A 189,621-nucleotide genomic window follows, 5' to 3' on the forward strand; every position below is an offset into this window, starting at 1 on the left:
CAATTCAATGAGGGATTGGCGCCGGCCGTCACCGAAGAAAAACTTAACGTAGTGTCCGGGATGGGTTGACCACTACACCCAACAACGTTGATTTGGGGTTGGCAGAGTAACGTGGCCGACTTCGGCCATAAGCGGAAGTTCACGACGTTATTGAAGTGTAGTTTAAGGTTGTCCTATGATTAGTAAAGAAAACGCTCCGTCAGCATGGGCCACACTGATGTACGAGCTTGAAGATGCGCATGAACACTTGACCACGCTCATATCGGAGATGAGTAGCGAGGCTGACTACGATGAGGTAAATCTTCGCATTGACCTCGGCCATGTGTTTGCTCACTTGAACAGGGCTTGGCATCTGCGTGACTTGACGGAAGACCTCGATCAAGAGCAGTGGCAGCGCGCCGGCCAATTTCCCAAGGACTTAGACCCGATATAGTTCGTGGACGATTGGCTGGATTCGGCCACAAACGGACCTTTAAATGCAGCCAGCACCTAGAGCGAAATGACTCTCAACTAATGATCAAGCTTACGGATTTACAAAGTTTTCGCGCAGTTGTTGACGACCTTGCACAGGCCTATGATTTCGATATCGACCGCGCTTCCCGGGACTATTCGTGGATAAGAATCACTCCGGAACACAGGTTCCTTGTGATCGCAGGCGAAAGCACGGGCGGCGCATTTCTCGCGTACGGCGACGGCGACTTCGACCAAATGCCCATACTCTATGTAACGTCCGAAGGCCAGGCGGGTAAGGTCGCTTCCAACCTCAGTGAATGGCTCGCCATCGTCGTAGCAGTACCTTACTGGCAAGACTTGCTCCATTTTTCGGGCGGTGGCGACCTAGCAGAGATGCGAAGAACAGCTGAACTTGTAAACGGAAGATATGCAGAAGAAGAAGTCGCCAGCAGTGCAAGGACGCATTTGATGAAGGTCCTGGCTATGCAAGAGATTTCGGATCCCATCGCGGTTTTTCATCGCAACGTTGCTGCCACCGATTGCACCGTTGTTGCTGCGGATGGCTGGCGGTACGAGTCACTTTTCAATAAGTTCAGATCGGACGACTTGCGTAGCTGAAATCAGTTGGGCAGCAGTGATCGTCCGGTTTGGGGCGTAAGCGGACACCGCAATACAGAAGCAGCCACCTCAAAAAATCGCAGTAGTTTCGGCCATGCTTTTCAAGAAAGTATTCCCTCTCTGCCGATGTTTTCTGGGACGAAAATACAAAGTCAAAAAAACTTCATCGTGAGTACTAGCATTTGACGTTTTTTGTACTAGACTATTTGTCTGAAGTCACCAGCAACCGCTCCAAGTGGAATGGTAACGAAGAACTTTTTCTCCAATGATGGTATTTATGATGGTATTTTTGGATATTGGCTGAGTTAACAGAGTGGTTTTCGATTCCGGCTCCGACCAGCGCACAAAATTCAGAAACATCAGAAAAGCCATTAACTCCCAAGGGTTAGTGGCTTTTTTACGCCCCGCCATTCCCCTAATCACGATTAACCCCGACAAAAAGCATTGGCGATTACGCCAGATTTACGCCGAGCGCGTGGCCGTCACGATGCCGAACGCCTGGACATCCAGCACTTGGCCCAGATACAGCACATGCCGGCCTACGCGAACGAGTTCTGGAAGCTGTACGCCGACGACACCCAGGTGGCCGAATGGCCCATACCGAGGCGATGCCATCAGCGAAGACCTGCACGCGCGGGAAGCCTGGGCCGACGCCGCCGGCCCAGCACCACGCCATCAATCACAAGGTGGCCACCGACCTGCGCAGCAGGGGCCGGAAGGCGCGGCCGACCCTACGCGCAAGCGGCACAAGGAGTTGAAAGGAAAGAATAGGCTCATCAAGCGGCAGAAGGCTGCGATGTCGTCAATAGCCGCACCGCCAAACATTTGAAAGTGAGGTGACCCGTGACCAGATGGAAGTCAAATTCTTTGACTGGGTGGCGCGCGTTGCACGGGTATATCAGTTTGGGCAGCAAGAGCGCCTGAGCAAAAAGGGGCACTCTACAAGTACCCGGATATTTTTACGAGGCGTGAACAACGGTGATCAAACACTTATGCGTGACGTCCTACTCCGTCACGTGAAAAACAGATAAACTTTATAAGTTAAAATATAACTATTGGAAAATAATGAACAAAACGGTAAAGCGATTTTTCATCAATCGTGGGATTTCCACCGAAATGGAACTAAATCCATATTTAGTAGATGCAATAGAACTAATCATACTGACTGACGACGAAGTTGAACGGCTGGCTCAAGAAAATTTTGAACGTCTTCAACACGAACCAGTATGGTCAACTCTTCACGACATGTACAAGAAATGTCATGAATTCGCTGGCGGAGCGCTCGCAACTTTTCTTATTGGCCATATCGGTTCAGCTGAAGCACTTTGCAGAACATCTGTAGAGTCTTCTGTGAATTTACACTACGCCAGCTTAGGTGACGAAGTTGGAAATATTCTTGCCTACTTCAGAACCTATATAAATACCGAAAGGACACAAAATTCTGCTTGGCTAAAGAGTGTAGAAAAATCAGACTATTCTGAGGAAGGAAAAGAATACCATCGCAAGCTTATTTCAAAAAAAGAAGAGAGTTTAGATACATATGAAGAGGTTCTTCGAGGGTCGTTGGGAACGATAAATATCGACTATGATAAGCATGCTGGATCTTGGCCAAACACTTTTGATCGATTCGCAAAAATCGGAAAAGAAGTTGGTTACAGAACTGTCTATGCGGCGCTGTGTTCACAGTCTCACAATGACCCTGAAGACATTCTGAACAGTCTCATGGGAAGAATCGTTCTCATCGAAGGTTTAGATGGCGTTATAGAAAGAGAAAAGTACATATTCTCTTTGATTATGGTACTAACAAGTATTTTTTACTTTACAGAGGCCACGGCAATGTATTTAGGGAAATACAACATGTCTACGACCCTACTTCCATTTATGAAAAAATCTCTAGAATTACTAAACGAAGTTGAATCAAATTCAAGTAAATTTATTCACCCACCAAAAAGTTACAAGGCGGCATAACAATCTGCATCTGCGTGCATCCGCACGCGGATTTCGGCAACATGCACTGCGTGTATACTAGCTATCCGAGCTCCACAGCTCGATGCAAAACCTGATTCGCCTAAGCATCATTGCCGAGGTCAAAGAGCCCAAGACGCGAGTTAAACTTGGGCCAACACTCACCATAGAATGCCTGAACGGGCGGCGCCATGCGCCAACAGCACGGCCAACAAAGTTACGTCGAAAGCACCAAGAATCATCTGTAGCTGTGACTTGGCATCGTCGTGAAAAAACCTGGTCGTCAAGCAGCCCACCACTGTGGATGGCGCTACTGCTTTTGCCCCGCGCCGCCTGGAACCACCTCAGCAGCTGGTCGGCGTGCAGCATCCACTTGTCACTCCTCCGTATAAAACACCTCCGAACCTCCGCCACTTCTGCTTTGCCGCGACCGCAATGAATTCCTGCCCCGCACTCGCCTGCCCACTGGCATTTTTACAACACCCCTCATCAGGCCGCTCCCTCCCCCACGGTTCCCTGCTGATATAATACTTACAATCAAGTAACATTCCGAAATGTGCGCCTTCAGGCTCCCGCGACCGTCTGTGTACTGCTAAGCCCAGCCCATGCGCTCCCTTTTCGTTCATGAGATCATCAAACAGCTGCACAGCGGTGCCCGCTCACGGGTTTACCGCGCCAGGGCCGCGGATGGCACCGCGCTGATCGTCAAGAAGCCCAATCAGCCGTTCCCCTCTTTCCAGCAACTGGCGCAGTTCAAGCGCGAGTATGCGATCGCGCGCCGCTGCCGCCATCCTGGGGTGGCGCATCCACTGGCGCTGCAGCTGCACGGCGGGTGCTGGACGATGCTCCTCGAAGATACCGGCGGCCAGGCGCTCGACCAGGTCTTGCACGCGCAGGTGGCGGCGCGCAGGACGCCGTCGCAGCCCGCACTGGCGCTGGACGACTTTTTCGACGTCGCGCTGCAACTGTGCGCGGCGCTGGAAGAGGTCCATACGCATGGCGTGATCCACAAGGACATCAATCCCTCCAATCTGGTGTGGAATGGCGAACGGCGGCGGCTGCAGCTGATCGATTTCGGCATCGCCTGTGAACTGCCGTATGAAAGCCACGGCATCGCCAATCTGCAGACGCTGGAAGGCACGCTGCGCTACATGGCGCCGGAACAGACGGGGCGCATGAACCGGCGGGTCGATTGGCGCGCCGATTTCTATGCGCTCGGCGCCACCTTCTACGAACTGCTGGCCGGCCAGGCGCCATTCGAGACGGGCGACGAGATGGAACTCGTGCACTGCCACATTGCGCGCAGTCCCGACTGGTCGCACCCGGCGCTGGCCAGCTTGCCTGGCCAGCTGCTGGCGATCATCCAGCGGCTGCTGGAAAAAAATGCCGATCAGCGCTACCAGAGCTTGCAGGGCTTGCGCAGCGACCTCGAAGCATGCCGCGCGCAAAAGCCGGCACAGGCGCTCAAGCTGTCCGACCACAACGGCCGCTTCCTCGTGCCGCAAACGCTGCATGGGCGCGAGGATGCCATCGCCGAGCTGCTGGCGGCGTTTGAACGCAGCGCCGCGGGCAAGTGCGAGATACTGCTGGTGGCCGGCCATTCTGGCATCGGCAAGTCGGCCGTCGTCAACGAAGTGCAAAAGCCCATCATCGCGCAGCGCGGGTGCTTCCTGAGCGGGAAATTTGACCAGCTCCAGCGCGACGTGCCGTATGCCTCGCTGATCCAGGCCTTCCAGGGGCTGGTGCGCCGGTTGCTCGGCCAGCCCGAGAAAACGCTGCGCCAGTGGTCGGTCAAACTGCACACGGCGCTGGGTAGCGGCATCGGCATGCTGGTCGAGCTGATTCCCCAACTGGCGCTGATCGTCGGCCCCACTGACCCGATGCCCGCGTCGGCGCCGGCACAGGCCCAGCTGCGCCTGGACCGCCTCTTCCCCCGCTTCGTCGAAGTATTCGCCTGCGCCGGGCACCCGCTGGTGCTGTTCCTCGACGACCTGCAATGGGCCGATGCGGCCACCTTGCGGATGATCGAACTGCTCATGGTCTCCTGCGACAAGAGCTGCATGCTGGTCATCGGCGCGTACCGCGACAACGAAGTGAGCGCCGCGCATCCGCTGATCGCGCTGCGCGACAAGCTGCTCGCTCGTGACGTACGTCTGTCCACGCTGTCACTGGGTGCACTGACCGAGCCACAGGTGGCGCAAATGGTCTCGGCCACCGTGCGCGTGACGGCCCCCGACTGCGCGCCGCTGACCAGCATTTGCTACCGCAAGACGGCCGGCAATCCGTTTTTCCTCAACCAGTTTCTCGCGACGCTCAATGAAGCGGGCCATCTGCGCTACCGGGCCGAGGGCGATTGCTGGGACTGGGACTTGCCCGCGATAGAACAGGCCAAATATACCGACAACGTGGTCGAGGTGCTGCTGGAAAAAATCCGCCGCCTGCCCACGGTGACGCAGCATCTGCTGCAACTGGCCGCCTCCTGCGGCAACCGCTTCGCGCTCGATACGCTCGCGCTGACCGTGGACCGCGCGCCCCGCAAAACGCAGCAAGATCTGTGGCCGGCGCTCAGGGCAGGCTTGATCCAGCCGCTCGACGAACGCTATAAATACATCGATGGCGACACCGAAACCGCCAACAGCGGCGTCAGTTACCGCTTCCTGCACGACCGTGTGCAGCAGGCCGCCTACCTGATCGCCGACGACGATGCGCGCGCGGCCAACCATCTTCTCATCGGCCGCCTGCTGCTGCGGCATGCGACGCCGAAGCATCGGGACGAGGCACTGTTCGAGATCGTCGAGCAGCTCAACGCCGGCCGTGCGCTGATCAACGATGCGGGCGAGCGCGTACAGCTGGCGGCGCTCAATCTGCAAGCCGGCGTCAAGGCACGGCGTTCCGCCGCGTTCCAGTCCACCCTGGAGCACATGCGCACAGGTCTCGACCTGCTGCCGGCGCAGGCATGGAGCGGGCACGCCGACCTCTGGCTCGACCTGCAGCTGGGCGCGGCCGAAGCGGCCTATCTGTGCGGCCAGTTCGACGCCGCCGAAGCGATCTACCCGCTGGTGCGCGCCCGTACCTTGAGCCCCTTGCAGCAGCTGCGCTGCCTTGCCATCCAGGCGCACCAGTATCAATTGCAGGGCCGCCTGCTCGACGCCATCGCCGTACAGCGCGACGGTCTGGCGCTACTGCATACCGACATTCCGCACGATGTGGCGCAGATGAAGACGCGCTTCGCCGATATCCTCGCCGACATCGGGCGGCAGCCTGGCGCGCATGCGCCCGACACATTGCTGGCGGCAGATGACATGTGCGAGCCGGACGCGGTGGCCGCGATGCAGATGATGCAAGGCCTGTGGATGGCCAGCTATTACGCCGGCCAGCAGGATCTCAGCGCGTTGATGGTGGTGTCGATGACGCGCCTGTCCATGCAGCGGGGGAACAGCGATTTCAGCGCCGTCGCCTATGTCGGCTACGCGATGATGGTTGCGCTGTACAGCGGCGACACCGCGCGCGGCTACGCCTTCGGCGCGATGGCGATGGCGCTGGCCAGGCGCCGTGCCAACCTGCAGACGCGCACGCTGACGGGCCTGATGTTCGGCGCGCTCAGCAACCACTGGACGCAGCCGCTGCGCAGCTCCGACGCCCTGTACGAAGAAGCGTTTGGCTGGGCGCTGGAAATCGCCGATTTCGTGCAGGTCGGCGTGGTGGCGGCCGTGCGCGCCACGGACCGACTCATCCTCGGCGACTACCTGCCGCACCTGATACACGACATCGAGCACGACCTGGCGCTGATGCGCGCCAACGGCCAGCAGGCGATGGCCGATTGCTGCGTCGCCGCCGCGGTCCAGCCGATCAAATGCCTGATGGGCCTCCTGCCCCGCCACGATAGCTACGACGACCGGGCCTTCAGCGAGGCGCGCTTCCTCGATCAGTATGGCGGCTCGCAGCTGTACCGCGCCTACTTCTTGCAGGGGAAGATACGCAACGCCTACCTGTTCGACGGCGCCGACGCCGAGCTGCTGGCGGGCCAGCTCGGCAACGTCACCCAGATCATGCGCGGCCAGGCGAAGGTCGTCGATTGCAGCTTTTACGCCGTGCTGATCCTGATCCGCGCCTTGCGGCGCGATCCTGCGCGCCCCGATGCGGGCGATGTGCTGACCGTGATCGGCACGCTGCAGGCAAGCCTCGCCGAGTGGGCCAGGTAGGGCTCGGACAACAGCGACGCCAAACATCTGCTGGTGCTGGCCGAGATGGCGCGCTACCGGGAAGAGCTGCAACTGGCCACACGTTATTACCAGCAGGCGATCGACGCGGCCGGCCTGGCCGGCTACGTCAACATGCAGGCGCTGGGCAATGAGCTGTGCGGCGAATGCTGGTTCGACCAGGGACATGCGCGCGTGGCCGGCGTCTTCATCCAGGACGCCATCGCACATTACGACCGGTGGGGCGCGCAGGGCAAAGTGACGCAGCTGCGAGAGCGCCATCTTGCCCTGCTGTCCAGGATGGACGGCCGCGGCACGCAACGGCATTCCGTCTCCCACACGCAAGGCAGTTCCGCGCTCGACCTGATATCGCTGCTGAAAGCGTCGCAGATCCTGTCGAACGAAGTGGGCCTGCGCAATGTGCTGACGCGCCTCATTGCCATCGTGTGCGAAAACGCTGGTGCGCAGGTGGCGCGCCTGCTGCTGCTATCCGGAGGCAGCTACCAGCTGGAGGCCAATATCGATGGCGACGGCACCACCGTCCTGCAATCGCGCCAGCTCGACCTGAACGCCGCCAGCGATCCGCAGTTCCCGCTGTCGCTGCTGCGCTACGTCGTGCGCACCGGTGCCGAAGTGATCGAAGACTGCATCACGAGCGCTTCGCGCTTTGCCGCCGACCCGTACGTGCAGGTGCACCTGCCGCGCGCCGTCATGTGCCTGCCGATACGGCACGGCGGCCAGATTGGCGGCATCCTGTACTTCGAGAACCGGCTGGCCGAAGCCTCGTTCACGGAAGAACGCGTGGCGTTCCTGCGCATGCTCGGCGCACAGGCCATGATCTCGATCTCCAGCGCCAGACTGCATGACAGTCTCGAACGCCGCGTTGCCGAGCGCACGGAACAGCTGGAAGACGCCAACCGCAAGCTGGCAACCCTGTCCATCACCGATGGCCTGACGGGCCTGTCGAACCGGCGCCATTTCGACGACGTGCTGCGCGCCGAATGCGCGCGTGCCACGCGCGTCGGCCAGCCGCTTGCCGTCATCATGCTCGATGTCGACTACTTCAAGCTATTCAACGACCGTCACGGCCATCTGGCCGGGGATGCATGCCTGATCCGGGTCGCACATGCGCTGGCGCGCGGGTGACCTGACGGCGCGCTACGGCGGCGAAGAGTTTTCAATCGTGCTGCCAAATACCGGCGCGGACGATGCGCAGCAGGTCGGCGAATCGCTGCGGCGCGCCATCGAGGCTCTGGGCATCGTCCACGCGAGTACGCAGGCGCAGCAGGTGACGATCAGCGTCGGCATCGCGGTCCAGCCACCACCGGGCGCCGCCGATCCGGACGCCCTGCTGCGCCTGGCCGATGCCGCGCTGTACCAGGCCAAGGATGCGGGGCGCAATTGCGTGGTGCTCAGGGTCCTGCCGCCTGGCTGACCAGCCGTGGGGCAGTTCTTCAATCGCTGCCATGACTGTTCTCGCGCGCCTGCTCCTGCGCCTTTTCCTGCGATGCCAAGCCGTTGAAGAACAGATTGAGCAGCACGGCGACGATGGCGGCCAGCAGGATGCCGCTGTGCAGCAGCGGCGACAGGGCTTTCGGCATGTGCTGCGCGTATTGCTCGGCCACCAGCGGCAGCATGCCGAAGCCGATAGCCAGGGCCACGATGAACAGGTTGTTGCGGTTGCTCTTGTAGTCGACGCCGGCCAGGATGCGAATGCCCGTGGCGGCGACCATGCCGAACATCACCAGCCCTGCCCCGCCCAGCACGAACGCCGGCACAGCTTCGGCCGTCTGCGCGATCTTCGGGATCACGCCCATGACGAGCAGGATGACGCCGGCCGCCACGCAGACCCAGCGGCTGCGCACGCCCGTCACGCCCACCAGGCCCACGTTTTGCGAGAACGAGGTGTACGGGAAGGTATTGAAGATGCCGCCGAGCAAAGTGCCCAGGCCATCGACGCGCAAGCCGCGGCTGATGTCGGCCTGCTCGATGCGCTTGCCCGTCATCTCTCCCAGTGCCAAAAACATGCCCAGGGACTCGATCATGACGACGATCATCACCAGGCTCATGGTGACGATGGCAACCACATCGAAAGTCGGCATGCCGAACTGGAACGGCGTGACGACGGCAAAAGCCTTGGCGCTGGCCACCTTGGCGAAATCGGCCTTGCCCAACGCAAACGACAGCGCCGTGCCCGCAATGATGCCAATCAATACGGCGATATTCGACAGGAAACCGCGGCCATACTTGGCCACCAACAAGATGACGGCCAGCACGAAGAAGGCGATGCCCATGTTGTCCAGCGCGCCATAGCCGGGGTTGGCGATCATGGGCACTGGGCCGGCCGGCGCGGGCAAGCCGGCCGCCGTGGCGGCCGCGGCCACCTTGACGAAAGCGGGATCGGCGATCTGCGCCATGGCGGGCGGCCCGCCCATGGCCCAGTTCACGCCCACGCGCATCAGCGACACGCCGATCACGGCGATGATGCTGCCCGTGACCACGGGCGGGAACAGGGCCAGCAATCGGCTGATGAAGGGAGCAATCAGCATGGAAACGACACCGGCGCCGATCACGGCGCCAAAGATGCCGGTGATGCCCAGGGCCGGATTGTTCGCCATGGCCAGCATGGGACTGACGGCGGCAAAGGTCACGCCCATCATGACGGGCAGGCGGATGCCGAAATGCTTGCCGATTCCCAGGGACTGAATCAGGGTCACGAGGCCGCAGCAGAACAGGTCGGCACTGATCAGCGCCGCCACCTGCTCGGGCGGCAGCTTGAGGGCACGGCCGACGATCAGCGGCACGGCGATGGCGCCCGCATACATGACGAGCACGTGCTGCAGGCCCAGGGTGAACAGCTTGCCGGCGGGCAGGATTTCATCGACGGGGAACGGCGCGGCAGGCACGGTGCCGGCAGTGCCGCGGTGGATGGATTTCAAGCGGGGAGAGGCCATTTACGCTCCATTTCCTGGGTTACCGTGGCCCGGATGGGCGCAGGTGAAAGGGAAAAGCAAGACAGAAACGGGACGACAGGAACACACTGGCGGCAGATGATGCATGCGAAGCTCCTTGGAATGGGACGACCAAGGTAGCCATGCACGCTTCGTGCCAGGTAGATTGTATACAGGAATTGTGCCGGAAATCAGAAGAGATCGGCTAATGAGACGGTGGATGCACCGTTTTCTCGCATGCCGCGCCCCGCCTGCACCAGAAGGCGGCAAAGGCGCTAGCGCTGGCAGGCCGCTGGTAACTGGTGCTTGGCGCCTATCTCAGTAGATGAATGCATCCCCTGCTGGCGCCCCTCAGCAGCGGGGACTGCGTTGATCGTCGTCGCGTGGCTCGCCACGCGTCCTCCTCACGCCTTGTCCGCGCTCCTGATGCGCTGCCAACAGAAGACGCTCCCTGCTGGAATAGGCTCTTAGCCGCCGGAGCAGGCATCGAGCAGCGCTTCCAGCTGGCGCACATGGGCGGCACGCAATTGCTCGCGCGCCAGCAAGGCTTGCACTTGCTCAAAGATGCCGTGCGACGGCACCGCCGGCAAGACGGGCGCGGCGGGGCGCGGGGCTACGCACGGCGCGCTCACGGGCCAAGCTTCCACCTTCGATGCCGGCGCCCAAGCCGCGCAGCCGGCCAACAAGCCAGCCAGCAAAAAAGTGGCTAGCCTGCTGGCGAGGCCGCCTGCATGCCTTCCGGCACGTTCGCCTGGCGGCCTCATGGCATTTCGCTGGCGATCAGCGCCTCGGCAGCACGGCAGGCGTCGCCTTCGGGCTGCAGCGCCAGGATGCGGGCAGCCGCCGCTTGCGCATCTGCTTGTCCGGCCTGCGCCGTGGCCAGCGCCTGCCGTACCTTCGCCGACCGGCGCGCGCCCTCCTCCCGCATAGTATCGAGGGCCTGGGCCTGGCGCTGCAACACGGCTTGCACCTCCAGCACTTGCGCCGCGCACGCGGAACGGCCCGCTTCGCGGCCCCAGCGCTGGGCGCAAAACACGGCTGCCCCCAACAACACCAGCATGGCCGCGATACTTAACGACGGTTTCATGCCAGCACCTTGCGCGCTGCCTGGTACAAGGCCAGACGCTCGGCCAGGCCGTTCACGCCGCCGTTGATGCGGCGCGTCACACGTTCCTGGTCGCCTGCGTCGGCCAGACGGTTCAAGCCACGCGATTGCCAGAACCAGCCCGCCGAGCGGCACGCGAAAATCGTTTGCTCCAGCAGTTGCGGCGATGCCAGCAAATCCAGGCCCAGCGCCACGCCGCACGCCGCATAATTGGCGCGCCCCGTCACCTGCAGCAAGCCGCGCCCCTTGAAGCGCACGCCATCGCCGGCGATCACATTGCCCAAGTCCGCCCGTCCTTCATACGCCGCGCCGCTGGCCAGCTCGCGCACATAGCGCAGTTGGCCCGATTCGTGGCCCACCTGCGCCAGGAACGACGCCCGACGCAGCGGCGTATCGATGCTGAACTCGGCCATCGCCGCATTCAAGGGCGCGAGGAACAGCGTAGCGCGGCGACCGGCCAGCGGCATGATATGCATCAATTGGGCGCCTGTCACAGCATACCCCGCACATCCTTGACGGCAGCGGCCGCATCGGCCGCCAGTTCGCCGATATCCTTGCCGCGCCGCTTGTCGAACCAGCGCACGCAAGCGCCCAGCAGCCACCAGGCGGGCAAGCCGGCTGCCACCATCACCGGCGCGGCGATGAACAAAAAACCTGTGGACGGGTCGCCGCCATACAGGCCCGCCACGGTCTTCGCGCTGTCGAACAGGCTGGGCCACCACGACAGTACGGCGGCCACGAGCACGGGGCCGAGAAAGGTGGAAATGATGATGCTGGAACAAAAACGAATAAATGCCTCCTTGGTGGATTGGGGCCACATGAACATGAAGCCCAGCGACGTGGCGGCGGCGCCGGCCAGCACGGGCACGCCAAACAGTTTGATCAATGCGCCGCCGGCGGCGGTGGTTTCGAGGGCCATGATTGCCTTTCAGGTGGTGGAAATGAAAAAACCCGCCGAAGCGGGTTTGTTGGTGAGGCACAGGAAATGAAGGAATTTAGGTCGTCCGTTCGCCCGCAGGCACTGCGTCATGTAATGAGGATTCAACCAGTTTCGGCACGCCCCCGTCCGCAAGCCACTCCATATATTTAATGTAATCGAGGTTCTGGTAATCCATCGGTATGAATGCCCCGTCCGATTCACGTATGATTATGTTTTCCTCTTCTGCGATGGTGTACATGCATTCTCCAAATATTAAATTTCAGTGACAGCGTTACATTTACCTTGGGGTAGGTGCTAAAGTTCAGCGCTGACCATCCAACCACCGCCAGAAGCCCAGCCAGCCCAATTAACTAACCCATTACCTGCGAACATAAAACCTGAAGTAGTTTGCGCGATAATTGATGGGGCAAAAGCAGTATCAACCCCTCCTGAGAAATACTTCCAATTATTAGCCATAACTGTAGCAGTGGCACGCTTAGTACCTTTATAAATTATGTGCCCGTACGCGACGGTCGTGTTCATCCCTGTAGCGTTCATGAAAGAAAACGGGGGATCCCCAGCCTCAAAATAGCGCTGGCACATGATCAGCTCTTCCGACATAGATCGACGCGAGAATGGCGTTGCTGTACCTACTTCAAACTGCACGCCTGTGATTAGGAAGTTACCATTATTAGCTAACATGTTGACAGCGCCGGCTACGCCAGTCATGTTGCCAGAAATCCAAGCACCTGTTACTGGACGTACAAAGTTAGCCCCCGAACCCAAGTTAAAGCGCAGGTGCAGACCTTGCATATTATTCGTGTTCATTTCACTTGCAACGTCACCGGGGATAGAAACAGCGATTTTCGTCCATGTGTTCGCTACGGGAATCGAGAAAGAAAACACAAAGCTTTTGTTTGCCAAAATGTTGTATAAAGCGCCCGAATGTGAGCCAGCGATGTTCGAGTAAACCCAAGCGGACAACGTGCAAGTTTTTGCACTGGCTGTACCATATTGCAGGTCGGCCAAATGATTACCCTCGATTACCTGCTGCAACAGGTACGCTTCGCCAGCAGCAGCGTTATAAGCTCCTTGAGCCCCCAAGCCAAGGTAATTAGGAAAGCCGGGGGCGCGAGTAGCCACGTTATAAAAATTAGGGCCATAAGCTGCCTTGCCATTATAGGATGCATCATAGTTCCAACGATCCAAACCATAACCAATGAGATATGTTCCCGAATTAGGTACACCACGCTGATTAATACGCATATCGCCGTTGATGATGCGATTCTGCATGCCGCCGAGGAACGAACCGTTTATGCTGGCCACTTTAAAGTCCTGCGCTGCATCCCCATTTATCGCCGCGTAAGTGGCATCTAGAACGGACGGAGCAATGCTGTCTGCAGTGACATACCAGCCGGACACGCCGTTACTCGTGAACGTGGTGACTTCGCCTGGCCGCATCACGTATGTGGTCGCCAAGTTCGCAGTGTTGGCGAGAACTACGCCAGGCGCCGCAAAATTTACGGTTCCTCCAAATGGCGCCCTTACGGTGAATGAAGAGCCCATATATTCATAAGTCGATGGCCCTACGGCAAGTGTCGAATTTGGGGAGTTGAATTGCAACCAATGGCCAAGCTGTTCTTTTGTGAATGCATTCGCACCTGCGGCCAAGCCGATACCTTGGCCAACTTGATAATGCAAGCCTGCATTATTAACGAAATCCACCGTGGCAATACGTCGAGAATTGTTAAACTTTTCGGGTTTAGTCGAAAGTGGAGTACCAGTAAGATCAGCACTATCCAGTGGTGCTTTTAAGTTAAGCGCAGCTTGTTGGAGGATGCTTACTGGTTTGCTCGCATCACTGGTGTTATCCACGCTACCCAGGCCAACATCGGCCTTGCTGCCTGACGTGGCCACCGCCGCAAACTGTGGTTTACCAGTAATGCTGCCCCAGGTCGGCACATATGAGCCCGGCAGGGCGTCAGTAATGCCATAGCCGGCCAGCGTCGTCGCGCGTACCGCTTTTTTGGTATCCAACTCGGCCAGTGCCGCCTGCACATTTGCCGCAACGATCCCGCCCACCGGCGTGCTGCTTATCTGCGACGCCACGTTCGTCGGAATTGTCACCCAGGCGCCAGCCTGAAATACGCGCAGGCAGCCGCCGTTCAGCACGGTGTCCCAGTAGGTCGCGCCGGCCAGCAACGCACCTCCATTATTGTCAACGTCTGGCGGCTGCGCCTTGGCGCCAAGATAGCGCGCGTCGAGCAATTTGAACGAGGCCGCGCTGGCGGCTGCCGAGACAGTGGCAATGTGCCCGCCCTCGGCCGCTGACGTCGCAGAGGCAGCGGCGGCGGCGGCGCTGGCGGCGGCGGCAGCCGAATTTGCAGGTATGTCGACGACATCCTGTGCCAGTGCCAGCCGGTTCAGTTGATAAAGCGTGTCTCGCTGTCCATAATAAAAAGCATCACTCATTACAGTTCCTCGATTTCAATGTTGGTGGCATAAGCCTGGAAAGATGGCGTGGTAATGGCCGCCAAGTTGGCCAGACGGCCATACACCTGGTGTACCTGCTCCAGCTCAACGTCATCGCATTCCGGGTACAGGCTGACGAACAGCGGCCGCGATAGGCCGTTGCCGCGTACGATGCGCCACAGTTCGGCACGGTCCAACGGCGTCATGTGATCGAGCGCGAGCGACAGCTTGCGGTACATCACGCCACGCTCCACTTTCTGTTCGCCGGCGCCATTGCGGTACTGGCTGCTGGTATCGATTGGCGTGATACCGGCGCCATACGAGGCGTTCTGCTCAGGACTCCAGTAAGGGCCAGCGACCAGGCGCGCGGCCTCGATGTAGCCGGCAGGATTGTCGGGATCGGACAGGTCGATCACCAGTTTTCTGATGCTGCGCATCTGGAACCAGCAACGGGCGTAGGTACCGCCGCCATAACTGTAGGCATTCAAGCCCAGCGGCAATGCCCCCCAATCCCACATGCCCAGCCGCGCATACTCGCACGCCGGCAAGACGCCGGTATCGAATGCAGGCGCAGCGTCGCCAGGCTCGACGTAGCCGCGCACGCGGATGCTTGCCGCTGGGGTCAGGTTGCAAAACGGCAGGGCCACGCCACCGACAATTTCCGGTGCAGGCCAGGTCGCTACGATGCTCTGTACCGTACCAATTGAACGCAGCACCGCAGACTTTCCTTCGCGCTGCAAATTGGCAGGCCCAAGCCCGCCAGCCTGGCTCGACGCCGACAACACTGCGCGGTCGGCGGCGTTGTCGTAAATGATGCGCAAGTTACTCATGTGCACCCTGCACTGGCCAAACGATGGCCTCAAGCGCGTCGAAGGAAGTGGCGGCAGCGATCTGCCTACGCAACTGAAGGGCAATAGCGAACGCCTTGGCAACGTGGGCCCCCAGCGCGGCACCCACGGCGACCATGCCGGCCGCATCGAGCGTCACCTGTGTGTTATCCGACAAGGTCCAGTCGATGCCGTACGGCTGGCCGGAAGCTTGCGCCAGCAGGGCCTGCTGCGTGGCGCCAGTGATGCGGTCCTTGTCTGCTTGGTACAGGGCGCCGTCCCACGCGAAATCCGCAGTCTCGGCAAGCGCGCGCGCCTGCTTGATGCGCGCCCATGCGCGGGTCCGGGCCGTATCGAGCGTGCTGCTGCGGTCCGCGACAATGCTGCCGCCGGCAAACGGACTGGCCGCGTCAGTGATCAGCCACCGCTCGGCAATGCTGCCCAGCTCTCCTTGCAATTGCAATAATGGCATCTGCAGCGGGGTATTCCAGGCCAGGCCGGAACCGGCCAGATAAGCCACTTCGCTGGCGTAGCTATGCACGGAAAGCTGCGCAGTATCGAATGGCGCATTGATTTCGATTCGCTTGAGCATATGAACGCCGACCGCCACGCCATTTGGCGTGGTGAAGTTTTTGAGTATCATCAGTTTTCCTAGTCGTAAAGAGATGCATTAATGATGGGCATGCTCAGATCTGAAGCATTTCCCGAATGCGAGCTGCTATCCCGGTCATATTCGGCGCCCTTGAAATAGTAGGCAGCCACATTGGCCATGCCGGTGGAAAAAGTGGCCCCATTTCTGCGCACCCCGCCCCGGCTCTCGTAAAACTGGGAATTGCCCGAGCCGGGATATCCCGGCGCATCGCCCACCGACACATCGCTGAGTTGGTAGGTATCAGGCAGCAAAATAGCGGCATTGGATATGGCGGGAATAACGTAATCGCTTACTTGATAGCCAAAGGATATGGACAAGAATGACTCTATCTTCAGAGACAAATTGCCGCTATCGAATATCAGCTTTCCCGCGGCATCCCACGAACGCATGCCAAAGGTATTGGGCGAGGCAATGGCACGTCCGATGGCAAAGCAATAGCCAATTGGCAAGGTGGGCAGCACGCTTGCGCTGCGCCGGTAGATATTCATGCCAGGCATGCTGCCGTTGCCTGGTGTGTCCACGGACAAGGTGGGATAAAACCAGATATCCTCCCCATTGGCATCCGGATAACGCCAGAACGTCATGACGGCGCGGCCGCCCGAATCGGGCAGCGAGATGACTTGATGGGAATTGGTATAGTAAGGTTTTATGCCGACATTCCCGCTGGTAAACAGGCCGGAAATATACGGCGCGGGATTCAAGGCTACCTTGCCAATAAACTCCGGGACCATGAATTCTTCATCGATGACCCGGCTCCCTTTTTCCGTATTAAACAGTATGCCGTTCGTCATGATGCGAATACCAGCAAGATCAGATCGCCGCCATGGGCGTCCTTGTATTCAAACGAGAAGGTAATCGTGGGGTTGCCATGGCCATCCTGGCCGACCACCCAGGCAAGTACACCTCCCATTACTTGAAACACCCGCAAGGACATGCCACGCAATCCGGAATACACGCGCACCGCAGGTTGCTCGGGGCCTTGTCGCCACGTTTCCACATAGATGCCGCCTGCACCGTCGGGGGTAATCATGGGCGTGCCATTGGCTTTATAGGTCGTAATACCCATGCTCATCGTGTCAGGTCTCCTATTTGTACGCGCAACATGTTGTTGCCGTCATACACCTTGATCACGTTGTCCCAGATTTCCGTACGGGCACCCACGGTGGCCGTACGCAAGGTACCGATGACGGCCGACATGGCGGACAAGGATTTGATGCTGGCAGTGTTGATCAGCGCCAAATCGATGGCTGCACCCTGGATGTACGTGCCGATGGTGGCTTGGCTCATCTGCCCGCCGATATTGACGCCAAAAGTTGCACCTGCCGTCGCATTCGCCGGCGGCTTGGCACCAATTACCTTGCTGTAGTCGATGCCGCTGGCGCCTGCGGCAAGAATGACGCTGTCATTCGCGCCATATATCGTGACCGCTTTCATCACGGCCTGGCCTGCTGCGTTGACGGACCAGTTCCCGACCGCGTCACTGATAGTGCCGGTTACAAGCAAATTTCCCGTTTTCGTATTGACAGCCTCCAGACTGCCCACTTTTAGCGCATTCAGATACGGCGCCGCCCACTTGGTCGTGCCGCTGGCCGGATTGAAAATACCATCGGACCGGTACAACGATTCACCTGCGCCAAACAGCGGCGGCGAACCCTCCCATACCGTGCCGGCGCCCCAGGTGTCAATTGGCGGGAAAGATGCATCGCCCTGCGTGCTGAGCGTCGCCGGCGTGGTGCCCAGCGACGACAGGCCCGTCTTGCTGTAGGCGACGCGTGAAGAGTTGCCTGTCACGCCGTCGAAAATCTTGCTCACCGTCTGGCTGGCCGTGTAGGTCAAACCGTCAGCCACAATGGTCGCCGTGATCGTCACGCTGTCGCCCACCATGCCGGCATACGCCAGGCTGGCCACGTTGCCGACGCGCGTCAGCACGCTGGCATTGCTGGCGGTGAACGCCACCTGGCCCTGCATATTCACCAGGCCGGCCGTGAAATCGATGCTGGCAGGAGTGGCAATAGTCGTGGCGGCCACCTTGAACGCCTGTGCAGTCGCCGCCAGCAGCAGCACCCGGTCGTTGGCCGGTGCGAAGCGCGGCACGGTATTCATGATCAACCTGTCGCGTTCCCCCACAATCGCGCTCATGCCAGCACCCCCACCGTCACCCGGCCCGTCAGCCAGAAGCGCGACAGCAGCACCACCACGCCCGGCACACCGTCCTGCAAGCCAAAGCGTTCAGCGCGCAGTTGTACGGGCTGTCCCAGTTCCAGCATCATCATCTCGGGTTCTCCATCGAATTCGTAAATGGTGCGCGGCACCTTGTTCAGGGCCAGGCGCCGCTGCGCTTCCGCGCGGGCATCGGCCCGCGTCTTCAGGCACGTATCGATCTGCACCGGATCGTCAGTCAGGCGATAGCGTGCGCGCACGGTTTCATCGACCACCGTTTCGGTCAGCCATTCCGTGGCATACAAATCCGCATGCGCGGGCGGAATGCTGGTCGTCAGGCCCGTCTGCAGCGTGTAATTGCGGTCAAAGCCGATCTTCACGGCGGCCGTCACGGACAGGCGCTGCGCGGGACGCAAGGAGCGTTCGCGCATCTGCTCCGGGCCGATCGCTAGCGGCACGCCGGCGGCAGGCAAGGCGATCTGCACCAGGCGCAGCTGGCCGGTGCGCGACATGATCGCCTGGGCGCCCACGCTGGCCGCCAATTGCTGGATGGCCTGCGCCTGGTTCGTGCGGTCCGCAACATACAGCCCTACCGGCTGCGGGTGGGCCGCATCGAAGGCGGCCAGGTTATCCATATCCAGGTCCGCCACGGTAAAACGGTCGGCCGCCTTGCCGTAGGCGGTGGCGATGCGCCGCACCAGCGGCGCGATGCGCGGCGCATAACCGCCGCCCTTGTCGCCCTGCACGCTGGCCGTGATCGTGGTGGAAAACGGGTCAGTCGTCAGCTTGAAGCGCCCCGCCTGGTCATTCAAGGCCACGGCAATCGGCTTGCCGTTGGTGCGCACCTCGAACGTCGATTCGACCGCGCCGAGAAAACCATATTCCAGGGTGGCGGGATTGGTCAGCAAGGGCGCCACGTTGTGGCACTCGCCAAACGGTATCGGCAGGATGGCGTCCTTGTTCGGCGTCGTGCCGCCCAGCTTCGCTTCGGAGATCGGCGTATTCAGGCGCTGCAGCTTGTCGCGCAGGACCAGATTGACCGACTCGCGCCCCGCACTGGCCACGTCGGCGATGATGCCGTCGAAGACCAGCTGGAAGTCGGCACGCGGCCAGGAAGGGTCGCCGGCCCAAGCTTTGACCGGCCGGTTCATCCAGACATCGTCCAGCCAGCCATCGAGCGCGCCATCGGCGTTATCGAGTTCGATATCGCCGCCCGACAGGCCCGCCTCGCCGGACAGGCTGACCTGTTCCGTGAAGGCCAGGCCGCCCTTGGCCAGCGGCTGGTACGCGGTATTGGCCGGCACTTCGCGCGGCCCGGTGACATAGGGCCGCGAAGCGATATACCGCGTCACCTCGCTGCCGGCCACATTCACTTGCGCCTCGATCAGCACCATGCGGATGGCCGACGGGCTTTGCAGCCATTCCTGAAATTGCGCATCGGTCATGCGTATTCTCCTTTCACTGCATTGGCCCAGGCGGATACCCGGGACGATTTGTCCACGCCATCGACCACAGTCCTGGCGGCGTTGGCGTTCGATTCAAAGGTGGCCTGGATGGTGGCGCCCGTCTGCGCCCGCTGGTCGGCGCGCAAGCCTTCCAGCTCCACGCGCATGGCCTGGTTGTCCTCGCGCAGGCCGCGGATTTCGGCGACGAGAGCGTCGGAGCCGACGTTCGCGGCCGAGGAATAGCGCACGGGATCGAAGACGGCCGCCGTAACGGGGGAAGTCATCGCGGCCAGTGCGGCGATGACGGGAGGATTACCGAGTTGTACACCCAGATCCGCCGCACCGCCCATCGCCGCCCGCAGGCCGGCGATGGCCTGCGCCACCGTCAGCACGCTGTCGTTAATCGTGATCAAGCCCGATACCTGGGCATTGAGTGCATCGAGGCTGGCCTGCTGCACGTCGACCTGCGCCGCTGCCCATTTCAACGCTTCCTTGTTCGCTTCCACCACGCGGGCATAGTCGGCCGCATAACGGGCGTCGGACGCATTGACCACCTGCGACGCCGTCAGAAACGCCTGTTCGGCGGCCGACAGCCCCGATTGCGCCGTCGTATCGCCCGCATTCGCGGCAGCCAGGGTTTTCTCGAACTGGGCGCGCGCCTCGGCGTACTTCTGCTCCGGCGTCAGCGTCGACTGGGCGCCCAATGCCATGCTGGAATTCAGGCCGTTCAAGGTCGTCACCCACGATTTCGACTTCTCCAGCGCCGACTTGGCCGCCGCCGATTCCGTCTCATAGGCCTTGGCCAGCGCATCCTTCGCACTGGTTACCGCCTTGACGGCCTGGATCTGGTCGAATAATCCACGATTGGCATCGGCGACGCCGGCGCGCTGGGCAGCCAGCAACTGCGCTTCGGTCTTCGTCAGTTCGTTCAACTGCTGCTGCATATCCTTGCGCTCGCTGGCGATGTCGCTGGCCGTCTTGCTCACTACGGCCAGCTCGCCCGTGGCGGCGCTGAGGTCGGCCGCATAGTCGGCCGCCTTTTTGAACGGCTCGGCCAAGGACAACAAGGCCACATACAATTCAGCTGCCCCATCTTTTCCAGTGGCCACGCCATCAGCAGCGGACAATACGGCAGCCTTGAAGCCATCCATCGTCGTCACGCCACCCAAGCCCAGTTTTCCCATGGCGTCATTTACCGACTTGGTGATCGGCGCCATCTTTTCGGATTCAGACAGGAAATTCTCGTAAAAATACGAGGTGCCACTTGTCAGCTTTTCCAGGCCACCGGCAGTATCGATCAAGTCTTCGCTCAGCTTTACTGCTGCCATGCCCGTGACGCCGAAAGATTTTCCCAATACAAACAGGACATCGCTGACCTGCTGGAAATCATTGGCAATGCGATTCAGTGTTTCAAACGCGCCTTCGCCTATCTTGGCGAAATCGCGTAAACCCGCGACGCCAGCATCAGCCATCTTGTCGCCCAGCGCAGAAAATGCCGTTTCCAGTGTTTTCTGCTGTTCCTCAGCCGACAGTCCTTTCAAACTGATCTTACCCAGATCGACCTTGAAACTGTCCATCCGCGCATTGAAATCGCTCCCAGCCACACCCATGACGTTGGCGGCGCCACGAATGGCATTGCCCATGCTGACGATAATCATCGTGAACTGTTTATTGACGTCATCGGACATTGCTGCCGTTTCGGTCTTGTTCTTATTGCTATAGGTAAAACCCAATGCTTTTTTCTTGGTATTGACATCGGCATACGATTGGGCGGTAAAGCCGATCTCCTCGATCTTGCCGAGGCTCATTGCATTGCCGGTAATGCCCTGATCGACCACCGTCTTGGAGGTGTTGAACAGTTTGGAAGCAACGCTGCCCAGTACCGCTCCCACCACACTGCCGAGCACCAATCCGATGGGACCACCAATCGCCGCCATACCCATGCCCAGATAGGTACCCAGCATGGCTCCGCCCAGCCCGCCAGCGGAAGTGCCTGCCAGCACGCCAAGCGTGCCTCCCAGGACCTTGGTTCCGGTCTGCACGCCTGCCGCAGCTCCGCCCGCTCCCGTCGCCACTGACTCGCGTGCCAGCAAATTGGCCAGGTTGCCGATACCGGCAGCCAGCTTGCGCAGCGAGTTATCCATCGAAATGGTATGCGCCAGGCCCAGCCCGGAATTTTTTTCCATGATGGCCAAGCTGCGCGCGATCGAATCGCTTTTTGCGGACGAATCACCGAGCACCGTCCCCGTGCCGTTTGCCTTCTGGCGTTCCTTGGCAACGTCGACATTGCCTCCGCCTCCACCGCCAATCGCCACGCCCAGGCCAGCCACGATCGCCGCCATGGCCGCCATGCGGCCAAACGCCGTATAGGGATCACCCGATCCCTGGCTCAGTACTGCGCTGATACCCTTGGGTACCAGTTCGGCCAGGGTCATGGCCACTTCCGCAGCATGAAATACCTGGGAAACCGTGGTCAAGGCCTTGTAGCCGGCACTCTGCTCGTCAAAGAAGCCGGCCGCGGCACCGGCCATGTCGCTGTAACCTTTCATCTGTGCTTGCGTGGAATCAAGCTGCGCTTTCGATTTCGCAGCGATTTCCTTAGGTTCGTCCCCCTTGGCATCCTCCTTCGCATTCGCCAGGGTCCGTTGAATATCCTGCTGGGCCTTCTTGTGATCAACCAGCGCTGCGGTAACCTTGCCTATCGTGCCGCCCACCTTGCCGAAGGCCTTTTCCAGCGCATCGCCCAAGGCTTTGGCGCCATCGGCAGCCTCTTTCCATTGCTGCTCGTCGGCCGCCTTGGCATCGGCGCGGTCCTTGTCCTTTTTGGCCTTCGCATCCCCTTCACGCTTCTTCAGCGTTTCCTCACTCTGCTGGCGCGCGATTTCATCCACCTGTGCCAATTCAGCCTTTTCCCTCGGCGCTATCCTGGACTTGGCGGCGCCAGCTTCGGCGATCTTGTTCTTGTTTTCCTGAACAGCCTGCGGCGTTTTCGCCTGAAAAGCGCTCAGCACATCGATCTGCTTCTGGTAGGCATCCGCCTCTGCCTTGCCCCGCTCGCGAATGGTGTTTCTGCGATTTTCAAAATACTGCTCTTCGCTTAAAGTGCCACCCTTGCGATACAACTCATCAAGTTTGGCGCTCTGGTCATAACCCTCCGTTTTCAAGCGCAATTCATCTTGAATGGCTTGCAACTGCCCCGCACGCTTCGCCTCGCGATCGTCAGAACCAAAGGCGGGTGGAGGTGAAGCAACCTTGAATGCGGCATGAATACTGGCACGTATCTTTTCCTGCTCAGCAAAGGGAACCGCCAGTGGCGTTCCTTTTAGTGTGGCAACGTGTTTGTTGTAATTCTCAATTACTGCGGATTCCTGGCTAATTTTTTGGGCGTAAATCTTAGTGATCGCGTCGATGCCCTTTTGTGCTTCTTTTTCAGCATCATTTTTTTCTTGAGTCGCAAGCTGCGCATCAGCAACTTTTCTCTCCTGGGCTTGCTGATTCACCAGCACCTGTCGCACCTTTGCCATCTGTTCAAGAACCTGCTCCAATTGCTTGCCACTTATGCCCATGCCTTCATGCGTATCCAGGCTGGTATGGCCTGTGGCTTTTAACAACTCGACGCTCTCATCATGTTGAAGGATCTTGTCATCCACTGTGGTCCTGCGTCCGATTCCATTGACGCTATCGCTAGCATTCGACTGGAGGGTGTTAATTTCCCGCATCGCAGCGCCAACAAAGCTCAGGTTTTCGCCGCGTTTTTTCAGCTCCTCGTTGTAATGCTTCGCCGTCGCAATCATCGCTTCCTGGGTCTTGCCCTCCTCCTCGAGCGTCTTGATATGCTGGTACTGGCTGGCATCCAGTGTTCGATACACCTCGGCATGGGTATCGACCCAGTTCACAACACCGCCAGCCATCGTGGCAAAGTTCGCGGCAACCTCCGCTGCTGGCTTATTTGTACTCTGTGCCGTGGCTACAGCGGCGGCGCCAACCGACAACAAGGCCTCGCCCGTAAACTCTCCCGTTTCCAGCAATGTTTGCAAGGCTACGCGCGCGTCACCCATACCTGCGTTCTCGAGATTGGCAATCGACCTGACCATGTCATTGAACTGCCCTTCCGTGATGCCAGCCGAATTGCCTGTCAGTTGCATTGCCCTGGCAAAATTATCCGACTCCTTTTGTCCCTTCACATAGGCATTCGCTGCAAATGCGGCAGCCTCCCCGAGCATTTGCAGCGCCAGCACCGGCCCCGCGCCCAGGCGAGTGACTGCCAATTCCGTCAAGCCAGATACATTCGCCAGCTCTCCCAGGCCATCCTTGATTTTTCCGACGTCGGCGTTCATGCCGCCTTCGCCGATCTTCAGCGATGCCCTGGCAAAGCCTTCGACCGCGGTCATGCCCTTGAACAAGGCATCCGAAGCGTCGCTGCTTTCATCACCAAGTACTCTGGATGCGTCTGCCGCCGCGCGTACCGCTTCGGCCTGCGCGCGCATGACTTGCTCGGAATCGCGCATCCTGGTGTTCACATCCTCGACTTGATGCCCAGCCTCGCCGCTGGCGGCGGCCAAGTCGCTTACCGCCTGCGTACCCGCCCTCACTTCCGCCGTATTCACAACAATTAGTATTTCCGTTATCTCTGGCATGTTTGGCCCATAAAAAAGGCCGCGCATGGCGGCCGGGTTGGAAAATGCGGGTCAGACCGCCGCATGCTGGTGCGACAGGAACAGCGCGTCGAGCTGGTCCAGCAACTGGTGCTCGAACGGCTCGATGGCGATGCCGTGGCGCGCCTGCCAGGCGAGGATTTCCGTGCTGGCGATGGGGTTGACGGCCATGCCGTTCTGCCGCTTGCGGTTCAATTGCGCGAACCATTCCCACACGTGGGCCAGCTCGAACGGCATGGGCGGCGCCGCCTCTTCGGGCGGCGCGCGGTACAGAGGATGGCGCCGGGCGGCATCGATATGCTCGCCCTTGGCATGGCCATCGGCCGCCCGTGCGCCGCGCTCGAACTGATGCCCGGCGTAGCGCAGCAGGCTGGCCGTCAGAGTTTCAAAAAATTCGACTCGTTTTCCAGCGCCGTGGTCACTTTTTCCTGCCAGGTCGGGTATTTTTCAAAGGCCGCTTCCAGCAGCGCAGCATCGAGCGGCACGGGGGCGCCGTTGCTGGTGAAGCCGTACCAGCCCGTGACCACGGCCAGCGCCAGGCGTTTCTGGTTGCCGTCGATGGCTTGCACCAGCAGTTCCGCGCCTTCGTCGGTGGAGGCGTCGATGGCCGTCTTGCGGCGCGCCGACTTTTTATAACCTTCTGCGCGCACGGCGTTGTTGGCGACGCGGTATTGTTCGCTGTTCTTGCCGACGATGGTCAGGCCGGCCACCGCTTCGCCGTCCGCGTCGAAGATGACGGGCACGTCGAACGTGACGGGAGTAGCCGCCGCGTGGATATTGCCGATGTCGAAACCTGCCTGGATTTTTTGCGCGTTGTTCATGTGTGATGCTTTCTGGATGAAGTAGAAAAATATAAAAAAAAGGCCGCCATCACGGCGGCCCCGGTGCAAGTCAGCCGCTTACAGCGCGCTGTCCTGGATGGTCAGGGTGGTCGCTTCATGCTGCGCATCGGTGCCCTTGTAGCGCAGGACGTCGAAGGCGCAGGTGACGATCTTGTTTTTCTCGCCGTCGTCGATCTTGGCCGAGGTGATCTTGATGCGGCCCATGGCCAGCGCCAGCACGTCGGCGGCCGGCGCCGTGCCCGACGCCATGGCGTAGGCCAGCGGGATTTCCGTCTCGGACTTGAAGTAGTCGAGGTAGGTGGCGTCCTGCAGCAGGACCGTGAACTGGCCCGAGCCCATCACCTTGCCGCGCGAGGCGGCCGTGGCGTACTTCGAGCCGATCACCGGGTCGACCTTGACCTGGCCGTCGAGCGAGACGGACATGCCGGTGCAGATCTGCGACGGGATGCCGTTCACGGACAGCATCGCCGTGGCGCCCGAGAATTTGCCGGTGCCCGGCGCGGCCAGCGGCGTGGCGAAATGCGGCACGGCCGTGGTCGGGCCTTCCGACTTGCCCATCAGGGTAAAGTCCAGGCTGGTGATGCCGTTCGGCTGCACGGCGATGTCCATCTTGCTGACCAGCTGGTCGACGAAACTGCGGTGCACGCCGATGTTCGGGTCCTGCACTTCGGCCGTAAACCAGTCCGTGGTATGGCCCTTCAGCGGGGTGAAGCTGCGCTTGCCGACGGCCGCCACGCCGACCGAGTCGCCGGCCGCCTTGACGATCATCACCGAGCCGTCCATGAACTGGCCATTCAGGTTGGTCGCCGTCACCGACGTGACGAAGAAATTCTTCGCGTTGTTGGCGGCGGCCGGTGCCGTCATGCCGGTGATGCGCACCACGCTGCCGGCGCGGAAACCTTCCGCCAGCCAGGAACCGGCGCTGCGCGTCAGGCCGGAAGCGGCAGCGGCGATGGTCGTTTGCGCGGCAGCGACGCCGCCCGCCGTGAAGTCGCGGCGCAGCAGCGCGGCCATCAGCGGCGCATACGTGCCGCACGCCGCTTCGGCCTTGATGGCGCCCGTGGTACGGAAGTTGCCCAGGCGGGTATCGCCCTGCTGCTGGCTGGCGTCGATTTCGGCGCTCGCGTATTTGTCCGCTTCCGTGTCGAAGGTGGCCGTCACGCGGGGATAAATCTGGCCGCCGCCGGCGGCGGCCTTGCTGCCTTCCGCGCTTTGTTTGCTGATAACGATCACGCTGTCGATGCCGTTTGCTGTCAGTGCCATAAGTAATACCTTTCGTGGGATGAAAACCGCCGGGGCGGTCTTGTGGGAGAAACTGAAAAATGGGAGATGAAACGAAAAAGCCCGCGCGCGGTGAGGCGGCGGGCTGGCGTCCGGATGGCATGGGACCATGCCGGATGGATGTTGGGCGAAGGGGCCATGAAGGCCGTTCGCTGCGCTGATTTCCCCTATCGGTGTCGCGCCGAAAGCGCGTCTATTACGAGTGGAGAAGCATGTGGTGTACTGCTGTGTTGCCGGTGTTTCTGTTGCTGCGTGATCGAGACTCTATTGTAGGGGCGTTTTTTGCATCAGCAGGCATCTTGCAGAATTTTTTTCAGTGCCCCAGGCGGCGCATGGCGCGGGCGCCGTGCGACTGGAAGATGCCTTCCAGTTCGCTGACCATGTCCTTGATGCGTTCGAGCTCGAAGCCGCCGGAGCAGCTGATGGCCGCTTCGCCCCCACCGTGGCACGCCTTGCAAACGGCAGGCGCGCCGGCCTGCATGGCGGCGACGACGCCCGTGCCGTGGCAGACCTTGCATTTGCTGTCGAGCCAATGCGCGAGCGACGCTTCGGCCACGCGGCGGTACAAGGTATTGGCCGCCTGCGCATCCCAGGCCGTCTGCGCCTTGACCCAGCGCCGCGCGCGGCCCTTCTGCGTCACGGCCGCCGTCCAGGCGCGCAGCAGCTGCGCCAGGTTGCCCGCATTGCCTTCGAACAGGCGGCTGACGGTGCCGTCCGCGTATTTGACGCGGCACAGCAAGGCGCCCATGTCGCCGGCCAGCGCGGCCGCCGCGATCACGTCCAGGTCGTGGTGGACGGCATCGTCGCGCAGGTTCTGCGACGACAGCGATGCGATGAATTTTTCTGCAAATCCCATGATATCTCCTCGTTGATACTAATCGTTATTCTGTGCCGGGCCAAACAGCGCCGCCACCAGCGGATCGCGGCTGGCCGTGCCGCGTGCCCAGCTGGCCGTGCGGCGCACTTGCGGCGGCAGTTCGGCCCAGCCGTCGACCTCGTCGTCCTGCTCGCCCAGCGCATACAGGGCGGGCCGCTGGCGTCCCGGCTCGGTGCAATGGCGCTGCGCCAGATGGATCTGCCCCATGCCGCACATGTGGCGCAGATAGCGGCTCATGGTGCCCGCATCGAGTCCCAGCAAGGCGGACAACTGTGCCGCGCTGGCCTGGCCCTGCTCGCGGATGTACTGCGCGATGCGGGCGATATGCAGCTGCGACTTCTTGCTGCGTCCCTGTAACTGGCGCCCCTGCCGTGGCGCCGCCCTGCTTTCAACCAACTGACTGCTGTTCAACATCTGCCTGACCTCCCGTGGTGTCGCCAACCGGCAGACGCTGTAGTGCGTTTGCGACAGGCAACAAGTGGACTTTATCAATCGCTAATGTTAAAGTCAAGCATTTGGTAATTTATCAAACGGTAAATTTCAGGTTTAATGTGGAGATGAATATGTATCAATACAGACGCGACCGCCTGCTGGCCCTGATCCGCGAGCACTACGACAACACGCGCAAGAAAATTTCCGACGTCAGCGGCTGGAGCGAGGCGCGCATCTCGCAAATCCTCTCGCCCACCTACCGCGAGGGACGCGCGTTCAGCGAAAAGATCGCGCGCAAGCTGGAAGCGGACCTGCGGCTCGATAGCATGTACTTCGACCAGGGCGCGGCGCCCGACCAGGCGGCCATGGCCGCGCGCGCGCTGGCCGGCGCGCAGCCCGTGGTCGTGGAAGATGGCGAGGATGAACGCTTCTACCCGATCCGCAAGGTGAAGCTGCGCCTGTCGGCCGGCATCACGGGCTTTGCCATCGAACCGGAAACGCACGACGGCAGCACCATCAGCGTGCCGCGCAGCTGGGTCGAGCGCAATGGCTACCACCCTGAAAAACTGGTGGCGATCAAGGTCAAGGGCGAGAGCATGGAGCCGGCCCTGTACGAGGACGACGTGGTGATCATCAATACGGCCGACAACCGGCCGGCCGACGGCATCGTGTTTGCCATCAATTATGAAGGCGAGCCGGTGGTCAAGCGCATGGCGCGCGATATCGGCGAATGGTGGCTGACGTCGGACAACCCCGATCAGCGCAAATACCACCGCAAGCTGTGCCGCGGCAATGAATGCCTGATCGTGGGCCGGGTCGTGCGCAAGGAAAGCGACCGGATTTGAAAGCGAAATTTATCGATTGATAAACTTCGCTTTCATCGTGGCGCTTACGCCAGCGCTGCCTGGATCTGCTGCAGCGCGGCCGGATCATCCATCGACGTCAGATCGCCCGGGCTGCGTCCTTCGCAGATGGCCTGAATCGAGCGGCGCAGCAGCTTGCCCGAGCGCGTCTTCGGCAACTGCGCCACAAACAGCACGCGCGCGGGCCGCGCCACGGCGCCCAGCTGGCGGTCGACGACGGCCATCACTTCGCGTTCCAGCACCGCTTTCGCTTCCACGCTGTCGAAGCCTTGCGGGTCCTTCAGGATCACGAAGGCCATCGCCACCTGGCCTTTGAGCTTGTCCTCCACGCCCACGACGGCCACTTCCGACACGTTCGGATGGCTGGTGATGCTTTCCTCGATTTCGCGCGTGCCCAGGCGGTGCCCGGCCACGTTGATCACGTCATCGGTACGGCCCAAAATAAAGTAATAGCCGTCCGCGTCGCGCACGCCCCAGTCGAACGTGGAATACACTTGCCGGCCGCTGAAGGTGGACCAGTAGGTGTCGACGAAGCGCGCATCGTCGCCATACACGGTCTGCATGCAGCCCGGTGGCAGCGGGCCTTCCAGCACCAGCACGCCCTTCTCGTAGTCTTCGCACTCCTCGCCCGTCGCTTCGTTGAGCAGCTTGACCTGGTAGCCGTACATGGCCAGGCCCGGGCTGCCCAGGCGCGTCGGCGTGTCGGCAACTCCTTTTGCCACCGAAAGGATCGGCCAGCCCGTCTCCGTCTGCCAGTAGTTGTCGATGATGTCCACTTTCAGTTCGTCGGCGATCCATTGCGACGTGGTTTCATCGAGCGGCTCGCCCGCCAGGTACAGCGCTTTCAATGACGACAGGTCGTGCTTGCGCATCAGTTCCGCCGGATGCTTGCGCAGCACGCGGATGGCCGTCGGCGCCGAGAACATGCGCGTGACTTTATATTTCTCGACGATGCTCCACCAGATGCCCGCATCGGGACAGATGGGCAAGCCCTCGTACAGGATGGTGGCCATGCCGGCGATCAGCGGGCCATACACGATGTAGGAATGGCCCACGACCCAGCCGATATCCGAGGTGGCAAAGAAGGTTTCGCCGGGCTTGCCGCAAAAGTTGTACTGCATCGACGACGCCAGCGCCACCGCATAGCCGCCCACGTCGCGCTGCACGCCCTTCGGTTTGCCCGTCGTGCCCGAGGTGTAGAGCACATACGAGGCCTCGTTCGATTCGAGCCAGGTGACGGGCACCCGCGCGTCCAGATGCTGCTCGCGCTGGGCAGCGTAATCGACGTCGCGGCCCGGCGTCAGTTCCATCGGCACCAGATGGCGGTCGACCAGCAGCACCTGCCGCGGCTTGTGCGCGGCGATGCGGATGGCTTCATCGAGCAGCGGCTTGTAGGCGATCGCCTTGCCATTGCGCGAACCGGCATCGGCGGAAAACACCAATTTTGGCTGCGCATCGTCGATGCGGCTGGCCAGGCTGTTGGCGGCAAAACCGCCGAAGACCACGGAATGCACGGCGCCGATACGCGCGCAAGCGAGCATGGCAAACGCCGCCTCGGCGATCATCGGCATGTAGATCAATACGCGGTCGCCCTTGACGACGCCCAGCGACAGCAACATGGCGGCGCAGCGCTCCACTTCGCGCTGCAGCTCGCGAAAGCTGTAGGACCGCTCCGTGTTCGTTTCGGTGGAAATGGCGATCAGCGCGGCGGCATCGCCCTGGCTGTCCACCCAGCGGTCAACGGCGTTGTGGCACAAATTCGTGGTGCCGCCGACGAACCATTTGGCGAACGGCGGCCGGGAATAATCGAGCACTTGCGAAAACGGGGTGTTCCAGTCGATCTTGTCCGCTTCCTCGCGCCAAAAGGCGTCAGGCGTGTCGATCGAGCGTTGATAAAAACTTGCGAAATTCATGTCTCCTCCGGTGGTGGTTGTTTTCCATGCTTTTATACTTATCTGTTCATCTGCGTCCCCCGGCATGGCCATGCTGTTCAGCCAGCAGCTGCCTTGCAAACAATGCCGGCTGCGCCGCCGCGCAGCTGCCGCGTTCCTGCGCGATCCGCGCGCGGTTTGCCTCCAGTCTGGCAGCATCGAGCGGCATGCCGAACTGCCCGTCGTCCGGTGCAGTTTCCTGTGGCGACATCACGCGCCGCAGCACGATGTCGCCCAGCGCCTTCTTGAAATGCCCCGCTTCCCAGTACCAGCGCGTGGCCTTGCTCCGCTCGTTGGCGGAGGGTATCGGCTCGCAGTTGTACGCGCCATAACCGCTGAAATCAGTCAGGGAAATGTGCGCGTCCGGGTACCGCGCCCTGACCGCTTCAATTTCCCGCACCAGCTGTGCTTTCCATTCCTCGAACAAGGGCCACAGCCCCGCATCCTCGAACATGGCCAGCATTTGCGCGTGATAGGGATAGATCACCAGCTTGATATCTGCCTGTGTGGCCGCCATCGCCAGCAAGACGGTGCGCAACAACTGGAAGTCTTCGGTGGCGAGGCCGCGCGTCGATTTGCGGCGCAAGTTGGCGGCGCTTTCCCGCGCCCGTTGCGTGAACATCTTGTGGTAGCCGTCCCGGCGCGCATGGGCGCCATAGTCGAGCAAGGGATTGAAGCCGTCGGCCGACATGGTCGCCGCCTCGCCGTCATGCTGGATGCGCAGCGTGTGCACGGCATCCTTGACGGAGGCCAGCGAAAAGAGCGCATCGAAGCGCCAGTCGGCGCGGCCATGCGCGGGCGCAGCGGCCGCTGGCGCCGGACGTGCGGACGGTGCGACGGCGGGATTGAGAAAGTCGATGAATTCCATGCCCACGATGACCGTGCGCGGCTTGACGCCAGCCTGGCCCAATTGCGCGAACTGGCTGGCGGACGTGGCCAGCCCCGTGCCGGGTATCGCCAGGTTGTAGCCGGCACCCTGCGCAGCAAGAGCGCTGGCGCGCGGGTCGAAGCCGATCTCGGCGCGCGAGTTCCCCAGGATGATGAATTGCGGCCGCAGACGCAGCGCATGTTCCTGCTTGATCTGGCTTTGGTAGCGGGTCAGGCCCGGCTTGACGGCATTGAAATGGTCGCGGCGCACGATCCCATACACGCCATACGGATCGACGATGAGCACAAAGGCGCAAACGATGATGGCTCCCGACACCAGCAGGAGCAGCATCGTCAGCAGATACAACCTGAATGGGGAGCGTGTCATGGCGGCCCCCTAAAATTGAAAGTACAGGAACTCGGCGGGCCGGTTCAAGGCCAGCGCGCTCGCCAGCGCCAGCGCGGCGATAGCGGCCGCCCACGCGGGCGACGCGCGCCAGGTCAGCCTGCGCAAGCCGCCCAAGCCGCCCTTTCCTGCCACAGCCTGGCCGTCCTGGAAGTCCAGCGCCGGCTCGAAGCGCCGCATGATTTGCTGCGTATTGGGCATGGCGAAAACCAGCACGGCCGCCATCGCTATCCACGTCCAGCTTTCGACAAACGCCGTGCCGCCGCCCAGATAAAAGGACACGCCCATCGACGCGAGCACGGGCTGCACTGGCAACAGATAGGGAGCCAGCGCATCGGGCAAGGCCATGCCGAAGCCGCCGCCCATGCCTTTTAATATTGTCAGGGCACCGGCCATATCGGGAGCACGGAAGAAAACCCAGGCGATGCAGACGGCGGTAAAAGTGAGGCAAGTCGCCACGACATTGCCCGCACGCGTATCGGACGGCAGGTGAAGCGTGCGCGCCACGGTGCCCCAGCCCTTGTGGATAGCCAGGTAAGCGCCATGCAGCGCGCCCCAGACGATGAAATTCCACCCGGCGCCATGCCACAGGCCGCCCAGCACCATGGTGATCATCAGGTTCAGGTAGCGCCGCGCGGGCCCGCAGCGCTTGCCGCCCAGCGGGATATACAGGTAGTCGCGCAGGAAGCGCGACAGGGTCATGTGCCAGCGGCGCCAGAATTGCGCGATATTGCGCGCTTTGTAGGGCGAGTCGAAATTGAGCGGCAGGCGCACGCCAAATAATCTCGACAAGCCGATGGCCATGTCGGAATAGCCGGAGAAATCGAAGTACAGCTGGAAAGCGTACGCCAGTACCCCGCCCCAGGCGGCCAGCAGCGATGGCGCGGCCGGATCGCTGAATAAGGGCCCCGCATACGGGCCGATGTTATCGGCGACCAGTACTTTTTTCGCCAGCCCGATGATGAAAATCGTCGAGCCGATGGCCACATTCCTGGCCGAGAGCCGGAAGATCCGCTTGTCGGCGAACTGCGGCATCATCTCCTTGTGGTGCAGCACAGGGCCGGCGATCAGGTGCGGAAAATACGTGACGAACAGCAGATAGTGGACAAAGCGGCTTTCCCGCGCCTTGCCCTGGTAGGTATCGACCAGGAAGGCGATCTGCGTAAACGTAAAAAACGAAATCCCGATCGGCAGCACCACGTGCAGGACGGGCATGGGCTGCGCCAGCAATTGCGCCAGGCTGGCAACGAAGAAACCCGCATACTTGTAATAGGCGAGCATGCCCAGGTTGGCGGCGATGGCCGCGATCAACAGGCCCTTGCGGTGGCGGATGCGTCCCGGCCCAAGCAAGGTGGCGCAACTGTAATTGAAGACAATGGAGCCGAGCAGCAGCGGCAGGTAGCGGTAGTCCCACCAGCCATAGAAAAACAGCGAGGCGCCGGCCAGCCAGGCGGCGGCCCATGGCTGGCTGCGCCGTCCCAGGATGAAAAATCCCGCCAACGTGATGGGCAGATAGGCAAACAGGAAGACGTAGGAGTTAAATAGCATCTGTTCACCAGTCAGGAAGCGTGGGAGACCGCCACCGCATGCGCATCGCGGCTGACGCTCCTCCATTTTCCTTGTCGCTCAGTTTCTTTGCTAGCAGAAATATCAACTGATCTGCATGCGCATCCGCCTGTTTGGCCTGGCAGCTTAAAACGCGTCGCCGGGTATGCGCACGACACCTTCCATCAGCACGCGCGCGCTGCGGCTCATGATGGCCTTGGTGACGCTCCATGCGCCATCGGCCAGCGCCGCTTCCGCGCCCACCATCAGGGTGCCGGACGGGTGGCCGAAGCGCACCGAGTTGCGGGGACCGCCGCCGGCCGCCAGGTTGACCAGGGTGCCGGGAATGGCCGCCGCCGTGCCGATGGCAACTGCCGCCGTGCCCATCATGGCGTGGTGCAGCTTGCCCATGGAGAGGGCGCGCACGAGCAGGTCGATATCGCCCGCTTCCACGTTCTTCCCGCTGGACGAGACATAGCCGGCCGGCCTGGCGACAAACGCCACCTTCGGCGTGTGCTGGCGCTTCGCCGCTTCATCGAGGTGGGAAATCAACCCCATGCGCAGGGCGCCGTGCGCGCGGATGGTTTCGAAGCGGGCCAACGCGGCCGGATCGCCGTTGATGGCGTCCTGCAGCTCCGTGCCCGTGTAGCCGATGGCGTGCGCATCGACGAAAATGGTCGGGATGCCGGCGTTGATCATCGTGACTTTCAAGACGCCGATGCCGGGCACGTCGAGGTCATCGACGAGGTTGCCGGTAGGGAACATCGCGCCACCGCCGCCCTCTTCCTCCGCGGCCGGATCGAGGAATTCCAGTTTCACTTCGGCGGCCGGGAAGGTCACGCCATCGAGCTCGAAGTCGCCCGTTTCCTGTACTTCGCCATCCGTCATGGGGACGTGGGCGATGATGGTCTTGCCGATATTGGCTTGCCAGATGCGCACCGTGGCGATGCCGTTCGCAGGCACGCGGGCGGCGTCCACCAGGCCGCTGGCAATGGCAAACGAGCCGACGGCGGCCGACAGGTTGCCGCAGTTGCCGCTCCAGTCGACAAACGGCTTGTCGATCGAGACCTGGCCGAACAGGTAGTCGACGTCGTGCTCCGGCTTCGCACTTTTCGCCAGGATCACCGTCTTGCTGGTGCTCGAGGTGGCGCCGCCCATGCCGTCGATCTGCTTGCCGTACGGGTCGGGGCTGCCGATCACGCGCAGCAGCAAGGCATCGCGCGCCGCGCCCGGCACTTGCGCGCTGGCGGGCAAATCCCGCAGGCGGAAGAACACGCCCTTGCTGGTGCCGCCGCGCATGTAGGTGGCGGGAATTTTGATTTGGGGGGTGTGGCTCATGTCACTCCTGGACTGGAAAGAGGTAGGTCGGATTAGCGGGGCATTGCCACGCGTAATCCGACACATTGTTGGCGGGTTTTTCACACATAACGTCGGATTACGCTGCGCTAATCCGACCTACCCGTCAGGCTGCCTTGGACGACTCGAGGAAATCCTGCGCAAACCGTTGAAGAACACCACCGGCCTCATAGATCGACACCTCTTCCGCCGTATCGAGGCGGCAGGTGACGGGCACTTGCACCGTCTCGCCGTTCTTGCGGTGGATGACGAGGGTCAGGGTGGAGCGCGGCGTGCGCTCGCCGACGACGTCATAGGTTTCGCTGCCGTCCAGGCCCAGGGTCTTGCGGTTCACGCCAGGCAAAAATTCCAGCGGCAGCACGCCCATTCCCACCAGATTGGTGCGGTGGATGCGTTCAAAACCTTCGGCCACGATGGCTTCCACGCCGGCCAGGCGCACGCCCTTGGCGGCCCAGTCGCGCGAGGAACCCTGGCCATAGTCGGCGCCGGCGATGATGATCAAGGGCTGTTTGCGCTCCATGTACACCTCGATGGCTTCCCACATGCGCGAGATTTTGCCTTCCGGTTCGATGCGCGTGAGCGAACCCGCCTTCACTTTGCCGTCCTCGATGACCATTTCGTTCTTCAGGGTCGGGTTGGCGAACGTGGCGCGCTGCGCCGTCAAATGGTCGCCCCGGTGCGTGGCGTAGGAATTGAAGTCTTCCTCGGGCAAACCCATCTTCGCCAGGTATTCGCCGGCCGCGCTATCGAGCATGATGGCGTTCGATGGCGACAAATGGTCGGTCGTGATGTTGTCGCCCAGGACCGCCAGCGGACGCATGCCTTTCAATGGGCGCGCGCCAGCCAGCGCGCCTTCCCAGTACGGCGGACGGCGGATGTACGTCGTCTGCGGACGCCAGTCATACAGCGGGCTGACCTTGATGCCGTCGTCCGCCTGCGCGGCGAACATCGGAATGTACACCTTGCGGAACTGCTCCGGCTTGACGCTGGATGCGACGATGGCGTCGATTTCCTCGTCCGACGGCCAGATATCCTTGAGCAAAATCGGCTTGCCGTCCGCATCATGGCCCAGCACATCTTTCTCGATATCGAAGCGGATGGTGCCGGCGATCGCATACGCCACCACCAGCGGCGGCGAGGCGAGGAAAGCCTGTTTCGCGTACGGGTGGATGCGGCCGTCGAAGTTGCGGTTGCCCGACAGGACAGCCGTGGCGTACAGGTCGCGCGACACCACTTCCTCCTGGATCACGGGGTCGAGCGCGCCCGACATGCCGTTGCACGAGGTGCAGGCAAACGCCACGACGCCGAAGCCCAATGTTTCGAGCTCCGGCATCAGGCCAGCTTCCTGCAGATACAGTTCCACGGTTTTCGAGCCTGGCGCCAGCGACGATTTCACCCAAGGTTTACGCGTGAGGCCCAGGCGGTTCGCATTGCGCGCGATCAGGCCGGCGGCGATCATGTTGCGCGGGTTGTTCGTGTTGGTGCAGCTGGTAATGGCCGCGATGATGACGGCGCCGTCCGGCATCTTGCCCGGCTCGTTCTCGACCACGCCGGAAATCCCGCGCGCGGCCAGTTCGGACGTCGGCACGCGGTTGTGCGGATTCGACGGCCCGGCGATATTGCGCACGACGGACGACAGGTCGAAGCTCAAGACGCGCTCGTACTGCGCGTCCACCAGGCTGTCGGCCCACAGGCCTGTCTCTTTCGCGTACAGCTCCACCAGTTTCACCAGTTCGTCGTCGCGGCCCGTCAGTTTCAGATACTTGATGGTTTGCGCGTCGATGTAGAACATGGCGGCCGTGGCGCCGAATTCCGGCGCCATATTCGAGATCGTGGCGCGGTCGCCCAGGGTCAGGTGCGATGCGCCGTCGCCAAAGAATTCCAGGTAGGAGGAGACGACCTTCTGCTTGCGCAGGAACTCCGTCAGCGCCAGCACCGTGTCGGTGGCCGTGATGCCCGGCTGCGGTTTACCCGTCAGCTTGACGCCGATGATGTCGGGCAGGCGCATCCACGAAGCGCGGCCCAGCATCACGCTTTCGGCCTCCAGGCCGCCCACGCCGATGGCGATCACGCCCAGCGCGTCGACCATGGGCGTATGCGAATCCGTGCCGACCAGGGTGTCGGGATAGGCCACGCCGTCCTGCACCTGGATCACGGGCGACATGCGCTCGAGGTTAATCTGGTGCAGGATGCCGTTCCCCGGCGGGATCACGTCGACGTTTTTAAACGCTTTCTTGGTCCAGTCGATGAAATCGAAACGGTCTTCGTTGCGGCGGTCTTCGATGGCGCGGTTCTTGGCGAAGGCGTCGGGGTCGAAACCGCCGCATTCGACGGCCAGCGAGTGGTCGACCACCAGCTGCGTGGGCACCACCGGGTTGACGAGCGCCGGGTCGCCGCCCTGGGCAGCGATGGCGTCGCGCAAGCCGGCCAGGTCGACCAGGGCCGTCTGGCCCAGGATGTCATGGCAGACGACGCGGGCGGGGAACCAGGGGAAATCGAGGTCGCGGCGGCGTTCGATGAACTGGCTCAGGGAAGCGTCCAGGGTGGCCGGGTCGCAGCGGCGCACGAGGTTTTCCGCCAGTACGCGCGAGGTGTAGGGCAAAGTGGCGTAGGCGCCTGGCTGGATCGCATCGACGGCGGCGCGCGTGTCGAAATAGTCTAGCTGGGTGCCCGGCAAGGATTTGCGGTACAGGGTATTCATGGGGGTGCTCATTATTTGCGGTCCTTGATCGGCACGAATTCCAGGTCTTCCGGGCCCACATAGTTGGCGCTCGGGCGGATGATCTTGTTGTCGATGCGCTGTTCGATGATGTGGGCGGCCCAGCCCGAGGTGCGCGAAATGACGAACAGCGGCGTGAACATCGCCGTCGGCACGCCCATCATGTGGTAGGACACGGCCGAGAACCAGTCCAGGTTCGGGAACATGTTCTTGATTTCCCACATGACCGATTCCAGGCGCTCGGCGATGTCGAACATCTTGGTGGAGCCGGCTTCCTGCGACAGCGAACGGGCCACTTCCTTGATGACCACGTTGCGCGGGTCGGAGATCGTGTAGACGGGGTGGCCGAAGCCGATCACCACTTCCTTGTTGGCGACGCGCTCGCGGATATCCGCTTCCGCTTCGTCGGCGTTGTCGTAGCGTTTCTGGATTTCCAGCGCCACTTCATTCGCGCCGCCGTGTTTCGGGCCGCGCAGCGCGCCGATGGCGCCCGTGATGGCCGAGTGGATGTCCGAGCCCGTGCCGGCGATCACGCGGCTGGTGAAGGTCGACGCGTTGAATTCGTGTTCCGCATACAGGATCAGCGACGTGTGCATGGCTTTTTCCCACGACGCCGACGGTTTTTCGCCATGCAGCAAGTGCAGGAAGTGGCCGCCGATCGAGTCGTCGTCCGTTTCCACTTCGATGCGCTTGCCGTTATGGCTGTAGTGGTACCAGTACAGCAGCATGGAGCCGAACGACGCCATCAGGCGGTCGGCGATGTCGCGCGCGCCCGGTGCGTTATGGTCGTCTTTTTCCGGCAGGGTGCAGCCCAGCACGGACACGCCCGTGCGCATCACGTCCATCGGATGGGCGGCGGCGGGCAGCGCTTCGAGCGCCAGTTTCACTGCCGATGGCAAGCCGCGCAAGGATTTCAGTTTGGCCTTGTAGCCTTTCAGTTCGGCGGAAGTCGGCAGCTTGCCGTGCACCAGCAGGTAGGCGATTTCCTCGAATTCGCAGCTGTCGGCCACGTCCAGGATGTCATAGCCGCGATAGTGCAAATCGTTGCCGGTCTTGCCGACCGAGCACAGCGCCGTGTTGCCGGCGGTGACGCCGGACAGGGCGACGGATTTTTTAGGCTTGAAAGTGGCGGCTTGCGGTGCGTTCATTGATTTCTCCAAAAATTGACTAGTCTCGGTTGCGTCACTGCGGGGCCGGCATACGGCCCCTGCTTCTGTTTATTTCTTTTGCGCGGCGAACAGCGCATCGAGTTTTTGCTCGAAATCGTGGTAATTGATCGATTCATACAGCTCCATGCGCGTTTGCATGGTGTCGACGACGTTCTTTTGCGTGCCGTCGCGGCGCAGCGCCTGGTAGACGTTTTCCGCCGCCTTGTTCATGGCGCGGAAGGCCGACAGCGGATACAAGGCCAGGCCCACGTGGGCGCTGCGCAGTTCGTCCAGGGTGAACAGCGGCGTGGAACCGAATTCCGTGATGTTGGCCAGAATCGGCACGTTGACGGCCTTGGCGAAGGTGGCGTACATGTCCAGGTCCGTGATGGCTTCCGGGAAGATCATGTCGGCGCCCGCCTCGACGCAGGCGACGGCGCGTTCCAGTGCCGCTTCCATGCCATCGACGGCCAGCGCATCGGTGCGCGCCATGATGACGAAGTTCGGGTCCGTGCGCGCATCGACGGCCGCCTTGATGCGGTCGACCATTTCTTCCTTGCTCACGATTTCCTTGCCCGGACGGTGGCCGCAGCGCTTGGCGCCCACCTGGTCTTCGATGTGCAGGCCGGCCGCGCCGAACTTAATCATCGATTTCACCGTGCGGGCCACGTTGAAGGCGGACGCACCGAAACCCGTGTCGGCGTCGACCAGCAGCGGCAGGTCGCACACGTCGGTGATGCGGCGGATGTCGGTCAGCACGTCGTCCAGGCTGGAAATGCCCAGGTCGGGCAAGCCCAGCGAGCCGGCCGCGACGCCGCCGCCGGACAGGTAGATGGCTTTGTAGCCGGCGCGCTTGGCCAGCAAGGCGTGGTTGGCGTTGATGGCGCCGACGACTTGCAACGGGGATTCTTCCTGGACGGCCTTGCGGAATGCGGCACCTGCGGAGTATTGAGTCATGTGTTCACCTTATGGGTTTCGGATGGTCCCGAATGTTTCACGGAGTGGCTATGAGCATCCGTATTGCAAATGCCGTGCCAGGACCCTTCTGTCTGGGCGAAAACCGTCGAATGCAGAGTGAAAAGGCAGGCAAACGGCCATGAGGCCACGCACCGTGCGTTGTGGCGCAGCGGAACAGCGATGTCACGTTTGGCGTCAAAAACGTTTCATTATTGTTTCATGAAACTCATTTTGAAACATTTATTGAAACACGAAACAGACGCGCAGACAAGGCGATGAAAGCCCAGGCCGGCAAGACGCGCAATAAAAACAGCCGGCGGGCGCCGGCTGATTTATACATCTGGTACAACTGATACTGCCAGGGCAAACTAGGCCAGCCGCACCAGCGGATTGGCGATGATATTGTCGATCTGGCGCACGGCCTCTTCGCAGGCGGCGGCAATGGCGCCCTCCTCGTCGTCGCGCACGAATTGCATGGTCGAGCCTTCGAACACTTCCAGGCCTTCCGCCGTGGCGCGTTCGATGTCGCAACTGGCCGACCATTTGCCATCGGTGGTGGGCACGGCCAGGGGAACGATTTCCCAGCCTTTATAGTGAATTTTAGAACTGCTATTCATGGGGTGCCTCCTTGTTGACTGACTCAATAGTGGAAATCGTAGCATGAAGCGCGACTGGCAGCGACGTGTTTCACGCGCCGGCCGTCGCCAGGCGCATTTTCGGGCTAAACGATTTACGCTGGCTCAAGGGCGCAGCAAATTGTCCACTTCCGTCCTGGCCACTTCCAGGCCCGCCGTGCAAGCCGTCTCGGGCGCCGCATAGCCGCCCAGGGTGCGGCTGCGCGTGATCGCCTGCGCTTCCGGTTCACCTTCGCGCTGCAGGCGGTAGGTAAAATCCCATAAATCGTCGTTATCCTTTTGCGGGGTCACGGAAATCGTAAAACCGCGGTATTGTTCGCTGCGTGCAGTGATATCGTTCATGAATTTCTCCTTGGAAGAATGAGGTTAGCACGCGGCAAGACACAGGGTGCGCACGGTAGTCGCGCGCGTAGCCCCTCGCTTATCTGTTTTCCGCATGTTAAATGTTATTTTTCAACATTTTTTGAACGAACTCTGGCGATATAATGTCATTCCCTGCCCGCCCCCTGCCGCCGTGATGACTCCACAAATCCAAGCTTTCTTCGACCCCGCCACCGCCACCGTCACCTATGTCGTCTATGAGGCCGATGGCCGGGACTGCGCCATCATCGACTCCGTGCTCGACTACGACCCGAAAGCGGGCCGCACCTCGACCGCCTCGGCCGACAAGGTGATCGCCTTCGTGCGCGAACATGGCTTGCAGTGCCGCTGGCTGCTGGAAACCCACGCGCACGCCGACCATCTGTCCGCCGCGCCCTATTTGCAGCAGCAGCTGGGCGGCGACGTGGCCATCGGCGCCGCCATCCAGACGGTGCAGCAGGCGTTCGCGGCCGTCTACCACCAGAACGGCGCCAGGGCCGACGGCTCGCAGTTCGACCAGCTGTTCGCGCCCGACCAGGTTTTTCATATCGGCCAGCTGGAAGTGCGCGCCCTGCACGTGCCCGGCCACACGCCGGCCGACCTGGCGTACCAGATCGGCGACGCCGTGTTCGTCGGCGACACCCTGTTCATGCCGGACGTGGGTTCGGCCCGCTGCGATTTTCCCGGCGGCTCCGCTGCCCTGCTGTACCGCTCCGCGCAGCGCTTGCTGGCGCTGCCGCCGCAGACGCGGCTGTTCATGTGCCACGACTACCCGCCCAACGGCCGCGAAGCGCGCTGGGAAGTGACGGTGGCCGAACAGCGGGCCAGCAACATCCATTTGCGCGACGGCATCACGGAAGAACAGTTCGTGGCCATGCGCACCAGCCGCGACGCCACCCTCGACATGCCGACCTTGATCCTGCCCGCCATCCAGGTCAACATCAACGCGGGCAAGCTGCCCGAGCCGGAAGATAATGGCGTGCGCTACCTGAAGATACCGCTCAACGCGCTGTAATTCCCGCGCGGGCCACGGCCCGCTCCCTCTCTCCCTTCTTCCGCCCCTGGCGCCGCAGGCTGCCAGGCCGGCAGCGCCGCGTTCGCCGCACGCCCCCTCCCCCCCAAGCATCAGGAATCGTGAGCCGCGCGCTCAGTATTTACGATTTGCTTCGCCCCCTGCGGCGGCTTATCGTGTACCCGCAATCCGCGCAGCCCGGCCTTCCGGGGCCTTGGGCACTTGCCAGCCGGCGCCGGCGTTGTTGCCAGGCGCTCCACTTTTCCTTTCTTTGCCTGGACAGGCGCCACGATGACTTACTTGACATACGCCAGCCCCCTGCCGCCCGCGCCGCCCCTGCGCCGCATCGACGCCGCCGCAGCCAGCCAGCCCGCCAGCGGCGACTGCGCCTGGGAACCGGTGCGCGGGCTGGCGCAGCGGCTCGCCGCGCGCGAGCCGCTGCTGCGCCCCATGCTCGACGAGCTGATACTGCCGCACGACAGCCCCGCCGGCCTGCTTGCCGCCGTCCTGGCGCAGCGCCTGGGCGCGCGCGACATGCGCCCGGCCGTGCTGCGCCCCCTGTTCGAGGATATCCTCAGCACGCAGCCGCCCATCCTGGCCAGCATCGCGGCCGACCTCGCGGCCATCGCGCAGCGCGATCCGGCCTGCCCCGACGCCCTGCACGCGCTGCTGAACCTGAAGGGCTTTCATGCGCTGCAGACCTACCGCATGGCGCACCATCTGTGGCTCGAGGGCCGCAGCGAGGCCGCTTATTCGCTGTCCAGCCATGCGGCCAGCGTTTTCGGCATCGACATCCATCCGGCCGCGCGCATCGGCGCGGGCATCATGCTCGATCATGGCAGCGGCATCGTCATCGGCGAAACGGCCGTGGTCGACGACAACGTCTCCATCCTGCAAAACGTCACCCTCGGCGGCACCGGCAAGGAGCATGGCGACCGCCATCCGAAGATCCGTTCCGGCGTGATGCTGGGCGCGGGCGCCAAGATCCTCGGCAATATCGAAATCGGCGCCATGAGCAAGGTGGCCGCCGGCAGCGTGGTCCTGCGCGACGTGCCCGCGCATTGCACCGTGGCAGGCATTCCCGGGCGCATCGTCCGCTACCACCAGGCCGACAGCCTGCCCGCCTTCGAGATGGACCAGATGCTGTAGCGCTGCCATCGCATCGGACATGGCGTCAAACGCAATAACAAAGTGCAACTTGTGCGTCTTCCGCCATGCCAAATCCCTCAGTACCATGTAATGACTCTTATTGGATGGACAAGCCACCTTATGAATTCGCCGTCAAAACCCGTACCACCGAGCCAGCAGGCCTCCCCGGCCGGCGCCGCCACGCGGCCCGTGCGCGGCGCCCTTGCCAGCCTGTCCCTGGCGATGCTGCTGCCCGCGCTGGGCACCAGCATCGCCAACGTGGGCCTGCCCGACATGGCCAGGGCCCTGCATGCGCCGTTCCAGGATGTGCAATGGATCGTGCTGTCCTACCTGCTGGCCATCACCGCGCTGATCGTCAGCGTGGGCCGCCTCGGCGACATGATCGGCCGGCGCCGCCTGCTGCTGGCCGGCATCGCCCTGTTCGCCGTTGCCTCCATCCTGTGCGCCTTGGCGCCCACCTTGTGGCTGCTGGTCGCCGCGCGCGCCCTGCAGGGCCTGGGCGCGTCCGTCATGATGGCGCTGACCATGGCCTTCGTCGGCAGCATCGTGCCCAAGGCGCAGACGGGCAGCGCCATGGGCCTGCTCGGCACCATGTCGGCCGTCGGCACCACGCTCGGCCCCGCGCTGGGAGGCCTGCTGATCGCCCGCTTCGGCTGGCAATCCATCTTTCTCGTCAACGTGCCGCTGGCCGGCGTGGCGCTGCTGATGGCCTGGCGCTTCCTGCCGGCCGACCAGCGCGGCGCCAACGCCAAGCGGCCCGTGTTCGACCACCGCGGCACCCTGCTGCTGGCGCTGACCCTGGCCACCTATGCGCTGGCCATGACCCTGGGGCGCGGCCATTTCGGCATGCGCAACGTGGCGCTGCTGCTGGCCGCCTGCGTGGGCGGCGCCCTGTTCGTGTATGTGGAACTGAAGGCGCCGGCGCCGCTGATCCGCCTGGCCATGCTGCGCGCGCCCGTGCTCAGCGCGGGCCTGGCGACCAGCATGCTGGTGTCGACGGTCATGATGTCCACCCTGGTGGTCGGCCCGTTCTACCTGGCGCGCGGCCTGTGTCTGGGCACGGCCGTCACCGGCATGGTGCTGGCGGCCGGACCGCTGGTGGCGGCGTTCTGCGGCGTGCCGTCCGGCTGGCTGGTGGACCGCTACGGCGCGCAGCGCATGGGCGGCGCGGGCCTGTGCGGCGCGGCCGCCGCCTGCCTGGCGCTGTCGCTGATGCCCGCCAGCCTGGGCATCCCCGGCTACGTCGCACCGATCATGCTGCTCACGGCCAGCTACGCGCTGTTCCAGGCGGCCAACAATACGGCCGTGATGGGCGACATCGTCCCCGACCAGCGCGGCCTCATTTCCGGCATGCTCAATCTGTCGCGCAATCTGGGCCTCGTCACGGGCGCCTCCGTGATGGGCGCCGTCTTCGCTTTTTTCGCCAGCGCCAGCGATCTCGCCAGCGCCCAGCCAGCCGCCATGATCCGTGGCATGCACGCCACCTTTGCCGTCGCCAGCGCGCTGATACTCGCCGCGCTGGCCATTTTTGCGCTCGGCCGCGCCCTGGCCAAGCCCCCTACGCCTTCTGGAGACCCCGCATGATGCGCCCCCGTCCGATTCCGTCCCTGCCCGTCCCGCTGTTATTGCTGCTGGCCCTGGCCTGCAGCGCCACTTTATCCGGCTGCGGCCGTTCCCAGGCCGCGCCTGGCGGCCCGCCGCCCAAGCCCACCGTGTCCGTGGCGCTGCCGGAAACGTCGATGGTGCAGGCCACCCTCGACTACACGGGCCGCATCGAACCGTCGCAGCGCGTGGAAGTGCGCTCGCGCGTGTCCGGCTATTTGCAGCAGATCGCCTTTCGCGACGGCCAGCAGGTCAAGGCCGGCGATGCGCTGTTCGTCATCGACCCGCGCCCCTTCGCGGCGGCGCGCGACCGCGCCCAGGCCAGCCTGGCCCAGGCCAATGCGCGCAGCAAGCTGGCCAAGGCCCAGTTCGAGCGCAGCAGCCGGCTGCAGCAAACGGGCGCGGCCAGCACCGAGGAGCTGGAACGGGCGCGCGGCGAACTGGAAGGCGCGCAGGCGGCCGTCATGCTGAGCCAGGCGGAATTGCGCAGCGCCGAGCTGGAACTGTCCTTCACCACCATGCGCGCGCCCATCGCCGGCACCGTGTCGGACCGCCGCGTCGATGTCGGCAACTACGTGGCCGGCGGCGCGGCGCAGGGCGGCGTGCTGACCACCATCGTCGCGCACAGTCCCGTGCGCGCCATGGTCGACCTGTCGGAAGCGGATTTCCAGCGCCTGCGCCAGCAAAGCAAGCTGCCATCGAAGGTGCAGCTGGCGCTCGACGGCGGCGGGCCCGCCCAGGATGCCAGCGTCGACTTTGTCGACAACGAAATCAGCGCCCGCTCGGGCACGGTGCGCCTGCGCGCCAGCCTGGCCAACGCCGACCGCGCCGTCATGCCGGGCAGTTTTGCGCGCGTGCGCATCCCCGTCGGCAAGGCACAGGAACGCTTGCTGGTGCCCGACGCCGCCATCCTCAGCGACCAGAACAAGAAAATGGTGTTCGTCGTGGACGCGGCGGGCAAGGTGGCGCCGCGCAAGCTGGAACTGGGCGGCCTGCAGGGTGACAAGCAGATCGTGCTCTCCGGCCTCACGCCGCAGGACCGGGTCATCGTCTCCGGCGCGGCCAAGGTGCGCCCTGGCGACCAGGTGCTGGTGGCCGCTCCCCGCGCCAACGGCGCATAAGGAGAGACCATGCGCTTTTCCCAATTTTTCATCCGCCGTCCCGTGTTTGCCATCGTGCTGTCGATCCTGATCACGCTGGTGGGCGCGGTGTCGGCCATGCGCCTGCCGATCTCGGAGTTTCCCGAGATCGTGCCGCCCACGGTGACCGTGAAGGCCAACTACCCTGGCGCCTCGGCGCAGGAAATCGCCGATACCGTCGCCGCGCCGATCGAACAGGAAATCAACGGCGTCGACGGCATGCTCTACATGTCCTCGCAATCGGTGGGCGACGGCAAGCTGACCATCAGCGTGGTCTTCAAGCCGGGCACCAACGTCGAGCAGGCCCAGTCGCTGGTGCAGAACCGCGTGGCGGTGGCCGAAGCGCGCCTGCCCGAAGCCGTGCGCCGGCTGGGGCTGGCCGTCAAGAAGGCCTCGCCCGACCTGCTGATGGTGGTGCTGTTCGATTCGCCGAAAGGCACGCGCGACCAGCAGTACATCTCCAACTTCATCGGCACGGCCATCAAGGACAAGCTGGCCCGCGTCGAAGGCGTGGGCGACATCTACACGCGCGGCGCGCGCGACTTCTCGATGCGCATCTGGCTCGACCCGGCGCGCGTGGCCTCGCTGGGCCTGACGGCGCCGGAAGTCATCGCGGCCGTGCGGCAAGCCAACTCGCAGGTCGCCGCCGGGGTGCTGAACCAGCCGCCGGGCGGCAGCGACGGCGCCTACCAGGTGCAGGTGCAGGCGCAAAGCCGCCTGCGCGACGTGGCCGAATTCGAAGCGATCGTCGTGGCCGCCCATGCGGACGGCGGCGTGGTGCGCCTGCGCGACGTGGCGCGCGTCGAGATGGGCGCGCAGGATTACACGGAAAGCGGCTTCGTCGACAACCGCACGGCCATCGCGCTGGGCATCAGCCTGCTGCCCGGCTCGAACGCGCTGGCCACGGGCGACCGCGTGCTGGCCCAGCTGGCCAAGATGGAAGGCGAGTTCCCGCAGGACGTGGCCTACCACGCCTATTACAATCCGACCGAATTCATCCGCTCCTCGATCGACAAGGTGCGCGACACCATCTTCGAGGCGGCGCTGCTGGTGTGTCTGGCCATGCTGCTGTTCCTCGGCTCGTGGCGCGCCGCCATCATTCCCATCCTGGCCATTCCCGTGTCCCTGGTCGGCACCTTCACGGTGCTGGCCGCGATGGGCTACACCCTCAATACCCTGTCGCTGTTCGGCCTGGTGCTGGCCATCGGCATCGTCGTCGATGACGCCATCGTGGTGGTGGAAAACGTCGAGCGCCACATGGAGGAAGGCATGAGCCCCGTCGCCGCGGCGCAGCGCAGCATGAACGAAGTGGGCTTCGCCCTCGTCGCCATCGCGCTGGTGCTGGTGGCCGTGTTCGTGCCGACGGCCTTCATCGACGGCATCTCCGGCATGTTCTACCGCCAGTTCGCCGTCACCATCGCCGCCTCCACCGTGATCTCGGCGCTGGTCTCGCTGACATTGTCGCCGGCCCTGGCCGCGCTGCTGCTCAAGCCGCAGCACGATGCCAACAGCCTGGGCGCGCGCTGGATGGTCATCTTCAACCGCGGCTTTTCCCGCCTGACGGGCGGCTACGTGCGGCTGACGGGGCGCATCCTCTCGCGGCGCTGGCTGATGCTGCCCGTGTACCTGCTGCTGGCGGGCCTGACCCTGTGGCGCCTGGACGTGACGCCGCGCGGTTTCGTGCCGCAGCTGGACCGCGGCTACGCCATCGTCTCGATCCAGCTGCCGGCCGGCTCGACCCTGGCGCGCACGAGCGAAGTGGTGCAGGACGCCACGGCCCGCCTGATGAGCCACCCCGGCGTGGCCCACACGGCCGCCTTCGTCGGCACGGACGGCGCCACGTTTACGTCGGCGCCGAATACGGCCGTCATCTTCACCATGTTCAAGGACTTCGGCGCGCGCGCCAGCGATGGCCTGGACGGCCCGGCCATGCTGGGCGCCATGCGCGCCAGGCTGGCGCCCATCAGCGCGGCCCGCGTGATGGTGATACCACCGCCTTCCGTGCCCGGCATCGGCACCGGCGGCGGCTTCAAGCTGATGCTGCGCGACACGGGCGGCCTGGGACCGCAAGCCTTGCAGGCCGCCGCGCGCGGCATCGTCGAGGAAGCGGGCAAGCTGCCCTCGGTGATGGGCGCCTTCACGCCGTTCAACGCCATGAGCCCGCAGATCAAGGTTGAACTGGACCGCACCAAGGCGGAATACCTGGGCGTGCCGCTGCTGCGCGTGAACGAAACCCTGCAAAGCTACATGGCGCCCGTCTTCGTCAACGACATGAACCTGATGGGCCGGGTCTGGCGCGTTACCGCCCAGGCGGACGCGCCCTACCGGCGCAGCGTGGCCGACCTGGCCGCGCTGAAGACGCGCGCCGCCAACGGCGACATGGTCCCGCTGGGCAGCGTGGCCACCTTCAGCGAAGGCACGGCGCCGTTCCGCGTGCCGCGCTACAACCTGTATCCCGCCGCCGAAATCCAGGGCAGCACCAAGCCCGGCTACTCGACGGGGCAAACCATCGCCGCGATGGAAGAGCTGCTCAAGGCGCGCCTGCCGGCCGGCTTCGACTACGAGTGGACGGAACTGGCGCTGCAGGAAAAACACGCGGGCGGCAGCACCGGCATGGTGCTGGGCCTGGCCGTGCTGCTCGTGTATCTGCTGCTGGCGGCGCTGTTTGAAAGCTGGCTGCTGCCCCTGTCCGTCGTGCTGATCGTGCCCAGCTGCGTGCTGGCCACGCTGGTCGGCGTGTCGTGGCGCGGCCTGGACAACAACGTGCTGACGCAGATCAGCATCGTGGTGCTGATCGGCCTGGCGGCCAAGAATGCCATCCTGATCGTCGAATTCGCACGCCAGGCGATGGCGGCCGGCGCCGATGCGCGCGAGGCGGCCATCGCCGCCGCCCGCACGCGCCTGCGGCCCATCCTGATGACGTCACTGGCCTTTTTGCTGGGCGCGATACCGCTGATGCTGTCTTCCGGCGCAGGCGCGGAAATGCGCCAGTCGATGGGCACGGCCGTCTTCGCCGGCATGCTGGGCGTGACCTTGTCGGGCCTGTTGTTTACACCGTTGTTTTTCACCTTGCTGAGCAGGCGCCGCGCGGCGCCCGCCGCACGCACGGTTGCGCTGGGAGAAGCCGCATGAGCCGCACAAGCCGCATGAACAATGTGAACACGCGCCGCACCGCGCCACTGCTGGCTGCGGCCATGCTGGCCCTGGCCGGCTGCAGCGTCGGCACGCCCACGGCGACGCGGGCACTCGACACGGCGCAGCTGCCGGCCCTGCCCTCGGCCGCCGGCGCACCGGAGCTGCAGGCCGGCGCGCCGCCGGCGCTGTGGTGGCAGGCACTGGGCGACGCGAGGCTGGAGCAATTGGTGAAACGCGCCTGGCAAGACAATTACGACGTGCGCATCGCCGCCGCGCGTCTGGCCAGCGCCAGCGAATACGCGCAGGCGGCACGCGGCGCGCGCCTGCCGACGGTGGATCTCGATGCCCAGGCCGGACGCGCGCGTCTGGCGGCCATCGAGAGCAGCGACGGCCAGCCGCACATCGCCTCGCCGGTGCAGTGGAACGCCGTCTTCAGCTGGGAGCTCGACCTGTTCGGCCGCGTGCGTCACAGCATCGCAGCGGCCGAGGCCTCGGCGGACGAACGCGCCGCCGTGCGCGACGACGTGCGGCGCCTGATCCTGGCGCAGGTGGTGGATGCCTACCTGGTGCTGCGCGGCGCGCAGCAGATGCGCGCCAGCCTGCAGGAGCAATTATCGAACCAGTCCGGCACCTTGCGGCTGGTGCGCGAGCGCGAGGACGCGGGCCGCGCCGCACCGGCCGAACGCATGCGCGCCGAGGCGCAAATGCGCCTGGCCAGCGCCCGCCTGCCCAGTCTGAATGCAGAGGAACGGGTGGCGCGCAACCGCCTGGCGACCCTCACGGGGCAGCGCCTCGATGCGCCGGAACTGGCGGCGCTCGACCAGCCGATGCCGCTGGCGCTGCCGCAGACCCTGCTGACGGATGAACCGGCACACCTGCTGCTGCGCCGGCCCGACGTGCGCGCGGCCGAACGCGCGCTGGCGGCGGCCAGCGCCCGCGAAGGCGCCGCCATCGCCGAGCGCTTCCCGCGCATCAGCCTGGGCGCGCTGTTCGGCGCCTCCGGCGTGGCCGGCGACTGGAATGGCGGCGACGCGGCGCGCTGGCATGCGGGCGCCGCCTTTACCCTGCCGCTGTTCGATGGCGGCACGCGCCGCGCCCGCGCCCGCGCGGCCGGCGCCGAAGTGCTGGCCGCGCAGGCCGGCTTCGACAAGGCGCTGGCACTGGCGCTGGAGGAAACGGACAGCGCCATCGCGCAATGGGTGCAGCTGCGCAGCCGCCATGCGGAACTGCGCGAGGCGCACCAGCTGGCGCAGGAAAGCGCGCGCCTGGCCAGGGTGCGCTACCAGGAAGGCGCGGAAAGCCTGCTCGGCGTGCTCGAAGCGGAACGCATCGCGCTGGCCACGCAGGAACAGCTGGTGACGGCGCACCGCGACGTGGCCATCGCCACGGCACATGGCTACACGGCCATGGCGGGCGGCTTCGACGGGCCCGTGCCGCGCTAGGATAACGCTGCCGGCGGCGTCAGGCGGCGCCTGCCTGGCCGGCGCAGGCGTCCACCACGCAGCCGCGCAGCCAGCGGTGGGCGGGGTCGGCGTCCATGCGCGGATGCCACATCAGGGAAACGGTCAGGTCCGGCATGCGCAGCGGCAGCGCAAAGCTGAACATGCCGGCGCGCAGATTGCCCGTATGCCGCTCCGGCACGGTGGCGATCAGGTCGGAGCCGGCGGCCAGCGCCAGCGCCGCCGTAAAGCCGCCGACGATGCTGGTGATGCTGCGCTGCAGTCCCAGCGCGGCCAGCGCGTCATCCATCGGTCCCGTATCCTGGTCGCGCCGCGCCACCAGCACGTGCTGGCCGGCCGCATAGCGCTCGGCGCTGATCTCGCCCTGCGCCAGCGCATGGCCGCTGCGCACCACGCCCACGAAACGGTCGCCGAACAGGCGGCGCGTGCGCACTTCCGGACTCGTGAAACTGCCGATCACGCCCGTCTCCAGATCGATGCTGCCCTCGCGCAGCTGCACGCTTTCACGGTCGACCTTTTGCACGAAACGCAGACGCACGCCGGGCGCCTGCGCGCCGATATGCGCAAGCAGCGCGGGACCGAAATTTTCCACGAAACCGTCGCTCGAACGCAGCGTGAACGTCTGCTCCAGCTGGCGCGGATCGAGCCGTTGCGCCGGTCCCAGCACGGCCAGCACCTCGCCCACCAGGGGGCCCACCCGTTCGCGCAATTCCAGCGCGCGCGGCGTGGGCACGAGTTCACGCCCGGCGCGCACGAGCAGCGGATCGCCGGTCGTCTCGCGCAGGCGCGCCAGGGCGCGGCTCATGGCCGATGGACTGAGACGCAAGCGCCGCGCGGCGCGCGTGACGCTGCCTTCCGCAAGCAGCACATCGAGGGTGATTAACAGGTTCAGATCGGGTATCGACATAGTTTCTTACCTTAGCATGATTTATTGGGTCCATGGCGCCAGACGCATGGATACATTGTGCGCCGCACGCCTTCCGGCGCACCCGGCGCGGCGCTACGATGGACGCATCGCCACTTCGATCGACAACGACATGCAAGCCACTCTTGCTCCTGGCGCCGGCTCCGCCGCGCGCCCCCGTTTTCCGCTGCCGGACATGCCGCTGCGGCCGATGGACAGCGCCGACTGGAACCGGCGCCACGCTGGCGAAAATGCCGCCGCGGCATCCAACGCCAGCGCCGTGCTGGCCGCCGAAGTGGCCGGCCTCGCACCTGGCAGCGCGCTCGACCTGGCCTGCGGCACCGGGCGCCATGCCGTCTGGCTGGCGCAGCAAGGCTGGCAAGTGCGGGCCGTCGACTACGCCACAACGGGGCTCGACAAGGGCCGGCAACTGGCGCGCGCGCGCCAGGTCGAGGCGCACATCGACTTCGTGCTGGCAGACCTGCGCCACTATGCCCTCGGCACCGGCCACCATGACCTGGTGCTGCTGGCCTATTTGCACCTGCCGCAGCAGGAACTGACGCCGATACTGGCGCGCGCGGCCAGGGCCGTGGCACCCGGCGGTACCTTCCTGCTGCTGGCGCACGACGAGGATAGCTTCGCACATGGCCACGGCGGGCCACTGCATCCCGAACTGCTCTACCGCCTGGACCGGGTACTGGCCTTGCTGGGCGCGGCCTTCCACATCGACAAGGCGGGCCGCACCGGCAGCGGAGAGACCTCCGGCCTGCTGGTACGCGCCCGGCGCAAGACCGGCGCCACGGCCCAAGGCGCACCCGCAGCGGCGCCAGGGAGCGCCAATTGAAACGCCTGCTATCGTGGGCGGCAAGTTTCATTACGCCCGACAGCCCGGCGCAGATCCAGCAGCCAAATACGGAACAGGAACAGGACGCCAGCGAAGAAAAAACGTCATCCGCGCCGGCCGACGCCTATCCGCTCGACGCCACGGGCTGGGGCACCTGCGGCTGGCCACTGTAAGCACGCCTTCAGTTCAGCACGCGCGGCCGCTCTCAGGCACCTGTACCAGCACGCCATCGGCCAGCCAGCGCAGCAGCAAGGGGGCCGGCGCGAATGGCGCGGCAGCCTTCTCCAGCAAGTGCGCCTGCTGCGCCGCCGCCAGCGCAGCGCCCAGAGTGGCCCCGCCAGCCAGCACGTCCAGCGCCCCGGCTTCCACCGCGTCAATCTCGCGCACGCACGGCGTCCAGCCATGGCGGTACACGAGCGCCAGCGTGTCGCCCACGGGGTCGGCCGGCATGGCGTACCGCGCCGCGGCGTCGTGCGCCAGCCAGATCGCCGCCGCGCGCCAGGGCGAGCGGTACAGCACGGCCGCCGGATGCAGGGCCAGCCGCCAGGCATCGACCTGGCCCGCCCCGGCCGTCTGCACGTCGCGCAAGGTCAGCGCAACGGCATCTGGCGCGCCATGGGCCTGGTGCAGCAGCCATTCCAGGCGCGCCACGTCGGTAAAATAGCCATGCGCGGCGGCCGGCGGCAAGGTCGCAAGAAACACGGGCAGGCTGGCGCCGAAACGCGCCAGGTCCGCGCTGCGCGACGGATGCGCATCGCCGTAGGCATGCGCCATGGCGAGGAACCAGGACGCGCCGCCCAGCGCGCGCAGCACGGGATACACGAGTTCCAGCGAGCGCGTGTGATGCTGGCGCAGCGCCTGGCCGTAACGCGCCAGGGCGCTGGCCCCGCGCGCATCAACGCCCAGCCACGGCGCCAGCGCGGCCGCATCGGGCGTGCGCGCGCCGATCTGCGCGCCGAACGCGGCCTGCAGGCGCGCCAGTTCCTCAAGCGTCATCGCATGCCGCCAGTGCCGCCGGCGCAAGCGCTTCGCCGGCCAGCGCCCGCGCACGGGCCACTTCGTCGAGCAAGGCGGCCAGCGGCGGCAGATTGGTATCCCATTCGACCAGGGTGGGCAGCGGGCCGTAGCGGCGCAAGGCGGCGCGGTACAGTTCCCATACGGGGCCCGCGACGGGCGCGCCATGGTGGTCGACCAGCAGGCCGCCATCTTCGCAGTGGCCGGCCAGGTGCAGTTCGCCGACCAGGCCCGGCGCCAGCGACGCCATTGCGGCCAGCGCATCCTCGCCGTGGTTGCATTGATTGACATACAGGTTGTTGATGTCCAGCAGCACGCCACAACCGGTGCGGCGCGCCACGCAGGCGAGGAACTCCGTCTCGCCCCAGCTGTCGCCGGGAAAGCGCAAATAGGTGGAGACGTTCTCCAGCAGGATCGGGCGGCGCAGCACTTCCTGCACCAGGTTCACGCGCTGGCAGACCAGTTCCAGGCTGGCGCCGTTCAGCGGCAGCGGCAGCAAGTCGTTGAGCACGGCGTCGCCGGTGGCGCCCCAGCACAGGTGTTCGGACACCAGCATCGGCTCGATGCGCGCGGCCAGGCGGGCGATGCGCTCCACGTGGCCGCGCGAAAAGCCGTGCACGGACCCGAGGCCCATGCCGACGCCATGCAGCGAGACGGGATAGTCGGCGCGCAAGGTCTCCAGCACATGCAGGTCCCAGCCGCCTTCGGCCAGGTAGTTCTCGCTGTGGACCTCGAGCCAGTCCACGGGCTGGCGCCGCGCCAGCATGTCGCGGTAATGCGCGCCGCGCAGGCCAATGCCCACCAGGGGCGCGGCCCTCGCCTCCTCGCGCATCAGGGCAAGCCGCGCGCGCCCGCCGGCGCCGCGCCGGCCTTGGCCGCCGTGCCGGGCGCCGCATCGAGCTCGCGCACCACGCGCAGGCCGATCCAGCCGCGCCGCCCTTCCGCGCCCAGGCCCAGGCGGGTGGCCGCGCGCACGAAGTTCGGCGTGTCGGTCCAGGAGGCGCCGCGCGCCACGCGCTTCTTGCAGCCCGCTTCCTCCCACACGCGGCCATCCTTCGGCGCACCCTCGTAATCGCTGTGCCAGCAATCGGCCGTCCACTGCCACACATTGCCCAGCACGTCGTACAGCCCTGCCGGATTCGGCGCGTAGCTGCCGACCGGCGCCGTCGTGGGCCAGTTGCCCGAACCGGAAACGACGCCGCCGCAATGCTTCTGCTGCGGGCAGTCGTCGGGGCCGTACTTGGCGTCGCCGCGCGTGATGTCTTCGCCCCACCAGCGCGCCGTGACGGTGCCGGCGCGCGCCGCGTATTCCCACTCGGCCTCGGTGGGCAAGCGGTAACGCGCGCCGCTCTTCTTCGACAGCCAGCGCAGATAGCTTTGCGCATCGTTCCAGCTGACGTTGACGGCCGGGCGCGTGCCGCGTCCCCAGCCTTCGTCCGACGGCCGGTAGCCGTCGCAGCCGCCGTCCTGCACGCAGGCGTCGAACTGCGCGAACGTCAGACTGAAGCGGCCGATGGCAAACGGCTGCAGGATCTCGACCGGGTGCTGGCCCTCATTGCCGAAGCGCCCGCTCTCGCCGGGCGGCGATCCCATGAGGAAGCGCCCGGCCGGCAGCGGCACCATCTCCGGGCACGCGCCGTCGCAATCGCTGAAGGACTTGCCGGCGACCACGGGGGTGGTCAGGGCGGGATCGACGGCGTCAAGCTTTTGCCGGGACAAATAGGCGGACAGGTTGGCGATATCGCCGTCCGTCAGGGGCGCGACGGCCGTGTTCATCAGGGGACTGACGCGCGCATGCGAGCGGAAGGCGCGCAGCTGGCTGTCCAGGTAGGCCAGGTTCTGCCCGGCCAGCTTCGGATAATCGGCGACGGCGGCATTGCCCTTCGGGCCATGGCAAGCGACGCACGCCGGCAGCGCGCGCGCCGCGTCGCCCTCGTGGTACAGCGCCTCGCCTGCGGCCACATCGGCCGGCGGTCCCGTCCTGGCGGGCGCCGCGCCCGGGCAGGCCAGCGGCGCCGCTTCCACCTTGCCGCCCAGCGCCGTGCACGTGCCGGCGGGGACGGTCATCCATTCGCCAGGATCGCGGTCGACGGTCGCCATGCCCGAGCACAAATGGAAGCAGGTGGTATTGGCGCATTCATTCTGGCCGGCCTTCGCCACGCCATAGCAGATTTCGCTCTTGGCGGCGGCCTTTTTCTCCGGCGCCTGGGCCGGCGCGGGCACCGCCACGGCCAGGGCGCAGGCCGCGGCCACGGCCGCCTGCACCAGCGCCCGCCGGTTCTGCGGCTGCGGCGCTGGCGCTGGCTGCGTCGCGGCCTCGTTTGTCGTTGTTACTTGCACCATGCGGTGGCTTCCTTTTCAAAAATGCCGGCAGGCGCCGCCGTCGGCGCGCCTGCCATGCCGTGTCAGTCGTTGCAAATCGATGGATCAGTCATAGTGCGCGCTCGCTTCGATCAGCTCGATGCGGTAGCCGTCGGGATCCTGCACGAAGGCGATGACATTGCTGCCGTGCTTCATCGGCCCCGCCTCGCGCGTGACGGTGCCGCCATGCGCGCGCACTTTGGCGCAGACGCTGGCCGCGTCGTCGACCGCCAGGGCCAGGTAGCCGTAGGCGTCGCCGTGGGTATAGGCTTGCCGGTCCCAGTTATGCGTCAGCTCGATGGCGGCATGCTCGGGCGCCTCGCCATAGGCGACAATAGCGCGCGTAAAGCGCGCGTCCGGATAATCGTGGCGCCGCTGCAGGGTCATGCCCAGGGCGTCACGGTAAAAATGCAGGGCGGCGTCCAGGTCGGCGACGCGCAGCATGGCGTGCAATATGCGCATGGTGTGATGGCTCGGATCAGGTTGAAATAAGGCTTCAGGCGACGCGCTGCTGCGCCAGCACAGCTTCCATGGCCGGTTCGTCCGGCACGGGCAGGTAGCGGGCGCCGGCCTGGTAGCGCTGGACGAACTGGCCGAAGTCGCCGCTGTCGGCCCGTTCCACCCTGTCCTGCTCGGCCAGCGAGGCATCGGCCTGCGCCGTGAAGCGCGCCAGCGCCGCCGGCGCCAGGGGACGGCCGCGAAAATGCGCCGCGTGCGCCGCGCTCTGGCGCAGGGCGAACGCGTCGAAACTGCCCTGCTCGGCGCGGATCGCCGCCAGCACGCGGGCCGAGGGCGTGAGCGCCACGTCCGCCAGCTTGGCGCGCTGCGCCGCCAGCGCCGTGGCGCAATCGGCGCCGCCGCGCGCCTGGTCCAGCAGCGCGGCCATGGGGGCGATGCGCTCGAGCAGTTCGCCGGCCCAGGCCTGCAGGGTGATATGTTCGCCGTGGCGTTCCAGCAGCAGTCCCGGACGGCGCCCTTCCTTGACGGTGCGGGCGAAATTCTCGGTGTTCTCGCGGCTTTCCGCATTGCCGGTGAGCGGGCTGTCCTGCAGCGCGCAAAACAGCAGAAAGGCGTCGAGGAAGTGACAGGCCGGCGCGCCGATGCCCAGCGGCTCGAACGGGTCGACATCGAGGCAGCGCACTTCCACGTACTGCACGCCGCGCTGGGCCAGCGCATGCAGCGGGCGCTCGCCGCTGTGCGCCACGCGCTTGGGCCGGATCGCCGAGTAGTACTCGTTCTCGATCTGCAGGCGGTTGGTATTGATCTGCACCCACTGCCCCTCGCGCCGCGTGCCCAGCTCGACATACGGCAGGTAGGGATGGTTCATCGCCGCCGCCAGGCTGGTGATATAGCTGTCGAGCGTGTTGTAGTCGGGGGTCAGGCCGGCCTGGGCATCGTTCTGGTAGCCCATGTCGCTCATGCGCAGGCTGGTGGCGTACGGCAGGTACACGGTATCGGCCGACAGCTGCTCCAGCGGGAAGTCGCCGCGTCCCGGGAAATGCGCCGACAGCGCTGGCGCGGCGCCGAACAGATACATCAGCAGCCAGCCGTAGCGGCGGAAGTTGCGGATCAGCGCGACATAGCTTTCCGACTGAAACTGCATCGCCGTGCTGCCATCGCCCTCGTCCGCGCGCAAGCGCTCCCACAATGCGGGCGGCAGCGAGTAGTTGTAGTGGATGCCGGCGATGCACTGCATGCTCTTGCCGTAGCGCAGCGCCAGGCCGCGCCGGTAGACATGCTTGAGCATGCCGATGTGCGAGCTGCCGTACCAGGCGATCGGGATGTCGGGGTCGGCGGGCAGCCGGCACGGCATCGAGTGGCTCCACAGCATTTCGTCGCCCAGTCCGCTGAAGACGAAACGGTGCAAGGCGTCGTAGCCATCGAGCATGGCGGCCGTGTCCTGCTCGGGCGGCGTGATCAGCTCGATCAGCGCCTCCGCATAGTCGGTAGTGATGGTGGGATGGGTCAGGGCCGCGCCCAGCGCCAGCGGATGCGCCGTGGCGGCCAAGTGGCCACGGCCGTCCACGCGCAGCGCTTCGCGTTCGATGCCGCGCAATCCCTGGGCCAGCAGCGCACGTCCGTCCGCGCCTGCCAGCAGCGCCATGCGGCGCGTCAATAATGAACTCATAGCTGTGCTGCCTTTACAAAAAAACATCGTTCGGCTTTCCATCTCGACGCCGACGATAAGCCCCAAGCCCCGGACCACACAACTCGCAAATCCTGAGTGCGGGGATCAGGAACGCTGATGCCAGGGGCAAGGCGTTTGCATTTCCGGGGCCTGCGCCCGGCACCGGCGTTCGCATCAGCGTTAGTGAGTGCTGCACTCAGGATTTGCGAATTGCGCCGTGCCGTCCTGGCCCTTATCTTGATAAACGAATATCAATAGACGGAAAAGTTTGGTTGCGCCGGCATTGCAGCGCCAGCGCCCCCTCTTCCGTATCCGGCGCGCCGACACGGCCGCGTGCTCAAGACGCATGCATGCGTGCATGCGGCATGCAAGCCAACAAGCAAGCCGACAAGGCGATGGGAGAACACTGGTGAAAGTGATGGACAAGATGGTCGCGGCCGACCCTGGCGTGGTACGCCTGAGCACTTACGCGCTGGAAGACAACCTGCGGGCACGCGAAGGCAGCGTTTTTCTGACCGGTACCCAGGCCCTGGTGCGCCTGCCGCTGATGCAGCGCTGGCTGGACCGCGAGCGGGGCTTGAACACGGCCGGCTTCATCAGCGGCTACCGGGGTTCGCCGCTGGGCGGCTACGACCAGGCCCTGTGGCGCGCGCGCCCCATGCTGGAAGCGCAGCAGATCCGCTTCCTGCCCGCCATCAACGAGGAACTGGCCGCCACCGCCGTGCTGGGCAGCCAGCAGGTCGAGACCGACCCGCAGCGCACGGCCGATGGCGTGTTTGCGCTGTGGTACGGCAAGGGTCCGGGCGTGGACCGGGCCGGCGATGCGCTCAAGCATGGCAATGTGTACGGTTCCTCGCCGCACGGCGGCGTGCTGGTGGTGGCTGGCGACGACCACGGCTGCGTCTCGTCATCGATGCCGCACCAGAGCGATTTCGCCATGCAGGCGTGGAGCATGCCCATCGTGAATCCGGCCAACATCGCCGAATACCTGGAATTTGGCTTGTACGGCTGGGCGCTGTCGCGCTTTTCCGGCATGTGGGTGGGCTTCAAGGCCATTTCCGAAACGGTGGAAAGCGGCGCCACGGTCGACCTGGACGCCCTGCACACGCGCTTCGACCAGCCGGCCGACTACAGCGCGCCGGCCAGCGGCCTGCATTACCGCTGGCCCGACCTGCCCGGCCTGCCCATCGAGACGCGCCACGCGCACAAGCTGGCCGCCGTGCACGCGTTCGCGCGCGCCAACAGCATCGACCGCCTGCTGTGCCCCAGCCCGCAAGCCGATATCGGCATCGTCACCTGCGGCAAGGCGCACCTCGACGTGCTCGAAGTACTGCGCCGCCTGGGCCTCAGTCTCGATGTGCTGGAGCGCGCCGGCGTGCGCCTGTACAAGGTGGGCCTGAGCTTTCCGCTGGAAGCGCAGCGCCTGGCGCAGTTCAAGGCGGGCTTGCGGGAAATCCTCGTCATCGAGGAAAAGGGGCCGCTGGTGGAGCAGCAGATCCGCACCCTGTTCTACAACCTGCCGGACAGCGCCCGCCCGCTGGTGCTGGGCAAGCTCGATGCGGGCGGCGCGCCGCTGCTGCCGGCGCAGGGCGAGCTGCGCCCTTCGCGCATCGCCGGCGTGCTGGCGCACTGGCTGGCGCGGCACAAGCCGGCGCTCGACCGCCGCGCCCTGCTGCCCGGCTTCGCGCCCGCCGCGCTGCTGGCCAACGCGGCCGACGGCGTGCGGCGCCTGCCCTATTTCTGTTCCGGCTGTCCGCACAACAGTTCGACCAAGGTGCCGCAGGGTTCGCGCGCGCAAGCGGGCATCGGCTGCCATTTCATGGCCTCGTGGATGGACCGCGATACCACGGGCCTGATACAGATGGGCGGCGAAGGCGTCGACTGGGTGGCCCACTCCATGTTCAGCGCCACCCCGCACGTGTTCCAGAACCTGGGCGACGGCACGTATTTCCACTCGGGCTTCCTGGCCATCCGCCAGGCCATCGCCGGGCGCGCCAACATCACCTACAAGATTCTGTACAACGACGCGGTGGCCATGACGGGCGGCCAGCCCATCGACGGCAGCCTGACCGTCGACGCCATCGCCTGGCAAGTGCATGCCGAAGGCGCCAAGGCCATCGCCGTGGTCAGCGACGCGCCGGAAAAATACGCGGGCCTGCACGGCCGCTTCCCGCCGCCCGCCACCTTCCATGGGCGCGAGGAACTCGACCAGGTGCAGCGCCGCCTGCGCGACGTCAAGGGCGTCACCGTGCTGATTTACGACCAGACCTGCGCGGCCGAATTGCGCCGGCGCCGCAAGAAAAAGGAATTGGCCGATCCGCCGCGCCGCATGGTCATCAACAGCGCCGTGTGCGAAGGCTGCGGCGATTGCGGCGTGCAGTCGAACTGCCTGTCCATCGTGCCGCTGGAGACAAGCTACGGCCGCAAGCGCGCCATCGACCAGTCGTCGTGCAACAAGGATTATTCCTGCGCCAACGGCTTTTGCCCCAGTTTCGTCTCCGTGCGCGGCGGCGCCTTGCGCAAGGCGGCCGACGCCGCCATCGACCCGCAAGCCCTGCGCCGCGCGGCGGCCGCCCTGCCCCTGCCCGCGCCGCATGGCTGGCACGGCCCGTTCAACCTGCTGGTGACGGGCGTGGGCGGCACGGGCGTGGTGACGGTGGGCGCACTCGTTTCCATGGCCGCGCACCTCGAGGGCAAGCAGGCGTCGGTGCTCGACTTCATGGGCTTTGCGCAAAAAGGCGGCGCCGTGCTGTCCTTCGTGCGCCTGGCCCTGGCCGGCCAGGATCTGCACCAGGCGCGCATCGACGTCGGCCAGACCGATGCCATGCTGGCCTGCGACATGGTGGTCGGCGCCAGCGCCGACGCGCTGCAGACACTGCGCCACGGCCACACGCGCGTGGTCGCCAACACGCATCAGTTTCCCACCGCCGCCATGGTGCGCGATCCGGACGCGCCGCAGCATGCGGGCGCCCTGATGGACAAGCTGCGCCACGCCGTCGGCACGGAACACATCGCCGAATGCAACGGCCAGGTGCTGGCGCGCCAGTTGATGGGCGACACCATCATGGCCAATATACTGCTGATGGGCTTTGCCTGGCAGCGCGGCCTGATCCCCGTCGGGCTGGCGGCGCTGGAACGGGCCATCGAATTGAATGGCGTCGCCGCCGACGCCAACAAGGCCGCCTTTGCCGCCGGCCGCCTGGCCGCCTGCGGCGCGCCCCTGCTGCAAAACGTGGCCGCGGGGCCGGTGGCGGAAGACGCCAGCCTGGGCGCGCTGGTGGAGCAGCGCAGCGCCATGCTGGCGCGCTACCAGAACGCGACGCTGGCGGAACGCTTCCAGGCGTTTGTCGCACGCGTGCGCGAGCGCGAAAGCGCCGTCTTCGGCGCCGATGCGCCGCCCGTGCTGACCCTGGCCGTGGCGCGCGGCTACAGCAAGCTGCTGGCCTACAAGGATGAATACGAGGTGGCGCGGCTGTTCTCGGACGGCCAGTTCCAGCGCGAGCTGCAACAGCAGTTCGAAGGCGACGTGACGCTCACCTTCCACATGGCGCCACCGCTGCTGGGCAAGCGCAAGCGCGCCTTCGGTCCGTGGATGGGCAAGCTGCTGGCCTTGCTGGCCAGGGCCAGGGGACTGCGCGGCACGCGGTGCGACGTGTTTGGCTACAGCGCGGAACGGCGTCGCGAGCGCCAGCTGATCGCCGACTACACGGCGCGCCTCGACGCCCTGCTGCCGCGCCTGAGCGCCGGGAACCTCGCGTCCATCGTGGCGCTGGCCGAACTGCCGCAGGCCATCCGCGGCTACGGCCATGTGAAGCTGGCCAGCATCGACGCGGCCGAACTGCGCGCGCAGGCGCTGCTGGCCACGCTGGAACAGCCGGCCGCCGCTGGCACGGCTGTTCCAAGCGCCGCGCCGCCCGCCCAGCCGCCTTTCCGCACCATCGCCATCCGGCGCTACCAGTAACCATGTTCTGTATCGACCACCACACGGCGCGGCGCCTTGCCGCGCCGGCGCGCCCAGGAGTGCTGCCTTGAAGTCCGTGTCCCTCGCCCTTCCCCTGCCCGCTGCGCGCCTGCGCGCGCTGGCCGCCATCGCCGCGCTGACCTTCGCCAGCGGCCTGGCCGCTTCGCTCTACCTGCCGGCCGCGATGGCCGGCGTGGTGGCGCTGCTGGTCTTTTGCATCGGCATGTGGGCCACGGCCCTGGTGCCCGAATACTGGCCGGCCCTGGCCTTTTTCCTGGTGGCGATGCTGTGCAAGATGGCGCCCGCGCAAACCGTGTTCTCGGGCCTGCAGTCGACCACCTTCTGGCTGCTGTTCAGCGGCGCCGTGATGGGCGCGGCCATCGGCCACACGGGCCTGGGCAAGCGCGCTGCGGCCATCCTGTCGCGCATGCTGGGCCGGCGCTACGCGGGCGTCATCGCCGGCATCGTGCTGTTCAGCGTGGCGCTGGCCTTCGTCATGCCGTCGGGCATGGGCCGCGTGGTGCTGCTCATTCCCATCACCATGGCCGTGGCCGAGCATATCGGCTATGGCGCGGGCCACAACGGCCGCACGGGCATGCTGATGGCGGCCAGCTTTTCCAGCTTCCTGCCGACCTTCGCCATCCTGCCGTCGAACGCGCCGAACATGATCCTGTCCGGCATGGCGGACAATTTGTACGGCGTGCAGATTTCGTATGTCAATTATCTGCTGCTGCATTTTCCCGTGCTGGGCATCCTCAAGTCCGTCCTGCTGGTGCTGCTGATCCTGTGGATGTTTCCCGCCGCCGATCCCGTGCGCGCGGCCGCGCCGGCGCAGCGGCAAGGCCCGATGTCGGCGCAGGAGACGGGCCTGGCCGTGGTGCTGGGCGTCTGCCTGGCCCTGTGGATGACGGACGGCCTGCACCATGTGTCGCCGGCCTGGGTCGGCCTGGCCGCCGCCCTGGTCTGCCTGTGGCCGGCCGCCGACCTGACGTCGAAAAAATGCCTGAACCAGGAAATCAACTATGGCTCGCTGCTGTTCGTGGCCGGCGTGATGGGCCTGGGCGCGGTGATTTCGGAAAGCGGCCTGGGCGAAGCCGTGGTGCACGGCCTGAGCCGGCATGCGCGCTTTGCCGCCGACACGCCTCTGTGGAACGCGGCCGTGCTGACCCTGATCTCGACGGTGGTGTCCTTGGTGACCAACCTGGCCGGCGTGCCGGCGACGATGACGCCGCTGGCGCAGGACCTGGCGGCCGTCACGGGCCTGCCGCTGATGACGGTGCTGATGACGCAGGTGCTGGCGTTTTCCAATGTCTGCCTGCCCTACCAGGCGCCGCCCCTGATTTTCGCCATGCAGGCGGCCAGCCTGCCGGTGGCGGCCGTCACGCGGCTATGTCTGAGCCTGTTCGTGCTCAGCCTGCTGATACTCACGCCGCTGGACTTCGTCTGGTGGCACGTGCTGGGCCTGCTGTAGCGCCCCGGCACGGTGAGTGACGTGCGCGGACTTTCTCACGAAAAGTAACAATTTACGGTGTTTCAAGGGCCGCCGCACACGTCGGCGGCGACAGGGAGAAGGAAAAAGTCACAAATAATTACCCATTTTATAGGCATTGTTAATGCCGTACTCTTAATAAAATCACATATAATGCATAGTTGAAAAACAAATAAGAGTATCTGAAATTCCACCCATCTTTTAACTTAATGGACCCGCCCCTCATGGAAATCCATCACCTGAAAACCTTCGCCACGGTGGCGCGCGAGGGCAGCATTACGCGCGCATCCGAACGGCTCTTCCTGAGCCAGCCCGCAGTCAGTGCCCATGTCAAGGCGATGGAGGATTATCTCGGCCTGACCCTGTTTGAACGCACGGCGCGCGGCATGAGCCTGACCAGCAGCGGCCAGCGCATCCTGGCCAAGGCCGAACGCACGCTCAACATCCACCGCGAACTGCTCGACGAAGCCAACCACATCAAGGGCCGCCTGGCCGGCAAGCTGCGCATCGGCGTCGGCGGCCAGTCCAACAACGAAGCCATCGGGCGGCTGGTGCGGCGCTTTTCCGAGCACCATCCGGAAGTCGAAGTGTCGCTGGAACACGGCAGTTCCACCGGCACCCTGAACGGCATCCGCAGCGGCACGCTCGACGCGGGTTTCTACAACGAGGCGCGCACGCCCGACGACGACCTGGCGACGATCGAAGTGGCGTGCTTCCCCGTCTACGTGGCGGCGCCCGCCGGCATGCTCGATATCACCGAGCCGCTCGACTGGAACGCGCTGGCCGAGCTGCCGTGGATCTTCGCGCCATCGAGCCTGTGCTGCGGCGGGGCCGCCGAGCACCTGTTCAAGACGCGCAATTTCCGTCCGCGCCGCATCATCAGCATCGACCGCGAAAGCGTCACCCGCTCGATGCTGGCCGAGCGCCTCGGCGTCGGCCTGCTGCATGGCGACACGGCGCTGGAAGCCCAGCGCCTCGGTGAAATCGACATCCTGTGCGTGGCGCAGTCCTCCGTGCGCAATCTGTTCGCGCACCTCGCTTCGCGCGCCAGAGAGCCGATGTTCGAGGCGATCAATGATGCGCTGAGCGAATCGGGCATATTGGCGGCTTGAACCGCCAATATGCGGTGCGAGTGCTTCAGCCAGCGCGGGAACCCTGGCCAGCCAGGCGCTGCATCTGATTGAAGATATTTTTGCGGTGCATTTCTTCGGTGCCGCCCACGCTGGCGAAAGCCAGGGCATTTTTCATCAGCTCGGCCACGCGGCCGTTGTGGTAGCCAAGGCTGCCGTACAGCTTGACCAGGCTGGTGGCGCTGTTGATCAGGTCTTCGGACCCCACCAGCTTGGCGATGGAACAGCTCATCAACCCTTCCCGCTGGCCTGCCAGCAATTGCGACAGCGCGCCAAACGCCAGCCATCGCGAACGTTCCATGCCGATGCGGATATCGACCAGGCGCCGCTGCACGTACTGGTGGTTGTCGATGCTGCTATTGAAGCTGCTGCGGCTGGCCGCGTAGCGCATCGCCTCGTCCAGGTAGGGCGCGATCAGGTTGGCCGCCGCCAGGCCGTAATACAGGCGTCCCAGCGAGATGGTGTCGATCAAGGTGCCCAGGCCGCGCCCGGGCGCGCCCAGCAGCTGCGACGGGCGCACGGCGACATCGTCGAAATGCAGGGCGCCGGTGGGCAGGTTGCGGTTGCCCAGCTTGTCGTCCACCAGGCCGGCGCGCAGGCCCGGCGTGCCGCGGTCGATCAGCGCCAGCGCGATGTTGTGCTCTTCCTTGTCCGCCAGGCGGCAGACGATCAGGGCGAAATCCATGATGGGCGCGTGCGCGATATTGTATTTTCCCCCATTGAGCACATAGCCGTCGGCCGTGGGGCGCAAGGTGCTCTGGATGCTGCGCACGTCCGTGCCCGTGCCCGGCTCGGCGATGCCGGTGGCGCTGACGTCGCCGCGCAGGATCGCGCCGAAATAGCGGTCGCGCTGCGCTTCCGTGCCGTGCCGCTCCAGGCCCCGCACCATGCCGGCCTGGGCGATGACAGACAGCAGCAGCTCCGGCGCGCCGATGGTGGACGACAGGCCGTCGAGGGCGGCGGTAAAACCCCACCAGTCGCCCGCCGCGTGATCGCTGCCGGGCACGATCATGCGCCACAGGCCGGCGTCGCGCAGGCGCTGCCAGCCGTCAAAATCGAATCCTTCGGCGCGCGCGGCGGCGCCGGCGGCAATGTCGCTGCCGATGCCGGCATAGCGCTGGCGTATCTCGCCCTGTTGCGGTGTAAACATCATGGTTAGCCTTGTTGGTCAATGAAAGGAAAAGGGCCGCGCGGGCGGCCCTGGCGGATGCGCCGGCCGTCAGTCCGACAGGACGACGGAGCGGCCGATGGCGCCGTGCAGGTCGAGGCAGCGCTCGAACCAGGTGCTGACGGGATCGTCGATCGGCAGCAGCGGCGCCGGCACGGTGATGCGCGCCCACTGCAGCACGCCGAACAGGATGTAGTCGGCAAACAGGGGCTGCGCGCCGCCCAGCCACGGCTGTTTCGCCAGCACGCTGCGCAGCGGCGCGAATTTTTCCGGCAGGGCCGCCAGTTCGATGTGGCGTGTGGCCGACGCCTCTTCCAGGGTCTTGCCGAAGCGCTTCTCGCGCGCCGCGCGGAAATACGCCTGGTCCGCCGGCGACATCAGCGCATGCATGTCCATGGCGGCGATGGCCGAGACGGGCGGATGGATGACCGTCTGGCTGAAGCTTTCGACGAAGCGGGCCATGGCCTGGCCGCCCGGGCCGCCGAACAGGCTGGGCCGGTCCGGATAGGCGCGTTCCAGGTGCACGGCGATTTCAAAGCTGTCGCCCTCGATATGGCCGTTGTCGTTCAGCACCGGCACGCTCTTGTAGCTGCCGTCCTCGATGCCGGCGATCTCGGCGAAGGACACGGGCCGCACCTCGGCCTGCAGTTCCTTGTGCTTGAGTGCCATGATGATCTTCCACACATGGGGCGAATAATGGCGGCGCCGGTCGGCGGCGCACAGGCTGTACAGGATGATGGACATGCGGTTCTCTCTGGTTGGCGTGGAAGGTCAGGCCGCGGCGCCGGTCAGCGCCAGGCGCTGCACGCCGCTGGCGGGGAAGCGTTCGCGCAGCAGCGCCAGCACCTGCTCGGGACTCGGCAGCGAGTGGTGGCCGTGCATGCGCTCGAGCAGCGGATCGAAATGGTCGCGCCAGACGGGGTCGATGATGATGTAGCCATCCTCGCGCAGCTGCGCCAGGTTGCGCTGCACGGCCGGCTTGGCCAGCATCGGCCCGCCCATCACGGGGAACAGCAGCACGGGAAAGGTGGCGGCCAGGATCACGGTGGTCAGGCGGTTGCCGGAAAAGCCGTTCGCCACGGCCGCCAGGGTATTCGCGGTGGCGGGCAGCACCAGCAGCAAATCATGCTCGGCGGCCAGGCGGCCCGGTTTGTCCGTCGGCCAATCCTGCGGCCGCTCGCCGCTGATGACGCGGTCGACGTACAGCGCGATCGATTCCGGCTTGAGGAAGTTGGTGGCGTTCGGCGTCATCAGCACGCTCAGCTCGCAATCGAGGTGGTCCTTGATGATGCGCAGGTAGTTCGGCAGCAGGGTCGAATCGAGCGATCCCGTGACGCCGATGAGGATGCGCGGCTTGTGTTTGTTGATGGACGTTTCCATGGTGTCATATCCAGGTAGTGGCACGGGTGTGCCGGGTTAAGTGTGGGCAGGCGGACGGCGGCGCTGGTGCGCGCGCACCGCCATGACCATGCGGTCGAGGATCTCGGCCAGCAGCGGCTGCGACGTGGCGAAATTGAGGCGCGCGCAGTGCGGCGCGCGCGCATCGAAGACTTCGCCCGGGCTGAGCGCCACCTTCGCATGCTGGAGGAAGAAGTCCGCCGCCGGCTGGTCCAGCTCCAGCGCCGCGCAATCGAGCCACAGCAGGTACGTCCCCTGCGGTACGTGGAAGCGGATGGCCGGCAGCTCGCGGCGCAGGATTTCGGCCGCGTAGTCGCGCATGGCCAGCAGGTGCGCCAGCACGGCGTCGAGCCAGGGCTGCCCCTCGTTCCAGGCCGCCACGGTGGCGTCGACGCCCAGGTTGTTGACGGCGCCCGTCAGGCGCGCCGGCAGGCGCGCGTGGAAGCGCCGCTGCAGCTCCGGCGTGCCGAAATGCGCGACGGCGCAGCGCAGGCCGGCGATATTGAAACTCTTGGTGGCGGAGTTCAGGGTCACGGTGCGCGCGGCCGCCGCGTCGGACAGCGAGGCGAATGGCAAGTGCCGCGCGCCCGGGTAGACCAGGTCCGCGTGGATTTCGTCGGATACCACGATCAAGGCATGGCGCTCGGCAAAGGCCAGCACGCTGTCCAGTTCCGCGCGGCTGAGCACGCGCCCCGTCGGATTGTGAGGATTGCACAGGATCAGCACGCGCGTACGGGCATCGACAGCGTGCGCCAGGCGCTCCAGATCGAGCTGGTAGCCGTCGGCGCCGGCGCGCATTTCCAGCGGGATCAGGCGCCGGCCCGTGCCCTCGACCGCTTCGCGGAACGGCGCATAGTGCGGCACTTGCACGACCACGCCGTCGCCCGGGTCGGTAAACGCCATGACGGCGGCAAACGTCGCCTGCACCAGGTCGGGCAGGACCAGCACCAGGTCGGCCTCGGCCTGCCAGCCGTACAGGCGGCGCATGCGCGCGGCGAACGCGTGCGCCACGGCGCGGTCGGCCTTGCGTCCGTCGCGCAAGGGATAAGTGAAATCGACGCGCTGCAGCACCTGCGCCAGCGCCGCCTGCACGGCGGGCGCGGTGCCCAGGTCCATGTCGGCCACGCAGGCGGCAAGCACGCCGGGCTGGTACTGGCGCCACTTGAAACTCTGGCGCGCCAGCAGCTGGTCCAGACTCAGGGCCAGGCCGTCCTGCAGGGTAGCGGGCTGGCGGCTCATGCTTCGGTAAACACGCGGTTCAGGAAGCCGTTGAACCATGCCCGCAGCGCCTTGTCGTGCAACACGCGTCCCTGCAGGTGCTGGTCGCCCTGCTGCGCGTTCGGCAGGTGGAAGCGGTGCGCGCCCTTCACGGCCCAGCGCCGCTGCATGGCCAGGGTCAGCTCGGGATGGTACTGGATGCCCCAGGCTTTCTCGCCGTAGCGGAAGGCCTGGTTGCGGTAGGCGTCGCCCTCGGCCAGCAGGATGGCGCCCTTGGGCAGCTCGAAACCCTCCATATGGAAGTGGTACACCATATCCGGCCACTTGGGCATGATGCGCTGGCCTTCGGCCGTCGGTTTCAGCGGATACCAGCCGATCTCCGTGACGTCGCCCTCGGCCGCCGTCACCTTGCAGCCGAGATTCTTGGCCAGCATCTGCGCGCCCAGGCAGATGCCCAGGTACGGCCGGTTTTCCGCCAGCGGCACGGACAGCCACTCGATCTCGCGGCGGATGTGCGCGTCGCTGTCGTTCGCGCTCATCGGGCCGCCGAACGAGATCACGCCCGCGTGGCCATCGAGGGTGTCGGGCAGCGGATCGCCGCACACGGGGCGGCGGATATCGAGTTCAAAGCCCTTGTCGCGCAGCAGCTTGCCGGCGCGGCCCGGGGTCGACGCCTCCTGGCGCAAGATCGCCAGGATCGGCCGCTTGCGCCCGCGCCGGCCTTGCATCGTTTCACTCATGCTGCTCTCCTTGTATCTTGTTGCGCTGGATGTAGGACTCGACCAGGCTGGCATACGGCGGCACGAAGGTCACCAGGGTCTGCTGACCCACCCTGATGGTGTCCTTGACGTCGAAATGCAGGTGGATAGGCAGCTTGTCGATCCAGTTGTTCGAGATCCTGCCGATGCGCGCGCCGCGCGCCACCGGCTGCAGTTCGCGCACGGCCAGGTCGCTGGTATTGAGGTGCACATAGCGGTACAGGGTGCCGGCGGCCGTCTGCAGGGTCACGCTGAAACGCGCGATCTGCACGATGACGCCATCGTCGGCCGCTACGGCCCAGTGAAAGTTGGCGCGGCAGGTGGCAGGGCGCAGATCCTGTCCCTGGTGTCCGCCGGACAGGCAGAATGGCAGGTTGTCCTTGCGCAGCTCGCAAAAATTGTCGCGCCACGGATAGGCATAGTTGCTGTCGTCGCAGGAGTCGCCTGCCTTGCCGCGCTGGCCGCCCACGCCATAGAAATGCGAACTGGCGTAGGCCGCGCCCTTCTCGATGGGAAAGCGCATGTCCGGATACAGCACGGCCGTGCTGGCCACGCCGCTGCCGCTGCCGGGCAGCAGCGCGCCGGGCGGCAGGAAACGCTCATCGTTGCCGGCCAGCGCCGGCAGCGCCAGCGCACCGAGCACGCCGGCCAGCACGCCATTCAATACGGTCATCTTCATCATGGTTTTTCTCCCGCCACGAGCAGCAGCGCACGCGCCGTGTCGGCCAGATATTGCGGATCGGTGCAGCGCTTGTCCTTGAGCGGCTCGTCACAGCTCATGCGCAGCGTGTAGGCGGCGCCAAAGCGCGTAAAACTGTAGTCGGCGCCGTCGCCTATCGATTCGAAGGCGCCGCCCGCATGTTCGAGCTTCAGGTCACTTGGCGCGACAAGGTGCGTGGCGCTGCCGAACAGCCCCAGCTTCGCACCGGCCGGCGCATACAGGGCCGCATAGGCCGTGCCCTGGCCATGGAAACGCGGCGCGCCCCAATCGCCTTCGGCCGGCAGCAGCAGTACCGGGATGTTGACCTGCGCCAGCCCGGCGGGCGCCGTGGCGCGCAGCGGGCGCAGCACCGCGTCGGCCTGCGCCGCGCCGGCGCGCGCCTGGCTGGCCGCGGCCCAGTCGATCGGCGTCAGCACGCGCTGCACCGGTTCACCGGCGCTGGCGGCCACGGACGCCGCAGCGCCCGCGAGCAGGCCCAGCGCGCCAAGCGCTTGCAGGAATGCCAGGCGCGCCATCTTAGAGGCTGCCCTGGTAGGCCAGCACGGTCTGCTTGAACGACTCGGGCACGGGCTGCGTGGCCTGCTTTTCATAGTCGTACATGACGTGCACGGAAATGGCCTTGGCCATCACCACGCCCTGCTCGTCGCCGATGTGCATGATGTGTTCCATTTCAAAGCTCTTGCCGCCGAACTTGGAGACATGGCTGAGCACCAGCACCTTGTCGCCGTACTTGGCCTGGGCGATGTATTCGCACGCGGTTTTCACCATGATGTGCGGCAGCTTTTCGCTCTTCGGAATTTCCAGGATGCGGTGCATGTATTCGAGGTAGGCCGTCTGCATGTACTCGTAGTACACGGGGCTGCTGACGTGGCCCATCGAGTCGGTGTCGCGGTAACGGATGTCGAGATTGGTCTTGAAAGAGCGGCGCATCATTGTGTCCTCAGGTGGCGGTTATATCCGGTCGGGCCGGCTTGGGTAGTGACATTTCGCCAATGATGCTAAGACCGATAGCGGGTACCTCACAAGACGCAATATCTGAGGGCCGACGTCCAAATATCTGAGGAGCCGAATGGCGCCCGTTGCGCTACCATCGCTGCAGAAATATTCCAGCAACAAGGACCCGGCGCATGGCGCCACGGCTGCCGCGCACACCGGCGCGGCCCACCGGTTTCCGCTACCCCACCCTATTGAATGAAAGGCGCATCGATGAAAATCGCGATCCTGGCTGACCGCCTCGAGCTGTTGAACATCAAGAAAGATTCGACCTACGCGATGATGCAGGAAGCGGCCGCGCGCGGCCACGCACTGCACGTGTTCGAACAGCAGCATCTGCATTGCGAAGGCGGCGTGGTCAGCGCCCATGCCGCGCGCGTGCAGCTGGTCGACGACGCCGGCGCGTGGTTCCACCGCGAGGCGGCGGCGACGCTGCCGCTGGCGCAGTTCGACGCCGTCCTGGTGCGCAAGGATCCGCCGTTCGACATGGAGTACCTGTACAGCACCCACCTGCTGGACATGGCGCAGCGCCAGGGTGCGCGCGTCTTCAACCGGCCATCGGCCGTGCGCAACCACAACGAGAAACTGGCGATCCTGGAATTTGCGCCGTTCTGCGCGCCGACCCTCGTCAGCCGCGAGCCGTCGCGCCTGCGCGCCTTCCACGCCGAGCACGGCGACGTGATCTTCAAGCCGCTCGACGGCATGGGCGGCGCCGGCATCTTCCGCGTGCGCGAGGACGGCATGAACCTGGGCGCCACCGTCGAAATGCTGACGCGCGACGGCGCCGTCACCATCATGGCGCAACGCTACATTCCCGCCATCAGCGAAGGCGACAAGCGCATCCTGCTGATCGGCGGCAAGCCGGTGCCGCATGCGCTGGCGCGCATACCGCAGGCGGGCGAAGTACGCGGCAACCTGGCCGCCGGCGGGCGCGGCGAAGCGCGCTTGCTGACGGCGCGCGACCGCGAAATCGCCGAGACCCTGGCGCCCGTGCTGGCGGCGCGCGGCCTGCTGCTGGTCGGGCTGGACGTGATCGGCGCCCATCTGACCGAAATCAATGTCACCAGTCCAACCTGCTTCCGCGAAATCATGCAGCAGACGGGTTTCGACGTGGCGGGCATGTTCATCGATGCGCTGGAAACGGCGGCATCGCTCACGCACTCGAACGAGGAACAAGCATGAACAAGGTAAGCACACTGCAAAGCTGGATAGGCGGACGCTGGATGGGCAGCGAAGCGGGCCTGTCGCTGCACAGCGCCATCGACAATTCGCTGATCTACCACACGCATGCCGAGGCGGTCGACGCGCAGCAGGCGCTCGACTATGCGCGCCGCACCGGCGTGCCGGCCCTGATGGCGCTCGACTTCCAGCAGCGGGCGGCGTGCCTGCGGGCGCTGGCGTCGCACATCCAGCGGCATCGCGAGGAGCTGTACACGATCGCCTACCTGAGCGGCGCCACGCGCGCCGACAGCAAGCAGGATATCTGCGCCGGCATCGGCGTGCTCAATTCCTACGCCGGCATCGCGGCCAGCGGCCTGCCTTCGGGCAATGTGCTGCACGAAGCGCCCGCCATGTCGCTGTGCCGGCGCGGCGGCGCGGCCGGCACGCACATCATGGTGCCGCGCGGCGGCGTGGCCCTGCACATCAACCCGTTCAACCTGCCCGTCTGGTCGCTGCTGGAAAAATTCGCCGCCAGCTTCCTGGCCGCCATGCCCTGCATCGTCAAGCCGGCCACCTGCACCAGCTATTTGGCCGAAGCGCTGGTGCGCCTGATCGACGCGTCAGGCGTGCTGCCGAAAGGCGCGCTACAGCTGGCCCTCGGCCCGGCCGACGCCTTGCTGGCACGGCTGCAGGACAACGATGCCGTCAGCTTCACGGGTTCGGACGCCACCGCCACGACCTTGCGCAACCACCCTAACCTGCTGGCGCGCTCGGTGCAGGTCAGCCTGGGCGCGGCGTCGCTGAACTGCGCCATCCTGGGACCGGACGTGCGCAGCGGCGAGCCGGAATTCGAGCTGCTGGCCGACGCCATCGTGCGTTCGATGACGGTCAAGGCGGGCCAGGACGGCGCCGCCATCCGCCGCGTGATGGTGCCGCACGGGCAGATCGAAGCGCTGACGGCGCGCCTGCGCGAACGCCTGGCGGCCGTGGTGATCGGCGACCCGGCCCAGGCCGGCGTGCAAATGGGACCGCTGGCATCGCAGGCACAGCGCCGCGAACTGGGCGCCCGCGTGCGCGCCCTGGCCGAGGAAAGCGACATCGTCTGCGGCCAGGTGGACGGCTACGCGCCGGCGGGAGACGGCGTGCGCGATGGCGCCTTTGCCGCGCCCACCCTGCTGCTGTGCCGCGGCGGCGCGCGCGGCGACGCCGTGCATGAAATCGAAGCGTTCGGCCCCGTCTGCGCGCTGATGCCGTATGCGGACGTGGACGAAGCGCTGGCGCTGGCCGCGCGCGGCAGGGGCAGCCTTGCCAGCACCCTGGCCACGCGCGATCCGAAGCTGGCCGCGTATGCCGTGCCGCGCCTGGCCGCCTCGCACGGGCGCGTGCTGGTGCTGGAACGCGAAGTGGCGGCGGCGGGCACGGACGTGCTGGCGTCGGCGCACCTGAAATACGGCGGCCCTGGCCGCGCCGGCTGCGGCGAGCAGCTGGGCGGCCTGCGCGCCATCTCGCAATACCTGCAACGCTCGGCGCTGCAAGGCTCGCCCACCATGCTGACGGCCGTGACGGGCGAATACGTGCGCGGCGCCGCCGTGCGCGAAAGCGTGCAGCATCCGTTCCGCAAGCATTTCGACGAGCTGGAAGTGGGCGAATCGCTGCTGACGCACCGGCGCACCATCTGCGAAGCGGACATCGTCGCCTTCGGCGGCATCTCGGGCGATTATTTCTACATGCATTTCGACGAGATCGCCGCGCGCGATTCGCAGTTCGGCCGGCGCATCGCGCACGGCTATTTCGTGCTGGCGGCCGCCGCCGGCCTGTTCGTGTCGCCGGCACCGGGCCCCGTGCTGGCCAACTACGGGCTCGACGATCTGCGCTTCGTCGCGCCCGTCGGCATCGGCGACACCATCCGCGCACGCCTGACGTGCAAGCGCAAGGTCGACCGCCAGCGGCGCGACGACAAGGGCGTCGGCCAGGGCGTGGTGTCGTGGGACGTGCAGGTCACCAACCAGAACGATGAACTGGTGGCCAGCTACGACATCCTGACCCTGGTGGCCAAGCGCGCAGGGCTGTGAGACGCAGTCCTCAGCTTTCCTGATGGCGCGGCTCAAGAAATACAAATAGCCAAGGTTGCCCGCCTCTTCCAGAATGGCGGCTGACGAGATGAAGCCAACCGGGTATTTCAGGGATCGGGAAGGGCGCGGCGCGCCACTTCCTGTCCCGGGACAGCGCTGCTGTAGCAGATTCGACTGACGCTGCGCAGGCCAGCACCTGCGCCCTCCCTTCCCGTGGCTTCCTTTCTGACAAAGACGACCTTCCCATGCGACATGCCGTTCCCCTTTTCCTGCTTGGCGCCAGCGCGCTGCCCATCGCCCCCCTCTCTTTTGCACAGCAAACGGCGGACACGCCAGCCGAACAGGCGGCGCCGCTGGCGACCCTGCCCGAAGTCAAGCTGATCGGCCAGTCCGCGCCGGACGCGCCCCTGCCCGGCATCACGCGCATTTCCCGCGAGACCCTGCAGCGCCAGCAAGCGATGGACGTGGCCGACGTCTTCGCCAGCGAACCGGCCGTCAGCATCGGCGGCGGCGCCAGCAATGCACAGCGCATCTACCTGCGCGGCGTCGATGGCGCCAACCTGCACATCAGCATCGACGGCGCGCGCCAGGGCCGCAGCCTGCACCAGCACCGGGGCGACCTGGGCGGCATCGATCCCGACCTGCTGAAACAGGTCGATATCCAGCCCGGCCCCAGCGCCGACGCGGGACCGGGCGCGCTGGGCGGCAGCATCCGCTTCAACACCGTCGATGCGCAGGACTTGCTGGCGCCCGGCAAGCGTTCCGGCGCGACCGTGCGCGCGGCGTACGCCAGCGCCGACGAAGCGCGGCGCGGCGCCGTCAGCGCGTACGGCATGCTCGGCGATGCAGTGGGCTTGCTGGCCCACGTGAGCGCCGTCAACCGCGACAACTACCGCATCGGCGGCGGTGGCGACGTGCCCAATTCGGCCGGGCATGACCGCGACTACCTGCTCAAATTGAGCTTGCTGGACCTGGCCGGCCACAGCCTGCGGCTGGGCGCGGCGCGCAACCGCAATGCGGGACTCTACCTGTTCAGCCGGGTCGGCAGCGACAACGGCTATGCGCCCGCGAACGCCGTGCCCACCTCCCAGCGCAGCGAACGCCACACCTATACCCTGGAACACCGCTACCAGCCGGCCGGCAATGCGCTGCTGGACTGGAAATTCAATCTGTACCTGAACAAGAACGCGCTGGAAGACGTGACGCAGGCGCGCGGCGCCAGGACGACGGAACGGGGCGGCAGCGCGCGCAACACGGCGCAGCTGGCCCTGGCCGGCACGCAGCATCGCCTGACGGCCGGCGCCGACTTCATGGACGAGGAAGGCGTCACCGACGGCGTGCTGGGCGCCGCCATCCTGGGGCCGGGCCGCAAATCCACGCAGGCGCGCAACCTGGGCCTCTTCGTGCAGGAGCGCATGCGCTGGCAAGCCCTGCAGCTGTCGCTGGGCGTGCGCCACGATCACTACCATACCGCCTTCGGCCCGCGCACCGTCAAGGGCGGCAAGACGTCGCCGAACGCGGGTGCCGAGCTGGAACTGGGCGGCGGCGTGGGCGCCTTTGCCAGCTATGGCGAAGCCGTGCGCGCCAGCGGCATCATTCCCATCGGCTTTCTCACGAGCCTGGACAAAAAAAGTAATTTCAACAACGGCAAGCCCTTCAAGCCGGAAACCTCCGCCACGCGCGAAGCGGGCCTGCAGTACGAAGGCGCCAATGCGCTGCAGGACGGCGACCACCTGACCGTACGCCTCGGCTACTTCGACACCCGCATTGCCAATCTGATCGAATGGGCCGGCCAGGGCGTCGTGTATCCAGCGTACATCCGCAACATGCCCGAGACCTTGCGCTCCAGGGGCTGGGAATGGAAAGCGCGCTGGCAGCGGGGCGGCTACGGCACCTCCGTCGGCGTGGTGCTGGCCGATACCACGGTGGGCGGCAAGCCCTTGAACCCGGCGCGCCGCGTGGGCACGGCGCTGGGCGACCGCCTGACGTGGGACAGCCAGTGGCAGGTGCTGCCCGGGCTCACGGCCGGCTATACCCTGAACGCCGTGCGGCGCCTGGACGACGTGCCGAAAGCGGCGGTGCGGCGCGCCGGCTACGTGCTGCACGACGTCCAGCTGCAATGGCAGCCGGCCGCGCTGCGCGCGCTGAGCCTGGCGCTGACCGTGCGCAACCTGGGCGACAAGCGCTACACGAGCCACAGTTCGCTCGACGGCGGCACCGGCAATATCCTGCCGGAGCCGGGGCGCGACGTGCGCGTCAGCGCGAATTACCAGTTTTAAGCGATTCCCCCTCCAATCAACCATCCTTGAAGAGAAGAGAACCATGACCTATACCACCCAAGCGGGCACGCACTGCGGCCTGTACCTCGTCAGCGCCGGCATCGGCGACCCTGACAGCATCACCGTCAAGGCGCAGAAAACCCTGCGCGGCGTCGATATCGTGTTCGGCATCCCGCGCCTGCTCGAAGCATTTGCCGAACTGCTCAGCGGCAAGGAACAGCACAAGGCCGGTCACGGCCTGTTCAGTCCCCTGGCCCGGCGCGATACGCCAGAGGACGAAGTCGACGCCATGGAAAAACAGACGCGCGACATCATCCATGCGGCAGCGGCGGCCGGCAAGACCGTCGCGGTGCTCGACTATGGCGACGCCATGATCTTCGGGCCGCAATCGGGCTACCTGAGCGAGTTCAGCGAACTCAATCCCATCGTCATCCCCGGCATCTCCTGCTTCAATGCGGCCAATGCGGCGCTGGCCCGCGATGTCACGGGCGGCAAGCACAGTCGTTCCGTCATCCTCGCCGCCTCGGCCGACACGCGCGACGACTATACGGGCAGTGACACCCTGGACAAACTGGCCGCCACCGGTTCCACCCTGGTCTTCTTTACCATGCGCGCCGACCTGCCCTCGCTGGTCGAACGCCTGGCGCGCCACCTGCCCGGCAGCACGCCGCTGGCCATCGTCGCGCACGCGGGCGCGGACGCGAAACAGGCCGTGCTGCGCGCCACACTAGAGACGGTGCTGGCACGCACGGAGAACGAAAAACCGCCGTTCGAACACCTCGTGTATGTAGGCGATTTCCTGGGCTAAGTAATCCTCAGGAAATTATTGTGCATTTATGACGAACAGAACCGGATGGTATGCAAGGCGCCCGCTGCGACGCAGTGCGAGCACTGCTAGCAGCGGGCAACGCCTCGTCGGCCACCTTGCAGAGCGCCGGTTATGGAAGTCAGAAATCACAATAATTTATTGGGGGTTACTTAGGCCAGGCGCATCCAGAGCGCCGGCGCGGCGCCTTCCGGGCCGGCCGGCGACCCTGAGGCCTCTGCCGCGCAGCGGCCGTCTTCCAGCCGCACGATGCGGTCCGCCACGTGGCGGGCGACGGGCAGATTGTGCGTGATCAGCAGCAGGGCCAGGCCGCGCGCCTCCTGCACGTCGAGCAGCAGCCGCAGCACCTTCGCCTGCACCGAGGCATCCAGCGCGGCCGTCGGTTCATCGGCCACCAGCACGGCCGGATCGGCGATCAGCGCCCGCGCGATGGCCAGGCGCTGCAATTCCCCTCCACTCAAGCTGCGCGCCGGGCGCGCCAGGAAGGCCTGCGTGGCCGGCAGGCGCACGTCGGCCAGCGCCCGCAGCGCCGCCGCGCGGCAGGCGTCCACGCTGTCGCGGCCCCCGATGACGAGCGGCTCGGCCACCGCCTCGAACACCGTGAAATGGCTGGCCACCGAGGCGCCCGCATGCTGCGGCACGTAGGCGACGCCCGCCGCCGCGCCGCCCTCCTCGCGCGCCGGCGTGGCCACTGTGCCCGCATCGGCCTGCTGCAGGCCGACGAGGATGCGCGCCAGGGTCGACTTGCCCGCGCCGGACGCGCCGACGATGACCACCGTCTCGCCCGACTGCACCTCCAGGTCCACGCCCGCCAGCACCGCTTGCCCGCCCAGGCGCTTGTGCACGCCGCGCGCCGACAGCACGGTGACGATGCCGCCGCGCAGGCAGGCCACGCCCGTGGCGTCGAGCGCCGGCGCTTCCTCGGCGCAGCGGGCGACGCGCTGGCTGCAGCGGCTGGCGAAGGCGCAGCCGCGCGCGCACTCTTCATGCGTGCCGGCGATGCCCTGCAAGTCCTTGCCGTTCTCGCGCGGCCAGGCGCGCAGCAGCCCGCGCGTGTAGGGATGGCGCGGCGACGCCAGCACCGACGCGGCCGGTCCCGTTTCCACGGCGCTGCCGCCATACAGCACCAGCACGTCGCCATCGAGCGCGCGCGCCAGGTCCAGGTCGTGCGTCACCACCACCAGCTGGCGCTGCGCCGCTTCGGCGCGCAGGCGCCCGAGCACCAGCGCGCTGGTGTCAGGGTCGAGCGCGGACGTCGGCTCGTCCAGCACCAGCAGTGCCGGCGAAGGCGCCAGCGCCGCCGCCAGCAGGACGCGCTGCAGCTGGCCGCCGCTGCATTGGGCCGGATAGCGCCGGTGCAGGTTTTCGGCCAGACCCAGCGAGAGCAGCAAGTCGCCCGCCGCCTGTTCGGCCGGCCCGCGCCGCATGCCCAGATGCCGCCGCAACGGCGCCGCCACCTGCGCCAGCACGGTGTGCTGGGGATTGAGGGCGTCGTGCACGTCTTGCGGCACCAGGCCCGCATGGCGGCCGCGCCAGCGCCGCAGCGCCGCGTCGTCCGCATCCGCCAGCTGCATGCCGCCGGCGCGCAAGCTGCCGCTGACGCGCCCCGGCGCCATGCCGAGCAAGGCCCGCGCCAGGGTGCTCTTGCCGGCGCCCGATTCGCCGATGATCACCAGCGGCACGCCGGGCCGCGCCTGGAAGTGCAACTGGCGCAGCAGCTGGCGGCCATCGGCCTCGACGCAGAAAGCGGCCGCCGCTAGCATCGCGCGCGCTCGTCGAGGCCCTGGCCCAGCAGCGCCAGCGCGATCAGCAGCATGGCCAGGCACAGCCACGCCGCCAGGATCCAGGCGCGCGCGTCCGGGTGGGCAAGATAGGGCATGGCTTCATTGAGCATGCCGCCCCAGGTCGCCGTACGCGGGTCGGCCAGCCCCAGGAAGGCCAGGCCCGCGTAATGAAACACGGCGCGGCGCACGAGGGCGACCGCTTGCACGGCCAGCAGTCCCGCCATGGCCGGCCACACGTGGCGGCGCAGCAGATACGTGCCCGATGCCGCCGCCAGGCGCGCCGCGTCCAGGCTTTCCTGGCGCCACACCTGGCGCAGGCGCAGGCGCAGCGCGCGAAATTCGGCATCCCAGCCGAATGCCGCCAGCATCGCCACCAGGGCCGCCACGCCCGGCTGCATGGCCGAAGCGATGACGATGAAAAGCAAGGTCGATGGCAAGGCGCTGAACAGGTCGGCCAGCCGCAGCACCAGTGCATCGGCCGCGGGCCAGGCCAGCCCGCACAGCGCCAGCAGCACGGCCAGCGCGATGCTCGCGGCGCTCACGGCCACGCCGATGCCGAAGGTGGGCAGCGCGGCGGCGGCCAGGCGCAGCAAGACGTCGCGGCCCAGGTCGTCGGTGCCCAGCCAATGCATGGCGCCGGGCGGCGCCAGCACGGCATCCAGGGCGCCGCCGGACGCCGGCTGCAGCCAGCTGGCGCCGGCCAGCAGGAAGGCCAGCACCAGCAGCAGCGTTGTTCCCGCGCGCACGGAGGCGTTCATGGCGCGCGCTGCGCGCGCCGCGCCAGGCGGCCGGCCAGCGCGTCGGCCAGCAAGTTCATGGCGAACAGCAGCAGCCCCGTCGCCAGCAGGGCGCCGCGCACCAGCGGGTAGTCGTGCTTGACGATGGCGTCCGTCAGCACCAGATTGATGCCCGGATAGGCAAACACGGTTTCCGCGTACACGGCGCCCGACACCAGGCGCGCGGCCACGGCGCCCAGGCGCGACAGGACGACGGCCAGCACGTTGGGCGCCAGGTGGCGGTAGCGCAAGGCGAATGGCCCCACGCCTTGCGCGCGGGCCAGCTCCATGAAGGTGCGCTGCCGCACGCCGACGGCCGTGGCGCGCGCGCTCAGGAACACGCCGGCGGCCGCCGGCAGCGCCATGGCGCACACGGGCAGCACCAGGTGTTGCGCGCGTTCCAGCCAGGCGCCAGCGCCCGTCAGCGTGGAAAACGGCGCCATGGCGCCATTGCTGGGCAGCCATTGCAAGCCATAGGCGAACAGCATGACCAGGCCCATCGCCAGCGCGAAAGGCGGGATGCTGTCGAGCGCCAGGGTGGCGGCCGTCAGCGCACGGTCCATCGCCCTGCCCTGCGCGAATGCGGCCTCGATGCCCAGCACCACGCCCAGCAGCAGGGCCAGCGCCAGCGCGCAGGCCACCAGCAGCACGGTCCACGGCAGGTGCTGCGCCAGCAAATCGGCCACCGGCATGCCGTGGCGGATGGAGTAGCCAAGATCGAGCCGCAGCAGCTGCGCCAGGTGTTCGAGGTACAGCTGCCACAGCGGCTGCCCGCCGCCCAGGCCATGGCGCGCCAGCAGGGCGCCGCGTTCGGCCGCATCGAGTTCGATCAGCGCATCCTGTCCCAGGAGGGCCGTGACGGGGTCGCCGGGCATGAGCAGCGGCAGCGCGAAGTCGAGGCTGACGAGCGCCAGCAAGGCCAGCGCATAGCCCGCGGCGCGCCGGCCCGTGAACGAAAAAGCGCTCAGCGTCGGCTCCCGTCTACTGCACGAACATCAGTTTGTTCAGCGGCAGCGAGATGCCGACGGCGATGCCGCCCGGCGTGAACCATGGCCGCAGGCGCGCATTGGCCGCCGTGATCCACTGCGGCGAATACAGGAAGAACGCCGGCAGCTCCTCGGCATAGATGGCCTGGGCGCGGTCGAGCAGCGCGCGCCGTTTGGCCACGTCGACGGTGCCGACCTGCTGCTGCAGCAGCTCGAGCAGATCGGCGCGGCGGAAGGCGTCGCTGTAGGCGCCGTTGCCCGCCGTTTGACGCAGCATGCTTTCCGGATCGCCATTGCTGCCCTGGCTGACGAGGGCCAGGTCGAAATCGGCCGCGGCGATGCGCGCGCCCAGGATGCCGCTATCCATGACGCGCACGTTGACTTCCATGCCCAGCTTTTCCAGCTGGCCAGCCAGCTGGCTGGCGGGCCGCGACAGGCTGCGCGATGCCGCCAGTTCCAGCACCCAGGGCTTGCCGCCGCTGTCGCGCAGGCGGCCATCGGGCGCGGCGCGGTAGCCCAGCTCCGCCAGCATGCGGCGCGCCGCCGCGGGATCGTAGGCATACGCATCGAACGGCGCCCCGCTCTGCCAGATGCTGCCCCGCACGAAGCGTCCGGCGGACACTTCGCCCTGCCCGTTCTCGACCACGCGCAGCAGTTCCTGCCGGTCGATGCCGCGCGCGATGGCCTGACGCAGGCGCTTGTCGTCAAACGGCGCACGCGCATGATTGAAGCGCAGCCGCACGGGATGACCGGAGGGCGCGCTGACCACGGTGGCGAAACGGGCCACCTCGGCGGCCAGCGGCGCCGGCAGGCTGCGGATCATGTCCACCTGCCCCCGCTTGAGCGCGCCCACGGCAAGCGAAGGCTGCATGCGCAGGAACAGCAGGCTGCGCACCCTGGGCGGGCCCAGGTAGTACGCTTCGTTCGCCGTAAACAGATAGCGGCCCGCCGCCTTGTCATACGCGCCCAGGCGATAGGGGCCGCTGCCGACGATATCGGCCTGTTTCACGCGCTGGGGGTCGTCCAGACGCGCATATACATGCTGCGGCAGGATGGGCACCGAACCGGCCAGCTGCGCCACGAACGGCGCATACACGCGCTTCAGGCGCACCCGCACCCGCCCCTTGCCCAGGTCGTCCACGCCGTCGATGGCACCCAGATCGAACAGCGGATGCGGGTGCTGGCGCAAATACGCAAACGTAAACACCACGTCGGCCGCCGTGACGCTCTTGCCGTCATGCCAGCGCGCGTCGGGCCGCAAGGTGAAATCGATGGTGCGGTGGTCGGCGCTTTCGCGCCACGCGCTGGCCAGCCCCGGCACCAGCTTGCCGCTGGCATCGCGCCACACGAGGGTATCGAAAATCAGGCTCGTCAGCGTATAACCCATGCCGCCGCCGGCATGGGTGTAGGGCGTGGGCAAGCCGAAGTCGCCCTGTTCGTCGGCGATGGTACAGCGCTCGATGCGCGGCGCCGCCGGCGATGGCTGCTGCGCGCTGGCGCCGGCAGACGCGAGCCAGCCGGCCAGGAGTAGGGGAAAAAGCAAGCGAAGACGGGGCACCAGCGTTCCTGACAATCAGAAGAGAGGCAAACCCCGGCCGCCATGGGCCGGGCGAGTGTGCTGCACAATATTCCCAACTAAATGAGAATTATTTGCAGCTGCATATCTTATGATTGCCGCCCAGGCCAGGCAAATTGTCTTTACGGAGGGCTGGTATCTGAAAAACTGAGGGGCCGGGATGCGCGCAGCCGCGCCGGCAAGGCAGCGGCCCGCGCTATGGCGCTTACTCGCCCTGCTCCGGCGCGCGGCCGATCTCGCCGTCGATATTGGCCAGGAACCAGGCCAGCGACGACATCAGCGCCACGTTGCGCTTGAGGTTATCCGGGTCGACCTTGTCCAGGGTGTCGGCCGGCGTGTGATGGTAGTGGAAGTAGCTGTGGCTGTCGACCAGCGGCTCGAAACTGGGCACGCCGCCCGTTTCCAGGCGGTGCAAGTCGCCCGTGCCGAGCGCGTCGCGGCGCGTGAACGCGTGCGCGCCCATCGGCTGCAGGGCCGCGCGCAGCGGGGCAAACAGTTTTTCCGACTTCGTCCCCACGCTGGCGAGGATGCCGAACGGGCGGCCGGCGCCGCTGTCCATCTCGATGGCCGCATATTGTTTGCCGAGCGCCTGCTTGTGCGCCTCGAAGTAGGCCTGGCCGCCGCGCCCGCCGTTCTCCTCGTTCATCCAGGCGATCACGCGGATGGTGCGGCGCGGGCGGTAGTCGAGTTTTTTCAGGGTTTCCACCACGCCCATGGCCGCCACCACGCCGGCGCCGTCGTCATGCGCGCCCGTCGCCAGGTCCCAGGAATCGAGGTGGCCCGAGACCACCACCACTTCGTCGGCCTTGTCCGTGCCCGGCCAGTCGGCGATCACGTTGTAGCTGTCCGCTTCCGGCAGGTTTTGCGGCGTCAGGGTCAGGTGCATTTTCAGGGGCCCGCGCGCGGCCAGGCGGCCGATCAGCAAGGCGTCTTCCACGGTGACGGCGGCGGCCGGAATACGCTTGTTGTCGTCCAGGCCAGTGGCGCCCGCGTGCGGGATACGGAAGTTCGCGCCGCCGACCGAGCGCACCAGCGCGGCCGCCGCGCCCAGGTCGGCCGCCGCCTTCGGCCCGAGGAAGCGCGAGCGCGAACCCTGGCCATAGGTGACGCCGGCCAGGCCCCGCTCGGCCATCTCCTGGTCGAACGGCGTGTCGATCAGCACGATGGCGCCCTTCACTTCCGGCGCGCGCGCCTTGAGTTCGTCCAGGCTCTTGACGATGATGAGGGGCGCCGTCAGGCCGGCGGCGGCAGTGGCGCCGGAGCCGCCCAGGGCCGTCAGCACCACGCGCTGCGACACGCCCTGCGGACGGCCCGCATAGTCGACGATTTCCGCCGTTTCCAGGCCGCGCACCCAGTGCGGCACTTTCACGGGCTGCAGGGTGACGGTGGCGCCCAGCTGGCGCATGGCGTCGGCCACCTGCCGCACGGCGGCGGCCGCGCCAGCGGAGCCGGACAGGCGCGGGCCGATCAGATCCGTCATGTCGGCCAGGCGGGCATAGGCCCAGTCGCTGTGCAGCGCCGTGTCGCGCACCTGCGCCAGCGCTTGCGGGGTATTGCCTGGCGCGGCGGCAAAGGCCCCGGCGCTGACGATGCAGCCAAGGGCGATGGATAAAACGGAACGGCGCAATGGCGCGCCAGTCAGGATGGTAGGCATGGGTTCAGTTCCAGTCAACGAGGTCGAAGCGGGTACGCCTTGGCCATGGGCAAGGCGCGGCTTTCTACGATAGCGTATTTGTTCTGTCATTGCAGCAACTTTTACGGGATCGATTGCCTGTTCCCCCCGGAGTCGATTACCATCAGGATTCGTGATCGCTACCGGAAACCGACATGCTCAAGGGAACCCTCTGCACCATCCGGCATTTGCAGGCCGCCGACCTGAATACCTATATTTCCCTCGTCAACGACCTGCCCTCGCGCGGCGAGTTTTTCTCCATGCAATTCAAGTCGCCCGAGGCCATGCGGCGCGACTTCCTGCAATCGGGCTTTGTCACCGAGGACAGCGAATTGTTCCTCATCGAAGATCACTCTCAGCACATCATCGGCACGATCACGCACTTCAAGAGCCGCACGCCGGCCTCGCGCGAGATCGGCTACCGCCTGTTCGACCGGCAGCGCGACGGGCAAGGCTACATGAGCGAAGCGACGCGCCTGGTGGTCGACTACCTGTTCAGCGCCTATCCGTATCACCGGCTCGAGCTGCTGATGGACCCGCTGAACATCGGCTCGGAGCGCATCGCGCAAAAGAACGGCTTTACCCAGGAAGGCTTGATGCGCCAGGCATTCTTTATCAATGGCGTGATGCGCGATGTCAAAATGTACAGCCTGCTGCGTCCCGAATGGCAGGCGCGCCGGCGCTGACTTGTTACGGCCGTGGCGGGATTGTAATAAGTTGTATTAGACATGGAACAAGCTTGCGGCAGCAGATATAGTCCACTTCATGCAGATCATTGTGATCTCGCCGGAATGGAAGGAAATGCCATGTTCAACAAGAAACTCCTGGGTGCGGTAATGGTAGCGGCAGTGGCTGTGTCTTCGGCCGCAGTCGCCGGTGACCGCGACTTCAATACCGTTGCAGGCGCCGTTGTCGGAGCGGCCATTGGCAACAGCACCGGCGGGCGCAATGGCGCGATCGTCGGTGGCGTGCTGGGCGCCGCCGTCGGCAACAGCATCAGCACAAATGACCGTTATTACGACCGTGGCGGCTATCGCGGCGGCTACCGCGAAACCTATTACGCGCCTGCGCCGCAACCCGTGTACTACGCCCCGGCGCCGCAGCCCGTGTACTACGCGCCGCCACCGCGCTACTACGGCCCGCCGGCTGTCGTCTACGTGCAGCCGGGCCGCGGCTACTACCGCGACCATGGGCGCCGCGACTACTATGACCGCGGCCATGGCCACGGCCACGGTCACGGCTGGGGCCATCGCCGTTAAGCACCGCCCTGCACTTGCACCATGAAAAACCTGCGCCAGCTTGCTGCCGCAGGTTTTTTTTGCGCGACAGGCAAGGTATCGCCCCCGCACGATTTCGGCTAAGCTGTGTCCTACGATCAACATTGCTGGCCGCCTGGACCGCACAACCGATGCATTTAATCAAAGACGGGCTCGACTTCGGCCCCTGGCTCGATGCCGCCGCCGGCACCAGCGTGGGCGCGGGCCCCATGCCGCGCCGCGAAAACCAGGACAACTTCCTGCTGATCGATGCCAGCGGCCACGCCGTCTGCCTGTCGCGGCAGGCGCCGTTCCACTGCCAGGTGCCGGGCTGGCCGCGCGGCCACGCGCGCGCCGCCGTGCTCGACGGCATGGGCGGCCATGGCCATGGGCGCGAAGCGGCGGAAGCGGCCGTGCAAGGCTTGCTGGCCATGCCCGCCTGTCTCGACACGGCCAGCCTCTCAGCCTGGCTCGACCAGTTGCACACGCGCTTGCAGGATACCTTCGCCAGGACGGCGCCAGCCCAGGCGCGTCCGCCCGGCACCACCCTGACCTTGCTGGAAGTGCCGCCCGGCGAAGCGCCGCTGCTGTATCACGTGGGCGATTCGCGCCTGTATGAAATTGCCGACGGGGTGGCCGGCATCCTCACCGTCGACCACGTGCCGGCCACCGTGTACGCCATGCGCGGCGCGCTCGACGAGCCCCGCTGGCGCGCCGCCGTGCATGGCGAACACCATCCGCAAATCTCGCAGGCCTTTATTTTAGGCAACGCCATCAGCGACAGCTTGCAGCTCGACAAGCCCTTGATAGGCCTCGACGCGGCCACCTTGCCGCCCTTCCTGGCGCACCTGGGCGACCGCCGCGTGCTGCGCGTGCGTCCCGGCGCCCACTATCTGCTGGCCAGCGACGGCTTCTGGGCCTGCGAGGATCCGCCGGCACTCACGGCCCGCTGGCCCGCCCTGTGCGCCGGCAAGACTGCGGCGCAGGCCGTCAGCGCCCTGTTCGACGACTTTGTCTTGCATCCGCCCAAAGGCTTGCATAGCGACAACATTACCATGCTGGCGCTGCGCTTCGATGCGGCATTCACCGTCCCGATCGGCTAGCTGCCAGGTAGCCGGCCGTGGCAGAGATGGCCGACAGCACGGCGCCCCAGGCCATGTCGATCGCCGTCAAGGCCAGCGGCCAGCCGCGCAAGGTCGCATAGTTGCTCAAATCATAGGTGCCGTAGGCAAGCAGCCCGAGCAGCGCGCCCAGCGCCGCCGCCGTGCGTCCGCGGCGCGCCCGCAAGCCGGGCAAAATGGCAAAGACCAGCAGTCCCGCCACATACAGCAGATAAAACAGCACGGCCGGCGCCCAGCGGGGCGTGTCCGCCAGCAGCGGACCCAGCGCCGCGGCGTACACGGGCTTCATCAGCACCGCCAGCCACAGGGCGTCGATGGCCAGGAACACGCACAAGGCGGCGCCATAGGCAATGGCAAGCTGGAACGGGCGTTGGGCAGGCATGGTCATCTTTCGGCGTCAGGCGGCGCGTGGGGAACTGTTGCGCCAGCATAATGCAAAACGCCGTCACGCTCACGACAGCCTGTATAAATGAACCATGCCCGTGGCGCGCGGTCTGACGGAAGGACCTCTCCCAACGTCACCAGGAGCATGCCATGAGCAACACCATTCCTACACCGCAGGCCGGCGCTGCCGGCGCGCCCGACTACGCCGCCATCAAGCAGCGCCAGCAAGCAGGCTGGGCCAGCGGCGACTTCGCCGTCATCGGCGTGACCCTGCAGCCGGTCGGCGAGTCGCTGGCCGAAGCCGCCGATATCCGCGCCCATGAAGACGTCATCGATATCGCCGCCGGCAACGGCAACGCCAGCCTGGCGGCGGCGCGCCGCTTTGCCCGGGTCGTGTCCACCGATTATGTGCCGGCGCTGCTGGACAAGGGGCGCGCGCGCGCCGAGGCGGAAGGGCTGGCCGTGACCTTCCGCGTGGCCGACGCCGAAGCCCTGCCCTTCGCCGATGCCAGTTTCGACGCGGCCCTGTCGACCTTCGGCGTCATGTTCACGCCCGACCACCGGCGCGCGGCCAGCGAAATGCTGCGCGTGCTGCGTCCCGGCGGACGCATCGGCATGGCCAACTGGACCCCGGACGGCTTTATCGGCCAGCTTTTCAAGACCATCGGCAAATATGTACCGCCCCCGGCAGGCGTGGTGTCGCCGGCCCGCTGGGGCGAGGAAGCGTATGTGCGCGACCTGTTCGGCCAGGCGGCCGAGCAGGTGCACAGCCAGCGCAAGGTCTTCAATTTCCGCTACGCCTCCGCTCACCACTGGGTGCAGGTCTTCCGCGATTATTACGGCCCCGTCCACAAGGCCTTTGCCGCGCTGGAGGCGGCCGGCGCCGAAGCGCTGGAGCAGGAGCTGTTCGCCTTGCTCGAACGCCTGAATACGGCGGGCCCCCACTCGCTGGTGGTGCCGGGCGAGTATCTGGAAGTCATCGTCAGCAAACAGCGCAGCTGAACGCAGCTGAACAATCGATATCAAAATAACATATCCGGAAAGACATAAAATGTGTTTTTGAGCAACAGTTTCCATGACATGCATGGCAAGGTGTGATCAAGGAGATGAATTTGGGCAAAAAGAGCGCATTCGGGCGCCGCGAAAGTTGCCAAGCAGGCGCAAAAGCGCGTAAGCTCTCATGTATAACAGAGGGCAGAATGTCCCCGCTCGATTCGAGTCAGAATGTCATGAAAAAATGCAGCAACCCGGAGCACCCGCACTGTACGTTCTGGGTCTTGCCTGGGGAAACAGTCTGCGCGGGCAACCACCCGCAAGCAAGGACTGCCTCCAGCAGCTACGACCTGTTGACCGCACTGCGCAGCGCCCGTTCCGAGCCATCGGCAACGGCGCTTCCGCACGCCCCTGCGCATGATGCTGTTATTCGCGATGCTGTTATCCGCGATGCGGCCATTCAAACGGTAAGCCGCTCCGTGGGTGCCGCCGCCGCCGCCCCGGCGTTCACGCCAGTGCCCGTTGCGCCGCCAACGGCGCCATCAGCTTACCAGCCCGTGCAAGCCCACCTGCACATCAGCGGCTTCGATCCGCGCGCGGCAGGCGGACGGCAAACCCTGAAAATGGAATTGCGCGGCATGAGCGCCGCCTGCGCGCCGCAGCTGACCTTGCGCCTGCGCTCGGATCTGATCCCGCGCGGGCACGTGCAGCATGATTTCGTGCGCACGACGCGCGGCGACTGGCGTCCCGTGTTTGTCGAGTTTTCCTCGCGCAACAAAGAACACGGGCAATACCAGATCGAAGTGGAAGTGCACAGCCATGTCGATGGCGCCGTGGCGCAGAAATGGGTGTGCACGTTTGTCATCCTCGTGCCGCGACGCGACGCCACCCTGACGGAAATCCACCAGATCTTCCTCAGCACGCACAAGAACGTGCGCGTGATGGCCGACGACGCCTCAATCGCCCGCGTGACGGGCGGCGATGGCTGCAACCTCGACGTGACGGCGCGCAATGCAGGCATCGCCCACGTGGATCTGTCTGCGCCGCAAGGCAAGATCGACATGGGTTTTACCACGATAGCCTGGGACGAGGAATTGATCGAAGTCGACCTGCCCGCCGCCAGCCACTGCCATCCGCACCCGAGCCGGGCCGCTTGCCTCGTCAATGCGGCGCCGGAAGCGGGCGAACAGCGCCAGATCCGCCTGTTCGCGCTGGAAGAATGCATGCTGGGCCGTTTCGAGCTGGTGGACCCGGAAGCCGATGTGCTGCTCAGCCATTTCAGCCCCGACGGCCAGGACAACAATGGCTTGACGCGCCGCCTGTCGGGCCGCCACGCCATCATCCGGCGCAGCCAGCAAGGCTTTGAAATCGAGGACGTGTCGCGCTACGGCCTGCTGCTCGACGGCGTGTGGCCCGGCAAGCACAAGCCCGTGCCCCTGCGCCTGGGCATGCGCATCGAATTGTCTGCCAGCATCAAGGGCATCGTCGTGCTCAGCGTCACAGCCCTGCTCGCGCACGGCGTGATCCTGCACCGCATCGACCACGGCGCCCGTGCCGAGTGTTTTTACCTGCTGCTGCCCGACACCCAGCCCACGCCGGCAAGCCACCTTGCCACGCCGCAAGCCAGCTGCCTGCCCGTGCTCTTCCACCGCAACGGCGGTTTCTGGCACATGGACACGGCCAGCGGCAAGGAAACCGCGCTGGCCCCCGCCACCGCGCTCGACAAGCTCAGCGGCTTCGCGCGGCACAACCGCTTCGCCAGCGAACCGTATCCGGAATGCTGGATCATCCGCACCGGAGGCGCGGCGCTGTGCGACAGCACAACCATGCAAACGGCCTGATACAACGTCTCCTAACTCCTAACACCTGACCGCTAGCGCGGTACCAGCACCAGGAAAATCAGCGACAAGCCAATAATAAACACCGCTTCCAGCGAAAACACGAGGGCGGGAATCTGCAATTCGCGCGGGATTTTCATGGCGACACCTCCTCAAAACGTCAAACTGCTTTCAGCATAGCGCGCCCCCGCGCCAATTACATTATCAGCCGCACAACACAATTAACCGGACGGCATGCGTTGCCGAGTCCATTGACCACACCATCCCGACACACAATTTAACAAATTATCAGCAGATATTCTGCAAATAGCAGCCCTCCACGCCCTTGCATACTGTATATTCATCCAGTTAATATCTCCTGCATTTCACACAACGCCACGCATGGCGTTTTACATTTTCTATGGCTTCCAACAAAGCGCATCATGCGACCGGTTGGGCTGCCGGCGTGATCGCCGCGGCCCTGGTCGCGCACGCTGGCGCCGGTGGTCCCTATCAAGTGCTGAGCGTGCTCGCCTTTGTCATGGGAGCGCTGGGCGGCACGGCGCCGGACTGGCTGGAAGTGGCCTGGTGGGCGCGCACGCACAAGCTGTGGATCACGCACCGCACATGGACGCACTGGGGCCTGGCCTGGATCGCCCTGCTTGTCTACACGTATTTGCAATTGCCGCACCACCTGTGGGCGCCGCCCCTGTTCGGCTTTGCCGCCGGCGGCATCATGCATCTGCTGGCGGACTGGCCCAATCCGCTGGGCGTGCCGTGGATTTTTCGCCGCCACTCGCTGCGCTGGTGGAAAAGCGGGCGCCACGACATCATCGTCATCATCGCCGCCTGGCTGGCCGCCACCATCGTGGCCGACCACGTGTTTTTTGACGGCATCCACTGGCAGCGCACTGTGCTGGCGTTTGATGGCTTGCTGCACTGGTCCGGCGTTGCTCTGCAGCAAGCCTGGACGGATCTGCAACAGTGGCAGGAGCGCTGGCGTCTGGGCGACCAACAGTAATTGACGCAAGACGCATGGCAATGTGATAATGAGTATCATTCTCAAACAGCCCAGCCAGCCGGCACCCCGCGTTCCGTCAGCCCAGCTCTTCCCTTGCCTGGAGAACGCAGTGAGTACCGTCAGTCCCACCCATGCCAATCACCTGAGCACCCTGTACAGCGAGCATCACGGCTGGCTGTATGGCTGGCTGCGCGGCAAACTGGGCAACCGCGCCGAGGCGGCCGACCTGGCGCAGGACACTTTCGTGCGCCTGCTCGGCAAGCGCGACGCGGCGCCCCTGCGCGAACCACGCGGCTACCTGGCGACCATCGCGCGCGGCTTGCTGGTCGACCGCTACCGGCGCCAGGCGCTGGAACAAGCCTACCTGGAAGCGCTGGCGCAGCAAACCGAGCCGGTATCGATCAGCGCCGAAACGCATGCCATCATCATCGAAACCCTGCTGGCCATCGACCGCCTGCTCGACCGCCTGGGCGCGCGCACGCGGGCCATCTTCATGCTGGCGCAAATCGAGGAGCTCAGCTATGTCGACATCAGCCGGCGGCTCGGCGTGTCCCTGCCCACCGTGAAAAAGCACCTGGTGCGCGCCTACACGGAATGCCTGATGCTGGCGGCCGGCTGATGTTCGGCGCATCATCCCCCACTCCCATCGCCCGCAAGGTCCTGGCCGCCGCCGCCCACTGGCATGTGGAACTCCAGTGCGGCGGCGCCGACCCGGCCGCCCTGCAGGCATGGCGCGATGCCAGCACCGAACATGAGCGGGCCTGGGAGCTGCTGCGGCGCATGGACGGTCAGCTGGGCGCGATACCGGCAGCGCTGGCGATGCCTGCCCTGCAGGCGGCGCAGCAGCGCCGGCGCGCGGCCGCGAAAGTGCTGGCCCTGCTGGTGGCGGCCGGCGGCGGCATCGCGCTGGGCCAGGCGGGCCTGCAGTCGGCCCCATGGCAAGCCCTGACGGCGTCCTTGCGCACGGCGCCGGGCCAGCGCCGCCACGTGACCCTGGCCGATGGCGGGCGCATGGAAATGAACACGGATAGCGCGCTCGATGTCGCTTACGGCGCCACGCACCGTCGCATCCGCCTGCACCATGGCGAAGTCATGATCACGACGGCCTCCGATGCCCGTCCCTTCCTCGTCGACACGCCGCACGGCGTGATCCGCGCGCTCGGTACGCGCTTCGGCGTGCGAAGCGGCGACGATGGCAGCACGGTCAGCGTCTACGAACACGCCGTGGAAGTGCGCTGCGCGGCGCGCCCGGACGCCGTACGCCGTCTGGAAGCGGGACAGCAGCTGCGCTTCAGCGCAACCGGCTCGGAGGACGTACTGGCCATGCCCGCACACCAGGACAGCTGGCTGCGCGGCATGCTGGTGGCCGCCGACTGGCCCCTGCAAAAACTGGTCACGGAACTGGCGCGCTACCGGCGCGGGCGCCTCGCGTGCGACGCCGGCGTGGCGCAACGCCCCGTCACGGGCACTTACCGGCTCGACGATATCGACGCCGTGCTGGAAAGCCTGTGCGCCTCGCACGGACTGCAAGTGACGTACTTCACGCGCTACTGGGCCACGGTGTCGGCCCGGGCCACATAATTATTTTCAGTTTTTTTTGCGCCAGGGGTTGGTGTTTCGCTGCGTTGCTTCGGCTTCCTAGATAAGTAGCCAATTCACGTAGCCGATTCACACGCCAATTCTTATCCCTTAGAGCAGAAAGACCGAGCATGCAGCTGACCACCCCCGTCCTCCATCCCGCCGCGCGCGCCATCCGCCTGGCCGTCCTCGCCATGGCATGCGCCGCCCCCACCGCCTTTGTCGCCGCGCCCGCGCTGGCGCAAGGCCAGGCTGCCACTGCCTCGCAAGCCTACGCCGTACCGGCCGGCCCGCTGGCCACCGCCCTTAATGATTTTGCCGTGGCTGCCGGCGTCAGCCTGTCGACCGACCCGGCGCAGACGCGCGGCCTGCGCTCGCCCGGCGTGCGCGGCAACCATAATGTGGCGCAGGGCTTTGTCCAGGTGCTGGCCGGCAGCGGCCTGGAAGCCGTGCAGCTGCCGAACGGCGCCTACGTGCTGCGCCAGGCGGCGCCATCGTCCGCAGCGGCGGCCGGCGTGGAAAAGACCATGGCCCCCGTGACGGTCAGCGCCAGCATGGAGCGCGACCCCGTCAGTGAACACAGCAACTCGTACGCGGCGCGCGCCGTCACCGTCGGCAAGGGCGTGCAAACCCTGCGCGAAATCCCGCAATCGGTCAGCGTCGTCACGCGCCAGAAAATGGACGACCAGAACCTCAACACCATCGACGCGGTGCTGGCCAATACCACGGGCATCACCATGTACGACAGCCCCATGGGCGGGCGCTATGTGTATTCGCGCGGCTTCATGGTCGAAACGTACCAGTTCGATGGCGTCAACCGCGCCATGTACTACCCGCAGGCGAACAGCTTTACCAGCAATACGGCCGTGCTGGACCGCGTGGAAATTGTGCGCGGCGCCACGGGCCTGCTGCAGGGCACGGGTTCGCCGGGCGCGGCCATCAACATGGTGCGCAAGCGCCCGCTGGCGGAAAAGCAGGTGCAGCTGGCGCTCAGCGCTGGCCGCTGGAACGACGTGCGCGGCGAAGTCGACGTCACCGGCCCCTTGAACGAATCGGGCAGCATCCGCGGCCGCGCCGTCGCCGCGCACGACCAGCGCGATTATTTCTATGACGTGGCCGACAGCCGCACGGACGTGCTGTACGGCGTGCTGGAATTCGACCTGGCGCCGGGCAGCAAGCTGACCACGGGCGCCAGCTACGAGAAACTGCACTCGACGCCCTTCTTTTCCGGCATGGCCCGCTACCGTGATGGCAGCGACCCGAAACTGCCGCGCGAAACCTTCCTCGGCGCCGACTGGAACCGCTGGGCTAGCCGCCAGACGGCCGTCTTTGCCGAATTCGAGCACCGCTTCGACGCCGACTGGTCGTTGAAAGCCAGCGCCAACTACACGCGCGAGCGGCATGACGTGAAATACATGTTCAGCCAGGGCGCGCTCGATCCCGCCACCCTGGCCGGCATGATGATGTATGGCGGCGTGTTCGACTACGGCAGCACCAACAAGGGACTCGACCTGTCGCTCGACGGCAAATTCAACGCCTTCGGCCGCCGCCACGGCTTCAGCGCCGGCATCAACACGAACCGGCTGGAAAGCGACAGCGATTTCAGCCTGGCCTTGCTGAAGCAGCCGAACAACCCGCTGCGGCCCAATCACGGCGTGGCCGAACCGAGCGACGCCTGGTTCCGCGAAAACAGCTACCGCGGCGATCCCAGTTTGACGAAAATGACGCAGACGGGCGCCTATGGCGTGGCCCGCTTCAGCGTCAGCGATCCGCTCACCGTGGTGGCCGGCGCGCGCCTGTCGAACTACAAATGGAGCAGCGTGTACCGCGACACGGGCGAGGTGTACATCGACCCCTACCGCGAAAACGGCGTCGTCACGCCGTATGGCGGCGTGATCTACACGTTCGACAAGCGCTGGTCCGGCTATGCCAGCGTGTCCGACATCTTCCAGCCGCAGAACCAGCGCACGGCCGAAGGCGCACTGCTCGATCCGCTCAAGGGGCGCAATCTGGAAGTGGGCGTCAAGGGTGAACTGTTCGACGGCAAGGTCAATACCTCGCTGGCGCTGTTCCGCATCGAACAGCGCAACCGCGCGGAGCTCGACCTGGTCAACACCTGCTCCAGCGGCACGGAGTGCTATTTCTCGGCGGGCAAGGTGCGCAGCGAAGGCGTCGACGCGGAAATCAGCGGCGAAGTGGCGCCGGGCTGGCAGCTGTTCGCCGGCTATACCCTGAACAATTTCAAATACCTGGAACAGACGTCGAATGCGGGCGTGATGTTCGCCAGCACCTACTCGCCACGCCACATGCTGCGCGCGTGGAGCGACTACCGCCTGCCCGGCGCCCTGCAAAAGTGGAGCGTGGGCGGCGGCGTGAACTTCCAGACGGAGAGCTCGCGCGTGACGCAGAACATTACGGTGGCGCAAGGCGCGTATGCCTTGTTCAGCGCGCGCGGCGCCTACCAGATCGACCGCAACTGGACGGCGTCGCTGTCCGTGACGAACCTGCTCGACAAGCGCTACTACCAGACGGTGGGCGCGCCTGCGTGGGGCAATTTCTATGGCGAGCCACGCAAGGCGCAACTGACCTTGCGCGCGCGGTTCTAGACGAAACGCTTATGCCGGAGGACGCAATGGCGCCTTCGGCAGCGGAATGAATTCCGTCTCGCCCGGCACGCTCCCCATGCGCTGGGCGGTCCAGTCGTCGGCCGCCTGCGCCAGGCGCTCCTTGCTCGACGAGACGAAGTTCCAGAACAGGAAGCGGTGGCCGTCCAGCGGCTCGCCGCCGATGACGACGAACTGCACCGGGCCGCCGCCTGCCGTTACGACAGGCACCGTGCCCGCTTCCAGCAAGGCCATGGTGTGTGGCGCGAGCGCCACGCCATCGACCAGCACCTCCCCGCTGATCGGGTAGATCGCCGCTTCCGGCGGCAAGCCTTCCAGGCGCAACTCGCGCCCCGCCTGCAGCGCCACGTCCAGGTACACCGTTTGCATATAGGTGCGCACGGGCGACGTCCGGCCAAAGGCCGTGCCGATCAACACTTTCACGACGGCGCCATCGAGCGTCACGACGGGAATGTCGGCTTGCGGCGTGTGCGTGAAACTCGGTTCGTCCTCCTCGTGCGCCTTGGGCAGCGCGGCCCACAGCTGCAAGCCGTGCGTGCGGTGCGGCTGGCCCGCCAGGTCGTGCGGCGTGCGTTCCGAATGCACGATGCCGCGCCCGGCCGTCATCCAGTTGATGGCGCCCGGTTCGATGCGCTGGTAGGAGCCGATGCTGTCGCGGTGATCGATCGCGCCCTCGAACAGATAGGTGACGGTGGCCAGGCCGATATGCGGATGCGGGCGCACGTCGTGGTTGGCGTCGGGCGCCACGTCGATGGGGCCGAAATGGTCGAAGAAGATGAAGGGGCCGACGGCCTGCTTTACTGCGGAAGGCAGCAGGCGCCGCACGACGAAGCCGCCGCCCAGGTCCTTTTCGTGGCTTTTCAGGATGGCCGCGCTCATGCCAGCACCGTCGTGATTTCCGTGGTGACGGCCGTCATCAGCTTGTGGATCGGGCATTTGCCGGCCACGGTCAGCAATTCCTGGCGCTGCGCATCCGTCAGCTCGCCCGTCAGATGCAGGGTGGCGGCCAGGCGGTACACGCCCTTGCGCTCTTCGCTGGCATCGCGCTCGGTCGACACTTCCACGTGTTCCAGCGGGATGCCCTTGTGCCGGGCGTACCAGACGACGGTGAGCGCCTTGCAGGCCGACAGGGCCGCGTCGTACAGGTCGTGCGGCGAAGGGCCGGCGTCGCCGCCGCCCTCTTCCACCGAGGCGTCGGCGGAAATGATGTGATCGCGCACGTGCACGATGTGGCGCATGGCTTGCGACTGGTCGCGGATGGCTTTGATGGTCATGGCGTTCCTTGGTGCGTTTGGAAAGCCACAATTTACACCGTTTGGCCGCTTGGCGCAGCCCGCTGCCCTTCTACCTGGTCATTTGATACGGAACACGGCATCGACCGTCTGGCCCATCTTGAGGACGGTGACCATCAGCATGTCGTCGGGATTTTGTCGCTGGCGGCTGTTCGCGCGCTGGTAGCGGTCGGACGGCACCAGGCCCACCGCATTGCCCAGGTTTTTCAGCTGGTCCGACGAAATGCCGGCCACGGCGCCCACGCGCTTGCCGAAGCCGCGCGCCATGGCGTCGGCCTTGCGCTGCGCATCCTTGACGGCCTCGCCCACCAATTCCTCTTCCAGGCGGATGCGCTGCGTGGCGCCGAAGGTGACGGCAAACGCATCGAGGTTGGGCATGGCCAGCAGCGGCCCTATGACGGCGGGCCATTTCGACAGGTCAGCCATGTTGATATGCACGCTGGCCTTGATCAGGTACTGCGGATTGGCCGGGTCCTGTTCCGCGCCCTTGCGGATTTCCTTGCGCACGTCGCGCACCTCGATGCCGGCCGCCGCTTCCGGCAAACCCTGCTCCGCCAGCAGCGCCTTGATTTCCGTGATGCGCGTCTTCACCAGCGCCGTGGCCACGTCGGGCGCCGGGTCGAAGGCGCTGACGTCGAAGTCGATCTCGCCCAAATCCGGCGTGACGAAGCTGTAGGCCGTGCCTGTCGCGTGGATGAAGGGATAGGAAGGCAAATCGCCGGCCAGGGCGGAGATGGGCAGGCAGGCGAACACGATGGACAGCAGGCGGCGTTTGAACACGGAGACTCCGGCACGGTTAAGGTGCATGAAGTATCCGTCAAGATGAGCAATATAACAATGGATCAGTCGAGTGTGCGCGCCACGCGGAAGCCCACGATATCGTTCGACAGCACGGTGGAAAAGCCGTTGCGCAGGGCCGAGCGCAAATAGCGCGGGTGGTACAGCCACGAGCCGCCGCGCAGGATGCGCCGGCTGCTGTCGCTGCCCTCTTCCCACGCGCTGCCATCGACGGGCGCGCCTTCGTAATTGTCGTGCACGACGTCCTGCACCCATTCCCACACATTGCCATGCATGTCGAACAGGCCCCAGGAATTCGGCGCGAAAGTGCCCAGCGGCGTCGTGCCGCCCCGGTACACGCCGCGCGGACCGCCGTTGTACACGTACAGGCCGTCGTAGTTGGCTTGCTCGGTGCTGATCGTGTCGCCCACGTTGAAGGCCGTGCGCGTGCCGGCACGGCAAGCGTATTCCCATTCCGCTTCGCTGGGCAGGCGGTAGTGGCGGCCCGTACGCTCGCTCATCCACGCCAGGTACAGCTGCGCGTCATTCCAGCTCACGCCCACCACCGGGTGCTGGTCGTTCTGCACGAAGCCGGGATTGTCCCAGTCCGTCTCGGAACCGCCCGCCCAGCCGGTCGCCTTGACGAAGGCGCGCCATTCGCCCACGCTGACGGGGTGGCGCGCCAGCGCGAACGGGCGCTCGATGCCGACCCAGTGCTGCGGCATTTCGCGCTCAAGCCACGTCTGCTGCGAGCCGGCCTGGATGGCGGCCTTGTGTTCCGTCTCGTGCGCACCCATCTGGAAGCGGCCGCTGGGAATCAGTACCAGCTCCGGCCCCTGTCCCGAACCATCGAGGAAATCGTCGCGCAAGACGCCTTCCGCATTGGGCACCGGTTCCACGTGCTCGGCTTCCGGCGCCGGCGCGGATGGCGGCGCAGGGACAGCTGCGGCGGCGGCGCGGCTGGCCTCTTCGCGGCGCGCGCGTTCCTGCTCGGCGCGGTAAGCCGCCTCCGCCTTGGCCACGATGGCCTTGCGCTGCAATTCCTGATGCTCCTGCAAGGCGGTGGCGGCATCGGCTTCGCGGCGCGCGCGCAACTGGCCGCGCAGCGCTTCCTTGCGCAGCTTGCGCGCCTCTTCCGCTTCGAAATGGCGCTGCGCCTCCTGCTCGCGGCGCAGCTTGTCCTGCCGCTGCTTTTCCAGCGCGGCGGCCTGGATCTCGGCCTTGCGGCGCTGGTCCAGTTCTTCCTGGCGCACGCGCGCCTCCTTGAGCGCCGCCTCGCGGGCCTGTTCGGCGGCCAGCGCCGCCGCCTTTTGCTGCTGCGCCGCGCGCGCCTGCTGCTGGCGCGCCTGTTCCGCCAGTTCTTCGGGCGACGGCCCGGCGGCGCGTTCCAGGTTTTCCAGCAAGGCTTGCACCGATTGCGGACGCAGTTCCGGCGTCAGCGAAAAACCGTTCTGCAGCACTTGCCACTGCTGCGCGTTGAGCGCTTGCGGCGCCGACGGCAAATGGCTGGCGCTGCGCGCGTCGTCAAACGGCATGCGCCCTTCGAGCATCTGATAGATCATCACGGCCACCGCATACACGTCCAGGCGCGGGCTGGGCTGGCGCTGGTTGGCGCCGGCCTCGGGCGCCCGGTAACCGTGCGTGCCCGCGTTCGGCATGTCCAGCGCCAGGCTGCTGTCCGCATTGCGCACGCGCGATGCGATGCCATAGTCGAGCAGCTTGACGTCGCCTTTCGCCGTCAGGAAGACATTGCCCGGCTTGATGTCTCGGTGCACCAGATTGTGCTTTTCCCACGCGTACGACAGGGCGTCGGCCACCGGCTGCAGCAATTCCTGCACCGTGGACAGGGGCAGCGCGCCCTCGCGCGCCAGATAGTGCTCGAGGTCTTCGCCATCAAGGCATTCCATGATGATGAAATAGCTGGCCGTGGCCGGGTCCTGCGCCCACTCGTAGACGCGCACGATGTTTTCATGCGCGAGTTTGCGCGCCTGCGTCGCTTCCTCGATCAGCAGCTTGGCGCGCGTGGCGCTTTGCGTCAGCTGCGGCGGCAAGATCTTCAGCGCCACCATTTCGCTGCTGCCCAGCTCCGCGTGCGTGGCCAGGTCGGTCGCTTGCCACACCTGCCCCATGCCGCCCGTGCCGATCAGCCGCTCGAGCCGGTAGCGGCGGTTTTGCGGGCCGATTTCCTGCCCCGTCATGAAGCCCAGCTCCGTGCCCTGGCGCACGGGCAGCGGCGCCGGCGCAGGCGCGGCGCCGGGCGGCGCGTATTCGGCGTCGAGGATGGCGTTCTTGCGGCGTTCAAATTCCTGCTCGCTGAGCAGCCCGTCGTCGTGGAGGGCGCGCAGTTCCCGCAGTTTGTCTCGTGCTTTTTGCATCATCTGGGGTGAAACGCTTCCATCAAGGCTGCAAGGCGACGCCGCAGGCGGCGCAGAATTTATCTTCCGGATGGCCCGCGCGCTGCGCGTGGCCGTTCTTGCAGCGGACCGGCGCTGCTGCGGCGGCGCCCGGCTGCAGCGCCTGCGCCACGGCCACGCCCAGCTGCGCCTGCGCCGACAGGCCATGCGCGTGCGCCGCGTTCTGCAAGTTGATCAAATCGAGCTGCTGGCGCCGTTCGCGTTCCGCCTGGCCTTCCAGATAGCTGCGCTCCTGCGCCACGCTATCCTGCGCCATGCGCATGGCGTCCAGCGGCGCGACGCCGTTCTCGGCCGCCGCCAGCGCCGCCAGCGCGTGGATCTGCTCGGCGCTCATGCCCGCCTGCAGCTGCGTTTTCAGCACTTGCGCCAGCGCGGCCGCGTTCTGTCCGGCGGCCATGGCCACCTTGCCCGTGTCGCTCAGCGAGCCGATTTTCTCGATGCGGTCGATATCGATGCGCGCCAGTTCGGCCGCATGCGCCTGCTGCGCCAGCAGGGCTTCATATTCACCTTTCCAGCGCGCGTAATCGCTTTCGCGCTGCTGCGCCATGGCCAGCAAGTCGCGCTGCCATTGCGCTTCCTGTTCCAGCTGGCGCAGCTGCTGGCGCTGTTCCTCGATGGCCAGCGCATCGAGCTGCGCCAGCTGCGATTGCTGCTGCAGCTGGCGCGCGTGCACGCCGTCTGCCTCGATGGTGCGCAGCAGCTTTTCCTGCTGCGCGATGGCGTCTTCGCGCGCGCCGCCGCGCCGCAGCGCCGCCACTTTTTCGGCGATTTCCGCCGCCTGCACCTGGGCCGCTTCATCCTTGTGCGCCTCGGCGCGCAGCAGTTCGCGCTGGCGCGCCAGCTGCATCTGGTCTTCCCACTCCTGCACCCGCTCGGCCTCGCGCTTGCGCGCCGCATTCGCCAGCATCAGCCCCTGCCAGGCGGCCTGGTGCTGCTCCGCCTCCAGCTGCGCCTCGCGCTGGGCCGCATCCGCTTCCGCCTGGCGCAGGCGCGCCAGCTGGGCGCGGCGGCCCGTCTCGTCGTCGATCAGCAGCGCGCTTTCCACTTGCTGCGCGATCGACTGCAGGTGCACCTGGTGCGTAAAGCGCTGCTGCGCCAGCTGGATCTGTTCGCGCCCGTGCAGCTGCGACAGTTCCAGCTCGCTGCGCATCTTGATGGCGGCCAGCGCCCGCACGTGTTCCCAGTTGGCCGCTTCATCGGCCCGCTGCGCGCCCTTCTGCGCCAGTTCCTGTTCCAGCTCGCCCAGCGCCAGCGCGGCGCCATGGTCGAGCGCCTGGCGCCGCGATTTCGCTTCCAGAATGCGGCCATACAGGTCGATCTGGCGCCCGCGCAGCGCTTGCAGACGCTCCGCTTCCTGGTGGTTCAGTTCCGCCTTTTCCACCGCCGCATCCTGCTGCAGCTCGGCGCGGCGGTGCGCGTGGCGCGCCGCCAGTTCCTCGCGGCGGATGCGCTGCCACTCTTCCTCGTCATACAACTGGTCGAGCTGCTTCATGCGTTCCAGGCTGTGCTGCTCCAGTTCCTGCGCCGGCAAGCCGCCCAGCCACAGGGTGCCGATGCCGGCGCCTGCGTCGCCCGCGCGCTTGTCGTGCCGCAGGCTCAGCGTTTCCACGCGCGACACGGCCAGGCCGCTGGGCGCCAGGCGCTGCGTCAGGGCCGATTGCAGGCGTTCGTTCAATTCGGGCCGCAGGTCGGCATTCGCGTCCATCTCGCGCAACGCGCGGCTGCCGATGAATTCCAGCGCGATCTGGCGCACGGACGGCAGCAGCAAGGCGTGCAGGTGGGCGCGCGTGACGGCGCCCGGCGCGCGCATGAACTGACGCGCGAACGCGTCGGGCTGGCCCAGCGCGATGTCCACGCGCAGCGATGCGGCGACATTCAGCAACTCCGTGCTGGCCAGGGCCGGCAGGTCGAATTCCAGGCTGATGGCATCGGCGCGCGCGATCAGCACCTCGGCCGGGCGTGCCGGCAGCAGCGCGGGCAGGCGCGCAAAGAAGGCGGCGCTGTCGTAATCGCCAGCCGGTATCAAGGTGAAAGCGTCCGATTGCACGATCCAGGCGCGCGACTCGGCCGGCACCTGCAGGCGGCGCGCGGCACTGCCGAACAGCGAGGACAGTTCGCGCACGCCGAAGAACAGGGCCAGTTGCCCATCAGCAAGATGCCATTGATTGGCATGCAGCACCGCGTCGCTGTCGGGGGCGCCCAGCGACAAGCCGCATTGCGCGCAATAGCCGGCGGCGGCGCCGTTCTTGTGCTCGCAGCGCGGGCAGCGGGCGCCGCCAAAACCAAACAATTGGAACATGTGTGACTCCTGATGAGAATAATGGTGTGCGCAACACGGCTGCCATGCCGATTCTAGCAGGATAGCCGGGCCTGACTTGCCGCGCACGGCATGGGCACGGCAGTGCGCAGCATCAGATAATGCCATAGGGCAATTGCATTCATATGCGCGGATACAGGGCTAATTAGGCCTCAATTCAAGCGGTCGCCCGCCAATGCCGCGCGCAGGCATTTCAGCGCCGTTTTTTTGCAGGCCATCCCGCCAAAACCACGGCTGGTCGCATGCGCATGGCGGGCAGGCGCGCGCTTGGCTACAGTGCATGCATACCCACCCGCCACCCCGAAAGGAACGATCATGAAAGCGTTAAAAAACATGGAAGCCATCTTCACCGTCGCCGTCGCCATCGCCTGCGGCGCCAGCTATGTCAGCTTCATGCAGCCATCGGCCGCCAGGACGGCCGCTGCGGCGCAGACGACCGCCATCCCCGTCGTGGTGGTCAGCGCCAAGCGCATGACGGAACAGGAAAAGAAAATCTCGCTGATCGAGGAACGCCAAGCCTTGCTGGGCAACACCACCGCCAGCACCCTGTGAGCCACCGATGCTGACGCCACGCCGCCTGGCGCACCGCGCATAGCCGCCGCGCCAGGCCGCCATTTGTATCCGCCACGGATACACGGACACACAGCATTGTGTCAATTGTAATAAGTTGAATCAAAGGCGAAAAAACGCCGGCAAGCGCCTATAGTCCATTTCACGCAATCACCGAAATGGAGCACACCATGAAACCCATCACACTCTACGCAGCAGCCATGCTTGCCATCAGCGCCGCAGCCTTCCTGCCTGCGCAAGCGATGGCACAGAATCAGCTCGGCGTCAGCATTGTCATCGGCGACGCCCCGCCTCCGCCACGGTTTGAAAGCGCCCCAGCGCCGCGCGCCGGCTATGTCTGGGCGCCAGGCTACTGGAACTGGGATGGCCAGCGCCACGTCTGGACCGGCGGCGAATGGCTGCGCGAACGGGGCGGCAACCACTACCGCCGCGCCGCCTGGATACAGGAGAACAACCGCTGGCGCCTGGACCGTGGCGGCTGGGTCGCCGCGCAAGTGCAGCCCGTGCGCTATGACGACATCCGCATCGCACCGCCGCCGCCGCGCCGCGAAGCCATCCCGCGCGCGCGCCACGGCTACGTCTGGGCGCCCGGCCACTGGGAATGGCGCGGCCAGCGCTACGCCTGGACGCCAGGTGTATGGATCGCCGAACGCCGCGGCTACGTCTATGCGCCGCCCGTCTGGAACCAGCGCGACGGCCGCTGGCAGATGGAGCAAGGCCGCTGGTCGCGCGGCCCGAACGGCGACCGCGACCGCGATGGCATCCCCAACCGCTATGACCGCGACAATGGCAACCGCCACGACCGCGATGGCGACGGGGTCCCAAACCGCGACGACCGCAGACCCGATAATCCGCGCCGCGACTAGTAACACCTGATATAACCTGCTGCGCGTCGCGCTTTGCCGCCTGCGATGCTCACCGTGCTTTAGCACGGTTGCGCTTCTCGGCCACAAATCACCGCCGCTCGCGACGGTTCTATCAAGCGTTACTGTAAAAGTTACCTACCAGGGCCACCCATCGCGGTGGCCTTGTCATTTTCCCGACACATCCGTGTATTAACATCGCGCGACGATCAATCACACTGCACGAGAAAGATTCACGATGGCGATGGAAACTGCCGGTTTTACCTACGGCTCGGATACCTCGGGCCTGGTCTGGGGCTTCCTGTTTGGCCGCGACGGGCAGCCGCTGGCGCTCGACTCGACGGCGGCGCTGGCCTGGCTGGCCGATGGCGCGGCGCGTCCGGCGCAGGAATTCGTCTGGCTGCATTTCAATTTGTCGCATGCGGCCAGCGAAAAATGGCTGATGACGCACACGCAGCTGGCCGACGAATTCTATGAAACCCTGCACCAGGGTTCCCGTTCGACGCGCATCGAACAGGCGGAAAACACCCTGATCGCCGTGGTCAACGATGTGGTGCACAACTTCTCGTTCGAGGCGTCCGACATTTCCACCATGTGGGCCAGCGTGGCGCAAAACCTCGTCATCACGGCGCGCCGCGCGCCGCTGCAGTCGATCGAGCGCCTGCGCCAGGCCGTCATCAAGAATCACGAGCCGATACGCTCGTCGGTGGAACTGCTGATCCATCTGCTGCGCGACCAGGCGGACGTACTGGTCAACATCGTGCGCGACGCCGTGGCGCGGGTCGACGATATAGAAGACCACTTGCTGGCCGGGCGCCTGGTGCCGAAACGCGAAGACCTGGGCGCCATGCGGCGCGTGCTGGTGCGGCTGCAGCGCCTGCTGGCGCCGGAACCGGCCGCCCTGTTCCGCCTGCTGCAACGCCCGCCATCGTGGGTGTCGGAGCTCGACAGCCTGGAACTGCGCCAGTCGACGGAGGAGTTTTCGGTGGTGCTCAGCGATATGTCTTCGCTGCAGGAACGCATCAAGCTGCTGCAGGAAGAGATCGCCGCCAGCGTCAACGAGGAAAACAGCCGCAGCCTGTTCGTGCTGACCATCGTCACCGTGCTGGCCTTGCCGATCAATATCATCGCCGGCATGCTGGGCATGAACGTGGGGGGCATTCCGCTGGCCCAGCATCCGCAGGGCTTCTGGATCATTGTCGCCATCATCGTCACGTTTACGGTCGTGGCGGGATGGCTGGTGGTGCGCGTACAGCGAAACAGTTAAGTCACGGCACGGCCTGGCAGGCGAACGGCAGGCGCCGTCCGCCGTCGCTGCTTATCGGTGGTATTCGCCGGCCCGTTCAGGCTGGTAGACGATTTCCTCGATCTTGACTTTGACTACGCCGCCCGGCATGGGCCAGGCGATGCTGTCGCCAACGGACAGGCCCAGCAGCGCGCTGCCGACGGGCGCCAGCACGGAAATACGGTCGGCCTGGCCTTCCACGTCCTTCGGATACACGAGCGTCAGGCAGAATTCCTCCTTGTTTTCCACCGTGAAGCGCACGGTGGAATTCATCGTCACGACGGTCGGTGGAATCTCTTGCGGCTCGAGCACCTCGGCGCGGCCCAGCTCATCGAGCAAGGCGGCCTTGTCCGGCGATAAGTTATTACCCAAGGCATACAACAACGCTTCCAGTCGTTCCAGGTCTTGTGACGACAAAATAATTTTTGGTTTTTTTTCCAAGATATCCTCACTATTGATCATCAGGGCGGCGTCCGGTTTTACTGGCGGCAGATTGCCTGGCCGCGGCAGACAAAACAAACAGCATCAGGACGTCCATCATCAGCGGATTATGGACGAACTCGCGGAGCAAGGCCATAGCGTTCGCGCATTCTTCATTAAAATTTATTAAAATCAATGACTTGTAATGGCTGATATAGTCAAAAAGTTTATCCGTGCCGCGATGGCCGGACCCATTGAAGTTACTCTTGCTGGTATTTTGTTTACCATCAGCATTGTTTTAAGAGAAAAAAAACGGCGGGCAAAAAAAGGATTAAAATTCAGCATGAATTATTATTAGAAAGACACGTCTTCCTTTTCCGCCTGTCTTGTCGCCTTGCCTGCTGTCACCGGTGTGCTGCATGGATATAAATTGCCGCACGCCCTGTACTTTCACGCTGCAAAATGACAATATGTCGGCCTTAGCAACACTTGGCAACACGTTGAGGGTTCCGGCTCACTTCGGTTTTCATCAGACTGGAACGTAAAGTATGGCAGGGCGAGGCGCGATCACACGGGGCGGCGGCAGGCGGGGCCGGCAGGAAGAAGCGTCATGATGACGCCATTGATACTGCCGTCCGTGCAATTGCGCGGCGACCGGATAGCCCGGCTGAACTTGCTGGCCGCGGCGGCCATGCTGGCCACGGCCAGCCTGCTGCTGATCCTCTTTCAATTGTTTTCCCTTCAGGAATCCTTCCAGCGCAACCTGCACATCCAGGCCGACATGCTGGCACCCGCCGCCACCCAGGCCATGCGCGAGGACAATCGTCTCGCGGCACAACAACTGCTCGCTCCCCTCGCCGCCGCCCCGCATGTCCGGCAAGCCCTGCTCTACAGCCCCTATGGCACGCCGTTTGCCCGCTACGCGCGCAGCGGCAACGACGCCGTGCCGACGGCGCCGCGCAACGGCCTGCACCTCGATTACCTGGACGGCAGCGCCGCGATATTGAAGACCCTGCCCGGCGGCGGCGCGCTCTACCTGCGCGCCAGCCTGGCGCCGCTGTACGCCAGCCTGGCGCAATTTGCCGCCTTCACCGTGCTTGTCTGCCTGTGCGCGTTCGGCCTGACGTTCCTGATGGTGCGCCGCACGCGCACCGCGGCCCAGCATGCGGAAAGCCATCTGCACTACCTGGCCCACGTCGACTCCGTCACGCAACTGCCGAACCGCCATGAATTCAACGACGCCCTGGCCTACGCGCTGGCGCGCGCCGACCGGCAGGACAGCAGTGCGGGCCTGCTGCTGCTGGACCTGGACAACTTCAAGGTAGTCAACGATACGCTGGGCCACCACTGCGGCGACCAGCTGCTCAAGCTCGTCGCCGAGCGCCTGGTGGCCATCCTGCGCGGCACCGACATCATCTGCCGCATCGGCGGCGATGAATTCGTCGTCATCGTCGAACCGGCCGACGACGCCTCGGAAATGGCCAGCGTGGCGCGCAAGATCCTCGCCGTGCTGGCCGCGCCGTTCGACCTCGAAGGCCACCAGCTGTATGTCAGCGCCAGCATCGGCGTGAGCCTGTATCCGTTCGACGCGCAGGACGTGGCCACCCTGACGCGCAATGCCGATACGGCCATGTACCACGCCAAGCACCAGGGCAAGAACCGCTACGCCGTGTTCAAGGCGGAAATGGAATTGCGCGCCCAGCGCCGCCTGCGCATGGAAGCGAACCTGCGCCGCGCGCTGCAAAACGAGGAACTGTATCTGCACTACCAGCCGCAGATCGATTTGCGCAGCGGGCGCATCGTCGGCGTGGAAGCGCTGATACGCTGGAACTGCCGCGAGATGGGCCAGCTGAGCCCCGCCGAATTCATCCCCGTGGCCGAGGAAAGCGGCATCATCGTCGACCTGGGACGCTGGGTGCTGCAAAGCGCCTGCCGCCAGGCGGCCGTCTGGTGCAAGGCGGGCCTGCTCGATTCGCTCGAGCACGTGGCCGTCAACCTGTCGGCCTGCCAGGCGCGCGACCCGGGCCTGATGGACGATATCCGCGCCATCCTGCACGAAACGCAGCTGCCGCATGGCTTGCTGGAGCTGGAAATCACGGAAGGGGTCTTGATGGACAATATCCACGCCAACGTGGAATTGATGCGGCGCCTGCAGGAAACGGGCATCCATCTGTCGATCGACGATTTCGGCACCGGCTATTCGTCGATGTCCTACCTGAAGCGCCTGCCGATCGACCAATTGAAAATCGACCGCAGCTTCGTGCACGACCTGCCCGGCGAGGGCGAAGCCATCGTCACGGCCATCATCGCCATGGCGCACAGCCTGCATCTGAAAGTGGTGGCCGAGGGCGTGGAAACCTTGCGGCAGGTGGAGTTTTTGCGAACAGCGGGCTGCGACAACGTGCAGGGCTTTTTCTTCGCGCGCCCGATGACGGCGGCGCAGCTGACGGCATTGCTGCTGGAACGGCGCGACTGGAGCACGCGGACGATTTTACCGGCTTGAGTTGCTGCCAACGATGGTGTCGGATTACGGCCGTTGGCCTAATCCGACCTACGCCATGAACACGTAGGTCGGCGTAGGTCGGGTTAGCGCAAAGCGCGTAACCCGACACCACCATGCTACATCAAGCCAGCTTGGCCGAATGCTCGCGCGTCGCGTGGAATTTCAGCTTCGGCCAGCGCTCTTCCGTCAAGCGCAGGTTCACGCCCGACGTGGCCAGGTAGGCCATGTTGCCGGCCGCATCGTAGGCCACGTTGTGGCCCAGCGCGTTTTCGAAGTCCTGCAGGATGCGCTTGTCGTCGCAGCTGACCCAGCGCGCGCTGCTGATGCTGGTGCCCTCGAACACGGCGTCGACGCCATATTCGTTGAGCAAGCGGCTGGCCACCACTTCGAACTGCAGCACGCCGACGGCGCCCAGTACCAGTTCGCCGCCCTGCACCGGCTTGAAGACTTGCACCGCGCCCTCTTCGCCCAGCTGCTGCAAGCCCTTGTGCAGCTGCTTGATCTTCAGCGGATTACGGATGCGCACGGAGCGGAAGAAGTCCGGCGCGAAGTACGGGATGCCCGTGAAGGTCAGCATCTCGCCTTCGGAAAAACTGTCGCCGATCTGCATGTTGCCGTGGTTCGGCAAGCCGATGATGTCGCCCGCGTACGCTTCTTCCACCTGTTCGCGCGACGATGCCATGAAGGTCACCACGTTCGACACCTTGATCTCGCGCCCCAGGCGCAGATGCTTGACCTTCATGCCGCGCTCGAAACGTCCCGAGCACACGCGCAAGAAGGCGATGCGGTCGCGGTGGGCCGGGTCCATGTTCGCCTGGATCTTGAAGACGAAACCGGTAAATGGCTGCTCGGACGGGGCCACCGAACGCACGGTCGCATCGCGCTCGCGCGGCGCCGGCGCCCAATCGACCAGCGCGGACAGGATCTCGCGCACGCCGAAGTTGTTGATGGCCGAACCGAAGAACACGGGCGTCTGCACGCCGGAAAGGAATTCCTCCAGGTTGAACGGGTTCGACGCGCCGTGCACCAGTTCCACTTCCATGCGCAATTGATCCATCTCGAGCGGGAACATCTCCTGCAGGCGCGGGTTGTCGATGCCCTTGATGATTTCGAAGGCGCCATCGGCCTTCTCTTCACCGGCCTTGAACAGCATGATTTCGTCGTTCAGCAGGTGGTACACGCCGCGGAAGTTCTTGCCCATGCCGATAGGCCAGGTGACGGGCGCGCACTGGATCTTCAGCACCGATTCGAGTTCGTCGAGCAGGTCCAGCGGATCGCGCGTCTCGCGGTCCATCTTGTTCATGAAGGTGACGATCGGCGTATTGCGCATGCGGCACACGGCCAGCAGCTTGATCGTCTGCGCTTCCACGCCCTTGGCCGCATCGATCACCATCAGCGCCGAGTCGACCGCCGTCAGCACGCGGTAGGTATCTTCCGAGAAGTCCTGGTGGCCCGGGGTGTCGAGCAGGTTGACGACGTGGTCGCGGAATTCGAACTGCATCACCGAGGAGGCGACGGAAATGCCGCGCTGCTTTTCGATCTCCATCCAGTCCGAGGTCGCGTGGCGGCCCGATTTGCGCGCCTTGACGGTGCCGGCCATCTGGATCGCGCCCGAGAACAGCAGCAGTTTTTCCGTCAAGGTGGTCTTGCCCGCATCCGGGTGGGAAATGATGCCGAAGGTGCGGCGGCGCTGCACTTCGCGCGCGATCACGGCCGGCGCCTTGCTGCTTGCTGGCGCTGCGGCGATGTCCGCGTTGTCGCTGGAATCGGGGGTAGTGATGTCGTTCTCGTTGGCCATATTGGTGACCATAATATGGCCCTCGCAAAAAACCCTCGATTTTACAGAAGGATCGGCCTTCCGTGTGAACTGCTTCACTGTGGAGAAAAGCAAAATCGCCCACTTCATCAAGGGGTCACAATCCGCAGGCAACATTGCACTGCAGAAATGTTGTCACCCTACCCTGGAAACCCGATGAAAATGCTCCTCACCCCCGCCATCCGACTCATGCAGCGCTTGCGCCTGCTGCCCAAATTCATGCTTGTCTGCCTGGTCTTCCTGCTGCCTTTGGTGCTGGCGACCACCTTGCTGATCTCGGAGCTGGGCAAATCGCTGGCCCAGGCGCAGGATGCGCAGTGGGGCGTGGCCTATGTGCGCCAGCTGCAGGAAGGCACGCGCCTGCTGCAGCAGCGGCGCGGCCTCGAACACTTGCGCCTGAGCGGCAAGGCGGGCATGGACAACACGGCCCTGAACGCGCGCATCACGGCCGCACTGGCGGCCCTGGCGCGCCTGCCGGCCGGTGCCGGCTTGCCGCAGGCGGCCGAGCTGACGAAACAGTGGCAAGCCCTGCTGGGCCGCCAGGCCGGCCTCGCGGCGCGCGACAGCTACGCGGCACATACGGCGCTGCTGCGCCAGGCGGCCAAACTGGGCCAGCTGGTGGCCGACCGTTCGCACCTGAGCCTGGATCCGGACGCGGGCGCCAACCACCTGAGCGCCGTCTTCACCGCCACCCTGCCCGACCTGGCCGAAAGCCTGTCCGACATCGCCGGGCGCGGCGCCGCCTACATCGACACGGGCCTGTTCGAAGCGAATGAAGATCAGCTCGTCAACGCCAACGCGCTGATCGCGCGCCACGAACTGGAACGCCTGCCGGCCCGCTTCGACGAAATCCTCGCCGCCCGGCCGGAATTGCGCGCCAGCGTACAGCCGGCCCTGAAAGCCGTGCCGGCCGCGCTGGCCTTCCTCGAACGCACGAAAAACGAGGTGACGAATTCCTACGGCCAGACGTCGGGCGCGCAATTCCATGCGGCCGGCATGCAGGCGATCGACGCCCTGCAGGCGCTCTCCGGCGCTTCCGCCGGCGCCCTGGACGACTTGCTGGCGCAGCGCATCGCCCGCGACGAGGCGCGCCGCGCCCTGATCCTGGCCGCCATGCTGCTGGTGCTGCTGGCCGCCGCCTACCTGTGCGCGGGCTTTTATGCCGCGTTCGCGCGCGACGTGACGCAGTTGCGCATGGCCGTCGGCGCGGCGGCGGCGGGCGACCTGTCGCAGCGCATCACTTCGCGGGCGCACGACGAGATCGGCGACCTGGTGCGCGACTTCGGCGCCATGACGCACGGCCTGGCCACCCTGGTGCAGGAAATCCGCGGCGGCGCGGCCGTCATCGCGGCGGCCGGCGCCGATATCGCCCAGGGCAACGCCGCCCTGTCCGGCCACACGGCCACGCAGGCCGATGCGCTGGGCGCCACGGTGGACTCGATGCGCGAGCTGACGGCCACCGTCGGCCGCAACGAAGCGCACGTAGGACAGGGACGCACGCTGGTGGCGACGGCGGCCGACGTGGCCCTGCGCGGCGGCCAGACCGTGGGCGCCGTGGTCGACACCATGGCCTCGATCAAGGCCAGCTCGCACAAGATCGTCGACATCATCGGCGTCATCAACGGCATCGCCTTCCAGACGAATATCCTGGCCCTGAACGCGGCCGTCGAAGCGGCTAGAGCCGGCGAGCAGGGGCGCGGCTTTGCCGTCGTCGCCTCCGAAGTGCGCAGCCTGGCGCAGCGCTCGAACGAGGCGGCGCTGGAAATCAAGCGCCTGATCGGCGATTCCGTCGCCACCGTGGATGCCGGCGGCGACCTCGTCAATGCCGCCGGCAACACCATGCGGCAAGTGGTCGACGCCGTGCAACAGGTGGCCGTGGTGATCGGACGCATCAGCAGCGCCGGCGCCGAGCAGAATGGCGAGATCGCCCGCATCAACCAGGCGCTGGCGCAAATCGACGACATGACGCGCCAGAACGCGGGCCTGGTCGACGAGGCGCGCGCCGGCTCGCAGCGTCTGCACCAGGAAGGCGAAGCGCTGACGCAGGCCGTCAGCCGCTTCCGCCTGGGCGAGCACGAGGCGCCAAATGCACGCCAGGCGCCGGCCGCAGCCGTGCGCGACGGCTTGCCCAGCGTGCGGCCGGCCGGTCTGTGGAGCGCCAATAAACCGCGCGTCATATCACAAAATCGCGCGGGACGGCGCAAGGCTAGCTAGTCAAAAGTGTGCACGTAGGACAAGGACTACAATTCCGCCTCAGATGAGACTACAAAGTGGCGACTGCTAATCTTATGTTCGCCACTTACATAAGCTTTTAAAGTAGCTACATCGCGATCTGCACCGCGCGGTCGAACAAAACGCCGTTATCACATGAGCACGGCAGCTTCTTTGACCAGCAACGCGGCAGTCGCACTCCGATGTAAAAAGCCTGTGAGGAATACTATGAACCAAACTCAACTTAGCACCCCGGTCCAGAAGAACCAGTTGCTGCCGCGCGCCATGCCGGCGGCCGGACGGGAAATCAAGCTTGCGTCGCGGGTTAGCCTCAGCAGTGCCCAACAGAATGAATTACTGGCCGCCCTGCCGCGCGCCGCGCTTGAATCGCTGTTCGAAGACCTGGAACTGGTGGAACTGCCTTTCGGCAAGGAATTGTATGCCTATGGTAACAACCTGGAATACAGCTACTTCCCCACCACCGCCATCATTTCGCTGCTATATGTGATGGAAGATGGCGCCACGACGGAAATCGCCGTCGTCGGCCATGAAGGCGTGGCCGGTGCCTCGCTGCTGGCCGGCGAGCGCGCCATGTGCACGGCTGTCGTGCAAAGCGCCGGTTACGGCTACCGCCTGAAAACGCAAAGCTTGCGCGACGCGTTCAATCAGGGCGGCGCCCTGCCCCAGCTGCTGATGCGCTACACCAACGCCCTGTTTGCGCAAATGGCACAGAACGCCGTCGGCGGCCGCCACAGCTCGATCGAACAAAAGCTGTGCCGCTGGCTGCTGGACCGCCTGGACCGTTCGCCATCGAATGAATTGAAAGTCACGCAAGAGCTGATCTCGATCATGCTGGGCGTGCGCCGCGAAAGCATCACGGCCGCCGCCGGCAAGCTGCAGGAAGAAGGCTTGATCCACTATCGCCGCGGCAATATCACGGTGCTGGACCGCGCCGGCCTGGAATGCTATGCGGGCGAATGCTACAAAGTGGCCAAGACGGAATACGACCGCTTGCTGCGCGACGTTTCCCGCTGCTGATCATGCAAAATAAATAAAAAATGGCCGGGCTGCATGCCCGGCCATTTTTTATCTCAAAGAAAATTACGCTTCGATATCCGCGTCGATGTCTTCCGGCTCCGGCGTCAGCGGCAGCGGAATCACGGCTTCCACGCATGTCCCCTTGCCATCCGGTCCCTGGCGCACGGTGAGAGTGCCGCCCAGCAGCAAAGCGCGTTCGCGCATGCCCAGCAAGCCGTGCGACATCGGTTTTTGCAGCACAGCTTCCGTGATGCCGATGCCGTCGTCGATCACGCGTAGCACCAGGCCGTGTTCATTGCGTTTCAAGGTCACGCTGACCATGCCGGCACGCGCATATTTCATGATATTCGTCAGCGATTCCTGCACGATACGGAACAAGGCAATCGTCAGGGTGGCCTCGCGGTTGTCGATATTGATGGCCACATCCGTTTCGCAACGAACCGAGCTCATGCGCGCAAAATCCTCGCAATAGCTTTCAATGGCGGCGCACAGGCCCAGGTTGTCCAGCAGGCTCGGGCGCAAATCCTCGACGATGCGGCGCTTGAGCTCCACCGTTTCCAGCAAGGTGGCCTTGGCACGCCGCAATTGCGTCGCCAGTTCCGGCTGCGTGTGCGCCAGTTGCTGCGTGACGGCGCCAAGGTCCATGCTGATCGACGTCAAGTTGGCGCCCAGCTCATCGTGCAACTCGCGCGCCAGCCGCGCTTTTTCCACTTCATTGACGCTGATCAAATGACGCGACAGCACGGATAACTGCTCGGTACGCTTGCTGACCGTCGATTCCAGGGTATCGTTGGCATTTTGCAATGCATACTCGACGGCCGCGCGGTTCTGGAAGCTGCGCCGCACCAGCTGATAAAACATGATCAGCACGAGGATGGCCAAGGCATTGATGCCGATGCCGAGCAGCACGGCTTTCTGGTACTCATGATAAAAGGCGGCGCTGCCGGTCGACAGCGCTTCATTCTGCTCGCGCGTCATGATCACCACCTGCAGGCGGATCTCGTCCATGGTGGCGCGGTCATCGGTCACGCGGGAAATGTTGACGATCTCGGCCAGTCCGCCCTGCTTGTAGACATCGATCGATTGTTGCAACATCGACATCTTGCGACGGATCAAGCTTTTCAGCTGGCCCAGGTTTTTCAGCTGGGTAGGACTGCCAGCGAGCAAGGTTTGCAGCTCGTTGAATTCGTTTTCGATTTCGGTGGTGGCGGTCTTCGACGGCCCCAGATAGGTTTCGGAGCCGGAAATGAAATAGCCGCGCAAGCTGCTTTCCGCATCGAGCACGAGCACATTCAAATACTGCAGGCGGTCGGCCACACGGGCGCTCTGGCTGAGCAAGGCGTTCGTGCCCTTCAACGACTGCAGGTTGTGATAAAGACTGAAGCCATTAAGTACAAGCAACAAGGCGCACGTCACGCACAGGATCGTCTTGTACAGGGGCAGGCGGTGATTCGGGGCCGGTTCAGCGGTGAAATACATCCTGATGTGCATCCTTAGCAAGGTTCGGCGCGGGAAAGAGCGCCGGCGCCGGCCAATTATAGTCCTCGCCACAAACTGCTGCACTGCACAAGTCGTGCTGGCTAGCTGGCTGAGCGATCATGTTTCAATGATCGCACCGCAGCGCTAGTCAAGCAAATTGTTTTTCATTGCGTAATAGGTCAAGTCGCTGTTAGATTGCAAGCCCATTTTTTCCATGATGCGCGTACGGTAGGTACTGACCGTCTTGATGCTCAGCGATAAGGCCACGCCGATATCGGATACGGTGGCGCCACGCGCCAGGCGCAGGAAGACCTGGAACTCGCGGTCCGACAATTCCGTATGCAGGGCGGCATTCGTGTCACGGTCGAACGACTGCGCCAGCAACTCGCCCACGGTGGAGCTGACATAGCGGCGTCCCTGGAATACGGTGCGCACGGCCGTCATCAGCTCGTCGGCTTCGCATTCCTTGTTCAGATAGCCGTTCGCGCCCATCTTGAACAGGTTCAGCGCGTATTGCTGCGCGGGATAGCCGCTGAGTATCAGCACGGGCAATTCCGGCTGGCCCTGGCGGATCGTGCGCAAGGTATCGATGCCGCTTTGATCGGGCATGGCGATATCGAGCAGCAATACATCGCAAATTTCGCGGCGGGCGATATCGAGCGCTTCGCGCCCCGTACCGGCTTCCGCCACCACACTGAAGTCGCTTGACGACGAAAAAATCTGTTTGAATCCAGCTCGTACTATTTGGTGATCATCACAAATGGCAACGCGTATCATTGTTTCCCCTTAAATTTTCCTGGCCTGGGAAAGACTACCGGAACCTGAACGCTGCTCCGGTTCAGCGTCACTAACAAAAACGCAACATTAACATTATATTCAAAATATGGCGCGCCGTACGGTAGCGTCAACGCCAAGGCGGAGCATCCATGCAGTATAGTCAACTTGGTCAACCGCTACCGGACAACCCCACCTATATTGGTACAAATCTTATTTTAGCAAGGTTAAAATCGCCATTAATTCATTGCGTATCCACACGCGGTCCAGCGGCGCTTCCTGCGGCACGGCAGGCATGGCCGGCAGCGCTGGCAGCTCGTCGGCGATGCCATGCGATGCGCCACGGCTGTCGAGCTTGTTGCGCGCTCCGCTGATGGTAAAGCCCTGCTCGTACAGCAATTCGCGGATGCGGCGTATCAGCAGCACCTCATGGTGCTGATAATAACGGCGGTTGCCACGTCGTTTAACCGGCTTGAGCTGGGAAAACTCCTGCTCCCAGTAGCGCAATACGTGCGGTTTGACGCCGCACAACTCGCTCACCTCGCCGATCGTGAAATAGCGTTTCGCCGGAATGGGCGGCAAGGCGATCAACTCGGTTTTACTGATGCGCTCGTTCATCGCCACTCACTCAGGCAGCACGTGCCAGCGGACTGGTCTCTTCGACCATGCTTTTCAGCTTCTGGCTCGCATGGAAGGTCACGACACGGCGCGCCGTGATGGGGATCTCTTCGCCCGTCTTCGGATTGCGGCCCGGCCGCTGCGGCTTGTCGCGCAACTGGAAATTGCCGAAACCGGACAACTTGACGGCCTCGCCACGCTCGAGCGCGTTGCGGATTTCATCGAAAAAGGTCTCGACCATATCCTTCGCTTCGCGCTTGTTCAGGCCCACTTGCTCGAACAACAGTTCGGCCAGCTCCGCCTTGGTCAAGGTCGGTAAATCTTTTTCCGCTTCCTGGCGCACTTTGGCAACCAGCATGGCCCGATGCAAATCGGCGGCCAGTGCGGATTGCAGTACGGCGGAATCAACGTCGCTGTTATTAATTTTCCTGCCCTGCCTTTTCTGTGCGCCCGAGCTCGCCACATGGCAAGCTCGTCTACGATTGACGACGGAAAGGCCGTCACGCAAGGCGACGGCCAGTCCGGTAATTACGAACGCAGTTTCGCGTCGTGGCCCTGCTTGGCCGCATCGATCAGGACAGCCATCAGGCCATCGACGACATCGTCTTGCAGGGTGTTTTGAGTATCTTGCAAGCTAATCCGGAAAGCAAGGCTTTTTTCATCCGCCTCCAGACCTTTTCCACGATATTCATCAAATAAAACAATGGCTTGCACGATACGGGCTGCCGGGCTCGCCTTCGCTGCCGCGTGGAAGCTGTCGAGCAGATCCTGCACGGCCACCGATTGCTTGACGACCACGGCCAAGTCGCGGCTGGCGCCAGGGAATTTCGAGATTTCCTGGTACGCGGGCACGACTCTTTGCGTCAAGGCAGCGGCGTCGACTTCGAACAGCACGGGCGCCAGCGGCAGGTCATACTTTTGCATCCAGCGCGGGTGCAATTCGCCGATGAAACCGATGACCTTGCCATCGAGCTCCACGTTGGCCGAACGCCCCGGATGCAGTGCCGGATGCTCCGCCTTGGTGAAACGCAAGACCAGCGGCGCGAACAGCGCTTCCAGGTCCGCCTTCACGTCGAAGAAGTCGACCGTGCGCGCAGCCTGGCCCCACTGCTCGTCGGCAACCGCGCCGTAGGCCATGGCGGCCACGCGCTTGGGCTGGGCGTAGCCAGCCACCGACAACGGGCCGTTTTCCACGCTGTCGTCGCGCTGGTAGATGGCGCCTACTTCGAAGATACGCACGCGGTTCGTCTTGCGGTTCAGGTTGTAGCGCACATTGGCGATCAGGCTGCCGATCAGCGAGGAACGCATCACGCTCATCTGGCTGGCGATCGGGTTCTGCAATTTGATCGGGTTCGTGTTGCCCGAGAAATCGCGCTCCCATGCCGTATCGACAAAGCTCATGTTAACCACTTCCTGGAAGCCCAGGTCGGCCAGTTCATGACGTACCGCAAACAGCGAGCGGGTATTTTCCGGTGCAATCTGCATCACGTTCGCGGCCACGGGCGGCAAGGTCGGGATGTTTTCAAAGCCGTACACGCGCGCCACTTCCTCGATCAGGTCTTCCTCGATCTCGATGTCGAAACGGTAGCTGGGCGAGGTCACGGAAAACACGCCGTCCGCCAAGGTGTATGGCAGGGCCAGGCGCGTGAAGATATCGGCGATCAGCTCATCGTTGAGCGGCACGCCGATGACTTTTTGCGCGCGCGCCGTGCGCATCGATACGGGCTGGCGTTGCGGCAAGTTCACCACGTGGTCGTCGACGGGGCCGACGGTCGTCGCCGGCGTGCCGCAGATTTCCACGATCAGCGCCGTGATGCGCTCGATGTGTTCGACGGTGGTGGCGAAATCGACGCCGCGCTCGAAGCGGTGCGCCGCATCGGTCGAGAAATTCAAACGGCGCGCGCGGCCTTGAATGGCGTTCGGCCACCAGAATGCCGCTTCCAGATAGATGCTGTCCGTATCGTCCGACACGGAGCTGGCGTCGCCGCCCATGATGCCGGCCAAGGATTCGATTTCTTTATCATCAGCAATGACGCCGATCCACTCGTCGACGGCAATGGTATTGCCGTTCAACAGCTTGACGGATTCGCCCGCCTTGCCCCAACGCACGTCGAGACTGCCGTGGATCTTGGCCAGGTCAAACACGTGGCTGGGACGGCCCAGTTCCAGCATGACATAGTTCGAGATATCGACCAGGGCCGACAGCGGACGCTGGCCGCTGCGCTCGAGGCGCTGCTTCATCCAGTCCGGCGTGGCTGCCTTGGCGTTCAAGCCGCGGATGACGCGGCCCGTGAAACGGCCACACAAGTCCGGCGCGCTGACTTTCACGGGCAGGATTTCATCGCTGGAAACAGGTACGGTGCGGAACTGCGGCGCATTCAGGGGCACGCCCGTCAAGGCCGACACTTCGCGCGCCACGCCCAGCACGGACAGGCAGTCCGCCTTGTTCGGCGTCAACTTGATGGTGAATTTCAAGTCGTTGAGCGCAAAGTAATCGCGGAAATTCTGGCCGATTGGCGCGTCGTCCGGCAATTCCATCAAGCCGGCGTTTTCTTCCGACAATTTCAATTCGCGCGCGGAGCACAGCATGCCTTGCGACTCGACGCCGCGCAGCTGGCCCACCTTGATTTCAAACGGCTTGCCATCGGCGCCAGGCGGCAGCACGGCGCCCGCCATCGCACAGACGACTTTCAAGCCCGGGCGCACGTTCGGCGCGCCGCAGACGATGTTGAGCATGGTGCCCGTGCCGACGTCGACCTGGCACACATTCAGGCGGTCCGCGTTCGGATGTTTTTCCATCTCCAGGACCAGGCCCACCACCACGTTCGAGAACGGGGGCGCGACAGGATCGACGTCCTCGACTTCGAGACCGGACATGGTCAGCAGATGGGCCAGTTCGTCCGAAGTCATCTTCGGATCGACCATGGTACGGAGCCAGTTTTCGGAAAATTGCATAATCAAGCCTTCAAAGGGTCAAAGCTCACAGCGCGAGCGCACAGGCGCTCAAGCGCCATGAATCAAACGGAACAACGCTTAGTTGAATTGCTTCAAGAAACGCAAGTCGCCTTCATAGAACAGGCGCAGGTCGTTGATGCCGTAGCGCAGCATCGTCAAGCGTTCCAGACCGGAGCCGAAAGCGAAACCGATGAATTTCTCGGGATCGAGGCCGAAGTTCTTCACCACGGTCGGATGCACCTGGCCGGCGCCCGACACTTCCAGCCAGCGGCCCTTCAACGGGCCGGAGCCAAAGGCGATGTCGATCTCGGCCGACGGTTCCGTGAACGGGAAGTACGACGGGCGGAAGCGCACTTGCAAGTCGTCCGTTTCGAAGAAGGCCTTGACGAAGTTCAGGTACACGCCCTTCAGGTCGGCAAAGCTGATGTCTTCGGCGATCCACAGGCCTTCGACCTGGTGGAACATCGGCGAATGGGTGGCGTCGCTGTCGACGCGGTAGGTGCGGCCCGGCGCGATGACCTTGATCGGCGGCGTATGCGTGCGCGCATAACGCACCTGCATCGGGCTCGTGTGCGTGCGCAGCAGCAAGGGCTTGCCATCGGTGTCGTTGCCATCGATGTAGAACGTGTCCTGCATGGAACGGGCTGGATGGTTTTCCGGGCTGTTGAGCGCCGTGAAGTTGGTCCAGTCGTTTTCGATTTCGGGGCCGTCGGCCACGTCGAAACCGATGGAGCGGAAGATTTCCTCGACCCGCTCCCACGTGCGCATCACGGGATGAATGCCGCCCGGCATGCGGCCACGGCCTGGCAGGGTCACGTCGATCGCTTCGGCGTTCAGGCGGCCTTGCATCTGGGCATCGGCCAGCGCATCACGGCGCGCCGTCAGCGCGTCTTCGATCTGCACTTTGACGGCGTTGATCAGGGCGCCCTGCGCCTTGCGCGCGTCCGGATCCAGCTTGCCCAGGCCCTTCATCATTTCGGTAATCTGGCCAGTCTTGCCCAGGTAGCGGGCTTTGGCGTTTTCAAGTGCGGCAGCGTCCGCGGCGGCGATAAAGTCAGCCTGGGCCGAGACGACGAGTTCTTCTAGGGAGTTCATGCGGCTTTTCCTGTTTTGGAAATCAATCCTGGATTTAGTAATCTAGAACCCAACAATCAAAAACGGAAACGGGGCATAAGGTTCACACCCCTGCCCCGCTCTTTATAACGTCACCCTACGGATGACGTTGTGCAATGACCGATGCTTACGCAGCGATTTTTGCTTTAACTGCGTTGACAATCGCAGCGAATGCTGGCTTGTCCATCACAGCCATATCGGCCAGGACTTTACGGTCCAGTTCGATATTTGCTTTTTTCAAGCCGTTCATGAATACGCTGTACGTTACGCCATGCTCACGGGAAGCGGCGTTGATACGGGCGATCCACAGGCGGCGGAAAACGCGCTTCTTGTTGCGGCGATCGCGGTAAGCGTATTGGCCAGCGCGCATAACTGCTTGCTTGGCAACACGGTATACACGGCTGCGGCGACCACGGTAGCCTTTAGCTTGAACAAGAATCTTCTTATGACGGGCACGAGCTGTAACCCCACGTTTTACTCTAGGCATAGTAACTCCTTAAATTGAGTGTGAGATTAAGCAGTCGGCATCATGCGCATGACGGATGTGACATCCGATGCGTTGATGTTACGGGTACCGCGCAACTGACGTTTGTTTTTGGTGGTTTTCTTGGTCAGGATGTGGCGTTTGAACGCGTGACCCGACTTGACTGTTCCACCTGGACGCACGCGAAAACGTTTTTTCGCGGAGCTTTTGGTCTTCATTTTAGGCATAGCAATCTGTCCTCTTACGGACAGCTCCATTTATAACAGGATTGCAGGTGGCAACACGACGCTGCGCTTAGATGCCTGCTTTCACATGTTGTGCAGCGGATGCGAGTCCACTACAGTTCACGCGGCCCGGGCATTGCTGACCGGGCCGCGCAAATTCTGCCTGGAATCTGGTGTCGCGCCCATGCAGGCACAAACCACGTCGATCCACAGTAAAACGCTATTGTAGCTTACTTCTTCTTCTTAGGCGAAAGAACCATGATCATTTGGCGGCCTTCCATCTTCGGGAACTGCTCGACCTGGCCGTACGGCTCCAGATCGGCTTTCAGACGTTCCAGCATGCGGAAGCCAATATCCTGATGCGCCATCTCACGACCGCGGAAACGCAAGGTAATCTTGGTTTTATCGCCATCTTCAAGGAACTTGATGAGATTACGCAATTTGATATTGTAGTCACCATCATCAGTCCCCGGACGGAATTTGACTTCCTTCACGAGGATGATCTTTTGCTTCAATTTGGCTTCGTGAGCTTTCTTTTGCTCCGAATACTTAAATTTGCCGTAGTCCATCAAACGGCACACCGGTGGCTGCGCGGTAGGCGCAATTTCCACCAGATCGACGTTTGCCTCTTCCGCCAGGCGGAAGGCTTCAGCCAAACTTACGATACCGAGTGGCTCGTTATCGACCCCGCTTAAACGCATTTCAGGGGCAGTGATTTCGCCATTGATGCGATGTGACTTGTCAGTAGCTATTGTAATTTCCTTTAAAAATCTTGTAAGACGGTCGTGCAGCGAGTTTCCTCGTCAGGCCTTGGTGTCGACTTCATGTTTGAGTCGCTCTATCAGGGCATCGACGGACATGACGCCCAGATCGACATTGCCCCGCGCCCGCACGGCCACTGTATTCGCATCCCGCTCTTTGTCGCCAATCACTAAGATGTAAGGCAATTTTTGTACGGAATGTTCACGTATTTTATAGGTAATCTTCTCGTTACGCAAATCAGCCTGTACGCGCAGCCCCGCTTTGCGCAGTTTTGTTGTAACTTCCTGTACATAGTCAGCTTGAGCGTCGGAAATATTCAACACCGACACCTGCACCGGCGACAACCACAGCGGCATGGCGCCTGCATAGTGTTCGATCAGGATGCCGATGAAACGTTCCAGCGAACCGACGATCGCGCGGTGCAGCATGATCGGCACCTGGCGCGTATTGTCCACGGCCACATATTCGGCACCCAGGCGGCCCGGCATCGACGGATCGATCTGCACGGTGCCCACCTGCCATGCGCGCCCCAGGCTGTCCTTCAGGTGATACTCGATCTTCGGACCGTAGAACGCGCCTTCGCCCGGCAATTCCGTCCATTCCACGCCGCAGGCGCGCAGGGCCGAACGCAGGGATTCCTCGGCGAAATCCCACGACTCTTCCGTGCCGATGCGGTTATCGGGACGCAAAGCCAGTTTCACATCGATATTCGTGAAGCCGAAAGCCGTGTACACATCCATCGCCTGCTGGTGGAACGCCGTCACTTCGCCGGCGATCTGCTCTTCCAGGCAGAAGATGTGGCCATCATCCTGCGTAAAGCCGCGCACGCGCATCATGCCGTGCAAGGCGCCCGACGGCTCGTTGCGGTGGCATTGGCCGAATTCGCCGTAGCGCAATGGCAGGTCGCGGTAGCTGCGCATGCCATTGTTGAAAATCTGGATATGGCCAGGGCAATTCATCGGCTTCAGCGCATACGCGCGGTTTTCCGATTCCGTGATGAACATGTTTTCACGGTAATTGTCCCAGTGACCGGTTTTTTCCCACAGGCCACGGTCAAGAATTTGCGGCGCCTTGACTTCCTGGTAACCGTTGACCTGGTACACATTGCGCATGTATTGTTCGACCTGCTGCCAGATCGACCAGCCTTTCGGATGCCAGAAGATCAGGCCCGGCGCTTCTTCCTGGAAATGGAAGAAATCGAGCTGCTTGCCCAGCTTGCGGTGGTCGCGCTTTTCCGCCTCTTCCAGGTTGTGCAGGTACAGCTCCTGGTCTTCCTTCTTGGCCCAGGCCGTGCCATAGATACGCTGCAGCATCTCGTTTTTCGAGTCGCCGCGCCAGTAGGCGCCGGCCAGCTTCATCAGCTTGAACACTTTCAGTTTGCCCGTCGACGGCACGTGGGGGCCGCGGCACAAGTCCGTGAACTTGCCTTCGGAATACAGCGACACTTCCTGGTCGGCCGGAATCGAACCGATCAGCTCAGCCTTGTACGCTTCGCCGATGCCCTTGAAGTACTCGATGGCTTCGTCGCGCGCGACAACCTTGCGCGTGACTTGCTCGTCCTTCTTGGCCAGTTCCGCCATTTTCTTTTCGATCGCGATCAGATCTTCCGGCGTGAACGGACGCTTGTAGGCAAAGTCATAGTAAAAGCCGTTGTCGATCACGGGACCGATGGTCACTTGCGCGTCGGGGAACAATTCCTTGACGGCATACGCCAGCAAGTGGGCCGTCGAGTGGCGGATCACTTCCAGACCGTCGGCGTCCTTGTCCGTCACAATCGCCAGTTCCGCGTCTTGCTCGATCAGATAGGAAGTATCGACCAGCTTGCCATCGACCTTGCCGGCCAGGGCAGCCTTGGCCAGGCCGGCACCAATATTGGCCGCAACCTGGGCCACGGTGACCGGACCGTCGAATTGACGGGCGGAACCATCGGGAAGTCGGATTGTAAGCATATTGATCTCCATATCGGCGCTGGCGCCAGGTAAAACTGCAATGTGGTGTGGACTGAAAAATTGAAAGGAAAACGCGGACGCAAAAAAACGCGGACTAGCCGCGTTTTTCACTTTCTTGAGACAAAGGAAACCCGTTCGACTAGCGTCACTCCCAAAGCTTGGTAGTAGTTCGCGGTGTCATAACCGGTTTACCCTTTCTCTCTAACTGCATTCTGGTGGGCGGTGAGGAATTCGAATCCCCGACCCCTTGGATGTCGACCAAGTATTCTAACCAGCTGAACTAACCGCCCGTAAAACTTTTTATCGATTACCGCATCAGCAATCGCCTTTAAAACCATCTACTGCCAAATTCTGGTGGGCGGTGAGGAATTCGAATCCCCGACCCCTTGGATGTCGACCAAGTATTCTAACCAGCTGAACTAACCGCCCCGAAGACCAGCATTATAGAGAGGCTTTCCCAGAATGACAAGGGCTGTTTTACAGGAAACTTTAATCATTCTCCGGGCGTCAGCCTCCTTTATATAGAGGGGGCCCGCGGCGCCTTGAATGCCGCTAGAATCGGGGCATGAATTCCACCATACTAACTTGGCTGAAAACCCTGAGCCGCATTTGCGGTTTTGAAACGGCCGACTCCTTCCCGCCCCATCATCCGTATGCGCGCACGCGCTGGGACGCCGCGTATTTCGATATCGCTTCCGACGTGAAACCCGACGAGATCGAGCGGCGCATCTGCGCGGCCATCGCCAACACGCCGAGCGTCTTCGCCTGCATCACCAATCCCACGCCGCGCATGCAGCGTGCGCTGCTGAACGTGATCCACGACCGGCTGCGGCGCCAGCCCGGCGCGGGTGCCACGGACCTGGTCTTGTTATTGATCAACGCCTACGCCAGCGACCACATCACGGAAGCCGTGCCCGGCCTGCGCAACCTGATCGTCAACACGGAACACGAGGACACGAATCTGCGCGTGCATGCAATCCTGGAATTGCTGGTGGGCACGCCGCGTGGGCTCGACGTCATCGATATGTAAATCAGGCGTGATTGGCGGGCACATAGCGCGCCCGCAAGCGCATGAACGGTGTTTCCACCAATGCATATAAAAGCCAGCCCGTGGCGATGCTGACAGCAATACTGACCAGTATCGCTGTGAGGCTGTCGGCGCCATGGCCAACGTTTTGCAAATAGGGCCGCAATAAAATGCACAGCTGCTTGTGCAGCAAGTAAATCGCATACGACCACAGGGCCAGGCTGGCCGCGCCCGGCACGCGCAGTCGATACAGTGCGCTGGCGGGACTGAGCGCCGCGATCAGCAGCAGGGTAAAACTGGCGGCCAGGGCCGGATAGCCGAACACCGTCACCCAGTAGCCATAGTGATCGTTGAGAAACACATAAAACATCAGCGCCGTGCCCGCGATTCCGGCCAGCAAGCTGCGGTTGCCATGGGATGTCAGGCGCGCCCAGGCGCGCGGATGGTAATTCTTCAGCAGCGCCAGCGCCACGCCCGCCACCAGCTCGTCGAAGCGGCACCACGACGCGTAATAAATATACTTGTAATAGCCAAGGCCGCCGCGCGGCACTTGCACATACTCATCCCACAAATAGGCGCGCACCAGCATGCCGACGATAAAGCTGGCGGCCACGGCCAGCCACGCCCACAGCAAGGACTTGCGGCAAGCGGCGATCAGCAGCGCCACGGCCGGCAGCAGCACGTAGAACTGCTCTTCCACGCAGAGCGACCACGCATGGGAAAACGCCGTGCCCGGCGTCAGATTGATGTTCTGCGTAAAGGTCAGAAATCTCCACAGCGGCAATAACGCGCTATCACCGCGAAACGCGGGCCACAAGTAATACAGGGCCAGCACGGCGTAGAAACTGGGCAAGGTGCGCAGGAAGCGCCGCGCATAGAAACGCGGCAAGGAAAAGCCGTGCTCGCTGCGCAAGGCCGCAAAGATCTGGTTGCCGATCAGGTAGCCGCTGAGGGCAAAGAACAGGTCCACGCCCGTCCAGCCGATTTCGCCCCAGAAACCGAACGCCCCGCCCTCGCTGACGAACAGCAAATAATGGTTCATGAAGACGAGCACGATGGCCAGCGCACGCAGGGTGTCGAGGCCGTACAGGCGGGAAGGATGGGAGGTGCTGGGCATGGAATCGACAGGGGAAAACAACGGTGGCGCCGATCATGCCATGCCGGGCCCGGCCATGTGCACATTTTTACGGGAGCCTGTGGCGAATCCCGCTAAAATATGCCGACCCCGCTTTCCCTTCCCTGATACACAATAGGATATATCCAGCATGAGCAGCGCACTCCACTTCAAGTCCATCAACTACACGGGCCAGGGCAGCGGCCCGCGCCTGATCGTCACCGGCGCCGTACACGGCAATGAAACCTGCGGCACCAAGGGCATCCACCGCGTGATGGCTGAACTCGACAGCGGCGCCCTCTCCATCGTGGCCGGCAGCGTCACGTTCGTGCCCATCACCAACCCGCTTGCCTACGCCAAGGGCGTGCGCAGCGGCGACCGCAACCTGAACCGCAACCTGTTCCCGAACGACAATCCACAGGATTTCGAAGACCGCATCGCCAACTGGCTGTGCCCGCTGCTGGGCCAGCACGACGTGCTGCTGGACTTGCACTCGTTCAATGCCGACAGCCAGCCCTTCGTCATGGTGGGTCCGCGCAACAACGATGGCCCGCTGCAACCGTTCAAGCACGAAGACAAGGAACGCGCGCTGGCGCGCCGCCTGGGCGTGCGCCGCTTCGTCGATGGCTGGCTGCAAACCTATGGCGCCGGCGTGCAGCGCCGCCTGGGCAGCAGCGACCAGGTGGGCATGGTCTTGCGCTACGGCGTGGGCACGACGGAATACATGCGCTCGACGGGCGGCTATGCGCTGACCCTGGAATGCGGCCAGCACGCGGACCCGGCCGCGCCGGACGTTGCCTACCGCGCCATCATGAATACGCTCGCCTTCCTCGGCTTCATCGACGCGCCGCAGCCGGAAGCCATCGCCGACGCCGACATGGAAGCGCTGAACATGGTCGTCGTGCACGACAAGCTCGATGCGGGCGACCGCTTCATCAAGACCTGGTCCAGCTTTGACAAGGTGAAACAGGGCGAGCAGATCGGCATGCGCGCGGACGGCACGCCCGTGACGGCCGAGTTCGACGCCTATATCCTGTTCCCGGACGTCAACGCGCAAGCCAATGCCGAGTGGTATTACCTGGCGCGGGTTGCCAGCAGTTTCTGATTAGTGCCCGACGGACTTGGAAAACAAGTTAATCACGAGCACGCCGGCAATGATCAGCCCCAGGCCGATCAAGGCCGGCGTATCGAGGCTCTGCTTGAACCAGAACCAGCCGACGGCGGAAATGAGCACGATGCCCACGCCCGACCAGATCGCATACACGATACCGGTAGGAATGACCTTCAAGGTCAGGGACAAGCACCAGAAGGCGATGCTGTAGCCAACCACGGTGATGACGCTGGGCCACAAGCGGCTGAAACCCTCGGACGCCTTCAAGGCGCTGGTGGCGATCACTTCGGCGATGATGGCGATGCCGAGGTAAAAATAGGTCATGGCGAGACTCATGCTGGCATCCTTTATTGTGGGCTGAGCAATTTCAAGCCCAGGATGCCGGACACGATCAGGGCGATGCAGGCGATGCGCGCGGCGCTGGCCGGCTCGCCCAGCACCATGATGCCGAAGATGGCCGTGCCGACGGTGCCGATGCCCGTCCAGATGGCGTAGGCCGTGCCCAGCGGCAAGGTGCGCAAGGCCAGGCCCAGCATCACCACGCTGCCCACCATGGAAACAGCCGTCAGCACGGAGGGCACGAGGCGCGTAAAGCCGGCGCTGTATTTGAGGCCGATGGCCCAGCCAATTTCCAGCAAACCCGCCAATACCAGAATGATCCACGCCATACTTTTCTCCCGAGGCGGCAGGGTCGTCCCCGCCATGCAGCCCCCACATCGAGCGGGGTCGTCCCCACAGGAGCAAAGGGAAAAGTATACCATTGGGTGAAAAATCTTGCCCCAAGCACACTATCGCTAGCGCGGCTGCTCTAATCGAAAGTTGCCAAAAAACATGCACTTGGCAGCATAATTGCCGCATCCATTCACTTTCGGGAACAACAATGCTGCTACTGGCCCAAATCCTTACCGCCCTCATCCTGCTGCTGCACGTCTACATCGTGCTGCTGGAAACCGTGCTGTTCGATGCGCGCGGACGCAAGGTGTTTGGCCTGTCCAAGGAAAAGGCGGAGATCGTGCGTCCCGCCATGTCGAACCAGGGCTGCTACAACGGCTTTCTCGTCGCCGCGCTGGCACTGGGCTTTTTTCACCCGGACGCGGCCATCGCTTATGCATTCACCGTGTTCGGCCTGGCGTGCATCGCCGTGGCCGGCGTGTGGGGCGCGGCTACCGTCATGACGCGCATCCTCTACCTGCAAACGGTGCCTGCCGTCATCGCCTTGCTGCTGTTCCACTTCGCCTGATCCCTGCCGGGGCGGCCAGCCGGCCGCCCTTCCCCGCTCCGTGCCGCCTGCGCATACCCCATATGGGTGATGTTTCCAAAAAACATGCCCGATACAATTCCTTGTAGCAATAAAAAAGATACCACCAGATACATGGTGGCACGTCACAGTCCACAGGGGAAATCATGCAAGCACATCCAACCACCTTTGCCGTTACTTTACTCGGCTGCCTCATGCTGTCCGCCTGCGGTGGCGGCGGCAGCGACGACACCAGCTCGGGCAGCGGTTCCACCAGCGCGGGCGGCACCAGCGGCACCTCGGCAAGCTGCCAGTACAGCAATCTGATCAGCGACGCGGAACGCAAGCAGGCCAGCGCCTGCGGCATCCAGGTATCGGGCAACTATGCGCAGGCCGATTCCGGCTACGACAGCGTAATCGCCGCCTGCAAGCTGGGAGAAAAAGCCAAGGCCGATGCCTACTATAGCGGCACGTACCAGAAAATGGTCGACTATGCGCGCAGCGTGAGCAAGGAACTGGGCTGCGGGCAAAACAATGGCACCACCTTGCCCAACAACACCACGGCAAGCAACTACAATTTCTGTGTCAAAAGCACCACCGTGAATGGTAAGCTCAGCTATGAAGGCGCTTGCTACGGCCCCGTCAAATCGGGCGAAGGCGGCTGTGGCAGCGGCTATAACTATGTGAGCCAATACGCCAGCCTCAGCACCTGCACGTCCGGCGGCAAAAGCTGGCTGGAATCGCGTTAAGAAAGCCGGGCGGCCGCAGCAAAGGCCGCCCTTGTCCGTCTTGCCCACCGCTTGCCGCCATGAGGATCGCCAATGACGCCATCGCTCGCCGTCGCCAGCCAGGCACTGATTACCCTGATCTACGAAGCGGCCACGCAACATGGTGCCTGGTCGCAATTCCTGGCCGCCCTGGCGCAACAGTTGCAGTCGCACGCAGGCTTGATCTGGGCCAATGATTTCAGCAACCGCTCGGTCGATGTCCAGCTGCCCGGCAGCGGCCTGGCCGCCACGTATGGCTTCGCATCGGACGCCATGGCCAGCTTTGCCAGCTATTACGGTGCGCGCAACGTCTGGCTGGAAGACGCCTCCCTGCACCGCGAAGGCGCCGTCGTCACCGGCTCCATGCTGTTTCCCGACCATTGCCTGAAGAAAACCGAATACTGGACGGACTGGCTGCGCCCGCAAGACATCTTTTATACGGCGGCGGCCATCGTCGAATTGCGCGCCGAACGCTCCACCAACGTCACCGTGGTGCGCCGCGAACGGGCGGGCGCCTACGACGCGGGCGAGCTGGCGCTGGTCCGCAACCTGATGCCGCATCTGCAAACGGCGTTTGCCCTGCAGCGCAAGCTGCGCCGGCTGGAAGTGCTGTCCCAGAGTTCCACCCAGGTACTGGAATTGCTGCCGTTTGGCGTGCTGCTGCTCGACGCCACGTCGCAACTGCTGTACGCCAACGAGCGGGCGCTGGCCATGACGGCGTCGACGCGGCTGCTGCGGCTGCGCGAAGGCGCGCCCCTGTATTGCCCGCGCGAAGCGGACAACGGCGCGCTGCGGCGCTTGCTGCATGAGGCCGCGCAAACGGGCACGACGGCGGCAGGCGGTCCCGGCGGCGTGCTCAATCTGAACGGACTGACGGGCGAACAGCTGCGCCTGCGCGTCACGCCCCTGCCCTCCTGGCACAGCCCGTTCGGCTCGGCCAGCGCCATCGCCGTTTTCCTCAGCGACAGCAGTGACTTGATCACCTCCCTGGCCGCCACCTTGCGCAATTTCTATGGCATGACGGTGGCCGAGGCACGCCTGACGGAAGCGCTCGTCAACGGCTATTCTCTGCAGGAATACGCCGAACGCCAGCGCATTTCCATCCACACGGCGCGTACGCAGATCAAGAGCGCCACCGCCAAGGCCGGCGCCCAGCGCCAGGTGGACCTGGTGCGCATCGTGTTGACAGGTCCGGCCGTGCTGCAGCGCAATCCCCTTCCCGCCTGAGCCCGTCAAAAATGCGGCCGCCAGCACGCTTTTCATTTATATCGTAAGATAAGCATATCGTAAAACAACGATATTAGAATTGAACAATCACGATATATACATCGCTGAAAAGCGAATTGTATGTTCAGGAGAAACAACAATATGGATATCGACGCCATCCACAAGGCGCTGGCCAATCCCGTGCGGCGGCAGATCCTGCAATGGCTGAAGGAGCCGGAACAGTATTTCCAGGAGCAGGATCACCCGCTGCACCTGGGCGTGTGCGCCGGCCTGATCGACCGGCGCCTGAACCTGTCGCAATCGACAGTGTCGGCGCATCTGGCCAGCTTGCAGAAGGCGGGCCTGATTTCGGCCACCAAGGTGGGCCAATGGAGTTTCTTCAGCCGCAATGAAGCGACCATTCAGGCCTTTCTCGATCACATGCAGCAAGGTTTGTAAGCATCCCCATCTCAACGCCGCCGGAGCGGCACTCACAAGGACAACCATGGCAACTTTATTCGACCCCATCACCATTGGCAGCTTGCAACTGAAAAACCGCATCATCATGGCGCCGCTGACGCGTTCGCGCGCCGGCAACCCGGGCCGCGTGCCCAACGCCCTGATGGCCGAGTACTACACGCAGCGCGCTTCGGCCGGCATGATCATCTCGGAAGCGACGGCCGTCACGCCGCAGGGCGTGGGCTATGCCGACACCCCGGGCATCTGGTCCGAGGAACAGGTGGAAGGCTGGAAACACATCACCAAGGCCGTGCATGACGCGGGCGGCCTGATCGTGCTGCAACTGTGGCACGTGGGCCGCATTTCCGCACCGCTCTTCCTCGACGGCGACCTGCCCGTGGCGCCCAGCGCCGTCAAGCCGGCCGGCCACGTGAGCCTGGTGCGCCCGCAACAGGAATTCGTCACGCCGCGCGCGCTCGATGCGGAAGAGATTCCCGGCATCGTGGCGGCCTACCGCCTTGGCGCGGAAAATGCGAAAAAATCGGGCTTCGACGGCGTGGAAATCCATGGCGCCAATGGCTATTTGCTCGACCAGTTCCTGCAAGACAGCACCAACCTGCGCACCGACAACTATGGCGGCTCAATTGAAAACCGCGCCCGGTTGATGCTGGAAGTGACAGACGCGTGTATCGAAGTATGGGGCGCGGACAAGGTCGGCATGCATCTGGCGCCGCGCCGCGATGCGCACGACATGGGCGACTCCGACCCGCGCGCCACCTTCGGCTATGTGGCACGCGAACTGGGCAAGCGCGGCATCGCCTTCATCTGCGCGCGCGAAGCGCTCGGCGACGACCGCCTGGGTCCGTACCTGAAAGAGGAATTCGGCGGCGTGTACATCGCCAACGAAAAAATGGACAAGGCGGCGGCCGAAGCCCTGCTGTCCAAGGGCGAAGCCGATGCCGTCGCCTTTGGCCTGTGGTTCATCGCCAACCCCGACCTGCCCATCCGTCTGCACAGCGACGCACCGTTGAACCCGCTGAACCCGGCCACCCTGTACGCGCCGGACGCGGCCGGCTACACGGACTACCCGGCGCTGGCGGCCCACGGCTGAACGGCAGCTAAACATCCCTGAGCTGAGCGGCACTGCGCTGCTCATCTTCTGGCGGCGGACGCAACGATACCAACGCAAGGGACTGCGTAGCGATCGCAGCGCCCGCCGCCTTGCTTTACCAGGCCTTACTTACGCCGCCCCTGCCCTTCAGCGCCATCGGCGCCGTGCAGGCCGGGCCGGGCGGCGCGCCTGCACGCTGCTGAAGACGCGGCGTATCACCTCGGCCGGTACCGCATGCTCGCGCAAGTAGGCCGTCGCGACCGTCCTGCCCAAAGCGTGATGAAACGCCACGCCGCGCTCGACGAGCTCGGCCATCACTTTGTCCGTTCGGACATTGTTTCCATGTACATCATCAACATTGTTTTTCATGCCATGGCTCCCCATCGGGTGAATCACCCTTGCGTCAAGGTTTGACCACATACCGTGCATTTAGTGCCCGGCACAGGAAGCAAGCATGGTTAAAATGGCAGTACGAACAGCCCCGACACCGCATGAATAGCGGCCTCGGCTGCTTGTCGCCATCGCCAGCCCCGTATAGAATGCCTGCGCAGAATTTTTGCTTCAAGGAAAATGGCCACCAGCGCCATCCCATTAAGAATAGTGTCACTGAAGGGTATCAATGGACGATTTATTTGTACAAGCGGGCGACTTGCCGACCTGGCACCAGCGCTGCGCGCTGCGCGTGCTGCACCTGTTCGGCTGGCGCCTGCGCTTCCGCCCCTTGCCGGGGCCGCGCGGCATCGCCGTCGTCTACCCGCACACGTCGAACTGGGATTTCATGGTGGGCCTGTTCGGAAAATGGGCGCTGTCCTTGCCGTTCCGCTGGCTGGCCAAGGATTCCTTGTTCCGCGGCCCCATGGGCAAGGTGCTGCGCTATCTCGGCGGCGAACCCGTCGACCGCAGCACCACCAGCGGCACGATCCAGCGCCAGGCCGAACGCATGCTGGCCGCCGACTGGTACTGGCTGGCCATCACGCCGGAAGCGACGCGCAGCTACCGTCCGAACTGGAAAAGCGGCTTTTATCACCTGGCCCTGGCGGCCAAGGTGCCCTTGCTGCTCGTCTACATCGACTATCCGAACAAGGTGCTGGGCGTCGTCGACCATTTATACTTGACGGGCGACAAGGAGGCCGACATGGCGGCGATTGCCGCCGTGTATGCGGGCCACCAGGGCTTGCACCCTGAAATGGCGGCGCCCATCGTGCTGTCCGACAAGCGCCCCGGCGCTTAAACGATTAAGCAAGCCCCATCAGCACCACGCCGGCGGCCGTCAAGGCCACGCCGGCCACCCGCAGCATGCGCTCGGCCAGCACCTGGCCGGTGAAACGTCCGGCACACAGCAGAAAAGCCGAGGCCAGCATGAAGCCGCACGCGGCCGAGGCGGCCGGCAATTCCTGGCCGTGGGCGTTGCCATGCGCCAGCGCAAACAGGCCCACCAGTCCCATACCGAGCCAGTTCGGCAAGGCCAGCGCCAGCGCGATGACCAGGCCGACCAGCGCCACCGTGGCGGCGATGCCCGTTTCCAGCCCGGGTACCGTCAAGCCCGCCATGCCGGCCAGCGCGCCAAGCAGCATCATGCCGAGAAACGTGGCGGGCTGCGCCAGACCGCGGCGCTGCTGGCCGCCCCAGATGCCCACGCCCAGCATGGCCAGCAAATGGTCGATGCCCGTGAACGGATGGGCGAAACCGGCCAGGAAGCCCACGCTCTCGCCGTGGCCGGGGTGGGCCATCGCAGGCAAGGCCAGCAGGCACAGGGCAGCCACGGCGGTGGTTTTCTTCATCAGTGTTGCGCTCATTGCAGCTCCTTGCCTGGTTGATCGAGCAAACCTTGCTCGCGGATAAAATCGATGACCACCTGCACCCCGTCGCCGCTGCGCAGGTTGGTGAACACAAACGGGCGCGCGCCGCGCATGCGCTTGGCGTCCTGCGCCATGATGTCCAGATTGGCACCCACGTATGGCGCCAGGTCCGTCTTGTTGATGATCAGCAAATCGGAGCGCGTGATGCCGGGCCCGCCCTTGCGCGGGATTTTTTCGCCGCCCGCCACGTCGATCACGTAAATCGTCAGGTCCGACAATTCCGGGCTGAAGGTGGCGGCCAAGTTATCCCCGCCCGATTCGACGAGGATCAAATCGAGGTTGGGAAAATCGGCCTGCATGCGCGCGATGGCTTCCAGGTTGATGGACGCATCCTCGCGGATGGCCGTGTGCGGGCAGCCGCCCGTTTCCACGCCCATCAGGCGCTCGGCCGGCAAGGCGTCCGCGCGCAGCAGGATTTCCATGTCTTCCTTGGTGTAGATGTCATTCGTGATGACGGCCATGTCGTAGCGCTCGCGCATGCCCTTGCACAGCATTTCGCACAGGGCCGTCTTGCCCGAGCCGACGGGCCCGCCGATGCCCACGCGCAGCGGATTGGAGGTGATCGATGTCATAGTATGGTCTCTCGTTGTCATGTTCAGGAACGGTACAGGCGGCTGTACTGCACTTCGTGGCGCATCGACAGCAGCGACAGGCCGGGCGCCCAGTTGCCCATTTCGTCGTCTGGCAAGGTTTGCGCCGTCAGCGCCGCCGCTTCCAGGTCCGGCCGCAGCGACAGCAGCAGGCGCTGCCCCGCCACCTGCCCCAGCGGCACGGATTTCACGCACACCAGCACCTGGTTTTCCGCCCAGGCGAACAGCATGGCCAGCAGCGCCTCTTCGCGCGGAATGGCCAGCGCCGCCACGGCGCAGGCATACGCGGTGGGTAGCGCCACCTCGAGCTGGCCCTGCAGCATGTCGATCAGGACGCCGTCGGCCACGCCCAGTTCGGCCAGCAATTTGGTCAGGGAATAGCCCATCTGGATCGTTTCGGCGCGAAATTCCGCCGTGTCGCGCGACGCGATGAAACGCTCGCTCCAGCGCTGCACGGCGCGCAAATCCTGCGTCTCGAACGCTTGCATCAAACGCCAGCACAAAGGCGCTTCCCAGCGCGCCACCACCTGCGCCAGATGCTCGGCGATCCACGCGCGCGCCGTGGCCGCGTCGTGCACCAGGCTTGACTCAAGCGCCGCTTCCAGCCCCTGCGAATAGCTGTAGGCGCCGATCGGCAAGGCCGGGCTGGCGAACTGCAGCAAATGCAGCAGGGCCGATGCCTGCATCACGCGGCGCCTGGCACATCGCCGGGACGGTGGATTTTCTGCCGCAGCGGCACGGGCGCCAGCAAGTGCTGGCCGTGGCCGTCGTGGTGGCCATGGCCGCCGCCGTACGCGCCCGCCTCGGGCTCGAACGGCGCGCTTTCTTCCGTCACCATCGCCTGCAAGCCTTCCAGCATTTCCTTCAGCACGACGTCCTTGCGGATGCGCAAAAAGCCGTCGCCCACCTGCGCCTGCGTGTGACGGTTCCCCAGGTGAAAAGCGCAACGCAGCAGGGTGTGCGCATCGGCGCAGCGCACCAGGTAGGTCGGTTCGCGCGCGGCGACGATCTGCACCACCTGCCCGCCCGGCCCCGTCATGCGCTCGCCGTCGCGCAGCACCGTGCCGCGCACGGTGAACACGGCCACGTCGTCGCCATTCGACAGCACGGCGCGCAGCCGGCATTTTTCGCGCTGGTCGTAGGGCAGCACGAGTTGGGCAACGGCGGCGCGAGGATCGTGAGCCGCCAGTTTGGTATGCAAAGTCAGCATGATGTCTCCCGCTTAAAATAGAAAATAGCGCTGCGCCATCGGCAGCACGGCGGCCGCTTCGCACACGAGCAGCTGGCCGTCGGCGCGCACGGCGTAGGTTTCCGGGTCCACTTCCATGTGCGGCGTGGCGCCGTTGTGGATCATGTCGTGCTTGCGCAAGCCGCGCATGTTCTTCACGGCGATGATGGATTTATTGAGTTTGAGCTGGTGCCCGATATCGAGGTCGTAGGCCGTCTGCGAGACAAAGGTGAACGACTTTTTCAGGCCGCCGCCGAAGGCGCCGAACATCATGCGGTAATGCACGGGCTGCGGCGTGGGAATCGAGGCGTTCGGGTCGCCCATCTGCGCGGCGGCGATCATGCCGCCTTTTAAAATCATCGACGGCTTGACGCCGAAAAACGCGGGTTTCCACAGCACGATGTCGGCAATCTTGCCCGCCTCGATGGAACCGACCACGTGCGCAATCCCGTGCGTGATGGCCGGGTTGATCGTGTACTTGGCGATGTAGCGCTTGGCGCGGAAATTGTCGCTGCGTGCCGTGTCGGGCGCCAGGGCGCCCCGCTGCACCTTCATCTTGTGCGCCGTCTGCCAGGTGCGCATGATCACTTCGCCCACCCTGCCCATCGCTTGCGAATCGGACGACATCATCGAGATGGCGCCGATGTCATGCAGGATGTCTTCCGCGGCGATGGTTTCGCGGCGGATGCGCGACTCGGCAAAGGCCACGTCTTCGGCAATGGCCGGGTCCAGGTGGTGGCATACCATCAGCATGTCCAGGTGCTCGTCGAGCGTGTTGACGGTAAACGGGCGCGTGGGATTCGTCGACGAAGGCAGCACGTTGGACTGGCCCACGGCGGCGATGATGTCGGGCGCATGGCCGCCGCCCGCCCCTTCCGTGTGAAACGTGTGGATGGTGCGGTCCTTGAAGGCGGCCAGCGTATGTTCGAGGAAGCCGCCCTCGTTGAGGGTATCGCTGTGCAGCGCCACCTGGATATCCATGCGGTCGGCCACCGACAGGCAATTGTCGATGGCGGCCGGCGTGCTGCCCCAGTCTTCGTGCAGTTTCAGGCCGATGGCGCCCGCGCGCACCTGTTCTTCCAGCGGCAGCGGCAGGCTGACGTTGCCTTTGCCCATGAAGCCCAGGTTCATGGGGAAGGCGTCGGCCGCCGCCAGCATCGCGTGCAAATGCCACGGTCCCGGCGTGCAGGTGGTGGCGGCCGTGCCCACGGCCGGTCCCGTGCCGCCGCCCAGCATGGTGGTCACGCCGCTCATCAGCGCTTCCTCGATCTGCTGCGGGCAGATGAAGTGGATGTGCGTGTCGACGCCGCCGGCCGTGACGATCATGCCTTCGCCGGCGATGATCTCGGTGGCGCCGCCGATGGCCAAAGTGACGCCGGGCTGGATGTCGGGATTGCCCGCCTTGCCGATGCCGAAGATCAGGCCGTTTTTCAAGCCGATATCGGCTTTGACGATGCCCCAGTGGTCGAGGATGACGGCATTCGTGATGACGGTATCCATCACCTCGGCCGCGCAGCGCTGCGACTGGCCCATGCCGTCGCGGATCACCTTGCCGCCGCCGAATTTCACCTCTTCGCCGTAGATCGCATAGTCATGCTCGATCTCGATGAACAGTTCCGTGTCGGCCAGGCGGATACGGTCGCCCTTGGTGGGGCCGAACATCTCGGCATATGCGCTGCGGGGAATGCTGGCCATCTCAATCCTTTCCCGGTGGAGTGTCTTGCAGTTCGCCCATCACTTCGCCGTTGAAGCCGTAGACCTTGCGCTCGCCCGCCAGCGCCACCAGTTCCACCGTGCGCTGCTGGCCAGGCTCGAAGCGCACGGCCGTGCCGGCCGTGATGTTCAGGCGCATGCCGTAGGCGCGCCAGCGCTCGAAGGCCAGCGCCGGATTGACTTCAAAAAAGTGGAAGTGCGAGCCGACCTGTATCGGCCGGTCGCCCCGGTTGGCCACCACCACGGTGGCCGTGGCGCGCCCGGCATTCAAGCTGATTTCGCCTTCTTCCAATTGGTATTCGCCTGGGGTCATGAGGGGCTCCTTCTCAAAAAACTACGGTATCGGGTGGTGGACTGTCACCAGCTTGCTGCCATCGGGGAAGGTCGCTTCCACCTGGATGTCGGGGATCATCTCGGCGATGCCGTCCATGACGTCGGCGCGCGAGAGTATCTTGGTACCGTCCGACATCAGCTGCGCCACCGACTTGCCGTCGCGCGCGCCTTCCATGATGACGGCGCTGATCAGGGCCACCGCTTCCGGATAATTCAATTTCAAGCCGCGCGCCAGGCGCCGTTCGGCCAGCAGCGCGGCCGTAAAAATCAGCAGCTTGTCTTTTTCGCGGGGAGTCAGGTCCATGTTCTTCCTTCTTCAAGTGTTCCAGATGCGAGGCACGACGGCGTCGCGTCCCAGCATGGCGGGGCGCAGCAGCTGCCATGCGGCCAGCATGATGCGGCGCGCCGCCTCGCTGTCGCCGCACAGCAGGCGCACCACCACCAGCGATTTCATGTGCGTGGCGCCAAACGCGGCGCCGGCCGGCACGGCGATCCCGCGCACGGCCGCCAGCACGGCCGGCGCAACTGGCATGCCGACTGCGATCAGGGTGGCGCACACCGTGTGGCCCGCCAAGCCCAGCGGACTGGCCATCAGCGCGCCGTCGGCGGCCAGCACACCCTGCTCCCACCACAGCAGCTTGCCGCCACGGCGGATCCGCACCTGCTGGCTGATACTGCCCGTATTGAAAACTTCGCCCGAGGCGCTGCGGCCCAGGCAGACGATGTCGCAGCCGATGTAGCGGGCGTCCTGCGCCAGTTCCACCTCGTGGCGCAGGCGCACGCACGCCTGGTCGAAAAAAATGCTTTCCTGCGGCAGCCACTCGATGGCCGCGCCGCTACCGGCGTGCAGCACGATGTGCTGGCCCGAGACGTGGCCGTTGGCGCGGTACCACTTGGCGGCGCCCGGCGACGTGAGCAAGGCGTGCGCGCCCTCGCCCACCGTGGCGTCGACGGCCAGCTGGTCGCCGCCCACGACGCCGCCGGGCGGATGGATGATGATGGCGTGGCAGACGGCGCCGCCTTCCGGGTACAGGGGCTTTTGCACGCGCAGGGGGCCGCTGTGCGTGCGCTCGACGAGGCGGCTGACGCCATCATGCAAGGCAAAGCCCAGGCGCAGCTGCGCCTGCCATGCGCCGTGTGCGCTGGCTGGTAAAGGCGTGACTGGTCGGGTGCTGTCTGGCATGCGGGGCAATCGCGTAAATAAGCGATTACCTAAGCAGGATATGTGCCAGCGTCAGGGGAAGGAAAAGTGAGAATCGTGCACCGCGCTGCGGCGGGCGCACCGGCATGGTGCATCTGCCGCACCGCGGCGCTTAGGCCGCAGCCACTGTCACGGCCAGGGTGCGCCGTTCGCGCAGCAAGGCCGTGAAGGCTTCCGCGGCCAGGGGGCGGCTGAAAAAATAGCCCTGCATTTCATCGCAGCCGTGTTCCGTCAGGAAGTCGACCTGTTCGCGCGTTTCCACGCCTTCTGCGATGACGCGCATGTCGAGGTTGTGCGCCAGCGAGATGACGGAACGGGCGATGGCCGCGTCGCTGCTGCTGGTGGTGACGTCGTCGACGAAGGATTTGTCGATCTTCAGCACGTCGATGGGAAAGCGTTTCAGGTAGCCGAGGCTGGAATAGCCGGTGCCGAAATCGTCGAGCGAAATACCCACGCCGATATCCTTCAGGCGCGTAAGGGCCGCCACGGCCTTGTCCGGGTCGCCCATCACCGTGCTTTCCGTGATCTCGATGCCGAGGCAGGCGGGCGCGATGCCGTATTTGCGCAAGGCCGCCTCGACGAAAGGCACCGTGCGGTCTTGCGCGAACTGTTTGCCGGACAGATTGACGGCCACCTTGATGCTGCCCAGGCCAGCGTCGTGCCAGGCGCGGATTTGCGCGCACACGCTTTCAAGCACCCATTCGCCGATGGCCGTGATCGAGCCGTATTCCTCGGCCAGCGCGATGAACAGGCCGGGCGGCACCTTGCCCAGTACCGGATTATCCCAGCGCAGCAGGGCTTCCGCGCCCAGCAAGGCGCCCGTGCGCAAGCACATCTGCGGCTGGTAGTGCACTTCGAATTCATCGCGGCAGATGGCGCCGCGCAACTGCTGCTGCATCGCCAGGCGGGCGCGGATATCGCTGCCCATGCGCTCCGTGAAGAAGGCGTAATGGTCGCGCCCCATTTCCTTGGCGCGCACCAGGGCCGTGTCGGCGTGGCGCAGCACGTCGTCGAGGCTGTCGCCGTCGGCCGGGCACATCGCGATGCCGATGCTCGTCGTCAGCGCCAGGCGTTCGCCATCGACGCTGAGTTCCTCGCGCAGGCCGGCCAGGATGGTTTGCGCCAGCCCCAGGGTACGCCCCAGCAGGGCATCGTCCTGCAGCAGGATCTGGAATTCGTCGCCGCCCTGGCGCACCACCGTGTCGCCTTCGCGCACGCAGCCGGACAGGAAACGCGCCACCACTTGCAGCGCCTTGTCGCCGACGGCCTGGCCGTGCGAATCGTTGATGTTCTTGAAGCGGTCCAGGTCGAGGCACATCAGCACCACCTGCTGGCTGTCGCGCGCGGCGTTCGCGCGCGCCTGTTCGAAGCGCTCGCGCAGCAGCACGCGGTTCGGCAAACCGGTCAGCGCATCGTGGTAGGAAAGGAAATCGATCAGATGCTGCTCGGCCTTGCGCTCGCTGATGTCGAGGAAGACGCCGATATAGTTGACGACGGCGCCGTCGGGCCCGTGCACGGTGGAGACGCTGAGCAGGCAGGGATAGGTGTCGCCGCTCTTGCGCCGCGTCTGCACCTCGCCCGACCAGCAGCCGCTGCTGCGCAAGCCCTGGCGCAGGGCCAGCAGCACCGCTTCGCCCGTGTATTCGGCATGCAGGCGCATGATGTCCGTGCCCACCACTTCCTGCGCCGCGTAGCCGGTGATGCGCGTAAAGGCGGGATTGGCCGTGACGATGACGCCAGCCGCATCGGTGATCAGGATGGCGTCCTGGGTCGCTTCGAAGACCTGGCCCGACAGGCGCAGCAATTCTTCATTGGCGCGGCGGATCTGCACTTCGCGCGCCAGGGTGCTGGCCACTTGCTCCAGTTCGGCCGTGCGTTCGGCCACCCTGCGTTCCAGGTTGGCGCGCTCCTGCGCCAGCTGCAGCTGCGCCCGCGCCAGGCGCACGTGGGCGTCCGTGCGGGCCAGGATTTCCTCGGCCTGGAAGGGTTTGGCGATGAAATCGACGGCGCCCAGCGCAAAGCCGCGCACCTTGTCGTCCGTATCGTACTGGGCCGACAGAAAGATCACCGGCACCTGGCGCAGGGACGGTATCTCCTTCAGGCGGCGGCACACTTCAAAGCCGTCGAGGCCGGGCATGCGCACGTCGAGCAGGATCAGCTCGGGCGGGCGCGCCTGGGCCGTCCACAGGGCCAGTTCACCGTTCGGCGCCTGGCGCACGGCATAGCCGGCGCCGCCCAGCAAATCGCTCAACAGCTTCAGCGAAGCCGGCGTATCTTCAACGATCAGTACTTCGCCCTTCGAGTTCACTTCCGAAAAATCGCGGTGCATGTAGCAGTTCTCTCAGCTTTGGATGAGGCGCGGCGGTCGGTTGCCACGCTGGACAAGACATTTTTTTGCGATGAACTACGTACTATCATCATAATCTTTATTGCAATTTAGCACCATCCATCGGCGCTACTTAGTCGTTCTTTTCAGCGAATCCGATGTTGTCAGCCCACACTTTCAAGCGTGCGCCAGCACGCCTTCTTTCTCCAGCAAGTCGCACAGCTGGCGGTACTGATGCTGGTCGAGCATGGACTGCAGCGGCGCCAGCAACGGCGCCGCCACCGCGGGCAGGGCCGCCAGCAGCTGCGCCACCCTGGCCAGGTTCAATTCGCGCAGCGCCACCAGCAAGGCGGCGCGTTCTTCCCCGGTCAGCAGCAGCAAATCTTGCGCCCGCAGCGCCGGCCGCACCTCGGGCGCCGGCGACACGGGCTGCGGCACGGGCACCTGCAATGGCGCCTCGGCCGCCTGCGCGGGGATGCTGAAGCTGAAGACGGCGCCCTGCCCCGGCGTCGATTCCACCGTCAGTTCGCCTTCCATCAGCTGCACGAATTCGCGCGAGATGGCCAGGCCCAGGCCCGTGCCGTCCTTGGGTCCCGCGCTGTCGGCCTGCACGAAGGGCTCGAAAATGCGCTGCTGGTCTTCCGGGGCGATGCCGATGCCCGTGTCGCTGACGGCGAACGACAGCATCCATTGACCGCCACCGCGCCGCTCGGCGCGCACGCGCAGGGTGACTTCGCCGCCGCCGGCAAACTTGACGGCGTTCGACATCAGGTTCAGCAGCACCTGGCGCAAGCGCGTCGCGTCGAGCAGCACGGCCGCCGGCAGGCCCGCGCAATCGAGGCGCAAGGCCAGCCCCTGCTGCTCGGCGCGCATGCCCAGCATGTCCATCACTTCCTGCAGCAGGGGCGCCAGCGCCACCACGGCCGTCTGCGCCTGCAGGCGCCCCGCCTCGCCCTTCGACAATTCGAGGATTTCATTGATCAGGGTAAGCAAATGATTGCCGGAGCGGTGGATGATGGCCAGGTTGCGCTTTTCATCGTCCTGCATGTTGGGCGAGGCGGCCATCAGGCGCGAAAAGCCGATCACGGAATTCAAAGGCGTGCGCAGTTCATGGCTCATGTTCGCCAGGAAGGTGCTCTTGGCGCGGTTCGCCGCCTGCGCCTGGCTGACGGCCACCGACAGGGCGCTCGTGCGCTCGGCCACCAGTTCTTCCAGGTGATGGCGGTGGCGCAGCAGTTCCAGTTCGGCCTCGCGGTGCGCGGTGATGTCGTAGTTCGACCCCACCAGGCGCATGGGCCGGCCCTGCCCGTCGCGGAAGATCACGGCATCGGCCTTGATGTAGCGGATGGCGCCATCGGGCCACAGGATGCGGTATTCGTGCGTGAACGCCTGGCCGGCGCCCAGCGCGGCGCGCAGGGCCTCCTTGGCGGCCGGCACGTCGTCGGGCATCAGCGCCGCGCGCCAGATCGCCGCCGGCGCCGTGCCGCTGTCCGCATCGGCCCTGAACTGCGCGTACATCTGCTCGTCCCACTGCAAGGCGCCGTTGATCACGTTCCAGTCCCAGATGCCGATGCTGGCCGCGCCCGTGGCCATCTGCACGCGCTCCTCGCTGCGCTGCAAGGCGCGGTAGCGGCTGTCGAGCAGCGCCACCATCTCGCGGATGGAACGGTACAGCGTGCGCAGCTCGCCCAGGAACCACGCTTTCGGCGGCGTGCCGAACGCTTCGCCCTGCCCTGCCTGGATGCCGGCCGCATACTGGCCGATCGCCTTCAGGGGCTTGAGCATCAGACACCACATGAGCAGCCAGATGCCGGCCACGAGGATCACGTCGAGCGCCACGATCATGGCGCCGATGCCCAGCGCGCGTTGCCGCAGCTGCGCGTGCAGCAGGGCCGGCGTCGCATACACGGCCACGCTGCCGATGACTTGTGCGCCCATCGTCACGGGACGCCGCTGCACCAGCCAGTCCGGCTCCGCGGACAGCGAGGAAAAGCTGCCGATGGCGCCGTCCGCGGTGCGACGCAGGACCAGCGCGTCCTTGCCGATGCCCGGCGTCAGCGAGCTGGCCATCAAGTCGCGCTTGCCCAGCATGCTGCGCATGATGGCCTGCAGCTGCTTTTCATCGAGATTCCACAAGGGCAGTTCGATGGCCACGGCCAGCTGGTCCGCGCTGACGGACAGGCTGCGCTGCAACTGCTGCCAGCGCTGATCGCGTTCGGACTGGTAAAACAGCACGGCAAACACCAGCAGCAGCGCGGTGACGACAAAGGTCAGCGCCACGCTGACGGCCAGCACGATGGACACGCCGCCCAGGCGCGCGCCCTTGGATGGGTGAAGCGTCATGCGTCTTCGCCCTGCGGCTCGCTGGCCGGCTGCGCCAGCAAGGCGCACAGCGGCTGGTATTGATGCTGTTCCAGCATGGCGGCGATGTGCGCTGCCAGCTGCGGCAGGCTGGTCGCCACGCCGGCCAGCACGATGGCGCTGCGCCGCAAATCGAGGGCTAGCACGGATGCGAGCAGCGCCTGGCGTTCGTCCGCGCCCAACTGGCCCAGCGACTGCTGCAGGTCAAATGGCGCGACCGGCACGCGCGGCGGCGCGGCGCCGGTGCGCTGGAAGCGCAGGCCCAGCTGCTGCTCCAGCATGGCGAACAGGTGTTCCTGCTCGATCGGCTTGCGCAGGAAGCCGTCGGCGCCGGCCGCCAGCGCCTCCTGTTTTTCTTCTTCGAAGGCGGAGGCGGTCATGATCACCAGGCGCGGCTGCACCAGCGCCGGCTGCGCGCGCAGCCAGCGCGTCAGCGCCAGGCCATCCATGTCCGGCATGCGCCAGTCGCTGAGCACGATGTCGTAGCGCTGCGCCGCCAGCATGGCTTGCGCCTGCACGCCGCCCGCCGCTTCCTGCAGCTGGAAGCCCAGCGGCGCCAGCAAGCCGGCCAGCAGCTTGCGGCAGTTGTCGTCATCGTCGACCAGCAGCACCGTGCGCCCGCGCTGTGCCAGCGGCAGGCGCGCCACGCGGCCCGGCGCCAGCGCCGCGATGGCCGGCTGCCGCAGCACCGGCGCGCGCAGCTCGAAACTGAAGCGGGAACCGGCGCCCAAGGTCGATTCGACGCGCAGCTCGCCGCCCATCAGGCGCACGAATTCGCGCGAAATGGTCAGCCCCAGTCCCGTGCCGGCCTGCGCCACGGCGCTGTCGGCCTGCACGAACGGTTCAAAGATGCGTTCCAGGTCCTCTTCCGCGATGCCGCTGCCCGTATCGCGCACGGCAAAGGCCAGCGCCACTTGCCCATCGTCCTCCGCCTGGCAGCCCAGCGACAGTGTCACGCTGCCCTGCTCGATGAACTTGAGCGCGTTCGACAGCAAATTGAGCAGCACCTGGCGCAGCTTGGCGCCGTCGAGGCGCACCAGCGGCGGCACGCCGTCACGTTCGAGCCGCAGCGCGATGCCCTGGTCGCTCGACCGCATGCGCACCATCTCGAGCACTTCGTCGAGCAAGCCATTCAAGTCCACGGGCCCCGCTTGCAGCTGCATGCGGCCCGCCTCGATTTTCGACAATTCCAGGATGTCGTTGATCAAGGTGAGCAAATGGTGGCCGGCGCGGTTGATGATGGCCAGGTTATGCTTTTCTTCCTCGAACATGCTGCTCGAATCGGCCATCATCTGCGAAAAGCCGATCACGGAATTCAAGGGCGTACGCAATTCGTGGCTCATGTTGGCCAGGAAGACGCTTTTCGCGCGGTTCGCCGATTCGGCCTCGGTGACGGCCACCGACAGGGCGGCAGTACGCTGCTGCACCAGTTCCTCCAGGTGGTCGCGGTAGCCGAGCAGCTCCTGCTCGCTTTGCTTGCGCTCGGAAATGTCGACGATACCGCTGCGCACCAGCCGCCGCCCTTCCATCGGCAAGCGCACCAGCCGCACTTCGCAAGGGAAGATGCTGCCGTCGGCGCGCCGCACATTGCGCTCAACCAGGATGGGTTCACCGAGCATGGCGCGGCGCAGATGCTCTTCCATCATCAGTCCCAGCGGCAGACCATCGGGCTGCTCGCCCGTGTACAGGTCGAACGGCCCGCGCGCCAGCAGCGCTTCGCGCGACATACCCAGCATGCGCTGCGCGCTGCTGTTGGCGTCGATAAAACGGTCCAGGTCCAGGTCATACACGACGATGGCTTCGGGCGCATGCTCGACGAGGATGCGGAAGCGCTGCTCGCTTTCACGCGCCTCGCCCTCGGCGCGGCGCAAACGACGGCGCTGCAGCAGCAAGGCGCTCAGCATGCACGCCATGGCGAGAAACACGGCGCCAGCCGACAGCACGGCCGCGCGGTGCTCGTGCCACAGCTGCGGCGGGCGGTTGAAGAACAGGGTGTTCGGCGGCAGCCGGCTGATGTCGGCATCCCAGCGCTGCAGCTGCTCCCAGTCATACATGGGCACGGGACGGACCGGCGGCAGCAAGGCGCCCGGTGCGGCTGGCGCCTTGCCGGCCAACACGGCCAGCGACATCTGCGCCACCTGCTGCGCGGCCCCTTCGATGTGCAGGATGGAGCCGCCGAGGATGCCCTTGCCCACGTTCGTGTTGTACATGCCGAAGGCGGGCACGTTCGCCAGCCGCGCCAGTTCCCCGGCAAACTGCACGGGCGTGGCGATGGCGCCGTCCACGTCGCGGTTGACATTGCCCGTCACCAGCAGCGTATCGGCGGGCAGGCGTGCCACCTTCGCGCGCATCTGCGCCAGGGTCAGGCCGTCGAGATATTCCATGAAAACGATACCCTGCCACGCCTGCGCCGCCTGCTGCATGCTGCGCTTCAAGGCCTGGTCGGCCTCGCTGGCACCGACGGCCATGACGATGGTTTTGGTTTCCGGGAACAGCGCCATCGCTTGCGCCAGGGTACCGGGAAAATCGACGTTCGCCTTTTGCTGCCAGATGGCCAGCGGGCTGCCTACCGGCAAGGCCTTGCCCGAGGTGTTAATCGCCAGCACGGGCACGCCGCGCGCCAGCGGCGCCAGGTCCGACAGCAAAAAGTCGAGCGCCGGCTGCTGCATGGCAACGATCAGGTCAGCCTTGCGCCCCATCATCTGGGTGTATCTTAAAAGCAACAAATCACGCATCTCGTTGCGCAGCGCCGGGTCGCCCTGGGTATTGAGGTTCAGGTGCTCGACCATGATGTCTTCGCTGGCCAGGCCCGCGGCGGCCATGGCGGCCACATAGGTGCGCGTGTACGATTCCACGCCGGCGCGGCCGTAATCGTAGGCATTGAGGACCAGCACGCGCTGCCCCCGGTGCGGCGGCGCGGCGCTTGCAGCCAGGGCCGGCGCGGCTGCGGCGACGCATAGCATCAACAGCAATGCGCGGCCACAGCGGCGCACCGCTGCCCTGCCCATCCCGCCGCCAGGCACATCACGCACATTCGCCATGCCCATGCTCACTCTCGCTGTCACCATGTTTCACCATTGCGCTGACTGCTCAGCGACCGACACTTACAAAAACATGATAACGTCAACTGCCGGGGCAAGTCTATTGCTTAGGGCAATCTTTTGACAAGACAACCATCGTTACGCGGCGGTGCCGCTGATGCCGAACAATTCAAGCTTCAGCCCCTTTATGCCAGACGGCACATAAATCGCAATCGCCTGGGCCTTGATCATGCCGTCATAAATGCTGCCCTTGTTATCGATCGAAAAGTAATAGGTATTGGGCCGCACTGGCACTTCAGCGGGAACCTGGGCCATATGACGCAACTCGGCACCCGGAAGTGCCCTGCCAAGCAATAGTTCGATATTGTCCGGAGACGATATTTTGAACTGCAACGGCACCGTGGCAACCAGTTCCAGCGCCGGCATATCGGCGTTGACCGCAAGACAGAGTTCAGTCTGACGGTCAATCCGCTTGGCATCGAGCAAGCCGTGATAGTGGGTGTTTTGTTGTGTGTCGTTGGACAGTGCAATCGGGAAGTAACGCGACAGGAGCACCGTATCGATCAAGTCGCGAATGATGCCATCGAGCTTGCCGAAACCGGGAGCCGCGTCATCGTGACAATACGCCGGCAAATCGCTCAGCGTGTATTTTTTCGAGAACGTCATCAAGCCGCCGGCCAATGCCATCAATTTTTCAAACAAATACACAGGATGATGGCGCCGGTAACTGGCGCAATGACCGAGCGTGGCGCTGGCCGTGCTCAGTGTATTGAGCATCCAGAATGAGGAAACATCCCCGCCATGAAATTCAACCGTATTGTTACCGGGTTGACGGTGGCGGCTGTACAGCGCCTCGATTTTCGCGCCCATGCGGTCGATCAGCGAATCAAGCATTTTCTGCAGCGAAGACTCGGCGCTGATGGTCAGGCCAGGCGGAATGAAGGAGGCATCGATTTCAAAGCTGCCATTGCCAGCGCGGTATAAACGGATCACCGGGATGGCAAGATAATCATGCAGAGGGTCCAGTTGCGACAGCAGATACACGCGCTTCTTCAGGTAAGCGACGTCTATGCTAACTGCCTCGCTGTACAGATCCGGGGTTTCGATATCCGCCTGGACATAGCGCGCGCCTGCGGAGCTCACATTGCCGCCATGTGCTTGCAGCGTCGGCAACGCGGCGTAAAAAGTAAAACTATGTTCGCTGGAAGGCAGCTTGGACAGGTCAACCGCACTGGGCAATACATCGCCAAGCGGCGCCTCAAAGAATTCTCCATCCTGAAAGACGAGCGACATGGCGTCCGCCCGCAGGCTATTGTTGGCCAGTGCATCCGCATTCCAGCTGACGCCGTGCACGCCCCATAAATGTGGATTGATGAGTGAGGCCAGGCGTTGCAGGCGCGCTTCATGGTAGCGGTCCAGTTGCTGGAATTGCTGGGGACCGATGGCCAGCCCCTCGGACCAAAGTAATTTGGATGGCAATGTCATTGCATTCTCCATGTTGGCTGTTGAAATCTTGCTTCCTTGCCAGTCTGATGTTGCCAGTTTGAAAGTCCTTGATGTTGCGCAGCATCCCTGCTCAATTATTGCGCAAACGCAATTTCCCTCTGAGGAAACGCTTGGATACTGGCCATTCCGCCGCGCAGACACAGGAAAATGAAAATGGAGGACTTGCTGCCGTATTTCGAACGCGAGCTGGTGATGCTAAGGCGGCATTGCCGTGAGTTCTCCGAGCGCTATCCGAGAATCGCCGGCAAATTGCACATGTCCGGCGAGTCTTGCGAAGATCCGCACGTCGAACACTTGATCGAATCGGTGGCCATGCTGGCGGCCCGTATCTCGAAACGGCTCGATGACGACTATCCGCAATTTACCGAAGCCCTGTTCGAAGCCCTGTTCCCGCATTATCTGCGCCCCTTTCCATCGTCCACCATCGTGCATCACTCCACCCCGGCGGCTGGAGCGGGTGTAATGCACCTGCCGGCCGGCAGTGAAATGGACGCCACGCCGGTGCGCGGCGTACGCTGTCGCTTCAAGACGGTCTACGACATGACGACCGGAGCATCGGTATTGGAAAGCGCGGTTTTCGATGCGATGATCAAGCCGCCGCCAGGCGTACGCCTGCCAGCACAAGCCAGTTCCTCGCTGAACATCGGCATCCGGCATCTCGACGCAGCGCCCGCATCACTGCGCGTTTTCATCGATGGTGAAGCTTCTTTTTCCGCCGCATTGCGCGATGCCCTGTTCATGCATGCAATCTGCGCTTTTGTGTCCATCGACGCGATGCAGTGGATGGCATTGCCCGCCGTTCCCTTGGCGCCCGTCGGCTTCGCCGACACGGATGCCTTGATACCTTTCGGTGCCCGTTCGCAACCGGCCTACCGCATCCTGAGCGAGTATTTTGCGTATCCGGAAAAATTCAATTTCTTCGACATCGATATCGCGGCGCTGAGCGCCACCCTGCCGCCTGATTGCCAGCGCTTTACCCTGCACCTGTGCATGGCCGGTTTGCGACCCGATTCCGCTGCGGCGCGCATGTTGTCCAGCATTTCCAGCGAAAACTTGAAGCTGGGCTGCAGTCCGGCGATCAACCTCTTCCGCCAGGAAGGCGTGCCGATCGCCATCACCCGACAGAAAATCGACTATTCCGTGCTGGCCCATGCCACCCATGCGCATGGTTACGAAGTCGTCTCCATCGACTCTGTGCGTTTGCTGCGCCAACGGGGAGGCGAAAGCACGCTGACCGAATTTCGCCCGCTGTACAGCCTGCGCCATGGCGAGGGCGCGGCGCAACAAGGCCATTACTGGATCATGCGCCACGACATGGCTTTGGCCATGAAAAGTCCTGGCCACGAAAAGAAAATCACGCTGGTCGACAGCGGCTTCAATCCCTTGATCAACGAAAAAGCCAGCTTGTCGCTGTCGCTGACATGCAGTAACCGCGACCTTCCGCTGTCACTCAAATACGGCCAGCCGCAAGGAGACTTGCAACCGTGCTGCGGCGGACCGGCACTGCACATGCTGCGACGCCCCAGCCAGCCGCGATGCTTTTCACCGGGCGCGGGCCTGCATTGGCGGCTGATTTCGCACCTGACGCTGAATCATCACGCGCTGGTTCAGGAAGGCCTGCCGGCGCTGCGCGAAATGCTGACACTGTATGACCAGTCCCAATCGGCAAGCTCGCAACGCCAGATCGGCGGTATCGTCGCGCTCGCGCACTTGCCGACCACGACATGGATGCGGCACAAGCGCGGAACCTCGCTGGCGCATGGCGTGGAGGTACGCATCACGCTGGACGAAGAAGCGTTCGTCGGCAGCGGCATGCACCTGTTTGTGCAGGTGATCGATCACTTTCTTGGGCTGTATGTGCAAATCAACAGTTTCATCGAACTGGTGGTGCTGTCACTGCAAAGCGGAGAGGAGCTGATCCGATGCAAACCAAGAAGCGGACTGCAGAATCTGGTGTAGTACAACACCTGCTGGCCGAACCATACCGCTACCAGTTCGTGCAGGCGGTGCGTATTCTGCTGTGCTGGCTACGCGAGCAGAACGTGTCCCATGCGCAAGCCTTCGGCCAGGTGCTGCGCTTCAAGAACAGCTTGTCCTTGAGTTTCCCCGCCAGTGAAATCGAACAGCTATCTCTCGACGACAATGAACAACTGACCTTGATGCCCACTTTCATGCGTTTTCTGGGCGTCGGCGGCACCCTGCCCTTGCATCACTCGGAACGCATCGCCGCCTACCGCTTGTCGAGCAAAGATGCTGGCGTCTCGGCCTTCCTCGATATCTTTTCGCACCGCATGCTCACGCTGTATTACCTGGTATGGGAAAAGTATCGGCTGGAATCCACGCTGCAGACCCAGGCAAGGGATGTACAACGGCCCTTGCTGACGGCACTGGCCGGCGTGCGGCGCGGTGCGCTGCCGTCGAGCGGCGAAGCTGACGCCGTGACGCAGGATGTCGCGGCCTGGTACGCGGGTCTGCTGCGCTGCCGCCCCGTCTCCGCGCAGGCGATTGGCCCCGTGCTGGCCGAGTACTGCGGCGTACCCGTCACCGTGCAGCAATTTGTCGGTGGCTGGGACTATCTGGAAAAAAACCGGCGCAGCCTGCTGTGTAGTGTCAACTTTACCCTGGCGCGTGGCGCAACGCTTGGCCTGCGGCTGTGGCGTCAGGACATGCGCGTCTGCCTGCATATCGGCCCGCTGGATCACGCTGGCCTGCAACGCTTCCTGCCGCGCAGTACCGGCGCGGCGGCACTGGCAAAGATGCTGGCGCTGTTTGGCGTACCAGACTTGCAATATGAAGTGCGGCTGATATTGAGTCCGCCATGCATTACCCCCCTGCTCCTGAGCTCCAACCCGTCAGAAAGACGGCGGCTTGGCTGGACGACGTTCTTGCAGACAACACCAGGCAAGGTACGCGGCGCCGAAGTGCGTTATCTGCTGCAACTGACCTGAGCAGCCCATCACTGGAAAGCGAGGCAAGCATGAAACATGCGGGACGCGGCGTCATCCGGCTCGGAGACGCAACCGATCACGGCGGCAAGGTCACCAGCGCATCATCGGGCAGCACCGTGATGGGAAAGACGGCGGCGCTGGCCGATGACACAACCTTTTGCCCCAAGTGCAAGGGCAGCTTTCCGATCACGTCGGACGGCGCCGGCGCAAGACACATGGGCAAGCCGTACGCCTATGACGGCGACGCCACCGCCTGCGGCGCCCGCCTGATCACATCGCTATAAGGGAGGCAGGTCATGCATGCAAGCATCCAGGCGGCACTGTCGGCCTTCGACCTCGCCGCGCAGGAGCGGCGCCTGCTGAAGGTCGACTTCCCCCATGAAGATGGGCCAGCCGGCGCCATCCTGCTGGTCAATTCGCTGACCGCCAGGGAGGAGGTATCGCGCGACTTCCGTTTCGAGGTCGAATTGCTGTCCGATGATGCGCATATCGCGCTCAAGGCCATGATGGGCCGCATGGTGACCATTTCCATGGTGCGCGACGATGGTACGCTACGCTACTTTAACGGCTATGTGGGCGAGTTTTGCCTGCTGCGCGCCGATGGCGGCTTTGCGTGGTACCGGATGGTGCTGCAACCATGGCTGGCCTTCGCCCGGCTGCGCCAGGACAATGTGTCCTTCCATGGCCAAAGCGTAATGCAGCTGACCGAAACGACATTTGCGCACTACGGGCAGCGCGACTGGAAAACCAGCATCCATGGCGACGATCCGCAAATCACCTGCGCCAACCAGCACAATGAAACCGACTACAACCACCTGCACCGGCGCTGGGAGGCGCTCGGCTGGCATTACTGGTACGAGCACCGCGCCGATGGCCATACCTTGTGGCTTGCGGACAACAGCACCCTGGCTGGCATGATCGCCACGACATCCGGCGACGGCGCCATGCGCTTTCACTCCGAGTCGGGTTCCCTGGAAGACGACGGCCTGCAACAATGGCAAGCCGTGCGCCGGATCGGCTCCGGGCAACTGACCTTGGCCAGTTTCGACTATAAAAATCCGCAGCCACGCCTTGCCAGCGGCTACTCGCTGAATCGCCAGGGCGATGTCTTTGCGCACGAGTTGTATGAAAACACGGGCGCCTATGGTTATAGGAATGTCGATGACGGGGAATCCCTGGCACAGCGCCGCATGGAAGAAAGCGACCATCTGCGCCAGTATTTCGAGGCGGCAGGCAATCACCGTGGCGCACAGCCCGGCCTTTGTTTCCGGCTCGATGGACATTTCAGCGCCGAGGAAAAGCGCTATCAGCCTGGCGAGGAGCGTCCGGACAGTATCGCCGAACGCGAGTACCTGATCCTGTCAGTCGAGCATAGCGCCAGCAACAATTATCAAGCGGGCCCCAGCGCGCCATCGGATTATGCGAACACGCTGGTATGCGTGCGGCGGGACATCCGCTGGCGCCCGGGGCGCGGCTACAACAGCACGCCCTGCCTCGTTGCCGGTGTGCAGACGGCACTGGTGGTCGGGCCGGCCGGGGAAGACATCCATACCGATGCCCTGGGACGCATCCGCCTGCAATTTCACTGGGACCGCCTGGGCAAATTCGATGAGCGCAGCTCGCCATGGATACGCGTCATGATGCCGATGGCGGGAGCGCAAATGGGACAGATCGCCTTGCCACGCGTGGGCCAGGAAGTCGTCGTGCAATTTCAGGACGGCAATATCGACCACCCCATCGTCATCGGCGTCGTCTACAACAGCGCCAATCCGCCGCCGTGGCAACTGCCGCAGCAGCGGGCCCTGTCCGGCGTGCGCAGCCGCGAACTGGGCGCCCGCAGCGCCAACCACCTGGTACTCGACGATACCAAGGGGGCGATCCAGGCACAGTTGCGCAGCGAGCACCAGGATAGCCGGCTGTCATTGGGCAACATCACCCGCATCGACGACAACGCCGGCCGCAAGGAAGCGCGCGGCGCGGGTTTTGAATTGGCCAGCAATGCCTGGGGCGCCCTGCGCGCCGCCAAAGGCATGCTGATCACCACAGAAACACCGGCAAGCGCCGCTTCGATCAAACAGCTCGACGAAACGCAGTCCCGCCTGGCGCAGGCACGCCAACTACAGCAAGGCTTGGCCGGCACGGCCGTCGACGCAGGCGCGCAAGACAGTACCGCGCAACAGGGTGCCGTGGCCGACGCCATCCAGCGGCAAAACGCCGCTATCAAGGGAGGTGGCGGCGATTTCCCGGAGCTGTCCGAACCACATCTGGTACTGGCCAGTCCGGCCGGTATCGAACTGAGCACGGCCCAGTCCATCCACCTGGCCGCCAGCGAGCATGTAGCGCTCACCAGCAGCAAGCATATTTCACTCGCCAGCGGCGACAGCATGTTTGCCAGCATCGCCAAAAGCTTCAGCCTGTTCGTGCACAAGGCCGGCATGAAACTGATCGCCGCCAGCGGCAAGGTAGCCATCGAGGCCCACAGCGACGAGGTGGAAATCCTCGCCCGGAAAGTGCTGTCGCTGATCAGCGAAGCGGACTGGGTCAACATCAAGGGCAAGAAAGGCGTACGCCTGCACGGCGCCAACCACATGCTGGAAATCAGCGACAAGGTGCAGTTCTTCACCTCCTCGCCCGTGCTCTTCAACGGCAACCTGGAAACCCTGGCGCCGAAGAGCGTATCGCAGGAATTTAATGAGAGGCCAGTAGCGCGTTTTGATCAGGCCGTTCGACTGCTGCAAGTCGATGGCACACCCGCTCCCGATATAGCTTTTGAGTTAATACGCGAAGATGGCCACAGAATCAGTGAAAAGAGTAGCAGTGACGGACACACCCCAGTACAGAAAGGAGACGGCATGGATAGCTACACAATACGCTATAAGGGAGAACTTCCATGAATGACGATACGGATCTGAATGAACATGGCAATCACCAAGGCGAATTTCGGCAGACTGTTGGCGGATGGGCTGAGTACACCGTCAATATGACTGAAATAAACGACACGATTCGTCATGACGTAACCATTCCTCCTGGGAAAATAATTCCTATCATCTTTTTACCAGGCGTGATGGGTAGTAATTTACGCATGAGCAAGGTACGTCAGAAAGAGCTGGACAAAAGCGATAACATCTCCTGGAGGCCAGATGACATGATGAGCGTGGCCGGAAAATGGAGTGTCGTAGAAGGTTATGGCATCGGTGGATGGTATAAAAATGCATCACCGAGAGATCGACAGATGGCCCTCGACCCAAATGAAACCGAGGTCGAATATTATATTTACAGCACAAATCAAGGAAGATTTGAACCAAGTGGCAACATCACAGGACTTTCCGATTTTCGTCACACCAACATTCCACATGATTTTGCTGGAGTGCCGCCATTGATTGCCATTAGTCCAAGAAAAATAAAAGAGAATGCAAAGTACAACATTCCAGGAATAGTAGATACCTCCTTACCCCCAGCCTTGCGTGAAACACCGGCACAAATTGCACGTTGGCGCGGCTGGAGCGAGATACTTTTTATTGGGGCTTATGGTGAAATGCTAAAGACTGCGGAATTTTTCATGAATAACATTGTCAGAGACAAAAATATTCTTCCCCATTGGCAGATAAGAGATATTCACTCCAAGAAAAATCAAGGTCCATATCCTGAAATTTCAAAATTAGTGCTACAAGCACCCAGCGCCTTCGGTGCCACATCCGGTACTGCAATTACAGAGACTGATCTAAAAAAAATATCTCCATGCTGGTATCCTGTTCACGCCATGGGCTACAACTTCTTGCAGAGCAATGCTATCTCCGCCGGCGTCATCGCTGAGCGGATACGTGGACTTGTCAAAGGCTATGTGGGCTGCGGATTCAAATGCGAAGAGGTCATTCTCGTCACACATAGCATGGGAGGTCTACTTGCCCGCACCTTAATGCATCCAAGTTATGGAAATCTTGTTAACGACAAGGAAGTAAAAGTACTTGGCGTCTATCATAACGTCATGCCGTCGATAGGTGCCGCAAGCGCCTATAAACGTATGCGCTTCGGTTTTCTGGAAAAATCTGGCCCATTCAATAAAAAGACGGCACAAGTTCTGGGAATTGACGGAGAGCATGCAACTGCAATGGTAGCAAATGCTCCAGCTGCATTGGAAATGATGCCGAGCGTTGCCTACGGCGCGAATTGGCTCAAAGTCGTGGACGACAAAGATCGAATTTTATGGAGCTGGCCGCAAGAAGGTCAGAACGCACTCGATAGCATTTATCTACGACCAAGCAGTAATTGGTGGCGCCTTATTAATCCAATGTGGGTGAATCCAGCAAACATTTCCCATGAAAAAGGTGGCGGACTAAAAAATGTAACCCAGCGAATAAAAGATGCTTTTGCATTTTCACAGTCCATCGAAAAATACTTCCACAAACAAACATACGCTAGTTACTGCGAATCAAAAGACTACCTATCTTATGGCGAGGTAATCTTCAAAGTTACTGACGGCATGGGTGGTGGACTGACAGATTTTTTTAAGAAATTTACGCCTCCTCATGCAGAGAAATGGAAACTAATCAACGATGATGCAAAAGGAATCCTAACCGTTCAAACTGGATCACGCATACTAAAACTCAAGTTGCAGCCTGCAAAAGAGCTTGGAGATGAAACAGTTCCAGCAATCCGGTCTGCCCGCCATATTACAGGAAATATTTTTCGTCATGGATTAGCAGATGGTAGCGGCTATGAACACCAAAATAGTTACTTGAACAAAAACGTGCTTGCATCTATGCTTTACTCCATAATTCAAATCGCAAAATTAGCAAATTGGGATAAAAAATGAAATCAATTTTTATTAAATATATTTTAATAATTTTCATATTTTTCCCTATAATTGCTTGCACAAAAAATTCTATGATTAAGGAGGAAATTATGACCAAAAAAACGAAATTGAATGGGCGATTAGAAAAAATGTTTTCAAAAACTAAATTATTATGTTTCGGCCGCTATGCTTTGGAAGTTCCAGTCGAATCAAAACTTATTATTGGAAGCAATACTATTGACGTGGAAAAAATAACAATAAATAATTTACATTTTAAAATAGAAAAAGACATAGAAGAAATTTTTAAAAGAAATAAGAGCGCAGAAATCACATACAACCTTGAAGGCCCAATTAAAAATAGTTGGCAATTGCGCTATTACAATAGCATTCATGCAAAGGAAATGAAATTTCTATTTTTTAAAACTTATATTACAAAAGGAGATTTTACATTTATTGCTGGAGATGCTGTAGATGTGGATATCGGGGAACGAGAAGAAGAAATTGCTCGTCGACAGCTGCTTCTCGCAAAAAACATACGGCTGCGTGATACGGACGAAATTCCTTCAGATGCTGGGGTTTGCTTCGAACATGGCTTCCTGGCAGAAAATTTATATAAAGAGCAAGAGATTGACAACGTCGGAATTCATTTCCCAAGTATCCCTGATATAACTTTTTCGGTGAGTTCTAATAAGGATGCATACGGCGATTACTCTTCAGAAGAATTTGAGAAGCGACTGCGTAGCGAATTATCTTTGCTCAACCGCATACAGAGTGCAAAAGACATACAGGGGGCGACTTATCCCAAGCGGAACTTGTTACGCGAAGGGAAGCGGGACGTTCAGCATTGGAAGGGGGAAGAGTCACTCATCCTGCGCCCTGATGGAGTACATGATTTTGAATGGGCATTGGTAGGCAAACCGAAAGACATCGCAAATCCATCTGTGCTGGAAGTCAAGATGTACACCAAAGTCGCCCACAACATGGTCGGCGCCGCCGAAGCATCGTCGCTAACCGACGAGGAAGCGATCGCCTTGTGGGACAAGCTGCTGTCCGGCCTGAAGTTCCGCGTGAAAGTGCCGGGTGCGCCGCCGGGCTCGTATTACATCGATCCGGACAAGCCGGCGCAGTGACAGCTGAATAAGCTCATGCTGGCGCCATGCCAGCCATTGCGCTAGCATACTCCTTTTGCCCGGAAAGCCCCCATGCCCATTACCCTGCGCCCCGCCCTGCCCTCCGACATCGACGCCCTGTGGGCCCTGCGCACGGTGGCCGTGCGCGTCAGTTGCGCCACGCACTATGCGCCGGAACAGATCACCGCGTGGACGGCCTCGCCCGTGCCGGCATCGTATGGCGCCATGCTGGCTGCCGGCGGCGGCATCGTGGCGATGCAGGACGAAGCCATCGCCGGCTATGCCATGCTCGATGCGGACAAGCAGGAAGTCGATGCCGTCTTCGTCGATCCCGCGCGCGCGGGACTCGGTATCGGCAAGCGCCTGCTGGCGGCGCTGGAGCAGCTGGCGCGCCAGCGCGGCATAGTGCGCCTGCACCTGTCCGCCTCGCTCAATGCGGAGCCGTTTTACCGGGCTGCAGGTTTTGTTGCCTTGCGCGCGGAGGCGTATGCGCACCCGAGCGGCATCAGCCTGGCCAGCGTGGCGATGGAAAAGGCGCTGGCGGCGGCCTGAACCTTCAATCAGGCACCGCGCCTGCCTCGGACTCGGCCAGGCATTGCTGCAGCTTGGCGATCAGGGCGCGCACTTCGTCGTCGCCCAGGTCCAGCGGGTCGCCGTGCGCGCCGACGGCGATCAGGCAGATGGCAGAGCCGTCGTACCAGGCGTCCAGGCGCTCCTTCCCTTCATTCATATTGTTCTGCCTCATGCTGTAAATGCCTCAGTAAATCGGCTGGCGCCGCGATGCTGGCGCGGCCAGTCGGTCAAAAAAATCGCCGAGCGCGATGGCGCGCGGCTGGAATGTTCCCAGTCGCCGCTGGCGCACAGCCATGACGTTCGGCGGACGGCAAGCCCATTACCTGCTTGAACTTTTCAGGATGCACTACTTTCCCCTACGCCGTCCCATACCCGCAGATGCGGCGCGCACCAGCCCGTCACGATGTCGAGGGCATCGAGTATCACGTCTTCCAGCGGGCCTTCCTGCGTGGCAGGACGCAGTTCCTGCAGCAAACCGGCCACTTGCGCCGCCGTCACGTCGCTGGCCTTGTAGCGCAGCAGGATGGCGCGCAGCGTGAGCAAACCTGACCCGGACTCCAGCGCGGCGAGCAAGTCTGTGTCGATGTCGGCGATGATGGTGTGCGGCATGTCAATCCGCCTCCCAGGCGATGGCGGCCGGCCGCGCGCCGCCCGTCCTGAAAAATGCGGCAAAGGCACGCCGGCAGTGTTCCACGTCCACGCACCAGGCTTCCGGATATTCATCCACCTGGCCATTGGCCAGCAGATAGCTGCAAACGCCGTCGGCGTCCTCGTCGCCCAGCGAGTGAAAACTCAGCTCATCCTGGCCCGACAGATACATCAGCCAGGCATTGCCGCCATTGCGCAGCATACACAGGGCCGGGCCCTGGTCCGCATCGGCCGCCATGGTCAGCCACAGCTCGCACTGGGCCAGCGCGCGCGCTTCCATCAGCGCCTGTTCCAGCGCGACAATTCCATCCACCATGCGCGGCTCGCCGTGCAGATTCAGTTCCATGCTCACGCGTTTTCTCCACTTAAATCGTTCGTCGCCAGGGCCGTACTCAGATACAGCTTGCCGCTGAGGTCTTGCAGCAGGCTGCTCTGGCGCAGGCGGTCCATCACGGGTCCTTTCACTTCGGCCAGGTTCAGGCTGATGCCGCGCTTGGCCAGCGCGCTGTTGAGTTCGATCAAGCCCAGCAAGGCCGTGCTGTCAATCTGATTGACAGCCGACAGCACCAGCACCAGGTGGCGCGCCGTCGGGTGCCCCCGCAGCTCGTCTTCCACGCGCTCCGTGACCGCTTCCACATTGCCGAAGAACAGGCCCGCATCGATGCGTAGCAGCAAGACGTCGGGCAAGGTTTGCGCTTCGTAGCGCTCCACGTTGCGGAAGTGCTCGCTGTTCGGAATGCGCCCCAGCACGGCGATGTGCGGGCGGCTGGCGCGCCAGATCAGGGTGCCCATCGACAGCAGCACGCCGATCACGACGCCCGCTTCCACCCCCAGCACCAGCACGCCGGCCGTCGTCGCCAGCAGGGCCAGCGCATCGCTGCGGTCGTAGCGCCACGACAGTTTCAAGGTATCCCAGTCCAGCAGGCTGCTGACGGCAAAGATGATGGTGGCCGCCAGCACGGGCAGCGGCAGCAGGGCCAGCCAGCCCGTGGGCGCCACCAGCGCCAGCGCCAGCAGGCCCGCCGTGATGATGCTGGCCAGGGGCGTGTTGGCGCCCGCCTGGAAATTGACGGCCGAACGCGAAATGGAACCCGTGACGGGGAAGCCCCCCGACAGCGCGCTGGCCACGTTGGCCGCGCCCAGGCCCAGCAGTTCGCGGTTCGTATGCAGCTTTTCGCCGCGCTTTTGCGCCAGGGTCTGGGCGGCGGACATGCTCATCAAAAAGATGATGAAGGCGATCAAGAGCGCCGGCGACAGCAAGGTGCGCCAATGGGCGCTCGAGGTGGCCAGGTTCAGGCCCGGCAAGCCGCTGGGCACGTGACCCGTCGTCTGCACGCCCATCGCTGCCAGGCCGCCATAGGCGACGAGCGCGATGCCGGCCAGCACGAGCGCCATCGGCGCCAGGCGCGCGCCCACGTCGGCGGCGACTTTATTCAAGCCGCAGCGCTGCAGCAGGCGCGCCAGATAGCGCTTGGCCAGCCACAGGAACAGCAGGCCGCCCAGCCCCAGCACCAGGCTGGGCGTGTGCCAATGGGGCCAGGTGGCGCCCAGCAGGGGCGTGATCTGGCCCCAGATGATCAGGATCGCGGCGCCATTGCTGAAACCGCTGATCACGGGACGCGACAAAAAGCTGGCCATGAAGCCCAGCCGCAGCACGCCGCACAGCAATAGGACGAGGCCGCTGATGAAGGCCAGCTGGGCGGCCAGCACGATATACAGCGAGGAACCGGGGTCGGCCAGCGGCGCCAGGGCGGCGGCCGTCATCAGGGAGACGATGGCCATGGGGCCCACCGATTGCGTCATGCTGCTGCCGAACAAGGCGTACAGCACGGGCGGCAGGATGCTGGCGTAGATGCCGACCACGGGCGGCAAGCCGGCCACCAGCGCGTAGGCCATGCCTTGCGGCACCATCATCATGGCGACAACGATACCGGCGGTAATGTCCCCGGCCAACAGAGGACGCCGGTATTGCCTGAGCCAAAGCAGCATGATGCGATCCCAAAATCTGAAAACCGAAGCCTATCATGCGACGAGGCCGGCTGACAGGGGGAACGCGATCAGTCTGGCAGCAATTGCGCCTTCACGGCATCGAGGATTTCCATCGACAGCGCTTCGTCATCGACGGAACGGGCCAGCACCATGGCGCCCACCATGGCGGCAAACGTGGCAATGGCCTGCCGGTGCCGCTCTGCCGGCGCGCCTTCCGGCAACAAGCCTTCCAGCAGCGCGAACTGTTGCCGCGTGGCTTGCGTAAATGCGGGGCGCGCGCCGCGCGACATGCGCGCCACGTCCGCGCCCATGGCCGCCGCCGGGCAGCCCGTGCCGGGCTGGTCCCGGTGCCGGGTGGTCAGATAGCTGTCGATAATCGCCGGCAGCGCCCGCTGCGGTTCGCTGGCGACCTTCGCCCGCCAGCCTTCCAGCGATTTCTCCAGGGCATGCTGGCACGCCTCGATCATCAAGTCTTCCTTGGACGCGAAATGGCCATAGAAGCCGCCATGCGTGAGGCCCGCGTTCTTCATCAGGTCGGCCACGCCGATGCCGTCATAGCCCTTTTCGCGGAACAATCTTGCCGCCACGTCAACGATGCGCTCTCGGTTCAGCGCCGCCTGCTCCCTGCTCACTTTCATGCTGCCCTCCTACATTTATGTCAATCATCATATAACTTTACGCCCGTTTGCGCCACTCTGTTAGCAAGCGCACCGTTTGATGGCGGCGCCGCGCCGATACTGGGTCTTCGTTTCCAGGGAGGCCAGCATGAACGAAAACAAGGACCAGTCCGCCGGCAACTTGCAGCGCGCCATCCAGCAGGAGCAGGATGGCCGCGACGCCGCCAAGCCAGGCAAGGAAAACAAGCAGCCCGTGCAGACGGGCCACCGCAGCCAGCCCGTCCCGCCCCTGCCCGCCCAGCACCTGGACAAGCCGGGCATCGAAGGGCAGATGGAATTGAAACCGCGCTTCCTGGCGCCCGATTACTGCGGCAGCGGCAAGCTGGCCGGCATGGTGGCCGTCATCACGGGCGGCGATTCGGGCATCGGCCGCGCCGTGGCCGTGCTGTACGCGCGCGAAGGGGCCGATATCGCCATCATTTACCTGAACGAACATGCGGACGCCAACGAAACGAAGCGCTACGTGGAGGCGGAAGGCCAGAGCTGCCTCTTGATTCCCGGCGACGTGCGCGACCAGGGCTTTTGCCAGCAAGCCGTCAGCCAGGTGCTGGAGAGATTCACGCACATCGACGTGCTGGTCAACAACGCCGCCTTCCAGGAACACGCCGAATCCCTGCTGGAACTGAGCGAAGAACGCTTCGACCTCACCATGAAGACCAATGTCTACGGTTACTTTCACATGGCCAAGGCCGTGCTGCCCCATTTGCAGCGGGGCGCTTCCATCATCAACACGGGGTCCGTGACGGGCTTGCAGGGCTCGAAACACCTGCTCGACTATTCCACCACCAAGGGCGCCATCCATGCGTTTACCATGGCGCTGGCCGGCAACCTGCTCGACAAGGGCATCCGCGTCAACGCCATCGCACCCGGCCCCGTCTGGACGCCGCTCAATCCGGCCGACAAGTCGCCCGAGGAGATCGAAAAATTCGGCCAGGACACGGACATGCGCCGCCCGGCCCAGCCCGAGGAACTGTCGCCCGCCTACGTCTTCCTGGCCTCGCCCGCCTGTTCCAGCTACATCAGCGGCATCGTCCTGCCCGTCACCGGCAGCGTGGGGGACTAGGGCATGGCGCGCGCACTGTGGAAAGGCGCCATCAGCTTCGGCCTCGTGCACATTCCCGTCGAGCTGATTTCTGCCAGCCTCGACCACGAACTGGACTTGTCCATGCTGGACCGGCGTGACTTCGCGCCCATCGGCTACAAGCGCTACAACAAGCAGACGGGCAAGGAAGTCGAGTGGGACGACATCATCAAGGGCTATGAATACAAGACGGACGAGTACGTGGTGCTGTCCGACGAGGATTTAAGGCAGGCGAACGTGAAGGCCACGCAAACCATCGATATTTTTACCTTTGTCGATGCGGCGGAGGTGCCGCTGACCTTTTACGAGCACCCGTATTACCTGCTGCCCGCCACGGGCGGCGAAAAAGTCTATGCGCTGCTGCGCGAAACCTTGCGAAAGGCGAATAAAGTGGGTATCGCCAGCGTGGTCATGCGCACCAAACAGCATTTGTGCGCGCTCGTCTGCGTCGGCGACGCCATCGTGCTCAACACCCTGCGCTACGCCGATGAAATCCGATCCACGGACGACCTGGACTTGCCCGCCAGCACCCTGAAGGCGGCCGGCATTTCCGACAAGGAACTCAAAATGGCCCTGTCGCTCGTCGAAGGCATGAGCGAAGCGTGGGAACCCGGGCAATACCACGACAGCTACCGCGAAGACGTACTGGCGCTGGTCAAGAAGAAAATCAAGGCGAAACAGACCAAGACCATCACGCCGCCCGCACCCGAACGGGAAGAGGAACACGGCAGCAATGTGATCGACCTGGTCGCCCTGCTGCAGCAAAGCCTGGGCAAGAAAGCGCCCGCCGCGCCGGCCCGCAAGCGCGCGGCCTCGTCCACTGCCCGCAAACCAGCGCCATCGAGGCGCAAGGCAGCCTGAACCACTCCACCCGGCCCGGGAGCAGCGTCAATAATAAATGCATTGACTTTGATCAGGCTTCTCGCTACGTTATGCACAGGCCTGCCAGCCGGCAAGCCCTGTCACGCGTGCGGAAAAAATGGATGCCGAGTTAGATCAGCTTATCCTCAGCGGCGCCCCTGGCGGCGTTGTCATCACGAACGAAGATCACGTCGTCGTGCGCTGGACGGTGGGTGCCCAGCGCATTTTCGGCTATGCCAGCGACGAAGCGCTGGGCCGCACGCTGTGGGAGCTGATCTCCTTGCCCGGACAGGCCGAAGCGTCCCCGCTGATCGACGAGCAGCTGACCCTGCATGGCAGCTACGACCGCGAATCGCTGCGGCGGCGCAAGGATGGCGAACTCATCCACGTCGATGTCGCGTGCCAGGTCGCACAGGCCGGGGCGGATGCGCCCCGCTACCTGATTTCCACCATGAAGGACACGACCTTGCTGAAGGCGGCGCGCGACGCCCAGTTCGTCGAGGTGCGCTACCGCGTGCTGTTCGAATCGACGCCGGACAGCGTCATCATGGTCAATGCCACGGGCGCCATCGTGCTGGCCAACCAGCAGGCGCAGCGCCTGTTCGGCTACGCGGAAGGCGAATTGAACGGCAGGCAAATCGATAGCCTGCTGCCGCAACGGCTGCGCCATTCGCACGTGGCGCACCGCGCGCGCTATTTCGATCAGCCCCGCACGCGCACCATGGGCGCCGACCTGGAGTTGCTGGGCCTGCGCAAGGACAACGTCGAGTTTCCCGTCGAAATCAGCCTGTCGCCCATCCAGACGGAAATCGGCACCTTCGTCATCAGCGCCATCCGCGACGTCAGCGACCGCCGCCGCGCCGAGCAGAAGTTCCGCGGCCTGCTCGAATCGGCGCCGGACGCCATCGTCATCGTCAACGGCGATGGCGAGATCGTGCTCGTCAACTCGCAGACGGAACGTCTGTTCGGCTACTCGCGCGCGGAGTTGCTCGGGCGCAATGTGGAAGTGCTGATCCCGGCCCGCTACGCGATGGACCATCCGCGCCACCGCCATGCGTTTTCCACGGCGCCGCGCGCCCGCTCCATGGGCGCAGGACTGGAACTGTACGGCTTGCGCCGCGACGGTACCGAATTCCCCGTCGAAATCAGCCTGTCGCCGCTGGAAACGGACGAAGGCGTGCTCGTGTCGTCGGCCATCCGCGACATCTCCGAGCGCAAGCGCATCGAACGCACGCTCAACGAACAGAAAGTCGAACTCGAGCGGGCCAGCCAGGCGAAGGACCGTTTTCTCACCAGCATGTCGCACGAGCTGCGCACACCGCTGAACGCCATCCTCGGCTTTGCCCAGCTGCTGGCCAACGAAGCCTTGCCCGCCACCGTGCTGCAAAAACGCACCTTCGTGCAAAACATCGTCACCTCGGGCCGCCACCTGCTCACCCTGATCAATGAAATCCTCGACTTGGCGAAGATCGAATCGGGCAGCCTGAGCCTGTCGATGGAAGCGGTGACGCTGCCCGCGCTGATCGAGGAAGTGCGCGTGATGGTGGAAGAACAGGCGCAGCAGCGCCAGATCCACCTGATCTTTCCAGCCTGCGAACCGCTGACGCTCAGGGCCGACCATACGCGCCTCAAGCAAGTGCTGCTGAACCTGCTGTCGAACGCCATCAAGTACAACCGCCCGGCCGGCAAGGTGGAGCTGGAAATTTCGCAGCCCGATGCGCTGTGCGTGCGCATCGCCATCCGCGACACGGGCAAGGGGCTGGACGACGCGCAGATGGCCGAACTGTTCCAGCCGTTTAACCGCCTGGGGCAGGAGGCCGGCAGCGAAGAAGGCACGGGCATCGGCCTGGTCGTCACCAAGCGCCTGGTCGAACTGATGGGCGGACGCATGGGCGTGCACAGCTGCCTTGGCGAGGGCAGCGTGTTCTGGATCGAACTCGACACCATGGCCGCGCCGCCCGAGAGCATGCCGCTGGATACGGAGGGGCTATCCGAGCCTGCCGGCGACGCCGGGGACGACGCCAGCGGCCAGGCGCTGCTGCTGTACGTGGAAGACAATCCGGCCAGCCTGCGCCTGGTGGAAGACATCGTCAGCTTCCTGCCCCACCTGCGCATGATCTCGGCCACCGACGCGCGCCAGGGCATCGCGCTGGCGCTGGAACGCCATCCCGACGTCATCCTGATGGATATCAACCTGCCCGGCATGAATGGCAACCAGGCGCAGCGCATCCTGCGCAACGATGCGCGCACGGCGCATATCCCCGTCATCGCCCTGACGGCCAACGCCATGAAGGGCGACATCCGGCATGGCCTGGCCTCGGGCTTTTTCCGCTACCTGACCAAACCCGTCGAGATTCCCCAGCTCAACGCTGCCATCGAGGAAGCGCTGCAACTGGCGCGCGCCACTCTGCCGCTCAAGCCGGAGGCCTAAAAGCCAGCTTTTTCATGGCCGCGTCGAGGCCTTTCGCGCTGCGCGCATAGCCGTCCCACGGGGTATTGCCCACGCCGAGACGGCTGTGCACATTGCCCACGTTCCACTGGTCGCCCGCCGCCAGCTCGTCAAGCTCCTCCCAGGCCAGCGGCACGGAAATGCCCAGTCCCGAGCGCGTGCGGGCCGACCACGCGCACACGGTGGTGGCGCCCCGGCCGTTGCGCAAATAATCGATGAAAATCTTGCCGACGCGATTCGCGGGACCGCTCTTGACGACAAACCTCTCCGGGATATGCTGCGCCATGTGCGCCACGATGGCTTGCGAAAACGCTTTTACCGTATCCCAGTCGTGCTTGGGCCGGATCGGCACGACCACGTGCAAGCCCTTGCCGCCGCTGGTTTTCAGCCAGGCGGGCAAGCCCAGTTCCGTCAGGACGGCGCGCAGCAGCATGGCCGCTTCGCGAATGGCGGGCCAGGCCACGCCCTTGCCCGGGTCCAGGTCGAACACCAGGCGGTTCGGCGTGTCGTAGGCGCTGGCCAGCGCGTTTTGCGTGTGAAATTCCACCACATTCCACTGCGCCGCCGACAATAAGCCCTGCAGGCTGGCCACTTCCAGCATGGGCGGGTGTTCCGGGTCCAGCCGTGCATCGAGCTGTTTGATGCCTGGCATTGTCGAAGTATCAACATGTTTCTGAAAAAATAGCTCGCCCCCGACGCCAGCGGGTGCACGCACGAGCGACACGGGGCGCCCGCGCAGGTGTACGAGCATCAGCTTGCCCACCAGCGCGTAATAGCACACCAGGTCAATCTTCCTGGCGCCGCTGTCGCCGTCGATCACGCGATCCGCATGGCTGACCTTGAAACTGGCCGGCAAGACACAGTCCGGCATGGATTTGCTCTCCATTGTCTTCTCCTTCTCGACTCGCCGCGCCCGCTCGCGCACGATGGCGGCCGGCTTTTTATCTTCGCGCAAGCCATGAAACACGGCATGGCGCACGGCACCGCCACTGGTCCATTGCGCAAAACCGACCTCGGCCACCAGTTGCGGCTGGACCCAGATGGGCTGGCGCACGCCGCCAGCCTTGCCTTCAAACGGACTCGTCTCGATAGCCAGCGCATCGAGCCGGCGCCGCAAGTCGCGCAGGCTGGCATCGTCAAAGCCGCTGCCCACATTGCCCGCATAGCGCAGCTTGCCCTGCGCATCATGTACGCCCAGCAACAGCGAACCTATCCCTTCGCGCGCGCCCTGCGGCGCCGTATAGCCGCCGATGACGAATTCCTGGCGCAGTCCGCATTTGAGCTTGATCCAGTCACCCGAGCGGCGCGTGACGTAGGGCGCGCCGCGCCGCTTGCCGATCACCCCTTCCAGCCCCAGGCGGCAGGCGTGCTCCAGCAGCCGCTGCGGGGCGGCATCGAGCGCGTCGCTGAAGCGCACCAGGGGCGACGCGGGCAAGCTCTGCAGCAGCCCTTGCAGTAGCGCCCTGCGCGCCTCCACGGGCTGTCCCCGCAGATCGTGGCCATCGAAGTACGGCACGTCGAACAGGTAATACACGATCTCGCTGGTCGTTTCCGCGTCGAACGCGCGCTGCAAGGCGCCAAAATCCGGGTGCCCGCTGCTGTCGTTGACGACGATTTCACCGTCATACCAGCCTGGCGGCAAGCTCAACTGTTCCAGCGATCGCCGCAACTTCGGCAGTTTTGCCGTCCAGTCATTGCCATTGCGCGTGATTAACGCAATATGATCGCCATCGCAACGCGCGAGGATGCGGTAGCCGTCGAATTTCACCTCGAAAATCCAGTCTTGCGCATCTGGCGGCGGTGCATCGACAAGGGTGGCCAGCTGTGGCGACAAGGTGGCGGGCAACCCGGCAACCGGCGGCGCGGCAGCCATCTTGCGCTTGGGCATGGCCTTGTTCTTGACGCTGTCGGGGAACTCGTCCACGACAGAAAATTCCTCTGCCGGCCGCGCATAGTCGTCTTTTTCCTTGATCAGCAGCCAGGCAGGCTGCTTTTCGCTGCGTTTGTCTCCCTTGCCGTTCATGCGCACCAGCACCCATTTGCCATGCATCTTGTGGCCGTGCAAAGTGAACTTCAGCTCGCCGGCCACCAGCGCCTTGCACGCATCGGGCGTGGCTGTCTGGGGCTGCCACGTCCCTTTATCCCAGATGATGACCTTGCCCGCGCCATATTGTTTCTCGGGGATCGTGCCTTCAAAACTCGCATACGCAATCGGATGGTCTTCCACCTGCACGGCCATGCGTTTGTCGCGCGGGTCGTAGCTGGGGCCTTTCGGCACGGCCCAGCTTTTCATCGTGCCATCGAGTTCCAGCCGAAAGTCATAGTGCAAACGGCTGGCCCAGTGTTTCTGGATGACGAAGGTGAGCACGTCGTTTGCAGCCTCGTCGCCACCTGCAGGCTCGGGCGTGACGGCGAAATTGCGTTTGGCTTGATACGTTTTCAAGGCGGCTTTCATGGCGGCCCCATGCGGTGACGATGGCTTCGAGTCTAGTCCGCTGCAGGTCATGGCGCGGTACGCCAGCTAACAGAGTGCCTGCCGCGGCAAATGTAAGTGTTTGTAATTAGAAAAAAACGTGTCAACGCTATTGCCGCACGGCGCGTTTTTGCCTCAGTGACAGGGGACTGATCTCCTGAACTACAACCCCACTTCTCGAGGAACTGCACCATGAAAAAAAGCATTTTCAACTTGACCGCTACTCTGATCGCCGGCTTGTTCGCTACCGCAGCCTTTGCTCAAACGCCAGCCGCGCCTGCCAAGGCCGAAGCCAAGCACACCAAGGAAGTGGCAAAGGCGGAAGCCAAGGAAACCAAGGCCGTAGTCAAAGCCGATGCGAAGGAAGCGGCCGTCGTCGCCGATGCGAAAGCCGATGTTGCCAGCGCCAAGGCCGACGCCAAAGTCACCAAGGAAAAAGCCCATCACAAAGCGAAAAAAGCCAAGGCCAAAGCTGACGAAGCCAAAACTGAAGCGACCGCGGCAGCAGCCAAATAATCCATACAGCGCGTTTCATGCGCCATGCAAAAAGACAGCTTCGGCTGTCTTTTTGCATTTTTACGCCGCCTTCTTCAATTAACGTCGTTTAAATCAGCCGATTGTAAGAAAGTGTAAACAAGGTCAACGGCAAGCTTCCGGGGCGCGTTTTATGCTCAGTGACACGGGAAACATCCCGGCACGAACAGACATACCAGACAAACCACCACTGAGGACTGCACCATGAAAAAACGCATTTTCAACCTGAGCGCTACCCTGATCGCCGGCCTGTTCGCAACCGCAGCCTTCGCCCAGACCCCGGCAACACCTGCGGCCGCTCCGGCAGCCTCGGTACCGGCCAAAGTGGAAGCGGCCCACACCAAGGCCGTCGTGAAAGCCGATGCCAAGGAAGCGCAAGCCGTCGTCAAAGCGGATGCCAAAGAAGCGAAAGCAGTCGTCGCCGCAAAAACGGAAGTCGCCAGCGCCAAAGCGGAAGCGGCTACCACGAAAGCCAAGGCACACCACAAGGCCAAGAAAACCAAGGCCAAGGCTGACGAAAAGCTGGCATCGGCCACCGCCGAAGCGGCACCAGCAGCAGCCAAGTAATTCAGACACCCTTTACTGACCACACATACCAAGGATCTCATCATGAAAAAAGTCATCGCCACCCTGATCGCCGGCCTGTTCGCCACCGCCGCTTTCGCCCAGACGCCAGCCGTCGCGCCAGTCGCTCCAGTGGCACCGATTCCTGTCGTCGCCCCTGTCGTCAAGGCTGAAGCACCGGCAGCAGCCGTCAAGCCAGCGACGCACAAGAAAGCCAAGCATCACAAGGCGAAGAAAGCCGCGCCAGCCGACAAGGCGACGCCTGCGGAACCAGCAGTGCCGGCAGTACCAGCAACGCCAGCCAAGTAATCGCGGCGCATAAATGAAAAAGACAGGGTTTTCCCTGTCTTTTTTTTCGTCCGCTTATTGTGGCATCAGCACCGAGTCGATCACATTGATCACGCCATTCGACTGGTACACGTCATAGGTGCTGATGTTGGCGCTGTTGCCGCCCTCGTCCATCACCACGATGTTGTGCATGCCGTTCATGGCGAACATCAGCTTGCCGCCGCTGGCCGTAGGCAAGGTGGCTTTACCGTCATGCATCTTGATTTCCTTGGCCAGCGCCTTGAAGTCGTATTTGCCGGGCACCACGTGGTAGGTGAGGATTTTCGTCAGGGTCGCCTTGTTTTCCGGCTTCACCAGGGTCTCGACGGTGCCGGCCGGCAGCTTGCCGAAGGCCGCATTCGTCGGCGCGAACACGGTGAACGGGCCCTTGCCTTTCAGGGTATCGACCAGGCCTGCCGCCTTGACGGCGGCGACCAAGGTCGTGTGGTCGGCCGAATTGACGGCGTTGTCGACGATGTCCTTGGACGGATACATGCTCTGGCCACCGACCATGGTCGTCTTGTCGGCGGCAAACGGAGCGCCGGCGGCCAGCATGGAAGTGATGAACAGTGCTGCGGGAACGAAGGTGCGCATGATGGTATCTCCTGGATGACTGCGTTTGCGTGATTGCAGGAGTATTTACGCGGCCTGTCCGCAAACGGATTCAACTGATTTGGCTGGTCTTGTCTGGATTGAGGGCGCGGGTGTTGTCGGCTTACGCGCTGCGCGCTAAGCCGACCTACAGCGCTGAGCCGACCTGCGCCAACCATAAAAAAACGGCGCCGTGCAAAGCACGACGCCGTTTTCGACAGGCTTATCGCCGCGGACCGGAAACTAGTTGGCCGCGACCTGCGGCTCCGTCTCGCCCCAGCCGCCGCCCAGGGAGCGGATCAGCGCCACCGTGGTGACGGCGCGGTTGCCGCGCAATTGCACGGCGTTGCGCTCGATGGCCGCCAGGTTGCGCTGCGCGTCGAGCAGGTCCAGGTAGCTGGAACGGCCAGCGTCGTACAGCTTTTGCGCCAGGTCGGCCGAGCGGCGCGCCGAGACGACGGCTTCGTCGATCTGCTGCGTCTGGCCCGACAGGATGCGCAGGCCGGCCAGGTTGTCTTCCACCTCGGCGAAGGCCACCAGTACGCTCTGGCGATACGTCGCCACCGACTCTTCCAGCTGCGCTTCGCTGCGGCTCACGGCAGCTTTATTACGTCCACCGTCGATGATCGGCATCGACATCAGGGCGCCCAGCAGCCAGGAGCGGCTGCTCCACTTGAAGATGTCCGAGAAGGTATCGGACGCGCCGCCGCCGGAGGCGTTCAAGGTCAAGGCCGGGAACATGGCCGATTTCGCCACGCCGATGCGCGCATTCGACGCTTCCATGGTGCGCTGTGCCGACGCGATGTCGGGACGGCGTTCCAGCAAGGAAGACGGCATGCCGGCCGGGATCACGGGCAGGAAGCCGCTATCCTGCAGCGGATTGACGGTCGCCGTGAAGCTGGCGGCAGGTTTACCCAGCAGGACGGCCAGCGCATGTTCGCTGGTGGCGCGCTGGCGCTGCAGGCCGATGGCTTCGGCACGCACGGTCGACAGCTCCGTGCGGGCACGCGACAGGTCGAACTCGCCGATGTCGCCCAGGTCATAGCGGCGCTGGTTCACATGCACGCTTTCTTCACGCAGGCGCACCGTCTGTTCCAGGGTCGCCAGTTCGGCGTCCGTGGCGCGCAGCTGGAAGTAGGTCTGCGCCACGTCGGCCTGCAAGGACAGCAGCACCGAGCGGTAAGTCGCTTCCACGGCCAGCGCATCGCTGCGCGAGGCGCTGACGTTCGACGCCACGCGGCCGAACAGATCGACTTCGTAGCTGGCCGTCAGGTTGGCCTGGTAGACATTCGTGGCCGCCACCGGAGCGCCGTTCGGCAAGCCGAGCGACACGGCGGAAGCGCGGTTGCGCTGGCCGCCCACGTTCACGCCCACTTGCGGGATGCGGTCCGCTTCGGCGATGCCGGCAATCGCCCTCGCCTGCTTGACGCGGGCGGCGGCGACGGCCAGGTTGGCATTCGCTTGCGTGGCTTCGTTGATCAGGCCAGTCAAAGCCGGATCATTGAAAGCCAGCCACCACTCGCCGCGCGCCTGGCGTTCGGCCGGCACGCCCTGCTTCCAGCGCGTGCCGTCGGCCGCCGTCTGCACGGCGGGCAAGGTTTGCGCTTCCTTGAACGCGGCCGGTGTCTCGATCTGCGGCTGCTTGAACTCGGGCGCCGCGCAGGCGGCCAGCAGGACTGCGGCGGCCATGGCGGTCAGCACGGGCTTGACGCGCCAGATGATTTCCTTGGTTTTCAATATATATCTCCTTCCAGGTCCAGCGCTGGCGCGGCGACAGGCTTGGCGGCAACGGCGGCTGGTTTTTTCTCAAAACGCTGCGCCAGGGTGCGCAGCAATACATAGAACACAGGCGTCAGGAACAGGCCGAAGAAGGTCACGCCCAGCATGCCGGCGAAGACCGCCACGCCCATGGCATGGCGCATTTCCGAACCGGCGCCGTTCGAGAACACCAGGGGCACCACGCCCATGATGAAGGCGATCGACGTCATCAGAATCGGACGCAGACGCAGACGGCACGCTTCCAGCGCCGCTTGCACGACGGTGCGGCCATGCTCTTCCAGTTCGCGGGCAAATTCCACGATCAGAATCGCATTCTTCGACGCCAGCCCCACCAGCACGAACAGCGCGATCTGGGTAAACACGTTGTTGTCGCCGCCGGTCAGTTTCACGCCCAACAGTGCGCACAGGATCGACATCGGCACGATCAGGATCACGGCCAGCGGCAATGTCCAGCTTTCGTACTGGGCGGCCAGCACCAGGAACACCAGCAGCACGCACAGCGGGAACACATAGATCATCGTATTGCCGGACAAGATGTCCTGGTAGGTCAGCTCCGTCCATTCATACGAAATCCCCTGCGGCAGCACTTCCTTGGCGATGCGTTCCAGCGCCGCTTGCGCCTGGCCGCTCGATACGCCAGGGGCGGCGCCGCCATTGAAGTCGGCTGCGGCATACGCGTTGTAGCGCTGCACGCGGTCCGGGCCATAGCTGTCCTTGACGCGCATCAGCGACGACAGCGGGATCATCTCGCCCTTGTCGTTGCGTACCTTCAGCTGCGCGATATCCTGCGCATGCGAACGGAACGCCGCATCGGCCTGCACGCGCACCTGGTAGGTGCGGCCAAACTGGTTGAAGTCGTTGACGTACAGCGAACCGAGGTTGATCTGCAAGGTCTGGTAAATCGTTTGCAGCTGCACGCCCATCTGCTTGGCTTTCACGCGGTCGACGTCGGCGAACAGCTGCGGCACGTTGATCTGGTAGCCCGAGAACACGCCCGCCAGTTCCGGCGTCTGGTACGCTTTCGCGGCCAGCGCCTGGGTGGCGTTGTACAGCGCGTCGTAACCGAGATTGCCGCGGTCTTCGATCATCATCTTGAAGCCGCCGATGGTGCCGAGGCCGTTGACCGGCGGTGGCGGGAAGACCATGATGAAGGCGTCCTGGATACCGCCCAGGCGCTTGTTGATCTCGGCCGCGATGGCGCCGCCCGACAATTCCTTGCTGGTGCGCTCGTCGAACGGTTTCAGGGTGGCGAACACGATACCGGCGTTCGGCGCATTGGTGAAATCGTTGATCGACAGGCCGGGGAAGGCGATGGTCGATTCGACGCCAGGCACCGACTTGATGACGTCGGACATGCGGCGCACGACATCTTCCGTGCGGTCCAGCGACGCGGCGTCAGGCAATTGCGCAAAGCCCACCAGATACTGCTTGTCCTGCGCTGGCACGAAGCCGGCCGGCACGGACTTGAAGGTGAAGATGGCGGCAACGACCAGCAGCGCATACACGCCCAGCGAAGCGCTCTTGCGGCCCAACACGCCTTTTACGCCCGCCTCATAGCGGTGCGAAGCGCGGCCGAAGAAGCGGTTGAACCAGGCGAAGAAACGGCCGAAGACCACGTCCATGCCGCGCGTCAGCGCGTCTTTCGGCGCATCGTGCGGTTTCAGCAGCGCGGCCGACAGGGCTGGCGCCAGGGTCAGCGAGCTGAAAGCGGAGATCACGGTCGAAATGGCGATGGTCAGCGCGAACTGGCGATAGAACTCGCCCGACAAACCAGGCACGAAGGCGATCGGCACGAACACGGCGCACAGTACCAGGGCGATGGCGACGATAGGACCGCTGACCTCTTTCATGGCCTGGATGGTGGCGTCGCGCGGCGACAAGCCCTCTTCGATATTGCGCTCGACGTTTTCCACCACCACGATGGCGTCATCGACGACGATACCGATGGCCAGCACGAGGCCGAACAGCGACAGCGTGTTGATCGAGAAGCCAAAGCCCAGCATCACGGCAAAGGTGCCGACGATGGAGACGGGAACGGCCAGCAGCGGGATGATCGATGCGCGCCAGGTTTGCAGGAAGATGATCACCACCAGCACCACCAGGGCAATCGCTTCGAGCAGGGTATGGATCACGGCTTCGATGGACGAACGCACGAACTGCGTCGGGTCGTACTCGATCCGGTATTCCACGCCTTGCGGGAAGTCTTTTTTCAGTTCCTCCATCTTGGAGCGCACGTCGGAAGACAGCTGCAGCGCGTTGGCGTTCGGCGCTTCGAAAATACCCATGCCGACGGCCGGATTATTGTTCAGCAGCGAACGCAGCGAGTAGCTGTTGGCGCCCATTTCCACGCGCGCCACGTCCTTCAGGTGCGTCACGGCGCCGTCGGCATTCGTGCGCACGATGATGGCGCCGAATTCCTCGGGCGTCTGCAGACGGCCCTGGGTGTTGACGGTCAGCTGAAAGTCCGAGTTCTTCGCTGGCGAGGCGCCGATCACGCCGGCGGCCACCTGCACGTTCTGCTCGCGAATCGCGTCGACGACGTCATTGGCCGTCATGCCGCGCGCCGCCACCTTTTGCGGGTCGAGCCAGATGCGCATGGCGTAGTCGCCGGCGCCGAAGATCTGGATGTCGCCCATGCCGGGCAAACGGGCCAGTTGATCCTTGACGTTCAGCACCGCGTAGTTACGCAAATACATATCGTCATAGCGCTTGTTTGGCGAGACCAGATGCACCACCATGGTCAGGTTGGGCGAGGACTTGACGGTCGTCACGCCGATCTGGCGCACTTCCTCGGGCAGGCGCGGCAAGGCGCGTTGCACGCGGTTCTGCACCTGCGTTTCGGCCTGCTCGACGTTGGTGCCGATCTTGAAGGTCACGGTCAGCATCATCGCGCCATCGGACGTGTTTTGCGAGGACATGTAGAGCATGTTCTCAACGCCGTTGATCTGCTCTTCGAGCGGCGCGGCCACGGTTTCGGCGATTACTTTCGGATTGGCGCCCGGGTACTGCGCGCGCACCACCACGGATGGCGGGACGACGTCAGGATATTCGGAGATGGGCAGGCCGAAAATCGACAGCAGCCCGGCCACGAATATGACGATCGACAGCACCGCCGCGAAAATCGGCTTGTCGATGAAAAAGCGGGAAAAGTTCATGTTTATTCCTTGGAAGTCGATGCTGCTTTCGCGGCGATCTTGGCTGCTTCAGGTTTGGCGGGAGCGGCAGGCGCGGTCGGATCGAAATCCATCGCCACCATCTGCGGCGTCACCGGGGCGCCCGGGCGCACGCGCTGCAAGCCGTTGACGACGATTTTCTCGCCCGCCTTCAAGCCTTCGCGCACCACGCGCAAGCCGTCCGAAGTCGGGCCCAGCTTGACGGCGCGGTATTCGGCCTTGTTGTCGGCGCCCACCACGTACACGTATTTGCGGCTTTGATCCGTGCCGACGGCGCGGTCGCTGATCAACAGGGCCGTGCCTTGCGCCTGCGGGCCGTTGCCGCCATCGAGCTGGATGCGCGCGAACAGGCCCGGCACCAGCTGGCGCTCGGCGTTGGCGAAGGTGGCGCGCATGCGCACGCTGCCCGTGGCCGGGTCGAGCTGGTTGTCGACGAATTCCAGCTTGCCTTCGTGCGGGAAGCCCGTTTCGTTGGCCAGGCCTACCTTGACGGTGACGGGCGTGCCCTTTTGCGCCGTGCCGGCCACGCGCAGATATGTATCTTCATCGCCGTCGAAGCTGGCGTAGATGCGGTCCGTCGAGACCACCGAAGTGAGGATGGCGGACGCGTCGATCAGGTTGCCGACGGTGATTTCCGCCTTGCTGACGCGGCCGCTGATCGGCGCCTGCACCTGCGTGTACGACAGATTCAGTTTCGCCGCTTCATACGCGGCTTGCGCCGAGCGGACATTCGCGTCCAGTTCTTTCAGGCCCGACGCTTTTTCATCGAATTCGCGCTGGGCGATGGCTTTTTCGGCCAACAGCTTTTCAGCGCGCGACAGTTCCAGCTTGGCCAGTTCCGCCTTGGCCCGGGCCGAGGCGGCAGTGCCTTCGGCGCGCGACACTTCGGCCTGGAATGGGCGCGGATCGATGACGAACAGCACGTCGCCCTTTTTCACTTCGCTGCCCGGCTTGAAATTGACGGCCGTGATGAAACCGCCAACGCGCGAGCGGATTTCCACGCGCTCGATCGCTTCCAGGCGACCCGAGAATTCCTGCGTTTCCGTGATCTGTTTTTCAACGACGGTGGCGGCCGAGATGGGCGGGCCGCCGGCCGCTGGCGCGTCGGGCACCTTGCTATTGGCCGAATCGCAGCCAGCCAGGCTCACGGCCACCAGTCCTGCCAGCGCGAGCGAGGCAGCCAGGGGCTTCAGCAGAGTGGAAAATTGTTGAACGTTTTTCATTTTATTTCCCTGTTTTATGAAAATTTCTAATGGTATGGGCGGCAGGAAGCAACCCAGCTAAAAAGAGTGAATGGTGGTGCCATGGCGCCCGACGGCGCTCGATCAAAGGTAAACAGGCCGCCAGCTGCTTGGAAAGCGGACGGGGACGACAAAGCTGGCTGTGCGAACGCACAACTCAGGCAAGATGGGAACTACACTGCATAGTGTAGCAACCGAAACTTAAAAAGTAAACTGATTAGTGTAATTATTTTGCGGTACCGCGGATGGCGGCGTCATGACTCGGGCTCCTGCCCCAGTCCAGCGACAAAGCTGGCGATTTCACTCAATACCTGCACCTTGCAGGCGCACTCATTGCGGGCGCCCGCATCCTGCAGCGGCGCGGCGGCCATGCGCCGCACGGTGGTTTTGATGCCGCAGGCAATCAATTTGCTGCCGTATTGTTCAGCCTCGTCGCGCAATGGGTCGTCTTCGCTGGAAAGGATGAGCGCTGGCGGCAGATTCTTCAGGCGGCTCGACTGCAATGGCGACGCGTACGGATGGCTACGGTCAGCGGCATTCGGCAGGTAGCCACGGTAGGCGGCGGCGCATTGATCGGCCACCTCCGCCAGGTCCGGGCAGCTCGGCAAGTGGCGCATCGAACACGTCGACAGACCGGGATCGAGCATGGGCATGATCAGCACCTGGCCCGCGAGGGGAGGTCCGCCCCGGTCACGCGACATCATGGCGCACACGGCGGCCAGATTGGCGCCCGCCTCGATGCCCGATACCAACATCTGCTTGCCCGTCCAGCCCAGCTTGGACTTGTTCTTTTTTGCCCACAGCAGCACGGCGTGCGCGTCTTCCACGGCGGCGGGGAACGGCCGCACCTTCGCCAGTGTATAGTTCGCGGCCAGCACCACGTGGTCGGGATTGCTCAGCACGAGGCAGCGCAGGAAGTCGTCCGCATCGTCCAGGTCGCCGTCGACAAAACCGCCGCCATGGAAGAAGACGATCAGGCTGGCCTGCTTGGCGCCCGGCACGCCAGCCGTGTAGACGCGCGCGCCGAGCGCATCCTGCGCGCCCTGGACCTGGATGTCGCGTATCTTCAGCGCCTGGCCAGGAGCCAGTTCGATCGCGGTGCCGGCAACGCTCATTGCGCCACCACCGGCTGCACGGCAGCATCAAGTACCGTGTCGTTCAGGCACAACAGGGCGACCCCGCCCACTTCATGGGTCAGGGCGCTATAAGCACTGGCTTCGCTTTGCGCCGCCAGTGAATACGCATCCGTCGATACCATCGCGGCCAGAGCGAGCGAGCTCATAGCGAGAGCGAGCACTGCAAAGATTCCATTCCGATAAGCCATGATGTTTCTCCTGTTGTACTTCCTGCGGCATCACATTTATGCTGCAGTACAACAACTATAGACTTGATCTACAATCTGATAAAGAGTGCAATGACGAATTGATTGTTCAGGATCCTGAATAATCGCGGATAAAGTGACAGGAATTCAAGTGAACAAGCTGCAAGCAATGGAAGTTTTCATTCAAGTCGTCGATGCGGGCGGCTTTACGCGCGCGGCGGAAAACATGCAGCTGCCAAAAGCCACCGTGTCGACCCTGATCCAGTCGCTGGAAGCGAGCCTGTCGGTCAAGTTGCTCAACCGCACCACGCGCCACGTCAGCATCACCTCCGACGGCGCCGCGTATTACGAACGCTGCGTGCGCATCCTGTCGGACGTGCGCGAGGCAGAGGAATCGCTGTCGCGCACGCGATTGAGCCCCAGCGGACGGCTGCGCGTGGATGCGCCCACGGCACTGGCCAGCGAACTGCTCATCCCCGCCCTGCCCGACTTTTTTGCCCGCTACCCGGACATCTCGCTGGAACTCGGTTGCAGCGACCGTCCCGTCGACCTGATCGAGGAAGGCGTCGACTGCGCCGTGCGCGGCGGCGAGCTGGGCGATTTGAACCTGATCGCGCGCCGGGTCGGCGTGCTGCATTTCATCACCTGCGCCGCGCCCGGCTACCTGGCGCGCTACGGCACGCCGCTGCACCCGAACGACCTGGCGCAGCACCGGGGCGTGAATTTCTTCTCCGCCAAGACGGGCAAGACCTTCGACTGGGATTTCACGCGCGCCGGCGAACGCATCCAGATGTCCATGCCCAGCCATATCGCCCTGAACGACTCGAACGCCTACGCCGCGGCCGGCCTGGCGGGCCTGGGCATCGTGCAAATGACGCATTTCATGCTTGCGCCCCTGATGGAACAGGGCAAAATGGTGGAATTGCTGGGCGATTGGGAATCCGACCCGCTGCCCATCCATGTGATCTATCCGCCCAACCGCCACCTGTCCGCCAAGGTGCGCGTGTTTGTCGAATGGGTCGCCGACATGTTTACCAACCACCCGGCCACGCAGCTGAAGGGCAAGAGCAGCCTTCCCGCGCGTGCCGCCCTGACCGAGGCCCAGCCATGACCGCAGCAAGCACACCGCCGCACCCGCACCGCATCGTCTTTCTCGACCGCGACAGCCTGATCGCCACCGTGCGCCCGCCCGCCTTCGCCCACAGCTGGGAAGAATATCCACATACCAAGGGCAGCGAGCAGACGGTAGCCCGCCTGCAGGGCGCCACCATCGCCATCACGAACAAGGTGCCGCTGCGCGCGGCCGAGCTGGCGCAGCTGCCCGAGCTGAAGATGATCGCCGTGGCCGCCACCGGCACGGACATCCTCGACCTGGCCGCCTGCCGCGAGCGGGGCATCGTCGTGGCGAATATCCGCGACTATGCGCGCGCCACCGTGCCCGAACACACGCTGGCCCTGATGCTGGCCCTGCGCCGGCAATTGATCGCCTACCGCTTTGATGTGGAAGCGGGCCTGTGGCAGGCATCGGACCGCTTCTGCCTGTTCGGCCACCCGATCCGCGACTTGGCGGGCAGCCGCCTGGGTTTGCTCGGCTACGGCGCGCTGGGCAAGTCCGTGGCGCAGCTGGGACGCGCCTTCGGCATGCAGGTGATCGTCCACAACCGTTCGCCCATCGCCGACGACGGCGTGACGCAAGTGAGCTTCGATGACTTGCTGGCCACGTCCGACGTGCTGAGCCTGCACCTGCCGCTGACGGACAAGACGCGCAACATCATCGGCGCGAAGGAACTGGCGCGCATGCAGCCGACGTCGCTGTTGATCAACACGGCGCGGGGCGGCCTCGTCGATGAAGCGGCGCTGGCCGATGCATTGACCCTTGGCGTGATCGCCGGCGCCGGTTTCGACGTGCTATCGAAGGAGCCGCCGCTGCCCGACAACCCGCTGTTGAATTTGCGCCTGCCCAACTTCATCCTCACGCCGCACACGGCCTGGGCCAGTGGCGAAGCCATGCAAAAGCTGGCGGACATCCTGATCGGCAATATCGAAGCGTTCGAGCGTGGCGCCCCGACGAACGTGCTGGCATGAGCGTCTTGCACGAACTCGATGAACTGCTGTGCGGCGATAACGAGGAATACGACCGCCTCGACCTGTTTCACGAAGCGGACGAGCTGATCGGGCAACTGCGAGTGGCCGACGTGCCCGCACTGCTGGCCCTGTGGCAGGCCCGCAACCTGTGCTGGCGGCAGCGCTACACGCAAGCGAGCGGCTCCATCGACGGCGCCGTGCTGCGCGCCCTGCTGGCCGGTTTGCTGCAGATCAAGGAGACCACCTATGGCGTGTTCGAACTGATGAACCGCCTGCCGCCCGTGGCCGACAATTCTCAGCTCAACGCGGCCCTGCTCGATTATGCGGAGCAAGCCTGGCATGCACAGGGATCGACACAGCACCGGCAAATCCAGATCAGCTGCTGGAGTTGCGGGCTGTCGGGCCGGCTGTTGAAACGGCTGGGGTTTTCCGCCTGGAAGGAAGCGGGACTGTAGTTCTTACGACGCGGCCGGCGTCTCGAAGGAAAATCCCGGCGCATACGCGTGATAGCCGTCGAAATCGCCCTTGCCGATGGCCACGCCTTGGCTGCGGGCAATCGCATATGCCATGCTGAAGTGGAAATAGAAATTCGGCAGGATATACAAATTGAGGTATTCATCGGCCGGCAGCGCGATGTCGGCAAAGCCGGCGCGGTCGCGGCAGATGCGTTCAGGCGGCCCGTCAAAACGTTCGGCGGGAATGTCCTTGAGGTAGCGCGTGGTCTGTGCGATCTGCTCCTGCAGGCTGGCGGCGGCGCTGAAATCGGCCACGTCCAGGCCCGCCAGCGGGCAGCAGCCACGCAGGGAAAAGCTCACGGCCGCACGCACTTGCTGGGCAAACGGCAGCATGTCCGGGTGCAAACGCGCCGCCAGCATCGGCGGCGCGGTGCCGGTCTTGTCGAGCATGGCGGAAAGCTGCGCCAAGGAGCGGCAAAATACGGTGACGGGGTGGCTGTTCATCATTTCCTTATGCAAGATTCAATATGACAAGAGTGTGCCACAGGCAGCCGCGTCCCCGTTACCTTAACGCCGGTGCTTGCTGAAAAATTCCCAGATGACGTCATTCGCATCGACGGCGCGCGTGGTCTTGCCGATGGGTAGGCCGATATTGAAGGCATCGGCGCCCGGCCACGTGTGGCCGCCATCCTTGACGGTGAGCAAGGCAACGCTGGCGCCGCTGTCATCGCCACCCTGCTCCAGCCAGCGCACTTGCGTCGTATCGCCGGCAGGGCCAGGAATCAGGCGCGGCTGCGGCATGGCGCCTTCGATGCCGTTGTGCTTGCGCCAGTAATCGAAGGTGCCCTCCGCCGACAGATAGCCGTTGGCCTTGCCTTCGTGCAGCACGACCTTGTCGGCCGTTCCCTGTATCAACAACATGCCGACCTTGCCGCGCTGTTGATGGTGCTGCACCACAGGTTCCGGCATCGGCGCGCCCACCGAGGCGATGGCGGCGAACTGCTGCGGCAGCTCGGCCGCCAGGCGCAGGGCAAAGAAACCGCCGCGCGACAAGCCCGTCGCATAGATCCGTTTGTCATCGATGCGGTAATCCTGCCTGAGTTTGCTCAACATGGCTTGCGTGAAACCGACGTCATCCGTGCCCGCCAGGTAATCCATGCCGAAACCCACGTTCCAATCCTGCTTGATGCCTTGCGGATACACGACGATGAATTGGTGCCGCTCGGCAGTCTTGTTCATTTGCGTGTACAGCATTTGTTCCGCCATGCTCATGCCGCCGCCATGGAAATTGAAGACGACGGGAAACGCTTGCTGCGGCGCCTGCTCGTAGGCGGCGGGCGTGTAGACGATGTAGCGGCGCTTTTCCTCTTTGTGGACGAGGCTGCTCACTTGCGCCAGAACCGGGATGCTGGTGCACGCCAGCACCAGCAGGCTGATAAGAAATTTCATGCGGTTTTCTCCGTTCATCAAGAGCTTGCAGCTTACGCAGGCGCCGGTGAAATCGCGGTGAAATCTCCCTGCTTTTTATTGCGTCTGGAGCGGAAGAATGTCGACGCGGTAGTATTCCTCGCCCGGCTGGAAACGGATATCCCAGCGCATGGCCTGCGCCACGCGCCCCAGCAAACTTTGTCCATGCGCAAAGCCCTGGATGCGCCGTGGCTGCCCCGCCGGCACCGTATTGCCGATGCTCAGGCAGCCTTGCGCAAACGCGATGCGAATGCGGCAAGCGGGGCCGCCATGGAACAGGGCATTCGCCAGGCAGTTATTAATGAGCAACATCGTCAGCTGCGGATTGCCGATGACATCCAGGCGCTCGGGCAAGTCCAGCGCCAGCAGGCTGGCGTCCCACGGATGTTCGTCGAGCAGGCGCAGCAGGCATTGCTCTATACAGCCGCGCAACTCCATCACGTCGCCGGGCAGCTGCTCGGCCCGTGCCAGCGCGAACAGCACCTCGATGGTGGCGCGCATGTCGTCGACACCCTGGCGCAGCTGCGCCTGTCCATCTGCCGCCAGGGGCCGCGCCTCGGCCAGCGCCAGCGTGTTGTGCATCAAGGTCAGCGGCGTGCGCAGTTCGTGGCTGACATCGCGCGCGAATGCCTGTTCGCGCCGCAACACTGCCTGCAGTTCGGCAAACGTGGTTTCCAGGCGGCGCGCCAGGAAACCGATCTCGTCGGGACGGTCACGCTCGCTGAAATGGACGGCGCCGCCGGGCGCCAGCTGGCGCGCTTCCTGCGCCAATCTCTGCAAGGGCAGCACGAGGCGCCGCGCCAGCCAGTACGCCAGCAGCAAGGCCAGGGCGATCAGCGCCAGCGCCACGCCCAGCACGACACCGCCCACCTCTTGCGCCAGGCGCTGCACCACCAGCACAGGCGCCACGTCGGCCAGCAAATAGCTGCGCTGCGGCTTGCCAGCGGCGACCAGGTCCAGCGCCAGCACGTGATAATGCTGGCCCGTGGTGGTAAACACTTCCCCGCGCGGGGCTGACGGTGACACTTGCTCGCGCACCACTTGAGGCAGATCATGGTAGTTGACGTAAGTCTTGATGAGGTCGTTACCGGAAGGCGTAAGCTCACCGTGCTGGCGCAAATGCTGGCTGACCACCGCCGCTTCGCGCTCGAGCAGGCGCTGCACCAGCATGTCTTCCGTCACGTAGGCGATCACCAGCGCCAGGCCCGTGTAGCACAGGCACAGCAACACGGTGAAACCGGCCAGTGCAGCGAACAGGCGCTGCCGGATCGACCTGCTCATGGAAACGCCGCAGTGTCGAAGGCAAGGCGGTAGCCCAGCTGCGGTATGGTCACCAGCATGCCCGCGCCGCCGGCCAGCTCCAGCTGCTTGCGCAGCGCATAGATATGCGATTTGAGCGCGTCGCTGTCGGGCGGCTGGCTGCCCCACAGATGCTGCAGCAAGGCCGAACGCGACACGGCGTGCGGATATTCGCGGCACAACAGCAGCAAGATTTTAAAACCCGTCTGCGTCAAAGGCAGCGCCACGTCACCGAGCAGGGCGCGCCCTTCGCGCGTCTGCAAGGTGAAGGGGCCCACGCGCATTTCCTGGTGCACGTGCAGCTGCTGCCGGCGCGCCAGCGCTTCGCAGCGCAAGGCCACTTCGCGCAAGTCGAACGGTTTGCTCAGGTAATCGTCGGCGCCGTCGCGAAAGCCGCGCGCCTTGTCTTCATACGCATCGCGCGCCGTCAGCATCAAAATCGGCACATTGCTGGGTGCCCCCGCCTTGATGGCGCGGCACACTTGCAAGCCATCGATGTCGGGCAGGTTCAGGTCCAGCAGCACCACGTCATAGCTGTTGCGCGTGGCCAATTGCACGGCCAGCGCCCCCGTGCCCGCATGGTCGGTCTGCCAGCCCAGGCCGTCGAGGAAGTCGAGCACCTGGCGCGCGATGGCCAGATGGTCTTCCACCAGCAGTATGCTCAAGGGCAAGCGATTCATGGAGTGCCGGCAATGCGCGCATACAGCCAGAAATTGCCGGATCTTCCACGAATTTGCCGGTAGCAGCGCAGATAGCCTTCGCGCTCGAAAGCGCAGCGCTCGAGCACGCGGATCGAACGTTCATTGCTCTCCAGCACAGTTGCCTGGATGCGCAGGAAGCCGAGGCGCTGGAAGCCCCAGTCCATGACCGACGCGGCGATGGACGTGGCCACGCCCTGCCCCCATATGGCAGGAGACAGATCGTAGGCGATTTCGGCCGTGCGGTGCTGCGGGGAAATGGCATTGAAGCCGATCGTGCCCACCATCGTGCCGCCGTCGCGCAGCACGATGGCCAGGCGGATGGACGACGCTGGCTGGGCCGAGGCGTAATCATCGAAATTGGCCTGCAGATCGTCGGCGCAACGCAAGTCCCAGCTCGTATGCTCCACGACGACAGGATCGGCCAGGTAGGCATACCAGGCGGGCGCATCGCTGCGTTCCAGGTGGCGCAACGTCACCAGGGCATGATCCGAACTGGGTAAATCGACAGCTTTCATTGCTTGGCATCCTCCTCAGGCTAGCGGGCAACCGGCGGCCAGCCAGGATGTAAAATCATTGGCGGCCACCTCAAAATCATCGCGCTGCATCGAACCATGCCCGACCAGGTACACGGCGCGGTCGCCGCCATCGAGCGCCAGCATGACGGCGCGCCCGCCGCTGTCGTCGCCGATGGTGATGTAGCCGGGGCAGGATTGCAGCGTGTCATATGTTTCGTTACGCTCCACCAAACTTTCTGCGCCATACAGCAATACCTGCTCGCCGCAGAGACCTTCCTGCCAGTCCTGGAGAAAGCGCAGGTAGTACGCCGGCAAGGCGCGGCCCAGCCAGCGCTCGAGCGCTTCGGTTTCCTGCTGGCTCACGCGGCGCCTTTGCGCCGTGCCTCCCACGTACGCCGCAGCAAGCCGTACAGGGCCGTATCGCTGACGTGGCCTCCGACGATCCAGCGTTCGGGCAAGAAACCTTCCTTGCTGAAACCCTGGCGTTCCAGGGCGCTGGCCGAAGCCGTATTGAGCGGATCGATATCGGCTTCCAGGCGGTTCAGGTCGCGCTCGATGAACGCGTATTCCAGCAGCGCCGACAAGGCTTCCTGCATATAGCCCTTGCCCCAGTGCGGGCGCGCCAGCGCATAGCCGATTTCGGCACGGCGGTTCTGGCGGTGCTCGGAAAACAGGCTGCAGCTGCCCATATATTCGCCCGTCGCCTTCAGCGTGACGGCGAAGCGGAAGAATTCCTCGCTCTCGAAAGCGGCGATGTCCTCGGCAAGCTTGCGTGCGGCGATGCTGGCATCCTGCCATGGCGGTTCGCTGAAATAGCGCATCACTTCGGGATCGGCATGCATGGCGAAGAAGTCCGCTTCATCCGATGGTTGCGGTTTGCGCAGGATCAGGCGTTCAGTGGTGATGGTTTTCGTGTAGGCCATGCGACTCCAATCGAAGGTTCAAACGGGCAATGCTTATTATTCCATGCAACTATAACGAAGTGGCAATTTTGTGACGGTGCTTTTCATGTAATATGGCAATATTCCTCCATATCATTGATGCAACTTCATGATCCGCTTATGCCCGCAGTAAAAGACGCAGCACGTACCGAAGCCGGCCATGTCCATCCCTAGAGTCCACCTCACCATGCCGTTCGCCCTCATCGCACTGGCCGTCTGGCTGGGCTTGAGCATGGGCGGCCGCTGGCTGGAAGCCGCCGGCTACGCCTTGCCGGGCGCAGCCGTCACCGGCCGTATCGGCCTGTCGTGGGCGCTGGCCGCACTGTTCGCGCTGGCGCTGCTGCTCGCGTCAAGCCAGCGCCGCGAAGCGGGCCTGTGCGCGCCGCAGCCATGGAAAACGCTGTGGCTCGTCTGGCCGCCCCTGCTGTATGCGCTACTGATGCTGTTGCTGGCCTGGGCCGGCGGCTGGCCGCAGCCGCGCGTGCTGCTGATCGTCGCGTGCAATGCGGCGCTGGTGGCCATCTCGGAAGAACTGATGTTCCGCGCCATCTTGTTGCAGGGCATGCTGGACCGCTACGCCGTCTGGCCGGCCGTCCTGATTTCCTCGGCGCTGTTCGGCCTGGCCCACACGGCCAACGGCCTGGCCACGGGCGACGTCAGCGGCGCCTTGTGGCAAGCCGTGGCCGCCACCTTGCAGGGCGTCGGTTATGCGGCCATCCGGCTGCGCACCCGCTCGATATGGCCGATGGTGTTCGTGCATGGGCTATGGGATTACGCGCTGGTAACGGCCACCTTGCCGAACCCGGCCGAAGACGGCATGTCCATCCTGCCATACGTCGCCCTGCTGGCCGTGCTGCCCTTGTGCCTGTACGGCGTCTACCTGCTGCGCCCGAGCCAGCGCGCGGCCTTGTTGTCCCCTTAAGGAATCCGCATGGCGTTTTTTTCACGTGGCTACGAGGTATTCCTGCTGCTGGCCGCGCCCGGTGCGCCGCCGCTATGGGAGGCTACGCAATGGACACCGTTTGCGGCCAGCCTCGACGACCTCATGGCACGAGCGCGGGGCAAGGCCGGCGTGCGCAACCATCAATACAATCCCAAGGGCAAGCCGATTTCCTTTGGCCGCCTGGGCTGGGACGCCAAATCGCACGCCAAGTGGACGCACACGCCGGAAACGACCGAAGTCCGCTTCATGAGCCTGGAAGCGTGGGCGCCCACCTGGACCGTCTGCGAAAAGGACGACCAGGCGCCCGATGTATTCCTCGCCCTGGCCAATGAATCGCTGCTGGGACGGGCCGGCAAATCCCTGCAATTTGGCCAGCGCCTGGTGTGCGCCATCGCCACGGACATGGGTTCCGCTGCTGCCGCTACCTTGCGGCAATCCTTGACGCAACTGGCCGCGCAGCAAGACGCCGTCGTCTTCGCCCACACGCAACGCCAGTGGGGCCGCGCCGCGTATGGCGGTTTCACGGGCGCCATCCAGGATATGCTGATCGGCGGCCTGTTCCAGCCCGACGACCCGCATGCGCGGCCGCTCGATGACACCGCGTTCCAAGATGTATGGAGCAAACTCGACATCCACCATGCATGAACGCACTCCCATGCCACGCCTGAGCTTTGCCATCCTGCTGTGCTGGAGCGTCCATGCGGGCGCCTTCGAACTGAGCGGCACCATCCGCAGCAACGGCCCGCCGCTGCCGCAAGCCATCAGCATTGTTGCCGAGCGCATGCACGGCGAGCCGCAGATACATGGCACGGTCGAAAATGGCCGCTACCGCATTGATGTACCGGAAGGCGGCACACTGGCACTGCTTTTGCAATCGCCCGGCTGGGAAGCGGAACCCAAGCTCATCTTCAGCGTGGCCACGGCGGGCGCGCTGGACTTCCTGCTGTATCCGGCCGCGGTGCCCGAGGCGGCGCTGGCAGCCGAATTGCGGACCATGGAACAGGAAGACCAGTCCCTGCGCGCGGGATTCCCGCCAACGGGGCCGGACCTGGCCACGCGCCAGCGCATGCTGGCCACGGATGAAGCACGCGAGCAACGCTTGCGGCACATCATCGCCAGCAAGGGCTGGCCCACGCAAACGATGGTCGGCTACAAGGCGGCGGGCAGCGCCTGGCTGATCGCCCAGCATGGTTCCAGTGCCTTCCTCAAAAGCAGCCTGCCGCTGATGCGCGCGGCAGCGGCAAGGGGAGAAATCACGCCCTCGAAGCTGGCACTGGCGATCGACCGCGACTTGAGCAATGACAAGCTGCCGCAGCTGTACGGCAGCCAGTTCCGCACGGATAGCACCGGCAAGACGGTGCCCTTCCCCATCGACGATCCGCAGCGCCTGGAGCAGCGCCGCGCCAGCATGGGCATGGAACCGTATGCGCAGTACCGGCAGTTATTCGAAAAGGACAATTGACAACGCCAACCGTCGCATGGCATCGTTGCGCCATGCCATCGCCATTCCCGCCCCTGCCATCGATTATTGCCGCCATTTCACACATGGTGGCTGGACAGGAATGACATTGACCAAGCCGCCTGCAAGGCGGCTTTGATCGGCAACAAATAATCAAGACGTCTCGCAGGCTTTGTTTTCACTTTCAGCGAGCGACCATGCACACCACTTCCAGCACCCCCGTTATCCCCACCCTGCACCTCGTGTGCGGCAAGATTGCTTCCGGAAAATCCACCTTGACGGCCCGGCTGGCCAGTGCGCCAAAGACCGTGCGCATCAGCGAAGATACTTTATTGACGCAGCTGTATCCGGGCCAGATCGCCAGCCTGGCCGACTATGTGGCCTGCGCGGCGCGGCTGCGCGCGGCCATCGCCCCTTTGGCCCTGCAACTGCTGCGGGCGGGCGTATCCGTCGTGCTCGATTTTCCCGCGAATACGCCGGCCAGCCGCGCGTGGATGCGCGAGCTGTTCCAGCAGGCGGGCACGCCGCACGTGCTGCATTATCTCGACGTTTCGGACGAAGAATGCAAGGCGCGCCTGCGCCAGCGCAATGCCAGCGGGCTGCACCCGTTCTCGACCAGCGACGCGCAATTTGATGAAATCACGCGCCACTTCGTGCCGCCTTCAGTGGCCGAAGGTTTTCATATCGTGCACGTGACCGCTTAAAACGTGCCCGGCAGCAGGATCTTTTTATCGACCTGCTGCAAGTCGCGCAAGCCGCAAAAGGCCATCGTCAGGTCCAGTTCGTTGCGGATGATGTCCAGGCATTTGGTCACGCCCGGCCCGCCCATGGCGCCCAGGCCGTATAAAAACGGGCGGCCGATGTACACGCCTTTCGCGCCCAGGGCCACGGCCTTGATCACGTCCTGGCCCGAGCGGATGCCGCCGTCCATATGCACTTCGATCTGGCTGCCGACGGCGTCGACGATGGCCGGCAAGGCTTCGATCGACGATTGCGCGCCATCGAGCTGGCGCCCGCCGTGGTTCGAGACGATCAGCGCGTCGGCGCCGCTTTCCACGGCCAGGCGCGCGTCTTCCGGGTCCATGATGCCCTTGATGATCAGTTTGCCGCCCCAGCGCTGCTTGATCCATTCCACGTCCGCCCACGACAGGCTCAGGTCGAACTGCTGCTGCGTCCAGGCCGACAGCGACGACATGTCGGACACGGACGTGGCGTGGCCGACGATGTTGCCGAAGCCGCGCCGTTTCGTGCCCAGCATGCCCGCCACCCAGCGCGGCTTGGTGGCCATGTTGAGGATGTTCGGAATCGTCAGCTTCGGCGGCGCCGACAGGCCGTTGCGCAAGTCCTTGTGGCGCTGGCCCAGCACCTGCAAGTCCAGGGTCAACACGAGCGCGCCGCATTTCGCCGCCTTGGCGCGGTCGATCAGGCGGTTGATGAATTCGCGGTCCTTCATCACGTACAGCTGGAACCAGAACGGCTTTGTCGTGTTCGCCGCCACGTCCTCGATCGAGCAGATGCTCATGGTCGACAGGGTAAACGGCACGCCGAAGCGCTCGGCCGCCTGGGCTGCGAGGATTTCGCCATCGGCATGCTGCATGCCCGTCAAGCCCGTGGGCGACAGGGCCACCGGCATCGAGACGGCCTGCCCCACCATGGTCGAGGCCAGGCTGCGGTTTTCCAGGTTGACGGCCACGCGCTGGCGGAATTTGATCTTGGCGAAATCGCTGTTGTTGGCGCGGTACGTCGATTCCGTCCAGGAGCCGGAATCGGCGTAGTCGTAAAACATGCGCGGCACCCGTTTCTGGGCCAGCACGCGCAAGTCTTCGATGCTGGTGATGATACTCATGCGTTTCCTCGGTCGATGGCAAGTCAAGCCATGATCGTGCATTTGCCTGCAATTGTCTATCCGGCAGGCAATGCCGCCACACTTACCAAGCGCGCGCGCCGAGAATTTTCTCGCCCAGTTCAGTCAACTGCGCTTGCGGATAGCGCAGCTTTTCCTTTTCCTCGGGGTCGCCGGGAAACGCATAGCCTTGCGGCGCGCTGCGCTCGCGCCAGCTTCGCACGCGCCAGTCGCGCAGGGACTGATTGTCTTCCTGGGCCGGCGTAAAGGAGATGTATTGGGCCAGGCGCACCTGGTCCGTCGACGTGTTCGGGCGGATGCCGTGCGCCAGCAGGCTGTTAAAGATCAACAACTCGCCTTTCTTCATGGCGATGAATTCCATCGGGTACGGCACCGTCGCCAAGTCCGGCTGCCATGGATTGCGGTCAAGCGGCACGGTCTTGCGCCACGCCAGCAAGTTGTTGAACAATTCCGGATAGCACTGGAAACCGCCGCTCTCGGGCGACGTATCGGACAGGGCCAGCACGCCTTGCACATTGACGGGCAGCGGATCGAGCGTCGTATCGGCATCCCAATGGATGAAGCCGCCAAACTTGCGCTTGCCATTGTTCGGCGTGTTCAGGTTGGCGCGGTCGATCGTCACCCACAGGTCCTCGCGATCCCAGATGTCGACAAAGGCGTCGTAGACGCGCCGGGTCTGGCGGTTATCCCACAGGGTCTGGTTGTGATACGCCTCGACCATGCCGGAACCGTTGAGTTCCTTCATCGCGTGGTCGCGCAACTGGTCCCGGTTCCAGGTGGCCGGGTCGCTCTCATCGAGTCCCTGGAATTCCCACAGGAAGTCCGTTGTGCGGCGCACCTGCTCGGGCGGCACGGCATCCTTGACGATAACGTAGCCATAGGTTTGCCAGTGCAAGAAGTCGCTGTCGGACAGCACGCGCAACGGCAGCTGTTTCTGGATGTCGCGCAACTGGGTTTGTTCCGTGTAGGCCACGGACGGGTTGCCGGGACGGTCTTCGCCGTACTGATATCGGTCTTGCATCGCTGTCTCCTGTGTTGGTGTGAGACAGATTGTGCTCCGGCCGAGCCAAGCAAAATGCGCGTTGACCGGCCAATACTGATACTATCCTCACCATCAACTCCTTCAAAACGTCACGATGACGCCTTTATTCGAACAAGTCACGATCCCGACAGGCCACTCCTGGGGCTTGCTGTGGCGCGAACTCGATGCCATTCCCTTCATCTGGCATTACCACCCGCAGTTCGAGCTGACCCTGACCGTCAATGCGCGGGGACAGCGCTACATCGGCGACCACCTGGGCGACTTCGAACCGGGCGATCTGGTGCTGCTGGGGCCGAATTTGCCGCACACGTGGTCGGCCAGCGAGCGCATCGACAGCGCGCAACCGATGCTGGCCGTCGTCGTGTGGTTTTCGCTCGAGTGGGTGGCGCAGCTGGCGGCCTGTTTTCCGGAGTTGCACGGCGTACGGCAACTGGCTGCCCGCGCCGGCCCGGCCCTGCATTTTTCAGCGGACACGAGCGCGCGCTGCGCCCATCAACTGCTGCAACTGAATGCCCTGCCCGTGCCGCAGCGCCTGCCGCTGCTGCTCGACGTGCTGCTGGACCTGGCGGGCGATGGCGCCGCGCGGCCGCTGGCCTCGACAGCGCAGGCGCCGATGCATGCCGATGGGCAGCAAAAGCGCATGGCCATCGTGTTTGACTTCATGCACGCGCATTTCCGGGAACAGATCGCACTGGAAACCTTGGCGCAGCGGGCGGCCCTGTCGCTGGGCGCGTTTCACCGCTGTTTCAAGCGCCACGCGCATTGCACGCCGGGTGAATACCTGGCGCGGCTGCGCATCGGGCGCGCCTGCCAACAGCTGATCGAAAGCAATCTCGCCATTGCCGTCATCGCGCAAGAGGCGGGCTACCGCAACCTCGCGCATTTCAACCGCCAGTTCCGCGCCGCCAAGCACGTCACGCCCCGCGCGTTTCGCCTGCAATACCGGCGCGGCGCCAAATACCTGTCGTAAATCCGTTCGGAAACGAAAAAGGGGATCAGATTTTACAATCTGACCCCCAATATTCTGGTGCGGCTGGCAGGAATTGAACCCACGACCCCTTGGTTCGTAGCCAAGTACTCTATCCAGCTGAGCTACAGCCGCCTAAGACAAGATTATAGCAGGGCTTTGCAGAATGGCAAAGGGCGCCGTGCGGATATTTCACAATTGCCCAGGTCGCCAACATGGCCCCAGCTTGCCCGCCATCAGGACGAAAAAAAACCCGGAAAGCGAACTTTCCGGGTTTTTTCACTACTGCTGATACTGGTGCGGCTGGCAGGAATTGAACCCACGACCCCTTGGTTCGTAGCCAAGTACTCTATCCAGCTGAGCTACAGCCGCAAACTCTGACACACTTCGCCGGATGGCGCGAAGCTTGAAACTTTCATCAAAACGAAGCGAACTCCATCTTGGCAATACTGGTGCGGCTGGCAGGAATTGAACCCACGACCCCTTGGTTCGTAGCCAAGTACTCTATCCAGCTGAGCTACAGCCGCA

167 protein-coding genes, 5 tRNA genes and 1 pseudogene are annotated in these 189,621 nt (G+C 63.9%); 66 read left to right on the forward strand and 107 right to left on the reverse strand.

What is annotated here, in order from left to right; genetic code table 11:
• Positions 1 to 175: 175 nt before the first annotated feature.
• The 5 genes and pseudogenes from IGS55_RS13985 to IGS55_RS28030 all read left to right on the forward strand — a co-directional run bounded on the left by IGS55_RS13985 (position 176) and on the right by IGS55_RS28030 (position 8,670).
• Positions 176 to 433: a hypothetical protein gene (locus IGS55_RS13985; RefSeq protein WP_230516155.1), complete on the forward strand. Its 258-nt coding sequence runs from the start codon at positions 176 to 178 to the stop codon at positions 431 to 433.
• An 80-nt stretch (positions 434 to 513) separates the two neighbouring features.
• Positions 514 to 1,071: a hypothetical protein gene (locus IGS55_RS13990; protein ID WP_230516156.1), complete on the forward strand. Its 558-nt coding sequence runs from the start codon at positions 514 to 516 to the stop codon at positions 1,069 to 1,071.
• A gap of 1,065 nt (positions 1,072 to 2,136) precedes the next feature.
• A complete protein-coding gene (locus tag IGS55_RS13995) occupies positions 2,137 to 3,039 on the forward strand; it encodes a DUF5677 domain-containing protein (protein WP_230516157.1) in 903 nt (300 codons plus the stop codon).
• Positions 3,040 to 3,641: 602 nt separating this feature from the next.
• Positions 3,642 to 7,238 (forward strand): ATP-binding protein, encoded by a 3,597-nt coding sequence (locus IGS55_RS14000; protein ID WP_230516158.1) that lies wholly within the window; start codon positions 3,642 to 3,644, stop codon positions 7,236 to 7,238.
• Between the two features lie 297 nt (positions 7,239 to 7,535).
• Positions 7,536 to 8,670, forward strand: a pseudogene (locus tag IGS55_RS28030) (diguanylate cyclase domain-containing protein).
• A 19-nt stretch (positions 8,671 to 8,689) separates the two neighbouring features.
• Here the strand turns inward: IGS55_RS28030 and IGS55_RS14015 are convergent.
• From IGS55_RS14015 to IGS55_RS14105, 19 genes are all read right to left on the reverse strand, one after another.
• The gene (locus IGS55_RS14015) at positions 8,690 to 10,189 is read right to left on the reverse strand and encodes a nucleobase:cation symporter-2 family protein (protein WP_230516161.1); all 1,500 of its coding nucleotides are present in this window, start codon (positions 10,187 to 10,189) and stop codon (positions 8,690 to 8,692) included.
• A 464-nt stretch (positions 10,190 to 10,653) separates the two neighbouring features.
• Positions 10,654 to 10,818: a hypothetical protein gene (locus IGS55_RS14020; protein WP_230516162.1), complete on the reverse strand. Its 165-nt coding sequence runs from the start codon at positions 10,816 to 10,818 to the stop codon at positions 10,654 to 10,656.
• Between the two features lie 128 nt (positions 10,819 to 10,946).
• Complete coding sequence (locus IGS55_RS14025) at positions 10,947 to 11,273, reverse strand: hypothetical protein (RefSeq protein WP_230516163.1); 327 nt, start codon at positions 11,271 to 11,273, stop codon at positions 10,947 to 10,949.
• Complete coding sequence (locus IGS55_RS14030; protein WP_230516164.1) at positions 11,270 to 11,767, reverse strand: glycoside hydrolase family 19 protein; 498 nt, start codon at positions 11,765 to 11,767, stop codon at positions 11,270 to 11,272. The genes IGS55_RS14025 and IGS55_RS14030 overlap by 4 nt, the downstream gene beginning before the upstream one ends.
• Before the next feature lie 14 nt (positions 11,768 to 11,781).
• Positions 11,782 to 12,210 carry a hypothetical protein gene (locus IGS55_RS14035; protein WP_230516165.1) on the reverse strand — a complete coding sequence of 143 codons (429 nt, stop codon included), beginning with the start codon at positions 12,208 to 12,210 and terminating at the stop codon, positions 11,782 to 11,784.
• 76 nt (positions 12,211 to 12,286) lie between these two features.
• Positions 12,287 to 12,469, reverse strand: a complete 183-nt coding sequence (locus IGS55_RS14040) for a hypothetical protein (RefSeq protein ID WP_230516166.1) — start codon at positions 12,467 to 12,469, stop codon at positions 12,287 to 12,289.
• 56 nt (positions 12,470 to 12,525) lie between these two features.
• Positions 12,526 to 14,682 carry a hypothetical protein gene (locus IGS55_RS14045; protein ID WP_230516167.1) on the reverse strand — a complete coding sequence of 719 codons (2,157 nt, stop codon included), beginning with the start codon at positions 14,680 to 14,682 and terminating at the stop codon, positions 12,526 to 12,528.
• Positions 14,682 to 15,398 (reverse strand): hypothetical protein, encoded by a 717-nt coding sequence (locus tag IGS55_RS14050; protein WP_230516168.1) that lies wholly within the window; start codon positions 15,396 to 15,398, stop codon positions 14,682 to 14,684. Before IGS55_RS14050 ends, IGS55_RS14045 begins: the two co-directional genes overlap by 1 nt.
• A 106-nt stretch (positions 15,399 to 15,504) precedes the next feature.
• Positions 15,505 to 16,152, reverse strand: a complete 648-nt coding sequence (locus IGS55_RS14055) for a DUF4376 domain-containing protein (RefSeq protein ID WP_230516169.1) — start codon at positions 16,150 to 16,152, stop codon at positions 15,505 to 15,507.
• Positions 16,153 to 16,160: 8 nt separating this feature from the next.
• Complete coding sequence (locus IGS55_RS14060) at positions 16,161 to 16,952, reverse strand: hypothetical protein (protein ID WP_230516170.1); 792 nt, start codon at positions 16,950 to 16,952, stop codon at positions 16,161 to 16,163.
• The gene (locus IGS55_RS14065) at positions 16,949 to 17,233 is read right to left on the reverse strand and encodes a hypothetical protein (protein ID WP_230516171.1); all 285 of its coding nucleotides are present in this window, start codon (positions 17,231 to 17,233) and stop codon (positions 16,949 to 16,951) included. Before IGS55_RS14065 ends, IGS55_RS14060 begins: the two co-directional genes overlap by 4 nt.
• Positions 17,230 to 18,300: a hypothetical protein gene (locus IGS55_RS14070; protein ID WP_230516172.1), complete on the reverse strand. Its 1,071-nt coding sequence runs from the start codon at positions 18,298 to 18,300 to the stop codon at positions 17,230 to 17,232. Before IGS55_RS14070 ends, IGS55_RS14065 begins: the two co-directional genes overlap by 4 nt.
• Entirely contained in the window at positions 18,297 to 19,766 is a 1,470-nt protein-coding gene (locus IGS55_RS14075) for a hypothetical protein (RefSeq protein ID WP_230516173.1), read from the reverse strand. The genes IGS55_RS14070 and IGS55_RS14075 overlap by 4 nt, the downstream gene beginning before the upstream one ends.
• Entirely contained in the window at positions 19,763 to 24,403 is a 4,641-nt protein-coding gene (locus tag IGS55_RS14080) for a phage tail length tape measure family protein (protein WP_230516174.1), read from the reverse strand. Before IGS55_RS14080 ends, IGS55_RS14075 begins: the two co-directional genes overlap by 4 nt.
• 51 nt (positions 24,404 to 24,454) lie before the next feature.
• Complete coding sequence (locus IGS55_RS28035) at positions 24,455 to 24,865, reverse strand: phage tail assembly chaperone (RefSeq protein ID WP_442908167.1); 411 nt, start codon at positions 24,863 to 24,865, stop codon at positions 24,455 to 24,457.
• Positions 24,799 to 25,242, reverse strand: a complete 444-nt coding sequence (locus IGS55_RS14090; protein WP_230516176.1) for a hypothetical protein — start codon at positions 25,240 to 25,242, stop codon at positions 24,799 to 24,801. Before IGS55_RS14090 ends, IGS55_RS28035 begins: the two co-directional genes overlap by 67 nt.
• A 78-nt stretch (positions 25,243 to 25,320) precedes the next feature.
• Complete coding sequence (locus IGS55_RS14095; protein ID WP_230516177.1) at positions 25,321 to 26,526, reverse strand: phage tail tube protein; 1,206 nt, start codon at positions 26,524 to 26,526, stop codon at positions 25,321 to 25,323.
• 331 nt (positions 26,527 to 26,857) lie between these two features.
• Positions 26,858 to 27,400, reverse strand: coding sequence for a hypothetical protein (locus IGS55_RS14100; RefSeq protein WP_230516178.1), 543 nt, complete (start codon positions 27,398 to 27,400; stop codon positions 26,858 to 26,860).
• 18 nt (positions 27,401 to 27,418) lie between these two features.
• A complete protein-coding gene (locus IGS55_RS14105) occupies positions 27,419 to 27,835 on the reverse strand; it encodes a FeoC-like transcriptional regulator (protein ID WP_176390054.1) in 417 nt (138 codons plus the stop codon).
• 149 nt (positions 27,836 to 27,984) lie between these two features.
• Between IGS55_RS14105 and IGS55_RS14110 the strand changes: the two genes are divergently transcribed.
• The gene (locus tag IGS55_RS14110) at positions 27,985 to 28,698 is read left to right on the forward strand and encodes a S24 family peptidase (RefSeq protein WP_230516179.1); all 714 of its coding nucleotides are present in this window, start codon (positions 27,985 to 27,987) and stop codon (positions 28,696 to 28,698) included.
• A gap of 44 nt (positions 28,699 to 28,742) precedes the next feature.
• Here the strand turns inward: IGS55_RS14110 and IGS55_RS14115 are convergent, their stop codons facing one another.
• From IGS55_RS14115 to IGS55_RS14155, 9 genes are all read right to left on the reverse strand, one after another.
• Entirely contained in the window at positions 28,743 to 30,695 is a 1,953-nt protein-coding gene (locus IGS55_RS14115; RefSeq protein ID WP_268991847.1) for a propionate--CoA ligase, read from the reverse strand.
• Positions 30,676 to 31,902, reverse strand: a complete 1,227-nt coding sequence (locus IGS55_RS14120) for a hypothetical protein (RefSeq protein ID WP_230516181.1) — start codon at positions 31,900 to 31,902, stop codon at positions 30,676 to 30,678. The genes IGS55_RS14115 and IGS55_RS14120 overlap by 20 nt, the downstream gene beginning before the upstream one ends.
• Positions 31,903 to 31,911: 9 nt before the next feature.
• The gene (locus IGS55_RS14125; protein ID WP_230516182.1) at positions 31,912 to 33,468 is read right to left on the reverse strand and encodes an MBOAT family O-acyltransferase; all 1,557 of its coding nucleotides are present in this window, start codon (positions 33,466 to 33,468) and stop codon (positions 31,912 to 31,914) included.
• Between the two features lie 144 nt (positions 33,469 to 33,612).
• Positions 33,613 to 34,803, reverse strand: coding sequence for a 2-methylaconitate cis-trans isomerase PrpF (gene prpF, locus IGS55_RS14130; protein WP_230516183.1), 1,191 nt, complete (start codon positions 34,801 to 34,803; stop codon positions 33,613 to 33,615).
• A gap of 124 nt (positions 34,804 to 34,927) precedes the next feature.
• Positions 34,928 to 37,522, reverse strand: a complete 2,595-nt coding sequence (gene acnD / locus IGS55_RS14135; protein WP_230516405.1) for a Fe/S-dependent 2-methylisocitrate dehydratase AcnD — start codon at positions 37,520 to 37,522, stop codon at positions 34,928 to 34,930.
• Between the two features lie 11 nt (positions 37,523 to 37,533).
• Entirely contained in the window at positions 37,534 to 38,688 is a 1,155-nt protein-coding gene (gene prpC / locus IGS55_RS14140; protein ID WP_230516184.1) for a bifunctional 2-methylcitrate synthase/citrate synthase, read from the reverse strand.
• Between the two features lie 69 nt (positions 38,689 to 38,757).
• A complete protein-coding gene (gene prpB, locus IGS55_RS14145) occupies positions 38,758 to 39,645 on the reverse strand; it encodes a methylisocitrate lyase (protein WP_230516185.1) in 888 nt (295 codons plus the stop codon).
• Positions 39,646 to 40,013: 368 nt separating this feature from the next.
• Positions 40,014 to 40,262: a hypothetical protein gene (locus tag IGS55_RS14150; RefSeq protein WP_034751890.1), complete on the reverse strand. Its 249-nt coding sequence runs from the start codon at positions 40,260 to 40,262 to the stop codon at positions 40,014 to 40,016.
• Positions 40,263 to 40,385: 123 nt separating this feature from the next.
• Complete coding sequence (locus tag IGS55_RS14155) at positions 40,386 to 40,622, reverse strand: hypothetical protein (protein ID WP_070257673.1); 237 nt, start codon at positions 40,620 to 40,622, stop codon at positions 40,386 to 40,388.
• Between the two features lie 175 nt (positions 40,623 to 40,797).
• Here IGS55_RS14155 and IGS55_RS14160 point away from each other — a divergent pair, with 175 nt between their 5' ends.
• From IGS55_RS14160 to IGS55_RS14185, 6 genes are all read left to right on the forward strand, one after another.
• Positions 40,798 to 41,655 carry an MBL fold metallo-hydrolase gene (locus IGS55_RS14160; RefSeq protein ID WP_230516186.1) on the forward strand — a complete coding sequence of 286 codons (858 nt, stop codon included), beginning with the start codon at positions 40,798 to 40,800 and terminating at the stop codon, positions 41,653 to 41,655.
• Between the two features lie 288 nt (positions 41,656 to 41,943).
• Complete coding sequence (cysE, locus tag IGS55_RS14165) at positions 41,944 to 42,801, forward strand: serine O-acetyltransferase (protein ID WP_230516187.1); 858 nt, start codon at positions 41,944 to 41,946, stop codon at positions 42,799 to 42,801.
• A 120-nt stretch (positions 42,802 to 42,921) separates the two neighbouring features.
• On the forward strand, positions 42,922 to 44,385 hold the full coding sequence (locus IGS55_RS14170) for an MFS transporter (protein WP_230516188.1): 1,464 nt from the start codon (positions 42,922 to 42,924) through the stop codon (positions 44,383 to 44,385).
• Positions 44,382 to 45,524: an efflux RND transporter periplasmic adaptor subunit gene (locus IGS55_RS14175; protein WP_128142736.1), complete on the forward strand. Its 1,143-nt coding sequence runs from the start codon at positions 44,382 to 44,384 to the stop codon at positions 45,522 to 45,524. The genes IGS55_RS14170 and IGS55_RS14175 overlap by 4 nt, the downstream gene beginning before the upstream one ends.
• A gap of 9 nt (positions 45,525 to 45,533) precedes the next feature.
• Positions 45,534 to 48,674, forward strand: coding sequence for an efflux RND transporter permease subunit (locus tag IGS55_RS14180; RefSeq protein ID WP_230516189.1), 3,141 nt, complete (start codon positions 45,534 to 45,536; stop codon positions 48,672 to 48,674).
• Complete coding sequence (locus tag IGS55_RS14185) at positions 48,671 to 50,119, forward strand: efflux transporter outer membrane subunit (RefSeq protein ID WP_230516190.1); 1,449 nt, start codon at positions 48,671 to 48,673, stop codon at positions 50,117 to 50,119. Before IGS55_RS14180 ends, IGS55_RS14185 begins: the two co-directional genes overlap by 4 nt.
• 19 nt (positions 50,120 to 50,138) lie before the next feature.
• Here IGS55_RS14185 and IGS55_RS14190 read toward each other — a convergent pair whose 3' ends face one another.
• Complete coding sequence (locus IGS55_RS14190; RefSeq protein ID WP_230516191.1) at positions 50,139 to 51,044, reverse strand: LysR family transcriptional regulator; 906 nt, start codon at positions 51,042 to 51,044, stop codon at positions 50,139 to 50,141.
• Positions 51,045 to 51,090: 46 nt separating this feature from the next.
• Between IGS55_RS14190 and IGS55_RS14195 the strand changes: the two genes are divergently transcribed.
• A complete protein-coding gene (locus IGS55_RS14195; protein ID WP_230516192.1) occupies positions 51,091 to 51,885 on the forward strand; it encodes a class I SAM-dependent methyltransferase in 795 nt (264 codons plus the stop codon).
• A complete protein-coding gene (locus tag IGS55_RS14200) occupies positions 51,882 to 52,058 on the forward strand; it encodes a hypothetical protein (protein WP_230516193.1) in 177 nt (58 codons plus the stop codon). Before IGS55_RS14195 ends, IGS55_RS14200 begins: the two co-directional genes overlap by 4 nt.
• Positions 52,059 to 52,071: 13 nt before the next feature.
• Here IGS55_RS14200 and IGS55_RS14205 read toward each other — a convergent pair whose 3' ends face one another.
• From IGS55_RS14205 to gshA, 5 genes are all read right to left on the reverse strand, one after another.
• A complete protein-coding gene (locus IGS55_RS14205; protein ID WP_230516194.1) occupies positions 52,072 to 52,881 on the reverse strand; it encodes an HvfC/BufC N-terminal domain-containing protein in 810 nt (269 codons plus the stop codon).
• Positions 52,871 to 53,731, reverse strand: a complete 861-nt coding sequence (gene bufB, locus IGS55_RS14210) for an MNIO family bufferin maturase (protein ID WP_230516195.1) — start codon at positions 53,729 to 53,731, stop codon at positions 52,871 to 52,873. The genes IGS55_RS14205 and bufB overlap by 11 nt, the downstream gene beginning before the upstream one ends.
• Complete coding sequence (bufA1, locus tag IGS55_RS14215; protein WP_230516196.1) at positions 53,731 to 55,242, reverse strand: BufA1 family periplasmic bufferin-type metallophore; 1,512 nt, start codon at positions 55,240 to 55,242, stop codon at positions 53,731 to 53,733. Before bufA1 ends, bufB begins: the two co-directional genes overlap by 1 nt.
• An 84-nt stretch (positions 55,243 to 55,326) precedes the next feature.
• Positions 55,327 to 55,722 (reverse strand): lactoylglutathione lyase, encoded by a 396-nt coding sequence (gene gloA / locus IGS55_RS14220; protein ID WP_128142729.1) that lies wholly within the window; start codon positions 55,720 to 55,722, stop codon positions 55,327 to 55,329.
• A 34-nt stretch (positions 55,723 to 55,756) separates the two neighbouring features.
• Entirely contained in the window at positions 55,757 to 57,388 is a 1,632-nt protein-coding gene (gshA, locus tag IGS55_RS14225; protein ID WP_230516197.1) for a glutamate--cysteine ligase, read from the reverse strand.
• A gap of 427 nt (positions 57,389 to 57,815) precedes the next feature.
• On the opposite strand from gshA, the gene IGS55_RS14230 reads away from it, so the two are divergent.
• The 3 genes from IGS55_RS14230 to IGS55_RS14240 all read left to right on the forward strand — a co-directional run bounded on the left by IGS55_RS14230 (position 57,816) and on the right by IGS55_RS14240 (position 63,950).
• On the forward strand, positions 57,816 to 61,349 hold the full coding sequence (locus tag IGS55_RS14230; RefSeq protein WP_230516406.1) for an indolepyruvate ferredoxin oxidoreductase family protein: 3,534 nt from the start codon (positions 57,816 to 57,818) through the stop codon (positions 61,347 to 61,349).
• A gap of 76 nt (positions 61,350 to 61,425) precedes the next feature.
• Positions 61,426 to 62,820, forward strand: a complete 1,395-nt coding sequence (locus IGS55_RS14235) for an SLC13 family permease (protein WP_230516407.1) — start codon at positions 61,426 to 61,428, stop codon at positions 62,818 to 62,820.
• 242 nt (positions 62,821 to 63,062) lie between these two features.
• Positions 63,063 to 63,950, forward strand: coding sequence for a LysR family transcriptional regulator (locus IGS55_RS14240; RefSeq protein ID WP_128142727.1), 888 nt, complete (start codon positions 63,063 to 63,065; stop codon positions 63,948 to 63,950).
• Positions 63,951 to 63,975: 25 nt separating this feature from the next.
• Here the strand turns inward: IGS55_RS14240 and IGS55_RS14245 are convergent, their stop codons facing one another.
• From IGS55_RS14245 to IGS55_RS14280, 8 genes are all read right to left on the reverse strand, one after another.
• Complete coding sequence (locus IGS55_RS14245; RefSeq protein ID WP_230516198.1) at positions 63,976 to 65,121, reverse strand: acyl-CoA dehydrogenase family protein; 1,146 nt, start codon at positions 65,119 to 65,121, stop codon at positions 63,976 to 63,978.
• Between the two features lie 66 nt (positions 65,122 to 65,187).
• Positions 65,188 to 65,880 carry a glutathione S-transferase family protein gene (locus tag IGS55_RS14250; RefSeq protein WP_230516199.1) on the reverse strand — a complete coding sequence of 231 codons (693 nt, stop codon included), beginning with the start codon at positions 65,878 to 65,880 and terminating at the stop codon, positions 65,188 to 65,190.
• A 27-nt stretch (positions 65,881 to 65,907) separates the two neighbouring features.
• Positions 65,908 to 66,516, reverse strand: coding sequence for a flavoprotein (locus tag IGS55_RS14255; protein WP_128142725.1), 609 nt, complete (start codon positions 66,514 to 66,516; stop codon positions 65,908 to 65,910).
• Positions 66,517 to 66,552: 36 nt separating this feature from the next.
• Positions 66,553 to 67,773: a MalY/PatB family protein gene (locus tag IGS55_RS14260; protein ID WP_230516200.1), complete on the reverse strand. Its 1,221-nt coding sequence runs from the start codon at positions 67,771 to 67,773 to the stop codon at positions 66,553 to 66,555.
• Positions 67,770 to 68,492, reverse strand: coding sequence for a glutamine amidotransferase (locus IGS55_RS14265; protein WP_128142724.1), 723 nt, complete (start codon positions 68,490 to 68,492; stop codon positions 67,770 to 67,772). Before IGS55_RS14265 ends, IGS55_RS14260 begins: the two co-directional genes overlap by 4 nt.
• Positions 68,485 to 69,192: a peptidoglycan DD-metalloendopeptidase family protein gene (locus tag IGS55_RS14270; RefSeq protein ID WP_230516201.1), complete on the reverse strand. Its 708-nt coding sequence runs from the start codon at positions 69,190 to 69,192 to the stop codon at positions 68,485 to 68,487. The genes IGS55_RS14265 and IGS55_RS14270 overlap by 8 nt, the downstream gene beginning before the upstream one ends.
• On the reverse strand, positions 69,189 to 69,746 hold the full coding sequence (locus IGS55_RS14275; protein WP_230516202.1) for a hypothetical protein: 558 nt from the start codon (positions 69,744 to 69,746) through the stop codon (positions 69,189 to 69,191). Before IGS55_RS14275 ends, IGS55_RS14270 begins: the two co-directional genes overlap by 4 nt.
• A gap of 1 nt (position 69,747) precedes the next feature.
• The gene (locus IGS55_RS14280) at positions 69,748 to 70,164 is read right to left on the reverse strand and encodes an acyl-CoA thioesterase (protein WP_034783925.1); all 417 of its coding nucleotides are present in this window, start codon (positions 70,162 to 70,164) and stop codon (positions 69,748 to 69,750) included.
• A gap of 273 nt (positions 70,165 to 70,437) precedes the next feature.
• On the opposite strand from IGS55_RS14280, the gene gshB reads away from it, so the two are divergent.
• The 4 genes from gshB (at position 70,438) to IGS55_RS14300 (ending at position 76,544) form a co-directional block, all read left to right on the forward strand.
• Positions 70,438 to 71,406 (forward strand): glutathione synthase, encoded by a 969-nt coding sequence (gene gshB / locus IGS55_RS14285; protein WP_230516203.1) that lies wholly within the window; start codon positions 70,438 to 70,440, stop codon positions 71,404 to 71,406.
• Positions 71,403 to 73,457: a phenylacetic acid degradation bifunctional protein PaaZ gene (gene paaZ, locus IGS55_RS14290; protein ID WP_230516204.1), complete on the forward strand. Its 2,055-nt coding sequence runs from the start codon at positions 71,403 to 71,405 to the stop codon at positions 73,455 to 73,457. Before gshB ends, paaZ begins: the two co-directional genes overlap by 4 nt.
• 245 nt (positions 73,458 to 73,702) lie before the next feature.
• A complete protein-coding gene (locus tag IGS55_RS14295) occupies positions 73,703 to 75,736 on the forward strand; it encodes a TonB-dependent receptor domain-containing protein (RefSeq protein ID WP_230516205.1) in 2,034 nt (677 codons plus the stop codon).
• 43 nt (positions 75,737 to 75,779) lie between these two features.
• On the forward strand, positions 75,780 to 76,544 hold the full coding sequence (locus IGS55_RS14300) for an SAM-dependent methyltransferase (RefSeq protein ID WP_230516206.1): 765 nt from the start codon (positions 75,780 to 75,782) through the stop codon (positions 76,542 to 76,544).
• Positions 76,545 to 76,714: 170 nt separating this feature from the next.
• Here the strand turns inward: IGS55_RS14300 and IGS55_RS14305 are convergent, their stop codons facing one another.
• The 5 genes from IGS55_RS14305 to IGS55_RS14325 all read right to left on the reverse strand — a co-directional run bounded on the left by IGS55_RS14305 (position 76,715) and on the right by IGS55_RS14325 (position 83,338).
• Positions 76,715 to 78,325 (reverse strand): ABC transporter ATP-binding protein, encoded by a 1,611-nt coding sequence (locus tag IGS55_RS14305; RefSeq protein WP_230516207.1) that lies wholly within the window; start codon positions 78,323 to 78,325, stop codon positions 76,715 to 76,717.
• Positions 78,319 to 79,104: an ABC transporter permease gene (locus IGS55_RS14310; RefSeq protein ID WP_230516208.1), complete on the reverse strand. Its 786-nt coding sequence runs from the start codon at positions 79,102 to 79,104 to the stop codon at positions 78,319 to 78,321. Before IGS55_RS14310 ends, IGS55_RS14305 begins: the two co-directional genes overlap by 7 nt.
• Entirely contained in the window at positions 79,101 to 80,039 is a 939-nt protein-coding gene (locus IGS55_RS14315) for an ABC transporter permease (protein ID WP_230516209.1), read from the reverse strand. The genes IGS55_RS14310 and IGS55_RS14315 overlap by 4 nt, the downstream gene beginning before the upstream one ends.
• Before the next feature lie 64 nt (positions 80,040 to 80,103).
• A complete protein-coding gene (locus tag IGS55_RS14320; RefSeq protein WP_230516210.1) occupies positions 80,104 to 81,666 on the reverse strand; it encodes an ABC transporter substrate-binding protein in 1,563 nt (520 codons plus the stop codon).
• A gap of 223 nt (positions 81,667 to 81,889) precedes the next feature.
• Positions 81,890 to 83,338 (reverse strand): M20/M25/M40 family metallo-hydrolase, encoded by a 1,449-nt coding sequence (locus tag IGS55_RS14325; RefSeq protein WP_230516211.1) that lies wholly within the window; start codon positions 83,336 to 83,338, stop codon positions 81,890 to 81,892.
• Between the two features lie 173 nt (positions 83,339 to 83,511).
• Here IGS55_RS14325 and IGS55_RS14330 point away from each other — a divergent pair, with 173 nt between their 5' ends.
• The 3 genes from IGS55_RS14330 (at position 83,512) to IGS55_RS14340 (ending at position 85,715) form a co-directional block, all read left to right on the forward strand.
• Positions 83,512 to 84,042 (forward strand): GNAT family N-acetyltransferase, encoded by a 531-nt coding sequence (locus tag IGS55_RS14330; RefSeq protein WP_230516212.1) that lies wholly within the window; start codon positions 83,512 to 83,514, stop codon positions 84,040 to 84,042.
• A gap of 120 nt (positions 84,043 to 84,162) precedes the next feature.
• Complete coding sequence (locus IGS55_RS14335; RefSeq protein WP_230516213.1) at positions 84,163 to 84,615, forward strand: glycine zipper 2TM domain-containing protein; 453 nt, start codon at positions 84,163 to 84,165, stop codon at positions 84,613 to 84,615.
• Positions 84,616 to 84,764: 149 nt separating this feature from the next.
• Complete coding sequence (locus tag IGS55_RS14340) at positions 84,765 to 85,715, forward strand: PP2C family protein-serine/threonine phosphatase (RefSeq protein ID WP_230516214.1); 951 nt, start codon at positions 84,765 to 84,767, stop codon at positions 85,713 to 85,715.
• Here IGS55_RS14340 and IGS55_RS14345 read toward each other — a convergent pair.
• Complete coding sequence (locus IGS55_RS14345; protein WP_230516215.1) at positions 85,696 to 86,115, reverse strand: DUF2177 family protein; 420 nt, start codon at positions 86,113 to 86,115, stop codon at positions 85,696 to 85,698. The two genes, IGS55_RS14340 and IGS55_RS14345, sit on opposite strands and share 20 nt — an antisense overlap.
• 152 nt (positions 86,116 to 86,267) lie before the next feature.
• On the opposite strand from IGS55_RS14345, the gene IGS55_RS14350 reads away from it, so the two are divergent.
• The 6 genes from IGS55_RS14350 to IGS55_RS14375 all read left to right on the forward strand — a co-directional run bounded on the left by IGS55_RS14350 (position 86,268) and on the right by IGS55_RS14375 (position 94,132).
• Entirely contained in the window at positions 86,268 to 87,119 is an 852-nt protein-coding gene (locus tag IGS55_RS14350; RefSeq protein ID WP_230516216.1) for a class I SAM-dependent methyltransferase, read from the forward strand.
• Positions 87,120 to 87,589: 470 nt separating this feature from the next.
• Positions 87,590 to 88,951, forward strand: coding sequence for an FHA domain-containing protein (locus IGS55_RS14355; RefSeq protein ID WP_230516217.1), 1,362 nt, complete (start codon positions 87,590 to 87,592; stop codon positions 88,949 to 88,951).
• A 397-nt stretch (positions 88,952 to 89,348) separates the two neighbouring features.
• Positions 89,349 to 89,948 (forward strand): metal-dependent hydrolase, encoded by a 600-nt coding sequence (locus tag IGS55_RS14360; RefSeq protein WP_230516218.1) that lies wholly within the window; start codon positions 89,349 to 89,351, stop codon positions 89,946 to 89,948.
• Positions 89,949 to 90,057: 109 nt separating this feature from the next.
• The gene (locus tag IGS55_RS14365) at positions 90,058 to 90,567 is read left to right on the forward strand and encodes a sigma-70 family RNA polymerase sigma factor (protein WP_230516219.1); all 510 of its coding nucleotides are present in this window, start codon (positions 90,058 to 90,060) and stop codon (positions 90,565 to 90,567) included.
• Positions 90,567 to 91,529 carry a FecR domain-containing protein gene (locus IGS55_RS14370; RefSeq protein ID WP_230516220.1) on the forward strand — a complete coding sequence of 321 codons (963 nt, stop codon included), beginning with the start codon at positions 90,567 to 90,569 and terminating at the stop codon, positions 91,527 to 91,529. Before IGS55_RS14365 ends, IGS55_RS14370 begins: the two co-directional genes overlap by 1 nt.
• A 128-nt stretch (positions 91,530 to 91,657) precedes the next feature.
• Positions 91,658 to 94,132, forward strand: a complete 2,475-nt coding sequence (locus IGS55_RS14375; protein ID WP_230516221.1) for a TonB-dependent siderophore receptor — start codon at positions 91,658 to 91,660, stop codon at positions 94,130 to 94,132.
• Positions 94,133 to 94,141: 9 nt separating this feature from the next.
• On the opposite strand, the gene IGS55_RS14380 is transcribed toward IGS55_RS14375, so the two are convergent.
• From IGS55_RS14380 to IGS55_RS14400, 5 genes are all read right to left on the reverse strand, one after another.
• Positions 94,142 to 95,029, reverse strand: a complete 888-nt coding sequence (locus IGS55_RS14380) for a pirin family protein (protein ID WP_230516222.1) — start codon at positions 95,027 to 95,029, stop codon at positions 94,142 to 94,144.
• Positions 95,026 to 95,424 (reverse strand): OsmC family protein, encoded by a 399-nt coding sequence (locus IGS55_RS14385; RefSeq protein ID WP_230516223.1) that lies wholly within the window; start codon positions 95,422 to 95,424, stop codon positions 95,026 to 95,028. The genes IGS55_RS14380 and IGS55_RS14385 overlap by 4 nt, the downstream gene beginning before the upstream one ends.
• Positions 95,425 to 95,502: 78 nt before the next feature.
• Entirely contained in the window at positions 95,503 to 96,222 is a 720-nt protein-coding gene (locus tag IGS55_RS14390; protein ID WP_230516224.1) for an SIMPL domain-containing protein, read from the reverse strand.
• Positions 96,223 to 96,284: 62 nt separating this feature from the next.
• Positions 96,285 to 98,597 carry an SUMF1/EgtB/PvdO family nonheme iron enzyme gene (locus tag IGS55_RS14395; protein WP_230516225.1) on the reverse strand — a complete coding sequence of 771 codons (2,313 nt, stop codon included), beginning with the start codon at positions 98,595 to 98,597 and terminating at the stop codon, positions 96,285 to 96,287.
• A 19-nt stretch (positions 98,598 to 98,616) separates the two neighbouring features.
• Positions 98,617 to 100,932 carry a hypothetical protein gene (locus IGS55_RS14400; protein WP_230516226.1) on the reverse strand — a complete coding sequence of 772 codons (2,316 nt, stop codon included), beginning with the start codon at positions 100,930 to 100,932 and terminating at the stop codon, positions 98,617 to 98,619.
• Positions 100,933 to 101,265: 333 nt separating this feature from the next.
• Here IGS55_RS14400 and IGS55_RS14405 point away from each other — a divergent pair, with 333 nt between their 5' ends.
• The 3 genes from IGS55_RS14405 to IGS55_RS14420 all read left to right on the forward strand — a co-directional run bounded on the left by IGS55_RS14405 (position 101,266) and on the right by IGS55_RS14420 (position 103,650).
• Complete coding sequence (locus tag IGS55_RS14405; RefSeq protein WP_230516227.1) at positions 101,266 to 101,502, forward strand: hypothetical protein; 237 nt, start codon at positions 101,266 to 101,268, stop codon at positions 101,500 to 101,502.
• 188 nt (positions 101,503 to 101,690) lie between these two features.
• The gene (locus IGS55_RS27970; RefSeq protein WP_329958121.1) at positions 101,691 to 102,386 is read left to right on the forward strand and encodes a YXWGXW repeat-containing protein; all 696 of its coding nucleotides are present in this window, start codon (positions 101,691 to 101,693) and stop codon (positions 102,384 to 102,386) included.
• 235 nt (positions 102,387 to 102,621) lie between these two features.
• Positions 102,622 to 103,650, forward strand: a complete 1,029-nt coding sequence (locus tag IGS55_RS14420; RefSeq protein ID WP_175560449.1) for a transporter — start codon at positions 102,622 to 102,624, stop codon at positions 103,648 to 103,650.
• Positions 103,651 to 103,701: 51 nt separating this feature from the next.
• Here the strand turns inward: IGS55_RS14420 and rnk are convergent, their stop codons facing one another.
• On the reverse strand, positions 103,702 to 104,109 hold the full coding sequence (rnk, locus tag IGS55_RS14425; protein ID WP_162835757.1) for a nucleoside diphosphate kinase regulator: 408 nt from the start codon (positions 104,107 to 104,109) through the stop codon (positions 103,702 to 103,704).
• 184 nt (positions 104,110 to 104,293) lie between these two features.
• Between rnk and IGS55_RS14430 the strand changes: the two genes are divergently transcribed.
• Together IGS55_RS14430 and IGS55_RS14435 are read left to right on the forward strand one after the other, a co-directional pair.
• Positions 104,294 to 104,446: a hypothetical protein gene (locus IGS55_RS14430; protein ID WP_230516228.1), complete on the forward strand. Its 153-nt coding sequence runs from the start codon at positions 104,294 to 104,296 to the stop codon at positions 104,444 to 104,446.
• Positions 104,447 to 104,698: 252 nt separating this feature from the next.
• Positions 104,699 to 106,591, forward strand: a complete 1,893-nt coding sequence (locus IGS55_RS14435) for a putative bifunctional diguanylate cyclase/phosphodiesterase (RefSeq protein ID WP_230516229.1) — start codon at positions 104,699 to 104,701, stop codon at positions 106,589 to 106,591.
• A 121-nt stretch (positions 106,592 to 106,712) separates the two neighbouring features.
• Here IGS55_RS14435 and IGS55_RS14440 read toward each other — a convergent pair whose 3' ends face one another.
• Positions 106,713 to 108,389: a peptide chain release factor 3 gene (locus IGS55_RS14440; RefSeq protein ID WP_070304828.1), complete on the reverse strand. Its 1,677-nt coding sequence runs from the start codon at positions 108,387 to 108,389 to the stop codon at positions 106,713 to 106,715.
• 174 nt (positions 108,390 to 108,563) lie between these two features.
• Between IGS55_RS14440 and IGS55_RS14445 the strand changes: the two genes are divergently transcribed.
• Positions 108,564 to 110,621: a methyl-accepting chemotaxis protein gene (locus IGS55_RS14445; protein WP_230516230.1), complete on the forward strand. Its 2,058-nt coding sequence runs from the start codon at positions 108,564 to 108,566 to the stop codon at positions 110,619 to 110,621.
• A 225-nt stretch (positions 110,622 to 110,846) separates the two neighbouring features.
• On the forward strand, positions 110,847 to 111,656 hold the full coding sequence (locus IGS55_RS14450) for a Crp/Fnr family transcriptional regulator (RefSeq protein ID WP_034751913.1): 810 nt from the start codon (positions 110,847 to 110,849) through the stop codon (positions 111,654 to 111,656).
• 63 nt (positions 111,657 to 111,719) lie between these two features.
• On the opposite strand, the gene IGS55_RS14455 is transcribed toward IGS55_RS14450, so the two are convergent.
• The 12 genes from IGS55_RS14455 to IGS55_RS14510 all read right to left on the reverse strand — a co-directional run bounded on the left by IGS55_RS14455 (position 111,720) and on the right by IGS55_RS14510 (position 122,443).
• Entirely contained in the window at positions 111,720 to 113,135 is a 1,416-nt protein-coding gene (locus tag IGS55_RS14455) for a sensor histidine kinase (RefSeq protein ID WP_230516231.1), read from the reverse strand.
• A 144-nt stretch (positions 113,136 to 113,279) separates the two neighbouring features.
• Positions 113,280 to 113,912: a response regulator gene (locus tag IGS55_RS14460; RefSeq protein ID WP_034783185.1), complete on the reverse strand. Its 633-nt coding sequence runs from the start codon at positions 113,910 to 113,912 to the stop codon at positions 113,280 to 113,282.
• Positions 113,913 to 114,122: 210 nt separating this feature from the next.
• Positions 114,123 to 114,527 (reverse strand): MerR family transcriptional regulator, encoded by a 405-nt coding sequence (locus tag IGS55_RS14465; RefSeq protein ID WP_230516232.1) that lies wholly within the window; start codon positions 114,525 to 114,527, stop codon positions 114,123 to 114,125.
• A 10-nt stretch (positions 114,528 to 114,537) separates the two neighbouring features.
• Positions 114,538 to 114,885: an integration host factor subunit alpha gene (locus IGS55_RS14470; protein ID WP_010399205.1), complete on the reverse strand. Its 348-nt coding sequence runs from the start codon at positions 114,883 to 114,885 to the stop codon at positions 114,538 to 114,540.
• 170 nt (positions 114,886 to 115,055) lie between these two features.
• Entirely contained in the window at positions 115,056 to 117,482 is a 2,427-nt protein-coding gene (gene pheT / locus IGS55_RS14475; RefSeq protein WP_230516233.1) for a phenylalanine--tRNA ligase subunit beta, read from the reverse strand.
• Between the two features lie 78 nt (positions 117,483 to 117,560).
• The gene (gene pheS / locus IGS55_RS14480) at positions 117,561 to 118,577 is read right to left on the reverse strand and encodes a phenylalanine--tRNA ligase subunit alpha (RefSeq protein ID WP_034751917.1); all 1,017 of its coding nucleotides are present in this window, start codon (positions 118,575 to 118,577) and stop codon (positions 117,561 to 117,563) included.
• A 145-nt stretch (positions 118,578 to 118,722) separates the two neighbouring features.
• Positions 118,723 to 119,082, reverse strand: a complete 360-nt coding sequence (gene rplT, locus IGS55_RS14485; protein WP_010399214.1) for a 50S ribosomal protein L20 — start codon at positions 119,080 to 119,082, stop codon at positions 118,723 to 118,725.
• Positions 119,083 to 119,108: 26 nt separating this feature from the next.
• Positions 119,109 to 119,306, reverse strand: a complete 198-nt coding sequence (gene rpmI, locus IGS55_RS14490) for a 50S ribosomal protein L35 (RefSeq protein ID WP_038493025.1) — start codon at positions 119,304 to 119,306, stop codon at positions 119,109 to 119,111.
• Between the two features lie 227 nt (positions 119,307 to 119,533).
• Complete coding sequence (gene infC / locus IGS55_RS14495; protein WP_205711303.1) at positions 119,534 to 120,094, reverse strand: translation initiation factor IF-3; 561 nt, start codon at positions 120,092 to 120,094, stop codon at positions 119,534 to 119,536.
• Between the two features lie 12 nt (positions 120,095 to 120,106).
• A complete protein-coding gene (gene thrS / locus IGS55_RS14500; protein ID WP_230516234.1) occupies positions 120,107 to 122,014 on the reverse strand; it encodes a threonine--tRNA ligase in 1,908 nt (635 codons plus the stop codon).
• A 213-nt stretch (positions 122,015 to 122,227) separates the two neighbouring features.
• Positions 122,228 to 122,304, reverse strand: a tRNA-Val gene (locus IGS55_RS14505).
• A gap of 62 nt (positions 122,305 to 122,366) precedes the next feature.
• Positions 122,367 to 122,443, reverse strand: a tRNA-Val gene (locus IGS55_RS14510).
• A 136-nt stretch (positions 122,444 to 122,579) separates the two neighbouring features.
• On the opposite strand from IGS55_RS14510, the gene IGS55_RS14515 reads away from it, so the two are divergent.
• Positions 122,580 to 123,044 carry a hypothetical protein gene (locus tag IGS55_RS14515; protein ID WP_230516235.1) on the forward strand — a complete coding sequence of 155 codons (465 nt, stop codon included), beginning with the start codon at positions 122,580 to 122,582 and terminating at the stop codon, positions 123,042 to 123,044.
• Position 123,045: 1 nt separating this feature from the next.
• Here IGS55_RS14515 and IGS55_RS14520 read toward each other — a convergent pair whose 3' ends face one another.
• Entirely contained in the window at positions 123,046 to 124,158 is a 1,113-nt protein-coding gene (locus tag IGS55_RS14520) for an acyltransferase family protein (RefSeq protein WP_230516236.1), read from the reverse strand.
• Between the two features lie 148 nt (positions 124,159 to 124,306).
• Between IGS55_RS14520 and IGS55_RS14525 the strand changes: the two genes are divergently transcribed.
• Positions 124,307 to 125,260 carry a succinylglutamate desuccinylase/aspartoacylase domain-containing protein gene (locus IGS55_RS14525; protein ID WP_230516237.1) on the forward strand — a complete coding sequence of 318 codons (954 nt, stop codon included), beginning with the start codon at positions 124,307 to 124,309 and terminating at the stop codon, positions 125,258 to 125,260.
• Here the strand turns inward: IGS55_RS14525 and IGS55_RS14530 are convergent, their stop codons facing one another.
• Together IGS55_RS14530 and sugE are read right to left on the reverse strand one after the other, a co-directional pair.
• Positions 125,261 to 125,590 (reverse strand): SMR family transporter, encoded by a 330-nt coding sequence (locus tag IGS55_RS14530; RefSeq protein ID WP_099400615.1) that lies wholly within the window; start codon positions 125,588 to 125,590, stop codon positions 125,261 to 125,263.
• Positions 125,591 to 125,613: 23 nt separating this feature from the next.
• Positions 125,614 to 125,934, reverse strand: coding sequence for a quaternary ammonium compound efflux SMR transporter SugE (gene sugE / locus IGS55_RS14535; RefSeq protein ID WP_046684095.1), 321 nt, complete (start codon positions 125,932 to 125,934; stop codon positions 125,614 to 125,616).
• A 212-nt stretch (positions 125,935 to 126,146) separates the two neighbouring features.
• Between sugE and IGS55_RS14540 the strand changes: the two genes are divergently transcribed.
• The 5 genes from IGS55_RS14540 to IGS55_RS14560 all read left to right on the forward strand — a co-directional run bounded on the left by IGS55_RS14540 (position 126,147) and on the right by IGS55_RS14560 (position 130,046).
• Positions 126,147 to 126,506, forward strand: coding sequence for a DUF1304 domain-containing protein (locus IGS55_RS14540; protein ID WP_034751924.1), 360 nt, complete (start codon positions 126,147 to 126,149; stop codon positions 126,504 to 126,506).
• Between the two features lie 164 nt (positions 126,507 to 126,670).
• Positions 126,671 to 127,252 carry a hypothetical protein gene (locus IGS55_RS14545; RefSeq protein WP_230516238.1) on the forward strand — a complete coding sequence of 194 codons (582 nt, stop codon included), beginning with the start codon at positions 126,671 to 126,673 and terminating at the stop codon, positions 127,250 to 127,252.
• A 72-nt stretch (positions 127,253 to 127,324) separates the two neighbouring features.
• Positions 127,325 to 128,497 carry a helix-turn-helix transcriptional regulator gene (locus tag IGS55_RS14550; RefSeq protein WP_230516239.1) on the forward strand — a complete coding sequence of 391 codons (1,173 nt, stop codon included), beginning with the start codon at positions 127,325 to 127,327 and terminating at the stop codon, positions 128,495 to 128,497.
• 141 nt (positions 128,498 to 128,638) lie between these two features.
• Entirely contained in the window at positions 128,639 to 128,935 is a 297-nt protein-coding gene (locus tag IGS55_RS14555) for an ArsR/SmtB family transcription factor (RefSeq protein ID WP_034751927.1), read from the forward strand.
• A gap of 46 nt (positions 128,936 to 128,981) precedes the next feature.
• Positions 128,982 to 130,046, forward strand: a complete 1,065-nt coding sequence (locus IGS55_RS14560) for an alkene reductase (protein ID WP_230516240.1) — start codon at positions 128,982 to 128,984, stop codon at positions 130,044 to 130,046.
• A 147-nt stretch (positions 130,047 to 130,193) separates the two neighbouring features.
• Here the strand turns inward: IGS55_RS14560 and IGS55_RS14565 are convergent, their stop codons facing one another.
• A complete protein-coding gene (locus tag IGS55_RS14565) occupies positions 130,194 to 130,415 on the reverse strand; it encodes a hypothetical protein (protein WP_230516241.1) in 222 nt (73 codons plus the stop codon).
• 250 nt (positions 130,416 to 130,665) lie between these two features.
• Here IGS55_RS14565 and IGS55_RS14570 point away from each other — a divergent pair, with 250 nt between their 5' ends.
• Positions 130,666 to 131,277 (forward strand): 1-acyl-sn-glycerol-3-phosphate acyltransferase, encoded by a 612-nt coding sequence (locus IGS55_RS14570; RefSeq protein ID WP_070289317.1) that lies wholly within the window; start codon positions 130,666 to 130,668, stop codon positions 131,275 to 131,277.
• A gap of 4 nt (positions 131,278 to 131,281) precedes the next feature.
• Here the strand turns inward: IGS55_RS14570 and IGS55_RS14575 are convergent, their stop codons facing one another.
• From IGS55_RS14575 to tssK, 12 genes are all read right to left on the reverse strand, one after another.
• The gene (locus IGS55_RS14575; protein ID WP_230516242.1) at positions 131,282 to 131,842 is read right to left on the reverse strand and encodes a HupE/UreJ family protein; all 561 of its coding nucleotides are present in this window, start codon (positions 131,840 to 131,842) and stop codon (positions 131,282 to 131,284) included.
• Positions 131,839 to 132,477 carry an urease accessory protein UreG gene (gene ureG / locus IGS55_RS14580; RefSeq protein WP_034751932.1) on the reverse strand — a complete coding sequence of 213 codons (639 nt, stop codon included), beginning with the start codon at positions 132,475 to 132,477 and terminating at the stop codon, positions 131,839 to 131,841. Before ureG ends, IGS55_RS14575 begins: the two co-directional genes overlap by 4 nt.
• Before the next feature lie 23 nt (positions 132,478 to 132,500).
• Entirely contained in the window at positions 132,501 to 133,181 is a 681-nt protein-coding gene (locus tag IGS55_RS14585) for an urease accessory protein UreF (RefSeq protein WP_230516408.1), read from the reverse strand.
• Positions 133,181 to 133,705 (reverse strand): urease accessory protein UreE, encoded by a 525-nt coding sequence (ureE, locus tag IGS55_RS14590; RefSeq protein ID WP_230516243.1) that lies wholly within the window; start codon positions 133,703 to 133,705, stop codon positions 133,181 to 133,183. Before ureE ends, IGS55_RS14585 begins: the two co-directional genes overlap by 1 nt.
• Before the next feature lie 12 nt (positions 133,706 to 133,717).
• Positions 133,718 to 135,418, reverse strand: coding sequence for an urease subunit alpha (ureC, locus tag IGS55_RS14595; RefSeq protein WP_230516244.1), 1,701 nt, complete (start codon positions 135,416 to 135,418; stop codon positions 133,718 to 133,720).
• A 1-nt stretch (position 135,419) separates the two neighbouring features.
• A complete protein-coding gene (locus IGS55_RS14600; protein ID WP_034751935.1) occupies positions 135,420 to 135,749 on the reverse strand; it encodes an urease subunit beta in 330 nt (109 codons plus the stop codon).
• Positions 135,750 to 135,770: 21 nt separating this feature from the next.
• Complete coding sequence (locus tag IGS55_RS14605; RefSeq protein WP_230516245.1) at positions 135,771 to 136,073, reverse strand: urease subunit gamma; 303 nt, start codon at positions 136,071 to 136,073, stop codon at positions 135,771 to 135,773.
• A 12-nt stretch (positions 136,074 to 136,085) separates the two neighbouring features.
• Entirely contained in the window at positions 136,086 to 136,952 is an 867-nt protein-coding gene (locus IGS55_RS14610) for an urease accessory protein UreD (protein WP_230516246.1), read from the reverse strand.
• A gap of 130 nt (positions 136,953 to 137,082) precedes the next feature.
• Positions 137,083 to 139,299, reverse strand: coding sequence for a two-component system response regulator (locus IGS55_RS14615; RefSeq protein WP_230516247.1), 2,217 nt, complete (start codon positions 139,297 to 139,299; stop codon positions 137,083 to 137,085).
• 174 nt (positions 139,300 to 139,473) lie between these two features.
• Complete coding sequence (locus IGS55_RS14620; protein WP_230516248.1) at positions 139,474 to 141,639, reverse strand: sensor histidine kinase; 2,166 nt, start codon at positions 141,637 to 141,639, stop codon at positions 139,474 to 139,476.
• Positions 141,636 to 144,725, reverse strand: coding sequence for a sensor histidine kinase (locus IGS55_RS14625; RefSeq protein ID WP_230516249.1), 3,090 nt, complete (start codon positions 144,723 to 144,725; stop codon positions 141,636 to 141,638). Before IGS55_RS14625 ends, IGS55_RS14620 begins: the two co-directional genes overlap by 4 nt.
• A 111-nt stretch (positions 144,726 to 144,836) precedes the next feature.
• Positions 144,837 to 146,183, reverse strand: coding sequence for a type VI secretion system baseplate subunit TssK (tssK, locus tag IGS55_RS14630; RefSeq protein ID WP_230516250.1), 1,347 nt, complete (start codon positions 146,181 to 146,183; stop codon positions 144,837 to 144,839).
• Positions 146,184 to 146,357: 174 nt separating this feature from the next.
• Here tssK and tssF point away from each other — a divergent pair, with 174 nt between their 5' ends.
• The 7 genes from tssF to IGS55_RS14665 all read left to right on the forward strand — a co-directional run bounded on the left by tssF (position 146,358) and on the right by IGS55_RS14665 (position 155,626).
• On the forward strand, positions 146,358 to 148,163 hold the full coding sequence (gene tssF, locus IGS55_RS14635) for a type VI secretion system baseplate subunit TssF (protein WP_230516251.1): 1,806 nt from the start codon (positions 146,358 to 146,360) through the stop codon (positions 148,161 to 148,163).
• Positions 148,127 to 149,152 carry a type VI secretion system baseplate subunit TssG gene (gene tssG / locus IGS55_RS14640; RefSeq protein ID WP_230516252.1) on the forward strand — a complete coding sequence of 342 codons (1,026 nt, stop codon included), beginning with the start codon at positions 148,127 to 148,129 and terminating at the stop codon, positions 149,150 to 149,152. Before tssF ends, tssG begins: the two co-directional genes overlap by 37 nt.
• Positions 149,153 to 149,181: 29 nt before the next feature.
• Positions 149,182 to 149,436 (forward strand): PAAR domain-containing protein, encoded by a 255-nt coding sequence (locus IGS55_RS14645; RefSeq protein ID WP_230516253.1) that lies wholly within the window; start codon positions 149,182 to 149,184, stop codon positions 149,434 to 149,436.
• Between the two features lie 12 nt (positions 149,437 to 149,448).
• Positions 149,449 to 152,046 carry a type VI secretion system Vgr family protein gene (locus IGS55_RS14650; protein WP_230516254.1) on the forward strand — a complete coding sequence of 866 codons (2,598 nt, stop codon included), beginning with the start codon at positions 149,449 to 149,451 and terminating at the stop codon, positions 152,044 to 152,046.
• Positions 152,043 to 153,965, forward strand: a complete 1,923-nt coding sequence (locus IGS55_RS14655) for an esterase/lipase family protein (RefSeq protein WP_121669911.1) — start codon at positions 152,043 to 152,045, stop codon at positions 153,963 to 153,965. Before IGS55_RS14650 ends, IGS55_RS14655 begins: the two co-directional genes overlap by 4 nt.
• 89 nt (positions 153,966 to 154,054) lie before the next feature.
• Positions 154,055 to 155,074, forward strand: a complete 1,020-nt coding sequence (locus tag IGS55_RS14660; RefSeq protein ID WP_230516255.1) for a T6SS immunity protein Tli4 family protein — start codon at positions 154,055 to 154,057, stop codon at positions 155,072 to 155,074.
• Between the two features lie 72 nt (positions 155,075 to 155,146).
• Positions 155,147 to 155,626 (forward strand): GNAT family N-acetyltransferase, encoded by a 480-nt coding sequence (locus tag IGS55_RS14665; protein ID WP_230516256.1) that lies wholly within the window; start codon positions 155,147 to 155,149, stop codon positions 155,624 to 155,626.
• Positions 155,627 to 155,630: 4 nt separating this feature from the next.
• Here the strand turns inward: IGS55_RS14665 and IGS55_RS14670 are convergent, their stop codons facing one another.
• From IGS55_RS14670 to IGS55_RS14690, 5 genes are all read right to left on the reverse strand, one after another.
• Positions 155,631 to 155,804 carry a hypothetical protein gene (locus IGS55_RS14670; protein WP_230516257.1) on the reverse strand — a complete coding sequence of 58 codons (174 nt, stop codon included), beginning with the start codon at positions 155,802 to 155,804 and terminating at the stop codon, positions 155,631 to 155,633.
• Between the two features lie 179 nt (positions 155,805 to 155,983).
• The gene (locus IGS55_RS14675; protein ID WP_230516258.1) at positions 155,984 to 156,256 is read right to left on the reverse strand and encodes a hypothetical protein; all 273 of its coding nucleotides are present in this window, start codon (positions 156,254 to 156,256) and stop codon (positions 155,984 to 155,986) included.
• Between the two features lies 1 nt (position 156,257).
• Positions 156,258 to 156,641 (reverse strand): Imm1 family immunity protein, encoded by a 384-nt coding sequence (locus IGS55_RS14680; RefSeq protein WP_230516409.1) that lies wholly within the window; start codon positions 156,639 to 156,641, stop codon positions 156,258 to 156,260.
• A 2-nt stretch (positions 156,642 to 156,643) separates the two neighbouring features.
• Entirely contained in the window at positions 156,644 to 158,284 is a 1,641-nt protein-coding gene (locus IGS55_RS14685; RefSeq protein ID WP_230516259.1) for a SulP family inorganic anion transporter, read from the reverse strand.
• Between the two features lie 68 nt (positions 158,285 to 158,352).
• Complete coding sequence (locus IGS55_RS14690) at positions 158,353 to 158,922, reverse strand: TetR/AcrR family transcriptional regulator (protein ID WP_230516260.1); 570 nt, start codon at positions 158,920 to 158,922, stop codon at positions 158,353 to 158,355.
• Positions 158,923 to 159,049: 127 nt separating this feature from the next.
• Between IGS55_RS14690 and IGS55_RS14695 the strand changes: the two genes are divergently transcribed.
• The 3 genes from IGS55_RS14695 (at position 159,050) to IGS55_RS14705 (ending at position 163,334) form a co-directional block, all read left to right on the forward strand.
• On the forward strand, positions 159,050 to 160,024 hold the full coding sequence (locus tag IGS55_RS14695; protein ID WP_230516261.1) for an SDR family oxidoreductase: 975 nt from the start codon (positions 159,050 to 159,052) through the stop codon (positions 160,022 to 160,024).
• Between the two features lie 3 nt (positions 160,025 to 160,027).
• Positions 160,028 to 160,903, forward strand: coding sequence for a non-homologous end joining protein Ku (gene ku, locus IGS55_RS14700; protein WP_230516262.1), 876 nt, complete (start codon positions 160,028 to 160,030; stop codon positions 160,901 to 160,903).
• 118 nt (positions 160,904 to 161,021) lie between these two features.
• Positions 161,022 to 163,334, forward strand: coding sequence for a PAS domain S-box protein (locus IGS55_RS14705; protein WP_230516263.1), 2,313 nt, complete (start codon positions 161,022 to 161,024; stop codon positions 163,332 to 163,334).
• Here the strand turns inward: IGS55_RS14705 and ligD are convergent.
• On the reverse strand, positions 163,318 to 165,807 hold the full coding sequence (gene ligD, locus IGS55_RS14710) for a DNA ligase D (RefSeq protein WP_230516264.1): 2,490 nt from the start codon (positions 165,805 to 165,807) through the stop codon (positions 163,318 to 163,320). The genes IGS55_RS14705 and ligD overlap by 17 nt on opposite strands.
• A gap of 210 nt (positions 165,808 to 166,017) precedes the next feature.
• Between ligD and IGS55_RS14715 the strand changes: the two genes are divergently transcribed.
• The 3 genes from IGS55_RS14715 to IGS55_RS14725 all read left to right on the forward strand — a co-directional run bounded on the left by IGS55_RS14715 (position 166,018) and on the right by IGS55_RS14725 (position 167,232).
• The gene (locus IGS55_RS14715; RefSeq protein ID WP_230516265.1) at positions 166,018 to 166,341 is read left to right on the forward strand and encodes a hypothetical protein; all 324 of its coding nucleotides are present in this window, start codon (positions 166,018 to 166,020) and stop codon (positions 166,339 to 166,341) included.
• A gap of 222 nt (positions 166,342 to 166,563) precedes the next feature.
• The gene (locus tag IGS55_RS14720) at positions 166,564 to 166,926 is read left to right on the forward strand and encodes a hypothetical protein (RefSeq protein ID WP_230516266.1); all 363 of its coding nucleotides are present in this window, start codon (positions 166,564 to 166,566) and stop codon (positions 166,924 to 166,926) included.
• Positions 166,927 to 166,968: 42 nt separating this feature from the next.
• Positions 166,969 to 167,232: a hypothetical protein gene (locus tag IGS55_RS14725; RefSeq protein ID WP_230516267.1), complete on the forward strand. Its 264-nt coding sequence runs from the start codon at positions 166,969 to 166,971 to the stop codon at positions 167,230 to 167,232.
• Positions 167,233 to 167,286: 54 nt separating this feature from the next.
• Here IGS55_RS14725 and IGS55_RS14730 read toward each other — a convergent pair whose 3' ends face one another.
• From IGS55_RS14730 to IGS55_RS14755, 6 genes are all read right to left on the reverse strand, one after another.
• Entirely contained in the window at positions 167,287 to 167,844 is a 558-nt protein-coding gene (locus tag IGS55_RS14730) for a fasciclin domain-containing protein (RefSeq protein WP_442908162.1), read from the reverse strand.
• Positions 167,845 to 168,084: 240 nt separating this feature from the next.
• A complete protein-coding gene (locus tag IGS55_RS14735) occupies positions 168,085 to 169,530 on the reverse strand; it encodes an efflux transporter outer membrane subunit (protein ID WP_230516411.1) in 1,446 nt (481 codons plus the stop codon).
• A 44-nt stretch (positions 169,531 to 169,574) separates the two neighbouring features.
• The gene (locus IGS55_RS14740; protein ID WP_230516268.1) at positions 169,575 to 172,775 is read right to left on the reverse strand and encodes an efflux RND transporter permease subunit; all 3,201 of its coding nucleotides are present in this window, start codon (positions 172,773 to 172,775) and stop codon (positions 169,575 to 169,577) included.
• A gap of 2 nt (positions 172,776 to 172,777) precedes the next feature.
• Positions 172,778 to 174,016 carry an efflux RND transporter periplasmic adaptor subunit gene (locus IGS55_RS14745; RefSeq protein WP_230516269.1) on the reverse strand — a complete coding sequence of 413 codons (1,239 nt, stop codon included), beginning with the start codon at positions 174,014 to 174,016 and terminating at the stop codon, positions 172,778 to 172,780.
• Positions 174,017 to 174,288: 272 nt separating this feature from the next.
• Entirely contained in the window at positions 174,289 to 175,149 is an 861-nt protein-coding gene (locus IGS55_RS14750; protein ID WP_230516270.1) for an alpha/beta hydrolase, read from the reverse strand.
• Complete coding sequence (locus IGS55_RS14755; RefSeq protein ID WP_230516271.1) at positions 175,146 to 175,316, reverse strand: hypothetical protein; 171 nt, start codon at positions 175,314 to 175,316, stop codon at positions 175,146 to 175,148. The genes IGS55_RS14750 and IGS55_RS14755 overlap by 4 nt, the downstream gene beginning before the upstream one ends.
• A 190-nt stretch (positions 175,317 to 175,506) precedes the next feature.
• On the opposite strand from IGS55_RS14755, the gene IGS55_RS14760 reads away from it, so the two are divergent.
• The 3 genes from IGS55_RS14760 to IGS55_RS14770 are packed head-to-tail and all read left to right on the forward strand — an operon-like array spanning position 175,507 to position 177,895.
• On the forward strand, positions 175,507 to 176,466 hold the full coding sequence (locus tag IGS55_RS14760) for a LysR family transcriptional regulator (protein WP_230516272.1): 960 nt from the start codon (positions 175,507 to 175,509) through the stop codon (positions 176,464 to 176,466).
• A complete protein-coding gene (locus IGS55_RS14765; RefSeq protein WP_230516273.1) occupies positions 176,463 to 177,440 on the forward strand; it encodes a D-2-hydroxyacid dehydrogenase in 978 nt (325 codons plus the stop codon). Before IGS55_RS14760 ends, IGS55_RS14765 begins: the two co-directional genes overlap by 4 nt.
• Positions 177,437 to 177,895 carry a hypothetical protein gene (locus tag IGS55_RS14770; RefSeq protein WP_230516274.1) on the forward strand — a complete coding sequence of 153 codons (459 nt, stop codon included), beginning with the start codon at positions 177,437 to 177,439 and terminating at the stop codon, positions 177,893 to 177,895. Before IGS55_RS14765 ends, IGS55_RS14770 begins: the two co-directional genes overlap by 4 nt.
• 3 nt (positions 177,896 to 177,898) lie before the next feature.
• On the opposite strand, the gene IGS55_RS14775 is transcribed toward IGS55_RS14770, so the two are convergent.
• The 7 genes from IGS55_RS14775 to IGS55_RS14805 form a co-directional block, all read right to left on the reverse strand.
• Positions 177,899 to 178,402 carry a DUF1993 family protein gene (locus IGS55_RS14775; RefSeq protein ID WP_230516275.1) on the reverse strand — a complete coding sequence of 168 codons (504 nt, stop codon included), beginning with the start codon at positions 178,400 to 178,402 and terminating at the stop codon, positions 177,899 to 177,901.
• A gap of 60 nt (positions 178,403 to 178,462) precedes the next feature.
• Positions 178,463 to 179,344, reverse strand: a complete 882-nt coding sequence (locus IGS55_RS14780; protein WP_230516276.1) for an alpha/beta hydrolase family esterase — start codon at positions 179,342 to 179,344, stop codon at positions 178,463 to 178,465.
• Between the two features lie 75 nt (positions 179,345 to 179,419).
• The gene (locus IGS55_RS14785) at positions 179,420 to 180,643 is read right to left on the reverse strand and encodes a sensor histidine kinase (RefSeq protein WP_230516277.1); all 1,224 of its coding nucleotides are present in this window, start codon (positions 180,641 to 180,643) and stop codon (positions 179,420 to 179,422) included.
• Positions 180,640 to 181,341 carry a response regulator transcription factor gene (locus IGS55_RS14790; RefSeq protein WP_230516278.1) on the reverse strand — a complete coding sequence of 234 codons (702 nt, stop codon included), beginning with the start codon at positions 181,339 to 181,341 and terminating at the stop codon, positions 180,640 to 180,642. The genes IGS55_RS14785 and IGS55_RS14790 overlap by 4 nt, the downstream gene beginning before the upstream one ends.
• Positions 181,338 to 181,877 carry a GNAT family N-acetyltransferase gene (locus tag IGS55_RS14795; RefSeq protein WP_230516279.1) on the reverse strand — a complete coding sequence of 180 codons (540 nt, stop codon included), beginning with the start codon at positions 181,875 to 181,877 and terminating at the stop codon, positions 181,338 to 181,340. The genes IGS55_RS14790 and IGS55_RS14795 overlap by 4 nt, the downstream gene beginning before the upstream one ends.
• 15 nt (positions 181,878 to 181,892) lie before the next feature.
• Positions 181,893 to 182,240, reverse strand: coding sequence for an SMI1/KNR4 family protein (locus tag IGS55_RS14800; protein WP_230516280.1), 348 nt, complete (start codon positions 182,238 to 182,240; stop codon positions 181,893 to 181,895).
• Entirely contained in the window at positions 182,237 to 182,800 is a 564-nt protein-coding gene (locus IGS55_RS14805) for a GNAT family N-acetyltransferase (RefSeq protein ID WP_034751971.1), read from the reverse strand. Before IGS55_RS14805 ends, IGS55_RS14800 begins: the two co-directional genes overlap by 4 nt.
• Positions 182,801 to 182,978: 178 nt before the next feature.
• Between IGS55_RS14805 and IGS55_RS14810 the strand changes: the two genes are divergently transcribed.
• The 4 genes from IGS55_RS14810 to IGS55_RS14825 all read left to right on the forward strand — a co-directional run bounded on the left by IGS55_RS14810 (position 182,979) and on the right by IGS55_RS14825 (position 185,924).
• Positions 182,979 to 183,740: a CPBP family intramembrane glutamic endopeptidase gene (locus IGS55_RS14810; RefSeq protein ID WP_230516281.1), complete on the forward strand. Its 762-nt coding sequence runs from the start codon at positions 182,979 to 182,981 to the stop codon at positions 183,738 to 183,740.
• A gap of 9 nt (positions 183,741 to 183,749) precedes the next feature.
• Positions 183,750 to 184,406 carry a hypothetical protein gene (locus IGS55_RS14815; RefSeq protein WP_230516282.1) on the forward strand — a complete coding sequence of 219 codons (657 nt, stop codon included), beginning with the start codon at positions 183,750 to 183,752 and terminating at the stop codon, positions 184,404 to 184,406.
• Positions 184,399 to 185,223: a DUF6624 domain-containing protein gene (locus tag IGS55_RS14820; RefSeq protein ID WP_230516283.1), complete on the forward strand. Its 825-nt coding sequence runs from the start codon at positions 184,399 to 184,401 to the stop codon at positions 185,221 to 185,223. Before IGS55_RS14815 ends, IGS55_RS14820 begins: the two co-directional genes overlap by 8 nt.
• A 194-nt stretch (positions 185,224 to 185,417) precedes the next feature.
• Complete coding sequence (locus IGS55_RS14825; protein ID WP_230516284.1) at positions 185,418 to 185,924, forward strand: AAA family ATPase; 507 nt, start codon at positions 185,418 to 185,420, stop codon at positions 185,922 to 185,924.
• Here the strand turns inward: IGS55_RS14825 and IGS55_RS14830 are convergent.
• The gene (locus tag IGS55_RS14830) at positions 185,921 to 187,066 is read right to left on the reverse strand and encodes an alpha-hydroxy acid oxidase (RefSeq protein ID WP_230516285.1); all 1,146 of its coding nucleotides are present in this window, start codon (positions 187,064 to 187,066) and stop codon (positions 185,921 to 185,923) included. The two genes, IGS55_RS14825 and IGS55_RS14830, sit on opposite strands and share 4 nt — an antisense overlap.
• A gap of 82 nt (positions 187,067 to 187,148) precedes the next feature.
• The gene (locus IGS55_RS14835; RefSeq protein ID WP_230516286.1) at positions 187,149 to 188,105 is read right to left on the reverse strand and encodes a phytanoyl-CoA dioxygenase family protein; all 957 of its coding nucleotides are present in this window, start codon (positions 188,103 to 188,105) and stop codon (positions 187,149 to 187,151) included.
• Positions 188,106 to 188,220: 115 nt separating this feature from the next.
• Here IGS55_RS14835 and IGS55_RS14840 point away from each other — a divergent pair, with 115 nt between their 5' ends.
• Positions 188,221 to 189,096, forward strand: coding sequence for a helix-turn-helix domain-containing protein (locus IGS55_RS14840; protein ID WP_230516287.1), 876 nt, complete (start codon positions 188,221 to 188,223; stop codon positions 189,094 to 189,096).
• 55 nt (positions 189,097 to 189,151) lie between these two features.
• Here IGS55_RS14840 and IGS55_RS14845 read toward each other — a convergent pair.
• The 3 genes from IGS55_RS14845 to IGS55_RS14855 form a co-directional block, all read right to left on the reverse strand.
• Positions 189,152 to 189,228, reverse strand: a tRNA-Arg gene (locus tag IGS55_RS14845).
• Between the two features lie 160 nt (positions 189,229 to 189,388).
• Positions 189,389 to 189,465, reverse strand: a tRNA-Arg gene (locus IGS55_RS14850).
• A 78-nt stretch (positions 189,466 to 189,543) separates the two neighbouring features.
• Positions 189,544 to 189,620: transfer RNA gene (locus tag IGS55_RS14855), tRNA-Arg, on the reverse strand.
• Position 189,621 lies beyond the last annotated feature (1 nt).

The sequence above is a fragment of the Janthinobacterium sp. EB271-G4-3-2 genome (assembly GCF_020858035.1).
GTDB lineage: Bacteria > Pseudomonadota > Gammaproteobacteria > Burkholderiales > Burkholderiaceae_D > Janthinobacterium > Janthinobacterium aestuarii.

Coding starts and splice junctions, on each gene's coding strand:
- IGS55_RS14705 (WP_230516263.1), top strand. CDS start 161,022: ATGGATGCCGAGTTAGATCAGCTTATCCTCAGCGGCGCCCCTGGCGGC.
- IGS55_RS14740 (WP_230516268.1), bottom strand. CDS start 172,775: ATGAACTTTTCCCGCTTTTTCATCGACAAGCCGATTTTCGCGGCGGTG.
- bufA1 (WP_230516196.1), bottom strand. CDS start 55,242: ATGGTGCAAGTAACAACGACAAACGAGGCCGCGACGCAGCCAGCGCCA.
- ureE (WP_230516243.1), bottom strand. CDS start 133,705: ATGCTGACTTTGCATACCAAACTGGCGGCTCACGATCCTCGCGCCGCC.
- IGS55_RS14100 (WP_230516178.1), bottom strand. CDS start 27,400: ATGGGATTTGCAGAAAAATTCATCGCATCGCTGTCGTCGCAGAACCTG.
- IGS55_RS14335 (WP_230516213.1), top strand. CDS start 84,163: ATGTTCAACAAGAAACTCCTGGGTGCGGTAATGGTAGCGGCAGTGGCT.
- IGS55_RS14095 (WP_230516177.1), bottom strand. CDS start 26,526: ATGGCACTGACAGCAAACGGCATCGACAGCGTGATCGTTATCAGCAAA.
- IGS55_RS14835 (WP_230516286.1), bottom strand. CDS start 188,105: ATGCAAGACCGATATCAGTACGGCGAAGACCGTCCCGGCAACCCGTCC.
- IGS55_RS14420 (WP_175560449.1), top strand. CDS start 102,622: ATGGCGATGGAAACTGCCGGTTTTACCTACGGCTCGGATACCTCGGGC.
- IGS55_RS14015 (WP_230516161.1), bottom strand. CDS start 10,189: ATGGCCTCTCCCCGCTTGAAATCCATCCACCGCGGCACTGCCGGCACC.
- IGS55_RS14030 (WP_230516164.1), bottom strand. CDS start 11,767: ATGCATATCATGCCGCTGGCCGGTCGCCGCGCTACGCTGTTCCTCGCG.
- IGS55_RS14230 (WP_230516406.1), top strand. CDS start 57,816: ATGGTCGCGGCCGACCCTGGCGTGGTACGCCTGAGCACTTACGCGCTG.
- IGS55_RS13995 (WP_230516157.1), top strand. CDS start 2,137: ATGAACAAAACGGTAAAGCGATTTTTCATCAATCGTGGGATTTCCACC.
- IGS55_RS14205 (WP_230516194.1), bottom strand. CDS start 52,881: ATGACGCTTGAGGAACTGGCGCGCCTGCAGGCCGCGTTCGGCGCGCAG.
- IGS55_RS14470 (WP_010399205.1), bottom strand. CDS start 114,885: ATGCTGGTTGCCAAAGTGCGCCAGGAAGCGGAAAAAGATTTACCGACC.
- IGS55_RS14280 (WP_034783925.1), bottom strand. CDS start 70,164: ATGATGCGCCGCTCTTTCAAGACCAATCTCGACATCCGTTACCGCGAC.
- IGS55_RS14755 (WP_230516271.1), bottom strand. CDS start 175,316: ATGAGCTCGCTCGCTCTGGCCGCGATGGTATCGACGGATGCGTATTCA.
- thrS (WP_230516234.1), bottom strand. CDS start 122,014: ATGCTTACAATCCGACTTCCCGATGGTTCCGCCCGTCAATTCGACGGT.
- IGS55_RS14185 (WP_230516190.1), top strand. CDS start 48,671: ATGAGCCGCACAAGCCGCATGAACAATGTGAACACGCGCCGCACCGCG.
- IGS55_RS14455 (WP_230516231.1), bottom strand. CDS start 113,135: ATGTATTTCACCGCTGAACCGGCCCCGAATCACCGCCTGCCCCTGTAC.
- IGS55_RS14530 (WP_099400615.1), bottom strand. CDS start 125,590: ATGACCTATTTTTACCTCGGCATCGCCATCATCGCCGAAGTGATCGCC.
- IGS55_RS14775 (WP_230516275.1), bottom strand. CDS start 178,402: ATGATGAACAGCCACCCCGTCACCGTATTTTGCCGCTCCTTGGCGCAG.
- ureG (WP_034751932.1), bottom strand. CDS start 132,477: ATGACATCGATCACCTCCAATCCGCTGCGCGTGGGCATCGGCGGGCCC.
- IGS55_RS14295 (WP_230516205.1), top strand. CDS start 73,703: ATGCGACATGCCGTTCCCCTTTTCCTGCTTGGCGCCAGCGCGCTGCCC.
- IGS55_RS14430 (WP_230516228.1), top strand. CDS start 104,294: ATGGCTGATATAGTCAAAAAGTTTATCCGTGCCGCGATGGCCGGACCC.
- paaZ (WP_230516204.1), top strand. CDS start 71,403: ATGAACAAGGTAAGCACACTGCAAAGCTGGATAGGCGGACGCTGGATG.
- ku (WP_230516262.1), top strand. CDS start 160,028: ATGGCGCGCGCACTGTGGAAAGGCGCCATCAGCTTCGGCCTCGTGCAC.
- IGS55_RS14250 (WP_230516199.1), bottom strand. CDS start 65,880: ATGTCCATCATCCTGTACAGCCTGTGCGCCGCCGACCGGCGCCGCCAT.
- IGS55_RS14555 (WP_034751927.1), top strand. CDS start 128,639: ATGGATATCGACGCCATCCACAAGGCGCTGGCCAATCCCGTGCGGCGG.
- IGS55_RS14170 (WP_230516188.1), top strand. CDS start 42,922: ATGAATTCGCCGTCAAAACCCGTACCACCGAGCCAGCAGGCCTCCCCG.
- IGS55_RS14675 (WP_230516258.1), bottom strand. CDS start 156,256: ATGCCGCACACCATCATCGCCGACATCGACACAGACTTGCTCGCCGCG.
- IGS55_RS14090 (WP_230516176.1), bottom strand. CDS start 25,242: ATGAACAACGCGCAAAAAATCCAGGCAGGTTTCGACATCGGCAATATC.
- IGS55_RS14180 (WP_230516189.1), top strand. CDS start 45,534: ATGCGCTTTTCCCAATTTTTCATCCGCCGTCCCGTGTTTGCCATCGTG.
- IGS55_RS14600 (WP_034751935.1), bottom strand. CDS start 135,749: ATGACCCCAGGCGAATACCAATTGGAAGAAGGCGAAATCAGCTTGAAT.
- IGS55_RS14055 (WP_230516169.1), bottom strand. CDS start 16,152: ATGATACTCAAAAACTTCACCACGCCAAATGGCGTGGCGGTCGGCGTT.
- tssF (WP_230516251.1), top strand. CDS start 146,358: ATGGAGGACTTGCTGCCGTATTTCGAACGCGAGCTGGTGATGCTAAGG.
- tssG (WP_230516252.1), top strand. CDS start 148,127: ATGCAAACCAAGAAGCGGACTGCAGAATCTGGTGTAGTACAACACCTG.
- IGS55_RS14275 (WP_230516202.1), bottom strand. CDS start 69,746: ATGGCGCGCCTGGCATTCCTGCAAGCGCTTGGCGCGCTGGGCCTGCTC.
- IGS55_RS14625 (WP_230516249.1), bottom strand. CDS start 144,725: ATGGTGACAGCGAGAGTGAGCATGGGCATGGCGAATGTGCGTGATGTG.
- IGS55_RS14765 (WP_230516273.1), top strand. CDS start 176,463: ATGACCGCAGCAAGCACACCGCCGCACCCGCACCGCATCGTCTTTCTC.
- IGS55_RS14780 (WP_230516276.1), bottom strand. CDS start 179,344: ATGAAATTTCTTATCAGCCTGCTGGTGCTGGCGTGCACCAGCATCCCG.
- IGS55_RS14770 (WP_230516274.1), top strand. CDS start 177,437: ATGAGCGTCTTGCACGAACTCGATGAACTGCTGTGCGGCGATAACGAG.
- ligD (WP_230516264.1), bottom strand. CDS start 165,807: ATGAAAGCCGCCTTGAAAACGTATCAAGCCAAACGCAATTTCGCCGTC.
- IGS55_RS14655 (WP_121669911.1), top strand. CDS start 152,043: ATGAATGACGATACGGATCTGAATGAACATGGCAATCACCAAGGCGAA.
- IGS55_RS14380 (WP_230516222.1), bottom strand. CDS start 95,029: ATGAGCGCGGCCATCCTGAAAAGCCACGAAAAGGACCTGGGCGGCGGC.
- IGS55_RS14695 (WP_230516261.1), top strand. CDS start 159,050: ATGAACGAAAACAAGGACCAGTCCGCCGGCAACTTGCAGCGCGCCATC.
- bufB (WP_230516195.1), bottom strand. CDS start 53,731: ATGCGCGAGGAGGCGAGGGCCGCGCCCCTGGTGGGCATTGGCCTGCGC.
- IGS55_RS14465 (WP_230516232.1), bottom strand. CDS start 114,527: ATGAACGAGCGCATCAGTAAAACCGAGTTGATCGCCTTGCCGCCCATT.
- prpF (WP_230516183.1), bottom strand. CDS start 34,803: ATGAGCCACACCCCCCAAATCAAAATTCCCGCCACCTACATGCGCGGC.
- sugE (WP_046684095.1), bottom strand. CDS start 125,934: ATGGCGTGGATCATTCTGGTATTGGCGGGTTTGCTGGAAATTGGCTGG.
- IGS55_RS14265 (WP_128142724.1), bottom strand. CDS start 68,492: ATGAGTGAAACGATGCAAGGCCGGCGCGGGCGCAAGCGGCCGATCCTG.
- IGS55_RS14790 (WP_230516278.1), bottom strand. CDS start 181,341: ATGAATCGCTTGCCCTTGAGCATACTGCTGGTGGAAGACCATCTGGCC.
- IGS55_RS27970 (WP_329958121.1), top strand. CDS start 101,691: ATGAAACCCATCACACTCTACGCAGCAGCCATGCTTGCCATCAGCGCC.
- IGS55_RS14715 (WP_230516265.1), top strand. CDS start 166,018: ATGAAAAAAAGCATTTTCAACTTGACCGCTACTCTGATCGCCGGCTTG.
- IGS55_RS14360 (WP_230516218.1), top strand. CDS start 89,349: ATGGCTTCCAACAAAGCGCATCATGCGACCGGTTGGGCTGCCGGCGTG.
- IGS55_RS14550 (WP_230516239.1), top strand. CDS start 127,325: ATGACGCCATCGCTCGCCGTCGCCAGCCAGGCACTGATTACCCTGATC.
- IGS55_RS14395 (WP_230516225.1), bottom strand. CDS start 98,597: ATGATGCAAAAAGCACGAGACAAACTGCGGGAACTGCGCGCCCTCCAC.
- prpC (WP_230516184.1), bottom strand. CDS start 38,688: ATGAACGCACCGCAAGCCGCCACTTTCAAGCCTAAAAAATCCGTCGCC.
- IGS55_RS14685 (WP_230516259.1), bottom strand. CDS start 158,284: ATGCTGCTTTGGCTCAGGCAATACCGGCGTCCTCTGTTGGCCGGGGAC.
- gshA (WP_230516197.1), bottom strand. CDS start 57,388: ATGAGTTCATTATTGACGCGCCGCATGGCGCTGCTGGCAGGCGCGGAC.
- IGS55_RS14450 (WP_034751913.1), top strand. CDS start 110,847: ATGAACCAAACTCAACTTAGCACCCCGGTCCAGAAGAACCAGTTGCTG.
- IGS55_RS14540 (WP_034751924.1), top strand. CDS start 126,147: ATGCTGCTACTGGCCCAAATCCTTACCGCCCTCATCCTGCTGCTGCAC.
- IGS55_RS14125 (WP_230516182.1), bottom strand. CDS start 33,468: ATGCTATTTAACTCCTACGTCTTCCTGTTTGCCTATCTGCCCATCACG.
- IGS55_RS14610 (WP_230516246.1), bottom strand. CDS start 136,952: ATGCCAGACAGCACCCGACCAGTCACGCCTTTACCAGCCAGCGCACAC.
- IGS55_RS14035 (WP_230516165.1), bottom strand. CDS start 12,210: ATGGCCCTCGAAACCACCGCCGCCGGCGGCGCATTGATCAAACTGTTT.
- ureC (WP_230516244.1), bottom strand. CDS start 135,418: ATGGCCAGCATTCCCCGCAGCGCATATGCCGAGATGTTCGGCCCCACC.
- IGS55_RS14660 (WP_230516255.1), top strand. CDS start 154,055: ATGACCAAAAAAACGAAATTGAATGGGCGATTAGAAAAAATGTTTTCA.
- IGS55_RS14240 (WP_128142727.1), top strand. CDS start 63,063: ATGGAAATCCATCACCTGAAAACCTTCGCCACGGTGGCGCGCGAGGGC.
- IGS55_RS14820 (WP_230516283.1), top strand. CDS start 184,399: ATGCATGAACGCACTCCCATGCCACGCCTGAGCTTTGCCATCCTGCTG.
- IGS55_RS14750 (WP_230516270.1), bottom strand. CDS start 175,149: ATGAGCGTTGCCGGCACCGCGATCGAACTGGCTCCTGGCCAGGCGCTG.
- IGS55_RS14370 (WP_230516220.1), top strand. CDS start 90,567: ATGTTCGGCGCATCATCCCCCACTCCCATCGCCCGCAAGGTCCTGGCC.
- IGS55_RS14000 (WP_230516158.1), top strand. CDS start 3,642: ATGCGCTCCCTTTTCGTTCATGAGATCATCAAACAGCTGCACAGCGGT.
- IGS55_RS14805 (WP_034751971.1), bottom strand. CDS start 182,800: ATGGCCTACACGAAAACCATCACCACTGAACGCCTGATCCTGCGCAAA.
- IGS55_RS14745 (WP_230516269.1), bottom strand. CDS start 174,016: ATGAAAAACGTTCAACAATTTTCCACTCTGCTGAAGCCCCTGGCTGCC.
- IGS55_RS14195 (WP_230516192.1), top strand. CDS start 51,091: ATGGATACATTGTGCGCCGCACGCCTTCCGGCGCACCCGGCGCGGCGC.
- IGS55_RS14515 (WP_230516235.1), top strand. CDS start 122,580: ATGAATTCCACCATACTAACTTGGCTGAAAACCCTGAGCCGCATTTGC.
- IGS55_RS14585 (WP_230516408.1), bottom strand. CDS start 133,181: ATGCAGGCATCGGCCCTGCTGCATTTGCTGCAGTTCGCCAGCCCGGCC.
- IGS55_RS14460 (WP_034783185.1), bottom strand. CDS start 113,912: ATGATACGCGTTGCCATTTGTGATGATCACCAAATAGTACGAGCTGGA.
- IGS55_RS14245 (WP_230516198.1), bottom strand. CDS start 65,121: ATGATGTTTACACCGCAACAGGGCGAGATACGCCAGCGCTATGCCGGC.
- IGS55_RS14615 (WP_230516247.1), bottom strand. CDS start 139,299: ATGCACCGCGATTTTTCGGAAGTGAACTCGAAGGGCGAAGTACTGATC.
- IGS55_RS14025 (WP_230516163.1), bottom strand. CDS start 11,273: ATGAAACCGTCGTTAAGTATCGCGGCCATGCTGGTGTTGTTGGGGGCA.
- IGS55_RS14400 (WP_230516226.1), bottom strand. CDS start 100,932: ATGTTCCAATTGTTTGGTTTTGGCGGCGCCCGCTGCCCGCGCTGCGAG.
- IGS55_RS14155 (WP_070257673.1), bottom strand. CDS start 40,622: ATGAACGATATCACTGCACGCAGCGAACAATACCGCGGTTTTACGATT.
- gshB (WP_230516203.1), top strand. CDS start 70,438: ATGAAAATCGCGATCCTGGCTGACCGCCTCGAGCTGTTGAACATCAAG.
- IGS55_RS14080 (WP_230516174.1), bottom strand. CDS start 24,403: ATGCCAGAGATAACGGAAATACTAATTGTTGTGAATACGGCGGAAGTG.
- IGS55_RS14385 (WP_230516223.1), bottom strand. CDS start 95,424: ATGACCATCAAAGCCATCCGCGACCAGTCGCAAGCCATGCGCCACATC.
- IGS55_RS14725 (WP_230516267.1), top strand. CDS start 166,969: ATGAAAAAAGTCATCGCCACCCTGATCGCCGGCCTGTTCGCCACCGCC.
- IGS55_RS14310 (WP_230516208.1), bottom strand. CDS start 79,104: ATGAACGCCTCCGTGCGCGCGGGAACAACGCTGCTGCTGGTGCTGGCC.
- IGS55_RS14785 (WP_230516277.1), bottom strand. CDS start 180,643: ATGAGCAGGTCGATCCGGCAGCGCCTGTTCGCTGCACTGGCCGGTTTC.
- IGS55_RS14520 (WP_230516236.1), bottom strand. CDS start 124,158: ATGCCCAGCACCTCCCATCCTTCCCGCCTGTACGGCCTCGACACCCTG.
- IGS55_RS14190 (WP_230516191.1), bottom strand. CDS start 51,044: ATGTCGATACCCGATCTGAACCTGTTAATCACCCTCGATGTGCTGCTT.
- IGS55_RS14305 (WP_230516207.1), bottom strand. CDS start 78,325: ATGCTAGCGGCGGCCGCTTTCTGCGTCGAGGCCGATGGCCGCCAGCTG.
- rpmI (WP_038493025.1), bottom strand. CDS start 119,306: ATGCCTAAAATGAAGACCAAAAGCTCCGCGAAAAAACGTTTTCGCGTG.
- IGS55_RS14255 (WP_128142725.1), bottom strand. CDS start 66,516: ATGGAAACGTCCATCAACAAACACAAGCCGCGCATCCTCATCGGCGTC.
- IGS55_RS14680 (WP_230516409.1), bottom strand. CDS start 156,641: ATGGAACTGAATCTGCACGGCGAGCCGCGCATGGTGGATGGAATTGTC.
- IGS55_RS14735 (WP_230516411.1), bottom strand. CDS start 169,530: ATGGCCGCCGCAGTCCTGCTGGCCGCCTGCGCGGCGCCCGAGTTCAAG.
- IGS55_RS14830 (WP_230516285.1), bottom strand. CDS start 187,066: ATGAGTATCATCACCAGCATCGAAGACTTGCGCGTGCTGGCCCAGAAA.
- IGS55_RS14270 (WP_230516201.1), bottom strand. CDS start 69,192: ATGATGAAGATGACCGTATTGAATGGCGTGCTGGCCGGCGTGCTCGGT.
- IGS55_RS14115 (WP_268991847.1), bottom strand. CDS start 30,695: ATGCCGGGGGACGCAGATGAACAGATAAGTATAAAAGCATGGAAAACA.
- IGS55_RS14260 (WP_230516200.1), bottom strand. CDS start 67,773: ATGAGCCGCCAGCCCGCTACCCTGCAGGACGGCCTGGCCCTGAGTCTG.
- IGS55_RS14110 (WP_230516179.1), top strand. CDS start 27,985: ATGTATCAATACAGACGCGACCGCCTGCTGGCCCTGATCCGCGAGCAC.
- IGS55_RS14300 (WP_230516206.1), top strand. CDS start 75,780: ATGACCTATACCACCCAAGCGGGCACGCACTGCGGCCTGTACCTCGTC.
- IGS55_RS14645 (WP_230516253.1), top strand. CDS start 149,182: ATGAAACATGCGGGACGCGGCGTCATCCGGCTCGGAGACGCAACCGAT.
- prpB (WP_230516185.1), bottom strand. CDS start 39,645: ATGACTCAATACTCCGCAGGTGCCGCATTCCGCAAGGCCGTCCAGGAA.
- IGS55_RS14690 (WP_230516260.1), bottom strand. CDS start 158,922: ATGAAAGTGAGCAGGGAGCAGGCGGCGCTGAACCGAGAGCGCATCGTT.
- IGS55_RS14105 (WP_176390054.1), bottom strand. CDS start 27,835: ATGTTGAACAGCAGTCAGTTGGTTGAAAGCAGGGCGGCGCCACGGCAG.
- IGS55_RS14175 (WP_128142736.1), top strand. CDS start 44,382: ATGATGCGCCCCCGTCCGATTCCGTCCCTGCCCGTCCCGCTGTTATTG.
- IGS55_RS13990 (WP_230516156.1), top strand. CDS start 514: ATGATCAAGCTTACGGATTTACAAAGTTTTCGCGCAGTTGTTGACGAC.
- IGS55_RS14730 (WP_442908162.1), bottom strand. CDS start 167,844: ATGCGCACCTTCGTTCCCGCAGCACTGTTCATCACTTCCATGCTGGCC.
- gloA (WP_128142729.1), bottom strand. CDS start 55,722: ATGCGCATATTGCACGCCATGCTGCGCGTCGCCGACCTGGACGCCGCC.
- IGS55_RS14045 (WP_230516167.1), bottom strand. CDS start 14,682: ATGAGTGATGCTTTTTATTATGGACAGCGAGACACGCTTTATCAACTG.
- IGS55_RS14525 (WP_230516237.1), top strand. CDS start 124,307: ATGAGCAGCGCACTCCACTTCAAGTCCATCAACTACACGGGCCAGGGC.
- IGS55_RS14670 (WP_230516257.1), bottom strand. CDS start 155,804: ATGAATGAAGGGAAGGAGCGCCTGGACGCCTGGTACGACGGCTCTGCC.
- IGS55_RS14345 (WP_230516215.1), bottom strand. CDS start 86,115: ATGCCTGCCCAACGCCCGTTCCAGCTTGCCATTGCCTATGGCGCCGCC.
- IGS55_RS14150 (WP_034751890.1), bottom strand. CDS start 40,262: ATGAATAGCAGTTCTAAAATTCACTATAAAGGCTGGGAAATCGTTCCC.
- acnD (WP_230516405.1), bottom strand. CDS start 37,522: ATGAATACCCTGTACCGCAAATCCTTGCCGGGCACCCAGCTAGACTAT.
- IGS55_RS13985 (WP_230516155.1), top strand. CDS start 176: ATGATTAGTAAAGAAAACGCTCCGTCAGCATGGGCCACACTGATGTAC.
- IGS55_RS14065 (WP_230516171.1), bottom strand. CDS start 17,233: ATGAGCATGGGTATTACGACCTATAAAGCCAATGGCACGCCCATGATT.
- IGS55_RS14840 (WP_230516287.1), top strand. CDS start 188,221: ATGACGCCTTTATTCGAACAAGTCACGATCCCGACAGGCCACTCCTGG.
- tssK (WP_230516250.1), bottom strand. CDS start 146,183: ATGACATTGCCATCCAAATTACTTTGGTCCGAGGGGCTGGCCATCGGT.
- IGS55_RS14435 (WP_230516229.1), top strand. CDS start 104,699: ATGATGACGCCATTGATACTGCCGTCCGTGCAATTGCGCGGCGACCGG.
- IGS55_RS14340 (WP_230516214.1), top strand. CDS start 84,765: ATGCATTTAATCAAAGACGGGCTCGACTTCGGCCCCTGGCTCGATGCC.
- IGS55_RS14665 (WP_230516256.1), top strand. CDS start 155,147: ATGCCCATTACCCTGCGCCCCGCCCTGCCCTCCGACATCGACGCCCTG.
- IGS55_RS14825 (WP_230516284.1), top strand. CDS start 185,418: ATGCACACCACTTCCAGCACCCCCGTTATCCCCACCCTGCACCTCGTG.
- IGS55_RS14160 (WP_230516186.1), top strand. CDS start 40,798: ATGACTCCACAAATCCAAGCTTTCTTCGACCCCGCCACCGCCACCGTC.
- IGS55_RS14350 (WP_230516216.1), top strand. CDS start 86,268: ATGAGCAACACCATTCCTACACCGCAGGCCGGCGCTGCCGGCGCGCCC.
- IGS55_RS14120 (WP_230516181.1), bottom strand. CDS start 31,902: ATGACACGCTCCCCATTCAGGTTGTATCTGCTGACGATGCTGCTCCTG.
- IGS55_RS14545 (WP_230516238.1), top strand. CDS start 126,671: ATGCAAGCACATCCAACCACCTTTGCCGTTACTTTACTCGGCTGCCTC.
- cysE (WP_230516187.1), top strand. CDS start 41,944: ATGACTTACTTGACATACGCCAGCCCCCTGCCGCCCGCGCCGCCCCTG.
- IGS55_RS14445 (WP_230516230.1), top strand. CDS start 108,564: ATGAAAATGCTCCTCACCCCCGCCATCCGACTCATGCAGCGCTTGCGC.
- pheT (WP_230516233.1), bottom strand. CDS start 117,482: ATGCAATTTTCCGAAAACTGGCTCCGTACCATGGTCGATCCGAAGATG.
- IGS55_RS14405 (WP_230516227.1), top strand. CDS start 101,266: ATGAAAGCGTTAAAAAACATGGAAGCCATCTTCACCGTCGCCGTCGCC.
- IGS55_RS14570 (WP_070289317.1), top strand. CDS start 130,666: ATGGACGATTTATTTGTACAAGCGGGCGACTTGCCGACCTGGCACCAG.
- IGS55_RS14440 (WP_070304828.1), bottom strand. CDS start 108,389: ATGGCCAACGAGAACGACATCACTACCCCCGATTCCAGCGACAACGCG.
- IGS55_RS14060 (WP_230516170.1), bottom strand. CDS start 16,952: ATGACGAACGGCATACTGTTTAATACGGAAAAAGGGAGCCGGGTCATC.
- IGS55_RS14795 (WP_230516279.1), bottom strand. CDS start 181,877: ATGAAAGCTGTCGATTTACCCAGTTCGGATCATGCCCTGGTGACGTTG.
- IGS55_RS14650 (WP_230516254.1), top strand. CDS start 149,449: ATGCATGCAAGCATCCAGGCGGCACTGTCGGCCTTCGACCTCGCCGCG.
- IGS55_RS14070 (WP_230516172.1), bottom strand. CDS start 18,300: ATGAGCGCGATTGTGGGGGAACGCGACAGGTTGATCATGAATACCGTG.
- IGS55_RS14375 (WP_230516221.1), top strand. CDS start 91,658: ATGCAGCTGACCACCCCCGTCCTCCATCCCGCCGCGCGCGCCATCCGC.
- rplT (WP_010399214.1), bottom strand. CDS start 119,082: ATGCCTAGAGTAAAACGTGGGGTTACAGCTCGTGCCCGTCATAAGAAG.
- IGS55_RS14575 (WP_230516242.1), bottom strand. CDS start 131,842: ATGAGCGCAACACTGATGAAGAAAACCACCGCCGTGGCTGCCCTGTGC.
- IGS55_RS14815 (WP_230516282.1), top strand. CDS start 183,750: ATGGCGTTTTTTTCACGTGGCTACGAGGTATTCCTGCTGCTGGCCGCG.
- IGS55_RS14565 (WP_230516241.1), bottom strand. CDS start 130,415: ATGAAAAACAATGTTGATGATGTACATGGAAACAATGTCCGAACGGAC.
- IGS55_RS14325 (WP_230516211.1), bottom strand. CDS start 83,338: ATGCCTACCATCCTGACTGGCGCGCCATTGCGCCGTTCCGTTTTATCC.
- IGS55_RS14560 (WP_230516240.1), top strand. CDS start 128,982: ATGGCAACTTTATTCGACCCCATCACCATTGGCAGCTTGCAACTGAAA.
- IGS55_RS14605 (WP_230516245.1), bottom strand. CDS start 136,073: ATGGACCTGACTCCCCGCGAAAAAGACAAGCTGCTGATTTTTACGGCC.
- IGS55_RS14075 (WP_230516173.1), bottom strand. CDS start 19,766: ATGACCGATGCGCAATTTCAGGAATGGCTGCAAAGCCCGTCGGCCATC.
- IGS55_RS14810 (WP_230516281.1), top strand. CDS start 182,979: ATGTCCATCCCTAGAGTCCACCTCACCATGCCGTTCGCCCTCATCGCA.
- IGS55_RS14720 (WP_230516266.1), top strand. CDS start 166,564: ATGAAAAAACGCATTTTCAACCTGAGCGCTACCCTGATCGCCGGCCTG.
- IGS55_RS14330 (WP_230516212.1), top strand. CDS start 83,512: ATGCTCAAGGGAACCCTCTGCACCATCCGGCATTTGCAGGCCGCCGAC.
- IGS55_RS14040 (WP_230516166.1), bottom strand. CDS start 12,469: ATGTACACCATCGCAGAAGAGGAAAACATAATCATACGTGAATCGGAC.
- pheS (WP_034751917.1), bottom strand. CDS start 118,577: ATGAACTCCCTAGAAGAACTCGTCGTCTCGGCCCAGGCTGACTTTATC.
- IGS55_RS14620 (WP_230516248.1), bottom strand. CDS start 141,639: ATGACGCTTCACCCATCCAAGGGCGCGCGCCTGGGCGGCGTGTCCATC.